The organism is Streptomyces sp. NPDC053048, assembly GCF_044547045.1.
Lineage (GTDB): Bacteria > Actinomycetota > Actinomycetes > Streptomycetales > Streptomycetaceae > Streptomyces.
Map to the genome: position 1 here is coordinate 56,252 of NZ_JBITZS010000001.1, position 222,052 is coordinate 278,303.

230 protein-coding genes, 7 tRNA genes, 2 pseudogenes and 1 riboswitch (2 of these 240 cut by a window edge) are annotated in these 222,052 nt (G+C 71.4%); of the genes and pseudogenes, 86 read left to right on the forward strand and 153 right to left on the reverse strand.

The window, feature by feature from the left end; genetic code table 11:
* Positions 1-42, forward strand: partial view of an MBL fold metallo-hydrolase gene (locus ACIG36_RS00275; RefSeq protein ID WP_399919561.1) — the final stretch only. Its footprint begins 744 nt before the window's first position; 42 of the gene's 786 nt are visible here — the last part of the coding sequence; its start codon lies beyond the left edge, outside the window; it ends in the stop codon at positions 40-42.
* Between the two features lie 146 nt (positions 43-188).
* On the opposite strand, the gene ACIG36_RS00280 is transcribed toward ACIG36_RS00275, so the two are convergent.
* Complete coding sequence (locus ACIG36_RS00280; protein ID WP_399919563.1) at positions 189-1,466, reverse strand: PTS transporter subunit EIIC; 1,278 nt, start codon at positions 1,464-1,466, stop codon at positions 189-191.
* 273 nt (positions 1,467-1,739) lie between these two features.
* Positions 1,740-3,053 (reverse strand): PTS transporter subunit EIIC, encoded by a 1,314-nt coding sequence (locus ACIG36_RS00285; protein WP_399919564.1) that lies wholly within the window; start codon positions 3,051-3,053, stop codon positions 1,740-1,742.
* A gap of 218 nt (positions 3,054-3,271) precedes the next feature.
* On the opposite strand from ACIG36_RS00285, the gene ACIG36_RS00290 reads away from it, so the two are divergent.
* From ACIG36_RS00290 to rdgB, 3 genes are all read left to right on the forward strand, one after another.
* Positions 3,272-3,508, forward strand: coding sequence for a glucose PTS transporter subunit EIIB (locus ACIG36_RS00290; protein WP_399919566.1), 237 nt, complete (start codon positions 3,272-3,274; stop codon positions 3,506-3,508).
* Between the two features lie 91 nt (positions 3,509-3,599).
* Positions 3,600-4,331 (forward strand): ribonuclease PH, encoded by a 732-nt coding sequence (rph, locus tag ACIG36_RS00295; RefSeq protein WP_399919568.1) that lies wholly within the window; start codon positions 3,600-3,602, stop codon positions 4,329-4,331.
* Between the two features lie 61 nt (positions 4,332-4,392).
* Positions 4,393-4,995, forward strand: coding sequence for an RdgB/HAM1 family non-canonical purine NTP pyrophosphatase (gene rdgB / locus ACIG36_RS00300; RefSeq protein WP_399919570.1), 603 nt, complete (start codon positions 4,393-4,395; stop codon positions 4,993-4,995).
* 110 nt (positions 4,996-5,105) lie between these two features.
* Here rdgB and ACIG36_RS00305 read toward each other — a convergent pair.
* Positions 5,106-5,189 (reverse strand) — tRNA-Leu (locus ACIG36_RS00305).
* Positions 5,190-5,416: 227 nt separating this feature from the next.
* Between ACIG36_RS00305 and ACIG36_RS00310 the strand changes: the two genes are divergently transcribed.
* Both ACIG36_RS00310 and ACIG36_RS00315 read left to right on the forward strand, forming a co-directional pair.
* Entirely contained in the window at positions 5,417-5,950 is a 534-nt protein-coding gene (locus ACIG36_RS00310; RefSeq protein WP_399919572.1) for a hypothetical protein, read from the forward strand.
* Positions 5,950-7,224: a sensor histidine kinase gene (locus ACIG36_RS00315; RefSeq protein WP_399922072.1), complete on the forward strand. Its 1,275-nt coding sequence runs from the start codon at positions 5,950-5,952 to the stop codon at positions 7,222-7,224. The genes ACIG36_RS00310 and ACIG36_RS00315 overlap by 1 nt, the downstream gene beginning before the upstream one ends.
* On the opposite strand, the gene bcp is transcribed toward ACIG36_RS00315, so the two are convergent.
* The gene (gene bcp, locus ACIG36_RS00320; RefSeq protein ID WP_399919573.1) at positions 7,205-7,672 is read right to left on the reverse strand and encodes a thioredoxin-dependent thiol peroxidase; all 468 of its coding nucleotides are present in this window, start codon (positions 7,670-7,672) and stop codon (positions 7,205-7,207) included. The two genes, ACIG36_RS00315 and bcp, sit on opposite strands and share 20 nt — an antisense overlap.
* Before the next feature lie 143 nt (positions 7,673-7,815).
* Between bcp and ACIG36_RS00325 the strand changes: the two genes are divergently transcribed.
* The 3 genes from ACIG36_RS00325 to ACIG36_RS00335 all read left to right on the forward strand — a co-directional run bounded on the left by ACIG36_RS00325 (position 7,816) and on the right by ACIG36_RS00335 (position 8,981).
* Complete coding sequence (locus tag ACIG36_RS00325; RefSeq protein ID WP_399919575.1) at positions 7,816-8,136, forward strand: DUF3618 domain-containing protein; 321 nt, start codon at positions 7,816-7,818, stop codon at positions 8,134-8,136.
* A gap of 125 nt (positions 8,137-8,261) precedes the next feature.
* Positions 8,262-8,564 carry a co-chaperone GroES gene (locus tag ACIG36_RS00330; protein ID WP_049719557.1) on the forward strand — a complete coding sequence of 101 codons (303 nt, stop codon included), beginning with the start codon at positions 8,262-8,264 and terminating at the stop codon, positions 8,562-8,564.
* A riboswitch (guanidine-III (ykkC-III) riboswitch) is annotated at positions 8,562-8,628 on the forward strand. (Overlaps the previous gene by 3 nt.)
* Before the next feature lie 32 nt (positions 8,629-8,660).
* On the forward strand, positions 8,661-8,981 hold the full coding sequence (locus ACIG36_RS00335; protein WP_399919577.1) for a DMT family transporter: 321 nt from the start codon (positions 8,661-8,663) through the stop codon (positions 8,979-8,981).
* Positions 8,982-9,034: 53 nt separating this feature from the next.
* Here the strand turns inward: ACIG36_RS00335 and ACIG36_RS00340 are convergent, their stop codons facing one another.
* Positions 9,035-11,326 (reverse strand): transglycosylase domain-containing protein, encoded by a 2,292-nt coding sequence (locus ACIG36_RS00340; protein ID WP_399919579.1) that lies wholly within the window; start codon positions 11,324-11,326, stop codon positions 9,035-9,037.
* Positions 11,327-11,588: 262 nt separating this feature from the next.
* Between ACIG36_RS00340 and ACIG36_RS00345 the strand changes: the two genes are divergently transcribed.
* Genes ACIG36_RS00345 through ACIG36_RS00360 form a run of 4 tightly spaced genes read left to right on the forward strand, consistent with a single transcriptional unit; the run spans position 11,589 to position 14,864 of the window.
* A complete protein-coding gene (locus ACIG36_RS00345) occupies positions 11,589-12,389 on the forward strand; it encodes an ABC transporter permease (RefSeq protein WP_399919580.1) in 801 nt (266 codons plus the stop codon).
* A gap of 55 nt (positions 12,390-12,444) precedes the next feature.
* Positions 12,445-13,209 (forward strand): ABC transporter permease, encoded by a 765-nt coding sequence (locus ACIG36_RS00350; protein WP_399922075.1) that lies wholly within the window; start codon positions 12,445-12,447, stop codon positions 13,207-13,209.
* Complete coding sequence (locus ACIG36_RS00355; RefSeq protein WP_399919582.1) at positions 13,167-14,183, forward strand: ATP-binding cassette domain-containing protein; 1,017 nt, start codon at positions 13,167-13,169, stop codon at positions 14,181-14,183. Before ACIG36_RS00350 ends, ACIG36_RS00355 begins: the two co-directional genes overlap by 43 nt.
* Positions 14,184-14,201: 18 nt before the next feature.
* Positions 14,202-14,864 carry a DUF1707 domain-containing protein gene (locus tag ACIG36_RS00360; RefSeq protein ID WP_399919584.1) on the forward strand — a complete coding sequence of 221 codons (663 nt, stop codon included), beginning with the start codon at positions 14,202-14,204 and terminating at the stop codon, positions 14,862-14,864.
* 51 nt (positions 14,865-14,915) lie between these two features.
* Here the strand turns inward: ACIG36_RS00360 and ACIG36_RS00365 are convergent, their stop codons facing one another.
* Positions 14,916-16,244, reverse strand: a complete 1,329-nt coding sequence (locus ACIG36_RS00365) for a GDSL-type esterase/lipase family protein (RefSeq protein WP_399919586.1) — start codon at positions 16,242-16,244, stop codon at positions 14,916-14,918.
* Between the two features lie 260 nt (positions 16,245-16,504).
* Between ACIG36_RS00365 and ACIG36_RS00370 the strand changes: the two genes are divergently transcribed.
* The 7 genes from ACIG36_RS00370 (at position 16,505) to ACIG36_RS00400 (ending at position 23,352) form a co-directional block, all read left to right on the forward strand.
* Positions 16,505-17,788: a DUF445 domain-containing protein gene (locus ACIG36_RS00370; protein ID WP_399919588.1), complete on the forward strand. Its 1,284-nt coding sequence runs from the start codon at positions 16,505-16,507 to the stop codon at positions 17,786-17,788.
* Between the two features lie 46 nt (positions 17,789-17,834).
* The gene (locus ACIG36_RS00375) at positions 17,835-18,032 is read left to right on the forward strand and encodes a DUF3311 domain-containing protein (protein WP_399919591.1); all 198 of its coding nucleotides are present in this window, start codon (positions 17,835-17,837) and stop codon (positions 18,030-18,032) included.
* Between the two features lie 41 nt (positions 18,033-18,073).
* Positions 18,074-19,588 carry a sodium:solute symporter gene (locus ACIG36_RS00380; protein WP_399922078.1) on the forward strand — a complete coding sequence of 505 codons (1,515 nt, stop codon included), beginning with the start codon at positions 18,074-18,076 and terminating at the stop codon, positions 19,586-19,588.
* Positions 19,589-19,665: 77 nt separating this feature from the next.
* Entirely contained in the window at positions 19,666-19,971 is a 306-nt protein-coding gene (locus tag ACIG36_RS00385) for a DUF6412 domain-containing protein (protein WP_399919593.1), read from the forward strand.
* A 168-nt stretch (positions 19,972-20,139) separates the two neighbouring features.
* Positions 20,140-20,916, forward strand: a complete 777-nt coding sequence (locus tag ACIG36_RS00390) for a YidC/Oxa1 family membrane protein insertase (protein ID WP_399922081.1) — start codon at positions 20,140-20,142, stop codon at positions 20,914-20,916.
* A 112-nt stretch (positions 20,917-21,028) separates the two neighbouring features.
* Positions 21,029-21,889, forward strand: a complete 861-nt coding sequence (locus ACIG36_RS00395) for a fumarylacetoacetate hydrolase family protein (protein WP_399919595.1) — start codon at positions 21,029-21,031, stop codon at positions 21,887-21,889.
* A gap of 119 nt (positions 21,890-22,008) precedes the next feature.
* A complete protein-coding gene (locus ACIG36_RS00400; protein ID WP_399919597.1) occupies positions 22,009-23,352 on the forward strand; it encodes a choice-of-anchor A family protein in 1,344 nt (447 codons plus the stop codon).
* A 55-nt stretch (positions 23,353-23,407) separates the two neighbouring features.
* Here the strand turns inward: ACIG36_RS00400 and ACIG36_RS00405 are convergent, their stop codons facing one another.
* From ACIG36_RS00405 to ACIG36_RS00420, 4 genes are all read right to left on the reverse strand, one after another.
* Complete coding sequence (locus ACIG36_RS00405; protein WP_399919599.1) at positions 23,408-24,424, reverse strand: hypothetical protein; 1,017 nt, start codon at positions 24,422-24,424, stop codon at positions 23,408-23,410.
* A 107-nt stretch (positions 24,425-24,531) separates the two neighbouring features.
* A complete protein-coding gene (locus tag ACIG36_RS00410) occupies positions 24,532-25,164 on the reverse strand; it encodes a pyridoxamine 5'-phosphate oxidase family protein (protein ID WP_399919601.1) in 633 nt (210 codons plus the stop codon).
* A gap of 139 nt (positions 25,165-25,303) precedes the next feature.
* Positions 25,304-25,762 carry a heme-degrading domain-containing protein gene (locus ACIG36_RS00415; RefSeq protein ID WP_399919603.1) on the reverse strand — a complete coding sequence of 153 codons (459 nt, stop codon included), beginning with the start codon at positions 25,760-25,762 and terminating at the stop codon, positions 25,304-25,306.
* On the reverse strand, positions 25,759-26,937 hold the full coding sequence (locus tag ACIG36_RS00420) for a Gfo/Idh/MocA family oxidoreductase (RefSeq protein ID WP_399919605.1): 1,179 nt from the start codon (positions 26,935-26,937) through the stop codon (positions 25,759-25,761). Before ACIG36_RS00420 ends, ACIG36_RS00415 begins: the two co-directional genes overlap by 4 nt.
* Here ACIG36_RS00420 and ACIG36_RS00425 point away from each other — a divergent pair.
* Positions 26,936-28,120 carry an ROK family transcriptional regulator gene (locus ACIG36_RS00425; protein ID WP_399919607.1) on the forward strand — a complete coding sequence of 395 codons (1,185 nt, stop codon included), beginning with the start codon at positions 26,936-26,938 and terminating at the stop codon, positions 28,118-28,120. The two genes, ACIG36_RS00420 and ACIG36_RS00425, sit on opposite strands and share 2 nt — an antisense overlap.
* A gap of 265 nt (positions 28,121-28,385) precedes the next feature.
* On the forward strand, positions 28,386-29,276 hold the full coding sequence (locus ACIG36_RS00430; RefSeq protein ID WP_399919609.1) for a hypothetical protein: 891 nt from the start codon (positions 28,386-28,388) through the stop codon (positions 29,274-29,276).
* A gap of 76 nt (positions 29,277-29,352) precedes the next feature.
* Here the strand turns inward: ACIG36_RS00430 and ACIG36_RS00435 are convergent, their stop codons facing one another.
* Entirely contained in the window at positions 29,353-29,799 is a 447-nt protein-coding gene (locus tag ACIG36_RS00435) for a hypothetical protein (protein ID WP_399919611.1), read from the reverse strand.
* A 371-nt stretch (positions 29,800-30,170) separates the two neighbouring features.
* Here ACIG36_RS00435 and ACIG36_RS00440 point away from each other — a divergent pair, with 371 nt between their 5' ends.
* From ACIG36_RS00440 to ACIG36_RS00455, 4 genes are all read left to right on the forward strand, one after another.
* Positions 30,171-30,950 (forward strand): HAD-IIA family hydrolase, encoded by a 780-nt coding sequence (locus ACIG36_RS00440; RefSeq protein ID WP_399919613.1) that lies wholly within the window; start codon positions 30,171-30,173, stop codon positions 30,948-30,950.
* A gap of 164 nt (positions 30,951-31,114) precedes the next feature.
* Positions 31,115-31,762, forward strand: a complete 648-nt coding sequence (locus tag ACIG36_RS00445; RefSeq protein ID WP_399919615.1) for a hypothetical protein — start codon at positions 31,115-31,117, stop codon at positions 31,760-31,762.
* An 82-nt stretch (positions 31,763-31,844) separates the two neighbouring features.
* A complete protein-coding gene (locus tag ACIG36_RS00450) occupies positions 31,845-32,534 on the forward strand; it encodes a class F sortase (RefSeq protein WP_399922084.1) in 690 nt (229 codons plus the stop codon).
* Positions 32,535-32,701: 167 nt separating this feature from the next.
* A complete protein-coding gene (locus ACIG36_RS00455) occupies positions 32,702-33,757 on the forward strand; it encodes a glycoside hydrolase family 6 protein (protein ID WP_399919617.1) in 1,056 nt (351 codons plus the stop codon).
* A 90-nt stretch (positions 33,758-33,847) separates the two neighbouring features.
* Here ACIG36_RS00455 and ACIG36_RS00460 read toward each other — a convergent pair whose 3' ends face one another.
* From ACIG36_RS00460 to ACIG36_RS00470, 3 genes are all read right to left on the reverse strand, one after another.
* Positions 33,848-35,794, reverse strand: coding sequence for a galactose oxidase-like domain-containing protein (locus ACIG36_RS00460; RefSeq protein WP_399919619.1), 1,947 nt, complete (start codon positions 35,792-35,794; stop codon positions 33,848-33,850).
* Entirely contained in the window at positions 35,791-37,659 is a 1,869-nt protein-coding gene (locus ACIG36_RS00465) for a glycosyltransferase family 2 protein (RefSeq protein ID WP_399919621.1), read from the reverse strand. The genes ACIG36_RS00460 and ACIG36_RS00465 overlap by 4 nt, the downstream gene beginning before the upstream one ends.
* A 338-nt stretch (positions 37,660-37,997) precedes the next feature.
* Positions 37,998-38,071 (reverse strand) — tRNA-Lys (locus ACIG36_RS00470).
* 257 nt (positions 38,072-38,328) lie between these two features.
* On the opposite strand from ACIG36_RS00470, the gene ACIG36_RS00475 reads away from it, so the two are divergent.
* Both ACIG36_RS00475 and ACIG36_RS00480 read left to right on the forward strand, forming a co-directional pair.
* Complete coding sequence (locus ACIG36_RS00475; RefSeq protein ID WP_399919623.1) at positions 38,329-39,072, forward strand: C40 family peptidase; 744 nt, start codon at positions 38,329-38,331, stop codon at positions 39,070-39,072.
* A 157-nt stretch (positions 39,073-39,229) separates the two neighbouring features.
* Entirely contained in the window at positions 39,230-39,820 is a 591-nt protein-coding gene (locus ACIG36_RS00480; RefSeq protein ID WP_399919625.1) for a lytic polysaccharide monooxygenase, read from the forward strand.
* Between the two features lie 132 nt (positions 39,821-39,952).
* On the opposite strand, the gene ACIG36_RS00485 is transcribed toward ACIG36_RS00480, so the two are convergent.
* The 5 genes from ACIG36_RS00485 to ACIG36_RS00505 form a co-directional block, all read right to left on the reverse strand.
* Positions 39,953-40,798, reverse strand: a complete 846-nt coding sequence (locus tag ACIG36_RS00485) for a cytochrome c biogenesis CcdA family protein (protein ID WP_399919627.1) — start codon at positions 40,796-40,798, stop codon at positions 39,953-39,955.
* Complete coding sequence (locus ACIG36_RS00490; protein ID WP_399919629.1) at positions 40,795-41,553, reverse strand: DsbA family protein; 759 nt, start codon at positions 41,551-41,553, stop codon at positions 40,795-40,797. Before ACIG36_RS00490 ends, ACIG36_RS00485 begins: the two co-directional genes overlap by 4 nt.
* Positions 41,554-41,632: 79 nt before the next feature.
* The gene (locus ACIG36_RS00495) at positions 41,633-42,028 is read right to left on the reverse strand and encodes a hypothetical protein (RefSeq protein ID WP_399919631.1); all 396 of its coding nucleotides are present in this window, start codon (positions 42,026-42,028) and stop codon (positions 41,633-41,635) included.
* 122 nt (positions 42,029-42,150) lie between these two features.
* A tRNA-Lys gene (locus ACIG36_RS00500) sits at positions 42,151-42,224 on the reverse strand.
* A gap of 107 nt (positions 42,225-42,331) precedes the next feature.
* A complete protein-coding gene (locus ACIG36_RS00505) occupies positions 42,332-43,090 on the reverse strand; it encodes an IclR family transcriptional regulator (RefSeq protein ID WP_399919633.1) in 759 nt (252 codons plus the stop codon).
* A 290-nt stretch (positions 43,091-43,380) separates the two neighbouring features.
* Between ACIG36_RS00505 and ACIG36_RS00510 the strand changes: the two genes are divergently transcribed.
* On the forward strand, positions 43,381-44,481 hold the full coding sequence (locus ACIG36_RS00510; RefSeq protein WP_399919636.1) for an LLM class flavin-dependent oxidoreductase: 1,101 nt from the start codon (positions 43,381-43,383) through the stop codon (positions 44,479-44,481).
* Between the two features lie 193 nt (positions 44,482-44,674).
* Here the strand turns inward: ACIG36_RS00510 and ACIG36_RS00515 are convergent, their stop codons facing one another.
* Positions 44,675-46,435, reverse strand: coding sequence for a putative bifunctional diguanylate cyclase/phosphodiesterase (locus tag ACIG36_RS00515; RefSeq protein ID WP_399919638.1), 1,761 nt, complete (start codon positions 46,433-46,435; stop codon positions 44,675-44,677).
* 429 nt (positions 46,436-46,864) lie between these two features.
* Between ACIG36_RS00515 and ACIG36_RS00520 the strand changes: the two genes are divergently transcribed.
* A complete protein-coding gene (locus tag ACIG36_RS00520) occupies positions 46,865-48,100 on the forward strand; it encodes a M6 family metalloprotease domain-containing protein (RefSeq protein WP_399919640.1) in 1,236 nt (411 codons plus the stop codon).
* Positions 48,101-48,170: 70 nt separating this feature from the next.
* Here the strand turns inward: ACIG36_RS00520 and ACIG36_RS00525 are convergent.
* The 7 genes from ACIG36_RS00525 to ACIG36_RS00555 all read right to left on the reverse strand — a co-directional run bounded on the left by ACIG36_RS00525 (position 48,171) and on the right by ACIG36_RS00555 (position 54,589).
* Positions 48,171-48,244, reverse strand: a tRNA-Lys gene (locus ACIG36_RS00525).
* Positions 48,245-48,300: 56 nt separating this feature from the next.
* Positions 48,301-48,876 (reverse strand): bifunctional DNA primase/polymerase, encoded by a 576-nt coding sequence (locus ACIG36_RS00530; protein WP_399919642.1) that lies wholly within the window; start codon positions 48,874-48,876, stop codon positions 48,301-48,303.
* A gap of 134 nt (positions 48,877-49,010) precedes the next feature.
* Positions 49,011-49,376: a hypothetical protein gene (locus ACIG36_RS00535; RefSeq protein WP_399919644.1), complete on the reverse strand. Its 366-nt coding sequence runs from the start codon at positions 49,374-49,376 to the stop codon at positions 49,011-49,013.
* A 133-nt stretch (positions 49,377-49,509) separates the two neighbouring features.
* The gene (locus tag ACIG36_RS00540) at positions 49,510-50,850 is read right to left on the reverse strand and encodes an AAA domain-containing protein (protein ID WP_399922087.1); all 1,341 of its coding nucleotides are present in this window, start codon (positions 50,848-50,850) and stop codon (positions 49,510-49,512) included.
* An 8-nt stretch (positions 50,851-50,858) separates the two neighbouring features.
* Positions 50,859-52,451, reverse strand: a complete 1,593-nt coding sequence (locus ACIG36_RS00545) for a hypothetical protein (protein WP_399919646.1) — start codon at positions 52,449-52,451, stop codon at positions 50,859-50,861.
* Positions 52,452-52,473: 22 nt separating this feature from the next.
* Positions 52,474-53,679 (reverse strand): hypothetical protein, encoded by a 1,206-nt coding sequence (locus ACIG36_RS00550; RefSeq protein ID WP_399919648.1) that lies wholly within the window; start codon positions 53,677-53,679, stop codon positions 52,474-52,476.
* Positions 53,600-54,589: a phosphatase PAP2 family protein gene (locus tag ACIG36_RS00555; RefSeq protein WP_399919650.1), complete on the reverse strand. Its 990-nt coding sequence runs from the start codon at positions 54,587-54,589 to the stop codon at positions 53,600-53,602. Before ACIG36_RS00555 ends, ACIG36_RS00550 begins: the two co-directional genes overlap by 80 nt.
* Positions 54,590-54,835: 246 nt before the next feature.
* Here ACIG36_RS00555 and ACIG36_RS00560 point away from each other — a divergent pair, with 246 nt between their 5' ends.
* A complete protein-coding gene (locus tag ACIG36_RS00560; RefSeq protein WP_399919652.1) occupies positions 54,836-55,429 on the forward strand; it encodes a histidine phosphatase family protein in 594 nt (197 codons plus the stop codon).
* A gap of 67 nt (positions 55,430-55,496) precedes the next feature.
* Here ACIG36_RS00560 and ACIG36_RS00565 read toward each other — a convergent pair whose 3' ends face one another.
* The gene (locus ACIG36_RS00565) at positions 55,497-56,909 is read right to left on the reverse strand and encodes a tetratricopeptide repeat protein (RefSeq protein WP_399919654.1); all 1,413 of its coding nucleotides are present in this window, start codon (positions 56,907-56,909) and stop codon (positions 55,497-55,499) included.
* Between the two features lie 265 nt (positions 56,910-57,174).
* Between ACIG36_RS00565 and ACIG36_RS00570 the strand changes: the two genes are divergently transcribed.
* Positions 57,175-57,636 carry a hypothetical protein gene (locus tag ACIG36_RS00570; protein ID WP_399919656.1) on the forward strand — a complete coding sequence of 154 codons (462 nt, stop codon included), beginning with the start codon at positions 57,175-57,177 and terminating at the stop codon, positions 57,634-57,636.
* A gap of 56 nt (positions 57,637-57,692) precedes the next feature.
* The gene (locus ACIG36_RS00575; protein ID WP_399919658.1) at positions 57,693-58,562 is read left to right on the forward strand and encodes a spermidine synthase; all 870 of its coding nucleotides are present in this window, start codon (positions 57,693-57,695) and stop codon (positions 58,560-58,562) included.
* A gap of 31 nt (positions 58,563-58,593) precedes the next feature.
* Here the strand turns inward: ACIG36_RS00575 and ACIG36_RS00580 are convergent, their stop codons facing one another.
* From ACIG36_RS00580 to ACIG36_RS00600, 5 genes are all read right to left on the reverse strand, one after another.
* A complete protein-coding gene (locus ACIG36_RS00580) occupies positions 58,594-59,994 on the reverse strand; it encodes a GH1 family beta-glucosidase (protein ID WP_399919660.1) in 1,401 nt (466 codons plus the stop codon).
* Positions 59,995-60,051: 57 nt separating this feature from the next.
* The gene (locus ACIG36_RS00585; RefSeq protein ID WP_399919662.1) at positions 60,052-60,909 is read right to left on the reverse strand and encodes a carbohydrate ABC transporter permease; all 858 of its coding nucleotides are present in this window, start codon (positions 60,907-60,909) and stop codon (positions 60,052-60,054) included.
* A 9-nt stretch (positions 60,910-60,918) separates the two neighbouring features.
* On the reverse strand, positions 60,919-61,905 hold the full coding sequence (locus ACIG36_RS00590) for a carbohydrate ABC transporter permease (RefSeq protein ID WP_399919664.1): 987 nt from the start codon (positions 61,903-61,905) through the stop codon (positions 60,919-60,921).
* Positions 61,902-63,158 carry an extracellular solute-binding protein gene (locus ACIG36_RS00595; protein ID WP_399922090.1) on the reverse strand — a complete coding sequence of 419 codons (1,257 nt, stop codon included), beginning with the start codon at positions 63,156-63,158 and terminating at the stop codon, positions 61,902-61,904. The genes ACIG36_RS00590 and ACIG36_RS00595 overlap by 4 nt, the downstream gene beginning before the upstream one ends.
* Positions 63,159-63,229: 71 nt before the next feature.
* Positions 63,230-63,436 carry a cold-shock protein gene (locus ACIG36_RS00600; protein ID WP_399919666.1) on the reverse strand — a complete coding sequence of 69 codons (207 nt, stop codon included), beginning with the start codon at positions 63,434-63,436 and terminating at the stop codon, positions 63,230-63,232.
* Between the two features lie 586 nt (positions 63,437-64,022).
* Here ACIG36_RS00600 and ACIG36_RS00605 point away from each other — a divergent pair.
* From ACIG36_RS00605 to ACIG36_RS00615, 3 genes are all read left to right on the forward strand, one after another.
* Positions 64,023-64,211, forward strand: a complete 189-nt coding sequence (locus ACIG36_RS00605) for a helix-turn-helix transcriptional regulator (protein WP_399922093.1) — start codon at positions 64,023-64,025, stop codon at positions 64,209-64,211.
* Positions 64,212-65,745: 1,534 nt separating this feature from the next.
* Positions 65,746-66,978 (forward strand): helix-turn-helix domain-containing protein, encoded by a 1,233-nt coding sequence (locus tag ACIG36_RS00610; protein WP_399919668.1) that lies wholly within the window; start codon positions 65,746-65,748, stop codon positions 66,976-66,978.
* Between the two features lie 8 nt (positions 66,979-66,986).
* Positions 66,987-67,529, forward strand: a complete 543-nt coding sequence (locus ACIG36_RS00615; RefSeq protein ID WP_399919670.1) for a GNAT family N-acetyltransferase — start codon at positions 66,987-66,989, stop codon at positions 67,527-67,529.
* Between the two features lie 157 nt (positions 67,530-67,686).
* On the opposite strand, the gene ACIG36_RS00620 is transcribed toward ACIG36_RS00615, so the two are convergent.
* Together ACIG36_RS00620 and ACIG36_RS00625 are read right to left on the reverse strand one after the other, a co-directional pair.
* A complete protein-coding gene (locus ACIG36_RS00620; RefSeq protein ID WP_399919672.1) occupies positions 67,687-67,863 on the reverse strand; it encodes a hypothetical protein in 177 nt (58 codons plus the stop codon).
* Positions 67,854-68,180 (reverse strand): hypothetical protein, encoded by a 327-nt coding sequence (locus ACIG36_RS00625; protein ID WP_399919674.1) that lies wholly within the window; start codon positions 68,178-68,180, stop codon positions 67,854-67,856. The genes ACIG36_RS00620 and ACIG36_RS00625 overlap by 10 nt, the downstream gene beginning before the upstream one ends.
* Positions 68,181-68,321: 141 nt before the next feature.
* Between ACIG36_RS00625 and ACIG36_RS00630 the strand changes: the two genes are divergently transcribed.
* Positions 68,322-68,537, forward strand: a complete 216-nt coding sequence (locus tag ACIG36_RS00630; protein WP_399919676.1) for a hypothetical protein — start codon at positions 68,322-68,324, stop codon at positions 68,535-68,537.
* Between the two features lie 22 nt (positions 68,538-68,559).
* On the opposite strand, the gene ACIG36_RS00635 is transcribed toward ACIG36_RS00630, so the two are convergent.
* From ACIG36_RS00635 to ACIG36_RS00700, 14 genes are all read right to left on the reverse strand, one after another.
* Positions 68,560-68,811 carry a hypothetical protein gene (locus ACIG36_RS00635; protein WP_399919678.1) on the reverse strand — a complete coding sequence of 84 codons (252 nt, stop codon included), beginning with the start codon at positions 68,809-68,811 and terminating at the stop codon, positions 68,560-68,562.
* Complete coding sequence (locus ACIG36_RS00640) at positions 68,808-69,047, reverse strand: holin (protein WP_399919680.1); 240 nt, start codon at positions 69,045-69,047, stop codon at positions 68,808-68,810. Before ACIG36_RS00640 ends, ACIG36_RS00635 begins: the two co-directional genes overlap by 4 nt.
* Positions 69,047-70,081, reverse strand: a complete 1,035-nt coding sequence (locus ACIG36_RS00645) for an N-acetylmuramoyl-L-alanine amidase (RefSeq protein WP_399919682.1) — start codon at positions 70,079-70,081, stop codon at positions 69,047-69,049. Before ACIG36_RS00645 ends, ACIG36_RS00640 begins: the two co-directional genes overlap by 1 nt.
* A gap of 9 nt (positions 70,082-70,090) precedes the next feature.
* Entirely contained in the window at positions 70,091-70,609 is a 519-nt protein-coding gene (locus ACIG36_RS00650; RefSeq protein WP_399919684.1) for a hypothetical protein, read from the reverse strand.
* Between the two features lie 9 nt (positions 70,610-70,618).
* On the reverse strand, positions 70,619-72,847 hold the full coding sequence (locus ACIG36_RS00655; RefSeq protein ID WP_399919686.1) for a hypothetical protein: 2,229 nt from the start codon (positions 72,845-72,847) through the stop codon (positions 70,619-70,621).
* 3 nt (positions 72,848-72,850) lie between these two features.
* The gene (locus ACIG36_RS00660; protein WP_399919688.1) at positions 72,851-73,357 is read right to left on the reverse strand and encodes a hypothetical protein; all 507 of its coding nucleotides are present in this window, start codon (positions 73,355-73,357) and stop codon (positions 72,851-72,853) included.
* Between the two features lie 11 nt (positions 73,358-73,368).
* On the reverse strand, positions 73,369-77,250 hold the full coding sequence (locus ACIG36_RS00665) for a phage tail protein (protein WP_399919690.1): 3,882 nt from the start codon (positions 77,248-77,250) through the stop codon (positions 73,369-73,371).
* A gap of 132 nt (positions 77,251-77,382) precedes the next feature.
* Positions 77,383-77,781, reverse strand: a complete 399-nt coding sequence (locus ACIG36_RS00670; RefSeq protein WP_399919692.1) for a hypothetical protein — start codon at positions 77,779-77,781, stop codon at positions 77,383-77,385.
* Positions 77,782-77,790: 9 nt separating this feature from the next.
* Positions 77,791-78,198, reverse strand: a complete 408-nt coding sequence (locus ACIG36_RS00675) for a hypothetical protein (RefSeq protein WP_399919694.1) — start codon at positions 78,196-78,198, stop codon at positions 77,791-77,793.
* Positions 78,199-78,201: 3 nt separating this feature from the next.
* Positions 78,202-78,630 carry a hypothetical protein gene (locus ACIG36_RS00680; RefSeq protein ID WP_399919696.1) on the reverse strand — a complete coding sequence of 143 codons (429 nt, stop codon included), beginning with the start codon at positions 78,628-78,630 and terminating at the stop codon, positions 78,202-78,204.
* A gap of 11 nt (positions 78,631-78,641) precedes the next feature.
* On the reverse strand, positions 78,642-79,388 hold the full coding sequence (locus ACIG36_RS00685; protein WP_399919698.1) for a hypothetical protein: 747 nt from the start codon (positions 79,386-79,388) through the stop codon (positions 78,642-78,644).
* Positions 79,389-79,844, reverse strand: a complete 456-nt coding sequence (locus ACIG36_RS00690) for a hypothetical protein (protein WP_399919700.1) — start codon at positions 79,842-79,844, stop codon at positions 79,389-79,391.
* Between the two features lie 6 nt (positions 79,845-79,850).
* Positions 79,851-80,234 (reverse strand): hypothetical protein, encoded by a 384-nt coding sequence (locus tag ACIG36_RS00695; RefSeq protein WP_399919702.1) that lies wholly within the window; start codon positions 80,232-80,234, stop codon positions 79,851-79,853.
* 1 nt (position 80,235) lies between these two features.
* The gene (locus ACIG36_RS00700) at positions 80,236-81,288 is read right to left on the reverse strand and encodes a hypothetical protein (RefSeq protein ID WP_399919704.1); all 1,053 of its coding nucleotides are present in this window, start codon (positions 81,286-81,288) and stop codon (positions 80,236-80,238) included.
* 46 nt (positions 81,289-81,334) lie between these two features.
* Here ACIG36_RS00700 and ACIG36_RS00705 point away from each other — a divergent pair, with 46 nt between their 5' ends.
* The gene (locus ACIG36_RS00705; RefSeq protein ID WP_399919706.1) at positions 81,335-81,724 is read left to right on the forward strand and encodes a hypothetical protein; all 390 of its coding nucleotides are present in this window, start codon (positions 81,335-81,337) and stop codon (positions 81,722-81,724) included.
* Between the two features lie 31 nt (positions 81,725-81,755).
* On the opposite strand, the gene ACIG36_RS00710 is transcribed toward ACIG36_RS00705, so the two are convergent.
* The 17 genes from ACIG36_RS00710 to ACIG36_RS00790 form a co-directional block, all read right to left on the reverse strand.
* Positions 81,756-82,466, reverse strand: coding sequence for a hypothetical protein (locus ACIG36_RS00710; RefSeq protein ID WP_399919708.1), 711 nt, complete (start codon positions 82,464-82,466; stop codon positions 81,756-81,758).
* A 2-nt stretch (positions 82,467-82,468) separates the two neighbouring features.
* Positions 82,469-82,942, reverse strand: coding sequence for a hypothetical protein (locus tag ACIG36_RS00715; protein ID WP_399919710.1), 474 nt, complete (start codon positions 82,940-82,942; stop codon positions 82,469-82,471).
* Positions 82,943-82,955: 13 nt separating this feature from the next.
* Complete coding sequence (locus ACIG36_RS00720) at positions 82,956-83,468, reverse strand: hypothetical protein (protein WP_399919712.1); 513 nt, start codon at positions 83,466-83,468, stop codon at positions 82,956-82,958.
* 87 nt (positions 83,469-83,555) lie between these two features.
* Entirely contained in the window at positions 83,556-84,935 is a 1,380-nt protein-coding gene (locus tag ACIG36_RS00725) for a phage major capsid protein (protein ID WP_399919714.1), read from the reverse strand.
* Positions 84,932-86,092: a head maturation protease, ClpP-related gene (locus ACIG36_RS00730; RefSeq protein WP_399919716.1), complete on the reverse strand. Its 1,161-nt coding sequence runs from the start codon at positions 86,090-86,092 to the stop codon at positions 84,932-84,934. Before ACIG36_RS00730 ends, ACIG36_RS00725 begins: the two co-directional genes overlap by 4 nt.
* A gap of 51 nt (positions 86,093-86,143) precedes the next feature.
* Entirely contained in the window at positions 86,144-88,369 is a 2,226-nt protein-coding gene (locus ACIG36_RS00735; protein ID WP_399919718.1) for a phage portal protein, read from the reverse strand.
* Entirely contained in the window at positions 88,366-88,536 is a 171-nt protein-coding gene (locus tag ACIG36_RS00740) for a hypothetical protein (protein ID WP_399919720.1), read from the reverse strand. The genes ACIG36_RS00735 and ACIG36_RS00740 overlap by 4 nt, the downstream gene beginning before the upstream one ends.
* Positions 88,536-89,921, reverse strand: coding sequence for a phage terminase large subunit (locus ACIG36_RS00745; protein WP_399919722.1), 1,386 nt, complete (start codon positions 89,919-89,921; stop codon positions 88,536-88,538). Before ACIG36_RS00745 ends, ACIG36_RS00740 begins: the two co-directional genes overlap by 1 nt.
* Positions 89,918-90,418 carry a hypothetical protein gene (locus ACIG36_RS00750; RefSeq protein WP_399919724.1) on the reverse strand — a complete coding sequence of 167 codons (501 nt, stop codon included), beginning with the start codon at positions 90,416-90,418 and terminating at the stop codon, positions 89,918-89,920. Before ACIG36_RS00750 ends, ACIG36_RS00745 begins: the two co-directional genes overlap by 4 nt.
* Positions 90,419-90,530: 112 nt before the next feature.
* Positions 90,531-90,776 carry a hypothetical protein gene (locus ACIG36_RS00755; RefSeq protein ID WP_399919726.1) on the reverse strand — a complete coding sequence of 82 codons (246 nt, stop codon included), beginning with the start codon at positions 90,774-90,776 and terminating at the stop codon, positions 90,531-90,533.
* Between the two features lie 716 nt (positions 90,777-91,492).
* Positions 91,493-91,999, reverse strand: a complete 507-nt coding sequence (locus tag ACIG36_RS00760) for a hypothetical protein (protein WP_399919728.1) — start codon at positions 91,997-91,999, stop codon at positions 91,493-91,495.
* On the reverse strand, positions 91,996-92,283 hold the full coding sequence (locus ACIG36_RS00765) for a hypothetical protein (protein WP_399919730.1): 288 nt from the start codon (positions 92,281-92,283) through the stop codon (positions 91,996-91,998). The genes ACIG36_RS00760 and ACIG36_RS00765 overlap by 4 nt, the downstream gene beginning before the upstream one ends.
* A 307-nt stretch (positions 92,284-92,590) precedes the next feature.
* On the reverse strand, positions 92,591-92,725 hold the full coding sequence (locus tag ACIG36_RS00770) for a hypothetical protein (RefSeq protein WP_399919732.1): 135 nt from the start codon (positions 92,723-92,725) through the stop codon (positions 92,591-92,593).
* Positions 92,726-92,732: 7 nt separating this feature from the next.
* Positions 92,733-92,882 (reverse strand): hypothetical protein, encoded by a 150-nt coding sequence (locus ACIG36_RS00775; protein WP_399919734.1) that lies wholly within the window; start codon positions 92,880-92,882, stop codon positions 92,733-92,735.
* Positions 92,879-93,931: a DUF2637 domain-containing protein gene (locus ACIG36_RS00780; RefSeq protein ID WP_399919736.1), complete on the reverse strand. Its 1,053-nt coding sequence runs from the start codon at positions 93,929-93,931 to the stop codon at positions 92,879-92,881. Before ACIG36_RS00780 ends, ACIG36_RS00775 begins: the two co-directional genes overlap by 4 nt.
* A 67-nt stretch (positions 93,932-93,998) precedes the next feature.
* Entirely contained in the window at positions 93,999-94,247 is a 249-nt protein-coding gene (locus ACIG36_RS00785) for a hypothetical protein (protein ID WP_399919738.1), read from the reverse strand.
* Positions 94,247-94,423, reverse strand: a complete 177-nt coding sequence (locus ACIG36_RS00790) for a hypothetical protein (RefSeq protein ID WP_399919740.1) — start codon at positions 94,421-94,423, stop codon at positions 94,247-94,249. The genes ACIG36_RS00785 and ACIG36_RS00790 overlap by 1 nt, the downstream gene beginning before the upstream one ends.
* A gap of 188 nt (positions 94,424-94,611) precedes the next feature.
* On the opposite strand from ACIG36_RS00790, the gene ACIG36_RS00795 reads away from it, so the two are divergent.
* The gene (locus ACIG36_RS00795) at positions 94,612-94,902 is read left to right on the forward strand and encodes a hypothetical protein (protein ID WP_399919742.1); all 291 of its coding nucleotides are present in this window, start codon (positions 94,612-94,614) and stop codon (positions 94,900-94,902) included.
* A 66-nt stretch (positions 94,903-94,968) separates the two neighbouring features.
* A complete protein-coding gene (locus tag ACIG36_RS00800; protein ID WP_399919744.1) occupies positions 94,969-95,469 on the forward strand; it encodes a hypothetical protein in 501 nt (166 codons plus the stop codon).
* A gap of 262 nt (positions 95,470-95,731) precedes the next feature.
* On the opposite strand, the gene ACIG36_RS00805 is transcribed toward ACIG36_RS00800, so the two are convergent.
* On the reverse strand, positions 95,732-96,022 hold the full coding sequence (locus ACIG36_RS00805; protein ID WP_399919746.1) for a hypothetical protein: 291 nt from the start codon (positions 96,020-96,022) through the stop codon (positions 95,732-95,734).
* A gap of 503 nt (positions 96,023-96,525) precedes the next feature.
* Between ACIG36_RS00805 and ACIG36_RS00810 the strand changes: the two genes are divergently transcribed.
* Entirely contained in the window at positions 96,526-96,714 is a 189-nt protein-coding gene (locus ACIG36_RS00810) for a hypothetical protein (RefSeq protein ID WP_399919748.1), read from the forward strand.
* 92 nt (positions 96,715-96,806) lie between these two features.
* Here the strand turns inward: ACIG36_RS00810 and ACIG36_RS00815 are convergent, their stop codons facing one another.
* From ACIG36_RS00815 to ACIG36_RS00830, 4 genes are all read right to left on the reverse strand, one after another.
* Positions 96,807-96,947, reverse strand: a complete 141-nt coding sequence (locus ACIG36_RS00815) for a hypothetical protein (RefSeq protein WP_399919750.1) — start codon at positions 96,945-96,947, stop codon at positions 96,807-96,809.
* Between the two features lie 233 nt (positions 96,948-97,180).
* Positions 97,181-97,408 (reverse strand): hypothetical protein, encoded by a 228-nt coding sequence (locus tag ACIG36_RS00820; RefSeq protein WP_399919752.1) that lies wholly within the window; start codon positions 97,406-97,408, stop codon positions 97,181-97,183.
* A gap of 59 nt (positions 97,409-97,467) precedes the next feature.
* Positions 97,468-97,734, reverse strand: a complete 267-nt coding sequence (locus ACIG36_RS00825) for a hypothetical protein (RefSeq protein ID WP_399919754.1) — start codon at positions 97,732-97,734, stop codon at positions 97,468-97,470.
* 60 nt (positions 97,735-97,794) lie between these two features.
* Complete coding sequence (locus ACIG36_RS00830; RefSeq protein ID WP_399919756.1) at positions 97,795-98,175, reverse strand: hypothetical protein; 381 nt, start codon at positions 98,173-98,175, stop codon at positions 97,795-97,797.
* A 103-nt stretch (positions 98,176-98,278) separates the two neighbouring features.
* Between ACIG36_RS00830 and ACIG36_RS00835 the strand changes: the two genes are divergently transcribed.
* The 3 genes from ACIG36_RS00835 to ACIG36_RS00845 are packed head-to-tail and all read left to right on the forward strand — an operon-like array spanning position 98,279 to position 99,259.
* Complete coding sequence (locus tag ACIG36_RS00835) at positions 98,279-98,482, forward strand: hypothetical protein (protein WP_399919758.1); 204 nt, start codon at positions 98,279-98,281, stop codon at positions 98,480-98,482.
* 50 nt (positions 98,483-98,532) lie between these two features.
* Positions 98,533-98,820 carry a hypothetical protein gene (locus ACIG36_RS00840; protein ID WP_399919760.1) on the forward strand — a complete coding sequence of 96 codons (288 nt, stop codon included), beginning with the start codon at positions 98,533-98,535 and terminating at the stop codon, positions 98,818-98,820.
* 40 nt (positions 98,821-98,860) lie between these two features.
* Positions 98,861-99,259 (forward strand): DUF6221 family protein, encoded by a 399-nt coding sequence (locus ACIG36_RS00845; RefSeq protein WP_399919762.1) that lies wholly within the window; start codon positions 98,861-98,863, stop codon positions 99,257-99,259.
* Positions 99,260-99,433: 174 nt separating this feature from the next.
* Here ACIG36_RS00845 and ACIG36_RS00850 read toward each other — a convergent pair whose 3' ends face one another.
* From ACIG36_RS00850 to ACIG36_RS00905, 12 genes are all read right to left on the reverse strand, one after another.
* Entirely contained in the window at positions 99,434-99,562 is a 129-nt protein-coding gene (locus tag ACIG36_RS00850; RefSeq protein ID WP_399919764.1) for a hypothetical protein, read from the reverse strand.
* A 235-nt stretch (positions 99,563-99,797) separates the two neighbouring features.
* Positions 99,798-100,046, reverse strand: coding sequence for a response regulator transcription factor (locus tag ACIG36_RS00855; RefSeq protein ID WP_399919766.1), 249 nt, complete (start codon positions 100,044-100,046; stop codon positions 99,798-99,800).
* Positions 100,047-100,048: 2 nt separating this feature from the next.
* The gene (locus ACIG36_RS00860) at positions 100,049-100,327 is read right to left on the reverse strand and encodes a hypothetical protein (protein WP_399919768.1); all 279 of its coding nucleotides are present in this window, start codon (positions 100,325-100,327) and stop codon (positions 100,049-100,051) included.
* A 39-nt stretch (positions 100,328-100,366) separates the two neighbouring features.
* A complete protein-coding gene (locus tag ACIG36_RS00865; RefSeq protein WP_399919769.1) occupies positions 100,367-101,035 on the reverse strand; it encodes a hypothetical protein in 669 nt (222 codons plus the stop codon).
* A 428-nt stretch (positions 101,036-101,463) separates the two neighbouring features.
* Entirely contained in the window at positions 101,464-101,676 is a 213-nt protein-coding gene (locus tag ACIG36_RS00870) for a hypothetical protein (RefSeq protein ID WP_399919771.1), read from the reverse strand.
* A 171-nt stretch (positions 101,677-101,847) separates the two neighbouring features.
* Positions 101,848-102,261, reverse strand: coding sequence for a hypothetical protein (locus ACIG36_RS00875; RefSeq protein WP_399919773.1), 414 nt, complete (start codon positions 102,259-102,261; stop codon positions 101,848-101,850).
* Positions 102,258-102,464, reverse strand: a complete 207-nt coding sequence (locus ACIG36_RS00880) for a hypothetical protein (protein ID WP_399919775.1) — start codon at positions 102,462-102,464, stop codon at positions 102,258-102,260. The genes ACIG36_RS00875 and ACIG36_RS00880 overlap by 4 nt, the downstream gene beginning before the upstream one ends.
* A 207-nt stretch (positions 102,465-102,671) precedes the next feature.
* Positions 102,672-102,992: a hypothetical protein gene (locus tag ACIG36_RS00885; protein ID WP_399919776.1), complete on the reverse strand. Its 321-nt coding sequence runs from the start codon at positions 102,990-102,992 to the stop codon at positions 102,672-102,674.
* Between the two features lie 23 nt (positions 102,993-103,015).
* Positions 103,016-103,228 (reverse strand): hypothetical protein, encoded by a 213-nt coding sequence (locus ACIG36_RS00890; protein WP_399919778.1) that lies wholly within the window; start codon positions 103,226-103,228, stop codon positions 103,016-103,018.
* A gap of 23 nt (positions 103,229-103,251) precedes the next feature.
* Positions 103,252-103,638: a hypothetical protein gene (locus ACIG36_RS00895; protein ID WP_399919780.1), complete on the reverse strand. Its 387-nt coding sequence runs from the start codon at positions 103,636-103,638 to the stop codon at positions 103,252-103,254.
* Between the two features lie 219 nt (positions 103,639-103,857).
* The gene (locus ACIG36_RS00900; protein WP_399919783.1) at positions 103,858-104,610 is read right to left on the reverse strand and encodes an ATP-binding protein; all 753 of its coding nucleotides are present in this window, start codon (positions 104,608-104,610) and stop codon (positions 103,858-103,860) included.
* Positions 104,611-104,612: 2 nt separating this feature from the next.
* Positions 104,613-105,467, reverse strand: coding sequence for a hypothetical protein (locus tag ACIG36_RS00905; RefSeq protein WP_399919785.1), 855 nt, complete (start codon positions 105,465-105,467; stop codon positions 104,613-104,615).
* Between the two features lie 179 nt (positions 105,468-105,646).
* Between ACIG36_RS00905 and ACIG36_RS00910 the strand changes: the two genes are divergently transcribed.
* A complete protein-coding gene (locus tag ACIG36_RS00910) occupies positions 105,647-105,853 on the forward strand; it encodes a hypothetical protein (RefSeq protein WP_399919787.1) in 207 nt (68 codons plus the stop codon).
* A 29-nt stretch (positions 105,854-105,882) separates the two neighbouring features.
* Here ACIG36_RS00910 and ACIG36_RS00915 read toward each other — a convergent pair whose 3' ends face one another.
* The 17 genes and pseudogenes from ACIG36_RS00915 to ACIG36_RS00995 all read right to left on the reverse strand — a co-directional run bounded on the left by ACIG36_RS00915 (position 105,883) and on the right by ACIG36_RS00995 (position 114,172).
* The gene (locus ACIG36_RS00915) at positions 105,883-106,107 is read right to left on the reverse strand and encodes a helix-turn-helix domain-containing protein (RefSeq protein ID WP_399919789.1); all 225 of its coding nucleotides are present in this window, start codon (positions 106,105-106,107) and stop codon (positions 105,883-105,885) included.
* Positions 106,104-106,553 (reverse strand): hypothetical protein, encoded by a 450-nt coding sequence (locus ACIG36_RS00920; RefSeq protein ID WP_399919791.1) that lies wholly within the window; start codon positions 106,551-106,553, stop codon positions 106,104-106,106. Before ACIG36_RS00920 ends, ACIG36_RS00915 begins: the two co-directional genes overlap by 4 nt.
* Positions 106,554-106,588: 35 nt before the next feature.
* Positions 106,589-106,662: transfer RNA gene (locus ACIG36_RS00925), tRNA-Leu, on the reverse strand.
* 32 nt (positions 106,663-106,694) lie between these two features.
* Complete coding sequence (locus tag ACIG36_RS00930) at positions 106,695-107,027, reverse strand: hypothetical protein (protein WP_399919793.1); 333 nt, start codon at positions 107,025-107,027, stop codon at positions 106,695-106,697.
* Positions 107,028-107,580: 553 nt separating this feature from the next.
* Positions 107,581-107,826: pseudogene (locus ACIG36_RS00935) on the reverse strand (WhiB family transcriptional regulator); the annotation flags it as partial.
* Positions 107,827-108,376: 550 nt separating this feature from the next.
* The gene (locus ACIG36_RS00940) at positions 108,377-108,952 is read right to left on the reverse strand and encodes a hypothetical protein (RefSeq protein WP_399919795.1); all 576 of its coding nucleotides are present in this window, start codon (positions 108,950-108,952) and stop codon (positions 108,377-108,379) included.
* On the reverse strand, positions 108,949-109,209 hold the full coding sequence (locus tag ACIG36_RS00945; RefSeq protein ID WP_399919797.1) for a hypothetical protein: 261 nt from the start codon (positions 109,207-109,209) through the stop codon (positions 108,949-108,951). Before ACIG36_RS00945 ends, ACIG36_RS00940 begins: the two co-directional genes overlap by 4 nt.
* Positions 109,206-109,496 (reverse strand): hypothetical protein, encoded by a 291-nt coding sequence (locus ACIG36_RS00950; RefSeq protein WP_399919799.1) that lies wholly within the window; start codon positions 109,494-109,496, stop codon positions 109,206-109,208. The genes ACIG36_RS00945 and ACIG36_RS00950 overlap by 4 nt, the downstream gene beginning before the upstream one ends.
* On the reverse strand, positions 109,493-109,951 hold the full coding sequence (locus ACIG36_RS00955; RefSeq protein ID WP_399919801.1) for a hypothetical protein: 459 nt from the start codon (positions 109,949-109,951) through the stop codon (positions 109,493-109,495). Before ACIG36_RS00955 ends, ACIG36_RS00950 begins: the two co-directional genes overlap by 4 nt.
* A gap of 52 nt (positions 109,952-110,003) precedes the next feature.
* Entirely contained in the window at positions 110,004-110,726 is a 723-nt protein-coding gene (locus tag ACIG36_RS00960) for a 3'-5' exonuclease (protein WP_399919802.1), read from the reverse strand.
* The gene (locus ACIG36_RS00965) at positions 110,723-111,496 is read right to left on the reverse strand and encodes an ERF family protein (RefSeq protein WP_399919804.1); all 774 of its coding nucleotides are present in this window, start codon (positions 111,494-111,496) and stop codon (positions 110,723-110,725) included. Before ACIG36_RS00965 ends, ACIG36_RS00960 begins: the two co-directional genes overlap by 4 nt.
* A gap of 1 nt (position 111,497) precedes the next feature.
* Positions 111,498-112,535 (reverse strand): YqaJ viral recombinase family protein, encoded by a 1,038-nt coding sequence (locus tag ACIG36_RS00970; protein ID WP_399919806.1) that lies wholly within the window; start codon positions 112,533-112,535, stop codon positions 111,498-111,500.
* Complete coding sequence (locus ACIG36_RS00975) at positions 112,528-112,779, reverse strand: hypothetical protein (RefSeq protein WP_399919808.1); 252 nt, start codon at positions 112,777-112,779, stop codon at positions 112,528-112,530. The genes ACIG36_RS00970 and ACIG36_RS00975 overlap by 8 nt, the downstream gene beginning before the upstream one ends.
* A complete protein-coding gene (locus tag ACIG36_RS00980; protein WP_399919810.1) occupies positions 112,776-113,135 on the reverse strand; it encodes a hypothetical protein in 360 nt (119 codons plus the stop codon). The genes ACIG36_RS00975 and ACIG36_RS00980 overlap by 4 nt, the downstream gene beginning before the upstream one ends.
* Positions 113,132-113,482 (reverse strand): hypothetical protein, encoded by a 351-nt coding sequence (locus ACIG36_RS00985; RefSeq protein WP_399919812.1) that lies wholly within the window; start codon positions 113,480-113,482, stop codon positions 113,132-113,134. The genes ACIG36_RS00980 and ACIG36_RS00985 overlap by 4 nt, the downstream gene beginning before the upstream one ends.
* An 85-nt stretch (positions 113,483-113,567) precedes the next feature.
* On the reverse strand, positions 113,568-113,837 hold the full coding sequence (locus ACIG36_RS00990) for a helix-turn-helix domain-containing protein (protein ID WP_399919814.1): 270 nt from the start codon (positions 113,835-113,837) through the stop codon (positions 113,568-113,570).
* Positions 113,834-114,172: a hypothetical protein gene (locus ACIG36_RS00995; RefSeq protein ID WP_399919816.1), complete on the reverse strand. Its 339-nt coding sequence runs from the start codon at positions 114,170-114,172 to the stop codon at positions 113,834-113,836. The genes ACIG36_RS00990 and ACIG36_RS00995 overlap by 4 nt, the downstream gene beginning before the upstream one ends.
* Before the next feature lie 217 nt (positions 114,173-114,389).
* Here ACIG36_RS00995 and ACIG36_RS01000 point away from each other — a divergent pair, with 217 nt between their 5' ends.
* A complete protein-coding gene (locus tag ACIG36_RS01000; RefSeq protein ID WP_399919818.1) occupies positions 114,390-114,809 on the forward strand; it encodes an XRE family transcriptional regulator in 420 nt (139 codons plus the stop codon).
* Between the two features lie 161 nt (positions 114,810-114,970).
* Positions 114,971-115,222: a hypothetical protein gene (locus ACIG36_RS01005; protein WP_399919820.1), complete on the forward strand. Its 252-nt coding sequence runs from the start codon at positions 114,971-114,973 to the stop codon at positions 115,220-115,222.
* Here ACIG36_RS01005 and ACIG36_RS01010 read toward each other — a convergent pair.
* The 5 genes from ACIG36_RS01010 to ACIG36_RS01030 all read right to left on the reverse strand — a co-directional run bounded on the left by ACIG36_RS01010 (position 115,219) and on the right by ACIG36_RS01030 (position 119,428).
* On the reverse strand, positions 115,219-116,484 hold the full coding sequence (locus ACIG36_RS01010) for a tyrosine-type recombinase/integrase (RefSeq protein WP_399919821.1): 1,266 nt from the start codon (positions 116,482-116,484) through the stop codon (positions 115,219-115,221). The two genes, ACIG36_RS01005 and ACIG36_RS01010, sit on opposite strands and share 4 nt — an antisense overlap.
* Before the next feature lie 112 nt (positions 116,485-116,596).
* A tRNA-His gene (locus ACIG36_RS01015) sits at positions 116,597-116,669 on the reverse strand.
* Positions 116,670-116,766: 97 nt separating this feature from the next.
* Positions 116,767-117,372, reverse strand: a complete 606-nt coding sequence (gene orn, locus ACIG36_RS01020) for an oligoribonuclease (protein WP_399919823.1) — start codon at positions 117,370-117,372, stop codon at positions 116,767-116,769.
* A gap of 5 nt (positions 117,373-117,377) precedes the next feature.
* The gene (locus tag ACIG36_RS01025; protein WP_399919825.1) at positions 117,378-118,727 is read right to left on the reverse strand and encodes a helix-turn-helix domain-containing protein; all 1,350 of its coding nucleotides are present in this window, start codon (positions 118,725-118,727) and stop codon (positions 117,378-117,380) included.
* A gap of 368 nt (positions 118,728-119,095) precedes the next feature.
* Positions 119,096-119,428: a hypothetical protein gene (locus ACIG36_RS01030; protein ID WP_399919827.1), complete on the reverse strand. Its 333-nt coding sequence runs from the start codon at positions 119,426-119,428 to the stop codon at positions 119,096-119,098.
* Positions 119,429-119,771: 343 nt separating this feature from the next.
* Here ACIG36_RS01030 and ACIG36_RS01035 point away from each other — a divergent pair, with 343 nt between their 5' ends.
* Positions 119,772-120,293, forward strand: coding sequence for a universal stress protein (locus ACIG36_RS01035; protein ID WP_071965807.1), 522 nt, complete (start codon positions 119,772-119,774; stop codon positions 120,291-120,293).
* A 440-nt stretch (positions 120,294-120,733) separates the two neighbouring features.
* Here ACIG36_RS01035 and glmS read toward each other — a convergent pair whose 3' ends face one another.
* Together glmS and ACIG36_RS01045 are read right to left on the reverse strand one after the other, a co-directional pair.
* Entirely contained in the window at positions 120,734-122,554 is a 1,821-nt protein-coding gene (gene glmS / locus ACIG36_RS01040) for a glutamine--fructose-6-phosphate transaminase (isomerizing) (protein ID WP_399919829.1), read from the reverse strand.
* 122 nt (positions 122,555-122,676) lie between these two features.
* Positions 122,677-122,952, reverse strand: a complete 276-nt coding sequence (locus tag ACIG36_RS01045; protein WP_399919831.1) for a hypothetical protein — start codon at positions 122,950-122,952, stop codon at positions 122,677-122,679.
* A gap of 273 nt (positions 122,953-123,225) precedes the next feature.
* Here ACIG36_RS01045 and ACIG36_RS01050 point away from each other — a divergent pair, with 273 nt between their 5' ends.
* Together ACIG36_RS01050 and ACIG36_RS01055 are read left to right on the forward strand one after the other, a co-directional pair.
* Complete coding sequence (locus ACIG36_RS01050) at positions 123,226-123,405, forward strand: hypothetical protein (RefSeq protein WP_399919833.1); 180 nt, start codon at positions 123,226-123,228, stop codon at positions 123,403-123,405.
* 50 nt (positions 123,406-123,455) lie between these two features.
* The gene (locus tag ACIG36_RS01055) at positions 123,456-124,208 is read left to right on the forward strand and encodes a hypothetical protein (RefSeq protein WP_399919835.1); all 753 of its coding nucleotides are present in this window, start codon (positions 123,456-123,458) and stop codon (positions 124,206-124,208) included.
* 123 nt (positions 124,209-124,331) lie between these two features.
* Here the strand turns inward: ACIG36_RS01055 and ACIG36_RS01060 are convergent, their stop codons facing one another.
* The 4 genes from ACIG36_RS01060 to ACIG36_RS01075 are packed head-to-tail and all read right to left on the reverse strand — an operon-like array spanning position 124,332 to position 130,080.
* Entirely contained in the window at positions 124,332-125,492 is a 1,161-nt protein-coding gene (locus ACIG36_RS01060; protein WP_399922096.1) for an acyl-CoA dehydrogenase family protein, read from the reverse strand.
* 6 nt (positions 125,493-125,498) lie between these two features.
* A complete protein-coding gene (locus tag ACIG36_RS01065; protein WP_399919837.1) occupies positions 125,499-126,437 on the reverse strand; it encodes a hydroxymethylglutaryl-CoA lyase in 939 nt (312 codons plus the stop codon).
* Positions 126,434-128,455 carry a biotin carboxylase N-terminal domain-containing protein gene (locus ACIG36_RS01070; RefSeq protein ID WP_399919839.1) on the reverse strand — a complete coding sequence of 674 codons (2,022 nt, stop codon included), beginning with the start codon at positions 128,453-128,455 and terminating at the stop codon, positions 126,434-126,436. The genes ACIG36_RS01065 and ACIG36_RS01070 overlap by 4 nt, the downstream gene beginning before the upstream one ends.
* Before the next feature lie 8 nt (positions 128,456-128,463).
* Positions 128,464-130,080, reverse strand: a complete 1,617-nt coding sequence (locus tag ACIG36_RS01075; RefSeq protein ID WP_399919841.1) for a carboxyl transferase domain-containing protein — start codon at positions 130,078-130,080, stop codon at positions 128,464-128,466.
* 91 nt (positions 130,081-130,171) lie between these two features.
* Between ACIG36_RS01075 and ACIG36_RS01080 the strand changes: the two genes are divergently transcribed.
* The 4 genes from ACIG36_RS01080 to ACIG36_RS01095 all read left to right on the forward strand — a co-directional run bounded on the left by ACIG36_RS01080 (position 130,172) and on the right by ACIG36_RS01095 (position 133,266).
* Positions 130,172-130,786 carry a TetR/AcrR family transcriptional regulator gene (locus ACIG36_RS01080; RefSeq protein WP_399919844.1) on the forward strand — a complete coding sequence of 205 codons (615 nt, stop codon included), beginning with the start codon at positions 130,172-130,174 and terminating at the stop codon, positions 130,784-130,786.
* A 128-nt stretch (positions 130,787-130,914) separates the two neighbouring features.
* A complete protein-coding gene (locus ACIG36_RS01085) occupies positions 130,915-132,072 on the forward strand; it encodes an acyl-CoA dehydrogenase family protein (RefSeq protein WP_399919848.1) in 1,158 nt (385 codons plus the stop codon).
* A gap of 15 nt (positions 132,073-132,087) precedes the next feature.
* Positions 132,088-132,975, forward strand: a complete 888-nt coding sequence (tesB, locus tag ACIG36_RS01090; RefSeq protein WP_399919851.1) for an acyl-CoA thioesterase II — start codon at positions 132,088-132,090, stop codon at positions 132,973-132,975.
* A 66-nt stretch (positions 132,976-133,041) separates the two neighbouring features.
* Positions 133,042-133,266, forward strand: coding sequence for a hypothetical protein (locus ACIG36_RS01095; protein WP_399919855.1), 225 nt, complete (start codon positions 133,042-133,044; stop codon positions 133,264-133,266).
* 189 nt (positions 133,267-133,455) lie between these two features.
* Here the strand turns inward: ACIG36_RS01095 and ACIG36_RS01100 are convergent, their stop codons facing one another.
* Positions 133,456-134,244, reverse strand: a complete 789-nt coding sequence (locus ACIG36_RS01100; protein ID WP_399919858.1) for a phosphatase — start codon at positions 134,242-134,244, stop codon at positions 133,456-133,458.
* 185 nt (positions 134,245-134,429) lie between these two features.
* On the opposite strand from ACIG36_RS01100, the gene speB reads away from it, so the two are divergent.
* The 5 genes from speB (at position 134,430) to ACIG36_RS01125 (ending at position 143,889) form a co-directional block, all read left to right on the forward strand.
* Positions 134,430-135,401, forward strand: a complete 972-nt coding sequence (speB, locus tag ACIG36_RS01105; protein WP_399919861.1) for an agmatinase — start codon at positions 134,430-134,432, stop codon at positions 135,399-135,401.
* 168 nt (positions 135,402-135,569) lie between these two features.
* Complete coding sequence (gene kdpB / locus ACIG36_RS01110) at positions 135,570-137,714, forward strand: potassium-transporting ATPase subunit KdpB (RefSeq protein WP_399919864.1); 2,145 nt, start codon at positions 135,570-135,572, stop codon at positions 137,712-137,714.
* Positions 137,715-137,874: 160 nt separating this feature from the next.
* The gene (locus ACIG36_RS01115) at positions 137,875-141,690 is read left to right on the forward strand and encodes an ABC transporter ATP-binding protein (protein WP_399919867.1); all 3,816 of its coding nucleotides are present in this window, start codon (positions 137,875-137,877) and stop codon (positions 141,688-141,690) included.
* 61 nt (positions 141,691-141,751) lie between these two features.
* Positions 141,752-142,333 carry a dihydrofolate reductase family protein gene (locus ACIG36_RS01120; RefSeq protein ID WP_399919870.1) on the forward strand — a complete coding sequence of 194 codons (582 nt, stop codon included), beginning with the start codon at positions 141,752-141,754 and terminating at the stop codon, positions 142,331-142,333.
* A gap of 125 nt (positions 142,334-142,458) precedes the next feature.
* On the forward strand, positions 142,459-143,889 hold the full coding sequence (locus ACIG36_RS01125) for a S28 family serine protease (RefSeq protein WP_399919873.1): 1,431 nt from the start codon (positions 142,459-142,461) through the stop codon (positions 143,887-143,889).
* A 19-nt stretch (positions 143,890-143,908) separates the two neighbouring features.
* Here the strand turns inward: ACIG36_RS01125 and ACIG36_RS01130 are convergent, their stop codons facing one another.
* Entirely contained in the window at positions 143,909-144,535 is a 627-nt protein-coding gene (locus ACIG36_RS01130; protein WP_399919876.1) for a hypothetical protein, read from the reverse strand.
* A 375-nt stretch (positions 144,536-144,910) separates the two neighbouring features.
* Entirely contained in the window at positions 144,911-145,816 is a 906-nt protein-coding gene (locus ACIG36_RS01135) for a LysR family transcriptional regulator (protein ID WP_399919879.1), read from the reverse strand.
* 135 nt (positions 145,817-145,951) lie between these two features.
* On the opposite strand from ACIG36_RS01135, the pseudogene ACIG36_RS01140 reads away from it, so the two are divergent.
* Positions 145,952-146,716, forward strand: a pseudogene (locus ACIG36_RS01140) (EamA family transporter); the annotation flags it as partial.
* 52 nt (positions 146,717-146,768) lie between these two features.
* On the opposite strand, the gene ACIG36_RS01145 reads toward ACIG36_RS01140, so the two are convergent.
* The gene (locus ACIG36_RS01145; protein WP_399919882.1) at positions 146,769-147,575 is read right to left on the reverse strand and encodes a sugar phosphate isomerase/epimerase family protein; all 807 of its coding nucleotides are present in this window, start codon (positions 147,573-147,575) and stop codon (positions 146,769-146,771) included.
* Between the two features lie 343 nt (positions 147,576-147,918).
* Between ACIG36_RS01145 and ACIG36_RS01150 the strand changes: the two genes are divergently transcribed.
* Together ACIG36_RS01150 and ACIG36_RS01155 are read left to right on the forward strand one after the other, a co-directional pair.
* Positions 147,919-150,165 carry an ATP-dependent RecD-like DNA helicase gene (locus ACIG36_RS01150; RefSeq protein ID WP_399919885.1) on the forward strand — a complete coding sequence of 749 codons (2,247 nt, stop codon included), beginning with the start codon at positions 147,919-147,921 and terminating at the stop codon, positions 150,163-150,165.
* Positions 150,166-150,334: 169 nt separating this feature from the next.
* Positions 150,335-151,624, forward strand: a complete 1,290-nt coding sequence (locus tag ACIG36_RS01155) for a citrate synthase (RefSeq protein ID WP_399919888.1) — start codon at positions 150,335-150,337, stop codon at positions 151,622-151,624.
* Between the two features lie 390 nt (positions 151,625-152,014).
* On the opposite strand, the gene ACIG36_RS01160 is transcribed toward ACIG36_RS01155, so the two are convergent.
* From ACIG36_RS01160 to ACIG36_RS01180, 5 genes are all read right to left on the reverse strand, one after another.
* Entirely contained in the window at positions 152,015-152,278 is a 264-nt protein-coding gene (locus ACIG36_RS01160) for a heavy-metal-associated domain-containing protein (RefSeq protein WP_399919891.1), read from the reverse strand.
* A 57-nt stretch (positions 152,279-152,335) separates the two neighbouring features.
* Complete coding sequence (locus ACIG36_RS01165; RefSeq protein WP_399919894.1) at positions 152,336-152,539, reverse strand: helix-turn-helix transcriptional regulator; 204 nt, start codon at positions 152,537-152,539, stop codon at positions 152,336-152,338.
* A gap of 258 nt (positions 152,540-152,797) precedes the next feature.
* The gene (locus ACIG36_RS01170; RefSeq protein WP_399922099.1) at positions 152,798-153,799 is read right to left on the reverse strand and encodes a Gfo/Idh/MocA family oxidoreductase; all 1,002 of its coding nucleotides are present in this window, start codon (positions 153,797-153,799) and stop codon (positions 152,798-152,800) included.
* A gap of 20 nt (positions 153,800-153,819) precedes the next feature.
* Positions 153,820-154,842: a Gfo/Idh/MocA family protein gene (locus ACIG36_RS01175; protein WP_399919897.1), complete on the reverse strand. Its 1,023-nt coding sequence runs from the start codon at positions 154,840-154,842 to the stop codon at positions 153,820-153,822.
* A gap of 31 nt (positions 154,843-154,873) precedes the next feature.
* Entirely contained in the window at positions 154,874-155,803 is a 930-nt protein-coding gene (locus tag ACIG36_RS01180; protein WP_399919900.1) for a sugar phosphate isomerase/epimerase family protein, read from the reverse strand.
* Between the two features lie 233 nt (positions 155,804-156,036).
* Here ACIG36_RS01180 and iolC point away from each other — a divergent pair, with 233 nt between their 5' ends.
* The 6 genes from iolC to ACIG36_RS01210 all read left to right on the forward strand — a co-directional run bounded on the left by iolC (position 156,037) and on the right by ACIG36_RS01210 (position 164,451).
* Positions 156,037-157,011, forward strand: a complete 975-nt coding sequence (gene iolC / locus ACIG36_RS01185; RefSeq protein ID WP_399919903.1) for a 5-dehydro-2-deoxygluconokinase — start codon at positions 156,037-156,039, stop codon at positions 157,009-157,011.
* The gene (locus ACIG36_RS01190) at positions 157,008-157,895 is read left to right on the forward strand and encodes a deoxyribose-phosphate aldolase (protein ID WP_399919907.1); all 888 of its coding nucleotides are present in this window, start codon (positions 157,008-157,010) and stop codon (positions 157,893-157,895) included. Before iolC ends, ACIG36_RS01190 begins: the two co-directional genes overlap by 4 nt.
* Positions 157,896-157,999: 104 nt before the next feature.
* Positions 158,000-158,890, forward strand: a complete 891-nt coding sequence (gene iolB, locus ACIG36_RS01195) for a 5-deoxy-glucuronate isomerase (protein ID WP_399919910.1) — start codon at positions 158,000-158,002, stop codon at positions 158,888-158,890.
* Positions 158,887-160,770, forward strand: coding sequence for a 3D-(3,5/4)-trihydroxycyclohexane-1,2-dione acylhydrolase (decyclizing) (gene iolD, locus ACIG36_RS01200; RefSeq protein ID WP_399919913.1), 1,884 nt, complete (start codon positions 158,887-158,889; stop codon positions 160,768-160,770). The genes iolB and iolD overlap by 4 nt, the downstream gene beginning before the upstream one ends.
* Positions 160,771-160,791: 21 nt before the next feature.
* The gene (locus tag ACIG36_RS01205) at positions 160,792-162,285 is read left to right on the forward strand and encodes a CoA-acylating methylmalonate-semialdehyde dehydrogenase (RefSeq protein ID WP_399919916.1); all 1,494 of its coding nucleotides are present in this window, start codon (positions 160,792-160,794) and stop codon (positions 162,283-162,285) included.
* A 90-nt stretch (positions 162,286-162,375) separates the two neighbouring features.
* A complete protein-coding gene (locus ACIG36_RS01210; RefSeq protein WP_399919919.1) occupies positions 162,376-164,451 on the forward strand; it encodes an FUSC family protein in 2,076 nt (691 codons plus the stop codon).
* Positions 164,452-164,536: 85 nt separating this feature from the next.
* Here the strand turns inward: ACIG36_RS01210 and ACIG36_RS01215 are convergent, their stop codons facing one another.
* The gene (locus ACIG36_RS01215) at positions 164,537-165,136 is read right to left on the reverse strand and encodes a TetR/AcrR family transcriptional regulator (protein ID WP_399919922.1); all 600 of its coding nucleotides are present in this window, start codon (positions 165,134-165,136) and stop codon (positions 164,537-164,539) included.
* Between the two features lie 86 nt (positions 165,137-165,222).
* On the opposite strand from ACIG36_RS01215, the gene ACIG36_RS01220 reads away from it, so the two are divergent.
* The 3 genes from ACIG36_RS01220 (at position 165,223) to ACIG36_RS01230 (ending at position 168,532) form a co-directional block, all read left to right on the forward strand.
* Positions 165,223-165,756 (forward strand): PH domain-containing protein, encoded by a 534-nt coding sequence (locus ACIG36_RS01220; RefSeq protein ID WP_399919925.1) that lies wholly within the window; start codon positions 165,223-165,225, stop codon positions 165,754-165,756.
* Positions 165,753-166,769 carry a PH domain-containing protein gene (locus ACIG36_RS01225; protein ID WP_399919928.1) on the forward strand — a complete coding sequence of 339 codons (1,017 nt, stop codon included), beginning with the start codon at positions 165,753-165,755 and terminating at the stop codon, positions 166,767-166,769. Before ACIG36_RS01220 ends, ACIG36_RS01225 begins: the two co-directional genes overlap by 4 nt.
* A gap of 110 nt (positions 166,770-166,879) precedes the next feature.
* Positions 166,880-168,532 (forward strand): sigma-70 family RNA polymerase sigma factor, encoded by a 1,653-nt coding sequence (locus ACIG36_RS01230; protein WP_399919931.1) that lies wholly within the window; start codon positions 166,880-166,882, stop codon positions 168,530-168,532.
* 61 nt (positions 168,533-168,593) lie between these two features.
* Here the strand turns inward: ACIG36_RS01230 and ACIG36_RS01235 are convergent, their stop codons facing one another.
* From ACIG36_RS01235 to ACIG36_RS01245, 3 genes are read right to left on the reverse strand one after another with little or no spacing between them, the layout of a single operon-like run.
* Positions 168,594-169,349, reverse strand: a complete 756-nt coding sequence (locus ACIG36_RS01235; RefSeq protein WP_399919934.1) for a succinate dehydrogenase/fumarate reductase iron-sulfur subunit — start codon at positions 169,347-169,349, stop codon at positions 168,594-168,596.
* Positions 169,346-171,292 carry a fumarate reductase/succinate dehydrogenase flavoprotein subunit gene (locus tag ACIG36_RS01240; protein WP_399919937.1) on the reverse strand — a complete coding sequence of 649 codons (1,947 nt, stop codon included), beginning with the start codon at positions 171,290-171,292 and terminating at the stop codon, positions 169,346-169,348. Before ACIG36_RS01240 ends, ACIG36_RS01235 begins: the two co-directional genes overlap by 4 nt.
* A 1-nt stretch (position 171,293) precedes the next feature.
* Entirely contained in the window at positions 171,294-171,998 is a 705-nt protein-coding gene (locus ACIG36_RS01245; RefSeq protein WP_399919940.1) for a succinate dehydrogenase cytochrome b subunit, read from the reverse strand.
* A gap of 87 nt (positions 171,999-172,085) precedes the next feature.
* Here ACIG36_RS01245 and ACIG36_RS01250 point away from each other — a divergent pair, with 87 nt between their 5' ends.
* Entirely contained in the window at positions 172,086-172,991 is a 906-nt protein-coding gene (locus ACIG36_RS01250; RefSeq protein WP_399919944.1) for a LysR family transcriptional regulator, read from the forward strand.
* A 69-nt stretch (positions 172,992-173,060) separates the two neighbouring features.
* On the opposite strand, the gene ACIG36_RS01255 is transcribed toward ACIG36_RS01250, so the two are convergent.
* From ACIG36_RS01255 to ACIG36_RS01280, 6 genes are all read right to left on the reverse strand, one after another.
* The gene (locus tag ACIG36_RS01255; protein ID WP_399919947.1) at positions 173,061-173,369 is read right to left on the reverse strand and encodes a transcriptional regulator; all 309 of its coding nucleotides are present in this window, start codon (positions 173,367-173,369) and stop codon (positions 173,061-173,063) included.
* Positions 173,369-173,791 carry a hypothetical protein gene (locus ACIG36_RS01260; protein WP_399919950.1) on the reverse strand — a complete coding sequence of 141 codons (423 nt, stop codon included), beginning with the start codon at positions 173,789-173,791 and terminating at the stop codon, positions 173,369-173,371. The genes ACIG36_RS01255 and ACIG36_RS01260 overlap by 1 nt, the downstream gene beginning before the upstream one ends.
* A gap of 135 nt (positions 173,792-173,926) precedes the next feature.
* Positions 173,927-174,289 carry a fluoride efflux transporter CrcB gene (gene crcB / locus ACIG36_RS01265; protein ID WP_399919953.1) on the reverse strand — a complete coding sequence of 121 codons (363 nt, stop codon included), beginning with the start codon at positions 174,287-174,289 and terminating at the stop codon, positions 173,927-173,929.
* On the reverse strand, positions 174,286-174,621 hold the full coding sequence (locus ACIG36_RS01270; RefSeq protein WP_399922102.1) for a DUF190 domain-containing protein: 336 nt from the start codon (positions 174,619-174,621) through the stop codon (positions 174,286-174,288). Before ACIG36_RS01270 ends, crcB (ACIG36_RS01265) begins: the two co-directional genes overlap by 4 nt.
* 107 nt (positions 174,622-174,728) lie before the next feature.
* On the reverse strand, positions 174,729-175,202 hold the full coding sequence (gene crcB / locus ACIG36_RS01275) for a fluoride efflux transporter CrcB (RefSeq protein ID WP_399919957.1): 474 nt from the start codon (positions 175,200-175,202) through the stop codon (positions 174,729-174,731).
* A 35-nt stretch (positions 175,203-175,237) separates the two neighbouring features.
* Positions 175,238-176,488 carry a styrene monooxygenase/indole monooxygenase family protein gene (locus tag ACIG36_RS01280; protein WP_399919962.1) on the reverse strand — a complete coding sequence of 417 codons (1,251 nt, stop codon included), beginning with the start codon at positions 176,486-176,488 and terminating at the stop codon, positions 175,238-175,240.
* Between the two features lie 246 nt (positions 176,489-176,734).
* Between ACIG36_RS01280 and ACIG36_RS01285 the strand changes: the two genes are divergently transcribed.
* Positions 176,735-177,703 carry a polyprenyl synthetase family protein gene (locus ACIG36_RS01285; RefSeq protein WP_399919965.1) on the forward strand — a complete coding sequence of 323 codons (969 nt, stop codon included), beginning with the start codon at positions 176,735-176,737 and terminating at the stop codon, positions 177,701-177,703.
* 43 nt (positions 177,704-177,746) lie between these two features.
* Here ACIG36_RS01285 and ACIG36_RS01290 read toward each other — a convergent pair whose 3' ends face one another.
* A complete protein-coding gene (locus ACIG36_RS01290; protein ID WP_399922105.1) occupies positions 177,747-178,436 on the reverse strand; it encodes a 4'-phosphopantetheinyl transferase in 690 nt (229 codons plus the stop codon).
* A gap of 227 nt (positions 178,437-178,663) precedes the next feature.
* On the opposite strand from ACIG36_RS01290, the gene ACIG36_RS01295 reads away from it, so the two are divergent.
* On the forward strand, positions 178,664-178,903 hold the full coding sequence (locus ACIG36_RS01295; RefSeq protein ID WP_399919968.1) for a chaplin: 240 nt from the start codon (positions 178,664-178,666) through the stop codon (positions 178,901-178,903).
* 181 nt (positions 178,904-179,084) lie between these two features.
* The gene (locus tag ACIG36_RS01300) at positions 179,085-181,253 is read left to right on the forward strand and encodes an NB-ARC domain-containing protein (protein ID WP_399919971.1); all 2,169 of its coding nucleotides are present in this window, start codon (positions 179,085-179,087) and stop codon (positions 181,251-181,253) included.
* Here ACIG36_RS01300 and ACIG36_RS01305 read toward each other — a convergent pair.
* On the reverse strand, positions 181,250-183,022 hold the full coding sequence (locus ACIG36_RS01305; protein ID WP_399919974.1) for a hypothetical protein: 1,773 nt from the start codon (positions 183,020-183,022) through the stop codon (positions 181,250-181,252). The two genes, ACIG36_RS01300 and ACIG36_RS01305, sit on opposite strands and share 4 nt — an antisense overlap.
* Positions 183,023-183,161: 139 nt before the next feature.
* On the opposite strand from ACIG36_RS01305, the gene ACIG36_RS01310 reads away from it, so the two are divergent.
* Entirely contained in the window at positions 183,162-185,300 is a 2,139-nt protein-coding gene (locus tag ACIG36_RS01310) for a UvrD-helicase domain-containing protein (protein WP_399919977.1), read from the forward strand.
* Positions 185,301-185,358: 58 nt separating this feature from the next.
* Here the strand turns inward: ACIG36_RS01310 and ACIG36_RS01315 are convergent, their stop codons facing one another.
* From ACIG36_RS01315 to ACIG36_RS01325, 3 genes are all read right to left on the reverse strand, one after another.
* Positions 185,359-185,592: a hypothetical protein gene (locus ACIG36_RS01315; RefSeq protein WP_399919981.1), complete on the reverse strand. Its 234-nt coding sequence runs from the start codon at positions 185,590-185,592 to the stop codon at positions 185,359-185,361.
* Positions 185,593-185,692: 100 nt separating this feature from the next.
* Positions 185,693-186,679, reverse strand: coding sequence for a trypsin-like serine peptidase (locus ACIG36_RS01320; RefSeq protein WP_399919985.1), 987 nt, complete (start codon positions 186,677-186,679; stop codon positions 185,693-185,695).
* A 296-nt stretch (positions 186,680-186,975) separates the two neighbouring features.
* Positions 186,976-187,413, reverse strand: coding sequence for a winged helix-turn-helix transcriptional regulator (locus tag ACIG36_RS01325; protein WP_399919988.1), 438 nt, complete (start codon positions 187,411-187,413; stop codon positions 186,976-186,978).
* Between the two features lie 224 nt (positions 187,414-187,637).
* Here ACIG36_RS01325 and ACIG36_RS01330 point away from each other — a divergent pair, with 224 nt between their 5' ends.
* The 3 genes from ACIG36_RS01330 (at position 187,638) to ACIG36_RS01340 (ending at position 191,581) form a co-directional block, all read left to right on the forward strand.
* Complete coding sequence (locus tag ACIG36_RS01330; protein ID WP_399922108.1) at positions 187,638-189,056, forward strand: MFS transporter; 1,419 nt, start codon at positions 187,638-187,640, stop codon at positions 189,054-189,056.
* A gap of 343 nt (positions 189,057-189,399) precedes the next feature.
* Positions 189,400-190,581 carry an acyl-CoA dehydrogenase family protein gene (locus ACIG36_RS01335; protein WP_399919991.1) on the forward strand — a complete coding sequence of 394 codons (1,182 nt, stop codon included), beginning with the start codon at positions 189,400-189,402 and terminating at the stop codon, positions 190,579-190,581.
* A 157-nt stretch (positions 190,582-190,738) separates the two neighbouring features.
* Positions 190,739-191,581: an NAD(P)H-binding protein gene (locus ACIG36_RS01340; RefSeq protein WP_399919994.1), complete on the forward strand. Its 843-nt coding sequence runs from the start codon at positions 190,739-190,741 to the stop codon at positions 191,579-191,581.
* Positions 191,582-191,659: 78 nt separating this feature from the next.
* Here the strand turns inward: ACIG36_RS01340 and ACIG36_RS01345 are convergent, their stop codons facing one another.
* Positions 191,660-193,849 (reverse strand): BTAD domain-containing putative transcriptional regulator, encoded by a 2,190-nt coding sequence (locus ACIG36_RS01345; protein ID WP_399919997.1) that lies wholly within the window; start codon positions 193,847-193,849, stop codon positions 191,660-191,662.
* A 438-nt stretch (positions 193,850-194,287) separates the two neighbouring features.
* Here ACIG36_RS01345 and ACIG36_RS01350 point away from each other — a divergent pair, with 438 nt between their 5' ends.
* On the forward strand, positions 194,288-194,698 hold the full coding sequence (locus tag ACIG36_RS01350) for a pyridoxamine 5'-phosphate oxidase family protein (protein ID WP_399920000.1): 411 nt from the start codon (positions 194,288-194,290) through the stop codon (positions 194,696-194,698).
* Positions 194,699-194,731: 33 nt separating this feature from the next.
* Here the strand turns inward: ACIG36_RS01350 and ACIG36_RS01355 are convergent, their stop codons facing one another.
* Positions 194,732-195,706: a BTAD domain-containing putative transcriptional regulator gene (locus tag ACIG36_RS01355; protein WP_399920004.1), complete on the reverse strand. Its 975-nt coding sequence runs from the start codon at positions 195,704-195,706 to the stop codon at positions 194,732-194,734.
* Positions 195,707-195,997: 291 nt separating this feature from the next.
* A tRNA-Arg gene (locus ACIG36_RS01360) sits at positions 195,998-196,073 on the reverse strand.
* Between the two features lie 305 nt (positions 196,074-196,378).
* On the opposite strand from ACIG36_RS01360, the gene ACIG36_RS01365 reads away from it, so the two are divergent.
* From ACIG36_RS01365 to ACIG36_RS01390, 6 genes are all read left to right on the forward strand, one after another.
* On the forward strand, positions 196,379-197,998 hold the full coding sequence (locus ACIG36_RS01365) for a dynamin family protein (protein WP_399922110.1): 1,620 nt from the start codon (positions 196,379-196,381) through the stop codon (positions 197,996-197,998).
* Complete coding sequence (locus ACIG36_RS01370; protein ID WP_399920007.1) at positions 197,995-199,776, forward strand: GTPase; 1,782 nt, start codon at positions 197,995-197,997, stop codon at positions 199,774-199,776. Before ACIG36_RS01365 ends, ACIG36_RS01370 begins: the two co-directional genes overlap by 4 nt.
* A gap of 168 nt (positions 199,777-199,944) precedes the next feature.
* Entirely contained in the window at positions 199,945-200,415 is a 471-nt protein-coding gene (locus tag ACIG36_RS01375) for a single-stranded DNA-binding protein (protein WP_399920010.1), read from the forward strand.
* A gap of 236 nt (positions 200,416-200,651) precedes the next feature.
* Positions 200,652-202,118, forward strand: a complete 1,467-nt coding sequence (locus ACIG36_RS01380; protein ID WP_399920014.1) for a Cys-Gln thioester bond-forming surface protein — start codon at positions 200,652-200,654, stop codon at positions 202,116-202,118.
* A gap of 174 nt (positions 202,119-202,292) precedes the next feature.
* Entirely contained in the window at positions 202,293-203,957 is a 1,665-nt protein-coding gene (gene ettA / locus ACIG36_RS01385) for an energy-dependent translational throttle protein EttA (protein ID WP_399920017.1), read from the forward strand.
* Entirely contained in the window at positions 203,957-204,676 is a 720-nt protein-coding gene (locus ACIG36_RS01390) for a hypothetical protein (RefSeq protein WP_399920020.1), read from the forward strand. The genes ettA and ACIG36_RS01390 overlap by 1 nt, the downstream gene beginning before the upstream one ends.
* Positions 204,677-204,744: 68 nt before the next feature.
* Here ACIG36_RS01390 and ACIG36_RS01395 read toward each other — a convergent pair whose 3' ends face one another.
* The 15 genes from ACIG36_RS01395 to ACIG36_RS01465 form a co-directional block, all read right to left on the reverse strand.
* Positions 204,745-205,149 (reverse strand): globin, encoded by a 405-nt coding sequence (locus ACIG36_RS01395; RefSeq protein WP_399920023.1) that lies wholly within the window; start codon positions 205,147-205,149, stop codon positions 204,745-204,747.
* 104 nt (positions 205,150-205,253) lie between these two features.
* Entirely contained in the window at positions 205,254-206,240 is a 987-nt protein-coding gene (locus ACIG36_RS01400; protein ID WP_399920026.1) for an FHA domain-containing protein, read from the reverse strand.
* Positions 206,241-206,259: 19 nt separating this feature from the next.
* Positions 206,260-207,615: a VWA domain-containing protein gene (locus tag ACIG36_RS01405; protein ID WP_399922113.1), complete on the reverse strand. Its 1,356-nt coding sequence runs from the start codon at positions 207,613-207,615 to the stop codon at positions 206,260-206,262.
* Positions 207,616-207,727: 112 nt separating this feature from the next.
* A complete protein-coding gene (locus ACIG36_RS01410; protein WP_399920029.1) occupies positions 207,728-208,888 on the reverse strand; it encodes a protein phosphatase 2C domain-containing protein in 1,161 nt (386 codons plus the stop codon).
* 3 nt (positions 208,889-208,891) lie between these two features.
* Positions 208,892-211,465 (reverse strand): tetratricopeptide repeat protein, encoded by a 2,574-nt coding sequence (locus ACIG36_RS01415; RefSeq protein WP_399920031.1) that lies wholly within the window; start codon positions 211,463-211,465, stop codon positions 208,892-208,894.
* Positions 211,462-212,781, reverse strand: a complete 1,320-nt coding sequence (locus ACIG36_RS01420) for a hypothetical protein (RefSeq protein WP_399920034.1) — start codon at positions 212,779-212,781, stop codon at positions 211,462-211,464. The genes ACIG36_RS01415 and ACIG36_RS01420 overlap by 4 nt, the downstream gene beginning before the upstream one ends.
* 59 nt (positions 212,782-212,840) lie before the next feature.
* On the reverse strand, positions 212,841-213,806 hold the full coding sequence (locus ACIG36_RS01425; RefSeq protein WP_399920037.1) for a glutamate ABC transporter substrate-binding protein: 966 nt from the start codon (positions 213,804-213,806) through the stop codon (positions 212,841-212,843).
* A gap of 17 nt (positions 213,807-213,823) precedes the next feature.
* Positions 213,824-215,191: a hypothetical protein gene (locus tag ACIG36_RS01430; protein ID WP_399920040.1), complete on the reverse strand. Its 1,368-nt coding sequence runs from the start codon at positions 215,189-215,191 to the stop codon at positions 213,824-213,826.
* Positions 215,192-215,477: 286 nt separating this feature from the next.
* Positions 215,478-216,299 carry a tyrosinase family protein gene (locus tag ACIG36_RS01435; protein WP_399920043.1) on the reverse strand — a complete coding sequence of 274 codons (822 nt, stop codon included), beginning with the start codon at positions 216,297-216,299 and terminating at the stop codon, positions 215,478-215,480.
* Positions 216,300-216,349: 50 nt separating this feature from the next.
* The gene (locus ACIG36_RS01440; protein ID WP_399920046.1) at positions 216,350-216,748 is read right to left on the reverse strand and encodes a tyrosinase cofactor; all 399 of its coding nucleotides are present in this window, start codon (positions 216,746-216,748) and stop codon (positions 216,350-216,352) included.
* A 453-nt stretch (positions 216,749-217,201) separates the two neighbouring features.
* Entirely contained in the window at positions 217,202-218,188 is a 987-nt protein-coding gene (locus ACIG36_RS01445) for an N-acetylglucosamine kinase (protein WP_399920049.1), read from the reverse strand.
* Positions 218,179-219,432: a 6-phospho-beta-glucosidase gene (locus ACIG36_RS01450; protein WP_399920052.1), complete on the reverse strand. Its 1,254-nt coding sequence runs from the start codon at positions 219,430-219,432 to the stop codon at positions 218,179-218,181. The genes ACIG36_RS01445 and ACIG36_RS01450 overlap by 10 nt, the downstream gene beginning before the upstream one ends.
* Positions 219,433-219,449: 17 nt before the next feature.
* The gene (locus ACIG36_RS01455; protein ID WP_399920055.1) at positions 219,450-220,280 is read right to left on the reverse strand and encodes a carbohydrate ABC transporter permease; all 831 of its coding nucleotides are present in this window, start codon (positions 220,278-220,280) and stop codon (positions 219,450-219,452) included.
* Between the two features lie 6 nt (positions 220,281-220,286).
* The gene (locus ACIG36_RS01460) at positions 220,287-221,267 is read right to left on the reverse strand and encodes a carbohydrate ABC transporter permease (protein ID WP_399920058.1); all 981 of its coding nucleotides are present in this window, start codon (positions 221,265-221,267) and stop codon (positions 220,287-220,289) included.
* A gap of 11 nt (positions 221,268-221,278) precedes the next feature.
* Positions 221,279-222,052: the 3' portion of an ABC transporter substrate-binding protein gene (locus ACIG36_RS01465; RefSeq protein ID WP_399920062.1), read on the reverse strand. The gene runs 609 nt beyond the window's last position; only the last 774 of its 1,383 coding nucleotides appear in the window; its start codon lies beyond the right edge, outside the window; the stop codon is at positions 221,279-221,281.

The following is a 222,052-nucleotide window of genomic DNA, read 5'->3' on the forward strand; positions in this document are numbered from 1 at the left end:
GAGGTGCGCAGGCCGGAGGATCAGAGCCGGCCGGGGGGTTAGAGCAGGCCGGAGGATTGGAGCAGGCCGGAGGTTTGGAACTCGCCTGCCCGCAAATGGGCGAAGCCCCGGAACGACGTTCCGGGGCTTCGTCTTTTCGGCTCTTCCGCTGTTCCGCTCTCTGGCGAAAGTGAACAGCAGCAGGCGGATTACGCCTTCGCCGTCTCCTTCTCCTCCTCGGGCTCGCGGCCCGGGGTGGGGATGTTCCACTTCAGGATGGCGAAGCGGAAGATCGCGTAGTACAGGGCACCGAAGCCCAGACCCACCAGCATCAGCATCCACGGCTTGGTGGCGATGCCCAGGTTCAGCAGGAAGTCGATGACGCCGGCCGAGAAGCCGAAGCCGTCCTTCATGCCGAGCGCCCACGTCAGGGCGTGCGAGACACCGGTGAGCACCGCGTGCACCGCGTAGAGCGCCGGGGCGATGAACATGAAGGTGAACTCGATCGGCTCGGTCACACCGGTGACGAAGGACGTCAGCGCGAGCGAGAACATCATGCCGCCGACCAGCTTGCGGTTCTCCGGGCGGGCGCAGTGGACGATCGCCAGGCACGCGGCCGGGAGGGCGAACATCATGATCGGGAAGAAGCCGGTCATGAACTGACCGGCGTTCGGGTCACCGGCGAGGAAGCGGGCGATGTCGCCGTGCTTGCCGTTGTACTCACCGGCCTGCAGCCACGGGAAGGAGTTGAGCAGGTGGTGCATGCCGACGGGGATCAGCGCGCGGTTGAAGAGACCGAAGATGCCCGCGCCCACGGCGCCCGAGCCGACCAGCCACTCGCCGAAGTTGTGCAGACCCGTGCCCAGCACCGGCCAGATGAGACCGAAGACGATGCCGATGACCAGACCGGCGAAGGCCGAGACGATCGGCACGAGGCGGCGGCCGCCGAAGAAGCCCAGCCACTCGGGCAGCTTCTTGCGGTGGTAGCGCTGGTAGAGCAGCGCCACCACGATGCCCATGACCACGCCGCCGAGGACGCCGGCGTCGACCGGCGCCGCGTTCATGACGATCTTGCCGTCCACCACCGCGGCGACCTTCGGCAGGTTGCTGTCGGTGAAGGTGGCCAGGACGTTCTTGAAGACCAGGTAACCGGTGACCGCCGCGAGCGCGGTGGAGCCGTCGGACTTCTTGGCGAAGCCGATCGCCACACCGACGGCGAACAGCAGCGCCATGTTGCCCAGCAGCGCGTTGCCGCCGGCCGCCATGTAGCCGGCGATCTTGGTGATGAAGGCCGGGAAGGACTCACGGCCGAGCATGTCGTTGTTGCCCAGGCGCACCAGCAGCGCGGCCGCGGGGAGCACCGCGACGGGCAGCATGAGGCTGCGACCGATACGCTGGGCGATCGCCATGGCTCCCGCGCCGCGCTTCTTCTTTTCCGGTGCCGCCTCTTCAGGCGCCGCCTTCGCCGCCTTGGCTGCCGTACTCATCGGATTCCTCCAGGTGAGGCGGGCGCTCGGGGGGATGGGGGACGGCCCGCATTTGGTCTACACCACTAGTGGTTTAGACCTGTTGTAGCACGGGAGTCGGGCATTAAGGAATCCACACTTCCGAGTGGTGTGGGCCACAGGCGTAAAGACGGCGTGAGGCATCGGCGCTGCGTCACACCGCCCTCACAACACGTTGATTGCCGGGCCTCTTCCCGCCCGTCCCTCTTCCGCCCGTCCCCTCTTCCCACGCCCCCTTTACTTGCCTCCCCCTCTTTACTTGACGTTCTCCTTCTCGATTTCCTCCGCCAGCTCCTCCGGTTCCCGTCCCGGGGTCGGCAGATCGAAGAAGGTGATGGCGAAGCGGAAGATCGCGTAATAGACCACCGCGAAGCCCAGCCCGATCGGAATGATCAGCCACGGTTTGGTAGCCAGCCCCCAGTTGATGACGTAGTCGATCAGTCCGGCCGAGAAGCTGAAGCCGTCGTGCACCCCCAGTCCCCAGGTCACCGCCATCGAGACGCCCGTCAGCAGCGCGTGCACCACGTACAGCAGCGGCGCGATGAAGAGGAAGGAGTACTCGATCGGCTCGGTGATGCCCGTGACGAACGACGTCAGGCCCACCGAGAGCATCAGGCCGCCCACCGTCTTGCGGTGCTCCGGGCGCGCGCAGTGTGTGATCGCCAGGGCGGCGGCCGGCAGCGCGAACATCATGATGGGGAAGAAGCCGGAGGTGAACTGGCCGGCGTTCGGGTCACCCGCCAGGAAGCGGTTGATGTCGCCGTGCACCACCGTGCCGTCCGGCTTGGTGTAGTCGCCGAACTGGAACCACACGAAGACGTTGAGAAACTGGTGCAGCCCGACCACCAGCAGCGCGCGGTTCGCGACGCCGAAGATGCCCGCGCCGGCGGCGCCGACGTCGGACAGCCACTCGCTGAAGTTCGTCAGCGCGTCGCCCACCGGCGGCCAGATCCACAGGCACAGCGCGGCGAACACGATCCCGACGAACGCCATGATGATCGGCACCAGCCTGCGGCCGTTGAAGAAGCCCAGCCAGTCCACCAGCCTCACCCGGTGGTAGCGCTGCCAGAACCAGGCCGCCAGCAGACCCATGACGATGCCGCCGAACACGCCGGGGTTCTGGTACGAGGCCGCGGCGGGCGTGCCGGCCGTGGTGACGCAGACCCCGCTCAGCAGCCCCAGTGGCGTGTGCTTGGCCCCGGCGGGGCAGTCCTCCGGGAACTGGTGCAGCACCGCGTAGTAGACGAGGAAGCCCGCCACCGCCGCGAGCGCCGTGGAGCCGTCCGACTTCTTCGCCATGCCGATCGCCACACCGACGGCGAACAGCAGGGGGAGGCCCAGCGAGGAATCCAGCAGCGCTCCGCCCGCGCCGGCCATCACCTTGGCGACGTCCGTCCACCCCAGTCCGTCCCGACCGAAGACGTCCGGCTGGCCGAGCCGGTTCAGGATGCCGGCGGCGGGAAGGACGGCGATCGGCAGCTGCAGGCTGCGGCCCATCTTCTGCAGCCCCTGGAAGAGGCCGTGCAGCCGCTTGCGCTTGCGCGGTTCCGCCGCGGCGATCGAGCTCATCCGTGTCCTCCAGCTGCTGGCATACTGGTGTAGACCACTTGCGGTGCGGTGGCGGACCTCCCGGTCGCCCTTCGAGGGCCTCCGGGACAGTGATGCCGGGTGGTCGCCATCTTTCGTTAGATGACGGACATACGCCCGCATAGTTGGGCTATACGTGGGTTACCGTGTGAAAGCCGGTCGGCGGAACCGCCGAAGGGCTGAGACAACCAGGAGTGCACATGGCCAGCAGCAAGGCTGAGAAGATCGTCGCCGGCCTCGGCGGCATCGACAACATCGAAGAGGTCGAGGGCTGCATCACCCGCCTCCGCACCGAGGTCGCCGACCCCTCCCTCGTCGACGAGGCCGCCCTCAAGGCCGCCGGCGCGCACGGCGTCGTGAAGATGGGCACCGCCATCCAGGTCGTCATCGGCACCGACGCCGACCCGATCGCCGGCGAGATCGAGGACATGCTGTGAGCTGAGCCCCCCAGGCTTCTCACAGAGGGCCCCGTATCGGTTGTCAGCCAACCGGAACGGGGCCCTCTGTTGTGCGGATAGGCTCATCACCATGTCTCGCATCGACGGCCGTACCCCCGACCAGCTCCGCCCCGTGACCATCCAGCGCGGCTGGAGCAAGCACGCCGAAGGCTCCGTCCTCGTCTCCTTCGGCGACACCAAGGTCTTCTGCACCGCCAGTGTCACCGAGGGCGTGCCCCGCTGGCGCAAGGGCTCCGGCGAGGGCTGGGTCACCGCCGAGTACGCGATGCTGCCCCGCTCCACCAACACCCGCGGCGACCGCGAGTCCGTCCGCGGCAAGATCGGCGGCCGCACGCACGAGATCTCCCGCCTCATCGGCCGCTCCCTGCGCGCGGTCATCGACTTCAAGGCCCTCGGCGAGAACACGATCGTCCTCGACTGCGACGTCCTCCAGGCCGACGGCGGCACCCGTACCGCCGCCATCACCGGCGCCTACGTCGCCCTCGCCGACGCCATCACCTGGGCCCAGGGCAAGAAGCTCATCAAGCACGGCCGCCAGCCGCTGACCGGCACCGTCTCCGCCGTCAGCGTCGGCATCGTCGGCGGCATCCCGCTGCTCGACCTCTGCTACGAGGAGGACGTGCGCGCCGAGACCGACATGAACGTCGTGTGCACGGGCGACGGCCGCTTCGTCGAGGTCCAGGGCACCGCCGAGGCCGAGCCCTTCGCGCGCGAGGAGCTCAACAGCCTCCTCGACCTGGCGGTCGCCGGCTGCACCTCCCTGGACGCCGCCCAGCGCGAGGCCCTCGCCCGCACCCTGTAACGGACGCTCCCGTTCCGGGGCCGCACCGTCCCCGGGACAGCGGCCCCGGGATAATCACCCCATGAAGCGCCTGATCCTCGCCACCCGCAACGCCAACAAGGTCACCGAGCTCCGCGCGATCCTCGCCGACGCCGGCCTCGACGTCGAACTCGTCGGCGCCGACGCCTACCCCGAGATCCCGGACGTCAAGGAGACCGGCGTCACCTTCGCCGAGAACGCCCTCCTCAAGGCCCACGCCCTCGCGCGCGCCACCGGCTTCCCGGCCGTCGCCGACGACTCCGGCCTCTGCGTCGACGTCCTCAACGGCGCCCCCGGCATCTTCTCCGCCCGCTGGGCCGGCGGCCACGGCGACGACAAGGCCAACCTCGACCTGCTGCTCGCCCAGCTCTCCGACATCGCTGAGGAGCACCGCGGCGCCCACTTCGCCTGCGCCGCCGCCCTCGCCCTGCCGGACGGCACCGAGCGCGTCGTCGAGGGCTGCCTGGAGGGCACCCTGCGGCACGAGCCGACGGGCTCGGGCGGCTTCGGCTACGACCCGATCCTGCAGCCGCAGGGCGAGACGCGCACCTGCGCCGAGATGACGGCGGAGGAGAAGAACGCCATCAGCCACCGGGGCAAGGCGTTCCGGGCACTGGTGCCGGTGGTGCGCGAGCTGCTGGGCTGAGGGGGCGGCCGCCGGGTCGACCGGACGGCCTCCGGGGCTGAGCAGACGCCCACCCGGCGAACGTGAAAGGGCCGCCCCGCCGGATGCGCGGGACGGCCCTTCGTTCCAGGTGCGGCCGGAGGGACTCGAACCCTCACGGGTGTTACCCCACTGGGACCTAAACCCAGCATGACTGCCAATTCCATCACGGCCGCTCGCCACGGCCATCGTATCGGCCCGCGCACGGCAGTTGGGAAGCAGCCCGGGGCGGGGCGGGCCGCTCCCGGGCCACTTGGCACGCGCGCGTGGCGGGAAGCGTGCTGCCCCCGGGCGGGAACCGGATGTCTCCGGGAGGGAACGCGCCGCCCCGTTTCTCCGTCCCTCAGAGCGGGAGTGGACAGCCCGTGGACGGACACCCGCACGTGATCGAGGAAGAGAGCCGATGACCGACCGCGCCGTGGCTCGTTGGGCGGGCATGCGCACCGTTGTGGCGATCCTCGCGGGAGCGGCCGTGCTGGTGCCCGGCGGGGTCTGGCTGGCCGGTGCCACGGACCGCGCGCGCGTCGTGGACGACGCGCCGAAGACCGCCGCCGCCCAGAAGTCGCGCGCCGCCGAGCGGGAGTCACAGGTCGAGGTCGAGGACTCCGACTCGCGCGAGATGCCCGGAGTGCGCGACTGCGGCGTGGGCGAGCCGGTGCTCGAGCCGACGATCATCACCCTCGACTGCTCCACCGCCGGCCGGGTGGCCAGCGCCATCCAGTGGGACGACTACACGGCGGCCGGCGCGGCCGGCAGCGGCGTGGTGCAGGTCTCCAGCGGCGCGGCCGGCGCGGCGGCGGGCAAGTCCTTCCCGGCGCGGCTGCGGCTGTTCGGGCCCAAGGAGGTGGACGGGCTGGTGGCGTTCACCGCCCTGGAGGTCACGTACACGGGTGCCACCCCCAAGGGGGAGCACACTGAGGTGTTCCCGATCGCGTGATGGGTATTCGTGGCCGGATCGCGCTCGCGATCTCCTTCGTCACCGCCTTGGCCGTCGTGGTCCTGGGCGTCGCGGTGCACCACATCTCGGGCCTGGAGCGCGACCGGCAGGCCCTCGCCTACCAGGACGGGCTGCTCAGCTCCGCCCTGCAGATCTACCAGCGTGACGGCACCCTCGCCCTGGGCGCGCAGCTGGACGACTCGACCCTGCCGTTCCCGCTGGCCCAGGCGGTGGCCAAGGGGCAGTCGGGCACGTACATCAGCGGCGGCGACGACCCGCGGGTGTGGGCCGCCACCGGCGTCGGGGACGACAAGGTGCTGTCGATCTCGGCCTCCTACCCCAACCGCGATCCGCTGCAGGCCGCGCTCGACAAGGCGCTGGTGGTGGCCGGAGCCGCGACGGTGGCGCTGATGGCGGTGGTGGCGTGGTTCGTCGCGCAGAGCCTGTCGCGGCGGCTGCGGCTGAGCGCCGCGGCGGCCCGCCGGATCGCGTCGGGCGAGGCGCCGGACGCCGACGCGCTGCACAGCGACGGCCGGGACGAGGTGGCCGAGCTGGGCCGGTCGGTGCACCACATGGCGATGTCGCTGGCGGCGCGGGTCTCGGCGGAGCGACAGTTCACCGCGGACGTGGCGCACGAGCTGCGCACGCCGGTGGCCGGACTGGTGGCGTCGGCGGAGCTGCTGCCGCATCCGCGCGCCGTGGAGATGGTGCAGGAGCGCGCGCAGACGATGCGTGCGCTGGTGGAGGACCTGCTCGAGGTCTCGCGCCTGGACGCCGGTGTGGAGAGCGCCCAGCTCGACGCCGTCGAGTTGCCGTCGCTGGTGCGCGGCATCGTCAAGCGGGCGCGCGGTCAGCGCGGTGTGGACGACGTGGCGGTCGAGGTGATCGGCGAGGGCCGGATCGTGGCGACCGACGCCCGTCGCGTGGAGCGGATTCTGGTCAACATCCTCGCCAACGCCGCCAAGCACGGCCGTCCGCCGATCGAGATCACGGTGGAGGGCACCCGGATCGTGATCCGGGACCACGGCGACGGCTTCCCGCCGGGGCTTGTGGACCAGGGGCCGCGCCGGTTCCGGACGGCCGCGCCGGAGCGCGGCACGGGCCACGGACTGGGGCTGACGATCGCGGTGGGCCAGGCGGCGGTGCTCGGGGCCCGGCTGGCGTTCGGGGAGGCGGAGGGCGGCGGCGCCCAGGCCGTCCTCGACCTGCCGGAGGCCGGGGACGAGCCCGAGGAGACGCCGTGCCCGCGGGGTGCTACAGCCCCAGGTCCTTGATGATCTTCGCGACGTGGCCGGTGGCCTTGACGTTGTAGAGGGCGCGCTCGACCTTGCCCTCCTCGTCGACGATCACGGTCGAGCGGATGACGCCCGTGACGGTCTTGCCGTACAGCTTCTTCTCGCCGAAGGCGCCGTAGGCCTCCAGCACGTTCTTGTCCGGGTCGCCGACGAGCGTGACCTTCAGGGTCTCCTTCTCGCGGAACTTGGCGAGCTTCTCCGGCTTGTCCGGGGAGACACCGATGACGTCGTAGCCGTGCCCGGCGAGGAAGTCGAGGTTGTCGGTGAAGTCGCAGGCCTGCTTGGTGCAGCCGGGGGTCAGGGCGGCGGGGTAGAAGTAGACGATGACCTTGCGGCCGGCGTAGTCGGCGAGGGACACCTGCTTGCCGTCCGCGTCGGGCAGGGTGAAGGCGGGTGCGGTGTCGCCGGGCTGCAGTCGCTCGCTCATGGCTCTCCTCGACAGGTCGTGGTTACGGTCCCGAGGGTAGTCAGGTCACGGATCGGGGGTGCCGCGGGGCGTGACCCCGGGGGAGCTGACAGACTGTAGTCATCACTCTTCATCATTCTTATCGACGAGACGGAGGCAGCGCGGTGGCGGAAGCCAGGACCCCTGCGCAGATCGAGGCGGACATCGCCCGCCGGCGGCAGGAGCTCGCCGTGACGCTCGACGAGATCGGGGTGCGGATGCACCCCAGGACGATCATTGGGGACGCCAAGGCGAAGGTGGCCTCGAAGGTGGACCACACGGCGGGCCGCGCCTATGTGGCGGCGAACCGGTTCGTCTCCGAGGTGCGCTCGCGCTTCACCACCGAGGACGGCGCCCCGCGCCTGGAGCGGATCGTCCCGGTGGCCATGCTGGCCGTGGGCGTCGTGGGCCTGCTGACGGCCTCGTCGCGCCGCCGCAAGCCGTAACCGGTCGGTGACCGGCCGGTGACCGGTTCGGGCCGGATGGCGGCCCTGTGGCTTCGCGCCCGTGCCCGGACAGGTACGGTCTTCGCGTGAGTACGAACACCACCCACGACAAGCTGCCCATCCGGATGCTCCACGACCGCGTTCTGGTGCGGACGGACATCCCCGAGGGCGAGCGCCGGTCCACCGGCGGCATCGTCATTCCGGCGACGGCGGCGGTGGGCCGTCGGCTGGCCTGGGCCGAGGTCGTCGCGGTCGGGCAGAGCGTGCGTACGGTCGAGCCGGGCGACCGGGTGCTGTACGACCCGGAGGACCGCGCCGAGGTGGAGGTCCGCGGGGTCGCGTACGTGCTGATGCGCGAGCGGGACCTGCACGCGGTGGCGGCGGAGCGCCTGGAGGGGGCGGAGGACTCCACGGGGCTCTACCTCTGAGTTTGTTAGGGTCGTAGGTACCCGACGAGACGCGCCGTACCGGGTCAGGACAAGACGACGCACCCCTGGAGAGTCGTTTCCACCGGAGGTGCCGTCATGGCATGGGTCCTGCTCGCTCTCGCCGGTCTGCTCGAGGTCGGCTGGGCGATCGGCATGAAATTCACCGAGGGCTTCACCCGGCTGTGGCCGAGCGTGTTCACTGTCGCCGGCATCGTCGCCAGCATGCTGCTGCTCGCGCAGGCCGCGAAGACGCTGCCGATCGGCACGGCGTACGGCGTCTGGGTCGGCATCGGCGCGGCAGGCGCGGCGGTGCTCGGCATGACGGTGCTGGGCGAGCCGGTGACCGCCGCGCGGGTTTTCTTCATCGTGCTGTTGCTGGTGGCGGTCGTCGGGTTGAAGGCGACGTCGGGCCACTGACGCCGGCTGCCTCCGCCCCTACCGCTTTCCTCAGTACGCCCTTACCGCTGCTCTCAGTAGTCGTACCCCAGGAGGTCGCCGGCGCCCCGGTGCTCCGGGTGTCGCTCCTTGTCGTTCGGCGGGGGGCCGAACGTGGGCGGTCCGGGAGGCGTCGGGAACCCCGGCGGGGTGACCGGCGGCAGCGTGAAGTCCGGCAGGTCCGGCGGGCCCTGGGTCACCGGCGGCCCGGTGGGCGGGAGCGTCGTCGGCGGGGCGGTGGGGACGGTCGGCGGTGCCGACGTCGGCGTCGGCTCGAGCATCGGCGTGCCCGCGCCGCTCTGCAGCTCCAGGTCGAAGTCCGTGGCCTCGGTGCCCTCGAGGGCGTCGGCCGTGTAGGCCGCCCAGATCCGCGCCGGGTAGTCGCCGCCGTTGATGCGGGCCTCCCCGGCGGCGCCGTACAGCGGCTTCTGGTCGCCGGTGTCGGGGTCCTGGCCCATCACGGCGACGACGGTCGCCAGGTCGGGGGTGTAGCCGGCGAACCAGGCGGCCTTGTCCTCCTCCGCCGTGCCCGTCTTGCCCGCCGCCGGCCGGCCGGCGGCCTGCGCGCGCCGGCCGGTGCCGCTCTCCACGACGCTCTGCAGGATCGACGTCGTGGTGTCGGCGGCCTCGCGCGTCACCACCTGCTTGGTGTCCTTGCCGTCCGGCAGCTGGACGTCCTCGCCCGTCTTGGACACCGACTCGACCAGTGTGTACGGGCCGTGCCTGCCGTGGTTGGCGAGGGTCGCGTAGGCCTGGGTCATGTCCAGGACGCTGGCGGTGGCGACGCCCAGGGCGATGGAGGGGGTGGCGGTCAGGTCGGGGGTCTTCGCCGGGATGCCGAGGGCGACGGCCGTGGCCCTGACGTCGGAGGGGCCGACGTCCTGGGCCATCTGCGCGTAGACGGAGTTGACGGACAGGTCGGTGGCCTTGGTGACGGTGATCGGGCCGTAGGACCTGCCGTCCTCGTTCTCGGGGGCGTACCCGACGGGCCCGCCGGGGCCCTGCACGGGGCGCTTGTCGGTGCCGTCGTAGACGGTGTTGGGCGTGATGACGCGGCCCTGCTGGGTGGTCGCCCCGTTGTCCACGGCCGAGGTGAAGACGAACGGCTTGAAGGTCGAGCCGACCTGGTAGTCGCGCCGGGTGGCGTTGTTGACGTACTGCTTGGTGTAGTCGATGCCGCCGTAGAGGGCGACGACCTTGCCGGTCTTCGTGTCGATGGAGGCGCCGCCTGCCCGTACGTACCGGTCGACCTTGCGCTCGTCGCTGAGGTCGTCCATCAGCTGGTCGCGCACGGCGTCGACGAAAGCGTTCTGCTTCTTCCGGTCGATCGTCGTGGTGATGCGGTAGCCGCCGGCGGCCAGCGTCGTCTCATCGATGATCTTGTTGCCGGTGAGGTAGTCCTTGACCGCCTCGACGAGGTAGCCGCGCTGTCCGGTCATGCTCAGCCGTGGCTTGGTCTTGCCGGGGTTCGGGAACTTCATCTGCGCGCGCTCGCTCTGCCCGAGCCACTTCTTCTTCACCATGCCGTCGAGGACGTAGTTCCAGCGGGCCAGCGCGCGCGGCCTGTTCTCCGGGTGCAGGCCGACGTCGTAGAGGCTGGGGGCGTTGAGGAGGGTGGCGAGGTAGGCGCCCTCGGCGGTGGTGAGCTTGTCGGAGTCCTTGCTGTAGTACGCCTGGGAGGCGGCCTGGATGCCGTAGGCGTTGCGCCCGAAGTAGCTGATGTTGAGGTAGCCCTCGAGGATGTCGTTCTTGCTCTCCTCGCGGTCCAGCTTGATCGCGATGAAGAACTCCTTCACCTTGCGGCTGATGGTCTGTTCCTGGCCGAGGTAGTAGTTCTTGACGTACTGCTGGGTGATGGTCGAACCCGACTGCTTGCCCTTGCCTGTGGCAGTGTTCCAGGCGGCGCGGAGCATCGCCTCGGGGTTGACCGCGGACTCGGAGTAGAAGTCGCGGTCCTCGGCGGCGAGTACGGCGTGCTGTGCGTCCTTGGGCACCCTGCTCAGCGGCACGCTCTCGCGGTTGACCTCGCCGTCGCGGGCGAGCTGCGAGCCGTCGGAGTAGAGGAAGACGTTGCTCTCCGCGACGGCGGCCTTGTTGGCCGGGGGGATGTCGACCAGCAGGTAGCCGGCCACCAGCCCGCCCACGATCAGGAGCACGATCAGCAGGAAGCCGCCGAGCACCATGCGCCAGGTGGGTACGAGCCGCCGCCACCCCGTGCGCCGGGGGCGGCCCCCGTCGCCGGGTGACGCACCGGCTTCCCCTCTCGGCGCCCACCGGGGCGGCGCGTGGCCGGCACCGGTGGACCGCTGTGACTGCTCGTCGCTCATGTCTCCTGGGACTCCTCGGCTGCCGCCGGGGTTGTGCGGCCCCGGCGGAGCGGTGTCGTGTCAGGCGGTTCCGAACTGCGTCGTACGCCCGGAAAGACACTGTCGCATCAAGCATTCCGGCTGAAGGTCGCAGCGCACGTTTGACAGCTCCGTAAGGGCCGTTCAGGCCAGGCCGACCACTCCAAGGGGTGAAAATCCGTGGTTCCGGGACGACACGTGGGGCTAGGCTCGTGCGCTTCGGCGACGAGGAGGAGATCCGGGGATGCGGCTGTACGCGGCTGTCGCGGTCAGCGGCTTCCGGAGGCACGCCACGTACCGGGTGGCCACCGTCGCCGGGGTGTTCACCAATACGGTCTTCGGTTTTATCGTCGCCTACACCTACATCGCCCTGTGGAACGAGCGGCCGCATCTGGGCGGCTACGACCAGGCGCAGGCACTGACGTTCGTCTGGATCGGCCAGGCGCTGCTGTCGGCCGCTTCCCTGATCGGCGGCGGCTTCCAGGAGGAACTGCAGGAGCGCATCCGCTCCGGTGACATCGCGGTCGACCTCTACCGGCCGGCGGACCTGCAGGGGTGGTGGCTGGCGGCCGATCTGGGGCGGGCGGCGTTCCAGCTGCTGGGGCGTGGCGTCGTGCCGCTGACGGTGGGTGCGCTGGCCTTCGAACTGGCCCTGCCGGACGACGCCCTGACGTGGTTGTGGTTCCTGCTGTCGGTGTCCGTCGGTCTCGTGGTGGGCTTCGCGCTGCGCTACCTGGTGGCGCTGTGTTCCTTCTGGCTGCTGGACGGCTCGGGCGTCGGCATGCTCAGCGCGCTGCTGTGCATGTTCTTCTCCGGGACGCTGCTGCCGCTGAACGTCTTTCCCGGTGCCTTCGGCGAGGTCGCCAGGGCGCTGCCGTGGGCGGCGCTGCTGCAGGTCCCGGCGGACGTCCTGCTGGGCAGGCACCACGGGGCGGGGCTGGTGCGGGCGCTGGCCTTCCAGGTGGGGTGGGCGGTGCTCCTGCTCGCCGCCGGCCGGCTGCTGCAGCGGGCGGCCACGCGGAAGGTGGTGGTGCAAGGTGGCTGACACGCGCGCGTACCGGTACGCGGACGGGCTGCGCTCCTACGGCCTCGTCGTGGGGATGTGGGTGCGCTCGACGATGGCGTACCGGGCGTCCTTCGTGATGATGGCGGCGGGCAACTTCGCCGCCACCGCTCTCGACTTCGTCGCCATCGTCATCATGTTCTCGCACGTCGACGCGCTCGGCGGTTTCTCGTTGCCCGAAGTGGCCTTCCTCTACGGCACGACGAGCACCTCCTTCGGTCTCGCCGACCTCGCGCTCGGCAACATGGACCGCCTCGGCAGGCGGGTGCGCGACGGCACGCTGGACACGCTGCTGGTGCGGCCGGCGCCCGTCCTCGCGCAGGTGGCCGCCGACCGCTTCGCGCTGCGGCGGCTGGGGCGGGTCAGCCAGGGGGCGCTGCTGCTGGGGTGGTCGCTGACGCGGGTGGACGTCGACTGGACGCCGGCGGCCGTGGTGCTCGTCCCGGTGATGGTCGTCAGCGGAGCGCTGATCTTCGGGGCGGTCTTCGTGGCGGGCGCGGCGTTCCAGTTCCGGGCCCAGGACGCCTCGGAGGTACAGAACGCGTTCACCTACGGCGGGACGACCCTGCTGCAGTACCCGCCCACGGTCTTCGCCTCCGACCTGGTGCGCGGGGTGACCTTCGTCGTCCCCCTCGCCTTCGTCAACTGGCTGCCCGCGCTGCGCGTTCTGGGCCGTGACGACCCACTGGGGCTGCCGGGCTGTGTGGACTTCGCCTCGCCCCTGGTGGCGCTGGTGTGCTGCGCGGCTGCCGGGCTGGCGTGGCGGGTGGGGCTGCGGAGCTATCGGAGTACGGGGAGTTGACGGCGGCGGTGGACGGTTTCATCGAGCTCGACGGCGTGGAGAAGGTCTTCGACGTACGCCGCAGGACGGGCTTCCTGCGGCGCGAGCGGCGCGAGGTCCGGGCGGTGGACGGCATCAGCTTCCGGGTGCCGCGCGGGGAGATGGTCGGCTACATCGGGCCCAACGGGGCCGGGAAGTCCACCACCATCAAGATGCTGACCGGCATCCTCACGCCCAGCGGCGGACGGTTGCGCGTCGCGGGCATCGATCCCTCCCGCGAGCGCACCAGGCTGGCCCGCCGCATCGGCGTGGTCTTCGGGCAGCGCACGACACTGTGGTGGGACCTGCCGCTGCGCGACTCCTACGGGCTGGTGCGCCGCATGTACCGCATTCCCGACGCCCGTTACCGCGCCAATCTGGAGCGGTGCGTCGAACTGCTGGACCTCGGCGAGCTGCTGGAGGTGCCGGTACGGCAGCTCTCGCTCGGGCAGCGGATGCGCGGGGACATCGCGGCCGCCCTGCTGCACGACCCCGATGTGCTCTACCTCGACGAGCCGACCATCGGGCTCGACGTGGTGAGCAAGGCGAAGGTCCGGGGGTTCCTGAGGGACGTGAACGCCGAGCGGGGTACGACCGTGCTGCTGACGACGCACGACCTGACGGACATCGAGCAGCTCTGCAAGCGGGTGATGGTCATCGACCACGGCCGGCTCGTCCACGACGGCGGGCTGGACGGACTGCACGCGGTGGGCAGGAGCGAGCGGATGCTCGTCGTCGACCTGGAACGCGAACTCCCGCCCATCGAGGGGGTGCCCGGCGCGCGGACGGTGAAGGTCGAAGGGCCCCGGCAGTGGCTGGCGTTCCCCGCCTCGCAGAGCGCGGCGCCGGTCGTGGCCGCCGTGGCCGAGCGGTATCCGCTGGTGGACCTGTCGGTGCGCGAGCCGGACATCGAGGACGTCATCGCCAGGTTGTACGCCGGACGGCCCGTGGGGTAGGGCCTCTACGCTGTCGCCATGATGAGCGAACTTCCTGAGATGCGGGCATCCGACGCCGAGCGGGAGCGGGTCGCCGAGGTGCTGCGCGAGGCCGTGGCCGAGGGCCGGCTGGACATGGAGGAGTTCGAGGAGCGTCTGGACGCCGCCTACCGGGCGCGTACGCGCGCCGAGCTGGAGCCGCTCGTACGGGACCTCCCGGTGTCCTCCGGGACGGCCGCCGGGACGGCTGGGCGGGCCGCTGAGGGCTGGGCGGGACGGGTCGGGGGCCCGGCGACCTCCAAGGGCGCCGTGGGCGTCATGGGAGGCTTCCAGCGGCGCGGCGGCTGGACGGTGCCCCGCGTCTTCACCGCCTTCGCGTTCTGGGGCGGTGGCGAGATCGATCTGCGCGAGGCGCGGTTCGAGGACCGCGAGGTGGTGATCCGCTGCATCGCCGTCATGGGCGGCATGCAGGTCATCGTCCCGCCGGAGCTCGATGTGCACGTCAGCGGCATCGGCGTCATGGGCGGTTTCGACGACAAGGCGTCCGGCGCGGGCACTTCGGGCTCGCCCAGGGTGCGCGTCACCGGGTTCGCCTTCTGGGGCGGCGTCGGCGTCGACCGGAAGGAGACGAAGGCGGAGCGCAAGCGGCTGCGGGAGGAGCGGCGCGGGGAGGGCCGAGGGGACCGCGAGTCGCTGGAGTGATCGGTCCTCCGGAGGGGAGTGATCGTTTCTCCGGAGGCTCCCCGCCGTCGCTCACAGGGCGGTGGCGGGGACCCTGCTCTTGAGCGTGTCGAGGTCCAGGGCCTCGGCCATCGCCCGGTAGCCGGCGTCGCTGGGGTGCAGATGATCGCCGCAGTCGTACGCCGGCAGCAGGCGCTGCGGGTTGGCCGGGTTGCGCAGCACCCGGTCGAAGTCGACGACATGGTCGAAGACGCGCCCGGCGCGGATCTCGGCGTTGACGGCCTGGCGCACGAGCTCCTGCTCCGGCCCGACGCCCCGGTGCCCGCCGAAGGGCATCAGCGTGGCGCCGATGACGTGCACCCCGCGCGCGTGGGCGCGGTCCACCAGCTGTCGCAGTCCTGCCACGATCCGGCCGGGGTCCGTCTGCTTCGGGCGGCGCAGGATGTCGTTGACGCCGAGCTCGACGACCACGACCCGTACGCCCGTCCGGGACAGCACGTCGCGGTCGAAGCGTTCCAGGGCGCTGGGGTTGTTCACGGGGGAGGTGCCCTGGCCGCCGAGGAGGACGCGGTTGCCGCTGATGCCCTGGTTCAGCACGCCGTAGCGCGGGGCGCCGGACTCGGTGCGCAGCCGGGCGGCGAGGAAGTCGGTCCAGCGGCGGTTGGCGCCGATCGTGGAGGACACGCCGTCGGTGATGGAGTCGCCGACGGCCACGACCGAGCCGCGGGCCTCGGTGCTCCAGACGTCCACGGCGGTGACGTAGCGCCAGTAGGGGCTCTTGGTCGTGTACGTGTCGCCGTCGGTCTCCTCCACCTGGTCGCCGTCCGCGAGGTAGGCACTCTGGCGGGCGTAGGGGTGGATGGTGACCGGGCCGGAGGGCGCGGGGGAGTAGGTCGTCACCATCAGGTCGGTCGCGTAGCCGACGGCGAGCCGGACCGGGTCGCTGACGGTCGCCCGTCCGGCGGGGATGGTCACCGAGGGCCGCCCGCCGAAGGTGAGCGCGCGCATGCTGCCCGGGACGGCCGCGGGGCCGCCCGGCACCGCCGCCAGGGCCAGGGAGGCGTGGCTGACGGTCAGCGGCCGGGTGCCGTAGAGGTTGGAGAGCTGGACGCGGGCCCTGTCGCCGGAGAGCGTCGGGCGCAGCACGTTGCGGATGGAGCGGCCCGGCAGGCCGTCGGGGCGGTTGGGCTCGGCCGCCGCCGGAGAGGTGGACCACGCGCCCACCCAGCCGCCGGTGGCGGCCGGCGCGGCCGACCGCCGGGACTCGTGCGCGGTGGCCGGGGGCCGGTCGCCGGACCCGCCGGCCGTCAGGAATATCGCGGTCGAGACGACGATCACCACGGCCACCAGCGCGGCGAGCACCGCGTACGCGGCGCCGTGGGGCAGGGGTGACCTCTTCATGGGCGGTTGTCTCCTGGGGACTGCGGAGCGTGCGGCTCCGGGCTGACCTGGCGGTCGGGGGGGGCGAGAGCCACGCGGCACGTGCACGTGACATGTCGGCGGCGACATGTCAGACGCGGGGAACTCTTCGTCCGTTCCCCGAGTCGGTCGGGTAGGGACAATGCACGTGAGGACAGCCGGAACGGGTGGTGCGGATGAAACGGTCCCATGACGAGGATTCGGCTGCCGCCGCTGGCGGTGCGATTGCCGCCGATGGAGTGATGCCCGCTGTGCCGGGCGGTTTCACCTACAGTGCGGCGGACGAGGAGAAGCGGCGCGGAGTGCGCCGGATGAAGGCTTTCGCGACGGGCCTGCTGCTGGCCGTCGCGGGCGTCTACGCGCTCGCGAAGTGGGCGCAGACGGCGGGCTGGGGCGGCGGCTGGGCCGCGTTCGTCGCGGCCGCCGCCGAGGCGGGCATGGTCGGCGCGCTCGCCGACTGGTTCGCCGTCACCGCGCTCTTCCGGCGGCCCATGGGGCTGCCGATCCCGCACACGGCCATCATCCCGACCAAGAAGGACCAGCTAGGTCAGAGCCTCGGTGACTTCGTCGGCGAGAACTTCCTCTCCGGCGACGTGGTGCGGCTGCGGCTGCGCGCCGTCGGCATCGGCTCCAGGCTCGGTGCCTGGCTCGCCGAGCCCGCGCACGCCGACCGGGTGACCGCCGAGCTCGCCACCGCGCTGCGCGGCGCGCTGACCGTCCTGCGTGACTCCGACGTCCAGGCGGTCGTCGGCGAGGCCATCACCCGGCGGGCGGACGCGGCCGAGATCGCGCCGGGCATCGGCGCCATGCTCGAGCGGATCGTCGCGGACGGCGGCCACCACAGGGCGGTGGACCTGGTGTGCGTACGGGCCCACGACTGGCTCGTCACCCATGGCGACTCGGTCATGGCGGCCGTCACCGGCGGTGCTCCCGGATGGACGCCGCGCTTCGTGGACCGCAAGGTCGGCGAGCGCGTCTACAAGGAGCTGCTGCGCTTCGTCACGGAGATGCGCGACATGCCCGAGCATCCGGCGCGCGGCGCGGTCGACCGCTTCCTGGCCGACTTCGCGCACGACCTGCGGTCGGACGACGACACACGCGCGCGTGTCGAGCGGCTGAAGTCGGAGCTGCTCGGCCGGGGCGAGGTGCAGGACATCATCGCCTCCGCGTGGTCCTCGGTGCGCGCGATGATCGTGGCGGCCGCGGAGGACGAGCGCAGCGAGCTGCGGCTGCGCACCCGGGCCTCGGTCCTCTCGCTGGGCGCGCGGATGACGGCCGACGAGCGGCTGCGGCAGAAGGTCGACGGATGGCTGGAGGACGCCGCCGTCTATGTGGTGACGACCTACCGGGACGAGATCACCGCGCTGATCACGGACACGGTGGCCGGCTGGGACGCGGAACACACCTCCCGCAAGATCGAGGCCCACATCGGCAGGGACCTGCAGTTCATCAGGATCAACGGCACCGTGGTGGGCGCGCTGGCAGGGCTGGTGATCTACACGGCCTCGCGGCTGCTGGGGGCGTGACCCCGAGGCACGGCCAGGGCCCGCCGCACGGCCTAGGGTCGATCATGTGAAGAAACGTCCCGCTTTGCTGTGGCTGCTGGCCCCGTACGTGCTCTACCTGGGCGCCCTGCCCCTGGTCGACCGCGTCCGTCCGACCGTGCTCGGTCTGCCGTTCCTGTTCTTCTGGCTGTTGCTGGCCACCCTGCTCACGCCCGCCGCTGTCTTCCTCGCCTGGCGGGGCGACCGGAAGCGGGGCCGCGCGTGAGCACGAACGCTGCCGTCGCGTCGGCGATCTTCGGCGGTTTCATGGTCCTGACCGTCGCCCTGGGCCTGCTGGCCGTCCGCGGCCACGGCCGCACCACCGGCCTCGCCGAATGGTCGGTGGGCGGCCGCAGCCTCGGCACGGTCTTCATCTGGGTCCTGATGGCCGGCGAGGGATACACCAGCTTCAGCTACCTGGGCGCCGCCGGCTGGGGCTACAACTACGGCGCGCCCGTCCTCTACGTCATCGCCTACATGTCCTGCGGCTACGCGATCGGCTACGTCGTCGGCCCGATGCTCTGGTCCTACGCCCGCCGCCACGGCCTCGTCACCATCACCGACATGGTGGCCCACCGCTACGGCCGCCCCTGGCTCGGCACGGCGGTGGCGATCCTGGCCACCGTGTGCCTGCTCCCGTACATCCAGCTGCAGATCACCGGCATGGGCGTCGTCGTCTCGACGATCTCCTACGGGGCGATCAGCCTGAACTGGGCCTACTTCATCGCCTTCGCCGTGACGACCGGCTTCGTGGTGGTCAGCGGGCTGCGCGGCAGCGCTTGGGTGTCGGTGCTCAAGGACGTCCTGGTCATCGCCACGCTCGGCTTTCTCGCCGTGTACGTGCCACTGCACTACTTCGACGGCTACGGGCCGTTCCTGGACCGGATCGTCGCGGAGAAGCCGGACTGGCTCACCTTCACCGGGCACGGCGGCAGCGGGCTGGGCGGAAGCTGGTTCGTCACCACCAGCTTCCTCAACTCCCTGACCGTCGTCATCTTCCCGACGACCGTGGCGGGCTATCTGGGCGCGCGCAGCGCCGACGCGCTGCGGCGCAACGCGATGCTGCTGCCGTTCTACAACGTGCTGCTGTTCGTGCCCATGCTGCTGGGCATGGCGGCGCTGTTCGTCGTGCCGGGGCTGACGGGGCCGGGATCGAACCTGGCGCTGTTCAAGCTGGTCGTCGACTCGCTGCCGGCCTGGGCGGTCGGGGTGATCGGGGTCGCGGCGGCGCTCTCGTCGATCGTGCCGATGGCGGTGTTCATGCTGGTCATCGGCACCATGTGGGGCAAGAGCGTGCTGGGCACGATCCCCCGGCTGCGCGAGCGGCCCGACCGGCAGAAGACGGCGGCGCAGCTCGTGGTGGTCGCGGCGGGCACGCTGGCACTGGTGCTGACCTACACCGAGCCGAACACCCTGGTGCGGCTGTCGCTCATTTCGTACGAGGGGATGGCGCAGCTCGTTCCCATGATCCTGCTGGGACTGGTGTGGCGGCGGCTGACGCTGTGGGGTGCGGTCAGCGGGCTGGCTGCGGGCGGTGCGCTGGTGTGCGGTCTGGTGTTCACCGAGAACGATCCGGTGTGGGGTGTCAACGCCGGGGCGGTCGCGCTGGCCGTGAACGTGCTGGTGGCGCTGGCGGTGTCGTGGTGGGGGCCGGCGCCCGCCGACCCGCGCCCCGACGAGGAGGTCCTGGCCTCGGACCCCGGGCGGGACCCGGACCGGCGGCGGGATCCGGACCCGGGGCGGGGCGTTGTCAGTGGGGCGGTCTACCATCGGAACGACTGAACTGATGACCGGCCATGTGAACTGATGGCCGGTCACGAGCGACGCACGCAGGGGGGAGGGGCCGGATGCATCGCCTGATGAATCACGCACCGCGTACGCACATCAGCGTGCTCCTCCTCCTGCTCTCCGAGCTGTTGCTCGCCCAGAGCGGCCTGCTGACCTCTCTCGCGCTCGCCGCGACCACCGTCGTCGCGGCCGCGCTGGTGCTGTGCGCCGTCGCCGTGGCGGCCGCCCGCTCGGGCGGCCCGCTCACGCCGACCCGAATACGCACGGCGATACGGGACCGGGAGCTGCGCACCGCGTTCCTCGCCCAGCGTGATCCCGACGGGCGGGGCCGACGGCGGCCCCGGGCACCCGGCCTGCCCCTCCCGGCGGCCGCGTAGGCGCTCCCGCGCACCTTTGACGACCGGTCGGCCCGATGGGCCGAGGGGCCGATGCTCCGTGCCCTGCCGGTCCGTCGTCCGTGTGCGCGGTGCTGTGCCCACGCGGCTCGTCACGCCGAATCTCCTGCTTCCTTCGGCACGACGAGACCCGTGGAGGGCTCACCCACCATGTCCTTCTTCTCCCCTCTCTTCACTTCGCTCGGCTCTCTCCTCACGCACCTCGCGGACGCGCTCGACCCGGTTCTGGGGGCCTCCGCAACCGCCGGGGCGATCGTGGTGTTCACCATGTGTGTGCGGTTGGCACTGCACCCGCTTGCGCGCTCGGCGGCGCGTGGCGAGCGGGCGAGGGCCGAGCTCGCGCCCAGGCTGAGCGAGCTGCGGCGCAAGTACGCCAAACGGCCGGAGCGGCTGAAGGAGGAGGCGGCCAAGCTCTACGCCGAGGCGGGCACGTCACCCCTGGCCGGGTGCCTGCCGATGCTGGCGCAGCTGCCGGTGTTCTACGTGATGTACCACCTGTTCTCGACGGGCGACGGAGGAGGGGATCTGCTGGAGCACAGGCTGCTGGCCGCGCCGCTCGGCGGGCGCTGGGCGGACGCGCTGGGGGACGGCGGGCCCGTGGGCGCGCAGGGGCTGGTGTACCTGGGGCTGTTCGCGCTGGTGGGCGCGGTCGCCACCTGGACGTGCCTGCGCAACCGCAAGGCCGCGGCGGCGCTGCCCGCCACGGTGGCCGGCGACGAGCCGGTGCCGGGCATGGCGGCGATGGCGAAGGTGATGCCGCTGCTGTCCTTCGGCACGCTGGTCACAGCCGCCGTGGTGCCGCTCGCGGCAGGGCTGTACCTGGTGGCGACCACGACGTGGACGGCGGTGGAGCGGGCGTACCTCCAGCCGCTGCGCACGCCGGGGGAGTCCCGGGGGCGGGGTGCGGGGCGGGCGTCCGCGGCGTAGGGCGTCCAGGGCCGAAAGGGGACTCGCGCCGACCGAAAGGGGGCTTGTGGAGTGAGCCTCCGTTCTTGGACCATCGACCGGGCCGACTTTACGACTGCGGGGAGTTGTAGCGATGAGGCTGCTGCGGGTCGGACCCGCCGGTGCGGAACGTCCGGCACTGCTGGAGGACGACGGGACGCTGCGCGACCTGTCAGGGCTGGTGGCGGACGTGGACGGGGCGCTGCTCGGCGACGCGGCCGCGCTGGCCCACGTCCGGGCCGCGGTCGGAGCCCGAATACTGCCCGCCCTCGACCCCAGGGGGCTGCGGATCGGTGCGCCCGTCGGCCGGATCGGCAAGATCGTATGCATCGGCGTCAACTACCGGGATCTGGTGGCCGAGGCCGGTGTCGCGGTTCCGGCCGAGCCGGTGGTCTTCCTCAAGGCGCCCGACACGGTCGTCGGCCCGGACGACACGGTGCTGGTGCCGCGCGGCAGCGAGAAGACCGACTGGGAGGTCGAGCTCGCCGTCGTCATCGGCCGTACCGCGCGCTATCTGCGGACGGACGAGGAGGCGCTGGCGGCGGTGGCGGGCTATGCGGTGGCGAACGACGTCTCCGAGCGCGAGTTCCAGAACGAGCGCGGTGGCCAGTGGGACAAGGGCAAGAACTGCGAGACGTTCAATCCGCTGGGGCCCTGGCTGGTGACGGCCGACGACGTGCCCGACCCGCAGGCGCTGAGGATGCGGCTGTGGGTCAACGGACGGCTGAGGCAGGACTCCAGCACGGCACAGCAGATATTCCCCGTGGGCCACGTGGTGCGCTACGTCAGCCAGTTCATGACGCTGTACCCGGGGGACGTCATCAACACCGGTACGCCGGCCGGGGTGGCCGTGGCGCGGCCCGAGCCCAAGCCGTATCTGCGCGCGGGAGACGTGGTGGAACTGGAGATAGACGGCCTGGGGCGGCAACGCCAGCAGCTGAAGGACGCTCCCTAGGGCGTGCCCTGGTCCGTCCGGAGGAGCCACGGGTGTGGCGCCGTGATCCAGCTCGCGCAATATGCATATTTTCGGATATGTCTCAGAGGGAGCGTGGAACGCGCCGGGTGGTTCATTCGGTGACCGTGGCCACGGCCACGCTGGCCGCGGTCGCGGGCACCCTGCTGGCCTGCGCCTTCGAAGCGCCCGGCGCCCGGGACGCCCGCTCCGCCCCCGGGCCGGGCCCCTGCGTGCCGGGCAGGTGCCCGGCCGCGTACCCCGACCCCAACAGCGGGGCGGTGGTGGGGCGGGACAACGGGGTCAACGTCTTCGTCGGTGGCGACTACGCCGTGCGCGACGCCGCGGCCGGGGCGGAGGGGCGGGTAGTGGTGGACGGGAGCTTCGACCTGGCCAAGGGGTCCGGGCCACCCCTCTCCTACAACGTGGGCGCGGTGAGGAACGGCTCCCGGGTACCGCCCGACAACGGTTCGCCGTTCCTGCGCGTCGGCGGCGACCTCAAGCTCGCGGCGGGGCAACGGCTGCTCGCCGAGGACGGCCCGGTCAACGGCACCGTCGCCTTCGCCGGCCGGCAGGCCGGCACGGGCACCGTGAGCCCCAGGGTCGTCCACGACGCCGGCGCGGTGTCGGCGTACCGGGGGCTGCGCGAGGAACTGACCGCCGCGAGCACCTGCTACGCCTACGACAAGGGAGTGCCCAGAAAGCCGACCGGCACCGCCGTGAACCAGGGCAAGGTCACCGTCTTCACCGGCAACGGCACCTCGGCCCTGCAGGTCTTCAATGCCCCGTTCGACCTCGTCGCACCCGACGGGAGCCCGCAGAACCTGTCGTTCCAGAAGATCCCCCCGAAAGCGACCGTGCTGGTGAACCTCGCCAACGAGAACGGGGACGCGCGGACGGTCAGCACGTCGGCTGGGGCGCTCGCGGGTGTGCGGCGGGAGCGGTTGCTCTGGAACATCCCCGACGCGAAGGAGGTACGGATCACGGGGAGCGGGCAGTTGCAGGGTTCGGTGCTGGTGGGCCGGCGCTCGAGCACGACGCGCGTCAGCCTGCCGGTGGTCAACGGGCGGTTCTTCACGGCCGGATCGCTGGCCCATGAGTCGGCGGGCGGGGGCGCGGGCGGCCAGACGATCCACTCCTACCCCTTCGAGGGCGTCTTGCCCGACTGCGGCACGGGCCCCACACCGGACATCGACCCCGCCGACGCCGAGGAGCCGGTGCCGTTCCCGCCGGCGGGCGGGGTGATGCCGCCGGGGTTCCCCGTGGGCCTGCTGGGCCGGCCCGGCGTGGCCGATCCCCGCGGAGCGGTGGCGGGCGACGGCGACGGCCACGAACTGCGGCGCGAGGGTCCGCCGATGAGGCGGTCGATGGCGGTGGGGGCGTCGTTGATGACGGCGGGGGTGGGGCTGGCCCTCGTCGTCCTCTTCCGCACGCGCGCGGGCGCCGGCACGGGCAGGAGGACGTGACCACCGCAGGCGTCCGAAATGTCACCGCATTGCAGCGTCACCGAACCACCCCGCGTCACTGCATGACCGTCATGGGTGGGTGTTCGTACGACTCCCCGCAGCGGTAGACCTGGAGGGTGTAGCCGCGCCCGATGGTGACCATCGTGGGGCAGTTGGGGGACGGGTAGTGCACGCCGTCCGGCGGGTCGACGTCCTCGGCCGGGCGCCAGCTGTGCGTGCCGCCGTCCCATTCCCCGCTGTCGATGGTGACGAGCGGTTCGGCCACCGCCCCGCACGGGCAGCGCAGCGGCCATACGGCGGGGTCGGTGAAGGTCCACCAGGCCGCCCAGCCACCGGTCTTCCAGCCGGGCGCGACCGAGAGGTCGGACTGGTAGAAGCCGCAGCCGCTCTCCTGCTCGTCCTCCCACGCGTAGACGCGCTCGCGCAGGTCGTCCGGCAGGTCGTCGCCCGCCGGGTACTCGACGACCTGCTCCGGGTGCAGGACGCACGGTGCCGGCACATAGTTGTCGGAGCCGACCAGCTCGGGCACCGGCGGGTCGGTGAGGACCGCCGTCACGTCCGCGGCCCGGCGCCAGCGCAGCCGCACGGCCGGCGCGTAGTCGTCGCCGTGGTCGAACGGGCACCACAGCACCTGCAGGGTGTCCGTTCCCTCGGGACAGGCGAGGCCGGGTATGTCGCGCGCGTACAGCTGCGCCACCGGAATGAGCGGTACCGGGCCGGAGGGGCGCTTGCTCCCGGGGTGGCAGCCCGCGGAGGCACGGTCGATGATCTGCCGCTCGTCGGGGGTCAGGAGGTCGGCGTGCGGGGCGCGGGGGCGCCGCCAGGCGGCTGTCAGGATGCGGCGGCGCGTGTGTACGTCGTCCAGGGTCATGCGTCCGTACCCGCCGTGCCACTCGTCGCACATCGGCCACGGCTCGTCCGCCGGCCACAGCAGCGGCCCGCCCACCGAACTGTCCGAGACGGAGGGTGAGCCGGGCCGCGGGTGCAGGCGCGTCGTGGTCCGGGCCATCGCGGCGAGTTCGGGGAACGCGGCGGTGATGTCCACCGGGCGCGGCGGCGTCGTGCGAGTCATGGCGGCATCGAAGCATGCCCCACTGACACAACGGGCACAGCCCGACCGTCATCCGAACGTCCCTCGGCCGTCCCCGAACGTCCCCGGCCGTCCCCCGGCCGCGCCTGTCAGTCGTACAGCCGGGTGCCGTACTGCGGCCCGTAGTAGTGCTCCAGGTCCTCCAGCTTCGCCTCGGGCCGTTCCACCGACTTGGCGATGCGGGCGCGCGACGGGACGGCTTCGGGGTTCCAGCTCTCCGGCTTCCACAGCGAGGAGCGCAGGAAGGCCTTCGAGCAGTGGTAGAAGACCTCTTCGATCTCGACGATCAGCGCGAGCTGCGGGCGGTGCCCCTTGACGGTCATGCGGTCGAAGAAGGGCGCGTCCCGGACGAGCCGGGCCCGGCCGTTGATGCGCAGGGTGTCGCCGCGTCCCGGCACCAGGTACAGGAGGCCGACGTGCGGATTGCTCAGGATGTTGTGGAAGCCGTCGGCGCGGCGGTTGCCCGGACGTTCCGGCACGGCGATCGTCGTGTCGTCGAGGACGAGCGTGAAGCCGGCCGGGTCGCCCTTGGGGGAGACGTCGCAGCTGCCGTCGACGGCGGAGGTGGCCACCAGGCAGAACGGCGACTGCTCGAGCCATCGTTTGTCGTTCTCGTGCAGGTGGGTGCGCACCTTGTCCACGGCCGGTTGCGACGGCGGGCCGAGCAACTCCCGCAGCTCGTCCGCCGATGTGATCTCGACTATGCCGGTGGCCGTCTCCATGGTGCGTCCTTTCCCGTGCTCGTCCCATGGGAGCGTAACCGCCGCAGGTGGGCATTGCGTGGTCGTGTGGCGCAAGCCATGGACGGATCGCGTGCGAGGGGCAAGTGACGGCCCGTCAGGTGCAGGGCGGCGGCGTGTGTCAGGCCGTGAAACGTTCCAGCGCCTCCACCACCAGCGCGTGGTCCTCCGCCTGCGACAGGCCCGACACCGCCACCACCCCCACCACGCCCGTGCCGCGCAGCCGCACGGGGAACGCGCCGCCGTGCGCGGCGTAGCGGCCGGGGTCGAGCCGCGAGGAGTCCTCGAAGCTGCGGCCCTTGGCGCGGAAGCGGGCGCCGACCAGGTACGAGGACTCGGCGTACCGCTCGACGACGCGGCACTTGCGGTCGATCCAGGCGTCGTTGTCGGCGGACGTGCCGGGCAGCGCGCGGTGGAAGAGACGCTGCGGACCGCGCCGGACGCCGATCGTGACGGCCGCGCCGAGCTCGCGGGCCAGCTCGGCCACGAGGGTGCCCAGGCGCCAGGCGTCGTCGTTGTCGAAGCGGTCGAGGACGAACCGGTGTTCGTCCGCCTCGAGCCGGGCCACCTCCTCGCTCACCGCGCGTCCTCAGCGAGCGCCGTCGCGTCCTCCAGGCGGATGGTGCGGCCCTCGGCCGCCGACGTCTTCGCCGCCTCCAGGACGTGCAGCGTCTTCGCCGCCTCCGCCGCCGTGACCGGCGGGCGTCCGCCCGTGCGCAGGGCGCGTGCGACGGCGGCGTAGTAGGCGGGGTAGTCGCCCGGCAGCGTAGGCACCGGCTCGCCGCCGCCCGTGAGCGGGGACTCACCCGCGCCGAGGCGGCCCCAGGAGGACTCCGGCTCGACGCCCCAGGCGCCGTCGGCTCCGCCGGCGCCGCCCGGCCGCAGGCCCTCGCGCAGCGCGGCCTCCTGCGGGTCGAGCCCGTACTTGACGTACCCCGCCGTGCTGCCCAGCACCCGGAAGCGCGGCCCGAGCTGGGAGGCGGTGGCGCTCATCCACAGGTGGGAGCGGACGCCGTTCGCGTGGGTGAGGGCGATGAACGTGTCGTCGTCGGCCTCGGCGCCGGGCCGGCGGACGTCCGCCTCCGCGTAGACGGCCGTGGCGGGGCCGAAGAGGGCCAGCGCCTGGTCGACGAGGTGGCTGCCCAGGTCGTAGAGGATGCCGCCCACCTCCGCCGGGTCGCCCGACTCGCGCCAGCCGCCCTTGGGGTGGGGGCGCCAGCGCTCGAAGCGGGACTCGAAGCGCTGGACGCGGCCGAGGGTGCCGTCGGAGATCAGCTTGGCGACGGTGCGGAAGTCGTTGTCCCAGCGGCGGTTCTGGAAGGCGCTGAGCAGCAGCCCGCGGCTGTCGGCGAGCCCGGCCAGCGACCGGGCCTCGGCGGCGGTCGCGGCGAGCGGCTTGTCGACGACGACGGGCAGCCCCGCCTCCAGCGCGGTCCGGGCGAGCGGGACGTGGGTGCGGTTGGGGGAGGCGATGACGATCAGGTCGAGTTCACCGGCGCGGTCGAAGAGGGCGTCCGGGGTGTCCGCCGTACGGACGTGGGGGTGCTCGGCGAGGGCCTGCCGCTGCCGCTCGGGGTTGGCGGTCACGACGGTGTCGAGGGCCAGTGCCTCGGTCGCGGCGATGAGCGGGGCGTGGAAGACCGACCCCGCCAGGCCGTAGCCGATGAGCCCGACGCGCAAGGGGCCGCGGAAGGCGTCGGCGGTGGTGTCGTCATCCGGGGCTGCGTCGTTCGGGGCTGCGTCCAGGGCGTCCATGCCACCACTTTGGCAACAGTGTTGCTTAAGTGCAAGTGGAGTGGAGAATGGGGCAGTGAGCACCATCGGAGCCGGATCCCATCCTGGGGCCAACCTCGCCGCCCTGCGCGACCACAACGCCGCCGTGGTCCTGGGCCTGCTGCGCGACGCGGGCGAGCACGGCGCCAGCAGGGCCGAACTGGCCGCGCGCACGGGCCTGACCCCGCAGGCCGTCAGCAAGATCACCGCACGGTTGCGGGAGGCCGGGCTCGCCGCCGAGGCGGGCCGCCGCGCCTCCACCGGCGGCAAGCCCGCCACCGCCCTGCGCCTGGAGCCCGGTGCCGCGCACGCCATCGGGATCCACCTCGACCGCGACGCGCTGACGGTCACCCTGGCGGACCTCACGGGCGCCACCGTCGCCACCCGCACCGCGCCGCTCGCCTTCGGCGCGGGCGGGGACGCGGTGCTCGACGCGGTGGCCGCCGAGGTGGCGGCGCTGCGCGCCGGGCGCGGGCCCGGCGCCCCGGCGGTCCTCGGCGCCGGCGTCGCCGCCCCCGGCCCGCTGGACCACCGGGCCGGGGTGCTGCACCGCGTCACCGGCTTCCCCCAATGGGACGGCTTCCCGCTGCGCGACGCGCTGAGCGCGCGGCTCGGGCTGCCCGTCGTGCTGGACAAGGACACCAACGCCGCCGCCCTCGGGCTGCTCCTGCGCGGTGCGCGCGACGCCGGTTCCTTCGCCTACCTCCACCTCGGCACCGGCCTCGGCGCCGGGCTCGTGCTCGGCGGCGCCGTGCACCGCGGGGCCAGGACCGGGGCGGGGGAGTTCGGACACCAGGTGCTGCGGCTCGACGGGCCCCCGTGCCCGTGCGGCAACCGCGGCTGCGTCGAGGTCCTGTGCCTGGCGGCTGTCGCCGCCGGCGACACCGCCGGCGCCGCCCGCCTGCTCGGCGTCGGCGCCGCCAATCTCGTACGCCTGCTCGACATCGACCTCGTGCTGCTCGGCGGCCGGACCGTCCTGGCCGACCCCGACGCGTATGTGCGCGGAGTACGCGCCGAACTCGCCGGCACGGTCCCCGTCGCCGTCACGCCCGGCGGTGAGCGCACGGTCGTCGAGGGCGCGGCCGAACTGATCCTTGCGCCCCTCTTCGGTGGGACGTCCGGGGCGGTGCGGCACGCACCCGAAGGGTGCGCCACGCGCGCGTGAAGGGCGCCGTCCGTGCCGGTGCGGGCACGCACACGAAGGCTGCGCCACGCACCCGAGGGCTGCGCCACGCGCGCGTGCTCTCCGCCCTCCGCCAACGGCCGTCGCAGGCGGCGGCGCACCGCATCCGTTCCGATGGGCTGACAATCAGCCCATCGGGCGGCATTTGACGCCCGGTCGGACGCAACAGCCGGGCCGCGCGGTGGCGGTCGGCGGCTCGGGGGGATGTTCCGGTACGACCGGAGCCCCCACCCGCAAAGGTCCCGCGATGCCCGCCCTGTCCGCCCTTTCCGTGTTGCCCCTCGCCCGCCCGCCGGGGCGCGCCCGGCGTGCCCTCCTCGTCGGCGCCGCCACCCTCGTGACCGCCGCGACAGCCGGAGCGGCGCAGCCACGCGCCGACACACCGCAGCAGCACTGCGGCGCCCCGCGCGGCACCAATTTCCCCATCACGTCCCGGCTGACCGGCGGTCCCGGCGCGTACCGGAGCGGTGCCCCGCCGCGCGCCTGGCGGCTGGAGCTGCGCAATGCCACCGCCGCGGAGTGCCGGGCGGTCCACCCCGTCGCCGTCCTCGCCGACAAGAGACGTGCCCTCCAACCGGGCCACGTCCGCCTGGACTTCTACGACGCGGACCGTTCGCGCTGGCTGCCGGTGCGGTTCGAGCGCACGGAGGAGGCGGAGAACGTGGGGGTGCTCGACGACCGTTCGGCCGAATTCCCCGGGTTCGACGTGCCCGCCCAAGGGTCGGTCACGGTGCCGCTCCGGCTCGCCTTCACCGGGGACGCCCCGGAGGGTCCGGTGACAGCCAACGTCACGGCCGTACAGCGGCGTGGCCCCGACGGCGCCTGGGTGGGGGAGTCCGGCGACTACACCTTCGCGGTCGAGCGCGCGCCCGCGACACCGTCCGCGACACCACCCGCGACGCCGCCCTCCCGCGCTGCAACGCCCGGCGGCAGCGGCAGTGGCAGTGACGGCGGCGGCTCCGCCCCGCCCGTCCTCGCCGACTCCGGTGACGCGCGCCCGCTGTTCGGGGTGGGCGCGACCGCGTGCGTCCTGCTGGTCACCGGGACGGCTCTGCTCGCCGGATCCCGGCGGCTGGGCCGGCGTCCGGAAAGGCCGGGCGGCGGCGGTGTGCGGCGGCCGCCCGGAACGGATCGCTGATCAGGGCTGGACGGGTCTGTACGGGCGGACGGGTGGACGTCCGGAGCGGATCACCGATCGGCGGCGGTGGCCGCCGTCAGTCGCATTCCTTCCCGTCCACCAGGATGAACGGCGCGCTGTGCAGGAACGACGCGATGTTCCCGTGGTTGTCGCACAGGGTCACGATGTAGTGGAACACATGGCACTTGACGTGTGGGGGCACGTCGATGACGAAGCACTCCCGCTTGACGTACGTCCCCGCGCAGCCATGGGGCTTCCAGCCGTGCTGCTTGGAGAACTGCTGGATGACGCCCAGACGGCTCATGGCGTTGTTGGGCGCCGCCAGGACCTCGTCGATGCAGGTGAGGTTCAGCGTGTAGTGCAGGCACGAGTTGCCGATCAGGTGGCCGGCGACGGCCTCCACGCAGACCCTGAACTGGCGTGCCGGGCCGCTCAGGCAGAGGTTCGGCTGGCTGTTGGCCACGTCGCTGTCGATGGATGTCGTGAACACGCGGGTGAGGACCGCGTCATTGGGTGCGAGCAAGGGGGGTGCCCCCTTTCCTCCGGTGGGGTGCGCCCTGCCGACGCAGGGCGGGCGTCACTCACCGTACTGACGCGGTCGCGACGGGCACCTGCGCCGATATCCGGGCGTATGCGGCACTCCAACGGCGTGGGGGGTCGGGGCCGTTCGACGCAGTGACTCCGCTTGGCCGCCACCGCGCCGACCGTTATCGCCCGTGTGGGGGCTTGTCCGATATGCGGGATGTGATAACGGAGAGATAACGCGACCCCGGCGCGACTGACTAGGCTGGGAGGTGTCGGGGCGGCGCACGAGTGGTGCCGTCCCGGCGTACCCCCGTCCCTTCGTGGGTCACAGTGCGTCCCTTCGGGGGCGCGGCACGGCAGGAGTCCGCAGTGGCAGAGCGCAAGCCGATCGAGTCCTGGCTCACCGACATGGACGGTGTCCTGATGCACGAGGGCATCCCGGTGCCCGGGGCCGACGCCTTCGTCAAGCGCCTCCGCGAGTCGGGCAAGCCCTTCCTCGTGCTGACGAACAACTCGATCTACACGGCCCGCGACCTGCACGCCCGGCTGCAGCGCATCGGGCTCGACGTGCCGGTCGCCAACATCTGGACCTCGGCTCTGGCCACCGCCCAGTTCCTGGACGACCAGCGGCCCGGCGGCACCGCCTACGTCATCGGCGAGGCCGGGCTGACCACCGCCCTGCACGACATCGGCTACGTCCTCACCGACTCCGACCCCGACTACGTGGTCCTCGGCGAGACCCGCACCTACAGCTTCGAGGCGCTCACCAAGGCCATCCGGCTGATCAACAACGGCGCCCGTTTCATCGCCACCAACCCCGACGAGACCGGGCCCTCAGCCGAGGGCGCCCTGCCCGCCACGGGCTCCGTCGCCGCTCTGATCACCAAGGCGACCGGGCGCGAGCCCTACTTCGTGGGCAAGCCCAACCCGCTGATGATGCGGGCCGGCCTCAACGCGATCGGCGCGCACTCGGAGAGCAGCGCCATGATCGGCGACCGGATGGACACCGACATCCTCGCCGGGCTCGAGGCCGGCATGGAGACCTTCCTGGTCCTGACCGGGCTGACCCGGGCCGAGGAGGTCGACCTGCACCCCTTCCGGCCGTCCCGCGTCGTCGACTCGATCGCGGACCTCGTCGATCTGATCTGAGCGCGCGATCTGATCCGAACGCGCCAGGGGTCGGATACCGGCCCGGAATTGGGCCGAACCGGTCCGATCGGCTCTGAAGATCGCCAAATGGAGCAATACGCATACGGAGCGGATGCGCCTCCCGGCGTCGGCGGGTGAATCTCTGGAGTACCAGGAGGTTCACCATGGCTTCAGTCCGCTTTGTCCTCTGCGGCGTTGTGGCGGCGGTGCTCGCCGTCTGCGCGACCCCCGCCCACGCCAACGACGGCCCCGCGACCATGTCCGGGACCATCGAACTCACCCCCGTCACCAGCCGGCCCGGCGCCGAGGTGCAGCTGCGGATCTCCGGCTGCGCGAGCAACCGGGCGACCGCCACCTCCGAGGCGTTCGTCACCGACGCCCGGCTCACCAAGGACTCGGCCGGCATGTTCGCCGAGGCGACCGTCCGCGAGACCATGGCCGCCGGGACCTACCCCGTCAGGATCAACTGCGCCGGCGTCGACTCCACGGCCGAGGGCAAGCTGACGATCGTCACCGACGGCCGCGAGCTGCCCGGCCGGCACTTCGACGGGCTGTCCGACGTCCCGTCCGACCGGACCGGCGACGACCACGCGGGCCGCACCGACCAGGCCGGCCGCGAACCCCACACCCCGTACGTCTCGCCCGTCGCCCCCGTGCCCGCCGGAGGCGGCGGCACCCGGCACGTCGCCGCCGCCGAGGCCCCCGACACCGCGGGCCTCGTCCTGGCGGGCACCACCGCGGCCATCGCGGGCGGCCTGATCTGGTACCGGCGGCGCACCAATGCCCAGCAGCGGCGGCAACAGCAGCGCTGAGGCGGGCCGGCCCGCGATGGACCCCGCGACGGACCCGGTGGACGACGACGCCGGCACAGGACCCGGAAAGCGACCCGACGGCATGTCCGAAGAGCACGCGAGCGGCACCGGCCGCCTGCTGACCGGAGTGGCCTGGTCCGCGCTGCTGGTGGCGCTGTGGCTGTGGGGACGCGACATCACCGAGGTGCCGATGGCGTCCGCCCCCACGACCGGCGACGTGGCCGCCGTCGGACGGCCCGAGCGGGTGCTGCCCCCGGCCCACGACCCCCTGCCGGGGGCCCGCCCCGCCTCCCTCGCCGTCCCGGCGCTGAACGTACGGGCGGCTCCCGTCGAGGCCCACGGCCTGACCCGGCAGGGAGCCGTGGAGCCGCCCCCGTACGGCCGTCCCGGCGCCGTCTCCTGGTACCGGGCAGGGCCCGAGCCCGGCAGCGCGGGAGCGGCCGTCCTCGTCGGCCACCTCGACACCGAACGCGCGCCCGCCGTCTTCCACCGGCTCGGCACCCTCGGCCCCGGCGAGACCGTCGAGGTCGCCCGCGCGGACGGCTCCACCGCCGAGTTCACCGTCGAGGACGTCGCCGTCCACACCAAGGACGGCTTCGACCCCGCCAAGGTCTACGGACAGCGCCGACGGGACCGGGCCGAGCTGCGCCTGATCACCTGCGGCGGCGACTACGACCCCGAACGGCGCACCTACAGCGCCAACATCGTCGTCTCCGCCTACCTCACGGGAACGCGGGACACCGCGGAGACCACCGACACCGGAAGGGCCTGATGACGAATCCGATCCCGGGGGACCGCCGCCCGCTCGGTCCAGGTCGCCCGACAGGGCGACTGGATACGTGTCGTGGCATGACTGCCCACGGCCGTGGGCACGTCTGTGCCAGCATTGAGGAGGCATCTCCAGGCACCTCCAGAGGCAGTGCACCCAAGGGGGAGTGGATGTACGGCAGCAACGCCGGCCGCGTGCGCCGGGCCCGCCGGGCGTCGGCACGGACGGGAACGACGGCGACGGTGGCGCTCCTGCTCCTCGCCGTCGCGGGGTGTTCGTCGGACGAGTCGGCCTCGCCGAAGAAGGAACCCCCCGCCCTGTCGCAGGCCTCCCAGCTGCCCAAGTCCATCTCACCCTTCTGGGTGAACCCGGACGGCACGGCGGCCAAGGAGGCGACCCGGCTCCGCGAGGGCGGCAAGAAGCGGGACGCCGAGCTCATCCAGAAGATCGCCGGGCAGCCGGTCGCCGAGTGGGTGGGGGCGGACGATCCGGAGGGTCAGACCCGCGGCTTCACCCAGGCGGCCGCCAAGGCCGACCGGGACGCCCTGCTGGTGCTCTACAACATCCCGCACCGCGACTGCGGCCAGTACTCCCAGGGCGGCGCCGCCGACGGCAACTCCTACCGCGTGTGGCTGGACAAGGCGGTCCGGGGCATCGGCGACCGCCGCGCGACCGTGATCCTCGAGCCGGACGCGCTGCCGCACATGGAGGACGGCTGCACCCCGCAGCAGTTCCACGAGGAGCGGTTCGCGCTGCTGAAGGAAGCCGTCGGCAAACTCAAGGCGCTGCCCAGGACCAGGGTCTACCTGGACGCCGGCAACCCCAGCTGGGTCACCCCGGCCGACCGGATGGTGGATCCGCTGCGGCGGGCCGGCATCGACCAGGCCGACGGCTTCGCGCTCAACGTCTCCAACTTCCAGACCACCGACGACAGCAAGGCCTACGGCCGCAGGCTCTCCACCCTGGTGGGCGGCAAGCACTTCGTCATCGACACCAGCCGCAACGGCAACGGCCCGCTGTCGGGCGCCGACCACGAGAAGGCCTGGTGCAACCCCTCCGGCCGGGCCCTGGGCGAGCCGCCGACCGTCAAGACCGGCGACGCGCTGGTCGACGCCTATCTGTGGGTCAAGCGGCCGGGAGAGTCGGACGGCGCCTGCAAGGGCGGCCCGGACGCCGGCCAGTGGTGGGAGACGTACGCGCTCGAACTGGCCCGCAACGCCCGCTGATCCGGTCGGCTGACCCGGCGGCCCGGCCCTTCCTGCCGGGCCCGGCCGGAAGGGCCGGGCCTTCGGTCAGGGCCCGGCCACGTCCTTCGGCTAGGGCAGCTCCTCCGCCACCGGAACCTTGATCCACACGGCCTCCGAGGGTGTCCCCTTGGCGTCGATCACGTTCAGCATGTACCAGCCGGGGGGCACCAGCGAGGGGTCCTTGGGCATCGTCACGGTGAACCCGTCGCCCGTCACGGTGAGGTCCAGCGCGATCGAGCGCTGCTCGATGTTGGTGACGTGGGTGAAGGAGCCCGGCCGGATCAGCCGTGCCTTGGCGATGCTCTTCGCGCCGTCCGCCCGGTAGGTGGTCTGCTCGCCCAGCCGCACCGTCCGCCGCTGACCGTCCTTGATCACCGGCCGCTCGCCCCGGAAGCCGTAGGGCGGGGTGTAGAGGTCCATCTGCTGCTGGAAGACGCCGGGCTTGGTGTTGTCCTTGTCGCCGAAGAGGGAGTCGGAGCCGAAGGTCATCACCCGGCCGTCGGGCAGCAGCAGCGCGCCGGAGTGGTAGTTGCGGCCCACCAGCGGATCGGCGACCGGACGGGTGCTGTTGGTCCTCGGGTCGTAGAGCTCGGCCCGCAGGACGTTGGAGTTGCTGCGGCCCCGGTAGTCGCCGGAACCGTTGGTGGTCAGCACGGTGTCGTCGGGCAGGATGACGCTGCTGGGGTAGCGGACCTTGGCGTAGAGGTCGGGGCCGTCGTGGAAGCGGGGGTTCTCCTCGCGCAGGTCGACGATGCGGGTCTTGGCCGTGGACTTGCGGTCCTCGCCGACCCCGCCGCCGCCGAGCACCATGTACCGCTGCTGCTGGGCGGGCGGCAGCAGCACGGACATCGAGGTCTCCAGGACGTCCGGGTCGCTGATGCCCGGCACCTCGGTGAAGTCGTTGCTCTCCAGGTCCCACAGGCCCGGCACCCGGCCCTTGTCGGCGGGGCCGTACCCGGCGTTGGAGCCGGTGTAGAAGATCTTGCCCTTGTCGGTGAGGAAGAGGGCGGGGTAGGTGGGGAAGAAGCGCTCCTTGGGCAGGTACGTCCACTTCTTGGTGGCCGGGTCGTAGATCTCGTTCTTGCCGGGGACGACCTGGCCGATCTCGTCCAGGCCGGAGACCGACAGCACCCTGCCGTCCTGAAGGGTGGTCAGGGTGGGGTACCAGCGGGCCTCCTGCATCGGGTCGACCGTGACGTAGCGCTCGGCGACCGGGTCGAACTCGAAGGAGTCCTTGATGCCCTGGAAGTCCTTCTTGTCGAAGGAGAGCTTGTTGGCGATGCCGTAGGAGTTCTGGGCGTCGACCCCGGTCAGACCCTCGATGCGGTAGTTGTCCGTCGTCCCGGTCTCGTACTCGTGACCCTTGCCCAGCGCCTCCACATAGACGCGCGCGGTGCTGGCCGTGACCTTGACCTCGTCGCCCTCGCCGGTCTTGTTGGCGCGGGGCACCAGCACCGCGTCCTTCGACTCGAAGGTCTTGTGGTGGCTCCGGCCGGTGAAGCGGGTGCCGGCGGGGAAGGTCATCGGCTTGTCGGGGTTCTCGTTGTGGACGATCATCAGGCCGCCGGCCTTGGTGACGTCGCCCTCCAGCTTCTCGTAGCGCTGGGTGCCGCCCGCCACCAGGAGCTTTCCGTCGGCCAGCTGGGTGTGGCCGGCGCAGAAGAGGTCCTTGGGGGTGGGGATGTCCTTGTAGGTGTCCTTGCGTGGATCCCACAGGACCGTGCGGAAGGACTTGGCCTTGAAGTTGGCGGCGTTGTTGCCGGAGCCGGCGATCAGCAGCACCTTGCCGGTGTGCAGCAGGGCCGCGTGGATCGTGTTGATCCGGTACTCCTTGGGGACGTCCACCACGTCCCAGTGGCCGTTCTTCTCCTTGTACTCGAACTGGTTGATCTTGTAGTCGTGGTACTGGTCGGCGGCGTAACCCCAGATGGCCGGCCCGTTCATGCCCGCCAGTGCGACCACGACCGCCGCACCGATCGCCATGCGGCGGGTGCGGCGGCTCGGGTTGAGTCTCATCGCTGGGGTGCCCCCTCGGGGTGCTCGGCCGGGTGCTTCGCGCGGTACGTGGTCCACCACCAGGCGACGATCGGCGAGACGGTGACCGCCAGCGCGAGCGTGGCCCAGGTGCCCATCGCCACGTGCGTGTGGCCGACGACGAACGAGGCCGCCAGCGAGCCGCCGAAGATCATCATGAAGAACAGGTGGATGCGGAAGGTGCCGAAGAGGGTGTCGGGGCTGGCCGAATCGCCCTTCGGGGTCACCACGAACCTGCTCTTGCGGCGCAGCACCGCGTCGGTCAGCGAACGGGCGTAGATGGGCGCGGAGAGCGCGGACATCACCATGCCGGCGAGGCCGCCGGAGCCCTCGGGCTCGTGCGGGGAGACGTTGTGCCGGCGGTTCCAGATGTAGAGGCCGATCTGGAGGGCGGCGGCGTCGCTGTAGAGCATCATCCAGATCTCGGAGTTGATCTGGATGCCCGAGGCCCCGAGCCCGAGGAAGAGGGCGCAACTGAGGGCGCCCAGCATCCAGTTGATGGCCGTCATCGGGTAGTAGATCACCATCAGGGTGTAGTTCAGGAACTTGCCGGGGGAGAGGGTGAAGGGCCCCTTCCAGTACTGTTTGATGATCGTCTCGTAGGTGCCCCGGGACCACCGCAGCTGCTGGGTGAAGAAGTCCGTCCAGGCGTTCGGCCCCTCGCCGACCGCGAGGACGTCCGGGGTGTAGACCGAGCGCCACTTCTTCCCCGTGCCGGGATTGCGATGGCGGTGCAGCTCGAAGCCGGTGGCCATGTCCTCGGTGATCGAGTCGTAGAGGCCGCCGATGCCCTTGAGGGCGCTGATGCGCACGGCGTTGTTGGTGCCGACGAACATGGGGGCGCCGTAGCGGTTGCCGGCGCGCTGGATGAGGGCGTGGAAGAGGAACTGCTGGCTCTCGGCGGCCTTGGTGACCGCCGCGTCGTAGTTCCCGTACACCTGAGGTCCAACGACAAAGGCGACATCCGGGTCACGGAAGTAACCGAGCATGCGCTCGAGGAAGTTGGGCAGCGGCACGTGATCGGTGTCCACGGACGCGAAGAAGTCGTAGTCGTCGCCGTGCGCGTCGAGCCAGGCGTTGTAGTTGCCGTGTTTGGTCTTCGCACGGTGCGGGCCCTTGGGCCGGTTCCACTTCTCGATGCCCTTGCGGCTGAAGTGGTGCACGCCCAGGCGCCGGCAGACGGCCTTGACCTCGGGATCGTCGCCCTCGTCCAGCAGCCAGACGTGCACGGGGCCGCGGTGGCGCACGCGGACGGCGGCCTCCAGGGTCCTGGTGACCATCTCGATCGGTTCCTTGCCCGGCACGAAAGAGGTGAGAAAGGCGACCCGGGTGCCGGTCTCGGGGACGACCGGTATCGGATCGCGGGCAACGAGCGTGGCGTGGGCGTTGGAGGTGACGTTCAGCGTGCGGAAGAGCTCGATCAGCCCGATGGACACCAGCATCACGGCGTCCAGGACCCGCATCAGGGTGGTGGCGTTGTCGCGCTGCGTCCAGTGCGCGGGCTGCATCAGCCACACCAGCAGCCCCAGCGAGACCACCGGTGCCGCTCCGAGCAACAGGGCAGCCTGGACGCGGTGCGGCTCGTCCGCCAGCAGGCTGCGGTAGCGCACGCGGTACGGACCGGGCTCCTTGCCGGGGTCGGTCAGCGGGCCGGCCAGGCGGCTGTAGTGCTCGTAGTCGAAGCGGGGCAGCGGCCTTCGATGATGGGGCGGCGAGAGCTCGGGTGGCTCGGGGTGACGCGGACGCCCTCCCGGGCCGGCCGGGGCGGGCACGCGCAGCCGTGTCGTCACCGATGGGTCGTAGGTCTGCTGCCGGTGCCGCTGGGCGTCGGCAGGCGTGGACGTCATGTGTCATCCCCCCGCACGCATGGTTACTGCGTGTATGTGCCAGTGCGTGGCCCCGCCGGCCCCCCTCGGCCGCGCGGGCGCGCGTGCCGGCTCCCCCCGGCACCAACCAACTCACTGGTCAGCCAGTGACATTGGGTGAAGCTGTGCGTTTCAGGATCTCGGACCCCGCGCCATGATCGCAAGGGTGAAACAAGGTGTTTACCGGGCAAAGCGGTACGTCGAACGAAGATGCGTACGAATGTTGCGCAAGTGGTCACAACTGGCGCGCTTGTGTGTTCGTATCGCGCAGAGAACGACTCAAGGCTCCTCACTCTTGGTGAGGAGCCTTGAGACTCGCGTGCGCCGCCAGGGACTCGAACCCCGGACCCGCTGATTAAGAGTCAGCTGCTCTAACCAACTGAGCTAGCGGCGCCTGCTGACAGAGAAAACTCTACCCGACGCGCGGGGATGCTTCCGACCACGCTCCGGCGGACCCGGCGTCGGACCGGTGGAGCTCGTGGCGGGCCGCTCGCCGCGATGCCGTCCGATACGTTCCGCAATGAGGCGAAAAGTCGCTACGTGTGGTAGTCGCCGTGCGACATGCGGTTCCTTTCGGTCATTGAGACCCTGTGGCGAACGAAGTCGCAGAGAGAGAAATTCACCGGAAGCCGAACGAAAGGCAGCAGGGAGATGCCCGAGGAGATACCCGGGGAGGGCGCCCGCCGCCGACGGGGCGCCATGCGTGCCGCACTCCTGGCCGCCGTGGGGGCGGCCGCGATCGCCGGCCCCGGCGTGGCCGCGGGGGCCGTGGAGCCGCCGGAGCCGGGGCCCGGCCTGGGCGCCGACACGGCCACCCGGGAGCCGGACGGTGACCCGGCGGCCGTGACGGCCGCCGGGGTCGGCGACGGGGTCGACGACGAGGTCGACGGGCTCGACGCTCTGGACGGTTTCGAGGAGCAGGGCCTCGCGGGCCTCGCGGATCTCACGGACGTCGCGGACCTCTCGGATCTCGCGGATCTCGCGGATCCCGGTGACGCCGCGGACACCGTCGGCGTCACCGAGCTCGAGCCCGCGCTCGCCTACGCGCTGCGCCATCTGGGTGATCCGTACCGCCTCGGGGGCGCCGGCCCGCGCCGCTGGGACTGCTCGGGGCTCGTGCAGCGGGCCTACGGGCGGGCGGGCGTCCGGCTGCCGCGCGTGGCGGCTGACCAGTACCGCGCCACCCGGCGCATCCCGCGCAGCGCGCTGCGCCGCGGTGACCTCGTCTTCTGGTCCACCAACGGGCGGGCGTCCGGTGTCCACCACGTCGCGATCTACATGGGCGGCGGCCGCTACATCGAGGCGGCCCGGCCCGGCACCCGGGTCCGGGTGTCGACGTTCGCGTACTACAACCCGCAGATGTACGGCCGGGTCACCCGGTCGGCCGGTCGCTGACGGCGCCCGGAGACGTTGACGCGCTGTGTCGGACGCGCTGTGTCAAGAACGTGAATTTGGCCTGGACATGACTATTGGCCGGTACTAGCCTCCTTCTTGGTCTAGACCGCAAATCACTCGGCCTCACAGAACCCCCCACGTTCTCGAGGAGTGCAGTATGCGCAGAAAGATCAGTGCGGCGATCATCGGCTTGGGCGTCGCCTGTGTCTCCGTCTTCTCCACCGGCAGCGCCTCCGGCCACGGCTACACCGATTCCCCCACCAGTCGCCAGGTGTTCTGCTCCAAGGGCACCGTCCAGAACTGCGGCGCGATCCAGTGGGAGCCCCAGTCCGTCGAGGGCCCCAAGGGCTTCCCGTCCCGCGGACCCGCCGACGGCACGATCTGTGCGGGCGGCAACAGCCGCTTCGCCGAGCTCGACGACCCGCGCGCCGGCCAGTGGCCGTCCACCAAGGTCACGGCGGGCCAGAGCCTGGGCTTCCGCTGGAAGCTCACCGCCCGCCACGCCACCACGGACTTCCGCTACTACCTCACCAACGGCAACTACCAGCCCACCAGGCCGCTCACCCGCGCGGACCTGAACACCCAGCCCTTCCTGACGGTCCCCTACAACGGCCGGGTTCCGGACGCCACCGTCACCCACCAGGGCACTCTCCCCGCCGGAAGGACCGGCAAGCAGATGGTCGTCGCCGTCTGGACCATCGCGGACACGGGCAACGCGTTCTACGCCTGTTCCGACGTCCAGTTCTGACGTCCGGTCGCGGCAACCGGTCCCGGCGATCGGTCCCGGCGATCGGTCCCGGCGTCCAGTGCTGACGTCCGGTTCTGACGGCTCCGGCCGGCCGCGCGCGGGGCTCTCCGTGCGCGGCCGGTTCCGTCGGCGTCAGCGGTCCGTTTCGCCCGCGTCCTCGCCGGGTCCGCGCCGGAGCGCGACGCGGGCCAGAAGCCCGGCCACCACCAGCGCGATCACGGCCAGCAGCGCGTAGTCGGGTACCGCGTTGCCCACCCGGGAGGCCAGCTCCTCCAGGCGGAACTCCTGGTCGGCGTCCACGATCGCCGGCAGCCCGGTCGTCCCGTCGTACAGGAGGAAGAGCACCCCGATCCCGATGAAGAACAGGCCCGAGACCAGGGAGGTGGTGTGCAGCCGCAGTCGGCCCAGCCGCAGTTCGCGGCCCCGCAGCCAGCGGCGGCCGCCGAGCCGGAAGCGGTCCCAGAACACGGCCAGCACGAACAGCGGCAGCGCCATGCCCAGCGCGTAGACGGCCAGCATCGAGGCCCCGTACACCGGGTTGCCGTTGACGGCGGTCACCGTCAGCACCGCGCCCAGGATGGGCCCGGCGCAGAAGCCGGCCAGCCCGTACACACAGCCCAGCAGGAACGTCGACGCCGCTGTGCGCGGCGTGATGCGCCCGGCCGCCTCCTGCGCCCGGCGCGAGGCGAAGCCCAGCCCCAGGATCTGGGCGGCCCCCAGGGCGATGACCACCCAGCCGCCCGTGGTCACCAGCAGGTCGCGGTGGCCGTTGAAGAGCCGGCTGGCGGCGGTGGAGGCGGCGCCGAGCGGTACGAGCGTGGTGGCGAGCCCGAGGTAGAAGACGCAGGTCCGCGCGAGCAGCCTGCCGGGACTGGCGAGCGAGTACGCGAAGAAGGCCGGCAGCAGCAGCGCGCTGCACGGGCTGACCAGGGCGAGTGCGCCGCCCAGGAAGGCGGCGAGGTAGCCGATGTCGGTCACTTGCCGGACTTCCCGGCCGCTTCCTTGACCGCCTTGGCCTGGGTGATGGCGGCCTCGAACTCCTTCAGCGGCTGGGCGCCCGCGAGGGGACGGCCGCCGACGAGGAACGACGGGGTGCTCTTGACGCCCAGCGAGTAGCCCTCGTCCTGGTCCTTCTTGACGGCGGCCGCGGCGGCGGAGCCGTTCAGGTCCTCGCGGAACCTGTCGAGGTCCTTGACGCCGGCCTTGCCGGCCAGGTCGACGAGCTTGTCCTCGGCGAGGGCGTCGCCCTTGCGGAGCTTGGCGAAGAGCTCGTCGTGGAACTGCTGGAAGCGGCCCTGCCGGCCGGCAGCCCAGGAGGCTCGGGCGGCGCGCTCGGAGTCCTTGCCGAAGATCGGGAAGTTGCGGAACTCGATGCGCAGCACACCCTCGTCCACATACTTCTTGATCAGCTCGGGCTGGGTCTCGCGGGTGAAGCGGCCGCAGTAGGAGCACTGGTAGTCGGCGTACTCCACGAGCACGACGGGCGCGTCCTTCTTGCCGATGGCGAGCGGGTCGCCGTTCTCGCGGCGGCTGGTGAGCTTCTCCAGCTGGTCGTACGTGGGCTGCTGCGGGTCGAAGGAGGGCTCCGCTCCGGCGGCGGACGACTTCTTCTCTCCGGAGTCGCCCGAGCTCTTGGCGATGGCGATGCCGGCGGCGACGACCGCCACGACGAGGGCGATGATCGCGCCGATGGCTGCCAGACGGCGGGAGGGCGTGGAGACGCGTGTGGACATGAGGGGAAGTGCTCCATGGGTCGTACGGATCTGGGCATGCCGGGGCACGGCCCGGTGCGGGGCCGTGGCGGTGCGGGTTCTAGATCCGCAGGACGGGGAGCAGCTCGGCGCAGCCGGCGACGGGCACCGGCGGTGCCCTCGGCGCGTGGGGACGCGGGGCCTCGGCCTGGGGGAGAGCCACGCGGGCGGCGCCGGATCCGGTGACCGGGTCGGTGTGCGGTGCGGCGACGGCGGGCTCGGCGCCCTTGAGGGGCGTGTCCTGCTGACGGCAGGCGCCGCCGGTGTCGCCCGCCTCGGCCCGTGGGCGGGCCTCGGGCCGGGCGGCGGAGGCGTCGGCCGGGGCGGAGGCGTACGTGCTTGCCGCCGGGGCGGCAGGCGCGGCGGAGGCCGCCGACGTTCCCAGGGACGGGACGAAGATCGCGGCCAGCAGGAGCAGGAGCACGGCGGCTGCCGTCGGACGGCGTCGCTGTGGCACGTGCGCTCCTCCTTCACCGTCTCTTCCGCCCGTGGCCGGGCGGCCTTCATGCTACGGGCCGTACGACCTACGGGCCGTACGACGAAGGCCCTCACCGTGAGGTGAGGGCCTTCGACTGTCTGTGCGCCGCCAGGGACTCGAACCCCGGACCCGCTGATTAAGAGTCAGCTGCTCTAACCAACTGAGCTAGCGGAGCCTGCTGACAGAGAAAACTCTACCTGATGTCCGGGGGTGCTCCGAACCACCGGTCACACCACCCCCTCGGAACCCGTGCGCCACCGGCGCTCCAGGGTCGCCAGGTCGCTACAGAGCGAGGGACAGCAGCATGGGGGCGGCGTGCCGGTTCAGGGTGTCGGCCGCCTGGCGCAGCCGGTGGGCGTGCTCCAGCGGCAGCGACAGGCCCAGCGAGCCGACGGTGCGCCCGGCCGTTATCGGGACGGCGGCGCAGACCGTGCCCAGCGCGTACTCCTGCAGATCGAGGACGGGGACGGTCGCGGGCTGGGCGGCCAGCCTGCTGAAGAGGACCTTCTCGTTGGTGATCGTCCGGGAGGTGAGGCGGGCGATCCGGTGCCGGGAGAGGTGATCGCGCCGGTCGTCCTGGTCGAGCTGGGTCAGCAGGCACTTGCCGAGCGCCGTCGCGTGCCCGGCGGAGCGGAAGTCGACCCACTCGTTGACCTTCGGCGTGCGCGGTCCGTCCGCGTACTGCGTGACCCGGATCTCGCCGTCGACGTAGCTGCTGAGGTAGACGGCCGCGCCGACGGTGTCGCGCAGCGCGTGCAGCGACCGCTGGAGCTTGCGTTCCAGAGCGATCTTGCGGTCGCCGCCGGAGCTCAGCAGGACCAGGGCGTCACCGGTGACGTAGCCGCCGTCGCCGGTGCGCTCCACGTACTCCTCGCGGCGGAGCATCAGCAGCAGGTGGGCGAGGTGCCCGGCGGGCAGTCCCGTCTCGCGGGCGATCTGCGCCTGGCTCACGCCGCCGGTGTACTTCGCGACCGTCTCCAGCACGCGCAACGCGTACTGCACCGAGTGGAACGGTGCGGTCGGCTCGGGCCTGAGCGCCACGGTCTCCCCCTAGCGATTTCCTTCGGGTCTACCGGTCCCCACGATAAGGGTGAAACCAGGGCCCGCGAGAGGGTGTTGAACAGAATGAACGGGGTGCTCGTACCTCTGTGCAGGGGCTTACGACCTTGGCATATGCCTCTGTCTTGGGCCTGACTCTCGAGTCGCGGCCGGCCCGCCGCCGACCTGCCGCCGACCCGCCGCCGGAATAATCGGAGAGATGCTCCGGTTATCGCCGGTCAGGGTGCGCGTGCGCCCGGGACGGTTCTTGTTCGATCAGGGAGGCGGGCCACGTGGCCGACGTGCGGGACGACGACATCATCCGGGCGAAACCCCTCGGCAGTGCCCCGGTGGCCCTGTCCGTGCTGGACCTGGCGACCGTGGGCGAGGGCCGCACGGCCCGGCAGGCGCTCGGCACCACCGTCGAGCTCGCGCGCCTCGCCGAGCGGCGCGGCTACCACCGCTTCTGGGTCGCCGAGCACCACTCGATGCCCGGAGTCGCCAGCTCCTCGCCGGCCGTGATCCTGGCCCACGTCGCCGCCCACACCGAGCGCATCCGCCTGGGCTCGGGCGGAGTGATGCTGCCCAACCACGCGCCCCTGGTGATCGCCGAGCAGTTCGGCACGCTCGAGGCCCTGGCGCCCCGCCGCATCGACCTCGGCCTCGGCCGCGCGCCCGGCACGGACGGCGCGACCGCCGCCGCGCTGCGCCGCCAGGACCGGATGCCCCGCGGCGCCGACGACTTCCCGGAGCAGCTGTCCGAGCTCACCCGCTTCCTGGACGACGACTTCCCCGAGGCTCACCCCTACGCGCGCATCCACGCCGTCCCCGGCCCGGTCCAGGGCCGGGTGCCCGGCGGGGTGCAGCGGGCCGACCGGCCCTCGATATGGCTGCTGGGCTCCTCCGGCTTCAGCGCCCGGCTCGCCGGGCTGCTCGGCCTGCCGTTCTCCTTCGCCCACCACTTCTCGGCGGCCAACACGATTCCGGCGCTCGAGCTCTACCGCGAGTCCTTCCGGCCCTCGGACGTCCTCGACCGCCCGTACGCCAAGATCGGCGTCCAGGCGCTCGCGGCGGAGGACCCCAAGGAGGCCCGCCGGCAGGTCCTCACGGGCGCCCTGGCCATGCTGCGGATGCGCACCGGGCGTCCGGGGTTGATCCCCACGCCGCAGGAGGCGGAGTCCCACGCCCTCGGTCTGGCTGAGCAGGAGTTCGTCGCCGACTGGCTGTCCAACGTCGTCTTCGGCACTCCGGACGAGGTCCGCGAGGGGCTGACCGCGCTGGCGAAGCGGACGGGCGTGGACGAGCTGATGATCACCGCCAATACGCACGGGCCGGAGCAGCGGCTGCGCAGCTACGAACTGATAGCGGACGCCTACGGGCTCCCGGGCGCGTAGGGGCGCACCTCGGCGCGAAGGGCGCACCCTGGGCGCGTCGACCGTACGCGCGCGCCGGGCGGGCCGGATTGCAGCCGGTCCGCCCGCAGGGCGAGCGCAGGGGCGTACGTACGGCCCGGCCTAGGGCCGTCCTGCCCGCAGCCGTCCCGCCCGCAGCCGTCCCGCCCGCAGCCGCCCCGCCTACTGCCGCGCGCTACGGCCGTACGCCCGTGCTCAGCAGGGCCGAGATCCGGTCCGCGGGCACGGGCCGGGAGTAGAACCAGCCCTGCCCCGTGTCGCAGCCGATCCTGCCCAGCCGCTCGGCCTGTTCCGCGCTCTCCACGCACTCCGCCGTGACCGTCAGGCCGAGCCGGTGGGCGAGTTGGACGAGTGCCTCGACGATCGTCTCGTCGGCCGGGTTGGGGTGCTCCTCGGCGCGGAAGCCGTGGACGAAGGAGCCGTCGAGCTTGAGGGTGGAGACGGGCAGCCGGCTGAGGTAGGCGAGGTTGGAGTAGCCGGTGCCGAAGTCGTCGATGGCGATGGCGACGCCCATGTCGCTCAGCGCCTGGAGCTGCTGCAGCGGGCGGCCCGCCGAGCCCATCACGGCCGATTCGGTGAGCTCCAGCTGCAGCAGGTGCGGCGGCAGTCCGGTCTCGGCGAGGATCGCCGCCACGTCGGCCACCAGGTCGGAGTCCCACACCTGACGCACCGCCACATTGACGCTCACCAGGATGGGTTCGGCGGGATGGGCCAGCTGCCAGCGCCGCGCCTGGCGGCAGGCGGTCGCCAGCACCCAGCGCCCGAGCGGCACGATGGCGCCCGTCTCCTCCGCCAGGCCGATGAAGCGGTTCGGCGCGAGCGTCCCGAACTGCGGGTGGTGCCAGCGCACCAGCGCCTCGACGCCCCGTACGACGCCGTCGCCGAGCCCGACCAGCGGCTGGTACTGCAGGACGAACTCCTCCCGTTCCACCGCGGGCCGCAGCGTGCTGGAGAGGGCCTGCCGGGTCATCCGGTGCGCGTTGCGCTCGGGGTCGAAGAGCGTCCAGCGGGCCTTGCCGTCGGCCTTCGCCCAGTAGAGCGTGGTGTCCGCGGCCTGCATCAGCTCGGTGGCGTGCGTCCCGGCCACCGGGCGCTCGACGACGCCGATGCTCGCCGAGACCGCCAGCCGCTGCCCGGCCACCTCGAACGGCCGGGAGAGCTTGTCCTGGACGGCCGCGGCGAGATCGACCAGCTGCTCGGTGCCCGCCGACTCCTCGACCAGCAGCGCGAACTCGTCGCCGCCGAGCCGGGCCACCAGGTGGCCGCCCGGGGCGGCGCACTCGGTCAGCCGTCTGGCCACCGCGCCCAGCAGCCGGTCGCCGGCCCGGTGGCCCAGGGTGTCGTTGATGGCCTTGAAGCCGTCCAGGTCGAGGTAGCACAGCCCGATGCGGCCGGTGCCGCCCCGGGAGACGGCTGCGGTGGCCAGCGCGGCGGCCAGGCGTTCGAAGAACAGGCTGCGGTTGGGCAGCCGGGTGACCGGGTCGTGCATGCGCAGGTGCCGCAGTCTCGCCCGCAGGTCCCGCCGGTCGGAGACGTCGGCCACCGACAGCAGCGCGTCGCGGGTCTCCGGCAGCGGGGTGACGGTCACCTCGGCCCACAGGCCCTGCCCGCCCGGCTGCCGGAGCCTGCGGGTGCAGTGCAGCCGGTCGCGGCGGCCCAGCAGGACTTCCCGGTAGGCGCTCCAGGTGCGGGAGTCCTCGCGCAGGCCGGTGAACTCGGCGGCGGGGGAGTCCTGGAGCCGGGCGGGGTCGGTGCCCAGCAGTGCGCCGAGCGCGTCATTGGCGGTGCGTACGAGGCCGTCGCGGCCGACGACGGCCATACCGAGGTGCGCGGCTCGGAAGGCGGCGCGGAATTCATTCGAAGTGACGTGACGTTGCGTGACGACTGGCGGCGTCGTACCGGGCGAGCCGCCCTGGCCGTCGAGTGTTCCGCTCAACGTTCGCTCCCGCGTGGCATTCGTTCCGCACGGATCCCGTGCGGGTCTTCATGAGTCTCGTACGCGTGGTGGAAAAGACGGCAAATGGCCGCCTGTAGGGGGATTCCGTGCTGGAAGTGTGGCGAGCATAGAGCCCGCGCAGGGACCGTTCCAGCGGCCCGGCCGCGAGGGGTGGGGCCACCGGCGTGGGTCCGACCGTTTCTGCGCGTCCATGCACATCCGTGCGCGATCACGTCTGAAGTCGCATGGCGCTTCTTTTCGACTGCTTCCTCGATTGACCGTCCGTGACTGAGTGTGATGTACCCAGAAGTCGGCTTAGTCACTCGACTGGGGTAGTGAAACGGGGCATAACACCGCAAATAACAAGAGGGTGGGTGAGGTCTCCCGATTCCGTCCCCGGAGGTCGACGTGGTGCGTCCGCTGACACCCATGGGAGTGGACCGGCCGCGGCCCTGCCGCGCGGAGCGGTCCCGGCTGCAGCGCGCGGGTGCCGTGCTGACCAGCCTCTGCGCGATCGCCACCAGCCTCGCCGCCGCCCCGGCGCACGCGGCGGGGCCCGGCGGCCCCTGCGCGCTGCCGCGCAGCCAGGCCCACCATTCCGAGGGCGTCGACTCCTGGAACCCGGACTACCCGCGACCCGTCGGGCGGCTCGACGCGGTCATGGTCTTCCTGTCCTTCCCGGACTCCAAGCCCTCCGTCACCCCCGACCGGCTCGCCGCCGATCACTTCCCCGCCACCTCCCGCTTCTTCGAGCGGGCGTCCTACGGGCGGTTCGCGCTGCGCGCCCACCCCGTGAAGCGGTGGTTCCGGATGCCCCGGCCGTCCGGCGAGTACCACATACAGCGCGACTGGGACGGCCAGCAGCGCGCCGCCTATCTGCGGGACGCCATCGCCGCCGTGGACAAGCACGTGAACTTCCGGCGCTACAGCCTCGTCTACCTCGTCGCCGATCCCGACGCCCCCGGCGTCGACTCCGACGCGACCAAGGTCGTCAACCTCGAGGAGCCCATCTCCGTCGACGGCACCGAGCTGCGCCGCGTCGTCACCGTCTTCGAGCACCACCCACCGGACCGCAACGTCCTCGCCCATGAGACCGGGCACGTCCTGGACCTGCCCGACCTCTACCACCGGCCGACCGACGGCAAGGGCGACTGGGACACCCATGTCGGCGACTGGGACCTCATGGGCAGCCAGTTCGGGCTCGCCTCGGATCCCTTCGGGTGGCACAAGTGGAAGCTCGGCTGGATCGGCCCCCGGCAGGTCGACTGCGTCAGCCGCTCCGGCAGCTCCCTGCACACCCTCCAGCCGCTGGAGGCCCCGATGCGTCCGGGCGCGGACGGCCGCACCCGCATGGTGGTCGCCCGCACCGGCGCGGCCAGCGCCATCGTCGTCGAGGCGCGGGGCGCGTCCGGCAACGACAGCACCACCTGCACGGAGGGCGTGCTGGTCTACCGGGTGCGCAGCGACACCGCCTCGGGCGGCGGGCCGGTGCAGGTGCTGGACGGCCATCCCGGCACGCACGCGTGCTGGGGCGAGTCCGTCTATCCGCCGCTGGCGGACGCGCCACTGGTCACCGGGGAATCGCTGACCGTGGACGGGGTACGGGTGGCGGTGGAGCGGCACACGCTGGGCGGGTCGTGGAAGGTGCGGGTGAGCCGGCGGTGACCGCCGGCGGCCTGCGGTGTGGGCATACGACGAAGGCCCTCACCGTGAGGTGTGGGCCTTCGACTGTCTGTGCGCCGCCAGGGACTCGAACCCCGGACCCGCTGATTAAGAGTCAGCTGCTCTAACCAACTGAGCTAGCGGCGCCTGCTGACGTGGAAGACTTTAGCACCCCGATCCGGTGGAAAGAAAATCCGTATGTTTCAGCCCGCCGGAAACGTGGGTACAGCGGCCCCCCGGGCGGCCCGTACACAGGCCCACAGCAGTACGTCCGCCGCCGGGAGCCAGGGCTGCCGGGTCTCGGGGGCGACCAGCCAGCGGCTGGCCGGCGGGGCCGGCTCGAGATCCTGGGGCGGCGGGCACAGCGGGGGGACGGTCACGGCGTCACCCGTGCCGTAGCAGAGCAGCGGCGGGGGTGCCGGGCGGCCGCTGCCGCCCCACTCCTCCCAGGCCAGCAGCGCGGGCAGCCGCTGGGCTGTGCCGGGCGCCGCGAACAGCAGCAGCCTGCCGCGCTGCGCCGCCACCGGGCCGGAGCCGGGCCCGGCCGGCGACCACAGGCGGTCGAGCATCCGGCGGCCGAACAGCATCGGGGCGTCGATCACGTCGAACGCCGTGCCGCACGGCAGTATCACCGTGGCCTGGGCGCTGTCGGCCCACAGGGCGTGGACGCTGCGGGGGAAGCGGCTCGCCGAGGCCAGCCAGTCGGCCCCTGCGAGGGGGACGCGGACGGCGGCGGGCCGGTGGCGGACGGGACGCGGATCGTGCGGCCAGGAGCTCATGGCCCTATGGTCGGCGGCCCGGCGGGGTCCGCCCGCGGGAGTCCGGGAAACCGGGACAGGGCGGCGGGGGGTGCGCTACCTTGTGCGCCGCATATGCCAACGGCCCATGATCGGGGACCATGGGCCGTGCCGGTTCAGTCCAGGGCGCTGCTGCCGCGCAGCAGCTCCTGGCCGAATTCGACCATCTTCCGGGTGTAGTCCTCGCTCCACTCGGCCCGCGCGGCGATCACCGCCGTCGGCAGTCTGTCGAAGCGCCGGGGATCGGCGAGCTGAGCCGCCGCCACCGCCTGGAACTCCGTCGCCCGGTCCGCTGCCGCGCGGAACGCCAGGGCCAGCTCGGTGGAGCGGGCCAGCAGCTCACGCGGATCCTCGATCGACTCGAGATCGAAGAAGTGCTCGGGGTCGGCGAGGGCCTCGGGTGGCTCGAAGAGCAGCTGCGCGGGCTTCAGGCGGCGCGGAGCACTGTCCTGCGCGCCGGGAGCCTGCTTCGGCTCGCACATGTACATACCTCCAGAATCGTCTGCACCGTCATCCATTGTCCTGCGGCGCGCAAGTGCGCCCCCGGGCCCACGACCGCCCACCGCGTGTCGCGGCCGGTCAGCGGGCGCCGGCGACCTGGGGCCGTGTGGCCGGTCACGGCTGCCACGCCACCCGGTGCTCGGCCAGGTGGGCGAGCACGGTGTGGTTGGCCTCCCAGCCGTCCGGGAACTTCACCGTCACGCCCAGCTGCACCGGATCCGTCGACGGGTGGTCGTCCAGCAGCCGGTCGACGCCCGCCCGGCAGACCACCACGCACGCGTGGCGGTGCCGCGAGGCCAGGACGCACAGGCGGCCCGTCTCCAGGTGGAACGCCGTCGCGTCCGGGCGCCCCGACAGCGGGTGCAGCACCACCGTCACGTCGAACTCACGGCCCTGCAGCCGGTTGGCCGTATCGACCGTGACCCCGGAGACACCCAGCCCGGCCAGGGCCGTGCGCACGGCCGCCGCCTGGTCGCGGTGCGCCGTACCGACCGCGATCCGCTCGGCCGTGAGCGGGACCGGATCGGGCGCGGTCTCGCCCGTCACGGCCCCGCCGCGGTCCAGCAGGCGGCGCACGACCAGCGCGACCGCGCCCACGGCCTCCGGGTCCGTCCGCGGCGTGTGGCGCGCGGGCAGCTCCAGCAGCCCCCACCCCGACTCGGCCGCCTCGTCCAGCACCCGGTCGGGGCCCGAGCCGTCCGAACGCACCCCGAAGGCCAGCCGCCGCTCGCCGTGGCCGGTGCCACTGCGGAAGGGCGTGTACGGATAGAAGGCGTCCGAGACCAGCGGCGCGGCCGACGCGGGCAGCCGCCAGGAGACCGGCAGCCGGTGCTGCGGAAGCCCCGGATTGTGGGCGAGCAGCGTGCTGACGGCGCTCGCCGACGGGTCGTACGACAGTCCCGCCCACTGCTCGGCGCCCACCACGCTGAACGGGTCGAGCTGGCCGGGGTCGCCGACGAACAGCGCCCGCTCGAACAGCCCCGCCACGGCCAGCAGTGCGTCCGAGCGCATCTGGTACGCCTCGTCGACGATCGCGTGCCCCCACGGCTCGGCGACCTTGGTGTGCGCCCACTTCGCGGCCGTGGAGACCACGACGTCCAGCCCGGCGAGGTCGGCCGCCTTCGCCGAGGTGACGACGGAGCCGAGGGCGTCGAGCGCCGGGTCGTACGGGTGCTGTTCGCTGCTGTGCAGGCGGCCCACCGGCAGCTCGGGGTCCTGCTTGGCCAGGCGCAGGACGAGGTCGTCGACCTGGGCGTTGGTCTGCGCGACGATCATCAGCGGGCGGCCCGCGCCGGCCAGCTCCCGGGCCGCCCGCACCACCAGCGTCGACTTGCCGGCGCCCGGCGGGGAGTCCACGACGACGCCGCGGTGCGGGCCGTGCAGGGTGTCCCGCAGGATCGCGTCCGTGGCCGCGGTGGCCTCCCGCGCGGGGTCGAAGGCGCGTCCGCGCGCCATGCGTACGGTCACAGCAGGTCCTCCGCGGTCACCGGGTCGGGGGCCTCGGCCACGGCGGCCGCCGGCGGGCCGCCGTGGGTCCAGGGCGTCTGCTCGGGCTCGGGCAGCTCCGGGCCGCCCCTGGGCGCGTGCTCGAAGAGCGTCCAGCACACCCGCTCGCCCGGCTCCGGCACGGAACCGGCGTCGGGCACCTTGCCGCGACCCATGCCACCGGTCAGCCGCACCGTCAGGATGCCGTCCTCCGGCACGTACGAGACGAACTCCGCCGGCTGCGACCTGCCGTCCGGCAGCGCGCGGTGCAGCTTCACGCCGTCGGCGACGTGCGGAGCGTCCGCCGTGCGCACCGCCACCAGCGGCCGCGGCCGCGGAACCTTGGCTTCCGAGTACTCCATCACCACGTCGGCGACCTCACCGGCGAAGGCCTCGCCGGCCAGCCGCCGCCCGGCCATCACCAGCGGATCGTCCAGCGCCTCGTGCGCGTCCAGCTGCGCCTGCGCCGTCTCGCGGGCGGCGAGCTTGCGGGCCGCCGTCACCGCGTCGTCGCGCCGCGGCTGCGGGGGCTCGCCGGCGCGGACGCGGTCACGGTGCGCGGTGTACGACCAGCGGTCGCGCTTCCAGCGCTCGCCGACCCGGGCGCCCTCGGGCAGGGCCCGCAGCAGGTCGATCCCGTGCCAGACGGCATCCCAGGTGGGCCGCAGCTGCGCCGCCAGCAGCGCGCGGACCGCCTCCTCGGCCGCGGCCAGCTCCGCCTGGGCCGCCGCGAACCGGTGCACCGGCGCCCGCAGGACGTCCGCGCGGGCCCGGTCGTAGCGGTCGACCGCCGGGGCGAGCAGCTTGTTGTCGAAGACCGGGTCCGTCGCGGGACCGGCGGGCGGATGGACCAGCAGGCCCTCCCGGTCGCGCGCCAGCTCCGCCCGCAGCGCCGCCTGCGCGCCGGACGTCCCGCGAGGAGGGTCGATCCAGGCCAGCAGGGCGCCCAGATGCTGGTCCTCCAGGGCGCTCTGGCCCGTGGCCCAGTGACGGCCCAGCGTCTGCGTCATCGCCAGCAGCAGCGACGAACCGGGCACGCGGGCCCGCTCCCCGAAGTACGTCAGCCAACGGCCCAGTAGAGGGACGCGCGGCGGAGCGGGATGCGGCGTCTCCGGGTCCTGCTCGGCCGTGCGGCGGAACCGCATGGAACGGCCGAGCAGGCGCACGTACTCCACGCCCGCCGGGCTCGGCACCACCAACTGCGGCGCGTCCGCGCACAGCTCCACCTCGACCGGCACCTTCCGGCCGGTCTCCGGATCGGTCTCCTTGCGCGACTCCAGCTCGACGGCGTCGGCGTACGCCTCGATGTGCGGCAGCATCGCCTCGGCCAGCTCCGCCAGGAACGCGAACCGCAGATCACGGTCGCGCGGCTGCGCCACGACCAGCAGCCGGGGCGCGTCCCGGTCCGTCCCCACCATCGCGCCGAGCGGCGCTCCGGCCTCACCGGCGGTGGTCAGCGGTACGAACACCAGCGGCCGCTCGGCGAGGTGCCGGTGGCGCACGGTGGCCAGCGGCCGTGCCCGTCCCTCCCGCACGGCCTCGAGCCGCGCGAGCGTGCTGATCAGCGACATGCGGCGGCCCTCCCCGGAGCGGTCACAGCGCGGCCCCCGCCGTCGCCGGCAGGGCGGACGCCATGGCCTCCGCCCGGAGCACCGCCGCGCGGCGCAGGGCGGCGACCGTGGGGTCGTCCGGGTCGCCGGCCGCGCCGGACGCCGCCGAGAGGACCGCCTCAACCGTGGTCAGCCCGCCGAGCTCGGCGCGCAGGCCGCGGCCCAGGGCCTGCACCGCGTCCGCAGCCCGGGACCGGGCCCGGCAGTGGAAGGCCAGCTCGCAGGCCGCCAGGCACTCCGGCGCGTAGGCGGCGGCGACCGCGTCGACGGCGGCGGCGAGCTCCCCGGCGGGCCGGGTGGGCGTGCGGCCGTCGTCGGCCAGGCACAGGTCGAAGCTCGTGCCCTCCGGCAGGGCGTCGGCGATGTCGGCCACGCCCGTCAGCCGGTCCAGCTGCCGGCGCGTCGTGGCCAGTTGCTTGCGGAGGTCGACCAGGGCGGCGTCCGGCAGGTTGGAGAAGTCCTTCGGGCAGACCAGCAGCGCGCGGTGACGGACCGCTGCACCCGCGCCGGTGCGCTCGGCGACGGACTCCAGCGCCAGCGCGTAGACCGCCGCCTGGCGAGCGGCCGCGCCCACCTTCGCGGCGTCGGCCGAGCCGTCGACCATGGCGAAGGACTTGATCTCCACGACCGTCCAGTCGCCGTCGGGGTGGACGACGACGGCGTCCGGCTCCAGGTACGCGGGCGTGCCCGCCACCGTCAGGGCCAGCATGGGGTGGTCCAGCAGCGCCCACCGCCCGGCGGCCGTGGCCTCGCGCAGGGCCAGAGCGGTACGGGCGGTGCGCCCCTCGGGACCGGAGGCCGACAGGTCGGGCGTGTCGACGGCTTCGGGGCCGGACGGCGGGGCCGAGCCGTCGGCGAGCCGCTCGCACAGCAGGCGGATCAGCTCCGTGCCGCCGTCGGCCTTGACGCGTGCCTCGAAGGAATGGCCGCGGACGAACGCGAACTGGGACTGCCCGAACGTGGCCGGTGTGCCGAGGGCCCGCGCCAGGGCGGCCTTGTCGACCCCGGCGCCGTCGAGCAGGGCCCGGCGATGACAGCCGGGGTTCGCGGCCAGCGCCGCGAGCGCGCGGGCATCCAGCGGCAGGGGCGCGACGGCCGGGCCGCGCAGCTCAGCGAGCCGCTGTCGCAGCGCCGTCGGTGCGGCTGTCTCCGGCCTCGCCCCGGGCCGGCTGACGGGGGATCTGGTCACTGGCGTCCGCCTCGCGAAGTCTCTCCGGCGCCGCCGGACGGCCGTCTCCGGCCGGGGAGCCGGCGGCGGTCGTCCGGACAAGCGCTGTACCCGCCGAAGTCTCGCACCCGCCACTGACAATCGCGGGCGTCCCGGCGGTTTCCGTGGCGCGGGCGCCGGTGAGACGGACGCGGATCCGGTCGGCGAGCCGCATCGCGGGGCGGGCCAGCAGGAAGCCCGCGCCCATCACGGCGGCGCCGGCGACGGCGTCCAGGAAGTAGTGGTTGGCGGTGCCCATCACCACGAGGGTGATGGCGAGCGCATAGCCGATTCCCGCGATCTTCGCCCAGGCGGCGCGGCTGTGGCGCCAGAGCACGACCCCGCACCACAGGGCCCAGCCGACGTGCAGGCTCGGCATGGCGGCGTACTGGTTGGTGAGCCCGCCCAGGCCGCGCGGGGCGCTGGCCTCGCCGCCCCACCAGCCGTACGCGGAGTACTGGTGCATGGTGTCGACGAAGCCGTACGTGGCGTCGAGGAGCCGCGGCGGGCAGGTGGGCAGCAGGGAGAACCCGATGAGGCCGATGAGGGTGGAGACCATCAGCCAGGTGCGCATCCGGCGGTAGTGGTCGGGGCGGCGCTTGAAGAGCCAGACCAGGAGCGCGGGGGTGAGGAGGTAGTGCAGGGAGGCGTACGCGAAGTCCGCCGGTATGCCGATCGCGGGATATTCGGTGAATATCCGGTTGAGCGGGTGCTCGAAGTTTATTCGGAACGTTTTTTCAAGATCGAGGATGGCCAGGCCGTGATCCACGGCCGACTGCACATCCCCCCGGACCAGCAGTCGGCCCGCCGAGTACAGCCCGTACACCACGGCTATCAGTGGCAGTTCGGTCCACCAGCGCGGCCGCTTCCCCAGTGGTGCGGTGCGGTACATCCGGACGGCTCTCCATTTGATCAGCGGCCAACAAGCGCGTTTTGCAACCGTACGGTGTACGCCGCGGGGCACGCACACCGCCCCGCGACTTCCCTGGAACCCCCGAGGTGGCGGCAGGAGAGACGCTGTGGCTGGCCAGAGGGTTGCCTGAGAGTGAAGTGAGTGATGATGGGGGCTGGACGGGACCGGCGGCATGGCCGGAACTGTCGCGAAAGTCACCGAAATCTTGTCGAAGGGGCCCTCGCCATGGCACCGCGCATCCTGCTGGCCCGGCACGGACAGACGGAGTGGTCGCTGTCCGGGAAGCACACCGGCCGCACGGACATCCCGCTCCTCGACGAGGGACGGCGCGGCGCCAAGCTGCTCGGCGAGCGGCTGCACCGGGCGCCGTGGAACGCGCTGCCGGACGTGGAGGTCCGCACCAGCCCGCTGGCGCGCGCCAAGGAGACCTGCGAGCTGGCCGGCTTCGGAGACCGGGCCACCGACTGGGACGCCCTGATGGAGTGGGACTACGGTGCGTACGAGGGCATGACCCCCGACGAGATCAAGGCGGGCCGCCCCGACTGGCTCATCTGGCGCGACGGCGTCCCCGAGGGCGAGACGCGCGCAGAGGTCGCGGCGCGGGCGGACGAGGTCGTGGAGTGGGCCCGCTCGGCCGACCGCGACGTCCTGGTCTTCGCCCACGGCCACATCCTGCGCACGATCGTCGCCCGCTGGCTGGGCGAGGACATCTTCTTCGGCTCCCGCATCCGGCTCGACCCGACGTCCCTGTCCGTCCTGGGCTGGGCCTACGGGGCGCCGGCGCTGGTGCGCCTGAACGACACGGGCCACCTCGGCTGACGCCCGGAACACCGGCCGCGGGCCCTGCCGTGAACGGCCGGTCCGAGCGGCCGGTTCTAGACGGCTTCTAGACGGCGCGTACGGCGGGCTCGTGGCGGGCCAGGAAGGCCGACACCTCCGGGTCGGCGGCGTGGCGCCGCAGCAGGCGGGCCGTGGCGGTGAGCATCGTGCGGACGCGGGAGGACTGGACCTCCTCGAGGAGGTCCAGCGCCCGGGAAGCGGCGGCCGCCGCCGCGTCGGGACTGCCGGCACGGGCCAGGTCGCCCGCCAGCTGGGCGGTGTAGAGGGCGATGTTCCGGGCGAAGTGCGGGTCCTGCAGGTCCACCGCACGCTCCGCGTGCTCCGCCGCGCGCCGCCAGTCGCCGAGGGCGGACCGGCACTGGGCCTCCAGCCCCTCCAGCTCGGCCTCGCCGAAGAAGGTCATCCACTCCGGGTCCGACCCGGCCGGCCCCCGTCCGAAGAGCGTGCGCGCCCGCAGCAGCGCCTCCTCGCACGCCGCGCGGTCCCCCAGCCGCGCCCAGCCGCCCGCCTCCCGCAGTGTCAGCAGGGACATCAGCCGTGCCGAGCCCAGCCGTCGGCCCGCCCGCTGGGCCGCCTGCGCGGCACGCACCGCCTCGCGGGGCCGTCCTGCATCCCGCGCGAGGAAAGCGGTGTTACAGAAAGCATGAGCCTCCAGCGCGGGATCACCCGCCACCCGTGCCGTCGCCAGCGCCTCGGCGTAGTGCGAGCGGGCGTCGGAGAAGCGGCCCGAGTCATGGGCCAGCCAGCCGACCGAGATCGCGAGCTCGCCCGCGCCCGCGTGCAGCCGGTCGGCCACCGACTGCCGCCGCGTCTGCGCGTCGAGCAGTTCGTACGCCGCCTTGAGCGGCCGCGCGGCGCGCCGGTAGAGGCCGTCCGCGCCGTGCCGGTCGTCGAGCAGCCGGATCTGCCGCACCGCGTTCTCCACGGCGCGCGCCTCGGGCTCGCCCGCGCGGCGCCTCGTGCGGGCACCCGGGGCGGCGGCGCCCAGCGAGGCGGCGGCCACCACGGCCGTGCCCGAGGTCATGAACGCGCGACGCAACACGTCGCTCTCCTTGTGGCCGTCGTTGCTGTCGTCAGTGCCGTCCGGTCTCCTGCCCGAGCCGCTCCTCCTCGGTGGGGAGGTACGGCTTTCGGCCGGGCTCTCGGATTGTCCGGGCGGCGCGGAACCCTTTTTGCGCGCCCCCCGTCCACGCACCGTTTCGCGCGGGGCGAAGCCCATGTCCGCCGGTTCCCGGCCGGGGAACATATGGCGGAACACCCGCTCGTAGGCGTAGTTGGGGCAGCGGATCTCTCCCGACTCGACGCGCCCGACATAGCGCGCGTCACAGGAGACGTGCTCGCCGATCTCGCGGCCCGCCCGTCGCACCGCCGCCGCGAACTCCCCAGGTGAGCGCTGTCCGCGCAGCTCCCGGAAGGCGGTGTTGGGGCGCGGTGACGAGGATGCGTGCGGCGACGCCATGGCCGGTCCCTCTCCCTGGCGAGCCGCCCCTGGGCAACCCGCGGGGCGGGCGGCTGTGCTGCCGTGTGGCGTGATGACCGTACCGGCTGTGGCGAGGCCACTACATCCGGTTTGGCTACAAAACGGATATCCCACCTGTCATCCGCCATGAACTGCCATCCTTTGCGGCGGCATGGCGCCGTAGCCGTTGACGCCGACGGCCGTTGAACCCTCCGAGCGAGAGCGCGCTCGACGCGGAGTGGCACGGCGTGAGGAGGGGTTTCCCGTGGTGGAGGCCGGAGTGGACATCGGCGGCGGCTCACGGACGACGGCGCTGCACCAGCCGCGTCAGGACCACAGCCCGTCCCCCTACCCGACCGCACAGCACGCCCCCGACGAGGGCCGGCCGTGCGACCTGGTCACCGTTCCCGCCCGCCAGGGCCTGGAGGCGGTCGACATCCTGCGGCTGCGCGACGGCGTCGGGCCCGTGCTGCACGACGGCGACTGCGACACCCTCGGCTTCCTCGTCCCGCCGGGCACTGCCGACCGCTGGGACCTGCCCGGCAGCGCCTGCACCCAGACCTACGGGCGTGGAACGCGCGCCGGGGCCGACGTACCGCCCGTCAAGGGCACGGGCTGGCTCGTCGCGCCGGACGCCGCCTACGGCTCCGCCACCGACCCCGCCGTGCTGCGCGCCGCCCTCGGCGAGGCCGCCCGGACGATCGAGGCCGTCGACCGCTGCCGCTGAGCGCCGCCCGCCTCCGCCGCTGTCGGGCCCCGCCCGCCACCGGCGATACTTGACGGGTGGCGAAAGGCAAGCAGAAACCAGGGCGCGCACGCGCCGCGGAACCGGTGACCGCGCAGGTCGCCGGCGGTTTCGCGGAGCTCATACCGGACCGCGACCGCCCGCGTGGCCGCACGCTCCTGATCGACGGGGCCCCGCAGTCCCATGTGGACCTCGACGACCCCGCCTACCTCGACTTCGCCTACCAGCGCAGGCTCGGCCACATCGCCGATCTCGTCGCCCCGCCCGGCAAGCCGGTCCAGGCCCTGCACCTGGGCGGCGGCGCGTTCACCCTGGCCCGCTACATCGCCGCGACCCGCCCCCGGTCGAACCAGCAGATCGTCGAGATCGACGCCCCGCTCGTACAGTTCGTCCGTGCCGAGCTGCCGCTGGACAGCGGCTGGCGGGTCCGGGTGCGTGGCGGGGACGCCCGCGAAGGGCTCGCCAAGATGCCCGACGGCTGGGCCGACCTGATCATCGCCGACGTCTTCAGCGGCGCCCGCACGCCCGCCCATCTGACCAGCGCCGAGTTCGCCGGCGAAGTACGCCGCGTGCTGCGGCCGGGAGGCTTCTACGCCGCGAACCTCGCCGACGGACCGCCGCTGGCCTACGTCAAGGCGCAGATCGCCACCGTCGGCACCGTCTTCCCCGAGCTGTGCCTGACCGCCGACCCGGCGGTACTGCGCGGACGGCGCTTCGGCAACGCCGTGCTCCTGGCCTCCGACCGGGAGCTGCCGGCCGCCGAGCTGACCCGGCGTGCCGCCACCGACCCCCACCAGGGCCGGGTCGAACACGGCCGCGCGCTCGCCGACTTCACCGGCGGGGCGGCGCCCGTCACCGACCAGAGCGCCCGCCCCTCCCCGGCGCCGCCACCCTCGGTCTTCGAATGACGCCGCCGACGGCCGGCCCCGTCGGCTGCGCTCAGCAGGACGTCAACCGGCCCGTCCGCGCCACCCGGGCGTACCAGTGGGCGCTGGACTTGGGCGTACGGGCCAGGGTGCCGTAGTCCACGTACACCGCGCCGAAGCGCTTGCTGTAGCCGTACGCCCACTCGAAGTTGTCCAGCAGCGACCACAGGAAGTACCCGCGCACATCGGCCCCGTCGCCCAGGGCGCGCAGCACCGCGTCGAGGTGGGCGTGCAGATACGCGATGCGATCCGGGTCGTGCACCACGCCGCTCGCGTCCGGTTTGTCGTCGTAGGCGGCGCCGTTCTCGGTGATGACCAGCGGCAGGCCGGGGGCCTCGCGGGTGAAGCGCATCAGCAGGTCGTACAGGCCGGTCGGATCCACGCTCCAGTCCATGGCGGTCCGTTTGCCGGGCGGCCGGTGGAACGCCACCCCGCCGGCGCCCGGCCAGGGGGAACGCTCTCTTCCGCCCTGGCCGTCGGCGCGGGCCGGGCGATTGTCAGTGGCGGCTGATACCACTGTAGGCGCGTAGTAGTTGATGCCCAGCGCGTCGAGGGGGTGCTTGACGATGTCCGTGTCGCCGTCCCGCACGAAAGCCCAGTCCGTGATCGCCTCCGTGTCGGAGAGCAGGTCGTCGGGGTACGCACCGCGCAGCATGGGTCCGGTGAAGATACGGGTGGCGAGGGCGTCGACGCGCCGCTGAGCGTCCAGGTCCGCGGGGGCGGGGGTACGGGCCCTGACCGCGCCGGGGTTGAGCGCGACGGAGAGCCGGGCCCGGGAGGGCAGGGCGGCACGCAGCGCCTGTGCGCCCAGGCCGTGCGCCAGGTTGAGGTGGTGGGCGGCGCGCAGCGCGGCCTCGTCGTCCGTACGGCCCGGTGCGTGGACCCCGGAGGCGTAGCCCAGGAAGGCGCTGCACCAGGGCTCGTTGAGGGTGGTCCACAGCTCGACGCGGTCGCCCAGTGCCTGGCCGACCAGTCGGGCGTAGTCGGCGAAGCGGTGGGCCGTCTCGCGCTCGGGCCAGCCGCCCGCGTCCTCCAGTTCCTGGGGCAGGTCCCAGTGATAGAGCGTCAGCATCGGCTGGATGCCGTGCTCGAGGAGGTCGTCGACGAGCGCCCGGTAGAAGTCGAGCCCGCGCCGCGAGGCGGGGCCGCGGCCGGTGGGCTGCACCCGCGGCCAGGAGACGGAGAAGCGGTACGCGCCCAGGCCCAGCTCCGCCATCAGGCGCACGTCCTCGGCGCGGCGGTGGAAGTGGTCGGTGGCCACGTCCCCGGTGTCGCCGCCCAGGACCCGGCCCGGGGTGCGGGCGAACGTGTCCCAGATGGAGGGGGTGCGGCCGTCCTCCCGGGCCGCGCCCTCCACCTGGTAGGCGGCGGTCGCGGCGCCCCACAGGAAGCCGGGCGGAAAGTTCACGGTCATGGAGGTCGCCTCCCGGGGCGGCGAAGGGAAGGGGAAGGGGTGGGAAGGGTGACGGGATCAGCCTTTGACCGCGCCTCGCATGATGCCGCCGACGATCTGGCGGCCGAAGAAGGTGAAGGCCAGCAGCAGCGGGAGGGTGCCGAGCAGCGCCCCGGCCATGACCACGGCCTGGTCGGGTACGTAGCCCCGGCCCAGGCCGGTGAGCGCCACCTGCACGGTCGGGTTCTCCTGGGTCAGCGCGATCACGGGCCAGAAGAAGTCGTTCCACGCCTGGACGAAGGAGAGCATCCCCAGGACGGCCATCGCGGGCCGGGCGACGGGGAAGACGATGTGCCGCACCACGCGCCAGCTGCTCGCGCCGTCGACGCGCGCCGCCTCGATCAGCTCGGTGGGCAGCGCCTCCACCAGGTACTGCCGCATGAAGAACACCCCGAAGGCGCTGACCAGCGTGGGCAGGACCACGGTCGGCAGCCGGTCCGTCCAGCCCAGCCGGGCCACGACCATGAACAGCGGGACGACGCCGAGCTGCGGCGGCACCAGCATCGTGCCGATCGTCAGCGACAGCAGGACATTCTTCAGCCGGAACCGCAGCTTGGCGAAGGCGAAGCCGGCGATCGTACAGAAGAACACCGTGCCGAGCGCCACCGTCCCGGCCACGAGCGTGGTGTTGAACAGGGCGAGCCCCATATTGCCCTCGGTCCACGCCCTGCCCAGGTTCCGGATCAGATGGTCGCCGAACCACAGGGGCGGCGGCGTACGGGCCAGCCGGGTGTTGTCGCGCGAGGCGGCGACCGCCGTCCACACCAGGGGGAACAGCGACCCCGCGGCGAACAGCGTCAGCACCGCGTAGGCGACGGGCCCGCCGTGCAGCTGCCGTCCCGCGCGGTGGGCCGTGGGCATGCGTGCCGTGGCCATGGACTCCCCTCACCGGTCCTTCCGCAGCCGCCGCGCGATCAGTACATGAACCGCGGCGATCAGCAGCAACAGCAGGAACATCGTCCAGGCGACGGCCGAGGCGCGCCCGAGGTGGTAGTAGAACCAGTCCTGCTCGTAGAGGAAGAGCCCGAGCGTCTGGAACTGGTGCGACGCGCCGCCCTTCTGGCCGCCCGCCCCGCCGAACAGCAAGGGCTCGCCGAAGAGCTGGGTCGCCCCGATCGTCGAGACCACGACGGTGAACAGGATCGTCGGCCGCAGCGACGGGACGGTGATGTGCAGGAACTGTCGCCGGCGCGACGCGCCGTCCAGCGCCGCCGACTCGTACAGCTCGTCCGGTACCGCTTGCATGGCGGCCAGGTAGATCAGCGCGTTGTAGCCCGTCCACCGCCAGATCACGATCGAGGAGACCGCCAGCTGCGAGCTCCAGGTGCCGTTCTGCCAGTCGACCGGGCCGGTCCCCAGCATGCCCAGCGCCCAGTTGACCATCCCGTAGTCGCGCCCGTAGAGCAGCACGAAGACCAGGGTGGCGGCGGCCACCGACGTGGCGTACGGGGTCAGCAGGGCCACCCGCCAGAACGTCGCGGCGCGCAGCCGGTAGTGGAGCAGATGGGCCAGCCCCAGCGCCATCAGGAGCTGGGGCACGGTGGAGATGACGCCGATGGTGAAGGTGTTGCGCAGTGCGTTCCAGAAGAGGTCGTTGTCCAGCAGCCGGAGGTAGTTGTGGAGCCCGGCCCACTCCATGCGGTCGGGGGCCGTCAGCTCGACGCGGTGCAGTGACGCCCAGCCCGTGTAGAGAAGGGGGAAGATCCCGAATGCCGCGAAGAACAGGAAGAACGGCGCGACGAAGGCGTACGGGCTGTAGCGCAGGTCCCAGCGGTAGAGGCGGCTGCGCCAGGGGCCCGGCCGGTCCCCCTCGCGCCGGCGGCCGGCGGGTCCGGCCTCGGCACCCTCCACCACCGTGGTCGTGGCGGTCATTCGTCCACCGCGTTCTTGATTTCCTTCTGTGCCGCGGCCCAGCCGGCCCGGGGCGGCTTGCCCTGCTGCTCGACCTGGGCGATGCCGATGTCGGTGAACGCCGTCCCGATCTGCTGCTCCCTGGGGCCGAACACCAGCATGGGGACCGACCGGGCCGCCTCGGTGAAGATCTCGCCGATGGGGGCATCGCCGAAATAGGGGTTCCGCGCGTCCCTGACCGGCGGCATGGCGTACGAGGCCGGGGTGGAGGGGATGCTGGCCTGCCGCTCGAAGAGCCTGGCCTGCTGGGCGGGCGCGGTCAGCCAGACGGCGAGCTCGATCGCGGCGGCCTTGTGCCGCGCCGCCTTCGGCACGCCGATGAAGGAGCCGCCCCAGTTGGCGGGCCGGGGCGCGGCGGCCACGTCCCACTTGTCCTCACCGGCCGGGCCCGACTTCTCCTTGATGTAGCCCAGCATCCAGGGCGGGCAGGCGACGGTGGCGAAGCGGCCGTTCGCGTACGCCTGGTCCCAGGGCTTCTCGAACTGCTTCAGACGTGCCGTCAGCCCGCCGCGCACCGCCTGCATCGCCAGGTCCCAGGAGGCCCTGACCGCCGGGCTGGTCGCGAAGACCGGCCTGCCCGCGCGGTCGTAGTAGCGCTCGGGATAGCCGTGGACGGCCGCGTTGTAGAGGCCGGCCGCCGAGTCGGTGAAGACCGTGCCGGCCGGGGCCCGCCGCGCGTACGCCCTGCCGGTGTCGATGTACTTCTGCCAGTCGCCGGCCCACAGCCTGCCGACCGCCTCCCGGTCCGTGGGCAGCCCGGCCCGTCGGAAGAGGTCCTTGCGGTAGCAGACGGCGATGGGGCCGATGTCGGTGCCGAGGCCGATGGTCCGGCCGTCGGGGGTGGTGGCCTGCTGCCACTTCCACGGCAGCCAGTCGCCCCTGCGGACACCCTTCGCCCTCGACAGGTCCTCGAAGCGGTCGCCCTGGGCGGCGGCCACCTCGTGGACGTTGCCGACCTCCATGGCCTGGATGTCGGCGAGCCCGCTGCCGGCGGCGAGGTGGGTCAGCAGCTGCGGGTAGTAGGCGTCGTTGCGCTCGATCACGCTTTCCTTGATGGTGACGCCCGGGTGGAGCCGTTCGTACTCCTCGTAGAGCCCGGCCTGCCGGTAACCGAAGACGCCGAAGGTACCGATGGTGACCGTGGTACGCCCGCTGCCGCCGGGACGTTCGGCGTCGTCCCCGCCGTCCCTGGCGCAGCCGTCGAGCAGGGTCATCCCCAGGACGAGCGCGGCGGCGGCCACGAGAACCAGCGCCCGGCGCCGGTAGGGGCCGCTCGGCCAGGCGATCACTCCTCGGGGACGACGTTCTCGGCCTGCGGCCCCTTCGGCCCTTGGCCGACGTCGTAGGAGACTCTCTGGTTCTCCTGCAGTTCCTTGAAGCCGGTGCCCTGGATGGCGGAGAAGTGGACGAACAGGTCGGGGCCGCCGTCGTCCTGCTGGATGAAGCCGAAACCCTTGTCGGCGTTGAACCACTTCACTGTGCCTGTTGCCATCGCTCATGACCCTTCGTCCGGTACCGGCAACTGAGCATTCCCCGGACCGGCGGCGAACGTCCCCCGTCCGCCCGGCGGATCACCCTTGAGGGCTACAAAACGACAAGAGCCCGATCTGCTTTCGCAGATCGGGCTCTCGATCAGGGTGAGTAACGGGACTCGAACCTGATCCTTGAACATACTGTGACCTGCGGCGATGTCGAGAAGCGGGGCAATTCGGTGCAGTTCGATGACGCTCGATGACGTCGAAGGGGCCTCACAGCCGATCGGGGTACCCGCGGGAACACACCCCTTCGGGGCCCAGCCTGACCTGGCAACGGGTGAGTAGAAAGATCCCGAACCGCAGCCAGGCAGCACGGAGCCCCCGGCCAGTGAAGACCGGGGGCTCGAGGCCACCCGCCGTCCGCCTGGGGGGCAGGACACGGCAGGGGCCGGTCATTGTGGGGTGCCAGGCGAGAGATCGCGCGGGCAGTTCATGATCGTAAAAAGTACGGTTTACGATACAGACTTCAAGCCATGATCGCCGCACCGTAATCAGGTGCCGCCGATCCCCCCGCCCGACTGGGTAATCACCCGCCGCCGGGCAGTGGGAGACCGTATCCGCACAGTGCGGCTCGACCGGAACCTGACTCAAGAGCGACTGGCCGAGCTGGCCGGCCTCGATCGCCAGTCGGTCAACCGCATCGAGATGGGCGTCGCAAGCCCACGGCTCGACTCCCTCCTGCGGATCGCTGACGCTCTAGACACCCCGCTCGCCGCGCTCGTGAGGTACTAGGTCCGAGTCGGTGATCTGCCTCCTGCGCCACGGACGGAGTTCCTCGAGCGCTTTCTGCTCAGTGAGCGACAAGTATCCGTGCAGCTCTTTGCATGGAGGGCAGACGGTCATGGTGACGGGCTGCCCTTCCCTGCAAAACGTGGCAATGGGGATCGGGCGGGCCGTTGGCTGCCGACAGGCCCAGCAGCGCCGCTCTGACGGTAGGCGATGGTTCACGGACCTTCCTTCGATGCTGCCCCCTTAACCGCGGCCCAGAGGTCCCACGGGTCGGTCAGGCTATACAGCAGTTGCTCCGGTGGACCGACGGGGAGGGCCCACCATCGTTCGCCCTCCCAGTTGCCAGGAGGTGGTGCTGGGACTGAGTCGCGACGGTGGCATGCCTGGGCGCCGGGCATCGGGCGCATGGCGAATGGGTGTGCGTCGCGCACCAGCCAACAGGTACTGCTGCGCATGCCTTCAATCCGCGGGCCCAGCGTTCGGCCTCTGCGCGCTATGGCGAAGGCGGCTCTGAGTGAAATGTTGGAGGGGACGCGGACGATGTCCCAGGCGCGGCCGGCGACCAGCGAGCTGCTCCGTCCTGCTGCCCAGAGCCGAACTGTCTCTTCTGGGTCTGCGGAACCTATGGCGAGTCGGCGTCGAACAGCGGCAAGATCGAGAGGTTGTAGGTAGCTCACCCCGCGAGGTCCCTCAGCAGGCTTCGTACGGCGTCTGGGGCGCACAGATCGTCTGGGCTGCTGGGCGCTGGCAGGAGCCAGTAGGCGCCCGGTTCGTCCCTTCGCGTGGGGAATGGCACGGAAGCGTAGCCGAAGCCAGCATGCCAACCCACGCACTCGGTACCAGGTTCCCGCCAGGTGCTTGCCGTGCCGGGTGGTACAAGCACGCTGTATCGGGTCCGCTGGCGCGCCACGATGACGGCGGTCCTGATGCCAGCGGCACGGAAGCGCTCCTCGATCTCCGTTCCGATGCCCTGGACACCGTCCTCGACGAGCCGAGGCGGCAGGTGGATGACGTCGAAGATCTGCCCGGTCCGGAGGCTGGCAGTGGTGCCTCCTTCCCACGCGTCGAAGACTTTGCGTGGTGACGCCTCTCGGGAGGTGAGCCATCGCGCTGCGCCGACGTACTTGCGTGACTCGGACTGGTTGGGCGAGTCAATCATCAGCCTGCCTTTGCTGTTGATCTGATGACATGCGCAGGCGCAAGGAAGCGGCTCGGGCGTAGCGCCGCTGGAGACCCCAACCCGTCGGATGTCAGTCGCTCCCAGACAGGCCTCGTGCTGCCACGTTCGGCACTTCTCTGTGATGTGGGGGCGGACGGGTTCACTGTGGGTGTGCGGAGAGAGCATGATCAGTCGCCTCTAAGGGTCGCCAGCTAGAGCAACGCAGCGCCGCCTACTGCATGCGGTGCGCCTGATGCCAGTACAACCGGCCTGTGCGCAGAGCTGGGAGGAAGTTTCCGCGACGTGTTGAGTGCGCTCGACCGGAAATTTCTGGGGCGTGCAGCCGTCCTGACGCGCGCCGGTGGCTACCGTGGCAACGTGGCAGCGAACGAACTGCTCCAGAGCCGTATGGCAGAGGCGGGGTACAAGCAGGCCGAGTTGGCCAGGAAGGTCAACGCGCTATTGCCCCCCGGTTATCACGGGACCGTCAGTGATCGCACGATCCGGAACTGGCTTCGGGGGAAGACACGTTGGCCGCACCCTCGTCACCGGGAAGCATTAGAGAAGCTCTTCGGATGTACGGCCGAGGACCTCGGCTTCATCCCCCCACTGCCAGCAGATGAGGAAGATCCCGTGCACCGCCGAGACTTCGTGACCGCGGCCACCGGCACCGCTGTGGCCGCCGCCGTCCCCACCCGCGCCGCGCCCAAGCGCGTTGGCTTGTCCGACGTGGAACGCCTTCAGGAGAAGTTCGCCGCGATCATCGCTACCGACCACCGTGTCGGCGGGCGGGTCAGCATCGAGACCCAGGCCCAGGGCCTCGCCGGCGAGGCCCTCGCCCTCCAGTCGCGCGGCACCGCAAGCCAGCGAACCCGTGGAGCGTTGTACGCCACCGCCGCCAGCTTCATGTCATCTGCGATGTGGGCCGCCATTGATGGTCGCCGCTTCGAGGCCGCCCAGCGCCACCATGACCGTGCCTCCAGCCTCGCGGCCATGTCTGGTGACGTGGCGATCCAGTTCCGTATCTGGTCTCACGCTGGCAGCCTGTACCGCCATCTTGACCGACCGACCGATGCCCTGGCCGCGAACGATGTCGCCCGGGGCCTGCCAATCGCTCGTCGTGACCCGCTGTTCGCCTCCCTTGGTCATGCCCGCCAGGCTGCGATCCACGGACTGACTGGCGACAGCGCCGCGGTCCGCCGCTCGCTCGGCCACGCGCAGGACGCCCTCTCCCGCGCCGCCGACGACGAACGCCGAGCAGTGTGGATGACGGCGTTCTATGACCAGGCCGAGCTGGACGGTCTGGCTGTCGCTGCCCATCTGGCTCTGGGGCAGTATGAGGAGGCCGAAGCCCACGCCCACCGTAGCCTTGCAGGTCTCCGCCCGTACATGCACCGCTCCCGGGCCATCACCACTGCCCGCCTGGCCCGCGCACAGCTGGGGCAAGGCTCCGTCGAGGCCGCCGTGGCAACCGCTAGGACCGTGCCGGCGGAAGCGATCGCCCACCCCCGAGTCGCGGGAATGCTCAACGACTTCGGCCGTAGGCTCAATGCCACCGCGCCCGGCAGCACGGCCGCCCGCACCTGGGACCAGTACACCCACGACGCCTGAGGAGCCGCGTGACCACCGCCAGCAGCCGCATCGTCCTGCGCCACGCCACCGACATCGATCCCGTGTGGGAAACCTTGATCGAGGTTTATGCCGAGGTCCGCGCCGACCAGCTCCACCGCCCGCACTACTCAGTCGAGCGGTACGGGGAGCGCCTGGCCCGCCACGCCCATGACCCAGGGTGGGAAGCTGTCGTCGGCTATGACGGGGACGAGGCCGTCGGCTACGCCTATGTGAACACCCTGACCCCAGATGACCGCTGGTGGCAGCGTATGACGACCCCGCTTCCTGCGGACTGCACCACCACGCCCACGGTCGCGCTGAAAGAGATCATGCTGAGGGAGGCATGGAGGAAGACCGGCGCCGCCCGGCGCATCCATGACGAGCTGCTGGCCGGTCGCCCGGAGACGCGCGTATCTCTGCTGGTGAACCCCAAGGCTGGCGGCGGCAAGGTGCTGGCGCTGTACGAGTCGTGGGGCTACGAGAAGATCAGTGAGCAGCAGCCGTCACCGGACGGGCCGATCTTGACGGCGATGCTTCGCGAAATCCACTAAATCCTGCTGAATGACTGCTCATACGCACAGCTGTCCCGCCCCAGGTGGGGGCGGGACGGTGAGCAGCAGCCATGCAGCTCGGATAGATGAGACTCACGGTACTCCCGACCACTGACAACCGGCCCTCGGGCGGAGTAGCGAGAGGTGGCCGCTCTGTCTATTGCTGGGCGTCGAGCGCCTCCAGCGCTGCCATGTCGAGCTGGTTCGCGAACTGCTCCAGCTCCTCGGCAATAACGGACGAGCGGTAGGTAGCGCCGAGGGCGCGTAGGAGCCTGCTCACCTCAGCAGAGTCGAACAGCACCTTGTCGCCCGCGATGAAGGTCTTCATCTGCACTTGCCGGGGGAATACGGGGCCTGCGGTGCGTCCATCGCCTTCTCGCGAAGCACGGAAGCGAGTTCGTCAGAGAGCGGGAGATGACGCTGCGCAGCGGAGCGTGCGTCAGCTTGGTCGATGAGCTGGGTGACGAGACCGCGGGATAGGGGGATGGTCCCCTGTGCTGCGTACTGGCGGAGTGCTGCGACGACAATGGTGGAGACGTTCGTGTGGTCTTTCTTTGCCCGCTCCTTGGCGGCGGTCCACACGTCATCAGGAACGCGGATGTTGTGCTTGGGGGTTTCGCCGTTGCCTTTGGGCCGCCCCATGGTGGTCACCTGGTTTCTGTAGGGACATTGTAGGTACAGAAACTAGCGGCGCTTGATGCGCCCTGCAACGGAAACATCCATTCGAGACGCCGCTCCCGAGACGGAGTAGCAGCGCGTGCCCCCGTGGCCCGCCCACCGCACAGTGGGGGCATGGCCGACCAGCCGCGCATCGTCATCTACCCACCGGACGCATCCGGCGGCCGGCGGGTGCGCGCCGACGGCGAGATCCTCGGCACGGCCTACACCTCGCGAGACGTGGAGGAATTCCTCCGCCGTTCTGGCCTCGAGCCGGGAAGCTACGACATCGCGGATCCCGCGCTGTTCGAATGGCGGGGCGGTGGCCCGGACGACTGGGCGTCCTCATAACCGAGGACGCCACAGGCACCTGCTACCCCCCGAACGCCCCGTACAACGACAACAGCAGCGCAGCCATACCCACCACAGCAGCCAGGGACGGAAGCGGCCACCGCGCCCTTTCCAGGGCGGCTATCCGCTGCTCCAGTTCTGCGATGTCTGACTCCGCCGCCGAGGTGCGCTGCAGGAGTACGTCGAGGCGTCCTTCCAGCCGGGCGAAGCCGGTGTCGACGCTGCCGCGCAGGCGTTCCAGCTCGACCGCGACAGACGGCTCGGGGACGGTCACTCGCGGCCTCTGGCAACGGTCTCGGTCAGGCCGGGTCCGGTGGGCCCGCCGGAGGTGGCTATCGCGGTGAGCAGGGCCAGGACCGCGGCGAGACCGGCGGCCGACAGAGCGCCGGGCCAGTCCGCGTCAAGGACACCGGTGGCGTTGGCGCCGAGGACGCCGAGGAGGGCCTGGGCGAAGGTGCGGACGATCCGCTCGCAGGTGGCTGTCCAGAAGGCGGCGGTAGTCATGGTCATTACCTCCAGTAGACGCCGCGTGCAGACGCGGACGTGAGGGTGGCGGGGACGGTGTCCCCGGCGGTCGCCGGGCCGTAGGTGACCTCGAAGCGCAGATGCTCGTCGGGGAGGATCGAGCCGGAGTGCGAGAAGTCGACGAACGACGCGCCGGCGGTGGCGAGGCGCTCGACGATCGGGGAGCTCCAGCGGGTGCCGTCCGGCCGCTGGTGGTAGTAGCGGCCCTGGAGGACCGAGCCGGCCGGGGCGTCGACGCGCAGGAAGACGTGAGAGGTGTAGGAGCGGGCTCCGGAGATGAGGTTGTCCCGGCCGATCCGGACAGTGGTCCACGTGTCCGGACGCAGGTCCAGCGCGGTGTTGCTGTACTCGCCGAGGGTGTGCGGCACGCTGTCCTCCGTAGGGGTGGGGGTCGGCTGTCCGGGCTCTCCGGACAGGCGGCGGGCGATCCGGGCACGCATGTCCGGCATTGCGAAGCCGCGGGGATCCGGCTTGTCGTCCGACCACTCCTTGTGGCCGATGACGCTCTGCTCTGACCAGCCATGGGCACGGCAGACCGCTGCGCCCACCCGTTCGATAGCTTCGAGTTGGGCCTCGGGCCACGGGTCAGCTCCGGTGCCCAGGTTGACGCACTCGAAGCCGTAGAAGTGACGGTTTCCGTCAACGCCGTCCTCGTTGCCCTTGGTCGGTGCTGGTGGCTGGGCTCCGTAGTCCTCGGCCATCACGCGCTGCAACACGAGGGGGTCGCCGCCGCCCGCGTGATTCGTTCTCCCGTAGCCGACGAGATACACCGTGCCGTCTTTGGCAATGACCCCATGGCACAACGGGCCAGGAAGAGATTGGTATCCGTCACGGCAGAGAGCTACAGACGGTTCTGTGCCTGAACTTGCCGTGTGGTGAATGACGACGCCGTGGACTGGGCCCCAGGGCCGGCCGCTGGCGGTGCGGGTGTGGGTGCGCCAGTTGCCGTGTTCGACGACGTGGACGCCCTCGGCGCGCAGCGCCACGAGGAAGCCATCCGCTGCGAGGGGTGTTGCCATGATTGCCTCCTAGGCGATGCGCTGTAAGCGCAGCCACGAGTCGGTGTAGACGATCGTTGCGGTGGCGCTCGAGGTGGACTGAGCCCACTGGAGAGCGAAGGTTCCGGCGGTCGAGCCGACGCGCAGCGTGGCGTGGATGACGGCGCCCAGGTCCCAGTCCGAGACGCCGTAGAAGTTCCGGCTAACCGTGAGGTCGTTGGTGTCGGTACGGACCGAGTAACCAACGGTCGTGGTGGTGGTTGTGCTGCTTCCAGCAGCGACTTGATGCCACTCGCCGAGGCTGCCTGTGGGCGCATCGAATTTGACCTGGATGTCTGGCGTCGGGTCCGCGAAGTACTTGATCCACCCGTCCACGACGTAGACAGCGTTGGCCTCGACGCTGAAGGTCAGATGAGGGTCGGAGGCGAACGTCGTCGTCGACGCCCTCGAGGTGTCCGCCGTTTTACGGGCGACCTGGGGCAGGGCAGAGGTCAGCAGTGATGCGGTCAGCCGCTGGCCGGCCAGGAAGGTGGGATACGACTCGGCCACGGGGCCTCCTCACAGGGCGATGGTGGTGGGATTGGCCAGGCGCACGTCCACGCCGGCGGAGTGGGACTTGACGATGCCGTTCACGCTCCGGGTGACGGTGAACGTCTGGGGGCTCGAGGAGCCGGAGATCGCGGTAACCCGCATCACCTCTCCGCCCACCCGGACGTCGAACGGCATGTCTGCGCTGTCCGTGGTCCACACCGGGCCCGAGGTCGTCGAGACGCTGACACTCGTCGTGGAGGAGTCGAGGGCGGAGGCCAGCTCGGAGCCGGCCGTGTCGAGCCGGGCGTGCTCAGCGCTGTCCAGCACGCCCACCTGGTATGGGGACTCGGGCGCGCAGTTCAGCGTGATGCGGTGCTCGAAGTGATCAATCGTCTCCGACAGCCCGAGCACGATCAGGCTGATGTCGTCCGGCGGCAGCCATGACGGCGGACTGGTGATGACGATCCGGTCCCCCTGGCGCAAGGAGAGGACGGCAGCCTTCAGTGCCGGATTGTTCACAAATGTCGCGTGCGCAAGGTTCACGCTGATCTGCGGGTACCGGGCCTCATCGACGGTGCCCATGTGGAGCCGCCAGTTCGCCTGATCGGCCAGCGTCGCGTCCGACTCCACGTTGAGGGTGACCGACTCGCCATACACGCCGATACCAGTCGGAGGGTCCGCGGTGCCCATGGCACCGGTGGTCAGGGCGGCGTGGGCCATCCCGCCGTCCTGACGGGTGACAGTGACGTCGTTGCGGGTGAACTGGTCGTCGTCGACCGGGTCCAGGCTCGAGGAGAGCTGGTTCGAGGAGTAGGAGAGCGTCAGCGCCGGGTCCTGGTTGTACAGATGCGTCCGGGGCCGGTAGCCGAGCCCGAACACCGCGAGGTTCTCCGAGAGGACGCCCAGGTCAGCCTCAGCCGCCTCGCTGATCAGGTCGATCGGCTTCTTCTTCGCCTGGGGCCCCATGGTGACCGTGTCGCTGAGGTCGCCGAGTCCGTCAAACGGGATGCCCTCCTCGGCGCAGATCCGCTGCACACGGGCGCCGGCCGTCTCCCCGGACGGGTCGAGGCGCTCGCCGAGGTCGGTCATGGAGGTGATGGCGTTCTGCAGGGTGACGTGGCCGAGGGTGCTGAAATCGAGGCCGCGGCTGACGGCGCCGCTCACGGGGGCCGGCGCCATCTTGACGTCAGTGACGCGGGCCATGGTCTTCCCCGTCACGGTCCCGGTGGCGCTCGTGGCCTCGGTGGAGGTGACTTCCAGATAGCGCACGGCACAGTCGATGTTGGAGCCGTTCTGCTGCAGCTCGATGCTGACCCGCAGACGCTTGCCGCGGACGTCCCCGAATGCGGAGACGCCGCCGGAGACGGTGGCGCCGGTGCTGTCCAGGACGCGCAGGGTCAGGGTGCCGCCCGTGCCGTAGACCAGTTCCCACGTGGTGACGGCGCTGCTCTTCATCACCAGCGCGCAGACGACCTTGCCGTTCGAGACGCCTTCGGGCGGGATGCTCAGCAAGAAGCGGCACTGTGCGGGGGACGTCGTCAGGTAGCCCTGGACGCCACCGGAGAAGGTCGCGTCAGTCATATCCGGCAGCAGGTCGCTGCTGCCGAAGTCCTGGTAGTACGACAGTGTCGGGTAGCCGCTGATCGTCATCGTCGACCCATTGGTGAGCGCCGACGCGATCGAGATGGAGCCGCTGATGTCCTCGCACGGCCAGTACGCCAGCAGCGACTCGAACCCCGGATCCGTGATCGCGTTGTAGAGCACCGAGTGCGTGGGGGCCGCGCCCTGGGCCAGGCGGCGCAGGATGCCGGCGGCGTCGACATCCACCCAGATGTCGCTGCCGGAGGTGTCCCACCGGGTCGGCCAGGACGAGATCTCGCCCCAGAACCGGTACAGCTTGCCGCCGGTGCTCGGGTCGGGCACGTGGACGCGGATCGGGGTGTTACGGCCGATCTGGCCGTAGTACGGGGACGTGGGGTTTCTCGGGCTGAAGTAGCCGTTGCGATTGTTGAGCTGGAAGCGGCACACCGAGCGCTCCGTCTGCCCTGCCTCGTCGGCCTGGCCGCGCGTGATGCTGATCTTCTCCGAGCCGCTGCGGGTCATGACCAGGCTCGTGATGTCCACCCACGCGCCGGCTATGAACAGCTCGACCTTGACGGGTGAACCATCGCTCGCCTCGCCCGAGCCGCCGAACGGGCCAGGCGTGCCGCCCATCCGCCGCTGCCACGCGGCAACCCGTGCCGCCAGTCCTGCCATGGCTCACTCGTCCCAGCAGACCCACGTGACCATGTTCGACGCCGTGGTGGCGAAGGTGGCCCTGACCCGGAGAAACTTGCTGACAGCGACGATCGGGCGCTCGTCCGGCATCCACTGGTAGAAGTACGTCAGGTCCGTCGCGCCGGCTGCGAGCGGGATCTCTTTGACGTCGAACACGCGAGAAGCGGTCGTAGTGCCCTCAGCGCTCGCGGTGTAGCCGGTCGCGCTCGTACCGAGGGTCAGCAGCGACGCCGGCGCGTTGGGATCGAGAGGCTGCACGCCAGCCGCCACGTGCGCTGTGACCGTGGCCGCCGCGTCCGTCTGCAGGAGTTCCACCACCGAGGCCGCGCCCGGCGCCACGTCCAGGGAGAAGCCCCAGGAGATCAGCTGAATCTGCCGCGTTGACGGCGTCGCCAGCTGCAACATCGTCTTGATCGCGGTGCCAGTCGTTACCTTGACCTGCGCTGCTGTGGTCGGCATCGCGCCGTTCCACGTCTTGTACCTGTGCATCCTTTTGCTCCCTACGCGCCAGCCCGGCCGAGTACGGCCTGGACATTTCCGCCCCTCACGCGGATCGCCCCGCGCAGCAGCTCCACCAGCAGGTCATCCACACGCGACCCGCCCGACGTGATCTCCAGCACCACCGGGTCACCACCGCCCGCAGCGGCGGCCAGGCGGCGGGAATCCCCGGCCGTCCGGACCGACGATCCGTAGGGAAGGCGCACCAGCTCCGGCCCCTGCTCGCCCACCCAGGTCATCGCCGACCGTGGCCCGCCACCCGCTGCCCCAACCGGGCCACCGTTCGCTTTGACTCCGAACGCCTTCTTGATCTGGCGCTCGAGGGCCTCGGCGATCCGGATCATCACCCGCTCGATTGCCGCCTGCTGCCGCTCCAGCCCCCGCACCAGGCCCTCGGCGGCCTTGATGCCAGCGCCGTACATCGCGTCCGCCGTGGTAGTCCCGGCCGAGCCGGCCGCCGAAGCGATCTGCCCCCGCATCTGGTTGATGCGCTTGATGTCGCCCGAGGAGGCGCGCATCAGCGCCTCGGCCGTGGCCAGGCCACCATCAATGCCGCCGTTCGCGATCTCCTGCAACGACCCGGAGTTCAAGCCCCGGGCGCGCAGTGTCTTCAGCGCTCCGGCCAGGGCGACGGCCTTGTCGCGGTTGGCGGTCATGTCGCCCATGACCGCGTCCAGTGTCAGCCGCTTGCCGCTCTGCGCCGCGCCGGTGATGCTGGCCTGGGACATGATCCCTGAGGAGACCTGCTCCTTGGCCTGGTTGAACTTGTCCCTAAGGCCGTTGAGCTTGTCCCGGGCCGACTCCAGCGCAGAATTGACCTTGGTGAGCTGCTTCTCATGCTTGATCAGCTGCATGCCGGCCCGGTCCAGCGAGGAAAGCAGACGCTTCTCCACCCCGCCGTCCGTGGCGGCCTTGATGATCCCGCGCCACTTGTTCAGCGACTGGGCCAGGTCCCCGAGGCTATTCGGGTCACCCAGGGCACCAACGAACTCGTCCTGACGGCGACCGGCTCGCCTGCCCCAGTACGACACCGTGAGGTCCCCAGCCGCCTGGCTACGAGCCTCCCGCATGGCCTTCGTAACCCGGCCACCACCGGCGAATGCCCGCAGCGTTCCGGCGTTGATTGCGTCGAGGAACGGCAGTCCGTACTTATCCACAGATGCCTTTTGCACCACGTACTCGCCGTCGGACGCCATGAGCGGCACATCGTCCGACGTTCCCGTCCCCGGACCGGATACTGGTCCACCAGAGGCACGCATCAGGGGGACGCCGTCCACTCTCGGCGCAAACTGCTCAGTGCGGATAACCGACACGTAGTCGCGGTGATAGGTGTTGATGAACACCGTCTTGTCGCGCACCGAGTTCAGCGCAGCTCGAGCACTAGCCACCGCTGCCTGCAGCTGCGCAATCTGCGCCCGGATAGCGGCTCTCCGCGAGTCCGGCACCCGCGCAAGCTGCCCCTTCGCCGAGGCCAGCTTGGCCTCGAGGTCCTCCAGGTTCCCCTTCAGCCGCGCCGTCTTGTCGGGCGTGGCAAGGATCTGCGCGGCCAGTGCCCGCGCTTCCGACTTCGTCAGGCCCATCGCCTGGGCGTTGGCGATCAGCTTCGACCGGCCGCGCTCGTAGATGGCATTGACCGATTCCCATGAACCGCCGGACTCCCGCGCTGCGGCCGCCGCCTCGTCGGTCCTTGATGCCAGGTCCTGCAGCGCTGTTGCTGCGTCTCGAGCCTTCGCCGAATTCAGGTCAAGCTGGCCGCCGGTCATGCTTAGCGATCCCGCGTTGTCGCGCGCTGCCTTGGCCGCCGTGTCGATGGCTGCCTCGAACGCGATCATCCCGCCCAGCCCTTGGCGGTGCACGTCGTTCAGCGCCACGATCGCCTGACGCAGGCCGTCCGCCGAGCCCTTCTGCGCGTTCAGTTTTTCGCTCGTCGCCAGAGCCTGCTGACCGAATAGCCCCATTCCCTGTGCGGCCAGCTGCTCGGCAAAGGCGGCGTCAGCCAGCGCACTCTTGTACCCGTCGAGCTGGCCACGGAGCTCCTGAGCTGTGAGCCCCTTCTTCTTCATCGCCGCGGCAGCGCGCTGGAATGCCGCTTCAGCGAGATCCGCATTACCACCCTTGACGAGATTGGCCAGCGCCTCGTCGACAGCGTTGATGTCCTGCTTGGCTTCCTCGACCGGCGTGCTGTCCATGCCGATCAAAGAGGTCATGAATTGCTGGAGGCCCTCCATATTCGACGGACGGGCCAGCACCCGCAGTGAGTCAGCCAGTCCACCCAAGTCCTTACCAAAGGCTTTGGCTGCTTCGCCGCTCACCTTGCCGGACTCGCCCAGCTTGCCCATCGCCGTGGTCATCCGGTCGATGTCCGGCGGTGTCCGCCGTCCCATCTCCGACAGCTGAGTCAGGGCCACCACCAGCAGCCCGATGCCCGACGCAACGAGAGCCACCTTCGCGCCCCGCGACAGCGCCCCGAAGGCAGCCGTCAACGTCGTAAGCCCTCCGGACGCACCCGCAGCAGCAGCCCGCATCGCGGTGATCTGAGCACCAAATGCAGCCACGATTCCCGAGACCGCAGCAAGGCCGGCCGCAGCCATCTTGACGGCCTTGAACACCAGCACCAGCTGAAGCAGCGATGACAGCAATTCGGTGGGCACCGCATCGACCAACTTGGCCATGCCGTTAACGATCTCGAGGAGCCCCACACCAGCGTCACTGGCCGCTGCCAGCAGACTCGTCACGGCCCGGCCAATGTTCGCCAGACTCTCCGCTACGAGCGGTCCGTTCTCCCGCGCATAGGCCATGAATTCCGAGAGAGCCCCACCAGACATTCCGCCCTGGGATAGCACCCGCGTCAGATGGATCAGTCCATCCGTGGCCGAGCGGAGAACACCAGACGTGAAAGCGGAGAAGGTTCCCATCAGGCGGTCGAACCCGGAGCTGTTGATGCCGCCGGCCAGGAGCGTCATCATCTGGTTCAGCTCTTCGGATGCGCTCCGGACCAGCGGAGTGAGTTTCGGGAACAGGCCGGAGAAGACCGCGAAAGACTTCGTCGCCACAGGCATCGTGTCGCCAGACAGCGACTCCGCCCACGCCTTGTATTGATCCTTCATCGACGACAGCGCCGCCGCAGCTTCTCGAGTAGCCGGCGGCAGCTGCTTGACGCGCTGCATGTACGCGGCCTCCGCCTTCGCCGCCTCAGCAGAGCCCTTCCCGTGCTCCTTGACGGCGTCGTTGTACTTCTTCTCGGCCGCTGACGCCTCTCCCATGGCCTTGGCCTGAGGGATCAGCGCCGCACCAAATGCCACCAGCGCCGTGGTAGCCGCAGCAACTGACGCGACGACCGGTACCGCAGCGGCCGCGATCGGCAGGATCGCAGGGGCGAGGAGCAGCGCGGCGGACCGCATGCCGTCCATGCCCTCACCAGAGCGGGATGCCGCGGTCGAGATGGTGCCGAGCCTGCCACGCAGCCCGTTCATGTTGGTGACGACCCGGGTCATGCTGCCGTCGAGGTCGTCCATGTCCGAGCGCAACGCCCGCGTCCGGTCGGAGAGGGCACCCAAGCGGTTGGCACCGGTATCAGCCCGCGCGTTGAGGGTCCGCAGCGCGTTGTTGGTCAGCGTGGACCGGTCACGCAAATCACCCATCGCGGCGGCCGTCGCAGCAGCCCGGCCGCGGAGAGTACGCAGCGACCGGTTGGCATCCTCGGCCGCGTCATGCAGAGCCCGTAATGCCGCCGTGGTGGCAGCGGCCCTCGCCGTGAGCGCGTTGAGGCCCTGACCTGCCGAGGTCGCGTTGGTCCGCAGGTTCCGCAGCGACCGGTTCACAGCTGTCAGCCCGGCGGCCGTGTTGTCGGCGACCCGAACGCTGATGGAAATGTCATTAGCCATTCGGGGCACCTCCCTCCGGGCTGCCGAGGCGTTCGATCTCTAGAAGCTGGATGAGCACCGCGTCCTCTGCGAGGAGCGCACTGGGCAGGCAGTGGAACCGCTCGCAGAGGCCGAGGAGGAATTCGGCCCTGGCTAGCTGGCGAGGCTTTCGGACAGGGGTTCCATCGGAATCGACACCACCGGGGACGGCTCGCCACTGGGCGAGCTCTGATCCAAAGGGGCCGGCACGCCCGACAGTGCCTCGATCCAGGCAGCAGCGAGCCGCATGATGAAGTCCTGGTCCTGAGCGAAGACGACGTCTTCACTGATCGGCACCGGGTTGCCGTCCTCGTCCTCGAGGTTCCAGGAGACCAGTGCCCGCGAGAACCGCTTGATCATGTCGGGGACTGAGCCCGCCTCGACCTCGCCGAGCCCCATGACATCGAGGTACTCGGCCACATTCAGACCGCGCAGGGTGACCTCGAGCCCGTCGAGCTCGGGGTCACCCTCGAAGCGCAGGTTGATGCGCTTCGGCTTCTTCACGAACCCCATGCCAGCCCCCTACGCCCAGGTCGGGACAGTGCCGTCGGAGAGCACACCCGGAACAGCGAACGTGAGCGCGCCGTCGTCGGCCCTGGTCAGTGGGTAGTCCGTGAACAGCACCTCGTTCGCCAGGGTCTGGCCGGACACCGTGAGCGTGACCGTCCGCGCCACGGACGTGGACGGCACCGTCTTGAACACGTCGTGGGCCTGGTTGGCCGCGTCGTTGAAGACCCCGTTGAGCGTCACGCTGAAGTCCGCGAGCAGCAGCAGCCGCTCCATCGCGCTCTTGTCGATACCGGTCACGTCCTGCACCGCCCGCGGGGTCGCGAACTCCAGGTTCGTGATGTCGTTCTTGATCGCACGGGCGGTACCGCTGCTGTCGTCGACCGAGCAGGTCGTCCACCCGAGGCCCGATTCCTTGGCCATGGCCTATCCCTTCTTCTGCTGGTCGACGAGCCAAAGCTGGTGCTCGCCGAAGTCTTCGACCCAGTCCGCCGCCTTGGTGTGCCGGCGGGTTCGTCCGGTGGGGTTGCCGCGCCAGTCCCCGTCACGCACCGCGTACAACTCGGGGCGTGTCTTGTGCTCGGCGAAGCACCGCTGCCCGGACTCGAAGCGGAAAACGGTCAGGCCGGCATCCGTCTTCTGTTCCCGGAACGTCCGGCGCGACTCGGTACGGATGTACGCGGCCTGCCGCTTTCCGAGGTCGGTCGACTCATCGATGACCGACTCCCACCCGTACCGCCACGCCGCACAACCCACCTGCTCGCAGGCAGCCTTGACGAGGGTGTCCCGCGGCTGAGCGATGCTGTACGTCTGGTAGGCGCCCGGCGCCAGGATCAGCCGGTCCGCACGGTTCATGGGGCGCGTCATCAGAACGTCACCGCCGTCGCGTTCCGGACCACCGACACCGCGATCACCGCGTTGGAGAACGTGCCGGTCGTCACCACACGCAGGTAGCGCTCCACGGTCTGGCTCGACGAGGTCGTGATCCGCTCGCTGGTGATCCCCGTGGCCGCCGTGAAAGCGCCGCCGGTCACGTCGGCCCAGGCATCCCCTGCCCCGTCGTCGCTGCTCTCCTGGAGCTTCACCGTGACCGACGTGCCCGTGAACGCGAAGACGTGCAGGTACGCCTGGAGCCCGAAGGCGGTCGAGCCGGTCCCGAAGTCCACCGACGAGCCGTTCGTCGCTGTGGTGTCCGTGCGCTTCCCCGCGGTCATGCTCCGACCCCACTCAAGGCCGTAGCCGTTGGCCTGCGCCTCTACGGCGAAGGTGAACGCTCCGTCGTCCGCGCGCGTGCCGTCGTAGTTGATCTGTTTGGCGACGATGTTCGCCGAGGGATTCCCCAGCGTCGTGCCCCGGAAGTACGAGGTGATGACGTCGGTGGTCGGCAGGGAACGGAACCGCTGGTGCGCTCGGTCGGTGGCCGGGTTGAACCAGGCCGTGAACTCCAATTTCCCGTCCCGCAGTCCACCGATCCGTTCGAACGCGCTCTTGTCGATGCCGGTGACCTCGAGGGCCGCCGGGCCGCCGGAGATGCCGCCGAGGCTGCCGATGTCCCCGCTGAGGTCGTAGCCGGCCACGTAGAGGTTGTCGCCGAGACCGCTCTGTTTGGCCACCTATGCCACCTCATCCCAAAGATCGTTGACGATGACGGGCAGCGTGATCGTGATGACCCGCAGCAGCGCGCCGTCCTGCTGGATGTAGCCCGCCCGCGCCTCCAGCGCCGCGCCGTGCTGACCGAAGACATCCACCTGCCGCACTGTGCCGCCGAGCTGGAAGTCCCCGACGTACGCACGCATCAGGGCATCCGTCGCAGCAGTCAGGTTCGGGTCGATCGCGTCGGCCGGCTCCTGCACCATCGGCGTGTACAGACGCACGTTGAAGACCAGCCGCGCCGAAGCCGAACCGAGCCCGGATGTGCGGACAGGCGTGATGCCGTCCACCCACACGGCCGCCGTCAGGCCGTTGCCCGGCGCGTTCTGCGGCTCGTGCCCGTTGACGCGCTCGAAGTACCCGGACGCCATGGCGTGCGAGATCACCGCGTCCACGATGCCGTTGATGTCCAGTGCCATCGCGCGTCACCTCATCCCCGGCAGGTGCCGCTGCAGGACCCGCTCGGCCATGGTCGGCGCCTGGTCCTTGACGATCTGTTTCATCCGCCGCCAGTGCGAGTAGCCCGCGAACCGTGTGACGGGGGCATTCATCGATCCGACGCCCTCCAGCCACGGCCCGTACACCACCCCGTTGTCGTGCACCCGGCTCGTGTCAGCCGAGACCCGCTCGGTCTCCACCCGCGACTCGTAGTAGCCGGTCGGGTGCCGCAGAACGTGACCGAGCTCGTTGAGAACAAGCGTCTCGGCGTACTCGGCGATCTCCTCGCGCGCGTCATCACAGAACGCCGCAGCGGCCCGTGCGGCACGCCCGTCGAAGAGGGGGCCGGTCATCTGGACATCGATGCTCATCTCACACCGCCCTCGTCCGGGCCTTGCGGCCATGGCTGGTGTAGACGCTCTCCCGCAGCTCACGCAGGCCACGGCCGGAGGCCTCCCGCTGCGCCTCACCCGAGCCCACCACCCGGGCATAGCCGGCCTGGCCCTGCTGCAAGGCGGTCAGCGCCTCCGCGATGGTGAGCTCACGTACTGGGCCCGGCGGATCCCAGCGGTAGACGTCATCTCCCGCGCTCATGGTGGCCGCCGTCGTACCGAGAGCGCCGCGGGTGACGGTCAGGGTGCGGGGGGCGTAGATGTCGGCGTTCGCCGCGTGCGCGGCCAGGACGGAGCCGTCCCACGCCCGCTTCACGGTCAGGACGCTCCCGGCGACGTCGACGACGAGCATGCGCTCCGAGCCGATGAGGATGACCTCGTCGAGGGCGGGCGCGCCGGTGAGGGTGGACACCGTGATGGACACGTCGGCTGCGGAGGCCGTGAGCGAGTCGGATGCGTCGATGTTGACGCCCGTGTCCTTCATGGCCTTTCCGGTGACCAGCAGGCGTTCGGAGCCGATGCGCAGCACGGAGCCGACGCCGACGCCGGCCGAGGTAGTCAGGTCGAGGTCGGTCTCGGAGGCGGTCATCGCCTCGTCCACGTCGGCGACGAGGGTCTCGTCGTTGCGGTAGCCCCACAGGCCGGTGACGGTGATGTCCCGCTGGTGGGTGCTGCCCCCGCCAAAGGCCGCGCTCGTCGACAGCTTCAGCTCGATCCGGTTGTACGGCGGCCCGGACCGGTTGGGCTCTAGGTTGTAGCTGCTGGCCGCGATGGCCGTGCCCCCGGACGAGAGCGTGGTGAGCGAGATCAGTTCCGAGTCGTCCAGCCACAGCCGCCAGGGCCGCGCCGTCTGCTCGTTGGGCCAGTCCCAGTAGCGGGTGGCGGTCTGGGGGTAGAACCGGCGGTGGAGCAGCCCCTCGACGGAGCGGGAGGCGGATTCCAGGGCGCGGTCGATCCGCCGGTTACTGCGGGCCGTCTCCTTGAAGTCGAGCGCTTCCTTCACGTCCTCGCGGGTGGCGTACCACACGCCCATCGCCGGTCACCTCCTCTCACGTCTCGCTGGTGGGATGGTTCAGTCCGTGCTGGTCTCGTCAGGCTCCGGTGAAGGCGCCGTCGGGTCGCCATCCGTCGAAGGGGCAGAAGAGCTCTCCGTCGGGGCCTTTGCGGAGCGGTTCGCCGTCTTGCGGGCACGCTTCCGGGGCACGGTTGCGCTCGGCTCGGAGCTCGTCGGCGGCGTCTCGGTAGATGCTGAGGAGCTGCTCCCAGGCCACGTGACCCCCTCCTCGTCCGTGCTGGCGGCCGGCGACGTGTCCACGGTGGTGGTGACCGGTGCAGGCTCCGGGGGCTCGTGGGCGGCGCCTGCACCGGCGTTGGTGGGCCCGCCGTGGCGGGAGATCTTCGGCATGGATCCCTCCTCGTGGAAGGCGGTCGAGTGGCATCGCGGGCAGCGGGTCAGCCCCACCGCGTAGAGGGTGGTGCAGCCGTCGCATCTCCAGAGGGTCATGAGGCGGGCTCCACGATCAGCCAGGCCACGGTCGAGGTGTCGAGGGCGCTGGACGAGGTGATCGTGAACGACGTGCCGGCGCTCCTCGTGGAGACCCGCAGGAAGCCGGGCGTTCCGCCGTCGGCCTGCGAGGTGAGGAAGATCCGGCTGGTCGCGGTGACCTTCGTCGTGGCGACTGTGGCGGCGCCGGTGACGAGCGTGGCCGTCCCCATCGTCGAGTTCGCGCCTTCTTTGACCTTCAGGCCCTTGCCGGCCGTGCTGATGGTGACGTCGCCGAGGCTGGCGAAGTCGCCGTTGGTCTGGGCGCCCTGGAGCGTGGTGTAGCCGCCCACGGTGAAGGCGTCATCGGTGGCGAGCGTGTCCGCGCCCGACCGGTACAGGTTCGTATCTGCTGTGGCGGAGCCTGAGGACCACTCGAGCTTGCCGTCGGCGTTGACCACGAGCCGGGCCACCGTGTCACCCGTCACTCGGACCGTGAGTGTGTCCGTGGTCGACGCCGCGCCCTCCAGCCGCCAGCCACCGGTCAGGCGGAGCAGGCCGGCCGCCTCGCGGTCCAGGACGGTATCCGGAAGGGATCCGGATCCGTCCATGAACTCGATCCGGCCGTCCCGGACCACGATCCGCTTGCCCAGGAGCAGCGGTTCCTGCTCCTGGTTCTGCGCCAGGCCGCCTATGGTGCCGCCGCGGCTGCGGGTCGTCTTCGGCATGACTAGCCAGCCACCAGGGTGGCACCGTCGGTCAGCGGCACCCAGGTGCAGTACCAGGTGACCGCGCCGTCGGGGGTGGTGCCCGTGGTGACCTGCTCGATGTCGCCGGTGGTGACGACGAGGCCCTGAAGGGCGGTGCCGCCGCCCTTGACGATGTCCGGCGCGGTGGCGGCGGTGTCGTCCGGGTCCATCAGGAAGCCCAGCACGGTGCCGGCCGCGGTGTCGGTGGTGCCGATGTCGGTGGCGGTGACGATGTCCGCGGTATCCCCGGTGGTGGGGTTCGCCTGGAGCTTGACCGTGTTGGCCACGGTGATGGCGGTGGTGACCACGCCCCACAGAGCGGTGATCATCACCTCGCCGCCGGCCACGGTGAAGATGGTGCGGGTATCGGCTGCGAACGCGCCGGAGGGGCTCGCAACCGGGGCTCCGCCGAGCAGGAGGTTCCGGAACTGGGAGCCCTGGACGATGACAGACATGGGTCAGGGCTCCTCAGGTGTTGAGGTTGGCGAGGTTGGTGGGCTTGCGCTGTACGTGCAGGTCGAGCGCCAGGTTGATGATCGACACGTACTTGCTGCCGTTGGTGCCCAGGTCCGGAACGTTGAGGGACACCCACTCGAACCCGTCGCTCAGCTGCGAGGCGCCCACCTCGACGACGACCAGCTGCTGGGCCGAAGCGGTGCCGACGTTCGTGATCTCGGAGGCGGCGGTCTGGCTGCCCTCGGTCCAGGTCTCGTCACCGTCGAGGGTGGCCTCGTCCTGGTAGTAGTACTTGGTGATGATGTCCAGGTCCTGGCTGGTGCCGCCGGTCGCGGCATTGTGCTCCTGGAGGTCCAGGTCGAGGATGTCGGTCGAGCCGGAGCCGGCCACGACGAGGAAGGCGACGGTGTCGCAGTCCTTCATGTGGACGCGGTTGCCGGTGATGGCAGCGGCTACGGCGTCCGTGGGGACGGCGCCGACGCTGGCGTTGAAGACCCTGCCGAGTCCCCGTGCTCCTGTGGTCATGGTGTTGCCTCTCCGAGCGGGGGGTTAGTGCCGCTCTGGGGTTGGCCCGGGGCGGGGGTTGATTGCCGCTTCCCGGGCTGGCTGGGGTTAGGCGCGGGCGGCGAGCTGGACGAACGGGCTGAGGGTCGGGCCGTTGTTCTGCGGCGTGATCGCGGACTGGAGCCACGGCCGGCCGTCGACGCGCTGGATGATCCGGTACGCGGTCTGGTCGTTCTGGAACTTGAAGTGCGGGCTCGACATGGCGCTCATGACCTGCCGGTCACCGATCAGGTAGAACCCGAAGTCCACGAAGGAGATGTCGCCCTGGTCGCCGAGCAGACCAGGGGCCTTCTCGGTGAAGATGACCGGCCGGCCCAGGATGGTCATGGGCGGGCCCTCGACGCCGTTGTTCAGCCACACCGCCGAACCACCCGTGCCGACGCTGAGCGCCATGGTGGCGAGCTCGGGGAAGACGTCGTTGGAGGCGATCCACACGGCCCGGTTCAGGCTGCTGGGCAGCATGCGGGCGTACATCTTGACGATGTTCTCCCACACGATCGTGTCCGCCGCCTGGCCGGACTCCTTGGCCACCGCGATGATCGCGGAGTTGTTGGCGTCGAGGACGCCCAGGGGTTCGCCGACACCGGAGCCCTTGATGAAGGCGATGTCCTCGTAGAAGCCGAGGGCCTCGGGGAAGATCTCGTCAAGGAACGCCTGGAAGCTGACCGCGGAGTCGGAGATCAGCTCGTTGGGAACCTCGCTGTACGCGGTGAGCTTCTTCGCGTCCAGGACGATCCGGGAGAACGCGGCCTGCGACGCGGTGAGCGCGGCGCCTTCCTCGGTCCAGTAGCCGACCACGCCGCCGTACACGCTGGAGACGTTGGACGTGGAGTCGATCGCGGGGAACGGCACCCGAAGCGTCTCCATGGGGATGACGCGTGCGCGGGGCCTAACGATAGAGGTCTCCAGCGACACCCGCAGCATCTCGGACCGGAGCGTCTCGGGGATCAGGAATCCGCCCTCGGAGGGCACGGTCGAGGAGAACGCGTTGCGCACGCGGGTGAGCTTGGCCTGCATGTCCGCGGTACGGTTCGCGTTGTGCCAGATAGTGCGGAAGTACTCCGCGCTGTTGGTGAATTCCTTGTCCAGCACAGCGCCCATCGCGCGGGGGTTGTGCAGGTTGTTGCGCGCGCTGCCGTGGGCCACGACTTGCTCGGGCGTCAGGTTGATGCGTCCGACGCCCTCGGGCTGCTCGTCGCGCAGCCAGTCAGCCAGGACCCGCTGAGTCTCTTCCTTGACCTGGGTGGCAATGGCCAGGTCCCGGTTGTGCACCGACCGGGCGTAGTTGGTGATGAACTCCCCGAACTCGCCGTTCTTGCCCGCGAAGACCTTCTGCATGGCCTTGCTGTCACCAAGCATGGCCTCCAGCTCGGCGGCCGTGGTCGGGATGGTGATGCGCTCCGGGTCCGCCCCGGTGGTGGTGTTCACAGTCGTGCCTCCCATAGGGCGCGCTCGAAGAGGGTTCGGTCGATGCTGGGTACCGGTTCGGCGGGCACCTGGTCGGGCGCTGCTGTCTCCGGGGGTGCTGGCGCGTCGGTGGCGACGCTGTTCATGAGGGCGCGGAAGTACTCGACGGCCACCTCACCGGCGGCAGCTGCCGGCTCGGGGGCAGTGGCTGTCACGGGTGCGAGTGGATCCGCGACCGCGAGGCGCTGCCGCTCGGGTTCGGCCGGGGCATCAATGGCCACGCCGGCCATGAGGGAACGGAGGTACCCGGGGTCGTAGTCGGGCATCGGATCGGCCGCGGCATCCAGAGCAGCCCGGAAGACACCCGGGTCGAAAGTGAACACAGGGTCGGGTTCGCTGACCGCCGGATGGTCGTCAGGGGCTTCGGTGTGAAGGGCAGCCTCGGCGACGGGCTCGCCGTCAGTGGCCGCACTGTTCGTCACGGCCACTGCGGCCGGGGCGGGTGCTTCCTCGCGGCTCGCATACCGGAACACGCTCAGGTCCCAGGAGGCGGCCATAGGCATGTCCTGTGCCTCGTCCGGCTCCTCGCGCCGCTGCGGCTTGGCCACCTCGTCGGCCAGCCCCGCCTCGACCGCCTCCGCCGCCGAGTACCAGGTCTCGGCAAGCATCCTGGTGCGCCACTGCTTGACGGTGCCGCCAGCGCGCTCGGCGTAGATGGAGGCGATGTTGTCGGACTGCCGGTCCAGGAGTTCGGCCATCTCCCGCATGTCGCCGGCATTGCCGATGCACAGCCCGGAGCCGTCGTGAATCATCATCTGCGAGTGCGGCTGCATCACGATGCGGTCACCGGCCATCGCGATGACCGAGGCGATGGATGCGGCCAGGCCGTCGACGTAGGTAGTGATGCGGGCTCGATGGGAGCGCAGCGCGTTCATGATGGCGATGCCGTCGAAGATCTCCCCGCCCGGCGAGTTGATGCGCAGCGAGATTTCGGGGGCGTCGAGGGCCTTGAGGTCGGCGATGAAGTCGGAGGCGGTGACGCCGAAATAGCCGATCTCGTCGTAGATGGCGACCTCTGCGGCGCCGTCGGCGAGGTTGCGGATGCGGTACCAGTCCGTGCGGCCGGCACGGAGCGCGGCGCGGGGGCGTGCCGTTCTTAATCGCTCATGCATCGGCATCGGCTGCCTCCCAACGGTGCTGGTCCGAGGATATGACAACGTTGTCATAGGTCATTGTGCACTATTCCAGCGAGCAACTACCGTGCCACGGCATCGGATCCCGCCCTCGCACTCCCGATAGGGCCCCGCCCCGTAGGCTGCTTGGGCCTCGCCGAGGTCCTCGAACTCGGTGCCGTCGATGCTCCGGCAGGGGCCGCACGTATTGCCGTCCAGCTTCTCCGAGGCGTAGTACCGCGCTTTCGGGGCTGCCCCGAGGGTGGCCAGGCGACCGAGGTTCTGGGCCCGGTGCAAGGCGCCGCCGAGCTGATCGCGGCGGAACCGGATTTTCAGCGACCGCAGGAACTCGGTTACCGCATCAGCGACCTGGCGTCCCGCAGCGCCTGGAGTGAACAGCCTCAGCGCCTCGCGGCCCGCGGCGCCGGCCAACTCAACCCCGAGAAGGCCGACTGTCGCGGCCGCGATCTCGATCAACTCGCCGCCGAACGCCGCCCGCAGCCGGGGCACCGCAGCGTTGCGCAGGCCTTCGTCGACACGCGGCGGTGTCACCTTCACGCCCTGCTCGGCGGCCTCTGCAGCCATCTGCTCCGCCGCTACGGTCGCCATGTCCGCAAGGGCGCCGCGAAGGATGCTGGCGGCCGTCTCGCTGTCGACGCTGAGCGTTGCGAGCGCGGCAACGTCCTCGTCATCGACCGCGGCCTGGATCTGGTCGGCCAGCTGCTCGTACTGTGCCTCAGCTACGTCCTCCCACGCCTCGAGGAGGCGTTCCAGGTGCTCCTCGAACTGCGCCCGGACCGGCTCCAGGTCCGGCTCCTCGTCCCCGTCCTGGGCCCGGACCGTGGTGCGGGGGTGGCGGGGACGGGCTCGGGCGAGATCGAAGAACGACGCCACGGGCTCCGGCTGGGACGCGGCCTGGGCGTGGTGGTGGATGTCGAGCCGTGCAGCAGGAGCCGGCGGCGCCGTCGGCGTGACCTGCGGTGCAGGACTGGCAGCAGGCGCTGGCGGCTCGGGCACCTCAATGCCGAGGAGCGGCAGGATGGTCGGGGCCAGGGCGGCCGGCGCGGCGGTGACCAGCTTGATCAACAGTTCCCGGTCCTGATCGGCCCCGGGCTGGCCGAACGCGATCTCCGGCAGGCCTACGGCCGCCAGAACCTCGGGCCCGTAGGCGCCAGCCTCGATCAGCGCCTGAGCAGCCGTGGCCTTTGCGACGAGGGCGGCGTTCTCCGCCTCAGAGTCCGCGGGCACGGGGCTGCAGTAGTCGAACTCCAGCTCTCGCGCGGCCGGGCCGTACAGCGGCAACAGATCGTTGTTCAGGGCCTGCTTGATGCGCTCGAGGCGGGGCACGGTGAGGTACTCGGCGAACCAGGCTTTGCTGGCCTCGGCGGTCGCTCGGTTCACGTCGTCGACATCGCCAATGGCGAACTTCGGGATGCCGAACGCTTCGCGGATCACGTCGCGGGAGACGGAGCGCAGCTCGGCGAACTGCATGTCGCGCTGGGACAACTTGCGGTCGACCCACTGACCTTGCTCGATGACCGCGACCCGGTGTGCGTTGGCTACACCCTTGTGCTGCTCGTTCCAGCGCATGGTCATCTCGTCGAACTCGTCGTCCGACAGGCGCTTGTCGACCTGGATGATGCCGCCCGGCTCGGCGCCGTTCAGGAAGAACTGGCGGTTCCACTCGGCGCTGTACCGGGCCGAGTCGAGGTCGGTGAGAATCGCCTGCACTGGCCCCATGCCGCGGTAGGGGTCAAGCGGGTGGGGCATGCGGAGTTGAATGACGTCCTCGGTGCGCAGCGCAATCTGTTCCCCGCCTGGTCCGGTGTACATGTAGCCGGACAGGAAGTCTGTCGGGTGCGGCACTGGCTGCATGCGGTCCGGCCGAACCGGCCACAGCTCCAGCGGCAGCGGCGACCGCGGGTTGCGCGCAATGACCCACCAGCCTTCACCGGTCAGGTCGATGTGCTGCTGGACGATCTCCACGTTCTCCTGGCGCGTGTAGAACTTGTTCGGGGCGTTCCACAGGTCCAGAGCGGCGTGGCTGGTCACCTCGACGCGGTCCTCGAGCAGGCCAGAGCGGCTCTTACGCCACAGCTTCCACTCAACCTGTGCCGTCGCGTTCGACGTCCGGTTGACGATGGCGAAGAGTGTCCCCACGCTGCCCATGGCCCGCATCTGGGCCTCGGCGCCGGTCGGCTGCCGCCACGGCAGCGCGAGGTTCCGGGCGGCCACGTAGGGGACCGGCGTCTTGTTGAAGAGGGTGCGCAGCGGCGACTTCATCGGGACTCCCCGGTCAGGTACTCCAGCACCAGCAGTGCCACGCCGGAGGCAGCGAGCCCGGCCGGCGTTCCCCATGCGGTCCACGCCGAGGCGGTCAGCGCGCTGAACCCGGACAAGGTCAAGACCCCGGTGCGCGCCGCTTTGAGCTTGCCTACCAGTCCTGTCATCAGAGCCTCCGGATGCGTGGTCGGGCGGACAGATCCCGCTCGGCGACGAGGTAGCGGGCGGCGTCGCACCCGTGGTCGTTCTCCTTCAGCGGCTCTTCCTTCAAGCCGCCAGCCGCACCCGGCTTCACCGCCCATACGTAGCCGACGAGCTCCTCTTCGGTGCACGTCGGTCGCTTGGTGTCGAGGAGCTCCTGGTCGCGCTCGACGACGGCGCCGCGCACGATGTACAGCCGCGGCCGTCCGTCACCGGTCTTCCGGAGGCGGCCCTGAACGGCTTGGATGCCGTCGGTGACGCTCTTGCGGGCTGGGATGGTGCCGATGCCCAGCTCTCGCTCGAGGACGGCGCGGCCTTCGGCGTCGTGGTCGCAGATGATCCCCCTCGGTCTGGGCTCGGTCCATTGCCGGCCGTGGTGGGCAAACCGCTCGGCGCCGACTGGATGCTCGTAGCCGGGGGTGGGCTCGGTGCAGGTGGCCAGGGCGTCGCGGGCGTGCTGGTCGACGGTTCTGCGGGTGCGGTAGATCTCGCGGTACAGGTACAGCCGGCCGTCAGGGTCCTCGGCCCACATCTGGATGACCTGCGGGTTGGTGAAGCCGAAGTCGACCGCCCACCACCTGGTCCAGGCGTCGGGGATGGGGAAGGGGTCGAGCAGGTGGACTGAGGGATCGAAGTCCTCGTAGATCAGGCCCTCTGCGGCTACCCATTTGCCGAGGCGTAACCGGGCGTGCCGGACGCCGGTGAGCGCGTCGAGTTTGCCGATGTAGTCCCGACCGCGCTCGGTGATCTCCCCGGAGCTGGGATGGAAGAGGATCGGGTTGTCCTCGTGCTTGCAGTGGAGCATGACCGTCCGGCCGGAGTCGCAGCGCCGCTTGAGCCAGTGGTGCGGGACATCTGGGTTGCAGTCGGCCATCAGCTGCTGGAAGGAGATGCGGCCGTTGCGGAGGCGGGTGGTGATCGCTTCCCAGTCGGTTTCCGTGAGCTCGGTGGCCTCCTGGACGTAGGCGACGTCGTACTCGGAGGACATGATCCGGGTCGCCTTGTCCATGCCGCCGACCGTGATGACGCTGCCGTTGGCGTAGCGGTACTGGGGGGACTCCTGGGGGCTGCCGCCGTACCAGCGCACCACGCCTGCGTCGAGCGCTTCCTTCGCGACCCACTCGCGCCACGTCACGAGGGCCGTCGAGCCGAGTGAGGCGAGGGTCTTGCGGATGATGATCCCGCGCATCCCGGGGTTGAGCAGGGCGAGCAGGTGGAGTTTCTCCAGGCAGGCGCGGGACTTGCCGGTGCCGGCCGGGCCGGACATCAGCACCTCGGGGGCGCGGCAGTGCATGACCTCCTGGGCGCTGCCGTGGGGCTGGAATGCGTGCTCCAGCTGCACGGCGGTCACTTGAGCTGGTCCATGTCGACGCCGACGATCTCGTAGCGCACCCCGCCGGAGACCTGGGTCTTGGTGGCGGCGTCCAGACCGAGGAGCTTGGCGCGGCGCTCCTGAATGCGCAGGAGCCGGTCGATGGCCTGGAGCACCGGGCCATCGTCGGCGAGGGGTTCGCCACCCTCGTAGATGATCTTTCCTTGAGACACGGTGACGTGGCGGCGCTCCAGCACCTCGACCGCGCGCTCGTACAGCCGGTCCAGGCGCTCCAGCTCCAGCGTGCGGACCTCTTCGGCCGGCTCCTGGACGATGGCCTTCAGTGCGCGCTGTACGGCTTGGTGGGCGGTGTGGACGTCGATGCCGAGGTGCTCGGCGATGCGGCGGTAGTGCCAGCCTTTGGCGCGGAGTTCGGCGGCTTCGGCGTCGCGGCGCGCGGCTTCGGGGGTGTAGATCCATTTGCCGTCGCCGCCGCGGGCTTGCGTGCGGGTGTCCTCGCTCGGCTCGTCTGGCATTGCCCACCTCCCGAGCACCAGCGTATGACAACGTTGTCAATCGTAGCTGCGCACACGACGATGCCCTGCTGCCACCGAGGCGAGCAGGGCATGAACACCGATGTGCGGGCCGTCAGTCGGGCGGCCGCGGCGGCTCCACGCAGGCGCCAGCGTGGGTGTCGGCCTCGCCTGCGATGGTCTTGCACGTGTCGTAGTCCGACAACTCCACGGTCGCCTCGTTGCTGTTGCCGCAGCCGGCGCAGCGCCAGCGGTATTGCGTGACGGGCAGGAACGGGTCCTCTGTCGAGTCGACGGTCCGTTCCACGGTGATCGTGGCCCCGGCCTCGTTGGGGAATTCGGCGACGACGGTGATCCTCATGTGCTCCTCCTGCGGTTAGGCGCTTTGGGTTTGGTGGCTGTTGTCGTGGATCGTCAGCCCGTATTCGTGCCGTCGAACTGTGGGCGTAGCTGTAGTTGTAGCCGGGTCTGTAGCTGTGTCCTGACCTGCGACAACTACAGCTACGTCGGCGGGCACAGCAGCGGTCGGGGGGAGGGGAGGGAGGTCCTTCACCCGCACCCCTGTGGACACCCGGCCGGCGTGCCGGACGGATGGCGACACGGGCACTCCGTGTTCGTCACACAGGTCCCTCACGCTCGCGGTGTCCTTGGGGTTGCCGGTGAGGTGTTCGGCGATGGTAGTGAGGTGGGCGCCGGCGCCCCCTGCGGCGAGCTCCCGGACGAGAGAGGAGAACTCCTCCAAGGAGACCTCCGGTTCGGATTCGTGCGGGGGTGCGTCGGCGGCCTCGGTTGGCTTCCCAGGCGCAGGTACGGTCCCTTGCTTGGTGCGCCAGGCCAGTAGGCACCAGGCGGGCGTGAGGGCCCACAGGACCGCCGGGTGGGCGACCACCAACCCCCCGACTTCCCCCACCCCGGCCAGGACGAGGACCGTACGGACGGCTGGTCCGAGGGCAGCGCGCCATCCGGTCAGGTCGTCGCGGTAACCACGCTTACACCAAGCGCAGACCCCCCTGGTGATCCACCGGGCGAGCGCGGCGGAGCCTTCCGTCAGGCGCGTCGCGATGTACTGGAGGCGGCTCACAGTGTCCATGCGCCTTCCAGACCGGAGCGCAGAGTCGCGCCCAGACCGTTGACGGCGCCGGGCAGCCAGTAGAGGGCTCCGGCCACCCCGGCCGTGAAGGTAAGCGACGTCCCGCAGACCGCTCCCCCGACCATGCGCCGCCGGTCGGCCTTGCCCGACAGCCGCCAGGCGGCGCCTGCGGCGACGGTGGCGAGAAGAACGACGACGCCACCCTCTGAGGTGAGGGCACCGAGAGAGCCGTGGGCGATGGCGCCGCCTGGCGCTGCGCCCGTCGTTCCGTGTACCACCGTGTCGCCGACGCGGTTTACCCCTGCGGCGGAGCAACTGGCGAGCCAGCCGAGGACGCCGCCCGCGCACATTGTGGAGACGGATCCCAAGAGGAAGTAGCCGCCAAAGGGAGCCAGGTCCTTGGGGTTTCGTCCGCCCTTCCACCAGGGCTTGAGGTTGAGGTAGAGGATGCTGAGGTCGATGCCGGCGCCAGCGAGGGTGATGGTGGTGTTCATCGGTGGACTCCGGTGAGGGCGGTGACGGGGTCGTAGAAATCGATGGCGCCCATGACGCCGATGAGCGTGACGACGATTCCCGTCCGGGCGATGAGCTGGCGCAGAGTGCCGCTGGCGCGCCGCTCGGCGGCAAGGGCAGCGCCGAGAGGGCCGAGGCTGAGGGCGTAGGCGACGGGGATGCCGAAGCTGCGGGACTCGTGGACGGTGTAGGCCCAGGTGGTGGCGATGCTGTAGCCCCAGGGCATCTGTAGGAGGGCGATGACGCCGCCGACGAACGTCTGCACGGGCCGTACGTGCGGGGCGAGTACTTCCCAAAGGCGAGTCCAGAAGCTCGGTTCGGGATCTGGCTGGGGTCCGACGAGGTCGACGACGACCCGTACCTCGAGCGGTGTCGCCGGGGGCGTGGGTGGCAGCCAGTCCCTCGGCGGGACTGGGGGCGGGATGACCGGGGGCGGCGGGGGTGGGGGAGCAGCGGTGCGCCACGGTGGGAGGTCCGTCGTGCCGGGAGGCGCGGGGAGCAGTGGCGGGGCGGTCGGGATGGGCTGGCCGGCGGGGATGACGCGGGTCGGCGTGATGGGCTCGGGCACAGTGTCACCGGACCCAGACAGCGAGGATCACGGCGACAACTGCCAGTCCGGCCGCAATCTGACGCAGGGCACGGGGGGCATCCGAGTCGCAGGCGAGCACGATGAAGACCAGGACGGAGAACAGCAGGGCTTCGAACACGGTTGCCTCACTTCGTGAAGAGGGCGGCGATGGTGACGACAGATACGGCGATGAGGGCGGGGAGTACGGCGCGGCCAGATGCGCGGAGTGCGCAGGCGATGAGGCCGGCGGCGGCGAGGAAGGCGTCGATGGGCCAGAGCCAGGGGAGGATGGTCATGCGTATCCGCCCCCGCCCTTGCCGACGCCGTCGATCACCAGCTGCTCCTGGCCCGCCTGGCGCGCACGCCTGGCTTCGCGGGACAGGACCGTGCGGACGTACGCGGGGTCGACGGGAAGGCGGCTGAGACTCTGAGCCCGTTTGGCGATGTCCGCGGCCCGTGCATCCGGTCCGAGGCATGATGCGGCGTCCAGGATGGCTCGTGTCTTGGAGACCGGCGGCAAGGCTCCGACCTGCGGCGCATCGTGAGGCGCAGCACCGGCATCAGTCGGCGCATCGCCGCGCTGCACGGTGATGTGTGGCCTGTCTTCGTGCAGGACGAGAGCCACCTGGACGGCGTCCACGATCACGCCGTACCGGATGAGCAGCGAGGCGAGTTCGCTCGGCGTCAGTCCCGGCTGCGATTCGTGCACGATCTCGATGGCCTTAGCGGGGTCCATCGCGGAGAACCGCTCACGCAGCCTTTCGGTGGCGGTGTACGTCCGTGTTGGCTGCGGGCGAGGCTCAGGCTCTGCCGGCGGGCCGGTAGGGCTGACCACGTGTTCCACCACGTGCTTCTTCGTCCGGGCCCACGCCTCCTCCCGGGCCAGCAACCAGCCCCAGACGCCAAGGCGAGGCAGCGTCGCGGGCTTCTCGCCGTCCTCGGCGCGAAGGCGTGAGCGGGTCGCAGACCATGACAGCCCTGCGAGGAGGAGAAGGGCGACGGTGGGCGTGGCGAAGAGCAGGAAGGCGCCAGTGCCGCCATGGATGAGGTTGGCGTGGAGGCGGTTGAGGTAGATCGAGACGGCGGCGAGGCCAAGGGTGGCGCAGTGTGGGCCAAGGGCTGAGCGCCGTTCGCGGATGGCCTGCCCTGCGAGGAAGAGGCAGGCCATGGCCGTGCCGTCGAAAACGGCGGCCGTGCCGATGGCGAGGAGATGGGGGACGCCGTATTCGCCGTGGGCGACCGTGTAGAGGGACCAGCCGGTCATGCCGGCCGCGGCCCCGCCGATCGGAATGAGGCTGGCCCACCAGACGATTCGGGCCCTGAAGCGGACCTTCAAGCGTTTCACGTGCTGCTCCTGGGCGGAGGAGGGCCGGGCCCGGCGAGGAGAGTGGCGGGCCCGGCGGTCGGGGGGATCAGCGGTGCTCGGCGCAGGCCTTGCTCGGCCACTCACACGACTCGCACCTCAGCTGCGCCTGGCAGGTCCGGCAGCTGATGGAGGGCTCCATGTGTCGGGTGCAGAGAGTGGCGACGAACGCGCCGGCAACGTTGCTGTGGGTGGAGTGGAGTGCCTTGACGGCGAGGTGCAGGGGATCGATTGCGCCGCACGCGTCGGTGAACACCTCGAGGACTTGGTCGTCGGCGTTGAAGACGGCGTAGATCATCAGCTGCGCGCCTTGCTGCGGCTGAGGCGCTGCCGCTTCACCTCGACGGTGCGAGCGCCGGATCCAGCCTGGTAGTCCCCGGCGCAGGCTTCGGGCGTGGCGGGCTCGTCAACGATCGGGTGAGAGCGGCCGGTGGGGTTGTGGTCGTCTTCGGCCGGGGTGTGGGTACGCTCCATGGCGGACCACTCCTTCGTCGCTGTTGTGGGTGGTCTGGCCCCGGTCCATGTGGCGTTGCAGCGCCGGGCCGGGGCCGACTCATGAGCAGTGCGTGGACTGCCTTCCCTCACTGTAGGGGGTTCCCCTACAGTGAGGGAAGCGGCCCGCCCGAAGAAAGAGGCCGGATTTGAGCGAGGAGGCGAAGCGAGTGTTCGACGCCCTCGATGAGCTCGAAAAGATTGCCGACCCAAAGGCGCGGGCCGTCGCGCTGGGCGAGGTCCTCAAGCGCATGCCGAGTCAGAACAAGCGCCTCAAAGAAGCGCGGCAACAGGCCGTGAACGAGCTGCTCGCCCGTGACGGCGCGTCCCTGCGCTCGGTTGGCGCAGAGCTCGGCATCAGCTTCTCCACTGTGCAGGACATCGCCAAGGGCTACTCGGGGTCAGGAAAGAGCCGGCCGAAGCAGCAGAACCTGGGCTCCGGGGAGCAGCAGTCTGAGTAACTCCCGAGCAATCGGACGGTGCGTCTCCCTAGACTGGCTCGGTCTCCACGGAAGGAATGATCACAAATGCGACCCGCGCGATTCCAGGAGTTCGCCGTCAAGGCCCTGGCTCAGGCCCCAGACATCCGGACGGTGGAGCCGTGGAACGAGGGCACAAGACGACCCTCAGGCCTGAAGATCGAGTTCACGACCGGAGCACAGATCTGGACAGGCATCACCTACGCCCGTGCCGATGGAGAGAAGTTCGAGGACGCGGACGGCAACCCCGTCGACGAGGCCCCCGTGGATGGTGAGCCGCCGGCCGAGGTCTCGCTGCCCGAGCTGGTTCAGGGCGGGAAGATCCCCGTCAAGGGCGCGGAGCTGTATCTGGTAGGGGCTCTCATCAACTCAAGGAACCCGGAGATCGCCGAGGCGTACGGGTACTCTCACGGGACCTCCCCGACCATGTACCCGGGGTTCGGGGTGAACTTCCACAATGGCTCGCGCATCTTCTGTGTCTTCGAGTACGCCCTGCGGTCCGGGCAAGAGCGGCCGAGCGGGAGCCGTGAGCTGCCAGAGGCGGTCTAGCAGTTGATCTTTGCTAACCCCCATTATCTGTGCGTCTTCCGATGGACGCTCGATGAGGAGGGGTTCATGCGGTTCGATCCAGGGATGTGTGCTGGGAACTGCCCGGCCTGCGGCCAGGTCGTGGGGGCGGAGCCGGGTGAGCAGGTGGCGCACCACCAGGCACCGGACGATCGGTCCACGTGCCCGGGGAGCGGCCAGACCGCCCAGTAGTACGGAGCCCCCGCCTCCTGTCCTGAGGCGGGGGCTCCGTGCTGTCTGGCAGCTACTCGCCAGCCGGCGCCTCCGACGTTTCCGTGGTGCCGAGGAGGCCGCCGGGGTCGATGCGGCCATCATCGCCGACGACGCCCGCGTCGCGTAGGCCCACGCTGATGACGAGTGCTTCGTAGTCGTCCTTTCGCAGGGGCTCGCAGGCGGCCGGCTTGGTCTTGTCGCCGTCGGACCGGTCGGCGATTGCCTGGGCGCAGCGCGTCTCGATCTCGGCCCGGGTGGCCTGGTTGGTGCAGCCGGCAAGTGCTGCGAGGAGGACGGTTGAGGCGGTGATGCGTGCGCGCATGAGCTTCCTCTGGTGGTGCGGTTGAGGGGCGCATCATGCGGCGCCGGTGATGCGGCGCGCCGAGCTGTGGCGGAATGGTGCCCGAATGTTCGATTGGAAAGAATTTTCGGAAAGATCTTCTTTCGCGGCTACTGGGTGGCGCATCCCGATCTTCGCCGTCAAACCCGGCTAGCGTCACCTCATCCCAACCAAAGCGAGGTCGGCCCATGACGTCCATTCGTACCTACAACGGCACCATCTACCTCTGCGCCTCGTGTGGCCAACCCTCCTTCGAAGACCCGCAAGTTGGCCCAAGCCACTTCAGTGAGCAATGGGACGGGATTCACTGCCCGCGGTACCCACTGGCAGGAGCCCGGATCAAGGTGGAATGGGACTGGGAGTCACTCCGGGACCTGAAAGTGAGGTATCCGGACACGCACCCGGACAGCCCACGCCGACGGACCAACAGCGCGGTGTAGTGGACCGGTCGTGACCACGCGCTCCTGCACCCGGTTGAACGTGCCGTGGACGACGTTACGCGCCTGTGGGCGCTGATTGAGGACCAGGGCGAGCGGCTGCCGCTGGCGACGCTGGGCGAGATGCGGGCCGTGGTGGCACTGCTGCAATCCTGCGCGGTTGGGGAGGGCGCTGCAGCGCAGGTGGCGGACGAGTTGGCCGGGCGGCTGGCTCGCCGCCTACCCGCGGACGAGTAGTTCCCGGACACCTCCCGGACGTGTCCGGGGCCTCTACTCCACCTGAAGCGCCCGGCCCGCCCGGTCGTGGGCCGGGCGGGCCCGGTCGAGCTCTACTGCTCGTCGTTGGCTTCGGCTTGCACGGCGGACGTCAGGTCCTGCATAGCCTGGGTGGCCTTTTCAGCGGCTTCGGTCACCTCTTCGATGCCGTCAGCGAGGCGATCGAAGGGCGGCTGTGAGTTGCGCTCGGTCATGGGTGCTCCTTGAGTTGAAGATGCGGTGATCGAGTCTGCCGACGTGCGGATGATCGCGGGCGTATTCGATCAAACATGCCCGGATACGTGTTCGTGTTGTGATAGTGGCGCGCCCCGCAGAAGAGTTCTGCCAGCACAGTGCACAAGCGGCGTGCGGTGGGTCACACGAGCTGCTCGTCGAGGAGGATGCGGCCCGGATACGGCTCCGGACCGCATCCGCCGGAGCGGGGCGGTCAAGTCGCGTGTGCGGCGGCGTGGTCGTCGGCGAGACGCTGGAGCTCGTCAGTGGTGTTGCCGGTCGCGCAGATGGCACGGTCGTTGCCCTGCTTGACGCTGAGGCGCCATTGCCTACCGATGTGGACGAGGGTGTACTTCCAGGCACCGTCACTGCTCGTTGCGTGATATGCCCCGTCTGGCCATTTGGCCTTGCGCCAGGTCAGGTTGGGCCACGAAAGACGCATGATCCCCTCCAGGGGTCTGAGGGCCCGGCGGCGAGTGGCCGCCGGGTGGAGAAGCGGCTTCAGGTGCGGCGGCGGGCGGCCTCGGCGATGCAGGCGGTGCGTAGTTGGTTCTCGTAGAGGGCGGCGGCGTGCAGGCTGTCGATGTCCGGCGCCTGGACGGTCAGTCCGGGTGCAACGCGAATGTAGTGGACGCTCCCCGTCTGGTCTCCGTCGGCCACGACGCCGACCTGGCCGGCCTCGTTCATGAGCAGGACGACCGTGGCGTTCACCGTGTGGCGTCCGAGCTTGTATGTGACTCGTTCGCCGACGAGAGGGCTCTCCGGCATGGGCTTCTCCTTGCTGTTCGCGTTGCTGGTCTGGGCCGTGTGCTGCGCCGTGTAGTTGGTCTATGCGGCCTCCGTGAAGAGGGTGCGGTCGGTGAAGTGTCGGGTGGCCTTGTAGGTGCGGAGCGCGGTGTACAGGGCGGGGTCGGCGGGGGCGTAGACGTGGACGTGAATCCACTTGCCGGTGGTGCGGTGCTGCGCCCAGACCATGAGGGGCTCGGCGCCGAGGTGGGCGGTCCGGTAGGCCTTGGCGACGTGGCGGCCGTACCAGGAGCGCTGGCCGTCGGGGAGGTCGGCGCCGAGGCGGTCGAGGATGTCGCCGGTGCGGAGGAGGCGGCCGGTGTCGACAAAGTGGGCGACGAGGCCGGAGAGGGTGCGGTAGCCGAGGGCCTTGGTGGCGCGGAGTGCGGCGGTGATGGTGCGGCGGATGGCGGTGAGCTTCACGGTTCCCCCTGACACTTGGTGTACGTACACCATAGCGCGAGGTGTACGTACACCACAAGGGGTTCTCTGGATTTCCTGTACGTACACCGCGTACTGTTTGCCCATGCCAAACGCCCCCCGCACCCAGCACCGATCAGTCCGGATCTCAGACGAGGACTGGGCCGACCTGGCCGCCCGCGCCCCCGGCGGCGACCGCGCCGGCGTCATCAAGGACTTCATCGCCTGGTACCTCCGACGGCCCGACGCCAAGCTGCCCCAACGGCCGCCCGCCGGCCCTGGGCCCGAGTCCCCGGCGCACGGCAAGTGATCAGGCCATAAGCGGCGTGAGGGCTCCGAGCTGGCGATAGGTTTCCACGCATGGACGAGTTGATTGCCTATGGCGGCACGGCCGAGGGGTGCCCGGTCGAGTGGTGCCCAGTGCGCTGGGACAGGGCACCTTTTGCGAGTGATGCAGAGGCCGTCGCGCATCTTGCTCAGCACAGCATCAATGACCTGGCTTGGTCACTGCTCACCTACAAGGCGCTGGTGCAGCACATCCTCGGCGCTGTCGACCAGCCCGGAGGTATCCGCACGGAGCAGCACATGGAAGAGCTGATGCAGGATGTCGACGACACTGCGGCCCGGTCGCCTGCCCGCCCGCAGTAAGCCGGCAGTGATGTCCTGGCTCCGGAAGGATGGTGATGTGGTGAGCGTCGACCTGGAGGCGTTCCTCCGCGCCCGCTTCGACGAGGACGAGCGGGTGGCCAGCGCAGCGACGCCCGGCCCGTGGCGCTACAACCCCGACAAGGTATGGAACCTGCCGGGCCAGCACTTCGGAGAAGAGTTTGTGGCGGCTGGGACGGTGGACAAGCCCATCTGCGTAGCCGGCACCGGGCCAGCGGATGACCCGAAGAGTATGGCTGACGCTGCCCACATCGCCCAGCATGACCCGGCCCGCGTCCTCGCCGAGGTCGAGGCTAAGCGACGCTTGATCGAGGACACCTGGGGCGGACCGGACCACGAGGACATGTGGCTGCATCACATGCGGCTGCTCGCCCTGCCGTACGTCGATCACCCGGACTACCGCGAGGAGTGGCGGCCCTGAGGGTCGTTGCAGTCGCACCACGTGCTTCGCGGGCCGGGTGATGGTCGTACGGGCCAGACGGTGGCGTAGCGCTCGGCGCAGTGCCACCTGCTCCCCGGGGTGTGGTCGGCGGGCCAGGAGCAGCGGACGGGCCGCCATCGGTACCAGCGCCATGACGGGCACCGCCGGCCGGGCCTACTCACCGCTGTCTTCCGCTGGTTCGGAGTCATCTCGGGCCGTGTCGAGGTAGCGCTGGAAGGTCCCGCAGGTGCACCAGTGGGTCTCGTGGATGAGGCACACGTCAGCGTGTGTCGGGTCGCTCATGGTCGCGCGTCCTTTGAGTGGCAGGGGCAGACGTAGGGCGCCTTGCAGAACTTGCAGACCGCAGGCGTCTTGCTGCCGCTGAGTCCGGTGTGGCGCTGGCAGTAGCCGTGATCGCCGTGCAAGCAGCTGGTGGAGAGGTAGACGTGGTGGCTAGCCACCCGATGCGCTGCGCGGAGCAATGCTCCGGGGAGGGCGCGGCGGAGGCGGAGCCCTATCCGGATCGTGTCCGTGCTGGTCATGCGGCTGTCCGCTCGGTGTAGGTGTCCAGGAGTCCGCGGCGGTAGGCGATGGCCACGGCGTGGGTCTTGCCACGGGCGCCCAACTTGATGTTGATGCGCAGCAGGTGGGTCTTCACGGTGTTCTCGGACAGGAACATGCGCGCGGCGATGCTGGCGATGTAGTGGCCGTGGCTGACGGCTTCGAGGATCTCGAGTTCGCGGTCGGTCAGTGGCGCGCCGAGTTGGGGGCGGGTCGGGGTGGCCATGGTCAACCTCCGTTGTTGTCGAGGGCGGTGGTGATGCGGTCGGCGATTTCGGTGGCGCCGCACTGCCAGAGGCAGCTGGCACCGGTCTCGGCGAGCTGGGCGGCCAGGGCGCGGATCTGCTCGAGGGTGGCCGCGGCCTGGCAGTGGGTGGCGTAGCAGCCGGTGCTGTGCTTCGGGGCGTTCGTCTGGTGTGTAGAGGTGGCGCCAGCGGCCTTCGTCGTCGACGGGGCAGGAGCGGCACTGCACGCCGCCGAGGGCGGTGATCGAGTTGTGCTTGTCACCTCGGTGGCCGCACAGGCAGAGCGGGGCGTTGTCGCTGGTCATGAGTCCTGCCGGCGCGGGAGGGCGGGGCGCTCGTGGCCGGCGGTTTGTGGTGCCTCGAGGAGGCTGAGGACCTGGGCCTGCACAGTGTTGTCAGCCAGCTGGCCGGCGTATGCGCGGATCCGGCTGAGCCGCTCGCGAAGGTCGCGGTTCTCGAGGCCGAATGCCAGGACGAGGCTGCGCCGCTGCGCCAGGGCGGCCGTGAGTACCTCCATGGCGCGGTCGCGGACGGCGAGGACGGCGTCTGTGATGGCTTCGGTGCGGTGGTCGGGGGGTGCCCATTGGGCCGCGCGGATGGCGTCGGCGTACTGGCGGCGGATGGGGTCCGGCGGTGTCCGCAGGCTGTCCGGCTCATCGTCCCCTGGGAGGACGTCTGTGCAGGTGGGACACGATCCGGACAGGGGCAGCGGTGTGTCCGGACGGGTGTCTTCGGGGTCGGCCCAGATGATGCGGGTGGCGCCGGCGTGGCCGTGTACGGCCATGGCGTCCTCGAGGCGGTCCCAGGCCACGGTGGAGGGGTGTGGGCCGCGCCATCGGACGGAGACCGTGCCGTCGGGCCACACGATGCCGTCGGCGACGATGCCGGTGCCGCTGACGCCGCTGATGTCGTGGTCGCGCTGCAGGACGAATGGCTGGCCGAACTCTGCTGCCCGCGGCGGGTTGTTCATGGTGCCTCGCTCTCGGTGCCGATGTGGCGAATGGCTGGATGGGTGCCGGACGGACGATCTGAGCCGCCAGGCGGCCCGGGGGCGTTCGCGGCGTCCACGGCGCTCAGATGGCCGTCTAGGCCCCTTCTGGCGGCTCTTGCGGCTGGCGCGTCTGGTGTCTCTGGGCCTTGCGTTGGGCGCGGGCCATGGCGCGGCGGGTAGACCGGTTCGGCGGAGCTGGGTCCGGAGCGTCGTCTTCGACGACCACCTCGATACGCACCACGCGGGTCTCCCAGGTGCGCCCCGGGGCGGGCTTGTGCTCGCCCCGGGGACTGCTGGATATGCCGCTCACGGCGCGCCTCTGGTACTGCGGCGGCCGAGGATGGCGGTCAGGATGATGGCGATCTGGCCGGCTGCGGCGGCGATGGTGGCGATCAAGTCCCGCGTGCTCACTGGTCGGACTCCGTGTCCACGGTTTCGGTGGTGGTACGTCGCACGAATCGGAACCGCGCGTCCGGATAGCACGCCCGCAGGTTGGCCATGCGCTTGAGCGCCACAGTGCGGTCGTAGCTGCTGTCAATGGCCCCCCACCCAGATGGGAAGAGCTCCTGCACGCGCCACTCGTTCTGTTCCCAGAGCTGTTCGGCGTCATGGTCGGTCATCGGTGTCCTTCGGTCGGGCCCGGCCGCGGTCGGCGGCCGGGCGGCGAGTGTCATGAGTTCTCGGGGGCGGGGCCGGCTGGTCGTCAGCGGTCAGGTACCTCGCCCATGTGCCGCAGCTGCACCAGTGGCCTTCGTGGGCCAGGCAGTGCTCGAAGTGCGTCGGGTCGGGGTTCACTGGTTTCTCCTGACCTCGGTGGTGCGCCGGTCGATGGCGGCGATCCAGGCGCAGGCGACCGCGGCGACCTGGACCAGCTCGGCGCGTAGCTTCTCCGGGTTGCCCTCCGCGAGCGCCTCGTAGACCTCCTCCAGCAGCACGCCGTCCCATGCGGTGTGAGTGTGCGGAGTGTCCGGGTGCTGGGTGCAGCGGCCGGGGGTCACGGCTGGCGTGGCGCGTTCCTTGTTCACGTCCTTCCAGATGTCGGCGCGGCTGGCGTAGTAGTGCTGCGTGACGACGCCGATGTCGCGGGGGTCGATATCGGGGTGGTTCTGCTCGCCGAAGTGGGCGTCCTGGCGGACGCGTTCGGCGTCGATCTCGGCGGCGATTCGGCCGAGGCCGGGTGTGGTGAACAGGTGCGGGTAGCTCATCGGGTGTTCCTCTCGGCGCGCACGGTGCCGGCTGCGGCCCGGCAGCACGGCCGGTCCTGGTCCCAGTGCCAGGCCGGCATCGGCTCGCCGAGGCGGTCGAGCCGGAAAAGACGGACCATGTCGCCGGTGATGGGCTCGCGGCAGTGGTCGCAGCGGTAGTACTCGGCGTTGTCGGGCTGTGTGTCGTCGTGGCAGGTGGTCATTGCAGGCTCCAAAGGGCGGGTTGGTGCGGGACGAGAGGGAGTTCGGTCTGACCCGGGATGTCCGGGGCAGACGTGGCAGTCGGGTTCGGCCGGACCGCCTGACGCTCTGTGCGGCCGCTGGAGCGCCTGAAACAGACCGGGCCGATCCCACGGCCCGCGAGGCCGGATCGGCCAGCAGACGCCCACACAGACGGCACCGCGGGCTCGTCATGGCTCGCTGAGGGTCGTGCAGTTCTCGTTGTGCTCCTGGCCGACTGTGTGCAGCCACAGCTCGCAGCACCACGGCCATTGCCCCTCCGCCTCTGCCGGCCGATGCGCGATCAGGGGGGCGGCACGGTTGGCCTGGACGAGCACGACACGCAGCCGCTCCTCACGACGCTCGTGACCCGCGAGGACGGCGAACAGCACGGCGGCCACGGTGTAGGTGGCGGCCTGGCGCCACTGGTCGCTACGGCCGACCTGAACGGCGGCGGCGGTCATGAGGATGGCGCCGGTCGCGGCTATGGCGGTGCCAGTTCGGTGGTTCATGAGGGTGCCTCCGGTTGTTGCGGTTAGGCGTTGGGCGGGTTGTGGAGGTCGTCGACTGTGTTGCGGAGCTCGGTCAGCCAGTGGCGGAGGTTGACGAGGCTTTCGCCGTTGGTCTCGGTCCAGTTGTCGGCTTCGACGCTGATCTGGTCGGTGAATTCGCGGTGTGCTTCGAGTTCGGCGTAGAGGCGTTCGAGGTCGGGGTCGGTGAGGTCGTCGAGGCGGATGCGGTCGGCCATGGTGTGGGCTCCTGGGCGGTGGGTTAACGGCAGATGGCGCACTGGTGGCTGGCGTCTGTGGACTCATGGCATCGGTCGACGCAGTGGCGGCAGAACGGGGTGGTGCTGTGGCGGGCGCGGCCGTCGAATCGCTTGTCGGTGGGGTCGAAGGGCTGGTTGCACCGGGCGCAGGCTTCGGATTGGGCGGGGCCTTCGACGTTGACCATCTCGGCGGCCTTCTGAGCGGACAGCGTGTCGTCGCAGGGCCAGGGGTCGCCGTCACGGCTGCAGAGCCTTGGGTTGTCGGGGTCTGGTGTGTGGTGCATGGAGATTTCGACGAGCAGCCAGAGGAGAGCGTCGTCACGCAGGCAGGGGCTCGTGCGCAGGGTTTCGGCGGCGGCGCGGATGATGTCGGCGGGGTTACTGGTCATGGTGTGGGCTCCTGGTTCGGGTGTCGGGTGCTTCGGTGAGGGGGCCGTGGTCGGCGACGAGGGTGCGCCAGCGGATGAAGTGGCTTCCGGTGGTGGTCCAGCGGGTGCCGATGCGTTTCCAGAGGCGGCCGGTTCGGTCGTGAACGGCGTGGACCTCTGGCGGCGCTTGGAAGCTGCCGGGGCCGTCAGGGCGCCAAGTGCGGCGGTGGGATGCCTCGGTCATGCGGCGTTCCTCGCGGGTCGGCGCCGGTCGGGGCCGGTGAGGCTGACGACCGTGGTGGCTTCGGCGAGGCGGGATGCGAGGCGGTCACCGAGCCGGGTGACGAGGTCGGGACCGGTGGGCTTGCCGCGGTCGCCGAGGGGCGCTCGGACGGGCAGGTTGGTGGTGACGATCAGCGGAAGGCACTGGTTGTAGCGCTCGTTGATCAGCCGGTACGTGGCCTCCTCAGTCCACTCGGAGAGCTTCTCGGTGCCGAGGTCGTCGAGGAGGAGCAGCGGCACGGTCGACAGGCGCCGGATCTCGTGCTCCATGCCTTTGTCGGAGCCGCCGGGGCGGAGTCGGCCGTACATGTCGGGGGCGGTGGTGGCGATGAACTCGAAGCGGTTCGGGCCGGCGGCAGCGATGCGGCGGAGGGCGCCGTAGGCCTGGTGGGTCTTGCCGGTGCCGATGGCGCCGATGAGGACGAGGAAGCCGGCGTCGCGGATGTCGGCGGCGGCGCGGTCGGCCCAGGTTGCGATGTCGGGGTGGGTGACGGTGGCGCGCTGGTAGCGGTAGGGGGTGGCGTTCTCCCAGCGGGCGAGGGCGAACTGGGCGCGTTGGCGGCGGTGGTAGTCGGGGTGGCCGGGATCGTCGGGGGTGAGGGTGGTGTCGGTGGGGCCGGGTGGGGTGTCGGGGCTGTGCTGGGCGATTCCTGCCATGAGGCGGGCGAGCATTGAGGGGCGATGGTCGCGGAAGGTTTGCGGTTCTCCCATGGTCAGAACCCTTGGTCGTTGAGGTAGGCGGATTCGGGTGGGCACTGGAAGGGCTGGTAGCCGCCGGAGACGGCTCGCAGCTGCGGGCGGTGGGCTCCGGGCAGCGGGAGGGGCGGTAGCTCGCTCCAGCCGCGGATGAAGTACCGGGCGGAGTCGACCGGGGTCCTCGATGCGGCCTTGACGGCGTGGTCGACCATCGCGGGGACGCCGGTCTTGTCGATGAGCGCCAGGACGGGGAACCAGCCGTTGCCCTTGAAGGGCCAGCGGACGATGACGCCTGCTGCGGTGAGGCCGTCGACGAGCGGGCGGGCTGCTTCTGGGATGCCGTACCCGTGGGCGTCGGAGGCGGGCGCCTCTTGCCTGCTAGCTGAGGGGGTAGTTGAGGAGGGGTAAAGAGGGGTAGGCGTCCCGGATTCCGGGACACTGACGTCCCGGATTTCCTGACACTGAGACGGATCAGTGTCCGCGTTTTCGGGACACTGGGCCTCGCCGTCAGTGTCCGGGTTTTCGGGACGCTGAGTGTCGTCAGTGTCAGGAGAACCGGGACACTGGGGAGGGCGCTCAGCGTCAGGGATTTTCGGACACTGAGGGGTCTCGAAGGTGGCGATCTTGTACTTGGCCGAGCCGTTCTTCTGGCCAGCAGACAGCTTGGTGAGAGCCCCCTTGGCCGTCAGGGACTTCAGGACGGCGTAGAGCTGAGAGCGACTGACCTTGGCGCCGCGCAGGACCTCCGGCCGTTCCACGCTGTTCCACGTGATGCGGGTGTCGTCGTTGGCGTCCTCGGCCAGGACGACGAGGAGGAGCTTCTCCCGGTGCGTCAGGGCCTCGGGCGCGCCCTGGAGCGCCTCGACGATCAAGCGGATTCCCACGGGCTGTCTTCTCTCGCTTCGTGCTGATCAGGGCAGGTCGAGGAAACCCCAGCTCAGGGCGGGCTCCGCGTGGCCTTGATATGAGAATAGCGTTCGCGGTCGAAGTTCGCGACCGCTGTGCGCGATCGCGTGGCAGGAACGCGATCGCGCATGGCAACATGGGCGCCATGGATGAGCTGGACGCAAAGATCGAGACGGCGGCGAAGAAGCGTTCGCGGGCAGAGAAGGCCTTCAACGCGGCCGACGCCGAGCTGCGTGCGCTCCTCGTCGAGGGCCGGGCCGCCGGCAAGGGGCCGTCGCACATGGCGAAGCTCACTGGCTTCACGCGTGAATGGGTGGCGAAGATCGCGCCCGACCCGAAGCGCGCTGCCTGACCGGAGCTCCACCTCGCCCCATCGACCTCTCACCGCGTGCCCCCGCGTTTAGCGCCTTTGGGCACGCCCTTTGGTCGCATCGTCACGCCGGCCTCGAGCAGCAGGGCTCGCGCCAGGGTGTACGACCGCCCCATCTCCGCGGCCAGACCCTGCGCCGTGGCACCGGCCTCGTACCGACGCGCCAGACGCGCCGCCGCCTCGGAACGGTCAGCGCCGGTCAGGTGCCGGCGCTTCGGCTGCGCCCGGCCGCTCACCGGGCCCGTCCTTCCATCGCGGCCCGGCCGATCGCGTCCAACTCCAGCGCGGTCTGCACCCGTGCACGCCGGTTGGCCCGCACGCGGCGAGCATGCTCCGCGTTCGCACGCCGACACGGCGAGCACCGACAGCCCTTCTCGTACCGAGAACGCGTACCGTGGGTGAGGACTCGGTTGTTGCCCTCGCTCAGACACTTGCGGTCATGGCAGATCCGGCACAGCACCTGACACTTCGCGAGTTCCGCGAACCGTCGAACAGGCGACCAGGTCCATATGTTGTGTGAGACTTTGTCCGCCGGGGTTATGTGGTCGATTTCGAGGCTCTCGGTTGAGCCGCAGACGGCGCATGACTTCCCGGCGAGATAGGCAGCGCGGTTGCCTGCGCGTTTCTTCACCGCCCAGGCACGCTGGTACGCCCGTTGCTTGTCCTGATCCTTGTACGGCATGACCGCTCACCCCTCTTCGGAGTCAGTGAATCGAGCGCCCGGAACGAGATTCGAACTCGCACTGAACCGCTTTTAAGGCGGCTGCTTCTACCAGTTGAGCGACCCGGGCCGGTGCGCCCTCCGCGGGGGCGCGTGGGGACTTCAGCTCAGATCGGGAATGACCAGCCACCCCGGATCGGGGATTTCGTCAAGGCCGATTGCCTCGGCGGCCTTGACGAGCTGGTCGTTCCAGATGGCGCACTGCTCGGCGGTGGTTCGGCAAATGGTCGCCTTGAACTCGCCCAGCTCGACCTCGGTGCACTCGGTGACGAGGAAGGTCATGTCCTGGTCGTAGTCGCCGGCCTGGATATGGCCGACGTCAGGGAAACAGGGGTCCGTGAGCTGAGCGTCCAGGCGGTCGGCCATTTCACACGGGCTGCCCGTGTCGGGAATCCGGAAGCCGTACGCAACGTAAGTGGAGCGGTACATGCCCACGTGTTCTCCTCGAGTTGGTTGGTGCGCCCGGGGCGGGGGATGTGGGTGTCACCCCACCCCGGGGCCGCGATCGGTCAGGTCAGAGGACAGTCGGGTTGGTGGTTGTTGATGGCGTTGGCGATGGCGAGTACGCCGGTACCGGAGGCGCTGGTCGTCCAGCCGCACCCGCACCTGTAGTCAGCCGTCGGAACCCGGAGCCATGGCCCGCGGAGGGACCATTTGTTGCTGGGCTGTCCGAGGTCGACATGCAGGCCGGCAAGTTCGGCAGGCGGCCAGCGGGCTGTCATGCCGCCTGCTCAGCCCGGATGGTTTCGTCCTCCATGTGGCTGGGCTCCACACACCCCCGTAGGCCGCAGTGCGATGTGACCCTGCCCTGGGGCTCGCGATGGTGATGAACACTGAAGGCAACCCGGTAGGCCGAGCAGTTCCGGGAGCCGACACGCAGCACGGGCGTACCGCGCCTGGCGAAATACCCCGTCCACTGCAGATGGCCGCCAGGAAGCGGTTTCGTTCGGGAGAAAAACAGCGACGTCACATCGTCGCTGTTCGGAGCGGCGCGGTGTTTGCGTTCTTCCAAGCCGCCCCACACTTTGTACTCCTGGCCGGAAGTCAGCGCCCATGACCCGCACTCGAGGGCAACAGGGCAGCGGCGGCAGATTTCCTTTGCGTCCTCGGTTTGTTGCATGGCGTGGGCGTCGTGGCCGACAGGGAAGAACAACTCGGGGTCGACCCCCTGGCAAGCTGCGGAACTACGCCAACCCCATCCGAGCCTTGTGGCGTCGCTGCTGAATGAGTTCATGCGTCCGTCCTCTGGCGTCGCTTCTCCAGGATTTTGCAGGCTCCGCAGTACGCGCGGCCGTCGGCCTCGTACCGGCCGTGATCGACCTGGTCATGGCCGTGGCGACACAGTGCTGGTCGTGCGTGGCCGCCTTTGAGATACCTCAGTTGCTCGCGGGTTCGCATGCGGGCGGTGGCGTCGTCCACGTGGTCGGGGGCCACGCAGTGGGGCATGCCGCAGTCGGCTCGCGCATATCCTTCGGGATCACGCCCATTGCGGATCCGAAATGCGATGCCAGCTGCGCTGTACGTCTTTCCCCGATACCGGAGAACCGGTGTTCCACTGCAGCTGGCCGTCCCCCCTGTCCACTTGAAGTGCCCGCCAGGGGCAGGTTCGATGCTGGCTCGCCACTTCTCCTCGAGGGTGAGAGGCTGCTGCGGAACATCGGGAATTCCGAGTCCCTGACGGATACGCCCCACCGTCTGCCGTTCCATGTGCAGTTGCTTTCCGATGGCCGTGTTGGTGAGGCCTTGCTGGAGGAGAGCACGTACGGCTTCGAACTTGGGATGTGTCATCGTGCTGCCTCCGGTCGGAGCTCGGGCCAGCGCACCTTGGCCAGTCGCGCGCGCTGGGCAGCTGGCAGGGTGACCTCGGCGTGCCCGTAGTGGTCGAGGCCGGCGGCCCGCAACCACCACGCATCGCACCGATCACCACCCGGGTCGTGGGAGAAGGAGACGCCAGCGGCCAGGTAGGCGGCCGCGGCCATGCGCTCTTTGGTGGCGCGCCCGTAGTCCGAGGCGTAGGACTTGAGCGTGGCCGGGGCGACCAGGGCGTACGGGACGTCGCAGTCCAGCAACTCGCCCTTGACGATGCCGTGCACGTGCGCGGTGATGCCTGCGCCCATGGCGTGCTTAGGCAGGTCCTCGATCACGGCAACGTGTGGCTGCTGGGAGATGAGGATGCGGCGGATCTCGTCGCGGATGGTCAGGAGACGCCGGTCGCCGTCGCGCCGGTGGGTGGGGATCACGTAGGTGGTACCACCGGGGAGGGCAATGCCTGTAGAGGTCAGTGAGAGGTCGAGGCCCAGAATGCGGGGGGCGGGGCCCGCCCCGGCCGCAGCCGGGACGGACGTGCGGGTGACGGTCATTGGGCACCGTCCCCAGCGTCGTGGGCGGCGATCGCGACCTGGTCCTGCTCTGCGGTGCCCACCCGCGCGGTCGACGGACGGTACCGATGACGACCGGGCTGCCGCTGCCGTTCACTACGCCATAGCCCGGCGGACCAGCGGCCGAGCCATACCAGGGCCCTGGCGCCGACGAGGAGCAGGAGGAGCAGGCCAGCGAGCCAGCTCAGGAGACCGGTGAACAGCAGGGTCAGCACCAGGGGCGTGTCCGGGAACGTCATGACGCCGCCTCCTGTGACGTCAGACTCCGGGTGACCTGGCATTCCGCACAGCGTGCAGTGCCGGCCTGGTCATCGATCTCATGCGGCATGTGAAGCCTGCCGCACGGGCCGCAGGCGAGATAGCGGACCGCGTACACGTTGGTCAGGTCGAATCCCGCATACGGCGGGGCGGGCGCCAGTCGGGCGTGGCTCAGTTGGTCCGTGACCGGCATCAGGCGGCCGTTCACTGCCCACGCCACCGCCGTCAGCGCCCCCAGCTCCAGGCCGGCCATGAGGATGGTGATCACGATGCCACCCCCGGCTCACGACCGGGCAGCTTCGCCAGCGTGCCTGCTTCATCCACCCGCAGGCGGCACTCGGCGTCGTGCTCCACCTGGAACTCGTGAAGCCGACGCTCGAGCGCTGCGCAATGGCGCGTGAGGTCGTGCACCGTCCTGCCACCGGGCGGTACCGGCCTCGGCCGCCGGGCATCCATGAGATCGAGCCGGTAGCGAGCACACCCACGGGCCAGGCGATCCCGCCGGCTGGCCAGACGAGCAGCTTCCGCACCCTGCTCCTGCTGTGTTGTCCGCAGCAGCCCATCGAGCCGCTGGACCTGGCCTTTGAGGCGCCGGACCTGATCGTCAAGGTTCCGAACGTCCTCCTCCGCGACCGCGAGCAGTGCCCGCATCTCCCGGCGCCCAGCCCGTTCAGCATCGCGCTCAAGTTCCAGCCTCTTGGCTTCGGCTTGGAGCGTGAACACCTGCCTCCACCGCTGCCGGAGACGGCCTCGGGCGTCCTCGTATGTTCTGCGGCTAACGAACATCGCGGGCCTCCTGTGCGGGAATGAGCGGCCACGCGCCCTCGACGACCGCGGCCGGGTCTTTGCGGCGGAAGTACTCCTGCAGTGATGCGGCCTGTTCGGCCGCCCAAGCGACCTGGGCGGCGTGCAGCTCATCGAGCGACATCGCGGCGAGGCGGGGGTGCCGGCTGCCCTGCCTCCACGCGACCCGGCACGCGGCGATCGCATCCGCATCAGCGGAGTGCGCCCCATCCAGCGGCACCTCGTAGTGCTCGCACAGGGCCGTCAGCGTGCGGGAACCCTTCCGGTACCGGTCGAGCTGCCTATCGATCACGAGGGGATCGACGACCCGCAGGTTGCCGCCGAGGAGCTTGCCCAGTGTCGTCATGCCGTACCGCCGGGCCTCGCGGTCCAGGACGGTCACGTCGTACCGCGCATTCATCGCCACCACTGGAATGCCGGCGAGTGCGACCTGAGCCAGGGCGGCGAGCAGATGTTCCACTACCTCCCGCAGATCCGTGCCCTCCCTGCGGGCCCGTTCCGTCGTCACCCCATGGATCGCGGCGGCCTCGGCGGGGATTTTTTCGCCGTCAACGTCCGAGAGCCAGGTCGCGGAGTTTGTGGGGTGGCCGCCGCCGACCTGGACCACGCATGCGGTCACGATCCGCGCGGTCTCCGGCTCCGGGCTGGTGGTCTCCAGGTCGAAGCCGCACAGGCGACCGGTGTGCCAGCTCACTGGCCACCCCCAGCAGCACGCTCCTTACCGATCCGCACGACCATCGCGCCGATCTGCTCTTCCTCGCCGACCTCGTTCGTCACCAGCGTTCCCAGCTGCCGCGTGCTGTTCAGCTCGTAATGGATCTGCCGCAGCCGCCCGGCACTCGTGTGCGGATTACAGATCTCGTCCACGTAGCTCGCTGCCGACCGGACGGGAGACTCCGCCCGCTCGAACTCCATAGCGTCAGCGTCCCGGTCCTCCGTCGGCACCAGGCCCGCCGACAGCAGGAGCGTCCGCAGCGCGATGGACTGAGCCTTCGGGGTGGACCGGCCTCCGGAATCCGATGCTTCGCCGGCCGCCTGGGTGTCGAAGTAGTCACCGGCTGGGCCGAAGATCCGGTAGGTCACCAGCACGGTGCACTCCCGCTTGACCCCGCCGTTCTTGGTACTGATGTCCCGGTACTGTGGTTCGATCTTCACCGGAGCGACGACGACACCGTGTTTGCGGCAAGCCGGGCCGAACGCGTTCAGAGCCAGGTCGACGCCTCGGAAGTTGAACCGTCCGGCGTTGCCGCCATCGAAACGTTGGTCCTTGCCGATCGCCCGGACTTCGCCCATGACCCGCGACCAAGCGACGACAGCCGGTGCGGCTTCAGCATCCTTGCTGAGGTCACCGAGGTCGGGCTCGCTCAGGTTCGGTGCTGGGAGGACCCCAACTGCATTGACCGCCTGCTCAGTGCTGACCGGCGTCCGGCCGGCCGCGGCGGCTGCGTTCTCGCGCAGGCCCATGTCAGATGTCCCCCTTGTACTGCTGTGCAATGGCGATGCGCTCGGTCGGATTCGGTGCGACGCATGCCGCGTAGGCGTCCGGATAGCGCTCGGCCATTAGCTCGAAGTCGACCTTCGGCGCTGCGCTCGTGGGCTCCAGCGAGTACGCCCGCTCGCCGTCGAGGCGGGCCTCCTGCGCGGCTCCGAGCGCGGCCACAAGCCTGGCCTTCGCCTCGTTCTTCGACTTCCTTGCGGCGGCCTCGGCGCGCCGGTGCCGGGTGTAGTCGAGGAGCGCGTAGTAGGCGTCCGGGTGCATGTCGACGTCCACGGAGCCGGAGCGGGTGGGGTGGACACGGCGCAGCACCCTGGTGACCGCATCGCCGTCCCCGGTTGGCTCCGGTGGCACCTCGGCCAATACATGCTCGGTCCAGAACCGGTCGACGGCGACGACGATGTCCGCCATGACGTCGCGGTACTGGTCGGCGCGAATGACACCCTGGTGGTAGTCGTTGCCGCCGATGAGGACGGCGTAGTGCATGTGCTCGTAGCCGTTGACGATGATCTGCCACAGCACCTGGGCAGTGACGTCGTCGGGGGCTCCGGCGTGCCACTGTGCGGACTTGAACGCCGAACGGGTCTTGCACTCCAGCGCACAAGGAGCCTGCTCGTCCTCGGCGAGCGGGCATTCGGTGACGCGCCGGTCGAGGGTGGTCATCCAGTGCGGGTGGTCGGCGTGAGCGACGAGCCCGACACGGCGGATGACCGAGCGGGACTGCATGGCCCAGCGGCGAGCGACGTTCTCCTCGTTGACGGTGCCCCAGTAAGCAGCCTCGCCTGCGTCGTCGACGTCGTAGCCGAGCTTGTCGTAGTAGACCTTGACCGGCGGGTTTTTCTCGACGAGGCCAAGGATCGCGGGAACGTCGGAGGAGCCGATACCTGCGCGCCGTGTCTGGAGCCAGAGTTCGCGGTCGGCGTCGGCGGGGAGGATGAGGCGGCCGGTGGGAGAGACCCGCCGACCGGCGGCCGGGGCCGTAGTCCCGGCCAGCACGGACTCAGGCACCGGCGGCCTCCTTCACACAACGGGTGAAGTACCGACGCCCCGGCGTCTCATGCAGCGTGAGATAGCCACGCCGCGCGAGCGTCTTCAGGTCGTTCCGCGCGGTCGCCAGGTTGGGCGCGATCCCAAGAGCCCGGTACAACTGGTGAACCTTCGGCGGAGTCCATTCCCCGTCCTTCTCCGTGACGACGGCCAGAAGCATGGCCTGCCGCGTCGCAGCACTGGACGTCTCGTCGAGGACATTCATGCCGCCTCCCCACGCTGCTGCGGCACCCGCGGCCGGACCAGCGACATCAGCCGCTCAGCCAGAGCCACCACCTGCCGCCCGTACACATGCAGCCTTCCGCCGCCGATCGACTCCAGCAGGCCCTCCAGCCGCTCATCCCGCTCATGGCCGGCGTGCGAGTCAACGCCGGTCGCGGAACGGTCGAGTTCGGCGATGTCGGTCAGGAGCTCACCGACGCCCTCGGGGTCCTCCTCGAAGTCCCGCGCCAGCTGGAGCAGTCGTTCGGTGACCATGTGGCTCACGTCGAGCGCGGCGCCGCCCGACAACCGGGTGACGTAGATCCGGAAGGGGCCGTCGACCGGCATGCGCTCGTTCATCGGGTCACCGCCGCGCGGATGTAGTCGAAGACCAGCTCGCCCTCCGGCAGAACCGCCGAGACCAGCACCGCGACCGACGAGCCGTCGGCCCGCCGCGGCGTCGACGTGTGCAGCGTCCATACCTCGAGGCCATCGCCCGATGGCCTGACCTTGATCTCGCCGCCCAGCGAGGTGAGCCAGTCCCCGATGTCGTCGACGTTATTGACCACCACGTGGACGGCATGCGGACGAGGGAAGATCGTGGGCGCGTGCAGCGATGTGCGGTTGAGGAGGCTGGTGACGGCCACCTCGTTGTCCCGCTGGACCATGAGGCCAGCTGGAGGGCGTTCGGTAGGCTGAGAGTTCACGGTGATCCTCTTTCGTTGGTGTGAGAGGTGATCCGTATGGGGTCGCTCGGCCGGCAAGCACAGAGCGGCCCCTTCATTGCGTTGATCAGGCGCGGCGCAGTGATCCGCGACCGGGCAGCGGCCTCAGGGAAGCCAGCGGATGTACGCCCCCTGAAGTGGGCCCTGCCGTGACCAGAGGGCCGGACGTCGGCGAGTGGTGGAACTGCGCGTCAATCGCGTCCAGATCCGCACTGCTGAACGTGACGACGCGCCCCTTCTTCGAATGGGGCAGCTTCTTGATGTGGCGGCGGAGCCAGGTCTCCTCGACGCGCAGAATCTCCGCTGCTTCGGGGTAGATGTATCGCACCTCGTTCATACGGCGGCCTGCTCGGGCAGCGGCGCAATGCCTCCTGCGGGTGCAGGGGCTGATCGTCCGACCGGGATGAAGAGGATGGGCAGATCCACGCCAATCGCTTGGCTGACCGCGTGAGCAGTGGCTGGTGTGACGCAGTTCTGCGCGCCGCTGACCAGGTTGCCGACCGTCCCCACCGCGATCTCCGCGCGCTCGGCAAGCTCGCGGACTGTGACCCTCTGCCCGGTGCCAGTGCGTTGCATGAGGCGTATGAGCAGGTCTCGCTCGGGTAGCAGGTACAGGGCGTCACGAGGCGGCATGTTCACCTCCAAGTTCAACTTGTTCGTTTCGATGAACAAGACCAGCATGGCAGGGGGTGAACGTCTTGTCCATCGAAATGAACAAGGAGTTTGGATTGCGTCAAGTTGCCTCGATGCCCTGGCGCCCCGTGTCGTGCAGGATGGACACTCTGTTCAGCTAGTGGGATGGCGCAATGCTCTGAACAGCACGGACGACAGCGTTGTCACCCGAGCACCATGAACACCAGCAGCAAGAGAACCAACCTGGGATGGCAGGATGACCACCATGGTCGAACAGGACGAAACGACGCCCGCCGAGCGGACGCACCTGTCCGATCTCGTCCGGCACCGCCGTGCCGAGCTGCGCCTCAGCCTCCGCGCGCTCGAAGCCCGCACCATCGCCCCCGAAGGCGGTGAACCGGTAGTCAAATTCGGATGGATCAACCGCCTCGAGAAGCACCTCCCCGTCAACCCCCCACAGCTCCCAGAGCTCCAGGCGCTCGCCCGAGCCCTCGAGCTGCCCCTTGGGCGCCTCCAAGACGCCGCCGGCGCGCAGTTCCTCGGCATCGACACCGTCTGGAGCGCATCAGGAGAGGCGCGAGCCCTCGTCGAACAGGTTGAGAAGTTCACCCCGAAGCAGCGAGAGCAGCTCGCCAAACTGCTAGCCGCCTTCGAATCCTCCCCCCGGCCCGAGTAAGGGCGGCCTAACCTGCGATTTTTATGAGCAGAACCAGTAGTTCAAAGCTGTTCGACCTGGCACCATGAGGGTCCGCCTGGGGGGCGCGAAGATCGGATCCTTGTACCTGGGCTGATCCAGCCTGCGATCAGCCCGAGTGCACCCATGCCTACGGGGGACACATGGCAGATGAGGCAGCGGACAGGCCGAGAGCGAGCGCGCGATTCGAACTGAGCGATCTCCTTCCCGACGGCGTGATCGAGGCCCCCATGGAACGTGCAGGAGAGTTCGTCTGGTTGATCCGCCAAGGGCTCATGGCCCCCGAACTGATTGATGAGATGAACCGGCGGCTGGAACACATCGTCGGCAACGGCCTCTGGGAGCAGAAGTGGGACGGCCCCTCCGAGCCGCCCCACCCCGACGAGGATGCCTAAGCCCCACGCACCACCCTCAACCGCTGCTGAACCGGGACCGACAGCATGGCCTCGACGACGTCACTGATCTCGTCGTCGAGGCCCTCCAGCAGATGCCCGTACCGGTCCACCGTCGTCGAGATCGACTCATGCCCCAAGCGGGTTTGGATCTTCGGCAGCGGCATCCGCGCCGCGATCAGCCACGCCACATGCGTGTGCCGCAAGTCGTGAAGCCTCGGACGCTTCGACAACCCCTTCGTCATCGCCTCCTTCACCGCCGGCGCCCACTTCCGGTTGTAGAAGTTCGCATGGCGCCAGTGCTTGCCCATCACCGTCTGGAACACGAACGCGCGGTCGCCAAGCCCCGCGGTGCGCCGCCGCAGCATCTCCACCTGACTGGGTGACAAGCGAAGAGTCCTGCGAGCCTTCTTCGTCTTGGGTGGCCCAAGGTAGAACGCACCCCCCTCGCTCCCCTTCTCCGCCTTCTTCCACGCCCGGACGACCCTCGCCGTCGGTCTGTCGCCGTCCAGCGTCAGATCGCGAACCTGGAGCGCTGATGCCTCCCCCCAGCGCATGCCAGTGCTCACGAGCCAGTCCACCATGTCTACGGCATCCGGGTCCTTGATCTGGTCCCGGATGAACTCGAACTCCTCCCGCTCGAGGAAGCACATCTCTTCGTCGACCTCGTTGTCGACCCGCGGCAGGTTCGTCCCCTTGCAGGGGTTCGTCGCCCGCAGCGGCGGGTCCGCTTCGGCAGCGGCCTGGAAGACGCAGAAGGCGAGCCCGTGGCGGTTCCGGATGCTCTTGGGGTCAGCCTTGCGGTACAGCCACTCTCCGGGCTTCTCAGGGTCCTTCAGGCCGTCCTCCTGGAGGCGCACCCAGTCCACGATGTCGTCTGCCACCACGTTGCAGACCGTGGCCGGGACGACCAGGCCGGCCGCGGTCGTATGGGCGATCCGGGACAGGTGGAGGCGGAGTTCTCTCTCGTAGTCGTCGCGGGTGCGCTTGTCCACGCCTGTGAGCCGCTTCACGTACCGGTACGCGAAGTCGAGCAGCGGCTGATCCCCCGGGATGGGCTTCTCTTCCACGAACCCCTGACCGCGGACCCAACCGTGCGGCCAGTGCTGTCCGTGTGCATTCACAAGATCGCGGAACTGCTCGGCCGGCGGGAGATCTCCGAAGTTCTCGGTCTGGATGCTGCCGCCGCGACCCCCGCCGTCGCGCCAGCGAACCTGGTAGGTGATTGATCCGTCCTTCTTGGGACGCTCCACGATGCTCGCCATGCCGCGGACCCTAGGCCGCCTGACGGCTTGTCGGGTACCCGTCGGGTTCCCACGATTCAGAAACGACAAGGCCCCTGACCTGTCTTTGCAGGTCAGGGGCCTTGTCCCTGAGGGTGAGTAACGGGACTCGAACCCGCGACATCCTGGACCACAACCAGGTGCTCTACCAGCTGAGCTATACCCACCGTGTCCGGTGCGTTTCCCACCGGCCGAGAAAAAGTGTACAGGGTCCGGAGGGGTGCTCGCTCCCAGCTTTCGTCGTGCCGGGAGCGAGCTACGTCACTATGCCTGAACAGGCAGGACGTGCTTGGCCGCGATGGCCTTCGCCGTGTCGGAGTCCGGGCCGGGCTGCGGCACGAAGATCGCCTCGCGGTAGTAGCGGAGCTCGGCGATCGACTCGCGGATGTCGGACAGTGCCCGGTGGTTGCCGTTCTTCTTGGGGCTGCCGAAGTAGGCACGCGGGAACCAGCGGCGGGCCAGCTCCTTCACCGAGGACACGTCCACGATCCGGTAGTGCAGGTGGCTCTCCAGCGTGGGCATGTCCCGGAGCAGGAATCCGCGGTCGGTGCTGACCGAGTTTCCGCACAGCGGGGCCTTGCCCGGCTCCGGGACGTGCTCGCGGACGTACTCCAGTACCCGGCGCTCCGCTTCCTCGAGCGTCGTTCCCTCGTCCAGCTCCGCGAGCAGCCCGGAGGCCGTGTGCATCTGGCGCACCACCTCGGGCATGGTGGCGAGCGCCTCGGCGGGCGGGCGGATGACGATGTCCACGCCGTCCCCGAGGATGTTCAGCTCAGAGTCGGTGACCAGGGCGGCCACCTCGATGAGCGCGTCGTCCGACAGCGAGAGCCCGGTCATCTCGCAGTCGATCCACACCATGCGATCGTTCATACGTCTCACCCTACGGGGCGCTCCCGCTGACCGGGCAGCCGTGGGGCGTAGAGATCGGTATCCGGTTTGCCGGGATCGGCGGGATTGATCGCATGCCCTCCGCCATGGCTCGGCGGATGGTTGATATGCCCGCTATGTCCCACATGTGGTGGTGGAGCGCCCAAGGGCGCGCCCGTCACCGCATGCGCGGCCGGAGCCATGGCTGTGCGCCGCATTCCCATGAGCGACGGCTCGCCGGACCGGGGCTCGACCGGCTCCGGCCGGTCGAACCGGTCGCCGCGCTCCCCCCGCTCCGCACGCTCCGCGCGATCACCGCGCTCCGGCCGGTCGGCACCGTTCTGCGGCCGACGCGCCCGGTAGGCCGCCCGGTAGGCGGCCGGGGACGACCCCAGCTGCCTGCGGAAATGGCCGCGCAGCGCCACCGGCGAACGGAAGCCGCAGCGCCCGGCGACCTCGTCCACGGAGTAGTCCGAGGTCTCCAGGAGCCGCTGCGCCTGGAGCACCCGCTGAGTGATCAGCCACTGCAGCGGGGCGCTCCCGGTGAGCGAACGGAACCGCCGGTCGAACGTGCGACGGCTCATGTACGCGCGGGCGGCCAGGGTCTCCACGTCGAACTGCTCGTGGAGGTGCTCCAGCGCCCAGGCGACGACCTCGGCGAGCGGGTCGGCGCCGATCTCCTCCGGTAAAGACCTGTCGAGGTAGCGCTCCTGCCCGCCGCTGCGGCGCGGCGGGACGACGAGGCGGCGGGCCAGGGCCCCCGCGGCGTCGGCGCCGTGGTCGGTGCGGACGATGTGCAGGCACAGGTCGATGCCTGCCGCGGTGCCCGCGGACGTCAGTACGTCGCCGTCGTCCACGAAGAGCTCCCGCGGGTCCACGTGGACCGACGGATAGCGCTTGGCGAGCGTGGGCGCGTACATCCAGTGGGTGGTGGCGGGCCGGCCGTCGAGCAGGCCCGCGGCGGCCAGTACGAAGGCGCCGGTGCACAGTCCGACGATGCGGGCGCCCTCCTCATGGGCCCGGCGCAGCGCGTCGAGCGCGGCGGCCGGTGGCGGCTGGGTGATCGACCGCCAGGCCGGTACGACGACGGTGCCGGCCCTGGAGAGCGCCTCCAGTCCGTATGGTGCGGTCAATTCCAGGCCGCCGGTCGTTCGCAATGGCACATCTTCGCCCGCGCACACCAGCAATCGGTAGCGGGGGACTCCGGCGTCCTGTCGGTCGATTCCGAAGACAGAGAGCGGAATGGAGCTTTCGAAGATGGGGCCGCCGCTGAAAAGCAGCACGGCGACGATCTCCCGGCGGCGGCGTCCGGAGAGCTTGCGCGCGGCCTCCGGTGCGGTCGTGGAGTCCTGGCTCATGGCGCTAAGCCCCCCTCGGCGGTCGAGTCCTCTCGGTCCTGCACGTTTCCCCTCGGTCCTGAACGGTTCCCCCGCCGGTCATGGCCAAGATCGAATCTACTGCGTCGTTCGGAGACGCGGTGACCAGTTCACCACCCGCCTCTAAGTCGACATGACAACTTGGCGCGAAGCGTTCGATCACGAAGCGTTGCACTTGCAGGCCCCGGTGAAAAGTACGCCTCTCGCCCATGCCCACTGTCCGTAGGCGGCAACCGCCCTGCGGGGTCGTTTCCTTGCTGGTCGACCGGCTGTTGGAGGGGTCTTTGGCCAAGCTGTGAAGTTCGGCCCCAACTTGGCTGAAAACCTACGGGTGCAGGCGTGCGAGGGGGTCAGTCGACGGGGGATCCGGCGCCCGGATGACGTCCCCCGCGGTGGCTCCCGCCACCCGTGCGGCCATGCCTGCCGCGGTGCGGAACCGACTGTTCCGAGGAGACCCTGGCGGCCGTGCGCGCGGACTGGCGGAGCAGCGCGTGGCAGACGCAGGTGAGGGCCACCAGGCCGGCCGCGGTGCCGGCCGCGCCGCCGAAGGACTGACCGCACATCAGCAGGACGACGGGGACGAGGGCGCAGCTGAACGCCGCCCAGCGGACCACGTCGCTCACCGGATCGGGGGACTGCCCGTCGGCGCTGTCCTCGCGGGCGTCATCACGGGTTCCGGGCACGAGCGGCTCCCTGCTGGCGGCTGCTGGCGGTCGTACGCGGTACTACAACGGCGGGCCGGGGGCCTGGGTCACTGGGGAGTGGGTACCAGTGAGTAGAGCCGGGGCCATTGCGCTACGCGCCGCGCTCGTGCATGCTCCGGGGAACGCCCGCCGGGGCCCGTCCCCGTGCGGCGACCCCTGGGCAGGCAGCGAGTGTCGCCGTACCCTGGGGGGTAAGCACTTGAAAAGATGAATCCCGGACGGATTCGGCCGTCCATGATCCATCCGAGTGCGCACCCCTCGACAACTCCAACCAGTCCACCGCCGATCCCCTCGACACGAGGCTTCCTTCGCCGAGACACCGATGGCCGGTCACGAATTCTCCGAACCCGCGGACCGCAAGCGGATCGCCGATCAGACGGCGCATCCCGAAGCGGCGGAAGAAACACGTCATTCCTGCGATCCGGCGTTCCAGCACGGCGTCGTGGTGGGCTTCGACGGTTCCATGTCGAGCGAGCGAGCGCTTGCGTATGCAATCGGAATGGCCCGGCGCTCCGGCTCGGGGCTGATCATCGTGCATGTGGCCAACCGGTTGCCGACGACCGTCTGGGCGGGCTGTGAGCCGCCGGTCTTCGTCGATGTCCCCGATCACCGCACCGAGGTGCTGGGCCTGGAGCTGGCCTGCGCGGATTATCTGTCCGAGGTGCCCTGGATCCTGGTGGAACGCGGCGGCGACATCTGTCATGAGCTCGAGGAAGTCGGGCGGGAGTACGCGGCCGACGCGATCGTGGTCGGCTCCACGCACGGCCTGGTCGGCCGGATCTTCGGCTCGGTGGCGGGCCGGCTGGCGCGCCGTGCGCAGCGGCCGGTCGTGGTGATCCCGTAGTCGTGCTTCCGCAGCCGTGATCCCGTAGTGATCCCGCAGCCGTGGTCCCGTAGCGGCCGGGCCGGCTGGACACGTCCCGGCGGAACGTCAACTTCCTTGCGCCGCAGTGCGGATGGCCACGAAAACGGCTTGACAAGCCACCGAAATCTACTGACGCGTAGAGGTGGGGCGCGCCCCGGGCGCGGGTAGGACTTGGGCACGCGACGCTGTCGTGCCGCCGGACGGGAGGTGACGGTTCCCGGGACCGGTGGCGGCACCGCCGGCGCGAGGGTGACGCCGGCACAGGGGAGGCGGTCCTCCCGTGCGCGTGGTGGCACGCACGGGAGGACCGTCCTCTCGGACCTGTCGCGGACAGGTGCGGACAGGTACGAGAGGGCTTGCGGGGCCCGCGCGGGGCGCGGGCCGGGCGGAGTGCGCGGCCGGGAGCCGCTCGCCGCGGACTACTCGACCGTGACGGACTTCGCCAGGTTGCGCGGCTTGTCGATGTCGCGGCCCATGGCCTTCGCCGTGTAGTACGCGAAGAGCTGCAGCGGGATGCCCATGAGGATCGCGTCGAGCTCGTCCTCGTTCTTCGGCACCACGATCGTGTGGTCGGCCTTCTCCTGCTCCTGGTGCGCGACGGCGAGGATGCGGCCGCTGCGGGCCTTGATCTCCTCGAGCGCGGCGCGGTTCTTCTCCAGCAGCTCGTCGTCCGGGACGATGGCGACCGTCGGCATCGCGGGCTCGATCAGGGCCAGCGGGCCGTGCTTGAGCTCGGAGGCCGGGTAGGCCTCGGCGTGGATGTACGAGACCTCCTTGAGCTTCAGCGAGGCCTCGCGGGCCACCGGGTAGCCCCGGACGCGGCCGATGAACATCATCGACTTGGCGTCGGCGTACTCCGCGGCCAGCTTCTCGATCTGCTCCTCGTTCGCCAGGATCTCCTCGATCTGGCCGGGCAGCTTGCGCAGGCCCTCGATGATCCGCTTGCCGTCGGCGACGGACAGGTCGCGGGTGCGGCCCAGGTGCAGGGCGAGCAGGCCGAAGGAGACCACCATGTTGGTGAAGCACTTGGTGGAGACGACGCAGACCTCGGGGCCGGCGTGGACGTAGATGCCACCGTCGGTCTCGCGGGCGATCGCGGAACCGACCACGTTCACCAGGCCCAGCACGCGGGCGCCCTTGCGCTTGAGCTCCTGGACGGCGGCGAGCACGTCGTAGGTCTCACCGGACTGGGACACCGCGATGTAGAGGGTGTCGGGGTCCACGACCGGGTTGCGGTAGCGGAACTCGGACGCCGGCTCGGCGTCGGCGGGGATGCGGGCCAGCTCCTCGATCATCTGGGCGCCGATCTGACCGGCGTGGTACGAGGTGCCGCAGCCGAGGATCTTCACCCGGCGCACGGCGCGGGCGTCGCGGGCGTCGAGGTTCAGCCCGCCCAGGTGCACGGTGGAGAAGCGGTCGTCGATGCGGCCGCGCAGGGCGCGGTCCACGGCGTCGGCCTGCTCGTGGATCTCCTTGTGCATGTACGTGTCGTGGCCGCCCATGTCGTACGACTCGGCCTCCCACTCCACGGTGGTCGGCTGCGCCGAGGTGGAGGAGCCCTCGGTGGTGTACGTGCGGTAGTCGTCGGCGCGCAGGGTGGCCATCTCGCCGTCGTCGAGGGTGACGACCTGACGGGTGTGGCTGACCAGGGCGGCGACGTCGGAGGAGACGAACATCTCCTTCTCGCCGATGCCCAGCACGACGGGGGAGCCGTTGCGGGCCACGACGATGCGGTCCGGGAAGTCGGCGTGGAGGACGGCGATGCCGTAGGTGCCCTCGATGTGCTTGACGGCCTCGCGGACCTTCTCCTCCAGCGTGCCGGCCTCGGAGCGGGCGATGAGGTGGGCCAGGACCTCGGTGTCGGTGTCGGAGACGAAGACGAAGCCCTCGGCGGTCAGCCTGGTGCGGAGGTCGGCGGCGTTGTCGATGATGCCGTTGTGGACGACGGCGACCTTCTCGTCGGCGTCCAGGTGCGGGTGGGCGTTGACGTCGTTCGGCGCGCCGTGGGTGGCCCAGCGGGTGTGGGCGATGCCGGTGGTACCGGCGAAGCGCTTGGGCAGACGCGCCTCGAGCTCGCGGACGCGGCCCTTGGCCTTGGCGGACTTCAGGCCGCCGGCCTTGCCGCCGGCGTGCAGGGCTATGCCGGCCGAGTCGTAGCCGCGGTACTCCAGGCGCTGCAGGCCCTCGAGCAGCAGCGGCGCGACATCACGCTTGCCGATGTATCCGACGATTCCACACATGGATGACCCTCCCAGGTAGACGATCAGTGGCGCTCAGGCAGTGGCGCTCAGGGCGACGACGGGATGGAGAAACGACGAGGCGGCCGTGCGGGGCCGCCTCACCTTCCGTCCCGGCTGCTGGTTCAGCCGTAGACGATGCGGCGCAACTGCCGCAGTGAGAGTTCCGGTGGTGCCACGGCGCGGTGCGGCAGCTCGGCCGCGATCCGCTCGAAGATCTCCGTGTTGTTCAGTCCGCCGGACTGCAGCTCGCGATGGCGGCGGCGGACGAACTCCTCGGTCGTCTCGTCGAAGTACGCCAGCACGTCGAGGACCACCCGGGCGGCCTCGCCGCGCTGAAGCGGCGTGCTGCGCACCAGGTGGTCGACGAGGTCGTCATGGGACATGCGGCGTTCGAGCACCCGTTGATATTGAGGGCTGTGGAGGGCTTTCGCAAGAATCCTGCCCGATTTCGGGCAGGACGGGGACTGAATGTGAGGTAAATCAGCCAGAAAGGCCCGAAGATCGCCCGATTCGGTGGCGTGATCCCGGTGTATCCGCCGCGTCAGGGATGCGACAACAGAAGGTAAACGATCTTGATCGCTGTACGGACACCGACAAATACTCCTCGCATGATCTTCTGGTGACCGCGCGCACCGACCGTCATGGAGTGATCGCAAGTGAAGAAGGCACACATGAGCACACCGCGTAACCCGTCCACCGGTCTCGTGATCGGTCTGGCGGCCTTCAACGCGGCTCTCACCACGTTCGCCGCCGCGGTGACGTGGCGGAGCGGCCCGGCCCCCTGGGGGGCGGCGGCCGTGATCTCGCTGGTCCTTCTCCTCGTGGTCGTTCCCGGACGCCGGAAGTCCTGACCCGGCCGGGAGCCCACCGGCTCGCCGGCGTGCACAAGCAAGGAACCCAAGTGAAAATCTCGCACCGTCTTGTCTCCGCGGCTGTGATCGGCATGACGCTCGTGGGCACGACCGCCTCGCAGGTCCAGGCGATGTCCCTCAGCGCGCCCGCCGTGACGGCGACCCCCCAGGTCCTCTCCCCGGAGCTGTCCTCCTTCAAGGACAAGGTGCAGAACTTCGCCGACCAGGCGAAGCTGCTCAAGGACGAGCAGGCGCGGAAGTGGCTCGACCGCTTCAACGCCGACGTCAAGAAGAACAAGGTCCGTACGCACCTGCCCGCCGGAGCCTCGCTGCAGGCCGAGGCCGCCTCGGTCTACCGCCTCGACAGCGGCAACACCCAGGTCTCGCTGCCCATATCCGGGCAGGTCCGCGGCGCGAGCGTCAACGCGGTCTACGACTCCAAGGGCAAGCTCGTCGAGACCCTGGAGATGCAGCTGACGCACGACGAGCGCACCGGTCACGCCCAGGTGTGGCGCGACGGTACGCGCATCGCGTCCAAGACCATCACCGCGGCCGAGCTGCCGAAGGACATGCCCGCCGAGGCGAAGGCCGACAACCCGGCCCTGCGCGGCTTCAGCTGGAAGAAGCTCAACAACTGCCTCGCCTCCGCCGGTGTCTCCGGCTGGACGCTGGCGCTCCTCGGCACCGCCTGCGGCGCCGTCTGCGCGGGCACCATGGGCGCCGGCTGCGTGCCGTGCCTGACCGCCGCCGGCGGCCTGGGCGCGGGCACGGTGTGGTTCTGCGTCGGCAAGGCCACCAGCTGATCACGCCTGTCCATGACGGAACCGGGCCCGCTTGTCCTCAATTGCGGTGAGGGCAAGCGGGCCCGGCCCGTTCCGGGAGTCTAGCCGGGGCGGCCGGAGCCGCCCCGGCCGTGCCGGCGGGCGTCAGCCCTCGAGCCCCAGCTCGCGGGCGATGAGCATGCGCTGGACCTCGCTCGTGCCCTCACCGATCTCCAGGATCTTGGAGTCGCGCCACATGCGGGCCACGGGGTACTCGTTCATGAAGCCGTAGCCGCCGTGGATCTGGGTGGCCTCGCGGGCGTTGGTGACCGCGATCTCGGAGGAGTAGAGCTTGGCCAGCGCCGCCTCCTTCTTGAACGGCTCGCCGTGCACCAGCCGGGAGGCGGCGTCGCGCCAGGCGATGCGGGCGGTGTGGGCACGCATCTCCATGTCCGCGATCTTGAACTGGATGGCCTGGTTGGCGCCGATCGGCCGGCCGAAGGCCTGACGGGTCTTCGCGTACGACACCGACTCGTCCACACAGCCCTGGGCCAGGCCCGTGGCCAGGGCGGAGATCGCGATCCGGCCCTCGTCCAGTATCCGCAGGAACTGGGCGTAGCCGCGGCCCTCCTCGCCCAGCAGGTTGGCGGCCGGCACCCGGACGTCGGAGAAGGACAGCTCGCGGGTGTCCGAGGCGTTCCAGCCGACCTTGGAGTAGGGGGCGGCGACGGTGAAGCCGGGGGTGCCGGAGGGGACGATGATCGCGGAGATCTGCGGCCTGCCGTCGGGCTTGCGACCGGTGACGGCGGTGACCGTGACCAGGCCGGTGATGTCCGTGCCGGAGTTGGTGATGAAGCACTTGGTGCCGTTGATCACCCACTCGCCGGTGGTCTCGTCGAGGCGGGCCGTGGTGCGGGTGGCGCCCGCGTCCGAGCCGCCGTCGGGCTCGGTCAGGCCGAAGGCGCCGAGTATCTCGCCGGAGCAGAGCCGGGGCAGCCACTCGCGCTTCTGCTCCTCGGTGCCGAAGCGGTAGATGGGCATCGCGCCGAGCGAGACGCCCGCCTCGAGGGTGATCGCCACGGAGGAGTCCACCCGGGCGAGCTCCTCGAGGACCAGCCCGAGGGCCAGGTAGTCGCCGCCCATCCCGCCGTACTCCTCGGGGAAGGGCAGCCCGAACAGGCCCATGCGGGCCATCTCCCGCACGATCTCGTACGGGAATTCGTGCCGCTCGTAGAAGTCGCCGATCTTGGGGGCGACGACGTCGTGCGCGAACTCCTCCACGGTGCGGCGGAGTTCCTCGTGCTCGGGGGAGAGACGGTGGTCCAGCATGGCTTACGGCTCCTGGTGGGAGAGGGCACGGACGGTGCGGGACGGGCTGGGTCGGCCCAACTGGCCTGCCATCCACACGCTTGTGGCGGTGAGACGGCCGAGGTCGACCCCGGTGGTGATCCCGAGGCCGTCGAGCATCCAGACGAGGTCTTCGGTGGCGAGATTGCCCGTGGCGCTCTTCGCGTACGGGCAGCCGCCCAGGCCGCCGGCGGAGGCATCCACGGTGCTCACGCCGTGCCGGAGGGCGGCCAGGGTGTTGGCGAGGGCCTGGCCGTAGGTGTCGTGGAAGTGCACGGCGAGGCGCCCGGCGGGCACGCCCGCCTCGTCGAGCGCGGCCAGCAGCGCCGCGACGTGGCCGGGGGTGGCGACGCCGATGGTGTCGCCGAGGCTGAGCTCGTCACAGCCCAGGTCGAGCAGCCGGCGGCTGACGCGGACCGTCCGCTCGATGGGCACGGCGCCCTCCCAGGGGTCGCCGAAGCACATTGAGAGGTAGCCGCGCACCCGCAGCCCGGCCTCACGGGCCGTCGCGACGACGGGCGCGAACATCTCCAGCGACTCGTCGACGGTGCGGTTGAGGTTGGCCTTGGCGAACGACTCGGTGACGCTGCCGAAGACGGCGATCTCGCGGGCGCCCAGGGCCAGCGCGCGCTCGAGCCCGCGCTGGTTGGGCACGAGGACGGGCAGGCGGGCCCGTACGTCGTCGAGCATCGGCAGCAGCTGCTCGGCGTCGGCCAGCTGGGGGACCCACTTGGGGTGGACGAAGCTCGTGGCCTCGATGGTGCCCAGGCCCGCGTCGGCCAGGCGGCGGACGAACTCCGCCTTGACGGCCGTCGGCACGACGGCCTTCTCGTTCTGCAGGCCGTCGCGGGGGCCCACCTCGTGGATGCGGACGTGGGTGGGCAGCTCCGGGTCGGGCACGGCCATGGGCAGTCCGTCGATCATGACTCCTCCAGGGGCGCGGCCGGGGTGACGACGGCCAGGACCTGGTCCATCGCCACGGTGGTTCCGGCGCTCACATCGAGCTCGGTGACGGTGCCGGCGTGCGGGGCGGCGATGACGTGCTCCATCTTCATCGCCTCCACCACGAGCAGGCTCTGGCCTGCCGCGACCTCGTCCCCGACGGCCGCCTTGACGACGGTGACCGTGCCGGGCATGGGCGCGGTGAGAGCGCCCGCGTGGGCGGCTGCGGTGCCGCCGGCGAGGGCGGCGCCGACGGGGTCGTGCGGGGTCAGGTGCCAGGCGTCGCCGTCCCTGCCGAGCCAGGTGCCCCGGGGCCCCTCGGCGACGGCGAAGGCGTGGGTGAGGCCGTCGAGCTCGAGGGCGGCCCGGCCTTCCCGGGCGGGCAGCGGCCTCGCGCCGACCGGACCGGCCTCGCCGACGGCCACCTCGCCGCCGCGCACGCGGACCGTCACCGGAGCCTGGCCCGGGACGCGGAAGTGGTGCGGCGTCCAGGCGGGGGTGCCGCCCAGCCGCCAGGCGCTCGGGACCGAGAAGGGGTCCGTCCACTCGCCGCTGCCGGCCTGCTGCCCGGACAGCTCCGCCTGGGCGTGCAGCGCCCCCGCCGCATAGACCTCCTCCGGCACCGCCTGCGGCACCAGCGACGCCGCGTCGCGATCGACCAGGCCGGTGTCCAGGTCGCCGGAGACCACGTCCGGGTGGGCCAGCAGGCGCCGCAGGAAGCCGATGTTGGTGTCCACGCCCAGGACGGTCGTCGCGGCCAGCGCCGCCCGCAGGCGCCGCAGCGCGGTGGCCCGGTCGGGGCCGTGCGCGATCACCTTCGCGAGCATGGGGTCGTACGACGTGCCCACCTCGCTGCCGAGCGAGAGGCCGGAGTCGACCCGTACGCCCTCGCCCGCCGGCTCGTCCAGCGCCAGCACCGTGCCCGCCGAGGGCAGGAAGTCGACCCGGTCGCCGCTCACCCGCGCCGTCTCCGCGCAGACGCGGGCCTCCACCGCGTGGCCGGAGAACCTCACGTCCTCCTGGGACAGGCCGAGCGTCTCGCCCGCGGCGACGCGCACCTGCCACTCGACCAGGTCCAGCCCGGTGATGAGCTCCGTCACCGGGTGCTCGACCTGGAGCCGGGTGTTCATCTCCATGAAGTAGTAGGAGGAAGGGTCGTCGCCGGGGACGATGAACTCCACCGTGCCCGCGCCCGCGTAGCCGCAGGCGCGGGCGGCCTGGACCGCCGCCGCCCCCATCGCCGCGCGCGTCGCCTCGTCCAGCAGGACGCTCGGCGCCTCCTCGATGATCTTCTGGTGGCGCCGCTGCAGCGAGCACTCGCGCTCGCCGAGATGGACGACGTTGCCGTGGCCGTCGGCCAGCACCTGTATCTCGATGTGCCGCGGCCGGTCGACCCACCGCTCGACCAGGAGCGTGTCGTCGCCGAAGGAGCCGCGGGCCTCGCGGCGCGCGGCGGCGATCTCCTCGCCGAGCAGCGCCTCGTCGCGCACGAGCCGCATGCCCTTGCCGCCACCGCCGGCCGACGGCTTCAGCAGCACCGGCATCCCGATCTCCCGCGCGGCCTCGATCAGCCGCGCGTCCGTCAGACCGCTGCCCGAGGAGCCGGGGACGACGGGCACGCCCGCCGCGCGGACCGTCTCCTTGGCGCGGATCTTGTCGCCCATCAGCTCGATCGCCTCGGCGGGCGGGCCGATGAAGGCGAGCCCGGCATCGGCGCAGGCGCGGGCGAAGGCGGCGTTCTCGGCGAGGAAGCCGTAGCCGGGGTGGACGGCCTGGGCGCCGGTGCGCGCGGCGGCGGCCAGGAGCCGCTCCACGGACAGATAGCTCTCGGCGGCGGCCGCCGGGCCGATGCGTACGGCGGTGTCGGCCTCCCGGACGTGCCGGGCGTCGGCGTCGGCGTCGCTGAAGACGGCGACGGAGCGGATGCCGAGCGCACGCAGCGTACGGATGACCCGTACGGCGATCTCGCCCCGGTTGGCGACAAGGACAGTCTCGAACATGCTCCGCCTCACATCCGGAAGACGCCGTAGCCGGGTTCGCCCAGGGGGGCGTTGGCACAGGCGGTCAGGGCCAGGCCCAGCACCTGCCGGGTCTCCAAGGGGTCGATGACGCCGTCGTCCCACAGCCGGGCGGTCGCGTAGTAGGCGTTGCCCTGGGTCTCGTACTGCTCGCGGATGGGGGCCCGGAAGGCCTCCTCGTCCTGCGTGCTCCATTCCTCGCCGCGTGCCTCGAGCTGGTCGCGCTTGACCGTCGCGAGCACCGAGGCGGCCTGCTCGCCGCCCATGACCGAGATCTTGGCGTTGGGCCACATCCACAGGAAGCGCGGCGAATAGGCCCGGCCGCACATCGAGTAGTTGCCCGCGCCGTAGGAGCCGCCTATGACGACCGTCAGCTTCGGTACGCGGGTGCACGCCACGGCCGTCACCATCTTGGCGCCGTGCTTGGCGATGCCGCCCGCCTCGTACTGCCGGCCGACCATGAAGCCGGAGATGTTCTGCAGGAAGACCAGCGGGATGCCGCGCTGGTCGCACAGCTCGATGAAGTGGGCGCCCTTCTGGGCGGATTCGGAGAACAGGATGCCGTTGTTGGCGACGATGCCCACGGGGTGGCCGTGGATGCGGGCGAAGCCCGTCACCAGCGTCTGCCCGAACTCGGCCTTGAACTCGGCGAAGCGCGAGCCGTCGACGAGGCGGGCGATGACCTCGCGCACGTCGTAGGGCGTCCGCGAGTCGACCGGCACCACGCCGTACAGACCGGCGGGGTCGGCCTTGGGCTGCTCCACCGGCTCCACCGGCCAGGGCAGCGGGCCCCGCTCGGGGAGGGTGGAGACGATGGTCCGGACGATGCGCAGGGCGTGCGCGTCGTCCTCGGCGAGGTGGTCGGTGACGCCCGACACCTTCGAGTGAACCTCGCCGCCGCCCAGCTCCTCGGCCGTGACGACCTCGCCCGTCGCCGCCTTCACCAGCGGCGGGCCGCCCAGGAAGATCGTGCCCTGGCCGCGCACGATCACGGCCTCGTCGCTCATCGCCGGCACATAGGCGCCGCCGGCGGTGCAGGATCCCAGGACCGCCGCGATCTGCGGGATGCCGGCGCCGGACATCCGTGCCTGGTTGTAGAAGATCCGCCCGAAGTGCTCGCGGTCGGGGAAGACCTCGTCCTGCATGGGCAGGAAGGCGCCGCCGGAGTCGACGAGGTACAGGCAGGGGAGCCGGTTCTCCAGCGCGACCTCCTGGGCGCGCAGGTGCTTCTTGACCGTCATCGGGTAGTACGTGCCGCCCTTGACGGTGGCGTCGTTGGCGACGATCACCGTCTCGCGGCCGGAGACGCGGCCGATGCCGGCGATGACGCCCGCGGCCGGCGCGGCCCCGCCGTACATGCCCTCCGCCGCCAGCGGGGCGATCTCCAGGAAGGGCGAACCGGGATCCAGCAGGGCGTCCACCCGGTCGCGCGGCAGCAGCTTGCCGCGCGCGGTGTGCCGCTCGCGCGCCCGCTCGCCGCCGCCCAGCCGCGCCGCGGCCAGCCTCTCCCGCAGCCCCGCCGCCAGCTCGCGGTGCGCGGCCTCGTTGGCGCGCCAGGCGTCGGACGCCGGATCTGCGGCGCTCCCCAGCACCGGTGCCTGCTGCATGTACTCGAGCTCCCTTGCTCAGTTAATGAGCGTTAACACATTGTGGTTTCAGGTTAACGACCACTAACGCCGCTGTCTAGAATTGATTTTTGTGAACGACGCAGCCACCAGCACCCGCCCCGCTCCGCCCACGCGACGCGAGCAGATCCTCCAGGAGGCCGCCCGGCTCTTCGCCGAGCGCGGCTTCCACGGCGTCGGGGTGGACGAGATAGGAGCCGCTGTCGGCATCAGCGGCCCCGGGCTCTACCGCCACTTCGCGGGCAAGGACGCGATGCTGGCCGAGCTGCTGGTGGGCATCAGCGGCCGACTGTTCGCCGGTGGCCGGAAGCGGGTCGCCGAGGCCGCCGAGGCCGGCGCGGGCCCGGCCGCGGTGCTCGACGCGCTCATCGACGGGCACATCGACTTCGCGCTCGACGACCGGGCGCTGATCACCCTCCACGACCGCGAGCTCGGCCAGCTCCGCGACACCGACCGCAAACTGGTGCGTTCGCTGCAGCGTCAGTACGTGGAGCTGTGGGTGGAGGTCGTCCGCCGCCTGCACCCGGGTGCGGCCGAGGCCGAGGCGCGGGCGGCCGTCCACGCCGTCTTCGGGCTGCTGAACTCCACTCCGCACCTCGGCCGCCCCGGCGCCCTGCCCAGCCGGGCGGCCACGGCGGCCCTGCTGCGCCGGCTCGCGCTGGGGGCGCTGGCGGCGCTCTCCTCCTGAGCCGCCGGCGGTCCGCCCGCCGCCGGACCGTCGCGATCACGCCGAAAGGATCTGGACAGCGCCACTACCTGCCGGTAGCTTCGCTGAGCAAGCGCTTATACAGCCCGCAGCCGGGAGGGGAAGCAGCCATGCGGCGCACCGTCTTCAGCGAGGACCACGAGGCTTTCCGGGACACGATCCGCGACTTCATCGCCGCCGAGGTCGTCCCCCACTACGACGAATGGCGCGAGGCGGGCGTCGTGCCGCGCGACTTCTACCGCAGGCTCGGGGCGCTGGGCGTCCTCGGCATCGAGGTCCCCGAGGAGTACGGCGGCGCCGGCCAGAGCAGCTTCAAGTTCCAGGCCGTCATCACCGAGGAGTGCGCCCGCGCGGCCGTGAGCTTCGGCGGCGCCGGCGTGCACACCGCCCTGTGCCTGCCCTACCTGCTCGCCTACGCAACCAAGGAGCAGAAGCGGCGCTGGCTGCCGCCCTTCGTCTCCGGCGACATGATGACCGCCATCGCCATGACCGAGCCCGGCACCGGCTCCGACCTGGCCGGCATGAGGACGACCGCGAAGCTCTCCGAGGACGGTACGCACTACGTCCTCAACGGCGCCAAGACCTTCATCACCGGCGGCGTCCAGGCCGACCGCGTCCTGGTCTGCGCCCGCACCGCCCCGCCCACCCCCGAGGACCGGCGCGGCGGCATCTCCATCCTCGTCGTCGACACCGCCTCCGAGGGCTACGCCGTGGGCCGCAAGCTGGACAAGCTCGGCCTGCACACCTCCGACACCGCCGAACTCTCCTTCACCGACGTCAAGGTGCCGGTCGAGGACCTACTCGGTGAGGAGGGCAAGGCCTTCACCTACCTCACGCACAACCTGCCGCAGGAGCGCCTGGGCATCGCCTTCAGCGCCTACGCGCAGTCGGCCGCTGCCGTCGCCTTCGCCCAGCGGTACGTCGAGGACCGCACGGTCTTCGGGCGGACGGTCGCGTCCTTCCAGAACACCAAGTTCACGCTCGCCGACTGCCGGTCGGAGGTCGACGCGATGCAGGCGGTCGTGGACCGGGCCCTGGAGGCGCACGACGCGGGCGAGCTGACCGCCGCCGACGCCGCCTCCGCCAAGCTCTTCACCACCGAGCGCGCCGCCGTCGTCATCGACAAGTGCCTCCAGCTGCACGGCGGTTACGGCTACATGATGGAGTACCCCATCGCCCGCCTGTACGCGGACACCCGCGTCAGCCGCATCTACGGCGGCACGAGCGAGGTCATGCGTTCCATCATCGCCAAGTCGATGGGCCTGTAGGGGCGGCCGACACCGATGAACGAGCCACTCACCCCCCTCGACGACCTCCTCGGCCTGCTCGACCTCGAGCCCATCGAGGAGAACATCTTCCGCGGCGCCGCCGGCCGCGCCACCATCGTCCCGCGCGTCTTCGGCGGCCAGGTCGCCGCGCAGGCGCTCGTCGCCGCCGGGCGCACGGTTCCGGCGGACCGGCAGGCCCACTCGCTGCACTCGTACTTCCTGCGGCCGGGCGACCCCGAGGTGCCCATCGTCTACACCGTGGACCGCATCCGCGACGGGCGCTCCTTCACCACCCGCCGCGTGGTCGCCGTGCAGCACGGGCAGCCGATCTTCCACCTCTCCGCCTCCTTCCAGCGCGAGGAGGAGGGGATGGAGCACCAGGAGCCGATGCCCGGTGCGCCGGATCCGCTCACCCTGCCCACCGCCGCCGAGATGCTGCCCGGTTACGCGGACCTGCTGGGCGGTCCCGACGCCGTCGAGCGCATCCTGGAGGCCCGTGACGCGGTGGACCTGCGGTACGTGGACGAGCCGCCGTTCGCCAGCGTCGGCGAGCGGCGCGAGCCCAAGTCGCAGGTTTGGTTCCGGACGAACGGCAAACTGGCCGACGACCCGCTGCTGCACGTCTGCCTGGCCACCTACGTCTCCGACATGACGCTGCTGGACTCCGTGCTGCTCGCCCACGGGCGCGGCGGCTGGGCCGTGGGCGACGTCGTCGGCGCGAGCCTGGACCACGCGATGTGGTTCCACCGGCCCTTCCGGGCCGACGAGTGGCTGCTCTACGACCAGGAGAGCCCCACCTCCCAGGGCGGCCGGGGCCTCGCGCGGGGCCGGATCTTCACGCAGGACGGGCAGTTGGCCGTTTCCGTCATCCAGGAGGGTGTGATCCGCGTGCCGCGCGGCTGACCGCTTACCCTCTTGGGGTCGGTCAGCGCCTGGAGGGGGAACGAAGTGGCACGCAGTCGGGCAGCCATGAGCAATGCGGTGCGGGGGCTGCTGATGGCCGGCGGAGTGGCCGTGATCGCCGCCGGAGTCGTCTTCCTGTTCTTCGGTCATGCCCGGGTCGTCGAACTCACCGGCAGCGCCAGGGTGATGTCCGGCCTGGGTCTGAGGGCGGCCGAAGCCGCCGTGCTCTACGGCGGCTCCTGGCTGGCCGTCAAGGGATGGAACGGCCGCTGGGGCAAGCAGGAGGCCTAGGGGGTGTCCGATGGGTCGGCACGGGCCCTGCGGCGCCCGGCACGGCGCCTCGCCGCGTTGTCGCATCAGCCAAGGACGCCCAGTCCGAGGCCGATGCTCCGCCTTGCGATCCACCGCACCGGACACCGCAGGACCCGCGCCGACCCATCGGACACCCCCTAGGGCCTGTCCGATGGGCCGGCGCGGTCCCTAGGCCTGCGGCAGCCCCGCCGCGCTCAGCAGGTACGCCGTCATCGGCTCGTAGAAGCGCGGGTCGGCCACGTGGTCGTCCAGCGGCACCGCCACCTGCAGGGTGCCCTCGGACTCGGCGAGGAAGAGGGCCGGGTCGTTGCAGTCCGCGAAGCCCACTGCGTCGATGCCGCGCTGCGCGGCGCAGCCCGCCCAGCCGTGGTCGGCGACGACCAGCTCCGGCAGCGGCCTGCCCTCCCGCTCCAGGGCGTCGAGGATCGCGGCCATCGGGGCGGGGGAGTGCGTGTGCCAGAGGGTGGCCCCCCGCTCGTACACGGCCACGTCCGCGACCTGGTGGACCGCGCCGTCGTCCGCCCACAGCCCGGTGGGGACGGAGACGATCTCGCAGCCCGCCGCCCGCAGCGCGGCGGCCGTCATGCGGTGCACGTCCAGCAGCCCGCCCGGGTGGCCGGTGGCGAACAGCACCCGCTTGCCGTCCTCCGCCGCCTTGTGCAGCAGGGTCGCCGCCCGCTCCAGTGCGGCCACCGTCAGCTCCGGGTCGATCGTGTCCTGGCCCATCCGGTGCTCGAGGTCGTCGCTGACCCCGCAGCGCTCCGCCATGACGGCCAGCACGTCCTGCTCGTCCCGCCACCGGTCACCGAGCTCCACACCCAGCCAGTACAGCCGGTCGCCCTGGGCCAGCCTGCGGTAGTGGTCGAGGTTGTTCTCCCGGGGAGTGGCGACGTTCCCCGCGATGCGCGTACGGACGAGGTGATCGATCAGTTCGGTACGGCTGGGTGGTATCGGCATGGGCTCATTCTCCCCCGGGCGCGCGCGATGGACGTGGTGTCCATATGGCCGGACGGACCCTTCACTTCCGTACATGTGCGGAATCCGCCTCCCTGCCTACCCTCGGGTACGTCCCACAGCGGCCGCCCGACGTTGACGCGACCGTGACCCGTCGGCGCCCCGTCCGTGATCCGAGAGGCCCCAGCATGAGCACCCCCGCCCCCCGTGAACCGCGCGGCCCCGTCGACTCCTCCCGCATCCCGCGCTACGCGGGCCCGGCGACCTTCGCCCGGCTGCCCCGCCTCGACGAGGTCGGCACCGCCGACGTCGCCGTCGTCGGCGTGCCGTTCGACACCGGCGTCTCCTACCGCCCCGGCGCCCGCTTCGGCGGCAACGCCATCCGCGAGGCCTCCCGCCTGCTGCGCCCGTACAACCCGGCGCAGGACGCCTCGCCCTTCGCGCTCGCGCAGGTCGCGGACGCCGGTGACATCGCCGCGAACCCGTTCAACATCGACGAGGCCGTCGAGACCATCGAGGGCGCGGCCGACGACCTGCTGGCCACCGGTGCCCGCATGATGACGCTGGGCGGCGACCACACCATCGCGCTGCCGCTGCTGCGCTCGGTGGCCAAGAAGCACGGCCCCGTCGCCCTGCTGCACTTCGACGCGCACCTGGACACCTGGGACACCTACTTCGGCGCCGAGTACACCCACGGCACGCCGTTCCGCCGCGCCGTCGAGGAGGGCATCCTCGACACCTCCGCGCTCTCCCACGTGGGCACGCGCGGCCCGCTGTACGGCAAGAAGGACCTCACCGACGACGAGAAGATGGGCTTCGGCATCGTCACCTCCGCCGACGTCATGCGGCGCGGCGTCGACGAGATCGCCGACCAGCTGCGCCAGCGCGTCGGTGACCGGCCGCTGTACATCTCCATCGACATCGACGTCCTGGACCCGGCCCACGCGCCCGGCACCGGCACGCCGGAGGCCGGCGGCCTGACCTCCCGCGAGCTGCTGGAGATCATCCGCGGTCTGTCCTCCTGCAACCTGGTCTCCGCGGACCTGGTGGAGGTGGCCCCGGCGTACGACCACGCCGAGATCACCTCCGTGGCGGCGTCCCACGCCGCCTACGAGCTGACGACGATCATGTCCCGGCAGATCGCCGCCGCGCGCGGCTGATCGCGGAGCGGGGCGGCCCGGCGGTTCCGGCAGCGGCGTAAAGACCGCGTAAGTCCGGGCCGCGGTCGCGACAAGGGCCCGTAAGGACACGGCCACGGGGCGTGCCCGGACGGTTTGCTGAGGCGGTCATTCCACACCGCCCGCGAACCGTCGAAGGCCACCCCGCTGATGCTGCATCTGGCGCCCGAAGCACCCCGACAGGACGTCGCCCCCTCGCCCCGGGGCCGGGCCGGCAGGCGCCGGCACCGGCGCGTGGAGGGCGGGCTCGTCGACCCCCGGCAGATGATCGCCTGCTTCCCGGAGGCGCTGCGCAAACTGCACCCCCGGGTGATGGTCAAGTACCCGGTGCTCTTCGTGGTCGAGGTGGGGTCCGTCCTCACCACGCTCTCCGCCGTTCTCGACCCCTCCGTCTTCACCTGGCTGATCAGCGTCTGGCTCTGGCTCACCGTGGTCTTCGCCAACCTCGCCGAGGCCGTCGCCGAGGGCCGCGGCAAGGCCCAGGCCGAGACGCTGCGCCGCACCCGCAGCACCACCGTCGCGCGCTGCCTGCGCACCTGGCGGGTGGGCATGGACCGGCGCGACTGGGAGGAGGAGCGGGTCCGGGCCGGTGACCTGCGGCCGCACGACTTCGTGGTCGTCGACGCGGGCGAGGTCGTCCCCGGCGACGGCGAGGTCGTCGACGGCGTCGCCGCGGTGGACGAGTCGGCCATCACGGGCGAGTCCGCGCCGGTCATCCGGGAGTCCGGAGGGGACCGCGCCGGTGTCACCGGCGGCACCCGGGTGCTCTCCGACCGGATCATCGTCCGGATCACCTCACGGCCCGGCAACACCTTCCTCGACCGCATGATCGCCCTGGTCGAGGGCACCAGCCGGCAGAAGACCCCCAACGAGCTGGCGCTGAACATCCTGCTCGCCTCGCTCACCGTGATCTTCATCCTGGCCGTGGTCTCGCTCCAGCCCATGGCCGGCTGGTCGGGGGCCCCGCAGAGCATCACCGTGCTCGTCGCCCTGCTCGTCACGCTCATCCCGACCACCATCGGCGCCCTGCTCTCCGCCATCGGCATCGCCGGCATGGACCGCCTCGTCCAGCGCAACGTCATCGCCCTGTCGGGCCGGGCCGTCGAGGCCGCCGGTGACGTCGACACCCTGCTGCTGGACAAGACCGGCACCATCACCCTCGGCAACCGCCAGGCCGCCGCCTTCGTCCCCGTCAAGGGCGTCGCCGCCGAACTCCTCGCCGACGCCGCCCAGCTCGCCTCGCTCGCCGACCAGACGCCCGAGGGCCGCTCGGTGGTCGAGCTCGCCGAGCGGTACGGAATCCACCACTCGGGTGCGGACTTCGCGCACGGGCGCTTCGTGCCGTTCTCGGCCGAGACTCGGATGAGCGGCGTGGACTTCGCCTTCGAGGGCGACTTCTGCCGCATCCGCAAGGGAGCCGGCAGCGCGGTCCTGGAGTGGGTCGGCCGGCGCGGCGGCCATGTGCCCGAGGACGCCCGGTGGATCGCCGACTCCATCGCCGCCGGCGGCGGCACGCCGCTGCTGGTCGCCATCGAGGATCCCGAGGGCGTCCGGATGCTGGGCGCGGTCCACCTCAAGGACGTCGTCAAGCCCGGCATCGCGCAGCGCTTCGCCGAACTGCGGGCGATGGGCATCAAGACCGTCATGGTCACCGGCGACAACCCGCTCACCGCCAAGGCCATCGCCGCCGAGGCCGGGGTCGACGACTACGTGGCCGAGGCCACCCCCGAGGCCAAGCTGGCCCGCATCCGCCAGGAGCAGGCCGGCGGCAACCTCGTCGCGATGACCGGGGACGGCACCAACGACGCCCCCGCCCTCGCCCAGGCCGACGTCGGCGTCGTCATGAACACCGGCACCTCGGCCGCCAAGGAGGCCGGGAACATGGTGGACCTCGACTCCAACCCCACCAAGCTCATCGAGATCGTCGAGGTCGGCAAGCAGCTGCTCATCACGCGCGGCGCGCTCACCACGTTCTCCATCTGCAACGACGTCGCCAAGTACTTCGCGATCGTCCCCGCGATGTTCGGCGGCGTGGCCGGCTACGAGGGCCTGGAGAAGCTCAACATCATGGGCCTGCACAGCTCCACCTCGGCCATCGCCTCGGCGATCATCTTCAACGCCCTCGTGATCGTCGCCCTCATCCCGCTCGCACTGCGCGGGGTGCGCTACGCGCCCTCCTCCGCACACGCCCTGCTGCGCCGCAACCTGAGCCTGTACGGGCTGGGCGGGCTCGTCGCGCCCTTCATCGGGATCAAACTCATCGACCTGCTGATCCAGTACATCCCGGGAATCTGACCCATAGCCCCCGGGGCTCCGACCCGCCGCGTCCCGGAGCCCCGGGCCCGTCTTTACGCGTACCTGACCGGCCACTTTTGTTGCGGCGGGATGAAATCCGCAGCCCAGGGCGTTGGGGCCTTCCGTCAGAACAGGGGAGCGGGGCAGCGGGAGGTCTCGGGTGGCGGCGACGGATACCGGTCAGGGCTGGGCCAGGCGGCTCGCGGGCTACTGCTGGCGGTACCGCGGAGCGGTACTCCTCGCGCTGGGCTCCTCGCTCGCCGGCATGGCCGTCATGGCGCTCGTACCGCTGATACCCAAGCTGATCATCGACGACGTCATAGGCTCCGGCGAGCGCCCGCTCGCCCCCTGGGCCACACTGCTGATCGTGGCCGCGGTCGTCGTCTACGGCCTCACCTACCTCCGCCGCTACTACGGCGGCAGGCTCGCCCTCGACGTCCAGCACGACATGCGGACCGAGATGTACGCCGCGATCGCCCGCCTCGACGGCAAGCGGCAGGACGAGCTCTCCACCGGCCAGGTCGTCGGCCGGGCCACCAGCGACCTGCAGCTCATCCAGAGCCTGCTGTTCATGCTGCCGATGATGATCGGCAACATCCTCCTCTTCCTCATCTCGCTCGTCGTGATGGCGGTGCTCTCACCGCTGCTGACCGTGGTGGCCCTCGCCGTCGCCCCCGCCATCTGGTTCCTCGCCCAGCGCAGCCGCGTCAAGCTCTTCCCGGCCACCTGGTACGCCCAGGGGCAGGCGGCGGCCGTGGCGGGCGTCGTGGACGGCGCCGTCACAGGCGTGCGGGTCGTCAAGGGCTTCGGCCAGGAGGCCCAGGAGGCGGACAAGCTCCGCGAGGTCAGCGGCCGGCTCTTCGCCGGCCGGATGCGCGTCATCCGCCTGAACTCCCGCTACACGCCCGCTCTGCAGGCCGTGCCCGCGCTCGGCCAGGTGGCCATGCTCGCCCTCGGCGGCTGGATGGCCACGCGCGGACAGGTCACGCTGGGCACCTTCGTCGCCTTCTCGACCTACCTGGCGCAGCTCGTGGGCCCGGTGCGGATGCTGACGATGGTCCTCACCGTCGGCCAGCAGGCCCGCGCGGGCGTCGAGCGCGTGCTCGAGCTCATCGACACCGAGCCGGTGGTCAAGGAGCGCGCAGGGGCGCGCGAGCTGCCCGCCGACGCTCCCGCGACGGTCGAGTTCGACGACGTGACCTTCGGCTACGACCCCGAGCGGCCCGTCGTGGACGGACTCTCCCTGCGCATCGAGCCCGGCGAGACCGTCGCCGTGGTCGGCGCCTCCGGCAGCGGCAAGTCGACGCTCGCCCTGCTGCTGCCGCGCTTCTACGACGTCACCTCCGGCTCCGTCCGCGTCGGCGGGCACGACGTGCGCGAGCTGACCCTGCCCTCGCTGCGCGCGGCCATCGGGCTCGTGCCGGAGGACAGCTTCCTGTTCTCCGACAGCATCCGCGACAACATCGCCTACGGCGTGCCGGAGGCGACCGACGAGCAGATCCGCTCGGCCGCGCGGGCCGCGCAGGCGGACGGCTTCATCACCGCACTGCCGGAGGGCTACGACACCAAGGTCGGCGAACAGGGCCTGACGCTCTCCGGCGGCCAGCGCCAGCGCATCGCGCTCGCCCGCGCGATCCTCACCGACCCCCGCCTGCTGCTGCTCGACGACGCCACGTCCGCCGTGGACGCGCGCGTGGAGCACGAGATCCACGAGGCGCTGCGCGGCGTCATGGCGGGCCGTACGACCCTCCTGATCGCCCACCGCGCCTCCACCCTGGGCCTCGCCGACCGCATCGCGGTGCTCGACGCGGGCCGCCTGGTGGACATCGGCACGGCACAGGAGCTGCAGGCGCGCTGCGAGCCGTACCGCCGCCTGCTGACGGACCCCGACGAGCTCGCCGGCGTCGCCAAGGACCCCGCGGGCCTGGCCGGCGCGGGCCCGGAGCCGGACGGTCACGCGCGGGCGCTCGCGGGGGCCTTCGGCGGTGAGCCGGCGGCCGGCGGCCTCGACGGGCGTCCGACCGGGGCCCGGCGGGATTCCGCCGGGCGCGCCACGGTCGACGGCATCACCCCCCATCTGTGGGTGCGCAAGGACGCCGGTGACGGGGGCGAGGCGCACGGCGCGCTCGCCGACATGCCCGCCACCCCCGAACTGCTCGCCCAGGTGGACGCCCTGCCGCCCGCCAGCGACACCCCCGGCATCGACGAGGAGCGCGCCGCCCGGCCCGAGGAGTCGTACGGGCTGCGGCGCCTGCTGCGCGGCTTCGGGGCGCCCCTGGCCGTCAGCCTGCTGCTGGTGGCCGTCGACGCGCTGGCCGGCCTTCTGCTGCCCGTCCTGATCCGGCACGGCATCGACCAGGGCGTCCAGCGCCTGGCGCTCGGTGCCGTGTGGGCGGCCTCCGGGCTCGCGCTGCTGGTGGTGGCCTGCCAGTGGGCGGCGCAGATCGGTGAGACCCGGATGACCGGGCGGACCGGCGAGCGCGTGCTGTACTCGCTGCGCGTGAAGATCTTCGCCCAGCTGCAGCGGCTCGGCCTGGACTACTACGAGCGCGAGCTCACCGGCAAGATCATGACCCGGATGACGACGGACATCGACGCCATGTCGACGTTCCTGCAGACCGGGCTGGTCACCGCCGTCGTCTCCGTCCTCACCTTCTTCGGCATACTCGTCGCGCTCCTGGTCATCGACGTGGAGCTGGCCCTGGTCGTCTTCGCCACCCTGCCTCCGCTCGTCATCGGCACGGTCTACTTCCGCCGGCAGAGCGTCAAGGCCTACGAGCTGGCCCGTGAGCGTGTCGGCCTGGTCAACGCCGACCTGCAGGAGAGCGTCGCCGGGCTGCGCATCGTGCAGGCGTTCCGCCGGGAGCGGGCGGGCGGCGAGCGGTTCGCCGGGCGCAGCGCCGAGTACCGCCACGCGCGCGTGCACGGCCAGTGGCTGATCTCGGTGTACTTCCCCTTCGTGCAGCTGCTGTCGTCCGTCGCGGCGGCCGCGGTGCTGATCGTGGGCGCCGGCCGGGTGAGCGACGGCACGCTGACGACGGGCGCGCTGGTGGCGTACCTGCTCTACATCGATCTGTTCTTCGCGCCGGTGCAGCAGCTCTCGCAGGTCTTCGACGGCTATCAGCAGGCCACGGTCTCCCTGGGCCGGGTGCAGGAGCTGCTGCGCGAGCCCACGACCACGCCGGTGGCGGCCGACCCGGGCGAGGTGCGCAAGCTGGCCGGCGAAGTCGTCTTCGACGACGTGCGGTTCCGCTACGGCGGCGCCGACGGGGCCGAGGAGGCCTCCGCCGCGCTGGACGGGATCCGGCTGACCGTACCGGCCGGGCAGACGGTGGCGTTCGTCGGCGAGACGGGCGCCGGAAAGTCCACGCTGGTCAAGCTGGTCGCGCGGTTCTACGACCCCACCTCGGGGGCCGTCCTCGTCGACGGCCGGGACCTGCGCGACCTGGAGCCGGTCTCCTACCGGCACCGGCTCGGCGTCGTCCCGCAGGAGCCCTACCTCTTCCCCGGCACCGTGCGCGACTCCATCGCCTACGGGCGCCCGGACGCGAGCGACGCCCAGGTGGAGGCGGCGGCACGGGCGGTGGGGGCGCACGAGATGATCGCCACGCTGGACGGGGGCTATCTGCACCCGGTCACCGAGCGCGGCCGCAATCTCTCCGCCGGGCAGCGGCAGTTGATCGCCCTGGCCCGCGCCGAGCTGGTCGACCCGGACATCCTGCTGCTGGACGAGGCCACGGCCGCCCTGGACCTGGCGACCGAGGCGCTGGTCAACCAGGCCACCGACCGGCTGGCCGGCCGCCGGACGACCCTGGTGGTCGCGCACCGGCTGAGCACCGCCGCCCGCGCCGACCGGGTGGTCGTCCTCGACGGCGGCCGCGTCGTCGAGGACGGTACGCACGCCCAGCTGCTGGTGAAGGACGGCCGGTACGCGGAGCTGTGGCGCACGTTCACGGGCGAGGCGGTACCGGCCTGACGGGGAAACCTGTAGGTTGAGCCGGCATTTAATGATCTTGATCCGGGCAACGGGGGAACACATGCGCAAGCTGGTCTACTACGTCGGCATGACCATCGACGGCTGCATCGCGGGGCCGGAGCACCAGTACGAGTTCATGCTGTCCGTCCTCGACGAGGACTACACGGCGGCGATGACGGGGGGCTACTCCGACACCCTGCCCTCGCACGTGCGCCCCATGCTGGGCCTCGGCCCGGACAACCGGGAGTTCGACACGGTCGTCATGGGCCGGGCCACCTACGAGCCGGGCGTGAAGGAGGGCGTCACCAGCCCGTACGCGCACCTCGAGCAGTACGTGGTCTCCAAGTCCCTCACCACCAGCCCCGACCCCGACATCACGGTCTTCGACGGTGACCCGGTGGAGCTGGTGCGCGAGCTCAAGGCGCGCGAGGGCAAGGCCATCTACCTGTGCGGCGGGGCCAACGTCGCCGGGCAGCTGCGCTCGGAGATCGACGAGCTGGTGGTGAAGATCTACCCGTTCGTGGCGGGCGACGGCATCCGGCTGTTCGACGCCGAGTTCTCCCCGGAGCGGTACGAGCTGAAGGAGTCGCGCACGTTCGCCAACGGCGCGGTCGTCGTCCGCTACGCCCGGCCCGCCCAGTAGCGGGAGGAACCGGTCGAACCGGGCCGCGCGCCGAGCAAGATCGTGATCTTCTTCGATTGGCTCTGGCGTGGCGCAAGTTGCCCCGGTAGGTTCGCGGCGACCTTTGCGAACCCAGGGGAGGGCGCATGCGCAAGGCTCTCAGAGCGCTGCTGGCGCTGACGATGTCCATAGGGGCAGTCGGCGCCGGCAGTGCGACGGCAGGTGCGGCAACGACCACCGACACCGTGCCGGACATAAAGCAACGCATCCTGAGCATTCCCGGGATGAGTTTCGTCGAGGAGAAGCCCTACGAGGGCTACCGCTACCTCGTGCTCAACTACAAGCAGCCCGTCGACCACAGGAACCCGGGCAAGGGGACGTTCGAGCAGCGCTTCACGCTGCTGCACAAGTCCGCCGACCGGCCCACGGTCTTCTTCACCTCCGGCTACAACGTCAACACCACCCCGTCGCGCAGCGAGCCGACCCGGATCGTCGACGGCAACCAGGTGTCGATGGAGTACCGGTACTTCACCCCGTCGCGGCCCAAGCCCGCCGACTGGTCGAAGCTCGACATCTGGCAGGCCGCCAGCGACCAGCACCGCCTCTACACCGCCCTCAAGCCGGTCTACAACAAGAACTGGTTGGCCACCGGCGGCAGCAAGGGCGGCATGACGGCCACCTACTTCCGTCGCTTCTACCCGAACGACATGAACGGCACCGTCGCCTACGTCGCGCCCAACGACGTGGTCAACAACGAGGACTCGGCGTACGACCGCTTCTTCGCGAACGTCGGCGACAAGGCCTGCCGCACCCAGCTGAACTCGGTGCAGCGCGAGGCACTGGTGCGCCGCGACGAGATCGTTGCCCGCTACCAGAAGTGGGCCGACGCCAACGGCCGGACGTTCAAGGTCGTCGGCAGCGCCGACAAGGCCTACGAGAACGTCGTCCTCGACCTGGCCTGGGCCTTCTGGCAGTACCACCTGCAGAGCGACTGCAAGACGGTGCCCGCCACCAAGGCGTCGACGGACGACCTGTACAAGTTCGTGGACGAGATCTCCGGCTTCGACGCCTACACCGACCAGGGCCTGCAGCAGTACACCCCGTACTACTACCAGGCGGGCACCGAGCTGGGCGCCCCGACGTTCAAGTCCCCGCACCTCAAGGGCCTGCTGCGGTACCCCGGCATCTACGCGCCGCGCAACTACGTGCCGCGTGACATCCCGATGACGTTCCGCGACGGCGCCATGGCGGACGTCGACCGCTGGGTGCGCGAGAAGAGCGAGCGCATGCTCTTCGTCTACGGCCAGAACGACCCCTGGAGCGCGGAACCGTTCCGCCTCGGAAAGAACGCCGAGAAGCGGCACGACTTCCGGTTCTACGCGCCGGGCGGCAACCACGGCACCAAGATCGCCGACCTGGTGGCCGACGAGCGCGCCAAGGCCACTGCCGAGGTCCTGCGCTGGGCGGGCGTCGCCCCCGCGGCCGTCCAGAAGGACGACCGCAACGCCAAGCCGCTGGCGCCGTTCAACTCCAAGCTCGACCGGCAGAACGCCGACCGGCAGACGCTGCGACCGTAAGGCCGGACGATCGCATGTTCTAGGACAGGCGGCGGGCGCACCCCACGGGTGCCCCGCCGCCGACCTGTACGTACAGGTCCGTCGCCGACGGGCAGTCGTCGCGGGCGGGGGCCGTGGACTCCACCCGGAACTCCGGCTCACGCCCCCGTGAGCCGTCGCACGCGGTCTCCTTCACCACCCCGTGCCGCTCGGTGTACACGCAGTCGCCCGGCACCGTCAGCGGGCCGCCGCCCATGCCCGGATCCCCCGGGTGCGGCGGCCGCAGGTTCCGCATGCAGGCGTAGCCCTCCGGGACGCTCTCCGACTCAGACGTGCCGGCGTCGACGGCCGTGATGTGCAGGACGAAGTCCGTGGTGTCCGGGCAGCGCGGACCGCCGGCCCGCGGGCCGTAGTAGCGGGCGAGGACGCTCGCGGTGGCCTGCCCGCCCCCGCAGTCCACCTCGCCGAAGGCAGGCCGCCCACGGCCCGTACAGGCACCCGCACCCAGGAACGTGGCGCCGTGCCCCGGACCGGCCGGCAGCACCTCGCCGCCCTGGGCGACGGTCTCCGCCCCGGAGCGTCCGGCGGCCTGACAGCCGGTGAGCGCGTACGACCCGTACAGCACGGCCAGCGCGAACAGCGCCTTCGGCAGCGCACGATGGCGCATGATCCCCCCAAAACACCTTACGAGCGTCCAGAGTTACCCGACAGCCACCGGCGCACACCAGGCGTGCGGGAGGCTTCGCGCAGGGTGACCGCACGCCCCCTGCGTCCGGATCGCCGCCCGCCGGCCGGGCGGTCCGCCACCGGTGCGACAAGAGGGGGTGCACCGGCGGCGGCGCGCTGCCGTCCGCAGGCGGCGGAGAGGGTGGTCAGCAACGCGGCCAGCGGCGGCGCCGACACCGCTCTGCGGAGACCCAGCGGCAGCACACACCTTGGACGGGCCGCGCGCCGGGGCGGTTCCTGCGGGGTGCGCGGCGCGACACGGCCGCCTTCTCGCGCGCCCGGCCGGAGCGGGCCGCTGCCGGTTGGGGAACACCCGTCAGAACGTGCGCTGCGGCCACTGCTCGCGCAGCAGCCGCACCGTCTCGTGGATCGCCGGACGGCGGGCCGCGCCCGCTCGCCAGTAGGCGAACAGCCGCCGGACGGGAGTGGGCTCCAGGGGCAGCGCCAGCACGCCGTCGGGCAGCCGGCCCCGGCCCAGCCGCGGCACGAGCGCGATGCCCAGCCCCGCGGCGACCAGCGCGACCTGGGTGTGGTTCTCGGCGACCTGATAGGCGAGGTCCGGCTCGCTCCCGGCGGCCCGCAGGGTACGGACGAGCCAGTCGTGGCAGACCGTACCGGGCGGCTGGGACACCCAGCGCTGGTGCGCCAGGTCCGCCTCGCGCAGCGGGCCCAGCCCGGCCAGTGGATGGCCCGCCGGCACCAGCACGTCGCAGAGGTCGTCGCCGATCCGGGTCCGCTGAAGGCCGTCCGGCGCGGGCAGCGGTTCGGTGTCCCACTCGAAGGTGACCGTCAGATCGAGCACGCCCTGCGCCACCATGCCGACGGACAGATGCGGGTCGACCTCGGCCAGGCGTGCGTCCAGGGAGGGGTGTTCGCGGCTGAGCGCGGCCAGCACGCCGGGCAGCAGCCCGCGCGCGGCCGAGGCGAACGCCCCGACCATCAGCCGGCCCGTCGGCAGCCCGCGCCGCTCCTCCAACTCCGTCTCCGCCCGTTCCACCATCACCAGCAGCTCGCGCGCGGTCTCCGCCAGGCGGACGGCCGCGTCGGTCAGCACCACGCCCCGCCCCCGGCGCTCGAGCAGGGTCGTGCGGGTCTCGCGCTCCAGCTTGGTGACCGCCTGGGAGACGGCCGACGGCGTGTAGCCCAGGGCGTCGGCGGCCGCGACCACCGAGCCGTGAACGGATATGGCGTGCAGTGCCCGCAGCCGGGACAGATCCAGCATGTCCTTCGCCCCCATCGGTGACCACCAGTGACCGCACCGCCCATCATTGAGCGTTGCTGAATCCCATCATGAAGAAACCCGCGCTGGTGCTACATGGTCGCCGCGGATGATCCTCGTCGCATGCGTCCGCTGCACATGGCCCTGGCCGTCTCCGTCGCCGCCCTGTGGGGCGTCAACTTCGTCGTCATACGCGTCGGCCTCGACCACTTCCCGCCTCTGCTCTTCTGCGCGCTGCGCTTCCTCGCGGCCGCGCTGCCCGCCGTCTTCTTCGCCGGGCGGCCGCCCGTCAAATGGCGGTGGATCATCGGCGTGGGACTGGTGCTCGGAGTGGGGAAGTTCGGGCTGCTGTTCGTCGGGATGCACGTGGGTATGCCGACCGGACTGGCCTCGCTGGTGCTGCAGGCACAGGCGGTCTTCACCGCGCTCTTCGCCATGCTCGCCCTGGCCGAACGTCCGGGCGGCGTACGGCTGCTGGGCATGGCGATCGCCCTGGTGGGCATCGCCGTGGCGGCCGTGGACGAGGGCACCTCCGGCTCCCTGGCCGGCTTCGCCCTGGTCGTCGTCGCGGCGGCCTGCTGGGGCGTCTCCAACGTCCTGACCCGCAAGGCCCGGCCGTCCGACGCGCTGCGCTTCACCGTGTGGATCAGCACCGTCCCGGTGCTGCCGCTGTTGCTGCTCTCCCTGGTCTTCGAGGGCCCGGCCGCCGACGCCGAGGCGCTGCGCTCGCTCGACTGGAGCGGGGCCGGCGCCATCCTGTTCGTCGCCTGGGTCAGTACCGTGCTCGGTTTCGGCGCCTGGGGCTTCCTGCTGCGCACCTACGACGCCTCGGCCGTCGCCCCCTACTCGCTGCTGGTGCCCGTGTTCGGGATGTCCTCGGCGGCGCTGCTGCTGGGCGAGGGCGTCGGACCGCTGCGTTGGTGCGCGGCGGCGCTGCTGGTGGGCGGTGTCGGCCTCACCTCCCTGGCGGGGCGGCGGCGACCAGCCCCCGCAGGTACTCCGCTCCCGGCCCCGCGAGCTGGGCGAAGTCGGCCACCTGTGGATGCCAGCGCTTCTCGTACTCCCAGCACAGCCAGCCGTCCCAGCCCGCCCGCCTGAGCGTCCCCACGCAGGCGCCGAGCGGCAGGACGCCCGTGCCGAGCTGCAGCGGGGTGGTGTCGTCGGCCGAACCGACGTCCTTGACCTGGACGTAGCCCAGGTGCGGGGCAAGCGCCGGAAAGCTGACGCCCGGCTCCTCGCCGCCCAGCCAGGTGTGCAGCACGTCCCACAGCGCCCCGATGCTGCCGTGCCCCACCGGCCCCAGGATGCGCACGGCATCCTGGGCGCGGCGGTGGGAGTCGTGGGTCTCCAGCAGGACGCGCACGCCCGTGTCGGCGGCGAGCGGCGCGATCGCCCCGAGCCGGCGTGCCGCGGCCGCGTCGGCCTCGGCGGCGGGCCGCGTGCCTCCGCCGGGGAAGACCCGCACGTACGAGGCCCCGAGGTCGCCCGCGAGGCGCACCAGGCCGTCCAGCTCCGCGAGCACCGGCTCGTCGGGCCCGGCCGCGGCGACCTCCGCGTAGCCGGCCACCGCCAGGACCGCGACGCCCGCCTCCGCGAACTCCAGGTTCGCCGCGGTCCGCTGTGCGGGCGTGCTGCCGAGGTGAAGCGGTTCCTCCGGATGGGCGCGCAGTTCGACGCCGTCGTAGCCGTACGCGCTCGCGAGCCGCACCACCTCGGGCACGGGGAGCCCGGGGGTGCCGAGGGTGGAGAAGGCCAGTTTCATGCTGATCGGTTTCCCCGCGCGGGGGCGGGGGATGCCTCGCGGCCCGAAGTCGTACACATGTGCCGCGACCTGGGGTTCGGCACTGTAGGTAACGGAATCATAACGCCTCGGAATCGCTGCAACCCTTCGCGGCCCTGGTGGGTCGTTAAGGGCATCAGGCTTCCTGGGGAGGGATCCGGGGGGATTCGGAGGAAGCCGGACCGAGGGGGGAACACGAGGGGCCCGGTCGTCGGACCGGGCCCCTCGAGTCGTTTCCGGCCGGACTGCTGGTGCCGCGGCGAACCGGAACGACGGTTATCCACAGGCCCGAACGTCTGTCGGACCTCGGCTGTACCGTCGGGGCATGGTGCAACTGGCTGTGGTCGAAGGGGTTCTCGAGCGGATCACCTACGCCAACGAGGAGAACGGCTACACCGTCGCGCGCGTCGACACCGGGCGCGGCGGCGGAGACCTGCTCACGGTGGTCGGCTCGCTGCTCGGCGCGCAGCCGGGGGAGTCGCTGCGGCTGGAGGGGCGTTGGGGCTCCCACCCGCAGTACGGCAAGCAGTTCACCGTCGAGAACTACACGACGGTCCTGCCCGCCACCATCCAGGGCATCCGCCGCTATCTGGGTTCCGGCCTGATCAAGGGCATCGGGCCGCGCATCGCCGACCGCATCGTCAGTCACTTCGGCACGGACACCCTCGACATCATCGAGAGCGAACCCGCGCGCCTGATCGAGGTCCCCGGCCTGGGCCCCAAGCGCACGAAGTCGATCGGTGCCGCGTGGGAGGAACAGAAGGCCATCAAGGAGGTGATGGTCTTCCTGCAGGGCGTCGGCGTGTCGACCTCGATCGCCGTGCGCATCTACAAGAAGTACGGCGACGCCTCGATCTCCGTCGTCCGCAACCAGCCCTACCGGCTGGCCGCGGACGTCTGGGGCATCGGCTTCCTGACCGCCGACCGCATCGCCCAGTCGGTGGGCATTCCGCACGACAGCCCGGACCGGGTCAAGGCGGGCCTGCAGTACGCGCTGTCCCAGTCCACCGACCAGGGTCACTGCTTCCTTCCCGAGGAGCAATTGATCGCCGACGCGGTGAAGTTGCTGCAGGTGGACACCGGCCTGGTCATCGACTGCCTCGCCGAGCTGGCCGAAGGCGGTCCGGACGGTCCGGACGGCGTGGGCGTAGTCCGCGAGAGCGTCCCCGGCCCGGACGGCGGCGAGCCGGTCACCGCCGTCTACCTCGTGCCCTTCCACCGCGCGGAGCTCTCCCTGGCCGGACAGGTGACGCGGCTGCTGCGCGCCGAGGAGGACCGCCTCGGCGTCTTCCGGGGCGTCGACTGGGACAAGGCCCTGGCCTGGCTCGCGGGGCGCACCGGGGCCGAACTGGCGCCCGAGCAGCAGCAGGCCGTCCGGCTCGCGCTCACCAGCCGCGTCGCGGTCCTCACCGGCGGTCCCGGCTGCGGCAAGTCGTTCACCGTGCGGTCGGTCGTGGAGCTGGCCCGCGCCAAGAAGGCCAAGGTGGTGTTGGCCGCGCCCACCGGCCGGGCGGCCAAGCGGCTCTCCGAGCTCACCGGCGCCGAGGCGTCCACCGTGCACCGGCTGCTGGAGCTCAAGCCCGGCGGCGACGCGGCCTACGACCGGGACCGGCCGCTGGACGCCGACCTGGTGGTGGTCGACGAGGCGTCGATGCTGGATCTGCTGCTGGCCAACAAGCTGGTCAAGGCCGTGCCGCCGGGCGCGCACCTGCTGCTCGTCGGGGACGTGGACCAGCTGCCCTCGGTGGGAGCGGGCGAGGTGCTGCGCGACCTGCTGGCGGAGGGCAGCCCGGTGCCGGCGGTCCGGCTCACCCGGATCTTCCGGCAGGCGCAGCAGTCCGGAGTGGTGACCAATGCACACCGCATCAACTCCGGGGTGCCGCCCATCACTCGGGGGATGACGGATTTCTTCCTCTTCGTCGAGGAGGACACCGAGGAGGCCGGCCGGCTCACCGTGGACGTGGCCGCCCGGCGCGTCCCCGCCAAGTTCGGGCTCGACCCGCGCCGTGACATCCAGGTGCTGGCCCCGATGCACCGCGGCCCGGCGGGGGCGGGCACCCTCAACGGGCTGCTCCAGCAGGCCATTACGCCCGCGCGGCCCGATCTCGCCGAGCGGCGCTTCGGGGGCCGGGTCTTCCGCGTGGGCGACAAGGTCACCCAGATTCGCAACAACTACGAAAAGGGGCAGAACGGCGTCTTCAACGGCACGGTGGGCGTGGTCACCGCGCTGGACGCCGTCGAGCAACGGCTGACCGTCCGCACGGACGAGGACGAGGAGGTCGGCTACGACTTCGACGAACTCGACGAACTCGCCCACGCCTACGCGGTGACCATTCACCGCTCGCAGGGCAGCGAGTACCCGGCCGTGGTGATCCCCGTCACCACGGGTGCCTGGATGATGCTGCAGCGCAATCTGCTCTACACCGCCGTAACCAGGGCAAAGCGGCTCGTGGTGCTGGTGGGATCCCAGCGTGCGCTGGGCCAGGCGGTGCGTACGGTGTCGGCCGGGAGGCGCTTCACGGCGCTTGATCACCGGCTCTCGGGGGGTGGTGGAGGTGGCGTTCGTCTCTGAACGGTTTACCAATCCGGGCGAAGGGGGCAGGATGGGCAGGCTGGGCGGCACTGAGTGCCGTCTTTAGGCCCTATGGCCGACCCCGAGTGCACGTACATCGTCCAAATGGGGGAAGGTAGGGGTAGTCAGGGCACCTCGAAGAAGAGGCACAACGTCGGTGAGGGATGACGTGAGCGACAACTCTGTAGTTCTGCGGTACGGGGACGGCGAATACACCTACCCGGTGGTCGGCAGCACCGTTGGCGACAAGGGCTTCGATATCGGCAAGCTCCGCGCCCAGACCGGTCTGGTGACCCTGGACTCCGGGTACGGCAACACCGCCGCCTACAAGTCCGCGATCACCTACCTCGACGGCGAGCAGGGCATCCTGCGCTACCGCGGTTACCCGATCGAGCAGCTCGCCGAGCGCAGCTCGTTCCTGGAGACGGCGTTCCTGCTGATCAACGGTGAGCTGCCCACCGTCGACGAGCTGGCGACGTTCAAGGGCGAGATCACCCAGCACACGCTGCTGCACGAGGACGTCAAGCGGTTCTTCGACGGCTTCCCGCGCGACGCCCACCCGATGGCCATGCTGTCCTCCGTGGTCAGCGCGCTGTCGACCTTCTACCAGGACAGCCACAACCCGTTCGACGAGAAGCAGCGTCACCTGTCCACGATCCGGCTGCTGGCCAAGCTGCCGACGATCGCGGCGTACGCGTACAAGAAGTCGATCGGTCACCCGATCGTCTACCCGCGCAACGACCTCGGCTACGTCGAGAACTTCCTGCGCATGACCTTCTCGGTGCCCGCCGCGGAGTTCGAGCTGGACCCGGTCGTCGTCAGCGCCCTGGACAAGCTGCTGATCCTGCACGCCGACCACGAGCAGAACTGCTCCACCTCGACCGTGCGCCTGGTGGGCTCCTCGCAGGCCAACCTCTTCGCGTCGATCTCCGCGGGCATCAATGCCCTGTGGGGCCCGCTGCACGGCGGCGCCAACCAGTCGGTGCTGGAGATGCTCGAGGACATCCAGCGCAACGGCGGCGACGTCGACTCCTTCATCCGCAAGGTGAAGAACAAGGAGGACGGCGTCCGCCTGATGGGCTTCGGCCACCGCGTCTACAAGAGCTTCGACCCCCGGGCGAAGATCATCAAGGCGGCGGCGCACGACGTCCTCTCGGCCCTCGGCAAGTCCGACGAGCTGCTGGACATCGCGCTGAAGCTGGAGGAGCACGCGCTCTCGGACGACTACTTCGTCTCGCGCAACCTCTACCCCAACGTGGACTTCTACACCGGTCTGATCTACCGGGCCATGGGCTTCCCGACCGAGATGTTCACCGTGCTCTTCGCGCTCGGCCGCCTCCCCGGCTGGATCGCCCAGTGGCACGAGATGATCAAGGAGCCGGGCTCCCGCATCGGCCGCCCGCGCCAGATCTACACGGGTGTCGTCGAGCGCGACTTCGTGCCGGTCGAGCAGCGCTGATCCGGCGGTAGACGAGCGAAGGGCGCCCCGCACCGGTCTCCGGTGCGGGGCGCCCTCGTCTGTATGTGTTCTGTGTCCGGGCATGTGAAACCGGCATGTGAAAAGCGCCCCGTCTCCGATCCCCCCACGGGTCGGAGCGAGGCGCTCTTCTGTCCCGGCTCGGATTCCCCCCACGGGATCCGGCCGGGAGCCGACGGACGCGATCTGCCGGGACGCGCACATACGGGAGGGCCGCTCAAAGCTCCCCGGGTACGTGTCCCGGCCACGCGTAGCCGGTCCGTCCCCCAAGACGATCCAGCACTGCCTGGTTAGACCAATGTCCCCCCGCGATGGTTACCTGCAAATCGCTGTGATCTAGGTCTCCCGGCAAAAGGGGACGTCAGGGGCGCCTCAGGCGCGGCCGACGAGCTCGTAGCCGGCCTCGTCCACGGCGGCGCGCACGGCCTCGTCGTCCAGCGGGCCGCCGGTGACGGTGACCAGGCCCGTCGCCGCGACGGCCTGGACCGAGGTGACGCCGGCGAGGGCCGAGACCTCGCTAGTGACCGCGGACTCGCAGTGGCCGCAGGTCATGCCGGTCACCTTGTACACGGTGGTGGTCATGGTGCACTCCTCGCTCGGTGAATCGTTTCGCGTACCGTTCGGCAGCGACAACACCTTACCCCCCGGGGGTATGCCCGAGGGGTGGGGGTGAGAGGAAATACGCCGTGGGCGTCAGGCTCTCGGGCGCCGGTTGCGGTTGCCGGGCCGCGTGGCGACCCAGGTGCGGATGGTGTCGGCGAACCAGTACGGCTTGCCGCCCTCGTTGAGGTCGGGGGCGGGCATCAGCCCGTGTTTCCGGTACGACCGCACGGTGTCGGTCTGTACGCCGAGGTGTGCCGCGACGTCCTTGTAGGACCAGAGTCGACGGTCGGTCATCTCTCGCGCCTCTCCGCCGCGCCACGGCCACGGAGGGGGGTCCGTCGGGGGAGCCGGGGCGCTGCCTTCTTGATCGTCAGACTGTCCCCGGAGAACGACGGAGAGTGATCAGGCGGGCGCGGCTGTCGGCCTCCTGTGACGGAAGGCTCGCGCGGGCGTGACGCCCGTAACAAGGAGATGACTTGGTAACAGCCGTGGCCGGGTACGACCCGGCTGCGCGACGCACGCCCGCCGCGCGAAGCGAGCCCGCCGCGCCGCCTAGCCGACGTCGGCCAGCCGCACCGGCCGGTTCTCCCGTCGCGAGACCTCGCAGGCCTCGGCGATGTGCAGTGCCCGCAGCCCCTCCGCCCCCGGGCACGGGCTCGGCGCCCCCTCCCGCACCGCCCGCACGAAGGCCGCCAGCTCCGCTCGGTACGCCCCCTCGAAGCGCTCCAGGAAGCCGCCCCAGGGCCGCGCGGGCGCCCCGGGCCCCTTCGGCTCGGCCGAGGTCAGCGGGGACCGCCCGGACAGCCCCACGACCCACTGGTCGCGTTCCCCGGACAGCTCCGTCCGTACGTCGTACCCGGCGCCGTTGTAACGGGTGGCGGTGGCCGTGACCAGCGTGCCGTCGTCGAGGGTGAGGAGCGCGGCGGCGGTGTCCACGTCGCCCGCCTCCCGGAAGAAGGCCGCGCCGCCGTTCGAGCCCCGCGCGTACACCTGGACCACCTCGCGGCCGGTCAGCCAGCGCACCGCGTCGAAGTCGTGGACCAGGCAGTCCCGGATCAGCCCGCCGGACTGCGGCAGGAACCCCGCCGGCGGCGGCACCGCGTCCGAGGTGACGCACCGGATGGTGTGCACCCGCCCCAGCGCCCCCGACCGCAGTGCCCGGCGCGCCGCCAGGAACCCGGCGTCGAAGCGCCGCTGGAAGCCGATCTGCAGCAGCGTGCCGGCCGCCTCCACCTCGCGCAGCGCCGTGACCGTGCCCGCCAGGTCCAGCGCGACGGGCTTCTCGCAGAACGCGGGCAGCCCGGCGCGGGCCGCACGAGTGATCAGGTCGGCGTGCGCGGCGGTCGCGGCTGTGATGACCACGGCGTCCACGCCGCTGGAGTTGAGGACCTCGCCCACCGTCCGGGCGGCCCGGCCGCCCACGGCCCGCGCGAGCTCCGCCGCGCGCGCCGGATCGGCGTCGCCGACCACCAGCCCGGCGACCCCGGCCGTGCCGGCCAGTGCGGCGGCGTGGAAGGCGCCGATGCGCCCCGCGCCCAGCAGCCCGATCCGCAGCCCGTCGTCCGCCACCGTGCTCAGCCCCCGTAGAGGGCGGGGCGCGGGGCGAGCGTGACTGTCGTGCGTTCGCCGGTGGCCTGGGCGCACACGCCCGCCTCGCAGACGGCGGCGGCCGCGTAGCCGTCCCAGGCGCTCGGGCCCGTGACCTCGCCGCGCCGCGTGGCGTCCACCCAGGCCTGCACCTCGCGGTCGTAGGCGTCCGCGAAGCGCACCACGTAGTCCTGGGGGATCTCACCGCCCCAGCGGCCGGCGGCGTTGACGTACAGCCCGTCGTCGTCACCGGCGCGGGCGGTGCCGTGCTCGCCGACCGCCTCGCAGCGCACCTGGTAGCCGAAGCCGCAGTTGACGAAGATCTCGACGTCGACGACCGCGCCCCCGGCCGTCTCGAACAGCACCAGCTGAGGGTCACTCAGGCCCTCGGGAGCGACGGCCGACGGAGTGGGCCGCAGCACGGTGACGGCGATGATCTCCTGGCCCAGCAGCCAGCGGGTGGCGTCGATCTCGTGCACGACGGAGTCGCTGATGGTCATCGTGCTGGTGAAGCCGGGCCCGGTGGCCACGTTGCGGTGGACGCAGTGCAGCATCAGCGGCCGTCCGAGCACGCCCGCGTCCAGCACGGCCTTCAGCTGCCGGAACCGTGCGTCGTAGCGCCGCATGAAGCCCACCTGTGCCCGCCGGTGGCCCAGCCGGGCCTCCGCCCGCACCACCCGCAGCGCGGACGCGGCGTCCGGCGTGAGCGGCTTCTCGCACAGCACCGGCAGGTCCCGGGCGAACGCCTCGAGCAGCGCGGCCTCGTGGGCCGGGCCGGGGGAGGCGATCAGGACGGCGTCCACCCCGTCGTCCGCCATCGCGGCGGCGGCGTCGGTGTAGGCGGCGCAGCCGTCCACCCGCCGGGCCGCGGCCTTGGCCCTCTCGCCATCGATGTCGACGACGGCCGCCACGCGCGCGTCGCTGATGACCTCGTCGATGCGCCGGACGTGGTCCGAGCCCATCCGGCCGGTGCCGATCACGGCCACGCCCAGGGTTCCGTCTCGCGTCATTGCTCGATCCTCGGGGAGGGACGTACGGGGGTCACGCGCCGCAGGAGCGCAGGAAGGCGCGGGTGCGCCGGGCGATGGGCAGCGGCTGGTCGGGCGGGCAGGGGTACATGTCCTGCTCGACGATGGCGAACAGGTCCACGCCCAGGCCCTGCGCCGCGGCCAGCACGGGCTCCAGCGCCGGTACGCCGCGCGGCGGTTCGCACATCACGCCCTGCCGGACGGCCGGGCCGAAGGGCGTGCCCGCCTCGATCACGCCGGCGAGGACGGCCGGGTCCACCTGCTTGAGGTGGAGGTAGGCGATGCGCTCGCCGTAGGTCTTGATGAGCTCGACGCTGTCGCCGCCGCAGTAGGCGTAGTGGCCGGTGTCCAGGCAGAGGCCGACCAGCGCCGGGTCGGTGGCGTCCAGGAAGCGCGCGACGTGCGCCTCGGTGTCGATGTGGGTGTCGGCGTGCGGGTGGACGGCGATGGTCAGCCCGTAGACGTCGAGGACCTCCCGTGCGAGGCGTTCCATGCCGGTGCTCAGGTGGTGCCACTGCTCGGCGGTCAGCTCGGGGTTCTCGAGGATCTCGGCGGTCTTGTCGTCGCGCCAGAAGGAGGGGATGACGACGAGGTGGCCGGCGCCCGTGGCGCGGGCGAGCCCGGCCACCCGGGAGACCTGCTCCCAGGTCTCCTCCCAGACGGCGGGGCCGCGGTGCAGGGCGGTGAAGACGGTGCCCGCGGAGACCCGCAGGCCGCGCGACCGGGTCTCCTCCAGCAGCCGGTCGGGGTCGGTGGGCAGGTAGCCGTGGGGGCCCAGCTCGATCCACTCGTAGCCCGCCTCGGCGACCTCGTCCAGGAAGCGCCGCCAGGGCACCTGCGCCGGGTCGTCGGCGAACCACACGCCCCAGGAGTCGGGCGCGGACCCGATGCGGATCCGGTCCAGTACGGGGGGACGGGGCGGAGGTGCGGCGGCGGGGTCCATGCGGCGGCTCTCCTCTCGCCGGTCGGCGCTGACCGGGGAAGGCTTAAGGATGCCCGTAGCTTCCTGGCTGGGCCGAGGAGTGTCAAGGTTTCGTCCGGACATACGGACGTAACGTCAATACCACCCTCGGGACGTCCTTATGTAAGGACAAATACTTGACAGGGTCGTGCGTGCCCGGCTACACCTGAGCCCCTACACCTGAGCCCGGAGCGAGCCGAAGCGGAGGGGAGACCATGACCGGTCCGTACGACCTGATCACCATGGGCCGGCTCGGGGTGGACCTCTATCCGCTCCAGGCCGGGGTGCCGCTGGCCGAGGTCGAGACGTTCGGGAAGTTTCTCGGCGGCTCGGCGGCCAACGTCGCGGTCGCCGCCGCCCGGCTGGGCCGCCGGACCGCTCTGATCAGCCGCACGGGCGACGACCCCTTCGGCGCCTACCTGCACGACGCGCTGCGCGGCTTCGGCGTCGACGACCGCTGGGTGACCCCCGTGGCCGCCTACCCCACGCCCCTGACCTTTTGCGAGATCCACCCGCCGGACGACTTCCCCCTCTACTTCTACCGCCGCCCCAAGGCCCCCGACCTCGAGATCCACCCCCACGAGCTCGACCTGGACGCCGTCCGGGCGGCCCGGATCTTCTGGATGACCGGCACGGGCCTGAGCGAGGAGCCCAGCCGCGCCTCGACGCTCGCCGCGCTCGAGGCGCGGGCGAAGAGCGGGACCACCGTCTTCGACCTGGACTGGCGGCCGGTGTTCTGGGGCGAGGAGGGCGCGGCGGCCGCCCGGCCGCACTACGCCGCCGCTCTCGCCCACGCCACCGTGGCCGTCGGCAACCTCGACGAGTGCGAGGTCGCCACCGGCGAACGCGAACCGCACGCCGCGGCCCGCGCCCTGCTGGCTGCCGGAGTGGAGCTCGCCGTCGTCAAACAGGGGCCCGCGGGCGTCCTCGCCGTCCACCGTGACGGCACCCACGCGCGCGTGGCGCCCGTGGAGGTCGAGGTCGTCAACGGGCTCGGGGCGGGCGACGCGTTCGGCGGGGCGCTGTGCCACGGGCTGCTCGCCGGGTGGGACCTGGCACGTGCGGTGCGGTTCGCCAACGCCGCCGGTGCGATCGTCGCCTCCCGGCTCGCCTGCTCCTCCGCCATGCCGACCCCTGACGAGGTCGCGCGGCTGCTGGACCGTTCCACCGTGGTGGAGACCGCGCCATGACCGTCCGCATCGCCGACCTGCCCCGGGTGCGCAGCCGGCACCCCGAGGCCGTCGCCGAGGCCGCCGCCCGCCGCGCCCGCCGCCCCCTCCTCGGCGACAGCGGCCGGTTGATGATCATCGCTGCCGATCACACCGCGCGCGGCGCGCTCGGCGTCGGCGGCCGCGACCTGGCGATGGCCAACCGGGCCGACCTGCTCGAGCGGCTGTGCCTCGCCCTCTCCCGGCCCGGCGTGGACGGCGTCCTTGCCACCGCCGACATCCTCGACGACCTGCTGCTGCTCGGCGCCCTCGAGAACAAGGTCGTCATGGGCTCGATGAACCGCGGCGGCCTCTTCGGCGCCTCGTTCGAGATGGACGACCGCTTCACCGGGCCGCGCGCGGACGACATCGTCCGGCGCGGCTTCGACGCCGGCAAGCTGCTGCTGCGCATCGACTACGACGACCCCGGCTCGCTGACCACCATGGAGTCCGCCGCGCGCGCCATCGACGCCATGGCCGCCCACCGGCTGCCCGTCTTCGTCGAGCCCTTCCTGTCCCGGCGCGTGGACGGGCGGGTGCGCAACGACCTCAGCGCGGAGGCCGTCACCACCTCCATCGCCATCGCCTCCGGGCTGGGCGCCACGTCCGCGTACACCTGGCTGAAGGTGCCCGTCACGGACGACGCCGCGGACATGGCCCGGGTGATGGAGTCCTCGACGCTGCCGGCCGTGCTGCTCGGGGGCGACATCGGGGACGGCCCGGAGCGGCAGGAGGCCGCGTACGAGCGGTGGCGGGCCGCGCTGCGCCTGCCGACGGTGCAAGGGTTGGTGGTGGGGCGCGCGCTGCTCTACCCGTCCGACGGGGACGTGGCGGCGGCCGTGGACACGGCGGTGGGTCTGCTGTGACGCCGCGACGGGAGACGCCCGAACCGGGGAAGCCGGGCCCGGGGACGGCGCCCGGCCCCAGGACGCCCGACCCGAGGACGCCCGACGCAGGAGAGGACGAGCACATGATGTCGCTGGATCGCCACGTACCGGCCGGCAGTGCCGCCGGCGGGGCCTACGCACTGGACATCGCGCCCGAGCGCGCCGGCTGGCGGTACTCCTCCCTGCGCGTGCTGACGCTGGAGCCCGGCGGCGCCCACGCCTTCGCCACCGGTGACAGCGAGTGGATCGTGCTGCCGCTGCGCGGCGCCTGTGCCGTCGCCACCAACGACGTGAGGTTCGAACTGGAGGGGCGCGAGAGCGTCTTCACCGCCGTCAGCGACTTCGCCTACGTGCCGCGCGACGCCCACGTCCGTCTCACCTCCGCCCGCGGCGGCCGGTTCGCGCTCGCCGGGGCCCGCTGCGAACGGCCCCTGCCCGCCCGCTATGTGCCCGCCTCCGCCGTACCCGTCGAACTGCGCGGCGCCGGCGGCTGCTCCCGGCAGGTCAACAACTTCGCCGCGGCCGACGTCTTCGACTGCGAGCGGCTGATCGCCGTCGAGGTCCTGACCCCGGGCGGCAACTGGTCCTCCTACCCGCCCCACAAGCACGACGAGCACCACCCGGGTGAGGAGTCGGAGCTGGAGGAGATCTACTACTTCGAGATCGCCGACGGCCCCGGCGGCGAACCCGGCCTCGGCTACCAGCGGGTGTCGCCCTCGCGCGAGAAGGGTACGGACGTCCTCGCCGAGGTCCGCGCCGGCGACGCCGTGCTGATCCCCGACGGCTGGCACGGCCCCTCCGTCGCCGCGCCCGGCCACGACATGTACTACCTCAACGTCATGGCAGGCCCCGGCGCCCGGGAATGGCTCATCCGCGACCACCCCGACCACACCTGGATCCGCGGCACCTGGCCCGGACAGCACACCGACCCCCGACTGCCGTTCTCCGCCGCGCCCCAGGGAGGGCCCCGATGACGACCCGCCGGCTCACCGTCGCCCAGGCCCTGGTGGAGTTCTTGGCCCACCAGTACACCGAGCGCGACGGCCGGCGGCGGCGCCTGATCGCCGCCTGCTGGGGCATCTTCGGCCACGGCAATGTCGCCGGCGTCGGGCAGGCGCTGCTGGAGACGGGCCGGGCGCTGCCGTACCTGCAGGGCCGCAACGAACAGGCCATGGTCCACGCGGCCGTCGGCTACGCCCGCCACAACGACCGGCTCTCCGCCCACGCCGTCACCACCTCCATCGGCCCCGGCGCCACCAACCTCGTCACCGGCGCCGCCCTCGCCACCGTCAACCGCCTGCCCGTCCTCCTGCTGCCCGGCGACACCTTCGCGACCCGGCCCGCCGACCCCGTCCTCCAGCAGCTCGAGCACCCCGGAGCGGGCGACGTCTCGGTCAACGACTGCCTGCGCCCGGTCTCCCGCTGGTTCGACCGGATCACGCGGCCCGAGGCGCTGATCCCCGCCGCCCTCCAGGCGGCCCGCGTGCTGGCCGATCCCGTCGAGACGGGCGCCGTCACGCTCGCCCTGCCGCAGGACGTGCAGACCGAGGCCCACGACTGGCCGGAGGACTTCTTCACCGACCGCGTCTGGCACGTCCGCCGACCCGCCCCCGACCCGGCCGAACTCGCCGCCGCGGTGGCGGCCGTACGCTCCGCCCGGCGCCCCCTGCTGATCGCCGGCGGCGGTGTCCACCACAGCGAGGCCGAGGACGCCCTGCGCGCCCTCGCGGACGCCACCGGCATCCCCGTCGCCTCCACTCAGGCGGGCAAGGGCTCGCTGCGCCACGACCACCCCTGCGACGTCGGCGGCATCGGCCACACCGGCACCGCCGTCGCCGACGCCCTCGCCCGCGCCGCCGACCTCGTCATCGGCGTCGGCACCCGCTACAGCGACTTCACCACCGCCTCCGCCACTCTCTTCGCCGCGCCGGACGTGCGCTTCGTCAACCTCAACATCGCCCCCTACGACGCCCACAAGATGGCCGGGCTGCCGCTCGTCGCCGACGCCCGCAGCGGGCTGGAGGCGCTGACCGCCGGGCTCGCCGGCCACCGCGTGGCGGACGCCTACGCCAGTGCGTACACCGCCGGCAAGGCGGAGTGGGAGACGGCCGTCACGCGCGCGTACTCGCCGGTGGACGGCCGGGGCGACGGGGCCCGTCCCACCCAGGCGCAGGTGCTCGGGGCGCTCGACTCCGTCGTCGGCGACGAGGACGTGATCATCAACGCGGCGGGCTCGCTCCCCGGCGATCTGCACAAGCTCTGGCGGACCCGCTCCCGCCGCCAGTACCACCTCGAGTACGGCTACTCCTGCATGGGCTACGAGATCCCGGCGGCCATCGGCGTGCGCCTGGCCGACCCCGGGCGGCCGGTGTGGGCGCTGGTGGGCGACGGCACGTACCTGATGCTGCCGACCGAGCTCGTCACCGCCGTGCAGGAGGGGATCGCCATCAAGGTGGTCCTCGTGCAGAACCACGGCTACGCCTCCATCGGCGGCCTGTCGGAGGCCGTCGGCGGCGAGCGGTTCGGCACCGCCTACCGCTTCCGGGCGCCCGACGGCACGTACACCGGCGACCCGCTGCCGGTGGACCTGGCGGCCAACGCGGCCTCGCTGGGCATGTCCGTGCTGCGTGCCCGTACCGCTCGCGAGCTGCGCGCCGCGCTGGTGGAGGCGCGCGCCTCGGACCGGCCCACATGTGTCTATGTGGAGACCGAAACAGGCGACACAGTGTCCGGCGCGCCCGGTGCCCAGGCGTGGTGGGATGTGCCTGTCGCCGAGACCGCGACCCGCCCGGCGGCCGTGACGGCCCGGGAGGAGTACGACCGCAACGCCGCCGCCCGCCGACGTTACCTCTGACAGCAGGAGAGGCCGCAGCAGATGAAGACCGTCAACCACTGGATCGACGGCAAGTCCGTCGAGGGCACCTCCGGGAACTACGGGCCGGTGACCGACCCGGCGACCGGCGCCGTCACCACCCGGGTCGCGTTCGCCTCCGCCGAGGAGGTCGACGCGGCCGTCGCGGCGGCGAAGGCCGCGTACGCGACCTGGGGCGGTTCCTCGCTGGCCGCCCGCACGGCGGTGCTGTTCCGCTACCGCGCGCTGCTGGACGCCCACCGGGACGAGCTGGCCGCGCTGATCACCGCCGAGCACGGCAAGGTGCACGCCGACGCGCTCGGTGAGGTCGCCCGCGGCCTGGAGATCGTCGAGCTGGCCTGCGGGATCACCACGCAGCTCAAGGGCGAGCTGTCCACGCAGGTCTCCAGCCGGGTGGACGTCGCCTCGATCCGGCAGCCGCTGGGGGTCGTCGCGGGCATCACCCCGTTCAACTTCCCGGCCATGGTGCCGATGTGGATGTTCCCGCTGGCCGTCGCCTGCGGCAACACCTTCGTCCTCAAGCCGAGCGAGAAGGACCCCTCGCCCGCGATCCGCCTCGCGGAGCTCGCCGCCGAGGCCGGTCTGCCGGACGGCGTGCTCAACGTCGTCAACGGCGACCGGATCGCCGTCGACCGCCTCCTGGAGCACCCCGACGTCGCCGCCGTCTCCTTCGTGGGCTCCACCCCCGTCGCCCGTCACATCCACACCACCGCTTCCGCTCACGGCAAGCGCGTCCAGGCGCTCGGCGGCGCCAAGAACCACATGCTGGTCCTGCCCGACGCCGATCTCGACGCGGCGGCGGACGCCGCCGTCTCCGCCGCCTACGGCTCCGCCGGCGAGCGCTGCATGGCGATCTCGGCGGTCGTCGCCGTGGGCGGGACCGGGGACGAGCTGGTGGCGAAGATCCGCGAGCGGGCCGAGAAGATCAAGGTCGGTCCGGGCGACGACCCCGCGTCCGAGATGGGCCCGCTGATCACCAAGGCCCACCGGGACAAGGTCGCCTCCTATGTGCGCGGCGCCGCCGCCCAGGGCGCGGAGGTCGTCCTGGACGGCACCGGGTTCACGGTCGAGGGCTACGAGGAGGGCCACTGGATCGGCCTGTCGCTGCTGGACAAGGTGCCGACCACTGCCGACGCCTACCGGGAGGAGATCTTCGGCCCGGTGCTGTGCGTCCTGCGCGCGGAGACGTACGAGGAGGGCGTGGCCCTGATCAACGCCTCGCCGTGGGGCAACGGCACCGCGGTCTTCACCCGCGACGGCGGCGTCGCCCGCCGCTTCCAACTGGAGGTCGAGGCGGGCATGGTGGGCGTCAACGTGCCCATCCCGGTGCCGGTGGGCTACCACTCCTTCGGCGGCTGGAAGCACTCGCTCTTCGGCGACCACCACATCTACGGCAACGACGGCGTGCGCTTCTACACGCGCGGCAAGGTGGTCACCACCCGCTGGCCGGACCCGGAGGACGGCGGAGTGGACCTGGGGTTCCCGAGCCACCGGTAGGCCGGCCGGCGATTCGGCGAGACCGGTCGCCGGTCCGACGAGCGTCCTGATTGACCGTTATGAGGTGATTGGGGTCGTAAGCTCGGCCCCATGACCTGGTCGAGCGCGCTGAAGGACACCGCACGCGCCGGGCTGACGATCGAGCGGACCCACCTGGAGCCGCTCGTCGCCCTGCGCGGCGCGTGCGGCGTCGCGATCGTCATCGGCCTCATCCTGTGGCTCGGCACGCCCCAGCTCGCCGTGTCCTCGGCGTTCGGCGCCTTCGCTTCCGGGCTGGCCACCTTCCAGCGCAGCTGGCGGCCGCGCCCGGTGCTGGCGCTCGGCGTGGCGGTGGCGCTCGGCTTCAGCACGTTCGTCGGCTACGTCGCCATCGCCGACCCCGTGGTGTTCGCCGTCCTGCTGGCCGTGTGGACCCTGCTGGCCGGCATGGCCTGGGCGATCGGGCCGGTGTCGGGGATGGTGGCCTCGCAGATGGTCGCCGTCATGCTCTTCACCGTCACGCTGCCGACCTCCGTGCCCGGCGCCCTGCACCACGCGGCCCTCATCGTCTTCGGCGGGCTGACGCAGGCGGCGCTCATCGTCGTCTTCCCCATCCGGCCCTGGGGACGGCAGCGCGACGCCCTGGCGGACGCGCTCGCCGCCGAGGCGGACTACGCCCGCCGGCTGCGCCACGACCCGGTCGCCCGCTTCGACCCGCAGCCCCTGATGGACGCCCGCAGCGCCGCCGCCCTGACCCCCCGCCAGGCCAGGCGCCGGCCGGGCCAGCTGGCCGGCCCGCGCGGCCTGGCCGAACGGCTGCGGCCCGTACTGGCCTCGCTCGCCGACCCCGTGCTCGGCGCGCCCCCCGAGGGGCCCGAGCGGGACCGCGCCCGCGAGCTGCTGGGAGCCGCCGCCTCCGTGCTGGACGCGGTGGCCCACGCCGTCCGCTGGGGACGGCCGGTGAAGGTCACCCCCGAGGTCATGGCCACCCTCGACGTGCCCGACGAGAGCCGGCTGGTGCTCACCGGTGCGGCCCGCCGCTCCGGGCTGCGACTGATGGTGCTGCTCGCCGACGTCGTCGAGGCCGCCGACGAACGCGTCGAGTCCACCCGCCCCACCACCCCCGAGGAGCGCCGCCACCTGCTGCGCCCCTCCGTGCCCCGGCTGGTGCCCGTCGGCCTGCGCGCCCTGCGGCGCGAGGCCCGCTGGTCCTCGGCCATCGGACGGCACGCGGTGCGGGTCACGGCGGTGGTCTCGGCCGGCTACGCCCTGGGCACCGCGCTGCCGCTCGGGCACGGCTACTGGGCGCCGATGACCTCGGTGATGGTCATGCGGCCCGACTTCGCCCAGACCTACTCGCGGGGCGTCGCCCGCTTCGCCGGCACGGTCGTCGGCGTCTGGCTCGCCGGCGGGCTGATGGTGCTCATCCACCCCGGCATGTACGTGTGCGCGGGGCTGGCGGTGCTGTGCATCGGGCTGATGTACCTGCTGATGCGCACCGGCTACAGCGTCGCCTCCGCCTGCATCGCCGCCTACGTCGTCTTCCTGCTCGGCATCGCGGGCGAGGGCTGGTCGCAGACCGTGTGGGCCCGCCTGGCGCTGACCCTGCTGGGCGGGCTGCTCGCGCTGACCGCCTACGCGCTCTTCCCCGCCTGGGAGACGCTCCGGCTGCGCGACCGGCTGGCCGACTGGCTCGCCGCCAACGCCCGCTACTCCCTCGCGGTGCTCGCCGTCTACGCCCGCCCCGGCGAACGCAAGCCGCGCCGGGTGCGCGAGTCCCTGCTGGACTCGCGGGCCGCCCGGCTGGAGTGGGAGGAGGCGGTGGCCCGCGCGGAGAAGGAACCGGTGCGCCATCGCGGCATGTCGCGCCGGGCCGAGCGCGCGGCGGAGTCGGCGCTGGCCACGATGGGCCGCGCCACGATGCTCATGGAGGCCCACCTCCCGGACCGCGACGCCGAGGCCTCGCCGGGCGCCGGCGCGTTCGCCGCCGCCCTGCGCGCCGACCTGCCGGACGCGGTGACGGCCGTACGCGAGCGGAGCCGCCCGGACTGGTCGGCCGTGCACCGGGCGCACGACGCGTGGCGGGCGAAGGCGGGGGAGGAGGGGGTCGCGGTACGGGCGAGCGAGCTGCTGCTGGACGCGCTGGAGGAACTGTCCGAGGCGCTGTCGCCGGGACGGCGGCGGTGAGCGGTGAGCCGGGGCGGCGCCGCGGTGAGGTGGGGTGGTGCGGCGGTGAGGTGGGGCGGCGCCGCGGCGCGGCGATGAGTGCGCGTCAGGGTGTGAACAGCCGGTCCAGGTGGGCCTCCGCCAGGGCCATCGCCTGCTCCGGCGTCTGCACGTCGAGCAGCGTGAAGCTCGTCAGCCCGTCGACGAGGCAGATCAGCAGCATCGCCTCGGTCTCCGGGTCGCGGTCCGCCGCGACCTCGCCCCGGTCCATCGCGCGCCGGATCTGATCGGCGAACATCCCCCGCAGGAGCGGAACGCCCTCCTTGGCGTGGCCCCGCAGTCGTTCGTCGTGCACGGCCTGCATGAAGTACGCGATCTGCACCAGGTTGCCGCTGCGGCTCTTGTCGTCCATCGGCAGCATCTCGGCGACCGACTCGCGCAGGATGGCGCGGGGCGACGGGACGTCCCCCAGGGCGCCGATCCGTTCGCGGATGCGCCGTCCCGCGAGCTCGTTGATGTGGTCGAGCGCAAAGATGATCATGTCGCCCCGGCTGCGGAAGTAGTGCTGCAGCTGTCCGAGCGAAATGCCCGCCTCGGCCGCCACGTCGCGCAGGCTCGCGCCGTCCAGGCCGCGCGTGGTCGCGATGCGCCACAGGGCCTCGGCGATGCGTCTGCGCCGTTCGTCGTGATCGACACGCTTGGGCATGATCGGTGCCTCCGATTTTTACAGGTCAACTGTATTGCCATAGCCTGCCGCTTGGCAGTACAACTGACTTGGAAAGGACGGGGGACATGGTGGCCGGAAACCAGCACCATTCTCAAATCGGACGGCTCCGGCCACCACGTCACCGTGTCGGTCCCCGCGCCCGCCGCTGGTGGGCCGCGCAGGCCTGGCTCGCCGTCAGCGGGCCCCTGCTCCTCGCGGCCGCGGCGCTCCTGGTGTGCTCCGTCCTGTTCTTCCCCGTGGCCTTGCCCTGGCTGGCCCCGCTCGTGGGTGCCGTCCTCGTGCTGCCCGCCCTCGTCTACGCCCTCGCCATGCCGGCCGGGCGCTACCGGGCGACCGGCTGGGAGCTGGGGCGGGCGGCCGTCTACGCGGCGGGCGGCTGCCTGTGGCGGCGGCGCCGGATCGTCCCGCTGGCGCGGGTGCGCGAGGTCGCCGTGCGGCGCGGGCCGCTGCAGCGGCGCTACGGGCTGGCCACCGTGACCGTCACCACCGGATCGAGTGCGTCCGACCTGCGCATCGCCGGCGTGCCCGAGGCGGACGCCCGCCTGCTCGCCGAGCGCATCGGTGCGGCCGCCGGAGTGCGGGCGGAGGTGGCGGCGTGAAGGTCCTCGCCACGGCGGATCCGCGCCGGCTGCGGTACGCACCGCTCACGTTCTGGGTCTGGGGAGGAGTCCTCATCGCGGTGGGCACTCTGTGGAAGATCCTCAAGGCGCTGCGCATCCAGCCCTGGCGACTGGGCTTCGTCCAGCGCCTGGCCGACGGGTTCGGCAGCGACGCGCTGTGGGTGTCCCTGCCGCTGGCCCTGCTGGCCATGACCGCGCTGGGCGTGGCGGGCTCGCTGGTGCTGTACGTCCTGAACTGGTCGCGGTACCGGCTGGAGTGGACCGCCGCGGGCACCCTCACCGTCCGGCGCGGCCTGCTGGGCGGCAAGCCCGTCTCCATCGACCCGGACAAGCTGTGCGGCGTGTCGCTGCGCGAGCCGCTGCTGCTGCGCGCCGGCGGCGGGGCGTCCGTCCGGGCCGTCGCCGGCGGCCTGGGCAACCGGGACCAGAACCGCACCCGTAGCGTCGTGCTGCCGCCGTCGGCGAAGGCGGAGGCCGAGCGCGTGTGCGCGGGCGTGCTCGGCGAGAGTGTCGACGTGGCCGGGCTGCGTCCGCATCCGCGGGCCGGTCTGCGGCGTCGGGTGGTGGGCGCCCTCGCCTGGTGGGTGCTGCCGGTGGTCGTGGTGCTCGCGGTGCTGGGGTGGCTGCTCGCGCTGCCGGTGCTGCTGTACTGCGCGGCGGGCTGGGCGCTGGCCGCCTCCCCGGTGGCCTGCGGGCTGGCCCGCGACGCCTACCGGGGGCTGGGGCACGCGGTGCGCGGCCGCTATCTCGTCGTGCGGTCCGGGACGTTCGGGCGGGAGACCACGATCCTCGACCGGAGTGCCGTACAGGGGTGGACATTTACGGATACGCCCTTTGCGCGGCGCTCAGGTGTGGTCACTCTCACTGCGGCGGTCGCCGCGGGGGAGGACGGATACCGCATTCGCGACATGTCGGCGGCCGAAGCGGCCGAGTTCGCGGAATATACGACTCCGGGGATCATGCGTGAGTTCTTGATCCGCACGGATATCTGAACGAACTGTCGTACATTCGCACCCAACTTTTTGTTATCTGCGGGCCGACCCCCGGTCTCCAAGGTGTCGGATCGATCGCCAATGTGGCGGGTGCGGAAAGAGGTGCGGGCGTGAAGAGTGTGAACGTGGCCGTGATCGAGGCGGCGCGGGCCGGTGACATCGCGGCACAGGACGAGCTCGTCGCCACCCACCTGCCGCTCGTCTACAACATCGTCGGCCGCGCGCTCAACGGCCACGCGGACACCGACGACGTCGTCCAGGACACCATGCTCCGCGTGATCAACGGCCTTGGCGGGCTGCGCGATCCGGAGAGCTTCCGCTCCTGGCTCGTGGCGATCACCATGAACCAGATACGCAGCCACTGCCGGGACGCCCGCCCCGAGGCTCCCGTCAGTGGCCTGCAGGACGTGGTCGGCGAGGTCGCCGACCCCGAGGCCGACTTCGTCGACCTGACCATCGTGCGGCTGGGGCTGCAGGGCCAGCGCAAGGAGGCCGCCGAGGCCACCCGCTGGCTGGACGAGGGCGAGCAGGAGGTCCTGTCCCTTTGGTGGCTCGAGGCCGCCGGCCAGCTCTCGCGCGCCGAGGTCGCCGCCGCGCTCGACCTCACCCCGCAGCACACCGCCGTACGCGTCCAGCGGACCAAGGCGCAGCTGGACGTCGCCCGCGGCGTGGTCCAGGCGCTCGCCGCCCACCCCCGCTGCCACCGGCTCGCCGAGACCACCGCCACCTGGGACGGCGTCCCCTCCGCGCTGTGGCGCAAGCGCATAGCCCGGCACGTGCGCGAGTGCGGCCGCTGCACCGGCGCCCTGGTCGCGCTCGTCCCGGCCGAGGGGCTGCTCGTGGGCCTCGCCCTGGTGCCCGTCGGCGGCGCGCTGCTCGCCCGGTGGGGCGGCTCCACGACGCTCGCGGCGCAGCCGGTCGGCCACGCGGCCTCCCCGGGGGCGGCCGCGCACGGCCGCCGTGCGGGCGGGCGCCGGGCCGCCGGACGCGGCCACCGGGCGGGCGGTACGTCCCGGACGGCCAGGCGGGCGGCGATCGGCGCGGGCGTGCTGGCACTCATAGCCGGCGGGGCGCTGGGCGGCAGCCAGTTCTTCCAGGACTCGACGCAGAAGACCGTCAGCACCGAGGCCGGCGGCTCCACCAGCGGCCTCAAGCAGCTCAACGCCGGCGAGCCCTCGCCCCTGTCCGTCACCCCCTCGCAGTCGGGCAAGCCCAGCGCGTCGGCGTCGGCGTCGGCGAGTCCCTCGCCCAGCGGCAGCGGGACGCCGTCGGCCAAGCCCTCGTCCGCGTCCGCGGAGCCGAGCAAGGCCGCCGAGACCACGGCCGCCGCGGCCCGTCCCACCAAGCGCAAGGAGAAGGCCCCCACCGGCAACCCCGGCGGCGGCCCGCTCGCCCAGCAGGTCGTCAACCTCGTCAACGCCGAGCGGGCGAAGGCCGGCTGCTCGCCCGTGAGCTCCAACAGCCTCCTGGACGCCGCCGCCCAGGGCCACTCCGACGACATGGCCGCCCGGAACTTCTTCGACCACACCAACCCCGACGGCAAGGGACCGGGCGAGCGCGTCACCGCCGCCGGCTACCGGTGGAGCACCTACGGCGAGAACATCGCCTACGGCCAGCAGACCGCCTCCGCCGTCATGGACTCCTGGATGAACAGTTCGGGCCACCGCAAGAACATCCTCAACTGCTCCTTCAAGGAGATCGGGATCGGCATCAACAAGGCGCCGGGCGGCCCGAGGTGGACCCAGGTCTTCGGCGCCCGCTAGAGCGTGTCCGATGGGCCGGCACGGGTCCTGCCACCGGCCCGTCGGACACGCCCCGGCGGCCTCAGCGCCGCCGGGCGCCGCCCTTGAGCGTGGCGCGCAGGTACTCGCGGTTCATCGTGCTGATCGCGGTGAGCGGGATGCCCTTCGGGCAGGCCGTGGCGCACTCGCCGGTATTGGTGCAGCCGCCGAAGTCCTGCGCGTCCATCGCGCCCACCATGTCGAGCACCCGCGACTCCCGCTCCGGGGCGCCCTGCGGCAGGACGTTGAGATGGACCACCTTGGCCGCCGTGAAGAGCATCGCCGAACCGTTGGGACAGGCGGCCACGCAGGCGCCGCAGCCTATGCACTCGGCGTGCTCGAAGGCCAGATCGGCGACGGGCTTGGGCACCGGCGTGGCGTGGGCCTCGGGGGCCGAGCCCGTGGGGACGGAGACATGGCCGCCCGAGCCGATGATCCGGTCGAAGGCCGAGCGGTCGACCACGAGGTCCTTGACCACGGGGAAGGCCGCCGCCCGCCACGGCTCGACGTCGATCGTCTCGCCGTCGTGGAAATGCCGCATGTGGAGCTGGCAGGTGGTGGTGCGCTCGGGGCCGTGGGCGCGGCCGTTGATGACCATGCCACAGGCCCCGCAGATGCCCTCGCGGCAGTCGTGGTCGAACGCGACCGGCTCGTCGCCGGCGAGGATCAGCTCCTCGTTCAGGTGGTCGAGCATCTCGAGGAACGACATGTCCTCGCTGATGCCCGTCACCTCGTACGTGGTCATGGCCCCGGCATCCTCGGGGGTGCGCTGGCGCCAGATGCGCAGGGTGAGGTTCACGCGTAGCTCCGCTGGGTGGGGTGGACGTACTCGAAACGCAGGTCTTCCTTGTGCAGCACGGGCGCCCGGCCCGGCCCCGTGAACTCCCAGGCCGCCGCGTAGGCGAACTCCTCGTCCCGGCGCGCGGCCTCGCCGTCGGGCGTCTGGCTCTCCTCGCGGAAGTGGCCGCCGCACGACTCCGCGCGGTGCAGGGCGTCGAGGCACATCAGCTCGGCGAGCTCGAGGTAGTCGACGATCCGGTTGGCCTTCTCCAGCGACTGGTTGAGCTCCCGGCCCGTTCCCGGAACCCTGATCCGGCGCCAGAACTCCTCGCGCAGCGCCGGTATGCGGTCCAGCGCCTTGCGCAGCCCGCTCTCGGTGCGGGCCATGCCGCACTCGTCCCACATCAGCTCGCCCAGCTCGCGGTGGAACGACTCGGGGGTGCGGTCGCCGCCGGCCTCCAGCAGCCGGCGCAGCCGGTCCTCCGCCTCGGCCAGGGCTTCCATGGCGGCCGGGTGGTCGTGGGGGACCTCGTTGTGGGGATGGCGGGCGAGGTAGTCGTTGATGGTCGAGGGCAGGACGAAGTAGCCGTCGGCCAGGCCCTGCATCAGCGCCGAGGCGCCCAGGCGGTTGGCGCCGTGGTCGGAGAAATTGGCCTCGCCGATGGCGAACAGACCCGGCACGGTGGTCTGCAGGTCGTAGTCCACCCACAGGCCGCCCATCGTGTAGTGGATGGCCGGGTAGATGCGCATGGGCACCTCGTACGGGTTCTCGGCGGTGATCCGCTCGTACATCTCGAAGAGGTTGCCGTACCTGGCCTCGACGGCCGGGCGGCCCATGCGCGCGATGGCGTCGGCGAAGTCCAGGTAGACGCCCTGGCCGCCGGGGCCGACGCCGCGCCCCTCGTCGCAGACGTTCTTCGCGGCCCGGGAGGCGATGTCGCGCGGGACGAGATTGCCGAAGGCCGGGTAGATCCGCTCCAGGTAGTAGTCGCGCTCGTCCTCGGGGATCGCGGCCGGCGGGCGGGTGTCGCCCTTGGCCCTGGGCACCCAGATGCGGCCGTCGTTGCGCAGCGACTCGCTCATCAGCGTCAGCTTCGACTGGTGGTCGCCCGAACGCGGGATGCAGGTGGGGTGGATCTGGGTGAAGCAGGGGTTGGCGAAGTGGGCGCCCCGCCGGTGCGCCCGCCAGACGGCGGTGGCGTTGGAGTTCTTGGCGTTGGTCGAGAGGTGGAAGACGTTGCCGTAGCCACCGCTGGCCAGCACCACGGCGTCGGCGAAGTACGTGCTCACACGGCCGGTGACCAGGTCGCGGGCGACGATGCCGCGCGCCCGCCCGTCGACGACGATCAGGTCCAGCATCTCGGTGCGGGCGTGCATCTCCACGGCGCCCGCGTCGATCTGGCGGCTGAGCGCCTGGTAGGCGCCGAGCAGCAGCTGCTGGCCGGTCTGGCCGCGCGCGTAGAAGGTCCTGGAGACCTGGACGCCGCCGAAGGACCGGGTGTCCAGCAGGCCGCCGTACTCGCGGGCGAAGGGCACGCCCTGCGCCACGCACTGGTCGATGATCTCGACGGAGATCTGGGCGAGACGATGGACGTTGGACTCGCGGGCCCGGAAGTCGCCGCCCTTGACCGTGTCGTAGAAGAGGCGGTACACGGAGTCGCCGTCGTTGCGGTAGTTCTTGGCGGCGTTGATGCCGCCCTGTGCGGCGATGGAGTGGGCCCGGCGCGGCGAGTCCTGGTAGCAGAACTGCACCACGTGGTAGCCCTGTTCGGCCAGCGTTGCGCCGGCCGCGCCGCCCGCCAGGCCGGTGCCGACGACGATGACCGTGTACTTGCGGCGGTTGGCGGGGTTGACCAGCTTCGCCTCGAAGCGGCGGCGGTCCCAGCGCTCGGCGATCGGCCCGCCGGGAGCCGCGCGGTCGGCCAGCGGCTCGCCGACGCTGTAGTGCAGGTACTCGCTCATCTCAGCTCACGACTCCCGTCAGGACACCGATGGGCACGGCGATGAAGCCGCAGGTCAAAAGCACCGCGAGGGCGTTGGCGACGGCCTTGAGGGCCCGGTCGCGGCGTGGGGAGCCCGCACCGAGCGTCTGGGCGGCACTCCAGAAGCCGTGCCGGACGTGCAACCCGAGGGCGAGCATCGCGGCGATGTAGAAGGCGGAGACGTACCAGCGGTCGAAGGAGGCGACGAGATTCTCGTACGGGCGGCCCTCCTGGGCGTTGGGGTTCACATCGAGGGTGGTGAGGTCGAGGACGTGCCAGACGATGAACAGGCCGAGGATCACCCCGCCCCAGCGCATGGTGCGGGTGGCGTAGCTCGTGCGGCGCGGCCGGTGCCGGTACTTCGCCGGGCGCGCCGCCAGGTCGCGTCGGCTGAGCTGGTACGCGGCCACACCGTGCAGGACGACGGACGCCGACAGCGCCACCCGCGCGAGCCACAGGAACCACTCGCGGTGCAGGAACGGCTCGCCGATGGTGCGGATCCAGTGCCCGTACTCGTTGAACTCCCCGGCCCCGAAGAACACCTTCAGATTGCCCATCATGTGGGCGACCAGATACGCCAGCATGATCAGTCCGGTGACGGCCATGACCGCCTTCTTGCCGACGGTCGAGCGCCACACGGAGCGGATGAGGGACGGAGGCCGGTCCGTCCGGGTCGCCAGTGCCATGACGCCGACGCTAGGGCGGGCGCCCTTGATGCGTCCAAGACATGATGAAGCTGGTTTCCATAGACAACCCCTATCTATCGTGGCCGGGTGCAACTTCAGCAGCTCCGCTACTTCGCCACCGTCGCCGAGATCCGGCACTTCACCCGTGCCGCCGAGGCGCTGCACATCGCCCAGCCCTCGCTCTCCCAGCAGATCAGGTCGCTGGAGAGGGAGTTGGGGGCCGAGCTCTTCCACCGCGCCCGCGGCAACATCACCCTCACCGACGCCGGGGAGGCCCTGCTGCCGCTGGCCCGCCGGATCCTCGCCGACACCGAGACCGCCCACCGCGAGGTGCAGGAGGTCGCCCAGCTGCGGCGCGGCCGGGTGCGCCTGGGCGCCCCGCCCAGCCTGTGCGCGAGCCTGGTGCCGGACGTGCTGCGCACGTACCACGCGCGGTTTCCCGGCATCGAGCTGCACGTCGACGAGGGCGGCTCGCAGGACCTGGTGCGCCGGCTCGCCGATGGTGGTCTCGATCTTGCCCTGATCATCACTCCCCTCGGAGGTGGTGCCCCGGCGCTGGTGACGACGGAGCTGCTGCAGGAGGATCTCGTCGTGGTGTCCGCCCCGTCCGGGCCCCCGCCCACGCGCCGCAGCCGGATGCGGGTGGGGGAGCTGCGGGATCTGCCGATGGTGATGTTCCGGCGCGGCTACGACCTGCGCGAGATCACCACCGCCGCGTGCCGTGCCGCCGGCTTCGAGCCCTCCTTCACCGTCGAGGGCGGCGAGATGGACGCCGTCCTGGGTTTCGTCCGCGCCGGTCTCGGGCTCGCCGTCGTCCCCGGCATGGTCGCCGCCCGTTCCGGCCTGCGCGTCACCCCCTTCGAGGGCGACCGGATGCGCCGCACCGTGGCCGTCGCCCACCGCAAGGACGCCCCACCCCCGCGCGCGGCCCGCGAACTGCGCAGGGTGCTGCTGGAGCACCTTCACGTGCCGGAGGAGCCGCCGCGGCTGTGATCGGCCCGCGGAGAGGTCTCGCTCCGTCCGCGGGTGGATGCCCGCTCAGCCCGTGCCCAGGTCTCCGGTTCAGCCTGTGGCCAGGTCCGCGTTGACGATCGCGCGGAGCGCGGCGAGATGGGCGTGGTAGGCGGCCCGGCCCTGCTTGGTGAAGCGCAGCCACACCCGCTGCCGCGTGTCGCGCACGCCCTTCCGCTGCTCGACGTAGCCGGCCTCGGCGAGGACCGTGACGTGCTTGCTCAGCACGGACGGGCTCACGCCCAGCGTGCCGCGCATCGTCGCGAACTCGATCTCCTCGACGGCGTCCAGCGCGGCACAGATCCGGAGCCTGTTCGGCGCGTGGATGGTCTCGTTGAAGCCGTCCTCGGGAGCGGTCACTATGCGGGTATGCCCTTCTTGCGGGAGTTCTTCTCGAGTACCAGGATGCCTCCTGCGACGAGCAGGGCCGCCGGCACCCAGACCCACGGCATACCGGCCTGGCGCTCGAGGACGAGTGCGGCGATGTACACCGAGATGCCCATGATCGCGCCCACGGTCAGCTGACGCCCCGTTTTCGGCGTGGCCCGGTGCATGACGCCCATCCTGCGCACCTGCACCACCACGAACGTCATCATGCCCACGAACACGATGCCCACGGCGGTGATGTCGAACGGGTCGGGCAGCAGGTTGGTCAGGAATATCGCGGCCACGAACGCGGACATCGTCGCCTGGTACCAGCGGCCGGGCGTGATCGATCCGACCGCCGCCTGGGCCTCCTCCACCAGCGCCAGGGACTCGGCGGCGCTCTCCCGCGTGGGCATGGACGGCATGGAAGGCCGTGCGTTCTCATCAGTTGCCATGACGGAAAGTGAAGCACGCTGTTTCCGTCATGGCAACTGTAGAGTTTCCGCTGTGGAAAACCTGGCGGGGGTCGTGACGGGTGACCCCCACAGGGGTCACCCCCACACCCCCCGCCCCACCATCACCCCGGCGAACGCGGCCCCCACCCCGCACACCACGCTCGCCGCCGCGTTGAGTACCGCGTAGCCCCGCGCCCCGTCCTGAGCCAGCCGCAACGTCTCGTAGGAGAAGGTCGAATACGTGGTCAAGGCCCCGCACAGGCCCGTGCCGAGGAGCAGCCGCAGCCGCTCGTCCGGCACCGCGCCCGCCAGTACGCCCAGCACCAGGCAACCCACCACGTTCACCACGAACGTCCCCCACGGGAAGACCGAATCGTGGCGGGACTGGACGAAACGGTCCGTGAGGTAGCGCAGCGGGGCGCCGGCCATGGCGCCGGTGACGACGAGGAGCCAGTTCACCCGGGGTTCTCCGCGGCACGGACGCCACCGCGCACGACATCGACCTCGTCGAGGGTCACCGGGCCGGACCCCTCGCCGACCAGCTCGTCGAGCACGGGAAGGAAGGCCCGCACCCGCTCCGGCACGTCCACGATCACCACCGCGACCGGCAGGTCCTCGCTCAGGGACAGCAGCCGGGAGGTGTGGATCAGTGACGAGGCGCCGTAGCCCTCGACGCCCCGGAAGACACTGGCACCCGCGAGTCCCGCGGCATGGGCGCGGTGGACGATCTCCGAGTACAACGGCCGCCCGCTGGCGGAGTCCGATTCGCCGACGTACGCCGTCAGCCGCAGAGCCTTGACCGAACCGCTCGCCCGACCGTCCGCTGAATCGCTCGCCGAACCGTTCGCCTGAGCGCCCGCCGAATCGCCCGCATCACCCAGGGCCCCGCCCACGTCCCTCATCGGGCGGTCCTCCGCCCGATCAGCCGACGCGTCCCCGTCGCCCCCAGCCACACCGCCGCCATCGCCGCGAGCACCGTCCCCGCCGCGTACGCCAGGGCCGTCACCACGCGCCCCTCCGCCACCAGCTCCTCGATGTCGACCGCGTACGTGGAGAACGTCGTGAAGCCCCCCAGCACCCCCGTGCCCAGGAACGGCCGCGCCAGCCGGTGCGGCGTGCCCGCCTCCGTGATGGTCACCAGCAGTACTCCGATCAGCGCGCAGCCCACAGCGTTGATCCCCAGCGTCGTCCAGGGGAACGCGCCGGGCGTCGTCGGCCACAACAGCCCCGCGCCGTAACGGGCGGCCGCTCCCGCGCCTCCGCCCAGGGACACCGCGCACACCACCGGCCACTGCCCGGACGGCGCCCGGCGCCGTGCGGGGGCGGGCGGCGCACCGGGTTCCGTCACCGCGGCCGGCTGTCCGATACCCATCGCCCCAGGCTAGCCCAGGGGCCTCCCGCGTCCCCTCAGCCCACGGGCCCCGCCACGGCCGCCAGGCACGCCTCCGCCCGGTCGGCGTCCATCAGCCACTCCTGATAGTCGGAGGGGTCGGCGAAACCGTTGACGTACCGGTGCGCGAGCTCCGGATGGCGGGCGGCGGCCGCCAGGACGTGCTGCACGTGCTCGGGCATCGGCGCGTCCAGCACCATGTTGGTGAAGGCCGCGGTGTGGCGGGCGTGCTCCCACCAGCCGGCGAACGTCTCGTGCATCCACGCCCGGTCGAAGGGCCGCTCGCCCCGCTCCAGCACCGACTCCAGGTATCGGCCCGCGCAGCGCGCCGCGTTGTTCGACCCCTGCCCGGTGATCGGGTCGTTGAGCACGACCGCGTCCGCCATGCCGAGGACGAAGGATCCCGGGGCGACCTCAGCCACCGGATGCCGCACCACCGGCGTCAGACTTCCCGTCAGCCACGCCCCCGGGTCCGTCGGCTCCGCGCGCGCGAACAGCTCGTACTCCCAGGGCGCGTACGAGCGCAGCAGCTCCAGCGAGCGCGTCAGTGCCGCGTCCGGTCCCGAGACGTCGCCCCAGCAGTCGAACGGGCTGCCCGGACGGCCCTCCCACAGCAGGATCACGCACGGCCCGGAACCGGTGAGCGCCGGCAGGACGAAGAACTCCCCGACGTCCGGAAAGCCCCACATCCGCAGGTAGGAGGGCGGCAGTTCCGGATCCGGCGCCGCACCGTGCACGTACAGGCACGCCAGGGCGCGCCGGGGGCTCTCGTACGGACTGTGCCGCGCGTCGCGGCCGAACACCCGGCCGAGTGGGCCGTGTCCGGAGGCGACCACCGTCAGATCGTGCCCGGCGGCCAGCGCCGCCAGGTCGTCCGGGGCGACCTCCCGGTACTCCACCCGGCCACCGCGGTGCTCGAACAGCTCAAGCCAGTGCGCGGTCTTCACGCGCTGGTCGACCGACTGCGCCGGCTCGTCGAGGGGAGCGGTGATGGCACGCTCCGGCACGCGGACGCCCGGCGGGTCGACGGGACCGATCCGCACGCCCTCGATCCGGGGCGTCAGCTCGTCCCACATGTTCAGCCCCGCCGCCCGCTCCAGGGCGAGCGCCGGCCCGTACATCAGCTGCGTGGACATCACCCGCCCGCCCCGCACGCCGTCGGGCGTACGCGCGGAGACCACGGTCACCTCGTATCCGCCGGCCGCCTGCAGTCCCAGGGCCAGCTGCAGTCCCGCCTGACCCGCGCCGACGATCGCAATCCTGCGCATGGTTGCCTCCGAAAAACCGGATTTCCGTGGCTCGCACCCGATGTAACCCCTCACGATGCGCCCTGTACAGACGGCACGCGAGGGGTGTCCCAACCGTCACCCGGCCTTCGCGGATGGCAGGAAACCGGCGCTTCCCGCCGCCCGCGCCGGGGTAGTCGTCTGGCCGGTCACCTTCCGCCGGTCGAGAACGGAGCCACCCGCCCGTCGGGGTCGGTGAAGGCCGCAGCCGATCCATGGAGGGACACGATGACGAAGCAATCCCGTCCGCCTCATCCGGTGGCAGCCCGTACGGTGTCGCCCAGGCTCCAGCGGGCGAAACTGCTCGACCGGGTCGAGGAACGGCTGCGCACCGTCCTCGAGGAGGAGCAGCACAAGTGGCGCACCGCGGACGCGCGCGGAGCCGCTCTGATCGAGTCCCTCGCGGAATTCGTGGCCGCCGGCGGGGACCGGGCGCGCCCCCTCGTCTTCCTCACCGGCTATCTCGCCGCCGGCGGCGACCCGGAAGCCCCCGAGGCCGCTGACACCGCCGCGGCGCTCGAACTGCTGGACACCTGCACCCTCATCCGCAGCGACGTCCGCGACAACGCGGCCCTGCGCAGAGGCATACCCACGCTGCACGTCAGCCGGGCGGCCGAGCACGAGCGCGGTGGCTGGGCGGGTGAGGCCCGGCGCTTCGGCGAGTCCACCGCAACCCTCGCCGGGGACATCGCCCTCGCGCTCGGCGACCGGCTCATGGCCCCGCTGCCGGCGGAGGCGCGCCGGATCTGGGACGAGCTGCGTACGGAGCGCGCGATCGGCTCGTACACCCACCACGCCATGGCCGCCGAATATCTCGAGGACCCGTGGCCGGGGCGCTGCTTGAGCGGCTGCGACCAGGGCTGCGCGGCCGGCTGGTACGCCCTGCGCCACCCCCTGCGGCTGGGGGCGGCGCTCGCCGGCCGGCCGGACCTCGACGGCCCCTACGAGGCGTACGCGCGTCCGCTGCACGCCGCGTGGCGGCTGCGCGGTTTCCTCGACGGAGGCCCGGAATACTCCTGGGACGCGCAACTGCTGCGCGAGATCCTGCTGGAGCCGGAGGAGCGGGACGTCGCCGAGGACCTCATCCAGGAGCTCGTCGAGCGCGCCTGCCGCACCGCCGAGCCACTGGCGCTGGCGGCCGGGTGGGGCGAGGAACTGGCCGCCTTCGCCGACCGGGTGGCGTCTCAGGAAGGCTGAAGCGGCTGGAAGGGCTGACGCGTCGCGGGAGGAATGACGCGGCTCAGGCGGCGGCCGGCAGGCCGTCACGCGGCACCGCGATCGCCGTCACGATCAGACCGTCGCGCGCCAGCCAGCGGCCGCTGAAGCCGGACAACCGGTTTCCGGTCACCTCCAGCAGGGGGTCCGGCGTCAGCAGCCGGGCCGTGAAGGTGCCCGCCACCGCGTCCACCTCGATCACGGCGTCCTCGAAGTCGAGCCAGCGGTGGGTGAGCGGGAACCAGGCCTTGTAGACGCTCTCCTTCGCGCTGAACACCAGCCGGTCCCAGCACACCCCGGGCCGCTCGGCGGCGAGCCGGGCCAGCCAGCCGTGCTCCTCCGGGCGCGTGACCAGCTCGCGCACTCCGCCGTTGGGCAGGGGCTGGTTGGGCTCGGCGTCCAGTCCTATCGTCAGCATGTCGGCGGCGTGCGCGACGGCCGCCGCGCGGTAACCCGCACAGTGCGTCATGCTGCCGATGACCCCCGCCGGCCACTGCGGGGCGCCACGCTGGCCGGGCACGATCGGGGAGGGCGCCAGGCCCAGCCTCCCCAGCGCGGTGCGCGCACACGCGCGTACCGTCGTGAATTCCCTGCGTCGCTTGTCCACCGCGTTGGCCAGCAGCGCTTCCTCTTCGGGGAAGAGCGCGGGCGGGTCCTCGGGATCGTGGAAGGACTCGGCGGACTCCACGCCCGCCGGGAGCAGCGCGCCGATCATTTCCGCCGGACGCGGGCCGGCCTGAGACAGTTCACCGTGATTCACGGAAGGAACCCTGCCAGCCGTGGTGCCGGTGCGGAAACCCCCATTTCTGTTCATCGGTGCGCATCGGGCATCACCCGGACGCTTCATGGACGAAACCTTTGTGACGTTCGCACGTTGATCCGGACTCCCGGCCGTCACCGACCGGGTGCTCGTCCCGTACGACCAAGCAAAGGTGTCTCCCCATGTCACGAATCGCCAAGGCAGCAGTCGTCACCGCCGCCGTGGGCGCCACTCTCGCCGGTGTGGCCGGCGGCGCGGTCGCCGACTCCGGAGCAAAGGGTGTGGCGGCCGGTTCCCCCGGTGTCATCTCGGGCAACGTCATCCAGATCCCGATCCACATCCCGATCAACCTCTGTGGCAACACGATCGACATCGTCGGCCTGCTGAACCCCGCATCCGGCAACATCTGCATCAACAACTGACCGGTGACCGCTCGACGCGGTTGACCAGCGGCTCCGGGACGCTCCCCGACCCGGAGCCGGACACGTGTGTATGGCGCCCCCGGCGGCTCGTCGGCGGGCGCCATACGCCGTTCGGTACCGGCCTCGTAGGATCATTTGCTCGACCACCGGGCGGGGCAGGGCGGGTTGGGGGCTGGGGCACATGGGTGACGGCATCGACAACAGCATCGAAGGCGGCACGTTCCACGGGACGGTGGTGCAGGCGCGGGACGTCCACTACCACCCCGCCGCCATCGCGACCCGGGCCCCACGGCTGCTGGGCGCCGCGCCGGAGGTCTTCGTCGACCGCGACCCGGTCTTCGCCGCACTCGCGCGTGCCGCCGCCGAACGCTCCGGGCGCACCGCCCCCCTGCTGGTGGTGGTGACCGGCCTGCCCGGCATGGGCAAGACAGCCACCGCGCTGCGCTGGCTGCACCAGCTGGGCGACGACTTCCCCGGCGGCCATCTGCAGGCCGACATGAGCCCCCAGGGCCCCCTCAGGCCCCGCGACCCCGTCGCCGTGCTCGAGGGCTTCGTCCGTGAACTGTCGGACCGTCAGGACGGCAGGCCCACCGAGCCGGACGAGCTCGCCGCCCACTACCGGTCGCTGACGGCCGGCGCGCCCACCCTGGTGCTCCTCGACAACGTGGTCAACGCCGGCCAAGTGCGCCCGCTGCTGCCCGGCCACCCCGGGAGCGTGGTCGTCGTCACCAGCCGCTCCGCGCTGACGGGCCTGCGCGCCTCGCACCCGCGCACGCTGACGGTGACCCTGGAGGCCCTGGACGCGGTGGCGGGTGCCGACCTCTTCCACGCCGTGGCGGGCCGCGCGGACGTGCTGGACCGGCCGGCCCTGGAGGACGTGCTGAGCGCGTGCGCGGGGCTGCCGCTGGCCGTTCGGATCGCGGGCGCCAGAGCGGGTGAACTCCTCGACGCGGGGGAGGATCCGGCCGTACTCGCACGCGAACTCATCGACCGCCGCACCCGCCTGGAGGCGCTCGCCGTGCCGGACGACCTCTCCGTACCCCAGGTCTTCGACGCCGCCCACGCCTCCCTCCCGCACGGCGCCGCCGCGCTCTACCGGGCGCTGGGGCAGCACCCGACGCCGGAGTTCTCCCGCGACCTCGTCCGCTGGACAGCCGGTGAGGCGGCCGGCGGGGACGCCGACACGGACGCCGACGCCGACGTACGGACCCTCGTGCGGGAGGGTCTGCTGGAACCGGCCGGCACCGGACGGCTGCGGATGCACCGGCTCGTGCACGACCACGCGCGCGCGGCCGCCACGAGCGCGGAGGCGGAGGCGGCCACCGGGCGGTACGTCGAGTGGTACCTGCGGCGGGCGGCCGCCGTCGAACGCTTGACCTCCGGCCGCTGGCGCTACGGGCCGCTGTTCGCGAGCCCCCAGGAGGACAGGGAGGCGTTCGGCGGGGCCGACGAGGCCCTCGACGCCATGGAGGCGGACCGGGCGAACGTGGTCGCGGTGGCCGAGCTGGCGCACGGCACGCACCGCTATGCGCAGACGTGGCAGCTGTGCGAGGCGCTGCGCGGCTTCTTCTTCCGACGCAAGTACCACGCGGACTGGATCGCGGTCTGCGTGCTCGGCCTCGAGGCCGCCGAGCGGGGGGACGACCGTCTGGCCGTGGCACGGATGCACTTGGAGCTGGCCTTCGCGTACACCGACGCGCGGACGGGGCCGGCGGAGGAGCACTACCGGCATGCCCTGCGGCTGGCCTCCGGCGCCACCGACGCCCCCGGCAGCAGCACCGACGGCAGTGCGCACGCGCGGACCGTGTCGTCCGCGCTGGAGGGCCTCGGGCTGCTGGCGCTGGGTGCGGACGACCCCGGTGCGGCCGCCGAGTACTTCCGGCGGGCGGTCGAGGCGCTGGAGGACACCGACCACCCGCGGGGCAGGGCCCTGCTCACCCTCCACATGGGACGGGCGCGAGGCGCCGAGCACCGTCACGAGGAGGCGGCGGCGCTGCTGCTGCGGGCCCGCGAGCTGTTCGCGGCACTGCAGGACCGCTACAACGAGGCCAAGTCGCTGTGGCACTACGCCCACGCGCGCGTGCGGGCCGACCGCCCGGACCAGGCCGTGGCCCCGCTGGACGAGGCCGCCGCCCTGATGCGGGAGTGCGGGGCGCCGCAGGACGAGGCGGGGATCCTGCTGCTGCGCGGCGACGTACGGGCCGCCCGCGGCGAGCGCGCCGGTGCCGAGGCGGACTGGCGGACGGCGGCGGAACTGTACGAGCGGGTGGGGAGCCCCGCGGCGACCACGGCCCGGGAACGGCTGGGTTCGGCCGGCCAGGACCGCACCGGACCGTCGGACACGCTCTAGTCCCGCCCCGGCCCCTCGGACACGCCCTGGGCCCCCGCCCGGCTCAGGCGGAACGAACCGCCGCCCACGGACACCTCGACGCCGTCGTGTCCGGCCAGCGCATAGAGCACCGACGCTGCGACGGCCGTGCCGTCCACCGGCGCCGCGCCCTCCCACCGGGCGGCCGTCCGTTCACCGCCGGGGCCGAACGCCAGGCAGCTGCCCGGCGCTTCACCGGCGAACGCCACCAGGCCGCACCCCGGATGCCGCCGGAGGACACGCTCGGCGGCCTCCCGGAACGTTTCGCCGGCCGCCGGAGGGCGGGCCAGGACGACGTCCGCGGTGCGTGCCCAGCGCGGGTCCGGCTCACCCTCCGCCGCCACCAGGTGGGGGTCGGGGAGATGACGGACGACCGTTCCCTGGAGCTCGGCGGGATAGCGGCGCACGGTCACCGTTCCGCCGTCGACGTCACGGGCGTCGACGTACACCGGCGGAGGGGCCGGTTCGCATCGCTCGACGGGCAGCGGCAGGGGGAGCGCGACGGGCCGGGGGAGGGCCGGTAGCTCCGGCTCCGGCAGCTCCATGCGGGAGTAGTACAGGCGCCGCAGCAGCTCCGCCGAGCGCATGGGGCGGGAGGTGACCAGTGCCCCGATGCCGTCCAGCCGTTCGTCGCCCGGCCGGGCGGCCGCCGCACGCCGCAGCTGCCGCTCGACGGGCTCGCCCGGTGCCAGACGCGCCAGCGCCGCCCCCAGACGGTCCATGGGCGAGCCCGCGGCCACCACCTCGTCGCCGAACGCGCCGAGGAGGCCGGGGACACCCAGCGCGGCCGCGTACAGGGCCAGCGAGCCGTGGTCCCCGATGAACGCGTCGGCGGCCACCAGGGCCGCCTTCCAGGCGTCGGTCTCCGGCGACGGCAGGATGAGCCCGGCGCGCAGGCAGGGCGCCAGCCAGGAGCGCACCTGCCAACCGCCGTGCGCGTACCAGACGTTGGGGTGCACGGCCGCCAGCACCCGGTACTCGTCGCGCGGCAGCTCCGCGAGGGCGCGCCGCACCACGTCGGTGTTCACGCCGAGGAGGGAGTGCGGGCCCCAGGTCGAGGTGAGGACGAGCAGCTTCTGGCCGGGGCGCAGGCCCAGGGCCGCGCGGTACTCCTCCCGGAAGGGCAGCGAGGCGCGCAGCCGGTCCATGCAGGGGTCTCCGGCGACGACGGACCGGGGGACGGCCTCGGGGCAGCCACGGCGCAGACGCTCACGCTGTTCGTCGTGCGAGAGGACGATGGCGGAGGCAATCAACTCGCCGTCATGAGTGAGCCATTCGGCATCAAGGCCGAAGGCTTCCGGCTTCCGGCTTCCGGCTTCCGGCTTCCGGCTTCCGGCTTCCGGCTTCCGGCTTCCGGCTTCCGGCTTCCGGCGCAAGTATTTATTGTATCCGGCACCGTGCGGCGCACCCACGAGAGGTGCGTCGATCTCCTGCAGTTCACCGCCGCGGCTGCTGCTCACCGCGAGGTCGAATTTCGTCCGCTTCGCCTCTTCCCAGGGTATGCAAGGGAGTTCGCGGGCGGTCATGAATTCCCGTATGCCCGCGTCGAATGCCGATGAGCCCGTGCAGGTGAAGAGGACCTGCACCCGGGGATCGCCCTCGAACGGCTCGAGCAGGTCCAGCAGCCGGGTTGCGGACGTGACGTTGTGGATGATGCCCAGAACCGTGCGGGCGGGCGCGGCCGTGGCCCAGTCCGCGGCGTCCTGGCGCAGCAGGACGTGCGAGGCCCGAGATCGTCCCGCGTCCGGCACCGCCGCTCCTCGATCTCGTCCCGCAGATTCCCGGCAGACGATACCGGGTGCCTGTGCGGTGATTGCGATGCGCAGTACGATCATTACTTTGTGTATATATGCAAGTTCGTGGGGGAGTGTGTAGACGAGGGGGGCTGAGATGAGGGCTGGTGGTTCGGCATCGAACAGGGCTCAGGAAGCCCGGCGGCACGAGCGCGAGCTGCGTGAGCAGCTGCGGGCCGCGCAACGGGAGGCCCGGCGGTGGGAGGCGGCGAGCGAGGGCGAGCGCAAGGTCGCGGCCCAGCTGCTGATGCTCACCCGGCGCGGCTGGCGGCTGCTGGTGGACCGGCGCTGGCCGGGCACGCGCGCGGCCAACGTGGACATGCTGCTGGTGGGGCCCGGCGGCGTGTTCGTCATCGACGTCAAGAACTGGCGGGCGGTCCCCGGCGCCTCCGACGGCCATCTCACGGCCGGACGGCAGCGACGGGACGGGGAGATCGGCAAGCTCCTGGCCGTGACGCGGGTGGCCGAAGTGGCGCTCGCGTCCATCGGCCTGTCGCCCGTGGCGGTCCAGCCGCTGATGGTCTTCGCGGGCCGCTCCTTCGACGGTGCGCTGGACAGGGTGCGGCTGCTGGGCGAGCGGGAGGTGGGGCCCGCGCTGTTGGCCGAGCGTCCCCGGCTCACCGCGGCCATGGTGCGTGCGATCGCCGACCATCTGGAGGTGGTGTTCCCGGCGTACGAGGGCTCGTACGTGCCGGACGGTCCGCCCGTTCACCGGAACGGTTCCGACCGCCCGTCGCGCGACGGGCGCGTCGACGGGCACACCGGCCGGGACGCCGCTTCGGACACCGCCTCGGACACCGAAACGGACGACGCCCTCTTCGACATCGCCGGTCTGCGCGAGGCGGCCCTGGAGGGCGCCCGCCGCGCGCCCATCGAGCAGTGGATGACCTTCCTGCACCCGGACCAGGTGGCCCTCGTGCGGCGCAACTGGGCGGGCCCGGCCCGCGTCAGCGGCCCGGCGGGCACCGGCAAGACCGTCGTGGCGCTGCACCGCGCCGCCCATCTCGCGCAGCGCACGACCGGGCGGATTCTGTACGTGACGTTCGCCAGCAATCTGCCGAGGGTGCAGAGCACGTTTCTGCGGGCCATGTCCCCGGCCGTCGTCGACCGGGTCGAATTCCGCAGCCTGCATTCCTGGGCACGGAAATTCCTCGCCGAACGCGGAATCCCCCACCGGCTGCACGGCGGCCGGGTGGAGGACGCGTTCAGCAGGGCCTGGCTGCGTCGCGGCCGGCCCAGCGTGCTGGCCACCCTCGACCCCTGCCCGCGTTATTGGCACGAGGAGATCGACTGCGTCATAAAGGGCCGGGGCATCACCGGATTCGAGGAGTACGCGACCCTGCGCCGCCAGCGTCGCCGCGCCGCCCTGCGCCGGCCGCACCGTGAGGCGGTCTGGGCCCTGTACGAGGAGTACGAGCGTGTGCGGACCGAGCGCGGCGTGCACGACTTCAACGACATCCTCAGCCTGGCCCTGGCCGAGGCGCGCGCCCGGCCGGGCCGTTCCCCCTACGCGGCGGTCATCGCGGACGAGGTGCAGGACCTCACGCTCGTCGGCGTGCGCCTGCTGCACGCGCTCGTCGGGGACGCACCCAACGGCCTGCTGCTGGTGGGCGACGGCCAACAGGCCGTCTACCCCGGCGGCTTCCGGCTGTCCGACGCCGGCATCGACGTACGCGGCGACCGGGGGCAGGTGCTGCGGACGAACTACCGCAACGCCAAACGGATCCTCGACGCGGCCCTCGCGGTCGTCGCCGAGGACGCCTTCGACGACATCGACGGCACCCGTCTGGCGGGTCTGCGCGACGTCGACCTCACCTATCCCGGCGGCCGGGTCGTCCGGTCCGTCTCCGTCACCCCGGCAGAGCACGACGCGGCTCTGCTGGCCGCCCTGCGGGCCGCCGGCGAGGACCACTGGCCCGACTCGGCGGTGCTGTGCCGCACCCGCCGCGAAACGTCCCGCTACCAGCGGCTGCTCGGTCAGGCGGGCATCCCGCTGTGCTCACTGGAGCGCTACGACGGCCGGCCGGTCGCCGCCGTGAAGCTCGGCAGCTACCGGCGGGCGAAGGGCCTGGAGTTCAAGCACGTCTATCTGCCCGACCACGATCCAGCCCCCCGCCCGTCGCCCGCCGGCGAGAACGACATCGCCCTCGAGCGCGAGGAACTCTCCCGCACACAGCTCTTCGTAGCCATGACCCGGGCACGGGACACCCTCTGGCTGGGCTCGGTGGCGCATTAGGGCGTGTCCGGTCGGCTCGGTGGTGGCGCCAGGACGCGTCCGGTCGGCCGGTGGCGCGCTAGCCGTCCTCGCCCGGCATCGGCATGGGTGCGGGCCGGGCCTCGCGCAGGCGCTCGGGCGTCCAGTAGGCCTCGGCGGAGGCAGGGTCCTGGCCCGTGTGGTGCCCGCTGGTGCTCGCGTCCGGCGGTGCCGCGGGACGCTCGGACGGGCCGGACCTCAGGGCGACGGCCGCGCCCACCGCGGCGACGGTGACGGTGACGGCCAGGAGCTTGCGGAGGGTGGAGCGTTCCACTGCGTACCTCCCGGGACGGGACGGAAACGGGTGAGCCCCGTCCGGGCAGGGTACCGCCGCCCGGACGGGGGAACGATGGTGCGAGGAAGGGGACTTCGCGTCAGGTGACGCCGCCCTGCGCGTCGAGCATGCCCTTGACGCCGTTGTCGAAGTACGGGCTCTCGTTGTAGCCGTCACTGCGCAGGGTGCTCATCACGCCGTTGGCGTAGCCGAGGCCCGAGCTGTTGTTGTACTGGCGCAGCCACGGTCCGCCGCTGGCGCCGGGCCCGAAGCCGCACTTGATCTTGAGGTTCCAGCCGGCGGCCGAGGTGCGGCCCTGGCAGTACCACTGCAGCTTCCCGCCGCCCTTGTTGCTGGGGTAGGCGAGCGCCGTGATGTCCTGGCTGCGGTTGTAGTTCCAGCTCAGTCCGTGTCCGCCGGTGACGTTGACGAGCTTGCGCCCGTTCAGCGGCCAGGTGGTCACCATGCCGACGTCCCGGCCCAGATCGCTCCTGTCGATCCAGGTGTTGAACGTGCGGAGCTGCTTGGCGGAGAACGTGCCGAACGGCCGGTTGCCGTCGCGGTAGCGCGGCACGTACGTCCAGTTGGTCATCCAGGTGCCGCCCCTGCCGCCGTGGACGCAGTGCCCGGCGGTGAGGACGAGCTGCTTCGAGGCGCTGTTGAGGGCGCTGGCGGAACAGGAGTAGTTCTTTCCGTCGCGCGGATTGTGGAAGAACACCTTGCCGACGGCCGCCGATTCGGTGACGCGGAGGTCCGCCCGGTTTCCGGCGGAGGGCGCGGCCGGCGGTACGGACCCCGCCTTGCCGGCGGGCTGCTGTCGTCTGTCCTGAGCGGGCGTTCCGGCGGTGTCGCTCAGCGGAATGGCGTTGCGCATCCTCTCCGCCGTCCAATAGCGCTCCACTTCCTTCGCCGCGCTCTGGGAATCGACCCGGGCGCCGTTGGTGAGCCGTGCCGCCGAGCTCGCCGTGGAATCGGCGGACCGCCCTTCCGAGGACTGGGCCTGGGCCGTGCCCAGGCCGCCCGCGGTGAGCAGCGCCGCTGCCGTGACAGGCAGGACGGCGAGGTGTATTCGTCGGGTCCGACGCATGTTTTCGCTACCCCCGTTCAAGGTCGCGTGCCGTTCGATCGTGTTTTCACGGGAACGACTGGTCGAGACAGACCCTCGTCCTCGAACGAGTCGGCGTCCATGGCATTCACCAAAGGGGCACAAGTGGGAAGCTCGGAACCCGCCAGCCGGAATTCAACCTTTCGGGAAAGTCCGGACCAGGGAATCGGATTCTGCAATTCAGAGGCGGAAGCGGCAGTTTCGTGCGGCCGGAAAAGCGGAAGGCCGGCGACTTCGACGGATCGAAATCGCCGGCCTCCGGCCGTCGCGCATGAGCGTCAAGAGGCCTTGGCCTCCTCCGCCAACCGGCTGTCGTACGACGCCCGGGAGGCGGCGACCTCGTTCTGGTGCTCCTCGGTCCAGATGACCAGGGAGCGGATGGTGTCGTGCAGGGTCACCCCGAGCGGGGTGAGCTCGTAGTCCACCCGCGGCGGCACCACGGGGTGCACGGTACGGATGACCAGCCCGTCGCGCTCGAGCTGGCGCAGGGTGACCGTCAGCATCCGCTGGCTGATGCCGTCGATCTCCCGGCGCAGTTCCGAGAAGCGCAGGCTGCGACGGTCCAGCAACGCGATCACGAGCAGCGACCACTTGTCGGCGACCCGGTCGAGGATCTGGCGCACCTCGCAGCCCTCGCGGGCGTCCCATTGCCGGACCTCGTAGTCGGCCTCGGTACCCGTGCAGTGAGTCGGTGACTTCAAAGTGCCTTCTTCCATAGCGATTCACCCTGCCCGATGATTCCAGTGGTTACAAGAGGGAACCACGGGCATCCGCTCGTAACTCCCCTTGCGGGCCGCCGCTTTCAAGGAACTCTCAAGGAGTCCTCATGGAATGCGTCCGGCCGCGCGAGCGATCCCCCCTCGTCCTCACTCTTTCCGTCCCCGCAAGGAGCTCTTCCGTGTCCACACTGCAATCGACATCGGGCAGCGGCACCGACCGCATGAGCGGGCGCGCCTGGGGCGTGCTGTTCGTGCTGTGTGGTGCGATCTTCCTCGAAGGCATCGATGTGGCCATGCTCAACGTGGCGCTGCCGTCGATCCGGGCCGACCTGGACATGTCCACCGGCATGCTCCAGTGGGTCATGAGCGCCTACGTCCTCGGCTACGGCGGCTTCATGCTGCTGGGCGGCCGGGCGGCCGACCTCTTCGGCCGCCGCCAGATGTTCATCTTCTGGCTCGTGGTCTTCCTGCTCTTCTCCGGCCTGGGCGGCTTCGCCACCGAGGGCTGGATGCTCATCGTGGCCCGCTTCGTGACCGGTGTCGCGGCCGCCTTCATGACGCCCGCCGGCCTGTCGATCATCACCACGAGCTTCGAGGAGGGTCCGCAGCGCAACAAGGCCCTGCTGGTCTACTCCGGCACCGCCGCGGGCGGCTTCTCCATCGGCCTGGTCGTCGGCGGCCTGCTGGCCTCGGCCAGCTGGCGCTGGGTGTTCTTCGCCCCGGTCATCCTCACCCTCCTCATCCTGATCACCGCCCTGGCCCTCATCCCCAAGTCGCCCCGCCCGGAGCGCAATGGTCAGGGCGTCGACCTGGGCGGCGCCATCAGCGTCACCGCCGGCATCCTGCTCCTGGTCTTCGCCGTCGAGCGGGCCACCCACGTGTCCGCCGCCGTGACGGTGGGAACGGTCGCCGCGAGCCTGCTGTTCTTCCTGGTCTTCGTCCTGATCGAGCGCAAGTCCGCCGCCCCGCTGATCCGGCTGGGCCTCTTCCGCAACGGTTCGCTGATCCGCGCCAACCTCGCCGGACTGCTCTTCGCCGCGGGCTTCTTCGGATTCCAGTTCGTCGCGGTGCTCTACCTTCAGGAACTGCGCGGCTGGTCGACCCTGCAGACGAGCTTCGCGCTCATCGTCATCGGCATCGACGCCATTCTCTCGCCCACCCTCACGCCCAAGCTGGTCAACAAGTTCGGCAACGCCCGCGTCATCTTCGGCGGTCTGCTGCTGGCCTCGCTGTCCTACGCGCTGTTCCTGCCGGTCGGCCTGGACTGGACGTACCTGGCGATGTTCCCGAGCCTGATCATCCTGGGTCTGGCCTTCTCCCTGGCCTACGGTCCGCTGACGATCGTGGCGACCGAGGGCATCGACGAGGAGGAGCAGGGTGTGGCCGGCGGTCTGCTCTACACCTCCTTCCAGTTCGGTGCCGCGCTCGGCCTCTCCGCGGTGACCGCGGTCCAGATCGCGGCCACGGACGGCACGTCGCCCGCCCAGCAGCTCGACGGATACCAGGCGGCCCTGATCGTGCCGCTGGCCGCCGCCCTGCTCGCCGCCTTCATCAGCGCGTTCGGTCTGCGCAGCCGCTCCGGCGCAGCGGACGCGGCCCCGGCCGAGGCCGGCCCGGTCCGCGAGCCCGTCGACGCGTGAGCCGTACCCACCGGGCTCGCTAGAGCCCACCCCTTCGGCGCCCTGCCCCGGCCGCACCAGATGCCCGGGGCAGGGCGCTTCCTCATGTCACCGGCTGTGGGCCGGAATTACCGTTCCCGGTAATTCCGGCCCACAGCCGGTTTTTTGTGGTTGCTGTTTGGTTTCCGGGTCGAGAGAGGTTCGAGAGAGGCCTGAGAGAGGGTTGTTACTGGTTCATGACTGGGGGGCGAAAGAATAAGTGCAAGGAAAAGCAGGGGCGTTCCGGTTCCCGCTCCTGCGAATGCTTTCCGCTTTACTCCATCGAATCCGTCGGCAGACGGGACGAAGACTCCCAGGAGGCATGATGAGCACGACCGACAGCGCCGTTGCCGCGGTACTGGACGAGGTGAAGGCCCTGGTCCCCACGCTCCGGGAGAGCGGGGCCGAGGCCGAGGAGCGGCGCTGGATCCCGGAGGAGAACATCGAGCTGCTCGACAAGGCCGGGGTCTTCCAGCTGAACGTCCCGCGCCGCTTCGGTGGCCTCGAGGCGCCGGTCGCCGACCAGGTGAAGATCCTCGCCGAGATCGCCCGCGGTGACAGCGCCACCGGCTGGGTGTCGATGATCTGGGTGTCCAGCTCCTGGGTGCCGAGCCTCTTCCCCGACCGGACGCAGGAGGAGGTGTACGCCGGCGGCTCGGTCCGCGTCTCCACCGGCTTCACCCCCACCGGCACCCTGACGCCCACCGAGGACGGTGCCTTCACCCTCAGCGGCAGCTGGAAGTGGATCTCCGGCTCCCGCGGCGCGAACTGGGCGCTGCTCGCGGCTCTGCTGCCCGGCCCGGACGGTACGCCCGCCCCGTTCGCCGCGCTCGTGCCGTTCTCCGAGCTGACCATCGCCGACGACTGGCACACCTCGGCCGCGGCCGGCACCGGCAGCTCCACCGTCACCGCCGACGCGGTGACCGTCCCCGCCCGCCGCGTCGTCAGCCTGCTCGAGGTGCTCGACGGCAGCACCGGCGACCGCTCCAACACCGGGGCCACCGGGCGCAACTACGCCTTCATCCCGTTCTTCATGGCCCAGGGCGCCTCGGCCTACATCGGCATCGCCCAGGGCGCGTACGAGCTGTTCCTGGACCGGCTGCCGGGTCGCGGCATCACGTACACCTCCTGGACCGACCAGAGCCAGTCGCCGGTCACCCAGATCCAGGTCGCGGGCGCGGCCAACAAGATCGCGGCGGCCGAGGCGCTGCAGGAGACCTGGCTGCGGCTGCTCCAGCGGCACGCCGACGCCGGCACGGCGCCCTCGCTCGAGGAGCGGGCGGCGGTGCGCGGCAAGGCCGCCTACGCCATCCAGCTCGCCAAGGAGGCCGTGGACGAGCTCTTCGAGGCCAGCGGCGCCTCGGTGATCATGCGGGACGTGCCGTTCCAGCGGTACCACCGCGACATCCAGGGCCTGGCGCTGCACGCGCTGTTCGCCTTCCGGACCAACCAGGAGGTGCACGGCCGGGCCATCCTCGGCCTCGCGCCGGACACCCTGTTCCTCTGATCCGACCCCCTGGAGCCGTTGAAGGCTCCACCCCTTGGAGCCGTTCCGGGCGGCGGTGGCACGCTGCCGCCGCCGCCCGGCCCCGCCTTCTTTCCCCCGCGGAATCCCTCCCCTGCGGAATTCCCGGAACCCCGACTGCGGAAAGGCTGCTGTTGCCATGACCGACAAGAACATCGTTGTGCTGGGCGGAACCGGCAAGACCGGTCGCCGAGTGGTGAACGGACTGCGGGAGCGCGGCGCGAAGGTCCGTGCCGCCAGCCGCTCCGGAGAGGTCCGGTTCGACTGGGACAACATGGACACCTGGGAGCCGGCCCTGGCCGGCGCCGAGGCCGCCTACATCGTCGACATGCAGGACAAGCCGGGGGCCTCGGACGCCGAGGGCCTCATCCGGGACCTGTCGAAGCAGGCCGTGTACCTGGGGGTGCGGCGGCTGGTGCTGCTGCAGGCCCGGGTCACCGAGGACGTCGGCGGCAAGTCCCTGATCGCCGGCGAGCGCGCGGTCCAGGAGTCCGGGGCCGAGTGGACCGTGCTGCGGCCCAACTGGTTCGCGCAGAACTTCAGCGAGGGCGTCCTGCTCGACGGCATTGTCGCGGGCGAGCTGTCCCTGCCGGCCGGCAGTGGCCGGGAACCGTTCGTGGACGTCGAGGACATCGCGGCGGTCGCCACCGCCGCGCTGCTGGACGACGGCCACGCCGGGCAGGTCTACGAGCTGAGCGGGCCGCGCGCGCTGAGCCTGGAGGAGGCCGTCGACGAGATCGCCCGTGCCACCGGCCGCAGCCTGCGCTACGTGCCGGTCTCCCACCAGGACTACGTGGCGGAACTGGTCTCGTTCGGGGTGTCGGAGGACTACGCCGTCTTCGTGGCCGACCTCGTCGCCCAGATCCGGGACAACAAGAACGCCACCCCGACGGACACCGTCGAGCGGGTCCTGGGGCGCGCGCCGCGCGACTTCTCCGCCTTCGTGCGGGACGTGGCCCCCACCGGCGTCTGGAACGGCTGAACCGCACACCGGCCTCCACCACCGCCTGCGCGCGGGTGTGGAGGCCGGTGCCGGTGCCGCCGGGCACGCGTGCGTGCCTCACACGGCGATCGGGGTCCGCTCCTCCTCGTCCGCGGCGGGCGTCAGTGTGATGGTGACCGCGCGCCGCTTGCTGCCGGACCAGTGCGGGCGGCGCTCCAGCAGGCCGGGCCGTGCGGTGACCACGACGAGCAGGGCCGCGCCGTCGCCCGGCCGCGCGTCCGCCAGCGACTCGAGGCAGCCGAGCAGCGCGTCGTCGGCGAGGTGGACGTCGTCGACGGCCACCACCAGCGGCTCCACGCGAGCCGCCGCGGCCGTGAACTCCCGCCAGGCGTCCAGCACCTCGCCGGTGTCGTACGGGCGCAGGGCCGCTCCCACGGCCGACAGCAGCGGCAGCAGCCGGTCGCCCAGCCGCTGCCGGGCGGCCGGATCGGACGTCTGCAACCGGAGCGCGGCGGACAGCTTCTCGTGCGCGGTGTCGATCGAGTCGCCGGGCAGGATGCCACAGCAGGCGGCGAGGACCTGGGCCGGTACCGCCAGCGGCCCCGGGTCGCCCCCGGAGGGCTCGTGCGCCCGCACGAACCGGGCCGCCGTTGCGTACCCGCCGGCGGCGCGGCGCTCGAACTCCGCCAGGAAGCGGGACTTGCCCGAGCCCGGCTCGCCCAGCACGGTCACCAGGTGGGACAGGGCGCGGTGCCGGGACCAGTCGAGCAGCCCGGTCAGCAGGTCGAGTTCGTGCTCGTAGTCCCCGGCGGCCTCCACGCGCGCGTACTCCCGCAGCACTCTGGGCGCGCCGCGCACTCCCAGCACCTGCCAGGCGTCCGTGGGGCCGGCGACCCGGCGGAAATCGAGCACGCCGGAGGTGTCGCGACGGGTCGGGCCGCAGACCCACACCTGGCCGTCGGGCACCTGCGCCAGCAGCGTGCGGCCGTCGTCGAGCAGGGTGCCGACGACGGAGGGCGGTGAGCTGTCGATGCCCAGGTCCCCGTCGTCCCCGGGGTGCCGTCGCACCAGCGCGTGGCCCTTGGTCACCGCGGCGGCCACCGTGGCGCCCCGGTCGGCGGCGAACCGCTCGTGCACCGCCAGCGCCGTACGCACCGCCCGCTCGGAGGCGTCCTGCTCGGCGTGGATGCCGAACAGCGCGAGGGTCACGGAGCCGATGTTGGCCACGAACGTGCCGCCGCAGCGCTCGATCTCGTCACGGACCACCGAAGCCAGCCCGGCCAGCGCCGAGTCGACGGCCCCGGGGCTCGAGGCGTTGCGCCCGGCCGGCCGGGCGCACACCAGCAGGGCGCTCACCCGCATGCGTTCGGTCGCACCGGCCTCATCGGGGCGCCGCCGGCCCGTGCTCGGGCGTGTGGACGCGGCGGCCGGCACCGGCGTGACGGCTGCCGGCGTGACGGCTGCCGGCGTGGCGGGAGCGCCGGCTGCCGCGGGAACGGCGGCGACAGCGGCCGGTTCGGGCGTGGGCGCGGGGCTGCCGGCCGCCATCAGGGACGGGTCGTGGTTGAGGATGGACTGCTGGAGCATCTGCAGCCCGCGGCCCGGCATCAGCCCCAGGCCCTCGCCCAGCGAGGCGCGCACCCGGTCGTAGAGGTTGAGGGCGTCGGCCTGCCGTCCGCAGCGGTAGAGCGCGAGCATCAGCTGCCCGCAGGAGCGCTCCCGCAGCGGCTCGCCGTCGACCATCGCCTCCAGCCGCCCGAGGACCGCGTGGTGGCGTCCGCAGGCCAGCTCCGCCTCGAAGAAGTCCTCCATCGCGTCCAGACGCGACTTCTCCACCGCCGTCAGCTCCGGCCAGGCGATCCCGGTTTCCACCAGGTCGGCCAGGACCGGGCCGCGCCACAGGTCGAGCGCCCCGCGCAGCAGCCCCGCGGCGGCCTCCGGGGTGTGCGCCGCCAGTGCGGCACGACCCGCGGCCACCTGCTGCTGGAACGTGAAGAGGTCGACCCGGGTGGGATCCACCTTGAGCACGTAGCCGGGCGCCTGTGTGAGCAGCTGCACCGTGCCGGAGCCGTCCGGGCCGGCGGAGAGCGCGCCGCGCAGGGCCCACACCGCGTTCTGCAGGATCTTGCGCGCGGTGACCGGCGCGTCGTCGCCGTCCCACAGCGCCTGGAGGAGTTCCCGGGTCGCGACGACGCGATTGGCCTGCAGCAGAAGACGACCCAGCGTGGCGCGTTGTTTTGTTCCCCCCAGCGTGACCGGTGTTCCCTCCGAAATGACTTCGAGCGGTCCCAGCAATCCGAACTGCATCGGTCCCCCGTTCGCAAGAAAGCACATCGAGAGTGTTCTCGGGGGCATGGTGGCATGAGTTTCTTGAGGTCGTCTTGAGGATTTCGCACGCCGGATTATGCGTTACCGGGGGACACAGGGGACGCCCGGCCGGCCGCGGCCATGTACCCGAAGGAAGGGCCGGGGAGCCGTCGTTGCGGTCGCCCTGACGGGCGCGGGGGCTCTGACCAGCGCGTCAGCTGTCCGCCCCAACCTCGGTATCTCGGCGGTGAGTCGGTGACTTCAAAGTGCCTTCTTCCACCCCCGATCCCGGCCATGCATCCTGAGGGCGGACCGGGTGTGAACGACATCTATATCTGTGACGACTTCCGAGGAACCGCCGTGGCCGCAAAAGTGGAGTCCTTTTCCGAAATCGAGGACAAGTTCTTCGAGTACATTCGGGACATCGTTTATTGCAACATGATCACTGTTGATAAGAAGCAGCGCCCGCGCGCCCGCGTCCTGCTGCCGATCTGGGAAGTGGTCGACGGAAAGCCGGTCGGCTGGCTCGCCGCGTACAAGACCCCGGTGAAGGTCGCGCACCTGGCGAACAACCCGCACACCACGTATTCGTACTGGAACCCCCGGCAGAACGCCGTGTTCATCGACAGCGTCTCCACGTGGGTGGAGGACCAGGAGACCAAGACCTACGCCTGGAACCTCTACCGCAAGGGCAGCCCCGCCGGCGTCGGCTACAACCCGCTGAACTTCTGGCGGGAGGGCCCCACCGACCCCAAGTACCACGTGCTGCGCATCGACCCCTGGCGGGTGCAGGTGCTGCGCGGTTCGGATCTGAGCAGCCGGATCTGGACGGACCAGGACCAGCGCTGACGGCGCGGGGTCAGCGGTACCGCTCAGCCGGTCCTAGGCGTTCGCCCCCGGCGTGCGGGGCCGACGGCAGGAAGGTGGCGCGGACGGCGGGCTGTTCATGGACGCCGTCCGCTGCGGAGGTCTTCGTGGCGCGGCCACGCCCGCCGCTCGCCGGTCCGGGCCGCCGGACGGCACGCTCGCGCGGCCGCCGCCCGCGGCCTGCTCTAACGCCAGGCGCCGGGGTTCCGGCTCGCCGGCGCTCTCCGCGTACGCCGCGGGCGGCGCCAGCACCTCCTGATGCAGCCGCTGGATCTCCGCGGACGGCTCCAGGCCCAGCTCGTCGCGCAGGATGCGGTGCATGTGCCGGTAGGCCTGCAGGGCCTCGGCCCTGCGCCCCGCCTGGTACAGGGAGGCGATCAGGTGACCGTGGAAGGACTCGTTGAGCGGATAGTCGTGGACCAGCACCCGCAGCTCCGCGATCGACTCGCGCTGCCGCCCCAGCAGCCCCCACGCCTCGATGCGCAGCTCCAGCGCCCGCACCCGGATCTCCTCCAGGCGGGCGATCTGGCTCGCCAGCAGATCACCGGCGGGCACGTTCACCAGCAGCGGTCCGCGCCACATCGCCAGCGCCTGGCAGAGGGTGGCGTCCGCGCTCTCGTACCGACGGGCCCGCAGGTCCGCCCCCGCCTGCGTCACCAGCCGCTCGAACACCTTGACGTCGACGGACTCGCTGTCCACGCGCATCATGTACCCGCCCGACCGCAGCGTCAGCAGCCGGTCCTGATCGGCGGGCCGCCCCGCCTCGGTGAGGAGCTTGCGGGCGTGGTGGATATAGGTCTGCACGGTGTTGAGGGCGCTGCGCGGGGCGCCGCCCTGCCACAGCTCCCGGATCAGGGTCTCCGCCGGCACGATCTCGTTCGCCCGCATCAGTAACAGGGCCAGGGTCTGCGACACCTTGGGCGTCCCCGCCCCCCGGACCTCGCCGTCCTCGGTCTCGATCTCGAACGGGCCGATCAGCCTGAACCTCACGACGCACCTTCTTCCCTGGGGCCGGGCCCTGAGAGTAGGCGTGGTTGGCCGGAACCTTCTTTGCCATTTCTTGAGAGTGTCAAGTTACCGGGAGGTAGGTATCTTTTCTTTCCGGAATTCTGCATTCCGAATGGATGTCGTGGTTCTGCCGCCGCCTTGCGGCGCGCTCGGGGAGGGGTGACGCAGGGTGCCCGCAGGCATGCGAAAGGCCCCGGCGCGCCGGGGCCTCGTAGGTTTCCAGGGGGTGCGGACACCCCTCTTTCTCGCCATTCCCGCTGGTCGTGGCGGGTGTGGCGCCCCCGGCAGGACTCGAACCTGCGGCCAAGCGCTTAGAAGGCGCCTGCTCTATCCACTGAGCTACGGGGGCCGGTGTGTGCGGCGGTCGCGGACGGCTGAAGCCCCGGGCTCGGTAGTGCCGTGACCTTGCCGGGGACAAGGATAGGGCTCCGCGTACCTCGTCCCGGTTGCTTCACCTCCGTGACACGATGTGGAGGTTCGGTGAAGCGGTCCTGATAATCGCAGGCAGGTGCGAATTTCGCATCGTTTTTGACGCCACTGGCGCCGGGTGTTGTGCACTCGTTATGCCTGGGCCCCTTGCGCCACGCCTCGCGCGCCAAGGGCTATACGCTTCAAAATCACACCAGAATTGGGCATTCTGCACGTGTGGCGACCTTGGACGTACGGCCCCGACTGCTCGACGCGCTGTCCGCACTGCGTGACCGCGTGGACGCCGCACGCTTTCCGCTCCCCCTCCCGGGCGCCGCCCGCGCCCGCCGGAACCGGGCCGAGCTCCTGGCGCAGCTCGACGACTACTTGGTGCCCCGCCTGTGCGCCCCCGAAGCGCCGTTGCTGGCCGTCGTCGGAGGGTCCACCGGGGCGGGGAAGTCCACTCTGGTCAACTCGCTCGTGGGGCGCCGGGTCACTGAGGCCGGGGTGCTGCGGCCGACAACTCGTACGCCTGTCCTCGTCTGCCATCCGGACGATCACCACTGGTTCGCCGGATCGCGCGTGCTGCCCCGGCTGCAACGGGTGTGGGTGCCGGTTCAGGAGTGCGCCGCCGCGGCGTACGAGGCCGAGGCGGTGGACGACGACGCGGCGGAAGGAACGGAGCACGAGCCCTTCGCCCTGCGCATCGAGACCGACCGGGCCCTCCCCCTCGGACTCGCCCTCCTCGACGCGCCCGATATCGACTCGCTCGTTGCCCACAACCGCGATCTGGCCGCCGCGCTGATCTGCGCCGCAGACATCTGGGTACTCGTCACCACCGCGACCCGGTACGCCGATGCGGTGCCCTGGCACCTGCTGCGCACGGCCAAGGAGTACGACGTCACGCTCGTCACCGTCCTGGACCGGGTGCCGCACCAGGTGGCCGTCGAGGTCAGCCGGCAGTACGACGCGCTGCTGGAGAACGCGGGCCTGGGCGACGTGCCCCGCTTCACCATTCCCGAGCTGCCCGAGTCCGCCGACGGCAGCGGGCTGCTGCCCGCCACCGCCGTCGCGGGGTTGCGCGCCTGGCTCGCCCAGCGGGCCGAGGACCCGGCCGCCCGGATGGTGGCCACCGCCCGTACCGCCAGAGGGGTGCTCTCCTCACTGGGCTCGCGACTGCCCGGACTGGCCGGAGCGTCGGCCGTCCAGCACGCAGCGGCCGTACGGATGCTGCAGAGCGTGGAGGAGGCGTACGGGCGCGCGGTCGAGCGCGTCCGGCGCGAGATCGCGGCGGGGGAGGCGCTGGCCGGTGACGCGCTCACGCACTGGCGTGGGCATCCCCACGACAGCACCCCCGACGAGCTGCTGACCGCGCTCACCGGCTCCGTCATCGCGTTGCTGACGTGCGCCGCCGACGCCGCCGACGAGGAGATTGCCGCCGCCTGCGGTGGCGATCCGGCCGCCGACGCCGCCCTCGGGCCCCGCGACCCCGACGGTGCGAGCGGCCGCATCGGGGTGGCGGTGCGCCGCTGGCGGCGCTGTCTGGAGGAGATCGCCCAGGAGGAGGTGCGGGCGGCCGAACGCGACCGCGGCAACGAGGCCGAGAAGACCGCCGCGCTGCTGGCGGCGGCGCTGCTGGGCGGCGGCCGGGCGAGCTCCGCGGGGGACACCCTGGCCAGGACGTTCGGCGCGGCGGTCGCGCTGCGGCTGCGCGACCGGGGCGGCGAACTGCTGGCCGACTGCCTGGAGAAGGTGTTCGACAGCGAGCGGGACCGCAGGACGGCGCCGCTCGAGGCGCTCGACCTGACCCCCGACCACCAGGTCGAACTCATCGCGGTGCTGTCCCTACTGCAGAAGGAGAGATGACCGCCGTGCCGTCAGCAGATGACGTGGGCCGCTTCTGGAACGACGGCCTGATCGCGCGCCGCGGCCGCTCCGACGGCGGCGTCCGCCCCGGCGACGAGCCCGAACGGCTGGTCCCGGTCACCCGCCCACTGGTGCCCACCGGGCCCCGCGTCACCACCTCGCCCGCCGGCCAGGCCCTGCGCCCGCGCCTGGACGCGCTGCGCGAGCTGGTCGGCCTCTCCCGGGCCCGGCTGGACCGGCGCACGCTCGCCGAGGCCGGACGGGTGCTGGAGGAGGCCGCGGCCCGCCACCGGCACTCACTGGACCTGACGGTGGTGGCGCTGGCGGGATCCACCGGCAGCGGCAAGTCCTCGCTGTTCAACGCCCTCGCGCGGGCCCAGCTCTCGGAGGCCGGAGTGCGCCGGCCCACCACCGCGATGCCCGTCTCCTGCGCCTGGACCGACCGCGCCGACGGACTGCTGGACCGCCTCGGCATCCCCGCCCGCGCCCGCCGGCAGCCGGTGCGCCCGTACGACCCGGCGCTCAGCGGCCTGGTCCTGCTGGACCTGCCCGACCACGACTCCGCGGCGGTCGGCCACCGCGAGCAGGTCGACCGGCTGCTGGGCCTGGTGGACGCGGTGATCTGGGTGGTGGATCCGGAGAAGTACGCGGACGCGGTGCTGCACGAGCGCTACCTGCGGCCGCTGGCCGGCTACGCGGAGGTGACGTTCGTCGTGCTCAACCAGGTGGACCGGCTGTCGGCGGACGCCGCGGACCAGGTCCTGGACGACCTGCGACGTCTCCTGGACGAGGACGGCCTGGCACTCGGCGAGCACGGCGAGCCCGGAGCCGCGGTGCTGGCGCTGTCGGCGCTGACGGGCGAGGGCGTCGGCGAACTGCGCGAGGCGCTCGGCATGTTCACCTCCCGGAGGTGCGCGGCGGAGCTGCGGCTGGCGGCGGACGTGGACGGGGTCTCGAGCAGGCTGCGCAAGGCGTACGTGGCCGACGGGCGGCCGGGGCTGACGCAACGGGCGCGGCAGGAGTTCGAGGACCGTCTGGCGGAGGCGGTGGGCGCCCAGGCCGCGGGGCTGGCGGCGGAACGGGCCTGGCGGCGGGACGCCGAGCGGGCCTGCGGCACGTCGCTGAAGCGGGTGCGCGGCTGGCACGACCGGCTGTTCCTGGGCGCCCGTGCCCGCGCTCGCGCCGACGAGGACGCCGAGCTCGGCGGCTACCCGGTGGCTCCGCGCCGCACGGCCTCGCGGCCGCTGGTCGAACGGGCCGTGCGGGCCCTGGCGTACGAGGCCTCGGCGGGGCTGCCCGGACCCTGGGCGCAGGCCGTGCGCGAGGCGGCGGCACGCGGCGCGGAAGGGCTGGCGGAGGCGCTGGACGAGGTGGCGATCGCGGCCGCCGAGACCGCGGCGACAGGTGCGGGCGGCACGGCGCGAGGGGTACGGCCCCGCTGGTGGGCGGCGATCGCGGCGGCGCAGTGGTCCCTGCTGGCCATGCAACTGCTGGGTGCGGTCTGGCTGGTGGGCGTGTTCACCGGCGACTTCGGTGGGCCGTGGTGGCTGTCGGCGGCGCTGCTGGCGGGGGGCAGCCTGGGCGGTCCCGTGCTGGCGTGGTGCGGCCGGATCGCGGCCCGGGGGCCGGCGCGCGGGTACGGGCTGGAGACGGAGCACCGGCTGCGGGGCGCGGCGGCGGGGTGCGGCCGGGCGCGGGTGCTGGAGCCGGTCGCGGCGGAGCTGCTGCGCTACCGGGAGGTGCGGGCGCAGTTCGTGATCGCGGCGGGGGAGGCCTAGGCGTGTCCGATGGGGCGGTACGGGCCGTGGCTGCCTGGAGGGGCGCTGGTTGCCCGGGTGGGTGACGGAGTTGTCCACAACCACGGTGGCCGTCCACAGGCCCCCGTGGGTGCCGGCGGTCGAGGGCACCATGAACCCCGGGAACGAACGACGGGGGAGGCGTTCACAGTGAACGAGACATTGGTGACGGTCGTGGGCAACGTGGCCACGCAGCCCGATTTCCGCGAGGCGGCGAACGGCGCGGCCGTCTCCCGGTTCCGGCTGGCGGCGACCGTGCGCCGCTGGGACCGGCAACAGGAGGAGTGGGCGGACGCGTACACCAGCTTCTACACGGTGTGGGCGTGGCGCACGCTGGCGGCGAACGTGGTGGGTTCGGTATCGGTGGGCGAACCCGTCATCGTGCAGGGAAAGTTGAGAATCCAGGACCAGGAGCGCGAGGGGAAGCGCTGGGTCTCGGCCGACATCGACGCGGTGTCGATCGGGCATGACCTCACGCGCGGTACGTCGGCGTTCCGCAGAGTGTCACCGGCCCGGCCGCTGCCGCTCGAGCCGGTGCGGGTGGCGAGTGGCGGTCCGGGCGGTCTCGAACCGGCGGGTGCTGCGGCGATGCCCGGTCCGGCCGTGGCGACGCCCCTGTGAAATGCGGTGTTTGTCCCAGGGATTTATCGACAATTCCGGATCGCATCCGCCCCGGTGGTAACGATTCCGATTCGGATCGGGCCTGCGAAGGCATGCGCGGGGATCGGCTTCTGACCGCTCCTTAAGATCCCCTCCGTAGCAACGGGGGCTTCTGAGTTTTGAGTTGCCCGGTGGGGCGCGCCCGCGAAGGTCCGTGCGGACCTTGGTGTGAGCCGCGCCCGCCCGAAAGGAAATCCATGAACTCTCTGAAGAGGCGGGGCGTGAAGCGCCTTGCCGTGGCGATTCTGACGACAGGCCTGACCGTGGGCGGCGCCATCGCGACGGCCGGTGACGCGACGGCAGCCGGGACCCCGCAGAGCCGGAGCGGCCAGGGCGGGGTGACCGCCACGCTCGGCCGCGTCACGGCGGGCGGCGGGGCCGTGGTGTACGACCGGCGCAAGACGGGCAACGTGATGGCCGGGCTGTTCGAGATGAAGGTCGACGGCGGCGGCACGCTCCAGACGTACTGCGTCGACATCCTCACCAACACCGTCGACGGGGCGAAGTACAAGGAGACGAGCTGGAGCGAGTCCTCCCTGCACGCCAACAAGAACGCGGGCAGGATCCGCTGGATCCTCGAGCACTCCTACCCACAGGTCAACGACCTCGCCGCGCTCGCCAAGGCCTCCGGCGCCGGCACCCTCGACGCCAACACCGCGGCCGCCGGCACCCAGGTCGCCATCTGGCGCTACTCGGACAACGTCGACGTCGAGGCCCGCAACCCCGCCGCCGAGAAGCTCGCCGACTACCTCCACAAGAGCGCCGAGAGCGCCGAGGAGCCCAAGGCCTCCCTCACTCTCGCCCCGCCGGCCGTCTCGGGGAAGTCCGGGCAGCGGATCGGCCCCGTCACCGTCCGCACCGATGCGGGCAGTGTCACCGTCACCCCCTCCGGGGACGCCGCGAGCAAGGGCGTGAAGGTGGTCGACAAGGCCGGCAAGCCGGTCACCACCACGTCGGGCGGCAAGGAGCTCTACGTCGACGTGCCCGCCGGCGCCCCCGACGGCTCGGTCTCCCTGAAGGCCACGGCCGCCACCAAGGTCCCCGTCGGCCGCGCCTTCATCGGCGACCACACCAGGACCCAGACGATGATCCTGGCCGGCTCCAGCGAGAGCACCGTCTCCGCCACCGCCACCGCGAACTGGGCGAGCAAGGGTGCGATACCCGCCCTGAGCGCGAGGAAGAACTGTGCGAAGGGCGGCGTGGAGGTCACCGCCGACAACAAGGGCGACCAGCCGTTCACCTTCGAGCTGGAGGGTAGAAGGCACACGGTGCGGCCGGGCGGCTCGGAGACGGCGCTGGTGAAGGTCGGCGAGGACCAGGCGTACAAGTTCACGATCACCGGGCCGAACGGCTTCTCCAGGACGTTCTCCGGAATCCTGGACTGCAGGACCGCCGAGACCGGCAGCACCGGCGGCTCGAGCGGCGGCGCCGGCAGCACCGGATCCCCCTCCTCCGCCACTCCCACCCCGGCGTCCGCGAAGACCACCGGCGGCTCGGGCGGCTCCACTACCGGCTCCACCGGCTCCACCACCGGTGGTGACCTGGCGAGCACCGGCGGCAGCAGCACCACTCCCGTCATAGCGGGCGTGGCCATCGCCCTCATCGTGGCCGGCGGCGGCGCGGTCTTCGCCCTGCGCCGCAAACACACGGCCGCGGGCGAGTAGCCCCGGGCGCGCGGCGCGTCGCGCACGGTCGGTGACCGGGGGAGTTCCCACGGTCACCGGCACGTCGCCGCAACGCGTTTCCGCCCAGGGCTACCGGTACGGCAAGATGGGGTGTATCTGCCCTCACGCGGCGGAGCCGCAAATTGGCCCTTCTCGATTGCCGGACGGTTTCTCTTGGCTGAGTACATCTACACCATGCGCAAGACGCGCAAGGCGCACGGCGACAAGGTCATCCTCGATGACGTGACGCTGAGCTTCCTGCCCGGTGCGAAGATCGGTGTGGTCGGCCCCAACGGCGCCGGTAAGTCCACCGTGCTCAAGATCATGGCCGGTCTCGAGCAGCCGTCCAACGGCGACGCCTTCCTCTCGCCCGGCTACACCGTGGGCATCCTGATGCAGGAGCCGGAGCTCGACGAGAACAAGACCGTCCTCGAGAACGTCCAGGACGGCGTCGCCGAGGTCAAGGGCAAGCTCGACCGGTTCAACGAGATCGCCGAGCTGATGGCGACCGACTACTCCGACGCGCTGCTCGATGAGATGGGCAAGCTCCAGGAGGAGCTCGACCACTCCAACGCCTGGGACCTCGACGCCCAGCTCGAGCAGGCCATGGACGCCCTGGGCTGCCCGCCCGCCGACTGGCCGGTCGTCAATCTCTCCGGTGGCGAGAAGCGCCGCGTGGCGCTCTGCAAGCTGCTGCTCGAGGCCCCCGACCTGCTGCTGCTCGACGAGCCCACCAACCACCTCGACGCCGAGTCCGTGAACTGGCTGGAGCAGCACCTGGCCAAGTACGCGGGCACCGTCGTGGCGATCACCCACGACCGGTACTTCCTCGACAACGTCGCCGAGTGGATCCTCGAGCTCGACCGCGGCCGCGCCCACCCCTACGAGGGCAACTACTCCACCTACCTGGAGAACAAGGCCGCCCGTCTGAAGGTCGAGGGCCAGAAGGACGCCAAGCGCCAGAAGCGCCTCAAGGAAGAGCTGGAGTGGGTCCGCTCCAACGCCAAGGGCCGCCAGGCCAAGTCCAAGGCCCGCCTCGCCCGTTACGAGGAGATGGCGGCCGAGGCCGACAAGATGCGGAAGCTGGACTTCGAGGAGATCCAGATCCCGCCGGGCCCGCGCCTGGGCTCCGTCGTGGTCGAGGTCAACAACCTCTCCAAGGCCTTCGGTGACAAGGTCCTCATCGACGACCTGTCCTTCACCCTGCCGCGCAACGGCATCGTCGGCGTGATCGGCCCGAACGGCGCCGGCAAGACCACGCTCTTCAAGATGATCCAGGGCCTGGAGAAGCCGGACTCCGGCACCATCAAGGTCGGCGAGACCGTCAAGATCTCCTACGTCGACCAGAGCCGCGCCAACATCGACCCCAAGAAGACGCTGTGGGCCGTCGTCTCCGACGAGCTGGACTACATCAACGTCGGCCAGGTCGAGATGCCCTCGCGCGCCTACGTCTCCGCGTTCGGCTTCAAGGGCCCGGACCAGCAGAAGCCGGCCGGTGTGCTCTCCGGTGGTGAGCGCAACCGCCTCAACCTGGCGCTCACCCTCAAGCAGGGCGGCAACCTGCTGCTCCTCGACGAGCCGACCAACGACCTCGACGTCGAGACCCTCTCCTCGCTCGAGAACGCGCTGCTGGACTTCCCCGGCGCCGCGGTGGTCGTCTCCCACGACCGCTGGTTCCTGGACCGGGTGGCCACCCACATCCTCGCCTACGAGGGTGACTCCAAGTGGTTCTGGTTCGAGGGCAACTTCGAGTCGTACGAGAAGAACAAGATCGAGCGCCTCGGCCCGGACGCGGCCCGTCCGCACCGTGCCACCTACAAGAAGCTGACCCGGGGCTGATGCACCGACTGTGCTTCGCCGACGCCGGGGAGGCGGCCGATCTGGCCGCCTTCCTGGCCCGGCTGATCCACTACGACCGCGCCGCCGCGGTACGGCTCCAGGCGGGCGGCGGGGTCCTCGGCGTGTTCGGACGCCCGCCGTCCTTCGAGGTCCTCGCCATCCGCACGGCCCGGCTGGCCGCCGACGCCACGCTGGACGTGACCGTCTCGGCCGGCCAGCTCGCCGACGCGCTCGACAACGGCGACCCGAGGGCCGGCGGCGGCCTGGAGGTCGTGGTGCCCGAGGCCGTCACGGGCCCGCCCTGGGCCGGCGTCCTGCCGCCGCGCGGCGGCTGGCAGCGCGTCGAGCCGTTCCCCGGCGCGGCGGACGTCCGCGGCGCGGTGGCGGCGGCGGTAGCGGAGTTCCGGGCCCGCGACGAGGCGCTGCCCGAGCAGCGCCGCACCCGCGCCGAGCGCGACCGCATCGGCCGGGAGATCTGGTCCCGCACCCTGGGCGACACCGGCCTGCCGCTGCGCGCCGCGCACGCCGCGCAGTCGCTGGGCTTCCTGCGCTCACTTACGGCCTCCGGACGGGCGCCCCGGCCGGCCGGGGCGACGGGCCCCGCGCCCGAGCCGCTGGCCCTGTTCGCCGCCCGCGGCTGGCTGCGCCTGCGCACCCCCTACGGCTCCGTGGCCGTGCGCACCGGCGGCCTGCGGGACCTGACGGTCACCCCCGCCTGAGCCTCACCGCCTGAGCCTCACCGCCTGAGCATTCCCGCCTGAGCCTCACCGCGTGAGGCGGGCGGCCGTCAGTCCCGGGTGTTGACCATGGACGCGGCCGCGTACGTCAGGTAGCTCCACAGCTGCCGCTCCAGCTCAGGCGCCAGCTCCAGCTCGTCCACCGCGTCACGCATGTGCCGCAGCCACGCGTCGTGCGCGGCGCGGTCGACCGTGAACGGTGCGTGGCGCATCCGCAGCCGCGGGTGGCCGCGGTTCTCGCTGTAGGTGCGCGGGCCGCCCCAGTACTGCATCAGGAAGAGCACCAGGCGCTCCTCGGCCGGGCCGAGGTCCTCCTCCGGGTACATCGGCCGCAGCAGGGGATCCCCGGCCACGCCCTGGTAGAAGCGGTGGACCAGGCGCCGGAAGGTCTCCTCGCCGCCGACCTGCTCGTAGAAGGTCTGCTCCTGAAGCGTGCCGCGCGGAATCTCATTCACGCCTCCATGGTCTCAGACCTCCCGGCCGAGGACCGGCGGCTTAGGACTCTTCCGGCCCGCGCGGCCCTCCCAGCCCCCGCACGCCTCCCGGCTCCCCCGCCCCGTCAGCCCCGCCGAACCGTGATCGTCGTCCAGGCCCCCACGTGTACCCGGTCGCCCTCGCGCAGGGGGACGGGCACATAGGGCTGGATGGGGTCCTCGGAACCGTTGACCGTGGTGCCGTTGGTGGAGTCCTGGTCGACGACCGCCCAGCTGCCGTCGGGCTGCTGCACCAGCATGGCGTGCTGGTGGGAGACGCCCGGGTCCTCCGGCGGACGGGACAGGTCGATGTCCGGCGACTCGCCCGTGCTGTGCCGGCGGCGGCCGATGGTGACCTGGTGGCCGCCGAGGGGGAAGCGCAGCTCGGGGGAGTACGCGGGCAGGTTCAGCCCCGCCGCCTCCGGGCCGCTGCGGTTCATCATCGACAGGAAGTACTCCCGGTCGGGCGCGACGACCGCCACCCAGCCGCCGGTCTGCGCGGGCACCCCGGACGACGGCGGCACCGGCCGCGGCCCGCCCTCGGCCGCGCTCCGCTCGCCCTGGTGCTCGTAGGAGTACGGGCCGGAGGCGGCGGCCGGCGCGCCGGGCGGGGAGAGCACCCAGTCGTCCTCGCCGCCGAACGTCTGCGAGGGGCCCGGCGGCGGCAGGGGCTCGGCCGGGCGGTTGACCCGGGACGGGCGGGAGCCGTGGTAGTCGAAGCTCTGCGGGGGCTGGGCGTGCTGCGGCGGGGGCGGCGGCGCCGACTGGAAACCCTGCACGGGCGGGGGCGGCGGCGCGTAGGGGTTGGCCGTACGGGTGGCGAAGTTGTAGCGGCACTCCTCGCAGAAGGGCGCCTGCGCCTCGCGGGGCGTGCGGCACTGCGGGCACAGCTCCGCCTGGACGGTGGGGTCGCCGGCGAATCCGTAGCCGCCGGTGCCGGACGGAGGCGTGGACGGCGGGGCGGACGGCGGCGGGGGGACGGTGGCAGGCGCGCCGGCCGCCGGCATCCGGTGGCCGCACACCTCGCACCAGTCGTCGGCCCCGGACTGGTGGCCGTTCGGGCAGGTCGGCATGGCGGTGGATTCCCCCTCGTCATTTCTTGACGCGAACGGTCTTGGTGGAGCGTGTCTCGAGCGTCATCTCCGCTTCCTCCGAGACCTTCGTCTTCAGCCGCACAGTACCGTTCGCGGCGTCCACCACGTCCACCACCTTGGCGAGCAGCTTCGCGGTGTCCTCGTGGCCGGAGCGGCTGGCCAGCTGCACCGCGCGGCCGAGCTTGGCGGTGGCCCCGTCGAGGTCCCCGGACTTGCGCAGGTCCAGTCCCTGCTGGATGGCCTGGGCCAGCTCGGCCTGGCCCGTGTAGTGCGCGACCTGCGGGTTGATGGACGTCGAGGCCACCAGGTCGTCCGTCCACACCGCCCGCACCAGGCCCTGGGCCAGGACGTGCGGCGGGACGCCGTCGGGGGTGGGCAGGACCAGGGAGACACGGGCGGCCAGCATCTCCTGGCCCACGTGGGCGCTCGGCACCCGCACGCACACGTGGTAGTCCCGCGACTCGTCGCCCCAGGCCCCGGTCGGGTAGTCGCCCGTGCGCGGACCGGCCTCGGTCCGGCGGTCCGTCAGTTCCTCGACCGTGGGGGCGACCTGCTTGACGAACAGCACCTCCGCGCCCTGCGGGGTCCACAGCCGCAGGGAGACGTCGCCGATCTCCTTGCCCATGACGGCCTCCATCATGGCGGTGAAGTCCGTGGCCAGTCCGGCCGGGTCGGCGACGATGTCGGCGCTGCCCAGCAGGGCCGAGGCTATGCCGGTGACCTCCTTGACCTCCCAGTCCGTCCCCACGCCGCGCGCGTCGCAGGTGAACCGGCCCGCGCACGTCCGCAGCGAGGCCCGCAGGGCGTCCGGCTCCTCGTGCTCGTTGCGCCCGTCGGTGAGCAGGATGCCGTGGCGTATGGAGGCGTCGGAGGAGGACAGCAGCCGGTCGGCCAGGCGCAGCCAGGTGCCGATGGCCGTGCCGCCGCCGGGGGAGAGCTTGCGCAGCGCCTCCTTGGCCTGCCGGCGCGTCATGGCGTCGGCCACCGACAGCCGCCCGCCCGTGGGGTAGACCTCGCGGGCCTGGTGGGTGCCGGCGATCACCGCGAAGGCGACGCCGTCGCGCAGCGAGTCGATGGCGGCGGCCGTGGCGTCACGGGCGTTGCGCATCTTGGCGGGCGGGTAGTCCATCGAGCCCGAGCAGTCGACCATGATGACCACCGCGGCGTCCGGATCGGCGGCGCCCAGGGAGACCGACGCGGGGGACAGCGACGGCAGCAGCGGCGTCTCCCCCGTGCCGTCGCCGGCGACGACGGTGACGATCGCGTTGACCTCACGGGCCCCCTCGGGAAGGTTGACGTTCTGGAAGACGTCCACCGAGAACCGCGGCACGCTCGGCTTGGAGAAGTTGGCCATCCCGATCCGCTCCTTCGTACTCCACGTGGTCACATGGGCGTGCGTCGGGCGGACCCCGGTGCGGCACCGCGCGGGCACCGCGTACCGATCCCCCCGTGGTCCCTTGAGGCCGTCAGGCCGATCCTGCCCCCTCGGGCGGGGCGGGGAACGGCAGCACGGCCACTGTTACGTTGTCGTGGCCCCCTCCGTCCAGGGCGTGCGTCAGCAGACGGCGTGCGCACTCCAGCGGCCGTGTGCGGGCGTCCGGCGGCACGACGGCCGCCATGTGCTCGGCCGATTCGGCGTAGTTCCACAGGCCGTCGGTGCACACGATCACCACGCCCGGCCGGTCCGGGTGGTACGAGGCGGTGTGCGGCTCCACCTCGTAGGCGTCCGCGCCCAGCCAGCCGGTGATGGCGTGGGCGCGCTCGTCGGCGTATGCCTCGGCCTCCGACATCAGGCCCGCCGCCACCATCTGCGCGGCCCACGAGTCGTCCTCGGTGAGCCGGGCGGGCTGGGTGGAGCGGTCGTCGGGCACCCAGTAGGCGCGGCTGTCGCCGACCCAGCCGACGGTCAGCAGGTCGCCGGTGACGACGGCGCTGACGACCGTGCAGGCGGGGGCGTTCTCCTGGCGGTAGCGGTCGTGCTCGCGCGGCTGGTTGTCGTTGGCGGCCAGGGCGGCGACGGCCCCGGCGGCCAGCAGGATCGCCCGGTGCGTGGCCTCGCGCGGCGGCGTGCCCCCCTCCAGCTCCTCCAGCAGGGCGACGTGCGCGGCCGCGCAGGCCGCGGCCGACGCCTCGTCGGGGCGGGCCGCGGACGACACCCCGTCGCTGACGACCGCGACGACCGTCCGGCCGCCGGGGAGGTCGGTGGTGGACACGGCGTACGCGTCCTCGTTGCGGTGGTGGCGCAGGCCGCGGTCGGTGACCGCGGCGACGCCTGCCGACTCGTGCTCCATGTGATCCCGTTCGCGCGGTTGTGCGTGCCCGCAGTGTTCGCAGTACCCGTCGTTGTCGATCATGCCCGACCGGCAGGCCGCACAGGCTCTGCCGGGGCCGCCGCAGTGCGCCGGCTGCGCGGGCACCGCACCGGCCGGCGGGGCGAGATGGTAGTCGTCGGCCCCACGCGCCACGGGGGTGTCCGGCGCTCGCCACCCGGCACCGGACAGTGCTTCACCGGGAGCGGGCGGCACCGCCGCCAGGTCCGCTCCGCAGCCTCCGCAGAAGTTGTCGGCGGGCTCCAGTGGCTCGTGACAGACGGGGCACGCCGTCAGCTGTGGGGGCAGTTGCGACATCGATCACACCCATGTCCTGGGGCGGTAACGGTTGGCCCGTTCCACCAGTTCGATCCGTTCCTCACCGCGCTGGGCCAGCCGTGCGAGCACGCGGTACGAGCGTTCCAGCCCGAAGCGCAGGCCCCGCTCGTCCAGGCCGCTGCCGAGCAGCACCGCCGTCGGCGGCGCTGCGCCGGCCGCGGGCGCGCCCTGACCGCCCGACAGCACCCAGTCCAGCGCGGCGCCCAGCACCTCCGTCGACAGCTGTTCGCGCCGCACCGCGTCCAGGCCGAAGTCCGCGAGCCGCTCCACTTGGCCGGCGGCCGCGGTCAGATCCGTCAGCAGCGCGTCGCGCGCGGACCGCTGCCGCAGCCGGGCCCGGACCGCCGCGACGCGCGCCGCCGTGTAGTGGATGGAGGCCTCGGGGACGGACTCCAGCGCGCTCACCGCGCCCGCGCGGTCGCCGGTGGCCAGCCGCACCCGGGCCAGCGCGAAGGCGGCGCCGACGAAGCTCGGGTCGGTCGCCCACACCAGACGGTAGTACTCGGCGGCGTTGTCCAGCTGGCCCAGCACCTCCGCGCACACCCCCAGCGCCAGCTTCGGCGCCGTCTCACCGGGGAACGCGTCGTAAACGGCGTCGAAGGAGAGCGCCGCCGTCTGGTGCGCGCCGACCGCCAGGGAGTGCACACCCCGGTACCAGACGGTGCGCCAGTCGTCGGGCCCCGCGGCCTCCAGAGCGGCCAGGGCCTGCCCCGCTGGGCCGTCCTCGCCGAGCTCCAGCTGCGCCCGCACCCGGCGCAGTCGCAGCTCCGGCGAGTCGGCCGGGGCCGCCCGCAGCGCCGCGTACAGCTCGGCGGGCCGCCCGGCGACCAGGCCCGCGAGGAAGCCCGCGTTGGGGTCGGAGCCGTCGACGAGGGGGACGGGCAGGGCGAGGGCGGTGGCACGGGCGTCCAGCGGCACGACGGCGGGCACCGACGGGCCGGCCGGCAGCGCCGGGTCCGGCGCGGGCCCGGCCGCCTCCCGGCCGGCGGGACGCTCGCCCAGCGCGGAGACCTCGCCCGTCCACGCCTCGAACAGGCGGGTGTCCACGACCCGCGGCTCCGGCCCGAACAGCGTGGACAGCGCCGGCCGCGGCGTGCCCGTCTGCAGTGCCACGACCTCCCGCAGGACGCCCGTCAGCTGGTCCGCCATCTCCTCGGCGGAGGCGAACCGCCGGGCCGGGTCGGGGTCGGTGGCCCGCACGAGCAGCCGGTAGAAGGACTCGTAGCGGGTGAAGACGTCGATGTTCTCCGGGTCGGGCAGGCTGTCGGCGAAGACGTTCGTGTAGCCCTGGAAGTCGAAGGTGAGCACCGCCAGGGTGCGCGCCACCGTGTACAGGTCGGAGGCGACCGACGGGCCCACCTCCGCGACCTCGGGGGCCTGGTAGCCGACCGTGCCGTAGATCGGGCTGTCGTGGTCGTCCATCCGCCGGACCGCGCCCATGTCGATCAGCTTGAGCTGGTCCTGCTGCTGGATGGCGTTGTCGACCTTGAAGTCGCAGTAGAGCAGGTTGCGGCTGTGCAGATGGGCCAGCGCCTCCAGCGCCTCGATCCCGTACGCGCACGCCTGCTCCACCGGCAGCGGATCGCGCCGCCCGTCCGGCCGCCGCCGCTCGTTGGCGATCTCCTTGAGGGACTTGCCGCCGACGTACTCCATGACGATGTAGCCGTCGAGGCTGCCGGTGCGCTGGTCCAGATGTTCGACGAAGTTGTAGATGCGCACGATGTTGGAGTGCTCGATCTCGGCCAGGAAGCGCCGCTCGGAGACGGCGGCGGCCAGCGCGTCCTCGTCGCCGGTGTCGAGCAGGCCCTTGAGCACCACCCAGCGGTCGGAGACCGCCCGGTCGATGGCCAGGTAGATCCAGCCCAGCCCGCCGTGCGCCAGGCACCCGGCGACCTCGTACTGGCCGCGCACCACGTCGCCCGGGTGCAGCTTGGGCACGAACGAGTAGGGGTGGCCGCACTTGGTGCAGAAGCCCTCCGTGCGGCCGGGCCGGTCACCGCGCGAACGGCCCACCGGCACGCCGCAGTCGCTCCTGCTGCAGAACCGCTTGCGCTCGGGCACCTCCGGCGTCTCGAGCACCGCCGCGCGCGGGTCGGGACGCGGCATGCCCGGCATCCTGACCAGACCCGCGCCCAGCTTGCTGCGCCCGGACGAGGCGGCGCCGGACTGCCGGCTGCGCACCGACACCGAGGGCGGCGCCGTGCCCTGCGTGCCGTCGGAGCCGCGCGTCAGCGAGCGCGAGAGCCGGCCGGGCACCGACCTGCGCGAGGAGGACGAACGCGCGGACGACCGGGACGAGGGGCGCGACGAGCCCGAGGACCCGGAACCGGACCCGGAGCCGGACGAGGACCGGCCCGAGGAGCCGCTGCCCGCGCCGCCCTCCGAGGAACCGCCCCGCCCGCCCGCGCGGGTGACCCCGGTGGGGGGCGAGCCGAGCTGCCCGCCCGGCGAGACCACCGGAGCGAGCCCGCACTCGCCGCAGTACAGCTCGCCGCCGCCGACGTCCTCGTAGGAGCCGGCGCACTCCGGCCGCTGGCAGTCGGTGCCCGTCATCATTCCCCCCTGCCCTCGGCGGCCCCCGGGACGGCCGACCGGGCGGGCGGGGCCGCCGCCTCCGCCACGGCCTGCTGGAAGCGCAGCACGGCCCCCTCGGCGGCGACCAGGTCGCACGGCGCGCTCCACAGCATCCGGCGCGCCGCGTCGTACCGCTCGACGACGAAGTGGTCCTCCGCCAGCCCCAGCCGGGCCGCCTTGGCCCGGTAGGCGTCCAGGCGCCCGCGCAGCTCGGCGCGGACGGCCAGCGGCGCGGTCACCGCCGTCAGCGACTCCCGGGCGCGCAGCAGCTCCTCCTCGGCGCGCTGCTCCAGGCTCTCCAGCATCGGCGAGAGCCGGTGCCACTGGGCCGCCCGGCGCAGCTCGGCGGCCGCCGAGAGCTGTTCGTAGAGCGCGGTCGGCGGGCCGGAGACCGCCGGCACCTCGAAGGCGGCGATCTTCGAGAGGACCTCCACGCGCGCGTGGCGCGCCTCGCCGAGGGTGCGGTCGGCGCGGGAGAGCACGTCGCGCACGCGCATCAGCCGCTTCTCGGCGTCCTGGCGGACGTCCAGGACGGCCTCGATGTCGCGGCGCACGTCCTCCAGGGCGCGGGCGGCGCGGTCGTAGCGGCCGGTGTCGGGACGGCCCGCGCCGGGCGCGGAGCCGTCCGGGGCGGGGGCCCAGAAGGCGAGCGGATCGGCTATCACCTCGGAGCGCAGCGCGGCCAGTTCCCCGGCGATCCGCTCGAGGTCGTCGCCCGAGGGGTGCTCGCCGGGCCGCACGCCGACCGAGTGGGCGAGCGCACGGGCCCGCTGCAGGTCGGCGGCGAGCAGGTCGATGCGGGCGGGCAGCGCGGACCAGACGGAGTCGGCGGCGACGACCACGTCCAGGGCGCGCGCGTACCAGCTGTTCATCCGGTCGACCAGCTCGTGCAGGCTGAGCCGTTCGCTCAGCTTGGCCGAGGCGCCCAGCAGGGCGGCGGTGGCCGACGGGGGGCCGGCCGGCAGCGTGATGCCGGAGCCGCGCAGCAGGTCGGTGAGTTCGGACAGCTCGCCCTGGGTGGGCCAGCGGCGGCGTGCCCGCAGCTCGCGGGCCGCCTCCAGTGCGTCGCTGTAGGCGTCGAAGTACACCCACAGCTGGGTGATCAGCGCCTCGGTGACCTCCCACCGGCTCCTGGTGACGCCGGTCAGCCGCGCGCCCTCCAGCAGGCGCCGGCCGGCATGGTCCTGGAGGGCCAGCAGCGAGGACTCGACGGCCTCGTGCTCCGCGCCGAGCCTCGTCAGCGCACGGTCCACCTCCTCACGGCTCAAGGCCGGCCCGGTGGGCCCCGCGACCGCCATCGATCCCCTCTCCTGTCCGCGGCCCCGCCGCGCACGAACGCTGTGACTCCGTCAGTCCCTCAGTCCTTGTACTTCGGTTCCGGAGGGGCGGTGATCCCCTCGATCCCGGCCGCCAGCCACTTGCGGTAGGCGACCATCCAGGGGCTCTCGCCGCCGCCGCGGCGGTAGTCCTCCAGAACCGCGTTGACCCGGCGTACCAGGTCCTGGTCCCTGAGGTTCATCGCCACGCCGTAGGACTCGGTGGTGAACGGTTTGCCGACCAGTCGCACGGACGGGTCCTGGGCCGCCTGCCCGGCGGCCAGCGCGCTGTCGGTGACCACCGCGTCGACCCGTCCGAGCTGGAGCCGCACCAGGCAGTCGAGTTGATTGGGCACGGTCAGCACCGTGGCACCGTGCGACTCGTGCTTCAGCTCGCTCTCGCCCGTGGATCCCTTGGCCGTACAGACTCTCTTCCCCTTCAGGCTCTCGTCGAACGCGGTGACCGGTGACCCCTTGGGGGCCAGTACCTGCTGCCCGGCCTCGAAGTAGGCCGTGGAGAAGGCGACTTGCTTGATCCGGTCGCAGTTGATGGTCATGGTGCGCGCGATGATGTCCACCTTGCCCTTTTCCAGGGCGGGTATGCGTTGGTTGGTGGGGATCGCCAGAAAGGTGACCTTGCCGGGGTCGCCGAGGACCGCCTTGGCGACGGCGCGCACGAGGTCGATGTCGAAGCCGCTGAGCTCGCCCGTGGCCGGGTCGCGGTAGCCCCAGCGGTAGCTGTTCTGGTCCACGCCCGCGATCAGCCGGCCGCGGTTCTTGATGCGCTGCACCGCCGGCCCGTCGGCGGTCGACGGCCGCAGGCTCGCCTCCGGGTCGGCGCACTTGGCGGGCGCCCGGACGGCCGCCGGCGCGGACGCGCGCGTGGCCGGCGGCTGCCCGCTGACGGTGCCGCCCGCCGGTGCCGCCGGCCCGGCCGCGGCCGCCGCCGCGCACACCACGGCGGTCGTCGCCGTCCGCCATCCCCTGCCGCGCCGCGGCCCGCCCATGGCCCCGCCTCCCCCGCTCACCGGTACTCCGACAGCCTGCGCCCGATGCCGAGCACGGCGGCGGCGGCGCCCAGCACGGCCAGGACGGCGGCGCCCGCCGCCAGGCCTGTCAGCGCCCCCCGCCCGTCGTCCGCCGCCCGCCGGAACTCGCCCTGTTCGAGGGCCAGCGCCCGGCTCAGCTCGGTGTCCACCCGGTCGAACGATTCCCCTGTGCTGCCCTTCTGGCCGATCACCATGGGCAGTGCCCGGTCGTAGTACCCGCCGTCGTCGGCGGCGCGGGCCTCGCGGTGCCGCCGCAGCCACTGGTGCGCGTCGTCGACCGCCTTGACCACCGGCGCCCGCCCGCGGTCGCCGTCGGCCAGCGCGCGGGCCCGGCCCAGCAGGCTGTCCGGGGCGGGCTCGCCGGAGGCGGACGCCCCCACCAGCCGGCGCATGCCGGCCCGGTAGCTCGTCTCGTAGGCGTCGTCGCCCTCGGCGGTGAGGACCGCGCCGCGCGCCACCAGGGTCAGGCTCTCGTCGCCGCGGGCCTGCAGCGAGGCGATGCGGGCCTCGTTGAGCACCTGCAGGGAGCGGGCGCCGTGCTCGTAGGAGGTGGTCAGCCCGGACCGGGCCACGGCGTGCCCGGCCACCAGCCACAGCAGCACCACCGTGCCGGCGGCGGTCGCGGCGAGCAGGCCGTGGTTGAACACCCGGTTCGTCAGGAGGTAGTTGCGCCGCTGGGCCCAGCCGAGGGCGCCCAGGGCCAGCAGGCCGGTGGCAAGCGCGGCCCACGGCCAGGACTTGGCGTCGTCGTAGTCCGAGCCGAGCCGGCCGGTCTCGGCCTCGTAGAGCGCGCGGGCGGCGGGCAGCAGGTCCTCGCGCATCCGGTCGCCCGCGTGCCGCAGGTAGGCGCCGCCCAGCGGCAGCCCCTGCCGGTTGTTGGCGCGGGCGGATTCCACCAGGCCGGTGTAGACAGGCAGTTGCTCGTTCAGAGTGGCGATCTGACGGGCCGTCCGGTCCGAGCCGCCGGTGTTGGCGGCGGCCTTCACCAGCAGCGCGGAGGCGAGCGCGATGTCCTTCTCGTAGCGGGCGCGGACCGCGCGCGGCTCCTGGCCGCCGGCGAGGAAGCCGTCGGCCGCCGCGGTGTCGGCGTCGGCGAGGGAGCGGTAGATGGCGGCGGCGTCGGCGCTCAGCGGCTGGCTGTGGTCGACGACGGCGTCGGAGGCGTCCGCCCGGTCGCTCACCTGCCAGGCGGTCGTCGCCCCGAAGGCCACCAGCAGCGCCGCCAGCACGGCCCCGATGATGCGCAGTCTGCCGGGTTCGGTGGTGGCCGAGGCTCTCAGGCGGTCCAGGCCCTCGCGCCACGCGGTGCGCCGGGCGCCCGGATCCGGCTGCGGTTGTGACACGTGACCTCCCCCTCGGTCGCCGGCGGCGCCCGTCACCCCGGAGCGGCGGAGATACGGGTGCCCGGCCAGCAGTATGGCCGCAGGGACTGACAAACACACCGGTCATGCATCGATCTTGAGCGGATCGCGGTCTTCCCCGGGGTGTCCGTGTCGGCCTTCCCTCCTGTTCACGCCCGGGACGGCTGTTCGGTTCCCGTACGAGGCGAATGCGGCGGGAAGCGGGGCGGAAACACAGCGGGGGTGGCGGGCCGCGGCCCGCCACCCCCCATGGGCGTGCGCCGAGGGATCAGCTGTCGTACGTGTAGAACTTGGTGTGGTCCAGCATGTCCGCCGGGGTGACGTTGTTCCACGGGCGCATGGTGTCGTTGAGGTCCACGACGTTGGCCGTGCCGGCGGCCGGCAGGTACGGCGAGGTGGGGTGCATCCGCTGCCAGTCGGCCCACAGCTTGTCGATGAAGCAGTGGTGCAGCCAGAAGACAGGGTCGTTGGGGGAGACACCGGTGGCCATCTGGCCGCCGATCCACACGTGGACGCGGTTGTGGAGGTTGACGCCGCGCCAGCCCTCGAGGTGGTTGCGGAAGCCGTCGGAGGCGCTGTTCCAGGGGGCCATGTCGTAGGTGGTCATGGCCAGGACGGAGTCCACCTCGGCGCGCGTGGGCAGCGCGCGGACGGCGGAGCCCAGCTCGCGCTGCAGATACGGCCGGCTGTCGACGGAGACGTTGATGTTCCACTGGCCGGTGGAGTAGGCGAACGGGCCGGTGGTGACCTGGGAGTCACGGCTGCGGCCGGTCCCGCCGAGGAAGTCGGCGCCGAATATGGAGGCGGTGGTCGTGCGGTCGGCCGTCCAGTCCCAGTAGGGGAGCGTCACGGAGGAGTCGATCTTCTGGAGCTCCTGCTCGAACTGGATCAGGAAGCGGCGGTGCCAGGGGAGGAAGGAGGGGGAGCGGTGACCGACGCGGTCACTGGTGTCTCTGTCGCTCATGATGAACTCGTTGTGCGTGCGCACGAAACCGTCGTAGACGCCGTTCTTCTTCAGCGCCAGCACGGCGTTGACGAAGTTGCGCTTCTCGGTGGCGGTCAGGGTCGCCTGGTTCTTGCGTACTGCCATGGGAATCGTGTCCTCTCGGGTCGGGGCGGGTCGGCCGGCAGTGGCCGGAATCAGGCGATGGCGATCGGGACGAGCGTGGCGCCCTGGAGCTTGTCGACGGCGGCGCGGGTGAGCGCCAGCGGGTCGGAGAACGTCTGGTAGTGGTTGACGACGCTGATCCAGCTGCCGTCGGCGTTCTGCATGACGTGCAGCTCCTTGCCGTCGACGGTCACGGCGAAGCCGCCGTGGTGGGCCTCGTGGCCGCCGGTGGCGGGCTTGCCGACTATGCGGCGGCCCTTGTACGTCTCGTCGAACGCCTGGGGTCCGTGGCCGCCGTGACCGGAGTGGTCCGTGGGCTTGGGGCCGGGCTCGGCCGTGGCGGCGACGGCGGCCGTTCCGGCCAGCGCGGCACCGGCGACGGCGACGGCGGTGCCGCGCAGGACGAAGCGGCGGGAGACGGTCTTGGGCATGGGTATCCCCCCTCGGGATATGGGTGGTCGGGAGCAGGGGCTGCCACGAAGCCGTCGGGATGCCCTTTAGGGCGGATTTCGACGGCTGTTGGTCGTATTTCGTGATCAATCCGTGCGTCGCCGGATGCTTGCACGAGCCCCGAGGAGGGAAGAAATGGTTGCCTCGAATACGGACATTGGGTAAATGAAAGGTCAACCAACGCCAGGGGAGGAATTTCAGGCGCGTCCCGTTATTGACGCCGCTGTCAGGAAGTTCGCGACGCCGGACCGGCCCGGGGTGAAGGATCTGCGGTCAACGGCACGCGGCGGTGACGTCTCTCACTTTGTGAAGATGACGTGAACACTCCGCACAGCCGTGGAATCCGGCCAGTCGGCACGGACTCCACGGCAGGGCTCCACGGCACGGCCGGCACCGACTCCACGACAGGGACTCCCCGGGCCCGCCGCGGCCGGTCAGGCGTACTGCCCGCGCAGCCTGGCGTACGCGCCGGCCGGCGCACCGGACCGGTCGAGGGCCAGCAGCGCCGCGCCCAGCACCGGAGGCGCGGTGACCACCCGCGGCACGGCCCGCGGGGCCCGCTCGGCCAGCAGGGCGGTGATCCGTTCGTGCAGCAGCGGATGACGGGCCGCCAGCACCCCGCCGCCCAGCACCACCGGAACGTCCGCCTCCAGCAGCTCCAGCCGGCGCAGCGCGGTCACGGCCATGGCGACGACCTCGTCCGCCTGCCGGGCCACCAGGGACCGGGCGACCGCGTCCCCGGCCGCGGCCACCGCGAAGAGCACCGGCGTCAGTTCGTGCCGGCGCGGCCGGGCGATCCGTCCCAGGTGCAGGGCCTCGATCAGCTCGGCCATGGAGGCCAGGCCGAAGTGCGCGGGCAGCGCCGCCGCGAGGGCGGTGGGCTCGCCCCGGCCGTCCTCCGCCCGCGCCGCCCACCACAGCGCCTCCTCCGACAGACCCCCGCCACCGCCCCAGTCGCCGGAGATCCGGCCGATGGCCGGGAAGCGCGCGGTGCGTCCGCCGGGCGCCAGCCCCACGCAGTTGATGCCCGCCCCGCACACGACGGCGACCCCCCGCGGCTCGCCGCCGTCCGGCAGCCCGGCGCGCAGCAGGGCGAACGTGTCGTTGACGACGGTGACCGCAGGGCCCCACCCGTACGACGCGATCTCTGCCGCCAGTTCTTCCTCCTCCACCGGCAGATCGGCGTTGGCCAGGCATGCCTGAACGTGCGTCACCCGCCCGAGGACGTCCGGCCCGGCCCGCCGTGCCGCCTCCGCGACGACGGCCGCCAGCTGTGCCACCGCCCGCGCGGCGCCGGCCACCGGCGGCTCGAAGCCCCCGCCGCGCGCCGAGCCGAGCACGGTGCCGCCGGTGTCCACCAGCGCCGCGTCGGTCTTGCTGTTGCCCGCGTCGATGGCGAGCACCACCCCGCTCAGGCCCACGCCAGGTGCTCCCGGTTGTGCGCGAGGAGATCGTCGGTCAGTCGGTCCGCGTACTCGATCTGCCCGATGAGCGGATGCGCCAGCAGGGCCTCGAACACCCGGTCCCGGCCGCCCTTGAGCGCCGCCTCCAGCGCCAGGTGCTCGTACGCCGTCACCCCCGCGACCAGCCCCGAGTACAGCGCCTCCAGCGGCCGTACGGGCAGCGGGTGCGCGCCGGCCGCGTCCACGGTCGCCGGCACCTCGATCACCGCGTCGTCGGGCAGGAAGGGCAGGGTGCCGTTGTTGAGCGTGTTGACCACCTGGACGTCACCGGTGCCGGTCAGCAGCGCGGCGGTCAGGGCCACGGCGGCCTCCGAGTAGAACGCCCCGCCGCGCCGCGCCAGCAGTGCCGGCTTCTCGTCCAGCGCCGGATCGCCGTACAGCTCCAGCAGCTCCCGCTCCATCGCCGCGACCTCGGCCGCCCGCGAGGGCTTGCCGCGCAGCTCCCGCACGACGGCGTCGTGCTGGTAGAAGTAGCGCAGGTAGTACGAGGGCACCACCCGCAGCCGGTCCAGAACCGCGCGCGGCATGCGCAGGTCCGCGGCGATGGCGTCGCCGTGCCGCGCCAGCAGCTCCGGCAGGACGTCCCGGCCGCCGACGCGCACCGAGCGCTCCCAGGTGAGGTGGTTCAGGCCGACGTGCTCCAGCGACACCTCCTCCGGACGCACATCCAGCAGCCGGGCGAACTTGCGCTGGAAGCCGATGGCCACGTTGCACAGACCGACCGCCCGGTGGCCCGCCGTCAGCAACGCGCGCGTGACGATGCCGACCGGGTTGGTGAAGTCCACGATCCAGGCCCCGGGGCTGCGGCGGCGCACCCGCTCGGCGATGTCGAGGACCACCGGGACCGTGCGCAGCGCCTTGGCCAGGCCGCCCGCGCCGGTCGTCTCCTGCCCGACGCAGCCGCACTCCAGCGGCCAGGTCTCGTCCCGCAGGCGGGCCGCCTGCCCGCCCACCCGCAGCTGCAGCAGCACCGCGTCGGCGCCGTCCACGCCCGCGTCGAGGTCGGCGGTCCAGGTGACGCCGGCGGGGTGGCCCTGCCGGGCGAGGATCCGCCGCGCCAGCCCGCCGACCAGCTCGAGGCGGTCGGCGGCCGGGTCGATCAGGACGAGCTCCGTGACCGGGAGCACCTCGCGCAGCCGGGCGAAGCCGTCGACGAGTTCGGGGGTGTAGGTCGAGCCGCCGCCGACCACTGCGAGCTTCATACGCGCCTCATGGGAATTCAGCCCTTTACTCCGGTGAGAGTGACGCCTTCGACGAAGGCCTTCTGAGCGAGGAAGAAGATGACGATGACCGGGGCCATGACCAGGAGGGTCGCGGCCATGGTCAGGTTCCAGTTGACGCTGTGGGCGCTCTTGAACGACTCCAGCCCGTAGCTCAGCGTCCACGCGCCGGGGTTCTGGGCCGCGTAGATCTGTGGCCCGAAGTAATCGTTCCAGCAATAAAAGAACTGAAACAGGGCGACCGCGGCGATGCCCGGCCGGGCCATCGGCACCACGATGCGCAGCAGCGTGCGCAGCTCGCCGCAGCCGTCGACCCGGGCCGACTCCAGGTACTCGGTGGGAATGGTCAGCAGGAACTGGCGCAACAGGAAGATGGAGTACGCGTCGCCGAACGCCAGCGGAATGATCAGCGGCCACAGCGAACCCGACAGGTGCAGCTGCTGCGCCCACACCAGGTACATCGGGATGACCACGACCTGGGGCGGCAGCATCATCGTGGAGAGGACCAGCAGCATCGCCGTCCGCCGCCCGCGGAAGCGGAACTTGGCCAGCGCGTAGGCGACCGGGACGGCGGAGCACACGGTGAGGAAGGTGCCGGCTCCCGCGTAGAGCAGGGAATTGCGCCACCAGCCGAGGAATCCGGGTGTGGCGAAGACCTCCGCGTAATTGGACCACCGCCATTCGTGCGGCCACAACTCGCCGCTCATCGCCTGCTCGTCGCTCATCACGGAGGTGAGGAAGACGAAGACGAAGGGCAGGACGAAGAAGAGGGCGGCGGCGACGGCCGTGGTGTGCACGGCTATCCAGTGCAGGGCGCGTTTGCGGGTCATCGCGGGTCAGCCCTCCGTCAGCAGTCCGGCGTTTCTGCGCATCAGCAGCGAGGTGACGGCCATGGCGACGGCGAAGAGCACGAGTGAGAGCACGCACGCGGCGCCGGTGTTGAAGTTCTGGAAGCCCAGCGAGTAGACGAGCTGCGGGACGGTGAGCGTGGAGTGGTCGGGGTAGCCGGGCTGGATCGCCGAACCGGGGCCGACGCTGACCCCGGACGCCAGCTTTCCGGCCACCAGGGCCTGCGTGTAGTACTGCATGGTCTGCACGACCCCCGTCACGACCGCGAACATCACGATCGGTGTGATCGACGGCCAGGTCACATAGCGGAACGTCGCGAAGGCCCCGGCTCCGTCGAGCTCGGCCGCCTCGTACTGCTCCCTGGGCACGTCCAGCAGCGCGGCCATGAAGATCACCATGAGGTCGCCGATGCCCCACAGCGACAGCAGCACCAGCGAGGGCTTGGCCCAGTCGGGGTCGTTGAACCAGTTGGGCGCGGTGACGCCGAGCGCGGACAGGGCCTCGTTGACCGGCCCGGTACCCGGGTTGAGCAGGAAGACGAAGGCCACGGTCGCCGCGACCGGCGGGGCGAGGTAGGGCAGGTAGAAGGCGGTGCGGAAGAAGCCGGCACCCGTCTTGATCTTGGTGATGAGCAGCCCGGTGCCCAGTCCGAAGACGACCCGCAGCGCCACCATGACCACCACCAGCCACAGCGTGTTCCACAGCGCCGGCCCGAACAGCGGCATCCGGCCGAAGACGTACGCCCAGTTCCGCAGGCCGACGAACGAGGGGGCCTGGATCTGGTTGTAGTGCATGAAGGAGAAGTAGACGGTGGCGATCAGCGGGTAGCCGAAGAAGACGCAGAAGCCGATCAGCCAGGGGGAGAGGAACCCGAGGGTCCGCAGCCGTGCGCGGAGGTGTTTGCGGCGCAGCGCGGGAGCGACGGCGGGCGTCGCAGCGGGCGAAGCAGCGGGGGCGGGCTGGGCCATGGCGGCGGCTTTCAGTCGGCGGACTGGAGGTTGTCGTCGTCTATCCGGCGGTCGAGGCGGCGCAGCCCCTTGTCCAGGTCGCGGACCCTGCCCGCCTCGACGTCGTAGGCGAAGTCCTGGAGCGAGAGGATGTACTGGCCGCCGTTGACCGAGGGCGGCATCCCGGTGCTGTGCGGGTGCCGCGCGATGGCCAGGAAGGTGCGGAAGGCGGGGTCGGCGTCGAGGCCGGGCGAGGCGAGCGCGGCCTTGGTCGAGGGGACGTTGTGAATGGCGTTCGCGAAGGCGACGACCTGTTCGGTGTCGGTCGTCAGGAACTTCACCAGTTCCCAGGCCGCGTTGCGGTGCTTGCTGCTGTGGGCGACGCCGATGACCGTGCCGGTCAGGTAGCCGCGTCCGTAGGTGTCGGCCCGGTCGTCCGGTACGGGCATGGGGGCGGTCGCCCAGCGGAATTTCGGCCCGGCCTCCTTCAGCATCAGGCCGCGCCATTCGCCGTCCAGGTGCATGGCGACCTTTCCGGTGAGAAAGGCGTTCTGCGAGGACATCTCGTCGCCGAAGCCGGTGCGGAAGTTCTCCAGCGGGCCGTAGCCGCCGAGGGCGGATATCAGCTCGCGCTGGAAGGTGAGGAACTCCCTCGCGGCGGGCTCCCGGGACAGCCGGGCCTTGCCCTTGTCGTCGAAGTAGCGCGGGCCCCACTGGGCGAAGAAGCGGTCCGGGCTGTTCAGGTAGAACCGGAAATTGGGCATGAAGCCCAGCTGCCGGTACGAGCCGTCGCCGGCCCGTTCGGT

Coding starts and splice junctions, on each gene's coding strand:
- ACIG36_RS00280 (WP_399919563.1), bottom strand. CDS start 1,466: ATGAGTACGGCAGCCAAGGCGGCGAAGGCGGCGCCTGAAGAGGCGGCA.
- ACIG36_RS00285 (WP_399919564.1), bottom strand. CDS start 3,053: ATGAGCTCGATCGCCGCGGCGGAACCGCGCAAGCGCAAGCGGCTGCAC.
- ACIG36_RS00290 (WP_399919566.1), top strand. CDS start 3,272: ATGGCCAGCAGCAAGGCTGAGAAGATCGTCGCCGGCCTCGGCGGCATC.
- rph (WP_399919568.1), top strand. CDS start 3,600: ATGTCTCGCATCGACGGCCGTACCCCCGACCAGCTCCGCCCCGTGACC.
- rdgB (WP_399919570.1), top strand. CDS start 4,393: ATGAAGCGCCTGATCCTCGCCACCCGCAACGCCAACAAGGTCACCGAG.
- ACIG36_RS00310 (WP_399919572.1), top strand. CDS start 5,417: ATGACCGACCGCGCCGTGGCTCGTTGGGCGGGCATGCGCACCGTTGTG.
- ACIG36_RS00315 (WP_399922072.1), top strand. CDS start 5,950: ATGGGTATTCGTGGCCGGATCGCGCTCGCGATCTCCTTCGTCACCGCC.
- bcp (WP_399919573.1), bottom strand. CDS start 7,672: ATGAGCGAGCGACTGCAGCCCGGCGACACCGCACCCGCCTTCACCCTG.
- ACIG36_RS00330 (WP_049719557.1), top strand. CDS start 8,262: ATGCTCCACGACCGCGTTCTGGTGCGGACGGACATCCCCGAGGGCGAG.
- ACIG36_RS00335 (WP_399919577.1), top strand. CDS start 8,661: ATGGCATGGGTCCTGCTCGCTCTCGCCGGTCTGCTCGAGGTCGGCTGG.
- ACIG36_RS00340 (WP_399919579.1), bottom strand. CDS start 11,326: ATGAGCGACGAGCAGTCACAGCGGTCCACCGGTGCCGGCCACGCGCCG.
- ACIG36_RS00345 (WP_399919580.1), top strand. CDS start 11,589: ATGCGGCTGTACGCGGCTGTCGCGGTCAGCGGCTTCCGGAGGCACGCC.
- ACIG36_RS00350 (WP_399922075.1), top strand. CDS start 12,445: ATGTGGGTGCGCTCGACGATGGCGTACCGGGCGTCCTTCGTGATGATG.
- ACIG36_RS00360 (WP_399919584.1), top strand. CDS start 14,202: ATGATGAGCGAACTTCCTGAGATGCGGGCATCCGACGCCGAGCGGGAG.
- ACIG36_RS00365 (WP_399919586.1), bottom strand. CDS start 16,244: ATGAAGAGGTCACCCCTGCCCCACGGCGCCGCGTACGCGGTGCTCGCC.
- ACIG36_RS00370 (WP_399919588.1), top strand. CDS start 16,505: ATGCCCGCTGTGCCGGGCGGTTTCACCTACAGTGCGGCGGACGAGGAG.
- ACIG36_RS00380 (WP_399922078.1), top strand. CDS start 18,074: ATGGTCCTGACCGTCGCCCTGGGCCTGCTGGCCGTCCGCGGCCACGGC.
- ACIG36_RS00385 (WP_399919593.1), top strand. CDS start 19,666: ATGAATCACGCACCGCGTACGCACATCAGCGTGCTCCTCCTCCTGCTC.
- ACIG36_RS00390 (WP_399922081.1), top strand. CDS start 20,140: ATGTCCTTCTTCTCCCCTCTCTTCACTTCGCTCGGCTCTCTCCTCACG.
- ACIG36_RS00395 (WP_399919595.1), top strand. CDS start 21,029: ATGAGGCTGCTGCGGGTCGGACCCGCCGGTGCGGAACGTCCGGCACTG.
- ACIG36_RS00405 (WP_399919599.1), bottom strand. CDS start 24,424: ATGACTCGCACGACGCCGCCGCGCCCGGTGGACATCACCGCCGCGTTC.
- ACIG36_RS00410 (WP_399919601.1), bottom strand. CDS start 25,164: ATGGAGACGGCCACCGGCATAGTCGAGATCACATCGGCGGACGAGCTG.
- ACIG36_RS00425 (WP_399919607.1), top strand. CDS start 26,936: ATGCCACCACTTTGGCAACAGTGTTGCTTAAGTGCAAGTGGAGTGGAG.
- ACIG36_RS00420 (WP_399919605.1), bottom strand. CDS start 26,937: ATGGACGCCCTGGACGCAGCCCCGAACGACGCAGCCCCGGATGACGAC.
- ACIG36_RS00430 (WP_399919609.1), top strand. CDS start 28,386: ATGCCCGCCCTGTCCGCCCTTTCCGTGTTGCCCCTCGCCCGCCCGCCG.
- ACIG36_RS00445 (WP_399919615.1), top strand. CDS start 31,115: ATGGCTTCAGTCCGCTTTGTCCTCTGCGGCGTTGTGGCGGCGGTGCTC.
- ACIG36_RS00450 (WP_399922084.1), top strand. CDS start 31,845: ATGTCCGAAGAGCACGCGAGCGGCACCGGCCGCCTGCTGACCGGAGTG.
- ACIG36_RS00455 (WP_399919617.1), top strand. CDS start 32,702: ATGTACGGCAGCAACGCCGGCCGCGTGCGCCGGGCCCGCCGGGCGTCG.
- ACIG36_RS00460 (WP_399919619.1), bottom strand. CDS start 35,794: ATGAGACTCAACCCGAGCCGCCGCACCCGCCGCATGGCGATCGGTGCG.
- ACIG36_RS00465 (WP_399919621.1), bottom strand. CDS start 37,659: ATGACGTCCACGCCTGCCGACGCCCAGCGGCACCGGCAGCAGACCTAC.
- ACIG36_RS00475 (WP_399919623.1), top strand. CDS start 38,329: ATGCCCGAGGAGATACCCGGGGAGGGCGCCCGCCGCCGACGGGGCGCC.
- ACIG36_RS00480 (WP_399919625.1), top strand. CDS start 39,230: ATGCGCAGAAAGATCAGTGCGGCGATCATCGGCTTGGGCGTCGCCTGT.
- ACIG36_RS00490 (WP_399919629.1), bottom strand. CDS start 41,553: ATGTCCACACGCGTCTCCACGCCCTCCCGCCGTCTGGCAGCCATCGGC.
- ACIG36_RS00520 (WP_399919640.1), top strand. CDS start 46,865: ATGGGAGTGGACCGGCCGCGGCCCTGCCGCGCGGAGCGGTCCCGGCTG.
- ACIG36_RS00530 (WP_399919642.1), bottom strand. CDS start 48,876: ATGAGCTCCTGGCCGCACGATCCGCGTCCCGTCCGCCACCGGCCCGCC.
- ACIG36_RS00535 (WP_399919644.1), bottom strand. CDS start 49,376: ATGTGCGAGCCGAAGCAGGCTCCCGGCGCGCAGGACAGTGCTCCGCGC.
- ACIG36_RS00540 (WP_399922087.1), bottom strand. CDS start 50,850: ATGGCGCGCGGACGCGCCTTCGACCCCGCGCGGGAGGCCACCGCGGCC.
- ACIG36_RS00545 (WP_399919646.1), bottom strand. CDS start 52,451: ATGTCGCTGATCAGCACGCTCGCGCGGCTCGAGGCCGTGCGGGAGGGA.
- ACIG36_RS00555 (WP_399919650.1), bottom strand. CDS start 54,589: ATGTACCGCACCGCACCACTGGGGAAGCGGCCGCGCTGGTGGACCGAA.
- ACIG36_RS00560 (WP_399919652.1), top strand. CDS start 54,836: ATGGCACCGCGCATCCTGCTGGCCCGGCACGGACAGACGGAGTGGTCG.
- ACIG36_RS00565 (WP_399919654.1), bottom strand. CDS start 56,909: ATGGCGTCGCCGCACGCATCCTCGTCACCGCGCCCCAACACCGCCTTC.
- ACIG36_RS00580 (WP_399919660.1), bottom strand. CDS start 59,994: ATGACCGTGAACTTTCCGCCCGGCTTCCTGTGGGGCGCCGCGACCGCC.
- ACIG36_RS00585 (WP_399919662.1), bottom strand. CDS start 60,909: ATGGCCACGGCACGCATGCCCACGGCCCACCGCGCGGGACGGCAGCTG.
- ACIG36_RS00590 (WP_399919664.1), bottom strand. CDS start 61,905: ATGACCGCCACGACCACGGTGGTGGAGGGTGCCGAGGCCGGACCCGCC.
- ACIG36_RS00595 (WP_399922090.1), bottom strand. CDS start 63,158: ATGACCCTGCTCGACGGCTGCGCCAGGGACGGCGGGGACGACGCCGAA.
- ACIG36_RS00600 (WP_399919666.1), bottom strand. CDS start 63,436: ATGGCAACAGGCACAGTGAAGTGGTTCAACGCCGACAAGGGTTTCGGC.
- ACIG36_RS00630 (WP_399919676.1), top strand. CDS start 68,322: ATGGCCGACCAGCCGCGCATCGTCATCTACCCACCGGACGCATCCGGC.
- ACIG36_RS00640 (WP_399919680.1), bottom strand. CDS start 69,047: ATGACCATGACTACCGCCGCCTTCTGGACAGCCACCTGCGAGCGGATC.
- ACIG36_RS00645 (WP_399919682.1), bottom strand. CDS start 70,081: ATGGCAACACCCCTCGCAGCGGATGGCTTCCTCGTGGCGCTGCGCGCC.
- ACIG36_RS00655 (WP_399919686.1), bottom strand. CDS start 72,847: ATGGCAGGACTGGCGGCACGGGTTGCCGCGTGGCAGCGGCGGATGGGC.
- ACIG36_RS00660 (WP_399919688.1), bottom strand. CDS start 73,357: ATGCACAGGTACAAGACGTGGAACGGCGCGATGCCGACCACAGCAGCG.
- ACIG36_RS00665 (WP_399919690.1), bottom strand. CDS start 77,250: ATGGCTAATGACATTTCCATCAGCGTTCGGGTCGCCGACAACACGGCC.
- ACIG36_RS00670 (WP_399919692.1), bottom strand. CDS start 77,781: ATGGGGTTCGTGAAGAAGCCGAAGCGCATCAACCTGCGCTTCGAGGGT.
- ACIG36_RS00675 (WP_399919694.1), bottom strand. CDS start 78,198: ATGGCCAAGGAATCGGGCCTCGGGTGGACGACCTGCTCGGTCGACGAC.
- ACIG36_RS00680 (WP_399919696.1), bottom strand. CDS start 78,630: ATGAACCGTGCGGACCGGCTGATCCTGGCGCCGGGCGCCTACCAGACG.
- ACIG36_RS00690 (WP_399919700.1), bottom strand. CDS start 79,844: ATGGCACTGGACATCAACGGCATCGTGGACGCGGTGATCTCGCACGCC.
- ACIG36_RS00695 (WP_399919702.1), bottom strand. CDS start 80,234: ATGAGCATCGATGTCCAGATGACCGGCCCCCTCTTCGACGGGCGTGCC.
- ACIG36_RS00700 (WP_399919704.1), bottom strand. CDS start 81,288: ATGGGCGTGTGGTACGCCACCCGCGAGGACGTGAAGGAAGCGCTCGAC.
- ACIG36_RS00710 (WP_399919708.1), bottom strand. CDS start 82,466: ATGCCGAAGACGACCCGCAGCCGCGGCGGCACCATAGGCGGCCTGGCG.
- ACIG36_RS00715 (WP_399919710.1), bottom strand. CDS start 82,942: ATGTCTGTCATCGTCCAGGGCTCCCAGTTCCGGAACCTCCTGCTCGGC.
- ACIG36_RS00720 (WP_399919712.1), bottom strand. CDS start 83,468: ATGACCACAGGAGCACGGGGACTCGGCAGGGTCTTCAACGCCAGCGTC.
- ACIG36_RS00730 (WP_399919716.1), bottom strand. CDS start 86,092: ATGCCGATGCATGAGCGATTAAGAACGGCACGCCCCCGCGCCGCGCTC.
- ACIG36_RS00735 (WP_399919718.1), bottom strand. CDS start 88,369: ATGAAGTCGCCGCTGCGCACCCTCTTCAACAAGACGCCGGTCCCCTAC.
- ACIG36_RS00740 (WP_399919720.1), bottom strand. CDS start 88,536: ATGACAGGACTGGTAGGCAAGCTCAAAGCGGCGCGCACCGGGGTCTTG.
- ACIG36_RS00750 (WP_399919724.1), bottom strand. CDS start 90,418: ATGCCAGACGAGCCGAGCGAGGACACCCGCACGCAAGCCCGCGGCGGC.
- ACIG36_RS00755 (WP_399919726.1), bottom strand. CDS start 90,776: ATGAGGATCACCGTCGTCGCCGAATTCCCCAACGAGGCCGGGGCCACG.
- ACIG36_RS00760 (WP_399919728.1), bottom strand. CDS start 91,999: ATGAACACCACCATCACCCTCGCTGGCGCCGGCATCGACCTCAGCATC.
- ACIG36_RS00775 (WP_399919734.1), bottom strand. CDS start 92,882: ATGACCATCCTCCCCTGGCTCTGGCCCATCGACGCCTTCCTCGCCGCC.
- ACIG36_RS00785 (WP_399919738.1), bottom strand. CDS start 94,247: ATGATCTACGCCGTCTTCAACGCCGACGACCAAGTCCTCGAGGTGTTC.
- ACIG36_RS00790 (WP_399919740.1), bottom strand. CDS start 94,423: ATGGAGCGTACCCACACCCCGGCCGAAGACGACCACAACCCCACCGGC.
- ACIG36_RS00800 (WP_399919744.1), top strand. CDS start 94,969: ATGCGACCCGCGCGATTCCAGGAGTTCGCCGTCAAGGCCCTGGCTCAG.
- ACIG36_RS00805 (WP_399919746.1), bottom strand. CDS start 96,022: ATGCGCGCACGCATCACCGCCTCAACCGTCCTCCTCGCAGCACTTGCC.
- ACIG36_RS00815 (WP_399919750.1), bottom strand. CDS start 96,947: ATGACCGAGCGCAACTCACAGCCGCCCTTCGATCGCCTCGCTGACGGC.
- ACIG36_RS00820 (WP_399919752.1), bottom strand. CDS start 97,408: ATGCGTCTTTCGTGGCCCAACCTGACCTGGCGCAAGGCCAAATGGCCA.
- ACIG36_RS00825 (WP_399919754.1), bottom strand. CDS start 97,734: ATGCCGGAGAGCCCTCTCGTCGGCGAACGAGTCACATACAAGCTCGGA.
- ACIG36_RS00835 (WP_399919758.1), top strand. CDS start 98,279: ATGCCAAACGCCCCCCGCACCCAGCACCGATCAGTCCGGATCTCAGAC.
- ACIG36_RS00840 (WP_399919760.1), top strand. CDS start 98,533: ATGGACGAGTTGATTGCCTATGGCGGCACGGCCGAGGGGTGCCCGGTC.
- ACIG36_RS00850 (WP_399919764.1), bottom strand. CDS start 99,562: ATGAGCGACCCGACACACGCTGACGTGTGCCTCATCCACGAGACCCAC.
- ACIG36_RS00855 (WP_399919766.1), bottom strand. CDS start 100,046: ATGGCCACCCCGACCCGCCCCCAACTCGGCGCGCCACTGACCGACCGC.
- ACIG36_RS00865 (WP_399919769.1), bottom strand. CDS start 101,035: ATGAACAACCCGCCGCGGGCAGCAGAGTTCGGCCAGCCATTCGTCCTG.
- ACIG36_RS00870 (WP_399919771.1), bottom strand. CDS start 101,676: ATGACCGACCATGACGCCGAACAGCTCTGGGAACAGAACGAGTGGCGC.
- ACIG36_RS00875 (WP_399919773.1), bottom strand. CDS start 102,261: ATGAGCTACCCGCACCTGTTCACCACACCCGGCCTCGGCCGAATCGCC.
- ACIG36_RS00880 (WP_399919775.1), bottom strand. CDS start 102,464: ATGACCACCTGCCACGACGACACACAGCCCGACAACGCCGAGTACTAC.
- ACIG36_RS00885 (WP_399919776.1), bottom strand. CDS start 102,992: ATGAACCACCGAACTGGCACCGCCATAGCCGCGACCGGCGCCATCCTC.
- ACIG36_RS00890 (WP_399919778.1), bottom strand. CDS start 103,228: ATGGCCGACCGCATCCGCCTCGACGACCTCACCGACCCCGACCTCGAA.
- ACIG36_RS00895 (WP_399919780.1), bottom strand. CDS start 103,638: ATGACCAGTAACCCCGCCGACATCATCCGCGCCGCCGCCGAAACCCTG.
- ACIG36_RS00900 (WP_399919783.1), bottom strand. CDS start 104,610: ATGGGAGAACCGCAAACCTTCCGCGACCATCGCCCCTCAATGCTCGCC.
- ACIG36_RS00910 (WP_399919787.1), top strand. CDS start 105,647: ATGGATGAGCTGGACGCAAAGATCGAGACGGCGGCGAAGAAGCGTTCG.
- ACIG36_RS00920 (WP_399919791.1), bottom strand. CDS start 106,553: ATGCCGTACAAGGATCAGGACAAGCAACGGGCGTACCAGCGTGCCTGG.
- ACIG36_RS00940 (WP_399919795.1), bottom strand. CDS start 108,952: ATGACCGTCACCCGCACGTCCGTCCCGGCTGCGGCCGGGGCGGGCCCC.
- ACIG36_RS00945 (WP_399919797.1), bottom strand. CDS start 109,209: ATGACGTTCCCGGACACGCCCCTGGTGCTGACCCTGCTGTTCACCGGT.
- ACIG36_RS00965 (WP_399919804.1), bottom strand. CDS start 111,496: ATGGGCCTGCGCGAGAACGCAGCCGCCGCGGCCGGCCGGACGCCGGTC.
- ACIG36_RS00975 (WP_399919808.1), bottom strand. CDS start 112,779: ATGAATGTCCTCGACGAGACGTCCAGTGCTGCGACGCGGCAGGCCATG.
- ACIG36_RS00980 (WP_399919810.1), bottom strand. CDS start 113,135: ATGAACGAGCGCATGCCGGTCGACGGCCCCTTCCGGATCTACGTCACC.
- ACIG36_RS00990 (WP_399919814.1), bottom strand. CDS start 113,837: ATGAACGAGGTGCGATACATCTACCCCGAAGCAGCGGAGATTCTGCGC.
- ACIG36_RS01000 (WP_399919818.1), top strand. CDS start 114,390: ATGACCACCATGGTCGAACAGGACGAAACGACGCCCGCCGAGCGGACG.
- ACIG36_RS01005 (WP_399919820.1), top strand. CDS start 114,971: ATGGCAGATGAGGCAGCGGACAGGCCGAGAGCGAGCGCGCGATTCGAA.
- ACIG36_RS01010 (WP_399919821.1), bottom strand. CDS start 116,484: ATGGCGAGCATCGTGGAGCGTCCCAAGAAGGACGGATCAATCACCTAC.
- orn (WP_399919823.1), bottom strand. CDS start 117,372: ATGAACGATCGCATGGTGTGGATCGACTGCGAGATGACCGGGCTCTCG.
- ACIG36_RS01025 (WP_399919825.1), bottom strand. CDS start 118,727: ATGAGCCAGGACTCCACGACCGCACCGGAGGCCGCGCGCAAGCTCTCC.
- ACIG36_RS01035 (WP_071965807.1), top strand. CDS start 119,772: ATGGCCGGTCACGAATTCTCCGAACCCGCGGACCGCAAGCGGATCGCC.
- glmS (WP_399919829.1), bottom strand. CDS start 122,554: ATGTGTGGAATCGTCGGATACATCGGCAAGCGTGATGTCGCGCCGCTG.
- ACIG36_RS01050 (WP_399919833.1), top strand. CDS start 123,226: ATGAGCACACCGCGTAACCCGTCCACCGGTCTCGTGATCGGTCTGGCG.
- ACIG36_RS01065 (WP_399919837.1), bottom strand. CDS start 126,437: ATGATCGACGGACTGCCCATGGCCGTGCCCGACCCGGAGCTGCCCACC.
- ACIG36_RS01070 (WP_399919839.1), bottom strand. CDS start 128,455: ATGTTCGAGACTGTCCTTGTCGCCAACCGGGGCGAGATCGCCGTACGG.
- ACIG36_RS01075 (WP_399919841.1), bottom strand. CDS start 130,080: ATGCAGCAGGCACCGGTGCTGGGGAGCGCCGCAGATCCGGCGTCCGAC.
- ACIG36_RS01085 (WP_399919848.1), top strand. CDS start 130,915: ATGCGGCGCACCGTCTTCAGCGAGGACCACGAGGCTTTCCGGGACACG.
- tesB (WP_399919851.1), top strand. CDS start 132,088: ATGAACGAGCCACTCACCCCCCTCGACGACCTCCTCGGCCTGCTCGAC.
- ACIG36_RS01095 (WP_399919855.1), top strand. CDS start 133,042: ATGAGCAATGCGGTGCGGGGGCTGCTGATGGCCGGCGGAGTGGCCGTG.
- ACIG36_RS01100 (WP_399919858.1), bottom strand. CDS start 134,244: ATGCCGATACCACCCAGCCGTACCGAACTGATCGATCACCTCGTCCGT.
- speB (WP_399919861.1), top strand. CDS start 134,430: ATGAGCACCCCCGCCCCCCGTGAACCGCGCGGCCCCGTCGACTCCTCC.
- kdpB (WP_399919864.1), top strand. CDS start 135,570: ATGCTGCATCTGGCGCCCGAAGCACCCCGACAGGACGTCGCCCCCTCG.
- ACIG36_RS01120 (WP_399919870.1), top strand. CDS start 141,752: ATGCGCAAGCTGGTCTACTACGTCGGCATGACCATCGACGGCTGCATC.
- ACIG36_RS01125 (WP_399919873.1), top strand. CDS start 142,459: ATGCGCAAGGCTCTCAGAGCGCTGCTGGCGCTGACGATGTCCATAGGG.
- ACIG36_RS01130 (WP_399919876.1), bottom strand. CDS start 144,535: ATGCGCCATCGTGCGCTGCCGAAGGCGCTGTTCGCGCTGGCCGTGCTG.
- ACIG36_RS01135 (WP_399919879.1), bottom strand. CDS start 145,816: ATGCTGGATCTGTCCCGGCTGCGGGCACTGCACGCCATATCCGTTCAC.
- ACIG36_RS01145 (WP_399919882.1), bottom strand. CDS start 147,575: ATGAAACTGGCCTTCTCCACCCTCGGCACCCCCGGGCTCCCCGTGCCC.
- ACIG36_RS01150 (WP_399919885.1), top strand. CDS start 147,919: ATGGTGCAACTGGCTGTGGTCGAAGGGGTTCTCGAGCGGATCACCTAC.
- ACIG36_RS01165 (WP_399919894.1), bottom strand. CDS start 152,539: ATGACCGACCGTCGACTCTGGTCCTACAAGGACGTCGCGGCACACCTC.
- ACIG36_RS01175 (WP_399919897.1), bottom strand. CDS start 154,842: ATGACGCGAGACGGAACCCTGGGCGTGGCCGTGATCGGCACCGGCCGG.
- ACIG36_RS01180 (WP_399919900.1), bottom strand. CDS start 155,803: ATGGACCCCGCCGCCGCACCTCCGCCCCGTCCCCCCGTACTGGACCGG.
- iolC (WP_399919903.1), top strand. CDS start 156,037: ATGACCGGTCCGTACGACCTGATCACCATGGGCCGGCTCGGGGTGGAC.
- ACIG36_RS01190 (WP_399919907.1), top strand. CDS start 157,008: ATGACCGTCCGCATCGCCGACCTGCCCCGGGTGCGCAGCCGGCACCCC.
- iolB (WP_399919910.1), top strand. CDS start 158,000: ATGATGTCGCTGGATCGCCACGTACCGGCCGGCAGTGCCGCCGGCGGG.
- iolD (WP_399919913.1), top strand. CDS start 158,887: ATGACGACCCGCCGGCTCACCGTCGCCCAGGCCCTGGTGGAGTTCTTG.
- ACIG36_RS01205 (WP_399919916.1), top strand. CDS start 160,792: ATGAAGACCGTCAACCACTGGATCGACGGCAAGTCCGTCGAGGGCACC.
- ACIG36_RS01210 (WP_399919919.1), top strand. CDS start 162,376: ATGACCTGGTCGAGCGCGCTGAAGGACACCGCACGCGCCGGGCTGACG.
- ACIG36_RS01215 (WP_399919922.1), bottom strand. CDS start 165,136: ATGCCCAAGCGTGTCGATCACGACGAACGGCGCAGACGCATCGCCGAG.
- ACIG36_RS01220 (WP_399919925.1), top strand. CDS start 165,223: ATGGTGGCCGGAAACCAGCACCATTCTCAAATCGGACGGCTCCGGCCA.
- ACIG36_RS01240 (WP_399919937.1), bottom strand. CDS start 171,292: ATGAGCGAGTACCTGCACTACAGCGTCGGCGAGCCGCTGGCCGACCGC.
- ACIG36_RS01245 (WP_399919940.1), bottom strand. CDS start 171,998: ATGGCACTGGCGACCCGGACGGACCGGCCTCCGTCCCTCATCCGCTCC.
- ACIG36_RS01260 (WP_399919950.1), bottom strand. CDS start 173,791: ATGCCCACGCGGGAGAGCGCCGCCGAGTCCCTGGCGCTGGTGGAGGAG.
- crcB (WP_399919957.1), bottom strand. CDS start 175,202: ATGGGTATCGGACAGCCGGCCGCGGTGACGGAACCCGGTGCGCCGCCC.
- ACIG36_RS01280 (WP_399919962.1), bottom strand. CDS start 176,488: ATGCGCAGGATTGCGATCGTCGGCGCGGGTCAGGCGGGACTGCAGCTG.
- ACIG36_RS01285 (WP_399919965.1), top strand. CDS start 176,735: ATGACGAAGCAATCCCGTCCGCCTCATCCGGTGGCAGCCCGTACGGTG.
- ACIG36_RS01290 (WP_399922105.1), bottom strand. CDS start 178,436: ATGATCGGCGCGCTGCTCCCGGCGGGCGTGGAGTCCGCCGAGTCCTTC.
- ACIG36_RS01295 (WP_399919968.1), top strand. CDS start 178,664: ATGTCACGAATCGCCAAGGCAGCAGTCGTCACCGCCGCCGTGGGCGCC.
- ACIG36_RS01300 (WP_399919971.1), top strand. CDS start 179,085: ATGGGTGACGGCATCGACAACAGCATCGAAGGCGGCACGTTCCACGGG.
- ACIG36_RS01310 (WP_399919977.1), top strand. CDS start 183,162: ATGAGGGCTGGTGGTTCGGCATCGAACAGGGCTCAGGAAGCCCGGCGG.
- ACIG36_RS01320 (WP_399919985.1), bottom strand. CDS start 186,679: ATGCGTCGGACCCGACGAATACACCTCGCCGTCCTGCCTGTCACGGCA.
- ACIG36_RS01325 (WP_399919988.1), bottom strand. CDS start 187,413: ATGGAAGAAGGCACTTTGAAGTCACCGACTCACTGCACGGGTACCGAG.
- ACIG36_RS01330 (WP_399922108.1), top strand. CDS start 187,638: ATGAGCGGGCGCGCCTGGGGCGTGCTGTTCGTGCTGTGTGGTGCGATC.
- ACIG36_RS01335 (WP_399919991.1), top strand. CDS start 189,400: ATGAGCACGACCGACAGCGCCGTTGCCGCGGTACTGGACGAGGTGAAG.
- ACIG36_RS01340 (WP_399919994.1), top strand. CDS start 190,739: ATGACCGACAAGAACATCGTTGTGCTGGGCGGAACCGGCAAGACCGGT.
- ACIG36_RS01345 (WP_399919997.1), bottom strand. CDS start 193,849: ATGCAGTTCGGATTGCTGGGACCGCTCGAAGTCATTTCGGAGGGAACA.
- ACIG36_RS01350 (WP_399920000.1), top strand. CDS start 194,288: ATGATCACTGTTGATAAGAAGCAGCGCCCGCGCGCCCGCGTCCTGCTG.
- ACIG36_RS01370 (WP_399920007.1), top strand. CDS start 197,995: ATGACCGCCGTGCCGTCAGCAGATGACGTGGGCCGCTTCTGGAACGAC.
- ACIG36_RS01380 (WP_399920014.1), top strand. CDS start 200,652: ATGAACTCTCTGAAGAGGCGGGGCGTGAAGCGCCTTGCCGTGGCGATT.
- ACIG36_RS01390 (WP_399920020.1), top strand. CDS start 203,957: ATGCACCGACTGTGCTTCGCCGACGCCGGGGAGGCGGCCGATCTGGCC.
- ACIG36_RS01400 (WP_399920026.1), bottom strand. CDS start 206,240: ATGCCGACCTGCCCGAACGGCCACCAGTCCGGGGCCGACGACTGGTGC.
- ACIG36_RS01405 (WP_399922113.1), bottom strand. CDS start 207,615: ATGGCCAACTTCTCCAAGCCGAGCGTGCCGCGGTTCTCGGTGGACGTC.
- ACIG36_RS01410 (WP_399920029.1), bottom strand. CDS start 208,888: ATGTCGCAACTGCCCCCACAGCTGACGGCGTGCCCCGTCTGTCACGAG.
- ACIG36_RS01415 (WP_399920031.1), bottom strand. CDS start 211,465: ATGATGACGGGCACCGACTGCCAGCGGCCGGAGTGCGCCGGCTCCTAC.
- ACIG36_RS01420 (WP_399920034.1), bottom strand. CDS start 212,781: ATGGCGGTCGCGGGGCCCACCGGGCCGGCCTTGAGCCGTGAGGAGGTG.
- ACIG36_RS01425 (WP_399920037.1), bottom strand. CDS start 213,806: ATGGGCGGGCCGCGGCGCGGCAGGGGATGGCGGACGGCGACGACCGCC.
- ACIG36_RS01435 (WP_399920043.1), bottom strand. CDS start 216,299: ATGGCAGTACGCAAGAACCAGGCGACCCTGACCGCCACCGAGAAGCGC.
- ACIG36_RS01440 (WP_399920046.1), bottom strand. CDS start 216,748: ATGCCCAAGACCGTCTCCCGCCGCTTCGTCCTGCGCGGCACCGCCGTC.
- ACIG36_RS01450 (WP_399920052.1), bottom strand. CDS start 219,432: ATGAAGCTCGCAGTGGTCGGCGGCGGCTCGACCTACACCCCCGAACTC.
- ACIG36_RS01455 (WP_399920055.1), bottom strand. CDS start 220,280: ATGACCCGCAAACGCGCCCTGCACTGGATAGCCGTGCACACCACGGCC.
- ACIG36_RS01460 (WP_399920058.1), bottom strand. CDS start 221,267: ATGGCCCAGCCCGCCCCCGCTGCTTCGCCCGCTGCGACGCCCGCCGTC.